145 protein-coding genes and 11 pseudogenes are annotated in these 177371 nt (G+C 72.2%); 96 read left to right on the plus strand and 60 right to left on the minus strand.

Going from position 1 to position 177371, the window contains the following annotated elements:
- Positions 1-676: 676 nt before the first annotated feature.
- Positions 677-3382 carry a tetratricopeptide repeat protein gene (locus ABD160_RS12555; protein WP_344021793.1) on the minus strand — a complete coding sequence of 902 codons (2706 nt, stop codon included), beginning with the start codon at positions 3380-3382 and terminating at the stop codon, positions 677-679.
- The gene (locus ABD160_RS12560) at positions 3379-3783 is read right to left on the minus strand and encodes a hypothetical protein (protein WP_344021795.1); all 405 of its coding nucleotides are present in this window, start codon (positions 3781-3783) and stop codon (positions 3379-3381) included. Before ABD160_RS12560 ends, ABD160_RS12555 begins: the two co-directional genes overlap by 4 nt.
- A 427-nt stretch (positions 3784-4210) precedes the next feature.
- On the opposite strand from ABD160_RS12560, the gene ABD160_RS12565 reads away from it, so the two are divergent.
- The 6 genes from ABD160_RS12565 to ABD160_RS12590 all read left to right on the plus strand — a co-directional run bounded on the left by ABD160_RS12565 (position 4211) and on the right by ABD160_RS12590 (position 7554).
- On the plus strand, positions 4211-4546 hold the full coding sequence (locus tag ABD160_RS12565) for an ANTAR domain-containing protein (protein ID WP_344021797.1): 336 nt from the start codon (positions 4211-4213) through the stop codon (positions 4544-4546).
- Positions 4539-5096 (plus strand): type 1 glutamine amidotransferase domain-containing protein, encoded by a 558-nt coding sequence (locus ABD160_RS12570; RefSeq protein ID WP_344021799.1) that lies wholly within the window; start codon positions 4539-4541, stop codon positions 5094-5096. The genes ABD160_RS12565 and ABD160_RS12570 overlap by 8 nt, the downstream gene beginning before the upstream one ends.
- Positions 5097-5190: 94 nt before the next feature.
- Complete coding sequence (locus tag ABD160_RS12575; RefSeq protein WP_344021802.1) at positions 5191-6339, plus strand: glutathione-independent formaldehyde dehydrogenase; 1149 nt, start codon at positions 5191-5193, stop codon at positions 6337-6339.
- 55 nt (positions 6340-6394) lie between these two features.
- A complete protein-coding gene (locus ABD160_RS12580) occupies positions 6395-6808 on the plus strand; it encodes a GlcG/HbpS family heme-binding protein (RefSeq protein WP_344021804.1) in 414 nt (137 codons plus the stop codon).
- A gap of 120 nt (positions 6809-6928) precedes the next feature.
- Positions 6929-7237: a putative quinol monooxygenase gene (locus ABD160_RS12585; RefSeq protein WP_344021805.1), complete on the plus strand. Its 309-nt coding sequence runs from the start codon at positions 6929-6931 to the stop codon at positions 7235-7237.
- Between the two features lie 107 nt (positions 7238-7344).
- On the plus strand, positions 7345-7554 hold the full coding sequence (locus ABD160_RS12590; protein ID WP_425563613.1) for a DUF2630 family protein: 210 nt from the start codon (positions 7345-7347) through the stop codon (positions 7552-7554).
- A gap of 400 nt (positions 7555-7954) precedes the next feature.
- Here the strand turns inward: ABD160_RS12590 and ABD160_RS12595 are convergent, their stop codons facing one another.
- On the minus strand, positions 7955-8383 hold the full coding sequence (locus ABD160_RS12595; protein WP_344021807.1) for a type II toxin-antitoxin system VapC family toxin: 429 nt from the start codon (positions 8381-8383) through the stop codon (positions 7955-7957).
- Positions 8384-8590: 207 nt separating this feature from the next.
- On the opposite strand from ABD160_RS12595, the pseudogene ABD160_RS33325 reads away from it, so the two are divergent.
- Positions 8591-8929: pseudogene (locus ABD160_RS33325) on the plus strand (methyltransferase domain-containing protein); the annotation flags it as partial.
- 282 nt (positions 8930-9211) lie between these two features.
- On the opposite strand, the gene ABD160_RS12605 reads toward ABD160_RS33325, so the two are convergent.
- The 5 genes from ABD160_RS12605 to ABD160_RS12625 are packed head-to-tail and all read right to left on the minus strand — an operon-like array spanning position 9212 to position 13055.
- Complete coding sequence (locus ABD160_RS12605; protein WP_344021810.1) at positions 9212-10399, minus strand: MFS transporter; 1188 nt, start codon at positions 10397-10399, stop codon at positions 9212-9214.
- 2 nt (positions 10400-10401) lie between these two features.
- Entirely contained in the window at positions 10402-10815 is a 414-nt protein-coding gene (locus ABD160_RS12610; RefSeq protein WP_344021813.1) for an arsenate reductase/protein-tyrosine-phosphatase family protein, read from the minus strand.
- A 40-nt stretch (positions 10816-10855) separates the two neighbouring features.
- Positions 10856-11527, minus strand: a complete 672-nt coding sequence (locus ABD160_RS12615; RefSeq protein ID WP_344021815.1) for an arsenate reductase ArsC — start codon at positions 11525-11527, stop codon at positions 10856-10858.
- Positions 11527-12672 carry an ACR3 family arsenite efflux transporter gene (arsB, locus tag ABD160_RS12620; protein ID WP_344021817.1) on the minus strand — a complete coding sequence of 382 codons (1146 nt, stop codon included), beginning with the start codon at positions 12670-12672 and terminating at the stop codon, positions 11527-11529. Before arsB ends, ABD160_RS12615 begins: the two co-directional genes overlap by 1 nt.
- Positions 12669-13055 carry an ArsR/SmtB family transcription factor gene (locus ABD160_RS12625; RefSeq protein WP_344021819.1) on the minus strand — a complete coding sequence of 129 codons (387 nt, stop codon included), beginning with the start codon at positions 13053-13055 and terminating at the stop codon, positions 12669-12671. Before ABD160_RS12625 ends, arsB begins: the two co-directional genes overlap by 4 nt.
- A 100-nt stretch (positions 13056-13155) precedes the next feature.
- Here ABD160_RS12625 and ABD160_RS12630 point away from each other — a divergent pair, with 100 nt between their 5' ends.
- Both ABD160_RS12630 and ABD160_RS12635 read left to right on the plus strand, forming a co-directional pair.
- Positions 13156-13647 carry an ArsI/CadI family heavy metal resistance metalloenzyme gene (locus ABD160_RS12630; RefSeq protein ID WP_344021821.1) on the plus strand — a complete coding sequence of 164 codons (492 nt, stop codon included), beginning with the start codon at positions 13156-13158 and terminating at the stop codon, positions 13645-13647.
- A complete protein-coding gene (locus ABD160_RS12635; protein WP_344021823.1) occupies positions 13644-13826 on the plus strand; it encodes a hypothetical protein in 183 nt (60 codons plus the stop codon). Before ABD160_RS12630 ends, ABD160_RS12635 begins: the two co-directional genes overlap by 4 nt.
- Before the next feature lie 92 nt (positions 13827-13918).
- Here the strand turns inward: ABD160_RS12635 and ABD160_RS12640 are convergent, their stop codons facing one another.
- From ABD160_RS12640 to ABD160_RS12655, 4 genes are all read right to left on the minus strand, one after another.
- The gene (locus ABD160_RS12640) at positions 13919-15184 is read right to left on the minus strand and encodes an APC family permease (RefSeq protein WP_344021825.1); all 1266 of its coding nucleotides are present in this window, start codon (positions 15182-15184) and stop codon (positions 13919-13921) included.
- Positions 15184-15507: a PadR family transcriptional regulator gene (locus ABD160_RS12645; RefSeq protein ID WP_344021827.1), complete on the minus strand. Its 324-nt coding sequence runs from the start codon at positions 15505-15507 to the stop codon at positions 15184-15186. Before ABD160_RS12645 ends, ABD160_RS12640 begins: the two co-directional genes overlap by 1 nt.
- A complete protein-coding gene (locus tag ABD160_RS12650) occupies positions 15507-15893 on the minus strand; it encodes a VOC family protein (RefSeq protein ID WP_344021830.1) in 387 nt (128 codons plus the stop codon). Before ABD160_RS12650 ends, ABD160_RS12645 begins: the two co-directional genes overlap by 1 nt.
- A gap of 326 nt (positions 15894-16219) precedes the next feature.
- Positions 16220-16519, minus strand: a complete 300-nt coding sequence (locus ABD160_RS12655) for an ArsR/SmtB family transcription factor (protein ID WP_344021832.1) — start codon at positions 16517-16519, stop codon at positions 16220-16222.
- Positions 16520-16564: 45 nt separating this feature from the next.
- Between ABD160_RS12655 and ABD160_RS12660 the strand changes: the two genes are divergently transcribed.
- Positions 16565-17557 (plus strand): DMT family transporter, encoded by a 993-nt coding sequence (locus tag ABD160_RS12660; RefSeq protein WP_344021834.1) that lies wholly within the window; start codon positions 16565-16567, stop codon positions 17555-17557.
- Positions 17558-17720: 163 nt separating this feature from the next.
- Positions 17721-17951, plus strand: a complete 231-nt coding sequence (locus tag ABD160_RS12665) for a hypothetical protein (protein WP_344021836.1) — start codon at positions 17721-17723, stop codon at positions 17949-17951.
- Between the two features lie 393 nt (positions 17952-18344).
- Here ABD160_RS12665 and rfbB read toward each other — a convergent pair whose 3' ends face one another.
- Complete coding sequence (rfbB, locus tag ABD160_RS12675; protein WP_344021838.1) at positions 18345-19379, minus strand: dTDP-glucose 4,6-dehydratase; 1035 nt, start codon at positions 19377-19379, stop codon at positions 18345-18347.
- Between the two features lie 211 nt (positions 19380-19590).
- Here rfbB and erm point away from each other — a divergent pair, with 211 nt between their 5' ends.
- Entirely contained in the window at positions 19591-20394 is an 804-nt protein-coding gene (erm, locus tag ABD160_RS12680; protein WP_344021840.1) for a 23S ribosomal RNA methyltransferase Erm, read from the plus strand.
- Here the strand turns inward: erm and ABD160_RS12685 are convergent.
- A complete protein-coding gene (locus tag ABD160_RS12685) occupies positions 20366-20938 on the minus strand; it encodes a TetR family transcriptional regulator (RefSeq protein ID WP_344021842.1) in 573 nt (190 codons plus the stop codon). The two genes, erm and ABD160_RS12685, sit on opposite strands and share 29 nt — an antisense overlap.
- A 127-nt stretch (positions 20939-21065) precedes the next feature.
- Between ABD160_RS12685 and ABD160_RS12690 the strand changes: the two genes are divergently transcribed.
- From ABD160_RS12690 to ABD160_RS12765, 16 genes and pseudogenes are all read left to right on the plus strand, one after another.
- A complete protein-coding gene (locus ABD160_RS12690; protein WP_344021844.1) occupies positions 21066-21785 on the plus strand; it encodes a tyrosine-protein phosphatase in 720 nt (239 codons plus the stop codon).
- 20 nt (positions 21786-21805) lie between these two features.
- Entirely contained in the window at positions 21806-23326 is a 1521-nt protein-coding gene (locus ABD160_RS12695) for an ABC transporter substrate-binding protein (protein ID WP_344021846.1), read from the plus strand.
- Positions 23323-24270: an ABC transporter permease gene (locus ABD160_RS12700; RefSeq protein ID WP_344021848.1), complete on the plus strand. Its 948-nt coding sequence runs from the start codon at positions 23323-23325 to the stop codon at positions 24268-24270. The genes ABD160_RS12695 and ABD160_RS12700 overlap by 4 nt, the downstream gene beginning before the upstream one ends.
- The gene (locus ABD160_RS12705; RefSeq protein WP_344021850.1) at positions 24254-25066 is read left to right on the plus strand and encodes an ABC transporter permease; all 813 of its coding nucleotides are present in this window, start codon (positions 24254-24256) and stop codon (positions 25064-25066) included. Before ABD160_RS12700 ends, ABD160_RS12705 begins: the two co-directional genes overlap by 17 nt.
- Positions 25063-26028 carry an ABC transporter ATP-binding protein gene (locus ABD160_RS12710; protein ID WP_344021852.1) on the plus strand — a complete coding sequence of 322 codons (966 nt, stop codon included), beginning with the start codon at positions 25063-25065 and terminating at the stop codon, positions 26026-26028. Before ABD160_RS12705 ends, ABD160_RS12710 begins: the two co-directional genes overlap by 4 nt.
- Positions 26025-26990 carry an ABC transporter ATP-binding protein gene (locus ABD160_RS12715; RefSeq protein WP_344021854.1) on the plus strand — a complete coding sequence of 322 codons (966 nt, stop codon included), beginning with the start codon at positions 26025-26027 and terminating at the stop codon, positions 26988-26990. Before ABD160_RS12710 ends, ABD160_RS12715 begins: the two co-directional genes overlap by 4 nt.
- A gap of 20 nt (positions 26991-27010) precedes the next feature.
- The gene (gene rfbA, locus ABD160_RS12720; RefSeq protein ID WP_344021856.1) at positions 27011-28033 is read left to right on the plus strand and encodes a glucose-1-phosphate thymidylyltransferase RfbA; all 1023 of its coding nucleotides are present in this window, start codon (positions 27011-27013) and stop codon (positions 28031-28033) included.
- Positions 28026-39242, plus strand: a complete 11217-nt coding sequence (locus ABD160_RS12725; protein ID WP_344021858.1) for a type I polyketide synthase — start codon at positions 28026-28028, stop codon at positions 39240-39242. The genes rfbA and ABD160_RS12725 overlap by 8 nt, the downstream gene beginning before the upstream one ends.
- A gap of 37 nt (positions 39243-39279) precedes the next feature.
- Complete coding sequence (locus ABD160_RS12730) at positions 39280-49755, plus strand: type I polyketide synthase (RefSeq protein ID WP_425563614.1); 10476 nt, start codon at positions 39280-39282, stop codon at positions 49753-49755.
- 92 nt (positions 49756-49847) lie between these two features.
- A pseudogene (locus ABD160_RS12735) lies at positions 49848-54971 on the plus strand (SDR family NAD(P)-dependent oxidoreductase); the annotation flags it as partial.
- A 20-nt stretch (positions 54972-54991) separates the two neighbouring features.
- Complete coding sequence (locus tag ABD160_RS12740) at positions 54992-56053, plus strand: cytochrome P450 (RefSeq protein WP_344021864.1); 1062 nt, start codon at positions 54992-54994, stop codon at positions 56051-56053.
- Positions 56050-57327, plus strand: coding sequence for an activator-dependent family glycosyltransferase (locus tag ABD160_RS12745; protein WP_344021866.1), 1278 nt, complete (start codon positions 56050-56052; stop codon positions 57325-57327). Before ABD160_RS12740 ends, ABD160_RS12745 begins: the two co-directional genes overlap by 4 nt.
- Positions 57314-58036 carry a class I SAM-dependent DNA methyltransferase gene (locus ABD160_RS12750; RefSeq protein ID WP_344021868.1) on the plus strand — a complete coding sequence of 241 codons (723 nt, stop codon included), beginning with the start codon at positions 57314-57316 and terminating at the stop codon, positions 58034-58036. Before ABD160_RS12745 ends, ABD160_RS12750 begins: the two co-directional genes overlap by 14 nt.
- On the plus strand, positions 58033-58470 hold the full coding sequence (locus tag ABD160_RS12755) for a sugar 3,4-ketoisomerase (protein WP_344021870.1): 438 nt from the start codon (positions 58033-58035) through the stop codon (positions 58468-58470). Before ABD160_RS12750 ends, ABD160_RS12755 begins: the two co-directional genes overlap by 4 nt.
- Positions 58467-59594: a DegT/DnrJ/EryC1/StrS family aminotransferase gene (locus ABD160_RS12760; protein ID WP_344021872.1), complete on the plus strand. Its 1128-nt coding sequence runs from the start codon at positions 58467-58469 to the stop codon at positions 59592-59594. Before ABD160_RS12755 ends, ABD160_RS12760 begins: the two co-directional genes overlap by 4 nt.
- Entirely contained in the window at positions 59591-60352 is a 762-nt protein-coding gene (locus tag ABD160_RS12765; RefSeq protein WP_344021873.1) for a thioesterase II family protein, read from the plus strand. The genes ABD160_RS12760 and ABD160_RS12765 overlap by 4 nt, the downstream gene beginning before the upstream one ends.
- 403 nt (positions 60353-60755) lie before the next feature.
- Here the strand turns inward: ABD160_RS12765 and ABD160_RS12770 are convergent, their stop codons facing one another.
- The 3 genes from ABD160_RS12770 to ABD160_RS12780 all read right to left on the minus strand — a co-directional run bounded on the left by ABD160_RS12770 (position 60756) and on the right by ABD160_RS12780 (position 61867).
- The gene (locus ABD160_RS12770; RefSeq protein WP_344021875.1) at positions 60756-61184 is read right to left on the minus strand and encodes a type II toxin-antitoxin system VapC family toxin; all 429 of its coding nucleotides are present in this window, start codon (positions 61182-61184) and stop codon (positions 60756-60758) included.
- Complete coding sequence (locus tag ABD160_RS12775; protein WP_344021877.1) at positions 61181-61432, minus strand: hypothetical protein; 252 nt, start codon at positions 61430-61432, stop codon at positions 61181-61183. Before ABD160_RS12775 ends, ABD160_RS12770 begins: the two co-directional genes overlap by 4 nt.
- A 150-nt stretch (positions 61433-61582) precedes the next feature.
- Complete coding sequence (locus ABD160_RS12780) at positions 61583-61867, minus strand: AbrB/MazE/SpoVT family DNA-binding domain-containing protein (RefSeq protein ID WP_344021879.1); 285 nt, start codon at positions 61865-61867, stop codon at positions 61583-61585.
- Between the two features lie 252 nt (positions 61868-62119).
- Here ABD160_RS12780 and ABD160_RS12785 point away from each other — a divergent pair, with 252 nt between their 5' ends.
- Positions 62120-63559, plus strand: a complete 1440-nt coding sequence (locus ABD160_RS12785; protein WP_344021881.1) for a coiled-coil domain-containing protein — start codon at positions 62120-62122, stop codon at positions 63557-63559.
- A 1038-nt stretch (positions 63560-64597) separates the two neighbouring features.
- On the opposite strand, the gene ABD160_RS12790 is transcribed toward ABD160_RS12785, so the two are convergent.
- Positions 64598-64840 (minus strand): hypothetical protein, encoded by a 243-nt coding sequence (locus ABD160_RS12790; RefSeq protein ID WP_344021883.1) that lies wholly within the window; start codon positions 64838-64840, stop codon positions 64598-64600.
- Positions 64841-65217: 377 nt separating this feature from the next.
- On the opposite strand from ABD160_RS12790, the pseudogene ABD160_RS12795 reads away from it, so the two are divergent.
- A pseudogene (locus tag ABD160_RS12795) lies at positions 65218-65834 on the plus strand (IS630 family transposase); the annotation flags it as partial.
- A gap of 26 nt (positions 65835-65860) precedes the next feature.
- Here ABD160_RS12795 and ABD160_RS12800 read toward each other — a convergent pair.
- A pseudogene (locus ABD160_RS12800) lies at positions 65861-66711 on the minus strand (GlxA family transcriptional regulator).
- A gap of 72 nt (positions 66712-66783) precedes the next feature.
- On the opposite strand from ABD160_RS12800, the gene ABD160_RS12805 reads away from it, so the two are divergent.
- The 9 genes and pseudogenes from ABD160_RS12805 (at position 66784) to ABD160_RS12845 (ending at position 75478) form a co-directional block, all read left to right on the plus strand.
- A complete protein-coding gene (locus tag ABD160_RS12805; protein ID WP_344021885.1) occupies positions 66784-67119 on the plus strand; it encodes a cupin domain-containing protein in 336 nt (111 codons plus the stop codon).
- A 244-nt stretch (positions 67120-67363) separates the two neighbouring features.
- Positions 67364-68557 (plus strand): ROK family transcriptional regulator, encoded by a 1194-nt coding sequence (locus ABD160_RS12810; protein ID WP_344021887.1) that lies wholly within the window; start codon positions 67364-67366, stop codon positions 68555-68557.
- A 255-nt stretch (positions 68558-68812) separates the two neighbouring features.
- The gene (locus tag ABD160_RS12815; RefSeq protein ID WP_344021889.1) at positions 68813-69787 is read left to right on the plus strand and encodes a TauD/TfdA dioxygenase family protein; all 975 of its coding nucleotides are present in this window, start codon (positions 68813-68815) and stop codon (positions 69785-69787) included.
- A 40-nt stretch (positions 69788-69827) separates the two neighbouring features.
- Positions 69828-70916 carry an ABC transporter substrate-binding protein gene (locus ABD160_RS12820; protein WP_344021891.1) on the plus strand — a complete coding sequence of 363 codons (1089 nt, stop codon included), beginning with the start codon at positions 69828-69830 and terminating at the stop codon, positions 70914-70916.
- Positions 70913-71788 (plus strand): ABC transporter permease, encoded by an 876-nt coding sequence (locus ABD160_RS12825; protein WP_344021893.1) that lies wholly within the window; start codon positions 70913-70915, stop codon positions 71786-71788. Before ABD160_RS12820 ends, ABD160_RS12825 begins: the two co-directional genes overlap by 4 nt.
- A complete protein-coding gene (locus tag ABD160_RS12830; RefSeq protein ID WP_344021895.1) occupies positions 71767-72483 on the plus strand; it encodes an ABC transporter ATP-binding protein in 717 nt (238 codons plus the stop codon). The genes ABD160_RS12825 and ABD160_RS12830 overlap by 22 nt, the downstream gene beginning before the upstream one ends.
- A complete protein-coding gene (locus ABD160_RS12835; RefSeq protein ID WP_344021897.1) occupies positions 72480-73841 on the plus strand; it encodes an LLM class flavin-dependent oxidoreductase in 1362 nt (453 codons plus the stop codon). The genes ABD160_RS12830 and ABD160_RS12835 overlap by 4 nt, the downstream gene beginning before the upstream one ends.
- Positions 73834-74244: pseudogene (locus ABD160_RS12840) on the plus strand (MFS transporter); the annotation flags it as partial. The gene ABD160_RS12835 and the pseudogene ABD160_RS12840, both read left to right, overlap by 8 nt.
- Before the next feature lie 86 nt (positions 74245-74330).
- Positions 74331-75478 (plus strand): annotated as a pseudogene (locus ABD160_RS12845) (IS3 family transposase).
- A gap of 135 nt (positions 75479-75613) precedes the next feature.
- Here ABD160_RS12845 and ABD160_RS12850 read toward each other — a convergent pair.
- The 5 genes from ABD160_RS12850 to ABD160_RS12870 all read right to left on the minus strand — a co-directional run bounded on the left by ABD160_RS12850 (position 75614) and on the right by ABD160_RS12870 (position 80963).
- Complete coding sequence (locus tag ABD160_RS12850; RefSeq protein ID WP_344021899.1) at positions 75614-75910, minus strand: hypothetical protein; 297 nt, start codon at positions 75908-75910, stop codon at positions 75614-75616.
- An 85-nt stretch (positions 75911-75995) separates the two neighbouring features.
- Positions 75996-76847: a hypothetical protein gene (locus ABD160_RS12855; RefSeq protein WP_344021901.1), complete on the minus strand. Its 852-nt coding sequence runs from the start codon at positions 76845-76847 to the stop codon at positions 75996-75998.
- A 53-nt stretch (positions 76848-76900) separates the two neighbouring features.
- Positions 76901-77800, minus strand: coding sequence for a hypothetical protein (locus ABD160_RS12860; protein ID WP_344021903.1), 900 nt, complete (start codon positions 77798-77800; stop codon positions 76901-76903).
- A gap of 74 nt (positions 77801-77874) precedes the next feature.
- Entirely contained in the window at positions 77875-79983 is a 2109-nt protein-coding gene (locus ABD160_RS12865) for a type IV secretory system conjugative DNA transfer family protein (RefSeq protein WP_344021905.1), read from the minus strand.
- Positions 79980-80963 (minus strand): hypothetical protein, encoded by a 984-nt coding sequence (locus tag ABD160_RS12870; RefSeq protein WP_344021907.1) that lies wholly within the window; start codon positions 80961-80963, stop codon positions 79980-79982. Before ABD160_RS12870 ends, ABD160_RS12865 begins: the two co-directional genes overlap by 4 nt.
- A 742-nt stretch (positions 80964-81705) precedes the next feature.
- Here ABD160_RS12870 and ABD160_RS12875 point away from each other — a divergent pair.
- The 8 genes from ABD160_RS12875 to ABD160_RS12910 all read left to right on the plus strand — a co-directional run bounded on the left by ABD160_RS12875 (position 81706) and on the right by ABD160_RS12910 (position 88388).
- On the plus strand, positions 81706-82113 hold the full coding sequence (locus ABD160_RS12875; RefSeq protein ID WP_344021909.1) for a hypothetical protein: 408 nt from the start codon (positions 81706-81708) through the stop codon (positions 82111-82113).
- Positions 82110-82679 carry a DUF6879 family protein gene (locus ABD160_RS12880; RefSeq protein ID WP_344021910.1) on the plus strand — a complete coding sequence of 190 codons (570 nt, stop codon included), beginning with the start codon at positions 82110-82112 and terminating at the stop codon, positions 82677-82679. Before ABD160_RS12875 ends, ABD160_RS12880 begins: the two co-directional genes overlap by 4 nt.
- Before the next feature lie 5 nt (positions 82680-82684).
- Positions 82685-83566, plus strand: coding sequence for a helix-turn-helix domain-containing protein (locus ABD160_RS12885; protein ID WP_344021912.1), 882 nt, complete (start codon positions 82685-82687; stop codon positions 83564-83566).
- A 225-nt stretch (positions 83567-83791) separates the two neighbouring features.
- Positions 83792-84787, plus strand: a complete 996-nt coding sequence (locus ABD160_RS12890) for an amidase family protein (RefSeq protein WP_344021914.1) — start codon at positions 83792-83794, stop codon at positions 84785-84787.
- 15 nt (positions 84788-84802) lie between these two features.
- Entirely contained in the window at positions 84803-85327 is a 525-nt protein-coding gene (locus tag ABD160_RS12895; RefSeq protein ID WP_344021916.1) for a hypothetical protein, read from the plus strand.
- Positions 85324-86310, plus strand: a complete 987-nt coding sequence (locus ABD160_RS12900) for a tetrahydrofolate dehydrogenase/cyclohydrolase catalytic domain-containing protein (protein ID WP_344021918.1) — start codon at positions 85324-85326, stop codon at positions 86308-86310. The genes ABD160_RS12895 and ABD160_RS12900 overlap by 4 nt, the downstream gene beginning before the upstream one ends.
- 152 nt (positions 86311-86462) lie before the next feature.
- Complete coding sequence (locus tag ABD160_RS12905; RefSeq protein ID WP_344021920.1) at positions 86463-86825, plus strand: hypothetical protein; 363 nt, start codon at positions 86463-86465, stop codon at positions 86823-86825.
- 513 nt (positions 86826-87338) lie between these two features.
- On the plus strand, positions 87339-88388 hold the full coding sequence (locus tag ABD160_RS12910; RefSeq protein WP_344021922.1) for a hypothetical protein: 1050 nt from the start codon (positions 87339-87341) through the stop codon (positions 88386-88388).
- Positions 88389-88428: 40 nt separating this feature from the next.
- Here ABD160_RS12910 and ABD160_RS12915 read toward each other — a convergent pair whose 3' ends face one another.
- Together ABD160_RS12915 and ABD160_RS12920 are read right to left on the minus strand one after the other, a co-directional pair.
- Positions 88429-88731 carry a hypothetical protein gene (locus ABD160_RS12915; protein ID WP_344021924.1) on the minus strand — a complete coding sequence of 101 codons (303 nt, stop codon included), beginning with the start codon at positions 88729-88731 and terminating at the stop codon, positions 88429-88431.
- Positions 88731-89009, minus strand: a complete 279-nt coding sequence (locus tag ABD160_RS12920; protein WP_344021926.1) for a hypothetical protein — start codon at positions 89007-89009, stop codon at positions 88731-88733. Before ABD160_RS12920 ends, ABD160_RS12915 begins: the two co-directional genes overlap by 1 nt.
- Positions 89010-89446: 437 nt before the next feature.
- Here ABD160_RS12920 and ABD160_RS12925 point away from each other — a divergent pair, with 437 nt between their 5' ends.
- From ABD160_RS12925 to ABD160_RS13020, 20 genes and pseudogenes are all read left to right on the plus strand, one after another.
- Positions 89447-90616, plus strand: a complete 1170-nt coding sequence (locus ABD160_RS12925) for a DUF932 domain-containing protein (protein ID WP_344021928.1) — start codon at positions 89447-89449, stop codon at positions 90614-90616.
- 393 nt (positions 90617-91009) lie between these two features.
- Positions 91010-91306, plus strand: coding sequence for a hypothetical protein (locus ABD160_RS12930; protein WP_344021930.1), 297 nt, complete (start codon positions 91010-91012; stop codon positions 91304-91306).
- A 295-nt stretch (positions 91307-91601) separates the two neighbouring features.
- Positions 91602-93317, plus strand: a complete 1716-nt coding sequence (locus tag ABD160_RS12935) for a ParB/RepB/Spo0J family partition protein (protein ID WP_344021932.1) — start codon at positions 91602-91604, stop codon at positions 93315-93317.
- Positions 93318-93774: 457 nt separating this feature from the next.
- Positions 93775-94218, plus strand: coding sequence for a hypothetical protein (locus tag ABD160_RS12940; RefSeq protein WP_344021934.1), 444 nt, complete (start codon positions 93775-93777; stop codon positions 94216-94218).
- 82 nt (positions 94219-94300) lie between these two features.
- Positions 94301-94756, plus strand: coding sequence for a hypothetical protein (locus ABD160_RS12945; RefSeq protein ID WP_344021936.1), 456 nt, complete (start codon positions 94301-94303; stop codon positions 94754-94756).
- Positions 94757-94853: 97 nt separating this feature from the next.
- The gene (locus ABD160_RS12950; protein WP_344021938.1) at positions 94854-95255 is read left to right on the plus strand and encodes a hypothetical protein; all 402 of its coding nucleotides are present in this window, start codon (positions 94854-94856) and stop codon (positions 95253-95255) included.
- Complete coding sequence (locus ABD160_RS12955; protein ID WP_344021940.1) at positions 95252-95824, plus strand: hypothetical protein; 573 nt, start codon at positions 95252-95254, stop codon at positions 95822-95824. Before ABD160_RS12950 ends, ABD160_RS12955 begins: the two co-directional genes overlap by 4 nt.
- Positions 95825-96170: 346 nt before the next feature.
- The gene (locus tag ABD160_RS12960) at positions 96171-96578 is read left to right on the plus strand and encodes a single-stranded DNA-binding protein (protein WP_344021942.1); all 408 of its coding nucleotides are present in this window, start codon (positions 96171-96173) and stop codon (positions 96576-96578) included.
- A 96-nt stretch (positions 96579-96674) separates the two neighbouring features.
- A pseudogene (locus ABD160_RS12965) lies at positions 96675-96899 on the plus strand (WhiB family transcriptional regulator); the annotation flags it as partial.
- 57 nt (positions 96900-96956) lie between these two features.
- Positions 96957-97079 (plus strand): annotated as a pseudogene (locus ABD160_RS12970) (helix-turn-helix domain-containing protein); the annotation flags it as partial.
- 522 nt (positions 97080-97601) lie between these two features.
- Positions 97602-97709 carry an albusnodin family lasso peptide gene (locus ABD160_RS12975; RefSeq protein ID WP_224404130.1) on the plus strand — a complete coding sequence of 36 codons (108 nt, stop codon included), beginning with the start codon at positions 97602-97604 and terminating at the stop codon, positions 97707-97709.
- Between the two features lie 104 nt (positions 97710-97813).
- Positions 97814-99574: an albusnodin/ikarugamycin family macrolactam cyclase gene (locus ABD160_RS12980; RefSeq protein WP_344021945.1), complete on the plus strand. Its 1761-nt coding sequence runs from the start codon at positions 97814-97816 to the stop codon at positions 99572-99574.
- Positions 99574-100338 (plus strand): lasso peptide biosynthesis B2 protein, encoded by a 765-nt coding sequence (locus tag ABD160_RS12985; protein WP_344021947.1) that lies wholly within the window; start codon positions 99574-99576, stop codon positions 100336-100338. Before ABD160_RS12980 ends, ABD160_RS12985 begins: the two co-directional genes overlap by 1 nt.
- Entirely contained in the window at positions 100335-100967 is a 633-nt protein-coding gene (locus ABD160_RS12990) for a GNAT family N-acetyltransferase (RefSeq protein WP_344021949.1), read from the plus strand. The genes ABD160_RS12985 and ABD160_RS12990 overlap by 4 nt, the downstream gene beginning before the upstream one ends.
- A 573-nt stretch (positions 100968-101540) precedes the next feature.
- Positions 101541-102536: a bifunctional DNA primase/polymerase gene (locus ABD160_RS12995; RefSeq protein ID WP_344021951.1), complete on the plus strand. Its 996-nt coding sequence runs from the start codon at positions 101541-101543 to the stop codon at positions 102534-102536.
- Between the two features lie 159 nt (positions 102537-102695).
- Positions 102696-103637 (plus strand): hypothetical protein, encoded by a 942-nt coding sequence (locus tag ABD160_RS13000; protein WP_344021953.1) that lies wholly within the window; start codon positions 102696-102698, stop codon positions 103635-103637.
- Positions 103638-103921: 284 nt separating this feature from the next.
- Positions 103922-104167: a hypothetical protein gene (locus ABD160_RS13005; RefSeq protein WP_344021955.1), complete on the plus strand. Its 246-nt coding sequence runs from the start codon at positions 103922-103924 to the stop codon at positions 104165-104167.
- A gap of 480 nt (positions 104168-104647) precedes the next feature.
- Positions 104648-104836 carry a hypothetical protein gene (locus ABD160_RS13010; protein WP_224404120.1) on the plus strand — a complete coding sequence of 63 codons (189 nt, stop codon included), beginning with the start codon at positions 104648-104650 and terminating at the stop codon, positions 104834-104836.
- A 75-nt stretch (positions 104837-104911) separates the two neighbouring features.
- A complete protein-coding gene (locus ABD160_RS13015; RefSeq protein WP_344021957.1) occupies positions 104912-105172 on the plus strand; it encodes a hypothetical protein in 261 nt (86 codons plus the stop codon).
- A gap of 364 nt (positions 105173-105536) precedes the next feature.
- A complete protein-coding gene (locus ABD160_RS13020) occupies positions 105537-106367 on the plus strand; it encodes a hypothetical protein (RefSeq protein ID WP_344021959.1) in 831 nt (276 codons plus the stop codon).
- Positions 106368-106522: 155 nt separating this feature from the next.
- Here the strand turns inward: ABD160_RS13020 and ABD160_RS13025 are convergent, their stop codons facing one another.
- Together ABD160_RS13025 and ABD160_RS13030 are read right to left on the minus strand one after the other, a co-directional pair.
- Positions 106523-106981 (minus strand): sigma-70 RNA polymerase sigma factor region 4 domain-containing protein, encoded by a 459-nt coding sequence (locus ABD160_RS13025; protein ID WP_344021961.1) that lies wholly within the window; start codon positions 106979-106981, stop codon positions 106523-106525.
- Between the two features lie 357 nt (positions 106982-107338).
- Positions 107339-107632: a class I SAM-dependent methyltransferase gene (locus ABD160_RS13030; RefSeq protein ID WP_344022096.1), complete on the minus strand. Its 294-nt coding sequence runs from the start codon at positions 107630-107632 to the stop codon at positions 107339-107341.
- 146 nt (positions 107633-107778) lie between these two features.
- Here ABD160_RS13030 and ABD160_RS13035 point away from each other — a divergent pair, with 146 nt between their 5' ends.
- Positions 107779-108186 (plus strand): ArsR/SmtB family transcription factor, encoded by a 408-nt coding sequence (locus tag ABD160_RS13035; RefSeq protein ID WP_344021963.1) that lies wholly within the window; start codon positions 107779-107781, stop codon positions 108184-108186.
- Positions 108183-110156: a heavy metal translocating P-type ATPase gene (locus ABD160_RS13040; protein WP_344021965.1), complete on the plus strand. Its 1974-nt coding sequence runs from the start codon at positions 108183-108185 to the stop codon at positions 110154-110156. The genes ABD160_RS13035 and ABD160_RS13040 overlap by 4 nt, the downstream gene beginning before the upstream one ends.
- On the opposite strand, the gene ABD160_RS13045 is transcribed toward ABD160_RS13040, so the two are convergent.
- Complete coding sequence (locus ABD160_RS13045) at positions 110153-110374, minus strand: hypothetical protein (RefSeq protein WP_344021967.1); 222 nt, start codon at positions 110372-110374, stop codon at positions 110153-110155. The genes ABD160_RS13040 and ABD160_RS13045 overlap by 4 nt on opposite strands.
- A gap of 368 nt (positions 110375-110742) precedes the next feature.
- Between ABD160_RS13045 and ABD160_RS13050 the strand changes: the two genes are divergently transcribed.
- Positions 110743-111048: a hypothetical protein gene (locus ABD160_RS13050; RefSeq protein ID WP_344021969.1), complete on the plus strand. Its 306-nt coding sequence runs from the start codon at positions 110743-110745 to the stop codon at positions 111046-111048.
- A 133-nt stretch (positions 111049-111181) separates the two neighbouring features.
- Here the strand turns inward: ABD160_RS13050 and ABD160_RS13055 are convergent, their stop codons facing one another.
- From ABD160_RS13055 to ABD160_RS13070, 4 genes are all read right to left on the minus strand, one after another.
- Positions 111182-112072, minus strand: a complete 891-nt coding sequence (locus ABD160_RS13055) for an AAA family ATPase (protein ID WP_344021971.1) — start codon at positions 112070-112072, stop codon at positions 111182-111184.
- A gap of 5 nt (positions 112073-112077) precedes the next feature.
- Complete coding sequence (locus ABD160_RS13060; RefSeq protein WP_344021973.1) at positions 112078-113592, minus strand: Mu transposase C-terminal domain-containing protein; 1515 nt, start codon at positions 113590-113592, stop codon at positions 112078-112080.
- Positions 113589-114173 carry a recombinase family protein gene (locus tag ABD160_RS13065; protein WP_344021975.1) on the minus strand — a complete coding sequence of 195 codons (585 nt, stop codon included), beginning with the start codon at positions 114171-114173 and terminating at the stop codon, positions 113589-113591. Before ABD160_RS13065 ends, ABD160_RS13060 begins: the two co-directional genes overlap by 4 nt.
- A 142-nt stretch (positions 114174-114315) precedes the next feature.
- The gene (locus ABD160_RS13070) at positions 114316-114924 is read right to left on the minus strand and encodes a TetR/AcrR family transcriptional regulator (RefSeq protein ID WP_344021977.1); all 609 of its coding nucleotides are present in this window, start codon (positions 114922-114924) and stop codon (positions 114316-114318) included.
- A 111-nt stretch (positions 114925-115035) separates the two neighbouring features.
- On the opposite strand from ABD160_RS13070, the gene ABD160_RS13075 reads away from it, so the two are divergent.
- Genes ABD160_RS13075 through ABD160_RS13085 form a run of 3 tightly spaced genes read left to right on the plus strand, consistent with a single transcriptional unit; the run spans position 115036 to position 117341 of the window.
- The gene (locus ABD160_RS13075) at positions 115036-116388 is read left to right on the plus strand and encodes a cytochrome P450 (protein WP_344021979.1); all 1353 of its coding nucleotides are present in this window, start codon (positions 115036-115038) and stop codon (positions 116386-116388) included.
- 45 nt (positions 116389-116433) lie between these two features.
- Positions 116434-116625 (plus strand): ferredoxin, encoded by a 192-nt coding sequence (locus tag ABD160_RS13080; protein ID WP_344021981.1) that lies wholly within the window; start codon positions 116434-116436, stop codon positions 116623-116625.
- Between the two features lie 56 nt (positions 116626-116681).
- Positions 116682-117341 (plus strand): TetR/AcrR family transcriptional regulator, encoded by a 660-nt coding sequence (locus ABD160_RS13085; protein WP_344021983.1) that lies wholly within the window; start codon positions 116682-116684, stop codon positions 117339-117341.
- Between the two features lie 30 nt (positions 117342-117371).
- Here the strand turns inward: ABD160_RS13085 and ABD160_RS13090 are convergent, their stop codons facing one another.
- Together ABD160_RS13090 and ABD160_RS13095 are read right to left on the minus strand one after the other, a co-directional pair.
- Positions 117372-118427, minus strand: a complete 1056-nt coding sequence (locus ABD160_RS13090) for a BtrH N-terminal domain-containing protein (RefSeq protein ID WP_344021985.1) — start codon at positions 118425-118427, stop codon at positions 117372-117374.
- Complete coding sequence (locus ABD160_RS13095) at positions 118424-118984, minus strand: PaaI family thioesterase (protein WP_344021987.1); 561 nt, start codon at positions 118982-118984, stop codon at positions 118424-118426. Before ABD160_RS13095 ends, ABD160_RS13090 begins: the two co-directional genes overlap by 4 nt.
- 67 nt (positions 118985-119051) lie before the next feature.
- Here ABD160_RS13095 and ABD160_RS13100 point away from each other — a divergent pair, with 67 nt between their 5' ends.
- Positions 119052-119672, plus strand: coding sequence for a TetR/AcrR family transcriptional regulator (locus ABD160_RS13100; RefSeq protein ID WP_344021989.1), 621 nt, complete (start codon positions 119052-119054; stop codon positions 119670-119672).
- Here ABD160_RS13100 and ABD160_RS13105 read toward each other — a convergent pair.
- Entirely contained in the window at positions 119657-120049 is a 393-nt protein-coding gene (locus ABD160_RS13105; RefSeq protein WP_344021991.1) for a DUF6114 domain-containing protein, read from the minus strand. The genes ABD160_RS13100 and ABD160_RS13105 overlap by 16 nt on opposite strands.
- The gene (locus tag ABD160_RS13110; RefSeq protein ID WP_344022098.1) at positions 120040-120588 is read right to left on the minus strand and encodes a DUF6230 family protein; all 549 of its coding nucleotides are present in this window, start codon (positions 120586-120588) and stop codon (positions 120040-120042) included. Before ABD160_RS13110 ends, ABD160_RS13105 begins: the two co-directional genes overlap by 10 nt.
- A 183-nt stretch (positions 120589-120771) precedes the next feature.
- Here ABD160_RS13110 and ABD160_RS13115 point away from each other — a divergent pair, with 183 nt between their 5' ends.
- Entirely contained in the window at positions 120772-121527 is a 756-nt protein-coding gene (locus ABD160_RS13115) for a MerR family transcriptional regulator (RefSeq protein ID WP_344021993.1), read from the plus strand.
- Positions 121528-121534: 7 nt separating this feature from the next.
- Positions 121535-121909, plus strand: a pseudogene (locus ABD160_RS13120) (transposase); the annotation flags it as partial.
- Positions 121910-122005: 96 nt separating this feature from the next.
- Here the strand turns inward: ABD160_RS13120 and ABD160_RS13125 are convergent.
- Complete coding sequence (locus tag ABD160_RS13125) at positions 122006-122644, minus strand: TetR/AcrR family transcriptional regulator (RefSeq protein ID WP_344021995.1); 639 nt, start codon at positions 122642-122644, stop codon at positions 122006-122008.
- A 145-nt stretch (positions 122645-122789) separates the two neighbouring features.
- Here ABD160_RS13125 and ABD160_RS13130 point away from each other — a divergent pair, with 145 nt between their 5' ends.
- From ABD160_RS13130 to mobF, 14 genes are all read left to right on the plus strand, one after another.
- A complete protein-coding gene (locus ABD160_RS13130; RefSeq protein ID WP_344021997.1) occupies positions 122790-123719 on the plus strand; it encodes an alpha/beta hydrolase in 930 nt (309 codons plus the stop codon).
- Positions 123716-124606: an SDR family NAD(P)-dependent oxidoreductase gene (locus ABD160_RS13135; protein ID WP_344021999.1), complete on the plus strand. Its 891-nt coding sequence runs from the start codon at positions 123716-123718 to the stop codon at positions 124604-124606. The genes ABD160_RS13130 and ABD160_RS13135 overlap by 4 nt, the downstream gene beginning before the upstream one ends.
- Positions 124603-125526 carry a ferritin-like domain-containing protein gene (locus tag ABD160_RS13140; protein ID WP_344022001.1) on the plus strand — a complete coding sequence of 308 codons (924 nt, stop codon included), beginning with the start codon at positions 124603-124605 and terminating at the stop codon, positions 125524-125526. The genes ABD160_RS13135 and ABD160_RS13140 overlap by 4 nt, the downstream gene beginning before the upstream one ends.
- A 49-nt stretch (positions 125527-125575) precedes the next feature.
- Positions 125576-127123, plus strand: a complete 1548-nt coding sequence (locus ABD160_RS13145; protein WP_344022003.1) for a flavin-containing monooxygenase — start codon at positions 125576-125578, stop codon at positions 127121-127123.
- A complete protein-coding gene (locus ABD160_RS13150) occupies positions 127120-128598 on the plus strand; it encodes a cytochrome P450 (protein ID WP_344022005.1) in 1479 nt (492 codons plus the stop codon). Before ABD160_RS13145 ends, ABD160_RS13150 begins: the two co-directional genes overlap by 4 nt.
- Complete coding sequence (locus tag ABD160_RS13155) at positions 128595-129845, plus strand: cytochrome P450 (RefSeq protein ID WP_344022007.1); 1251 nt, start codon at positions 128595-128597, stop codon at positions 129843-129845. The genes ABD160_RS13150 and ABD160_RS13155 overlap by 4 nt, the downstream gene beginning before the upstream one ends.
- A 42-nt stretch (positions 129846-129887) precedes the next feature.
- Positions 129888-131033, plus strand: a complete 1146-nt coding sequence (locus ABD160_RS13160) for an acyl-CoA dehydrogenase family protein (protein WP_344022009.1) — start codon at positions 129888-129890, stop codon at positions 131031-131033.
- A gap of 805 nt (positions 131034-131838) precedes the next feature.
- Positions 131839-132429 carry a recombinase family protein gene (locus tag ABD160_RS13165; protein ID WP_344022010.1) on the plus strand — a complete coding sequence of 197 codons (591 nt, stop codon included), beginning with the start codon at positions 131839-131841 and terminating at the stop codon, positions 132427-132429.
- 107 nt (positions 132430-132536) lie between these two features.
- Positions 132537-132788: a hypothetical protein gene (locus ABD160_RS13170; protein WP_344022012.1), complete on the plus strand. Its 252-nt coding sequence runs from the start codon at positions 132537-132539 to the stop codon at positions 132786-132788.
- Entirely contained in the window at positions 132785-134380 is a 1596-nt protein-coding gene (locus ABD160_RS13175; protein WP_344022014.1) for a Mu transposase C-terminal domain-containing protein, read from the plus strand. The genes ABD160_RS13170 and ABD160_RS13175 overlap by 4 nt, the downstream gene beginning before the upstream one ends.
- Positions 134377-135168, plus strand: a complete 792-nt coding sequence (locus ABD160_RS13180; protein ID WP_344022016.1) for an AAA family ATPase — start codon at positions 134377-134379, stop codon at positions 135166-135168. Before ABD160_RS13175 ends, ABD160_RS13180 begins: the two co-directional genes overlap by 4 nt.
- 62 nt (positions 135169-135230) lie before the next feature.
- The gene (locus tag ABD160_RS13185; protein ID WP_344022018.1) at positions 135231-136526 is read left to right on the plus strand and encodes a hypothetical protein; all 1296 of its coding nucleotides are present in this window, start codon (positions 135231-135233) and stop codon (positions 136524-136526) included.
- On the plus strand, positions 136523-137305 hold the full coding sequence (locus ABD160_RS13190) for a helix-turn-helix domain-containing protein (protein WP_344022020.1): 783 nt from the start codon (positions 136523-136525) through the stop codon (positions 137303-137305). Before ABD160_RS13185 ends, ABD160_RS13190 begins: the two co-directional genes overlap by 4 nt.
- A gap of 257 nt (positions 137306-137562) precedes the next feature.
- The gene (mobF, locus tag ABD160_RS13195) at positions 137563-142254 is read left to right on the plus strand and encodes a MobF family relaxase (RefSeq protein ID WP_344022022.1); all 4692 of its coding nucleotides are present in this window, start codon (positions 137563-137565) and stop codon (positions 142252-142254) included.
- 158 nt (positions 142255-142412) lie between these two features.
- Here mobF and ABD160_RS13200 read toward each other — a convergent pair whose 3' ends face one another.
- Complete coding sequence (locus tag ABD160_RS13200; RefSeq protein ID WP_344022024.1) at positions 142413-143096, minus strand: hypothetical protein; 684 nt, start codon at positions 143094-143096, stop codon at positions 142413-142415.
- 491 nt (positions 143097-143587) lie between these two features.
- Here ABD160_RS13200 and ABD160_RS13205 point away from each other — a divergent pair, with 491 nt between their 5' ends.
- Positions 143588-144304, plus strand: a complete 717-nt coding sequence (locus tag ABD160_RS13205) for a ParA family protein (protein ID WP_344022025.1) — start codon at positions 143588-143590, stop codon at positions 144302-144304.
- A 163-nt stretch (positions 144305-144467) separates the two neighbouring features.
- Positions 144468-145262, plus strand: coding sequence for a ParB/RepB/Spo0J family partition protein (locus tag ABD160_RS13210; protein ID WP_344022100.1), 795 nt, complete (start codon positions 144468-144470; stop codon positions 145260-145262).
- 412 nt (positions 145263-145674) lie between these two features.
- Here ABD160_RS13210 and ABD160_RS13215 read toward each other — a convergent pair whose 3' ends face one another.
- Positions 145675-146727 carry an IS110 family RNA-guided transposase gene (locus ABD160_RS13215; RefSeq protein WP_344022027.1) on the minus strand — a complete coding sequence of 351 codons (1053 nt, stop codon included), beginning with the start codon at positions 146725-146727 and terminating at the stop codon, positions 145675-145677.
- A 304-nt stretch (positions 146728-147031) separates the two neighbouring features.
- Here ABD160_RS13215 and ABD160_RS13220 point away from each other — a divergent pair, with 304 nt between their 5' ends.
- Positions 147032-148288 (plus strand): IS256 family transposase, encoded by a 1257-nt coding sequence (locus ABD160_RS13220; protein WP_125911373.1) that lies wholly within the window; start codon positions 147032-147034, stop codon positions 148286-148288.
- A 1274-nt stretch (positions 148289-149562) separates the two neighbouring features.
- Here the strand turns inward: ABD160_RS13220 and ABD160_RS13225 are convergent.
- Genes ABD160_RS13225 through ABD160_RS13235 form a run of 3 tightly spaced genes read right to left on the minus strand, consistent with a single transcriptional unit; the run spans position 149563 to position 152397 of the window.
- Entirely contained in the window at positions 149563-150204 is a 642-nt protein-coding gene (locus ABD160_RS13225) for an MBL fold metallo-hydrolase (RefSeq protein ID WP_344022029.1), read from the minus strand.
- Entirely contained in the window at positions 150198-151793 is a 1596-nt protein-coding gene (locus ABD160_RS13230; protein WP_344022031.1) for an MFS transporter, read from the minus strand. Before ABD160_RS13230 ends, ABD160_RS13225 begins: the two co-directional genes overlap by 7 nt.
- A 16-nt stretch (positions 151794-151809) precedes the next feature.
- Positions 151810-152397, minus strand: coding sequence for an NADPH-dependent FMN reductase (locus ABD160_RS13235; protein WP_344022033.1), 588 nt, complete (start codon positions 152395-152397; stop codon positions 151810-151812).
- A gap of 146 nt (positions 152398-152543) precedes the next feature.
- Here ABD160_RS13235 and ABD160_RS13240 point away from each other — a divergent pair, with 146 nt between their 5' ends.
- Positions 152544-153146 carry a TetR/AcrR family transcriptional regulator gene (locus ABD160_RS13240; protein WP_344022036.1) on the plus strand — a complete coding sequence of 201 codons (603 nt, stop codon included), beginning with the start codon at positions 152544-152546 and terminating at the stop codon, positions 153144-153146.
- Positions 153147-153361: 215 nt separating this feature from the next.
- Here ABD160_RS13240 and ABD160_RS13245 read toward each other — a convergent pair whose 3' ends face one another.
- The 17 genes and pseudogenes from ABD160_RS13245 to ABD160_RS13325 all read right to left on the minus strand — a co-directional run bounded on the left by ABD160_RS13245 (position 153362) and on the right by ABD160_RS13325 (position 174592).
- Positions 153362-154648: a glucuronyl esterase domain-containing protein gene (locus tag ABD160_RS13245; protein ID WP_344022038.1), complete on the minus strand. Its 1287-nt coding sequence runs from the start codon at positions 154646-154648 to the stop codon at positions 153362-153364.
- 3 nt (positions 154649-154651) lie between these two features.
- Positions 154652-156583, minus strand: a complete 1932-nt coding sequence (locus ABD160_RS13250; RefSeq protein WP_344022040.1) for a type IV secretory system conjugative DNA transfer family protein — start codon at positions 156581-156583, stop codon at positions 154652-154654.
- A 15-nt stretch (positions 156584-156598) separates the two neighbouring features.
- Positions 156599-158023: an alkaline phosphatase PhoX gene (locus ABD160_RS13255; RefSeq protein ID WP_344022042.1), complete on the minus strand. Its 1425-nt coding sequence runs from the start codon at positions 158021-158023 to the stop codon at positions 156599-156601.
- Between the two features lie 51 nt (positions 158024-158074).
- Positions 158075-158833 (minus strand): hypothetical protein, encoded by a 759-nt coding sequence (locus ABD160_RS13260; protein ID WP_344022045.1) that lies wholly within the window; start codon positions 158831-158833, stop codon positions 158075-158077.
- Positions 158833-159567, minus strand: coding sequence for a J domain-containing protein (locus tag ABD160_RS13265; RefSeq protein WP_344022047.1), 735 nt, complete (start codon positions 159565-159567; stop codon positions 158833-158835). The genes ABD160_RS13260 and ABD160_RS13265 overlap by 1 nt, the downstream gene beginning before the upstream one ends.
- The gene (locus ABD160_RS13270) at positions 159564-160697 is read right to left on the minus strand and encodes a C40 family peptidase (RefSeq protein ID WP_344022049.1); all 1134 of its coding nucleotides are present in this window, start codon (positions 160695-160697) and stop codon (positions 159564-159566) included. Before ABD160_RS13270 ends, ABD160_RS13265 begins: the two co-directional genes overlap by 4 nt.
- A gap of 8 nt (positions 160698-160705) precedes the next feature.
- Positions 160706-162451, minus strand: coding sequence for an ATP-binding protein (locus ABD160_RS13275; RefSeq protein ID WP_344022052.1), 1746 nt, complete (start codon positions 162449-162451; stop codon positions 160706-160708).
- Entirely contained in the window at positions 162448-163980 is a 1533-nt protein-coding gene (locus ABD160_RS13280; RefSeq protein ID WP_344022055.1) for an SCO6880 family protein, read from the minus strand. Before ABD160_RS13280 ends, ABD160_RS13275 begins: the two co-directional genes overlap by 4 nt.
- Positions 163980-165710 (minus strand): TrbL/VirB6 family protein, encoded by a 1731-nt coding sequence (locus ABD160_RS13285; RefSeq protein WP_344022056.1) that lies wholly within the window; start codon positions 165708-165710, stop codon positions 163980-163982. Before ABD160_RS13285 ends, ABD160_RS13280 begins: the two co-directional genes overlap by 1 nt.
- Positions 165707-166543 carry a hypothetical protein gene (locus ABD160_RS13290; protein ID WP_344022057.1) on the minus strand — a complete coding sequence of 279 codons (837 nt, stop codon included), beginning with the start codon at positions 166541-166543 and terminating at the stop codon, positions 165707-165709. Before ABD160_RS13290 ends, ABD160_RS13285 begins: the two co-directional genes overlap by 4 nt.
- Positions 166544-166554: 11 nt before the next feature.
- Positions 166555-166887, minus strand: a complete 333-nt coding sequence (locus ABD160_RS13295; protein WP_344022059.1) for a hypothetical protein — start codon at positions 166885-166887, stop codon at positions 166555-166557.
- 69 nt (positions 166888-166956) lie between these two features.
- Positions 166957-167982 carry a hypothetical protein gene (locus tag ABD160_RS13300; protein WP_344022061.1) on the minus strand — a complete coding sequence of 342 codons (1026 nt, stop codon included), beginning with the start codon at positions 167980-167982 and terminating at the stop codon, positions 166957-166959.
- The gene (locus tag ABD160_RS13305) at positions 167979-168938 is read right to left on the minus strand and encodes a trypsin-like serine peptidase (RefSeq protein WP_344022063.1); all 960 of its coding nucleotides are present in this window, start codon (positions 168936-168938) and stop codon (positions 167979-167981) included. The genes ABD160_RS13300 and ABD160_RS13305 overlap by 4 nt, the downstream gene beginning before the upstream one ends.
- Positions 168939-168980: 42 nt before the next feature.
- A pseudogene (locus tag ABD160_RS13310) lies at positions 168981-169193 on the minus strand (transglycosylase family protein); the annotation flags it as partial.
- A 2194-nt stretch (positions 169194-171387) separates the two neighbouring features.
- Complete coding sequence (locus ABD160_RS13315; RefSeq protein ID WP_344022065.1) at positions 171388-172440, minus strand: glycoside hydrolase family 16 protein; 1053 nt, start codon at positions 172438-172440, stop codon at positions 171388-171390.
- Positions 172441-172565: 125 nt separating this feature from the next.
- Positions 172566-173453: a MinD/ParA family ATP-binding protein gene (locus tag ABD160_RS13320; protein ID WP_344022067.1), complete on the minus strand. Its 888-nt coding sequence runs from the start codon at positions 173451-173453 to the stop codon at positions 172566-172568.
- A gap of 452 nt (positions 173454-173905) precedes the next feature.
- The gene (locus ABD160_RS13325) at positions 173906-174592 is read right to left on the minus strand and encodes a hypothetical protein (protein WP_344022069.1); all 687 of its coding nucleotides are present in this window, start codon (positions 174590-174592) and stop codon (positions 173906-173908) included.
- Between the two features lie 891 nt (positions 174593-175483).
- Between ABD160_RS13325 and ABD160_RS13330 the strand changes: the two genes are divergently transcribed.
- Both ABD160_RS13330 and ABD160_RS13335 read left to right on the plus strand, forming a co-directional pair.
- Entirely contained in the window at positions 175484-176002 is a 519-nt protein-coding gene (locus ABD160_RS13330; RefSeq protein WP_344022071.1) for an XRE family transcriptional regulator, read from the plus strand.
- A gap of 94 nt (positions 176003-176096) precedes the next feature.
- Positions 176097-177371, plus strand: a pseudogene (locus ABD160_RS13335) (S9 family peptidase); the annotation flags it as partial.

Here is a 177371-nt window from a genome sequence, read left to right on the forward strand (position 1 = left end):
GGCGGGTCGCAAGGGTGGTCACTTCCACTGATCAGCAGTGGTCACTTTCAGATGAGCGGCGGCACTCGCGGCCACCGACCACGCCGGTGGTGACGACGGCCCGTTCCAGGCACCCGAGCTGGGGTCCGGCCCCGACCGGCGAGCCCGAACGACCCGCCGCCGCCGTGTTCGGCGTCAGCGGGTTCGGGACCGATGCCGGCGCGGCACTGGTGACACGGATCGTGGATGGGGACACGTTCGTCGTGCAGGGCAGCGACCGCGTGCGGGTGCTGGGGATCGACTCGTGCGAGACCTCGACCCCCGGGCGGGTCCGATGCGACGACGGCCGCTGCACGGGTCCCCGGGCCAGGTGGTGACCCTGCGCCGCGAGTCGGTGGACCGGGACCGGGTACGGGCGTCGGCTGCTGCGCTGTCGACATCCCGACGGTGGGCGACTTTCGGCCAGGCACATGGTCACCGAGGGCCGCGACGAACGACACCGGTACTTCCTGGATCTGATCCCGGAGGCGCAGAAGGTCTCCGGGGAGGTGGGGCGAGCGTGCCGCCCGGTCATCGGAGATCTCGCCACGAGCTGAGAGCCCATCGCGCGCAGGACGGCTCCGTTGCGAGGGTGGATGGACCCACCGGCACCCTCTACGTGGACCACCCAGCGTGCCCATCGTGGTACTCGCGACTATCACCGTGCACTGCCGTCCTGACCTCCTGCCTTGCCCTGCCAGTACGCGAGGTTGTGTCGGGTGGTGAGGGTGTCGGGGTGGTCGGGTCCCAGCACTCTCAGCCGGTCGTCGAGCAGCTCGGCGGTCGCGGCCGCCGCACCGGCCGGGTCCCCCGCCTGACCGCGCCAGGTCGCGAGGTTGTGTCGGGTGGTGAGGGTGCGGGGGTGGTCGGGTCCCAGCACTCGCAGCTGGTCGTCGAGCAGCTCGGCGGTCGCGGCTGCCGCACCGGTCGGGTCCCCCGCCTGACCGCGCCGGTACGCGAGGTTGTGTCGGGTGGTGAGGGTGTCGGGGTGGTCGGGTCCCAGCACTCGCAGCTGGTCGTCGAGCAGCTCGGCGGTCGCGGCCGCCGCACCGGCCGGGTCCCCCGCCTGACCGCGCCAGTCCGCGAGGTTGTGTCGGGTGGTGAGGGTGCGGGGGTGGTCGGGTCCCTGCACCCTCAGCCGGTCGTCGAGCAGCTCGGCGAACGCGGCCGCCGCACCGGCCGGGTCCCCCGCCTCACCGCGCCAGTACGCGAGGTTGTGTCGGGTGGTGAGGGTGTCGGGGTGGTCGGGCCCCTGCACCCTCAGCCGGTCGTCGAGCAGCTCGGCGAACGCGGCCGCCGCACCGGCCGGGTCCCCCGCCCTGCCGCGCCAGGACGCGAGGTTGTGTCGGGTGGTGAGGGTGTCGGGGTGGTCGGGTCCCAGCACTCGCAGCCGGTCGTCGAGCAGCTCGGCGAGCGCGGCCGCCGCACCGCCCGTGTCCCCAGCATGACCGCGCCAGCCCGCGAGGTTGTGTCGGGTGATGAGAGTGTCGGGGTGGTCGGGCCCCAGCACTCGCAGCCGGTCGTCGAGCAGCTCGGCGAACGCGGCCGCCGCACCGGCCGGGTCCCCCGCCCTGCCGCGCCAGGACGCGAGGTTGTGTCGGGTGATGAGAGTGTCGGGGTGGTCGGGCCCCTGCACCCTCAGCTGGTCGTCGAGCAGCTCGGCGGTCGCGGCTGCCGCACCGGTCGGGTCCCCCGCCTGACCGCGCCAGTACGCGAGGTTGTGTCGGGTGGTGAGGGTGTCGGGGTGGTCGGGTCCCAGCACTCGCAGCTGGTCGTCGAGCAGCTCGGCGGTCGCGGCTGCCGCACCGGTCGGGTCCCCCGCCTGACCGCGCCAGTACGCGAGGTTATGTCGGGTGGTGAGGGTGTCGGGGTGGTCCGGACCGTTGAGGGTGTGGCTGATGTGGTGGAGCTCGCTCCAGAACTCGTGGGCAAGGGTCACCAAGCCTGTCTCGCCCCAGCTACGCCCGGCGCGCATCAGAACGCTGTGTACTCCGTCGCGGCAGAGGGCTTGTCCTGCTCGGTGGAACAGGGTTGTCGCGTTCGCACGCAGGATCTGCGCACGGTCGGTGTCGCGTTCCATCTCGGGCCAGAGTTGGTGGAGCGCGTCGCCTGCCGCGTGTGCGGTGGTGTTGGCGCGGTCGGAGGTCAGGGCGTCGACGGTGGCGCGTTGGACCAGGGCGTGGACCCGGATGAGGCCGTCGTCAGGGGAGTGCTCGGTGAGGCTGTAGCGGGCGAGGTTGTCGAAGGCCTCACGGCTAGCCTCCGCGATCGGTAGCTCACCGGCCGCCCCTGCGGGCTGTTGGGACGGTTGGGTGGTGAGGGCGGGGGTGTCGAGGATGTCGTCGGGGATGCCGCTGGGGTCGAGGTAGGCCAGCAGTTCCAGCAGCGGGCGGGCGGCCCCGGCCGGGTGTTCGGCGTCGGCCGCCTCGATCGAGAGCGACCAGGTCGCAGCGACGGTGTGCTGGTAGTCGTCGACCAGGCCGGAGTCGAGGAACACCTCGGCCAGCTGACGCCGACGATCGTTGAGCAGGGTCCGATAACCCGCGCACGTCCCAGCCCGAGACGTGGCGCGGGTGGCGATGTAGGCCGCGGCCTGGGAGAGCGCCACCGGCAGGTATCCCAGGTCGGCCGCGAGCTGGTCGACCTCAACCAGGCGGGCCGAGCCGGCGGGGCCGGCGATCTTGGCCACGAGGTAGTCGTGGGCCAGCTCGGGGGTGAACACCCCGACCGGCACGACCCGGGCCCGGCCGGGGGCGTGGATGTCGGTGCGGCGGGTGGTGATGACGCAGCCGCCGTGTGGGCCGGTGGGCCACCAGCTGCGGAGGTGGGCGGGGTCGGTGAGGTCGTCGAGCACGACCAGCCAGCACCGCGGCTGCTCGGGGTCGCCGGGTTGTTGGAGCCAGGCCTGGAACCAGCGGGCATCGTCGGTCGGGTCACTGCTCGGGGGGTGGCCGAGTTCGTGGGCGGCGCGGGCGTAGGCCTCGATGATCGCGGTCTGGGTCGTGGCGCTGACCCACACGAGCAGATCCAGCTCACGGCGGCGGGCGCGTACGTGTGCGGCCGCGATCTGGGACTTCCCGACCCCGCCCAGTCCGATGAGCTGGGTCAGTACCGCCGCGCCGTCCTCACCGATGGCCGTGTCCAGTGCCGCCGTGATCTCCGGTCGCGGCTGGAACGCCCCGGCTTCGGGTGGGACCACGCCCACCTGCACCGGCCAGGACACCTCCGGGCGCGGCGTCACGAACGTGATGTGCTGCGTGCCGCGATCACCGATCAGCACCGCCTGGGCACCCCGGGCATCGACCTCCCTCCACGAGGGATCGACCGGGTCATGGTCGGGCTCGTGCTCCGGGGCGTGGGTCATTGCGGCGGGGTGTCGCGCTGCTGGGGTGCTGGGGTGGTGAAGGTGACGTGCTGGACGTTGTGGTCACCGGCCAGTACACCTTGGGCGCCGCGCAGATCGATCCGGTACTTGCCTGCCTGGGCGCCGCTCGGGTCGTGCACCTCCATCAGCCGGCGGGCGGCGGCGACTACCTGCTCGTCGACGTCGACCCGGCTTCGGACCAGCTCTGCCTCGAGCACCGGTTTCCACGTCTCGCGGTCTGTCTCGAACTTGCGCAAGGCCGCCTCGGCTGCCGGTTTCCCGCGGAACCGGCTCGCGATCAACGCCTTCAACCCCGAGTAGAGCTCGCCCACCGCGGTAGCGGCCGTGCCTTGCGCACCTGCCACCGCGCCCGCGGTCAACGCCGCCACGATCACCGTCACCGGATCCACCCCAACCCCCACTCGCACGCGCCGGGGCCCGTGAGGCCCGCCCACCTCATAGTCGCCCGACAGTCACCGGACGTAACAGGGTCGTGCCGGGGGGCTGCGCGGGCCTCGGATGCCTTCGTGGGCGAGCCGGTGCCGCTACCCAGGTGGGGCTGGCACCGAGATCAAGTACTCACACGCCAGCCGGAACAACAACGTCGGCGAGTCGTGCTCATCGCCCGCGCCAGCAGGAACTCGTCGAACTCCTTGAACTCCAGCGAGGTCGGCACCCGCCAGGGAGTTTGTCGCGAGCACGGAAGGGAACGCGTCTGTGATGTCGTCGCTGCTAGCCGGCCCCGATCGGGCCGTGGACCACGCCACCCACCGTCCGGGAGGTGACACGGCCCGAACGGCGGTCGGGCCGGATCTGTACCGGATCACCGTGCTCGAGGACCGGGTGGAGGGCCTGACTCAGGCCCTGCACAACCGGGACGTGATCGGGCAGGCCAAGGGCATCCTGGTCGCCCACTACGACATCAGCGCCGACGAGGCGTTCACGCTGCTGACCCGGGTCTCCCAGCACACCAACGTCAAGCTCGACGAGATCGCCCAGATCTTCGTCGCCCGGGTCCGCGAGCGCGGCCCCGCGCAGCAGTGCCGGGTCGTGACCGACGTCCTCGAGGGCATGCTCGCCCGGACCAGGCGGACCGAGCGGACCGCGGCCGGCCGCCCGCAGGCCCCGATCGAGACGACAACGAAGGAGATGTGTGATGGCTGAGGAACTGCGCGGGCGCACGGTGGCGATCCTGGCCGCCGACGGGGTGGAGCGCGTCGAGCTCGACCTGCCACGTGGGGCGCTCTACGGCGCCGGGGCCCAGGTCGAGGTGCTCTCGATCCACACCGGGTCGTTGTGGGCCCGCGAGTGGGACAAGGATCCCTCGGGCACCATCACCGTGGACCGCGACGTCGCCGACGCCTCGGTCGGGGACTACGACGCACTGGTGCTGCCCGGTGGCACCGTGAACCCCGACCAGCTGCGCATCAACCCGGGCGCGGTGGAGTTCGTGCGGGCCCTTGTCGAGTCCGGGAAGCCGGTTGCGTCGGTCTGTCATGGCCCGTGGACCCTGGCCGAGGCGGACGTGATCCGGGGACGACGGCTCACCTCGTGGGAAAGCATCCGCACCGATCTGCGCAACGCCGGCGCCGAGGTCGTCGACGAAGAAGTCTGCATCGACGGCCAGTTCATCACCAGCCGGTCCCCGTTCGACCTGCCCGCGTTCTGCGCCGCGATCGTCGCCCAGTTCGCCGCCGCACCCACCGCGGCCTGACCCCGGCCTGGCCGTCGCCCCCGTCGGGCCCTGGGCAGACGCCCCCGGCGGGGTTGACCGAACACGCACCCCCTTTGCGAGAGGACCCCTAGCGATGAAGGCACTGGTCTACAACGGCCCCCGCGACGTCTCCGTTGCGGACGTTCCCGACGCGCGCATCGAGCGACCCACCGACGTCCTGGTGAAGATCACTTCCACCAATATCTGCGGGTCGGACCTGCATATGTACGAAGGCCGGACCGACTTCGAGCAGGGCCGCATCTTCGGCCACGAGAACCTCGGCGAGGTCATCGAGGTCGGCGGCGGCGTCGACAAGATCCGGGTCGGGGACATGGTGTCCGTCCCGTTCAACGTCTCCTGCGGGCACTGCCGCAACTGCGAGCACGGACTGACCAACTACTGCCTGGCCGCCAACGAACCCGACATGGCAGGTGGCGCCTACGGGTTCGCCGACATGGGCGGCTGGGCCGGGGGGCAGGCCGAGTACCTGCGGATCCCGTGGGGCGATTTCCAGTGCCTGCGCCTGCCCGAGGACGCCAAGGAGAAGCAGAACGACTACACGATGCTCTCCGACATCCTGCCCACCGGCTGGCACGCCGTGGAGATGTCCGGCCTGGTCCCCGGCGAGACCATCGTGATCTACGGGGCCGGTCCGGTCGGGCTGATGGCCGCCCTGTCCGCGTCGGTGAAGGGCGCGGCGAAGGTGCTGGTCGTCGACCGCCACCCCGATCGGCTCAAGCTAGCCGAACAGATCGGCGCAATCCCGATCGACGACTCGACGGGCTCCCCGGTCGACCAGGTCATGGAACACACCAAGGGAATGGGCGCCGACCGCGGCGCCGAGTGCGTCGGCTACCAGGCCCACGACCCCCAGGGCAACGAGGACAACGCGCTGACCCTCAACAACCTGGTCGCCTCGGTGAAGTTCACCGGTGGCATCGGTACCGTCGGAGTGTTCATCCCCCAGGACCCCGGCGCCCCGGACGAGCTCGCCCAGCAGGGCAAGGCCCGCTTCGACTTCGGCACCTTCTGGTTCAAGGGCCAGCAGATGGGCTGCGGGCAGGCCCCGGTCAAGCGCTACAACCGCCACCTGCGCGAACTCATCGCCGAAAACAAGATCACACCGTCCTGGATCGTGTCCCACAACCTGACCCTCGACCAGGCCCCGGAGGCCTACCAGCACTTCGACGCCCGTGACGACGGCTGGACCAAGGTCGTCCTCAACCCAGCCCAGCCCAGCTGAGCAACCCGGCCGAATCGCCGAACCCCGGCGACCGGACCCCCTGAAGGAGCAGATGATGAGACAGGTCGAGACGGTGGCCCTCGATGATGCCCGCAGGGTGATCGCCGCGGGCGAGCAGAAGGCCCGCGAGATCGGGTCTCCGAGCAACGTGGCGGTGGTCGACGCGGGCGGGAACCTGGTCGCCCACATCCGGATGGACGACGCCTGGATGGGCAGCATCGACATTTCGATCAACAAGGCGTTCACCGCGCGGGCCTTCGACACCTCGACCGGTGACCTCGCGACGAGCTCCCAGCCCGGCGAGCAGTTCTACGGCATCAGCGACTCCAACCACGGCCGGGTGATGATCTTCGCCGGAGGTTTGCCGCTGCACGGGAACAACGGCAACGTCGTCGGCGGGGTCGGAGTCTCCGGCGGCAGCGGCGAGCAGGACCAGATCGTCGTCGAGGCCGCCAAGGCCGCGTTCTGACCCGCGTTCTGACCCCCGAGCCCGCCGACCGTTCCGCCCGCGCGCCAGGCGCGCCGAATCAACCGCTGTCGTCGTGACCGCACCCGGCACGCGACGACATCCATCGAAAGGAGATCAATCATGGCTCAACCAGTGACCGTGGGGCTTCTCGTGCGTCTCGAGGCGCTGCCCGGCCGAGAGAGCGACGTCGAGAACTTCCTGCAGCAAGGGCTCGGCATCGTGGAGCAGGAGCCCAACACCGTGCGGTGGTTCGCTCTGCGCTTCGGGCCCTCGTCCTTCGGCATCTACGACGCCTTCCCGGACGACTCGGGCCGCCAGACCCACCTCTCCGGCCAGGTCGGCCAAGCCCTCAAGGAGAACACCGGGGTCCTGTTCGCCGACCCGACGGTCGAGCCGGTCGACGTGATCGCAGAAAAGGCACCCGTCTGATCACCGACCCGCGCCTCGGCGCCGGGTCGGACCGGGCAGAGACTGCCGAGGCGGAAGGAGCCCTGGGGTGACATCGGAGCAGGACCTGCTGGACCGGATCCCAGCGCCTGGTCGAGGAGGAGAAGTCGCTGCGCGCTCGGCGTGGCGACGGCCAGCTCGACGGTCATGACGACGCCGAACGCCTCAACGCGGTGGAGATCCAGCTCGACCAGTGCTGGGATCTGTTGCGGCAACGCCGCGCCTTGCAGGAGGCCGGCCGCAGCCCCGACCAGGCGGCGCTGCGCCCGGCCAGCGAGGTCGAGGACTACCTGAGCTGACCGGGCACGGCCGCTCCCAGCGCCTCGGCGCAACGACTCGGGCGCGGTCATGCCCCGGGCCAGAAGATCCGCAACGCGGTCGTCCGCCTGGTCGCCGACCTCACCGCAACCGCCGACGCCGGCCGACCTCGACCAGGGACAACACCACCCGAGCCGCATCGGGCGCGCGACAGCGAGACACCAGCACCCGGTCCGCGTGGTCCAGGCCCAGGGACAGCCCACACACCCAGCGGCCCACCATCTGGAGCCGACCGCCGGACACCACTCAGGCCCCACGGCGCCGTGATCGACTCGGGTGTTCAGCGCACGAGCAGCGCGGCCTGCTCGAGGTCGAGTTCGCCCTGGATACGAACGAATGCGGCCTCGCCACCCCGCTCACCCGCATGCTCCACCCCGGGTTCTAGCGGATCGCTATGACGGTGACGTTGAGGTCGAGTCCGGTCCACGCCTGGTCGGCGGTGATCGCGGGGCCGCCGAGGCGGGCGGCCAGGGCAAGGCAGCACCGGTCGCCGAGGGACAGCCCTGCTGCGCGGGTGGTGGGCCACGGTTTCGCCGCGATGGTGGCGTCGGCGGTGTCGAGGGGTTCGATGCGGATGCCGAGGGTGCGCAGGCGGGCGATGGCGCGGTCGGCGTCGACGCCGTGCTGGGCGAGTTTCTGGTGGACCTCGGCGAGGTTGACCGCGCACAGCACGGCCCCGGTGAGGTGTTCGTCGACGACCTGTGCGCCGGGTTCGGCGCGTAGCCAGGCCAGGACGGCGGAGGCATCGAGCACCGACGGGCCGCCATCCGGGACCGCCGTGTCCTCGGCGGTGTTCTCGGCGCCGGTCACCGGTCGCCGTCCGTCTCGCCCCAGGACTGGCCGGCCGCGGCGCCGGACTCGTCGCGGTCGGGGTGGCGATCGGGCAGGTGCGTACCGGTCTCGGCGTCGTAGACCTCGCCGCAGGCCGGGCAGGACCGCTCACCGGGGCCGAGTGGCTCGAGCTCGGTGACACAGCCGAGCCGGCCACACATCCACACCCGGAAGGCCGGCGCCAGCATGGCGTGCGGTAACCCGGTCGCGGTGGCCGAGCTGCACTCCGGCGACACGGTGCTCGACCTCGGCGCCGGCGGCGGCCTGGACGTGCTGCTCTCGGCCCGCCGGGTCGGGCCGGGCGGGTACGTCTATGGCGTCGACGCGAGCCCCGACATGATCGACTTGGGCCGCGCGCACGCCGCCGAGGTCGGTGCGGCCAACGTCGAGTTCCGGCTGGGCTACCTCGAAGACATCCCGCTGCCCGACGGTGTGATCGACGTGGTCATCTCCAACTGCGTGTTCACCCTGTCGGTCGACAAGCCGCGCGCTCTGGCCGAAGCCGCCCGGGTCCTGCGACCCGGCGGGCGCTTCGGGATCACCGACGTCCTGGCCGAACCCGACCTGGACCCCGGTGCCCGCGCCGCCGCGGAACGGGCGGTCGGCTGCCCGGTCGGCACCCTCACCGCGCAGCAGTACCGCGCCGGTTTGTTCCGCCGCCGGGTTCGCCACCGCCACGATCACCCGCACCCACGCCCTGACCGAGGGGCTCTATTCCGCGATCGTGCAGGCCACGATCTCGCCGTGAGGTGCGTCGATGGTCCGGGTGTGCGATCGGGACGAACCCCGGTGCCGGCCCGCCGGGGCTCATGTCGGTGGCTGGCCGGCGGGTTGCCGCTGGTTGTGGAGGAGCCGGGCGTAGATGGCCACGCACACCCAGCTCAGGGCGGCGACGGCGAGGAAGGCGCGGTAGACGCCGTCGTAGCCGATCGTGGTGGCCAGCGTGGCCGCGGCCACCGGGGCGAGCAGACCCGCCAGCCCCCACCCGGTGAACACCCGCCCGTAGGTGGTGCCGAACCGTTCGCGGGGCACCACGTCCGAGGTGGCCGCCGGGGTGAGGGTGGACAGTGCGCCGTACTGGGTCCCGAGCAGGAGCAGTGCCGCGAGCGCGACCGGGCCGTCTGCTCCCGCGGCCAGGGGGAGGCACGCGAGCAGCAGCAGCGCGGAGTTGGCGTGCAGGGCCGCGGGCCGGCCCACCCGGTCCGAGAGCGGCCCGGCCACCAGCCGGCCGGCGAAGTTGCCGACGTTGAGCAGGGTCACCGCCAGCGCGAGGGCTCCTGCGGTTCCCGAGAGCTGCCCGGCCTGGGCGAAGGCCGCCAGCGCCGGTGCGCTGCCCAGCCCGAACGCCAGCCACAGTGCGATCACCGGCCTGCTCGGGCGGGTGCGCCCGCTCGGGCCTGTCGGGTCGGAGCGTGCCGTCCCATGTTGTGCGGCGCGGGGATGGGCGGCGTGCCCGGGCACGAGCACCGTCGCGACGGCCAGGATCGCGCCCACGGCCCCGGCCAGGAGCAGGAAGGTCCCGCCGCGCCCGAGTGTGACCAGCAGCGTCGCCGCGACCGGGGCGAGGACGGCGGTACCGATTGCGTAGGCGCTGACCACCAGACCCAGCGCGAGGCCGTGCCCCGAGGCCACGGTGCCCGCGACCCGGACCGCGGTGGCGTAGCCGAGCCCGGTCGAACCGCCGAGCAGCACACCGAACGCCAAGACCAGCGTGGGCAGCGTGGTCGCGGCCGCGCTACCCAGCAGCCCGGCCACGGCGCCGCCCGCGGTGCAAAGGGCGAGCCGGCGCGGCGAGACCACGTCGGCGACCCGCCCCCCGACCAGCACCCCGGCCATGAACGCCACCAGGCCGGCGGAGAACACCCCGGCCAGCTGCGCCTGCCCGACCCCGAGGTCCCGGGCCACGGAGGTGGTGAACACGTCCCAGACGAACAGCGGGCTCACGGCCAGGTTGAGCAGCACCGCGCCGGCCAGGGCGCGTCGCTTACCTACCACGGTCAGGTCGCGGCGGCGGGGACGAGCTCGGTGAGCAGGGCCCGGACGCGGGCGTCGATGTCGTCGCGGATGGGCCGGATCTGCTCGGGGGTCCTGCCGGCCGGGTCGGTGAGCTCCCAGTCGAGGTAGCGCTTGCCGGGGAAGATCGGGCAGGCGTCGCCGCAGCCCATGGTGATCACGACGTCGGCGGCGTTCACGGCATCGGCGCTGAGCTTCGTCGGGATCTCGCGGGACAGGTCGATCCCGATCTCCTCCATGACCTGGCGGACGGCGGGGTTGATCGAGTCGGCCGGGGCCGAGCCGGCCGAGCGGACGGTGACCGCGCCGGCGGCGTGGTGGTCGAGCAGGGCGGCGGCCATCTGGGAGCGCCCGGCGTTGTGCACGCAGACGAACAGCACCTCAGGGATGGTGGGCACGAAGACTCCTCGAGTAGAGCGGGTTCACCGGCGGGCCGGGTCAGTGCGTGGTGATGGTGTGCAGCGCGGTGGCGCCAATCTCGTCGAGCAGGGCGAGGACGCGGCGGGCGATCTCGTCTCGGATCGGGCGGGTCGCCGCGAGGTCGAGGCCGTTGGGGTCGTCGAGGACCCATTCCTGGTATCGGTGCCCGGGAACGATGGGGCAGGCGTCGCCGCAGCCCATGGTGATGACCACGTCGGCGGCCTGGACGATCTCGTCGGTCCAGGGCTTGGGGAACTCGGTGGAGATGTCGATGCCGATCTCGGCCATCGCCGCCACCGCGGCCGGGTTGATCGTGTTGCCGGGCTCGGTGCCGCCGGACCAGGCGATGGCCTGCTCTCCGGCGAGGTAGGTGAACAAACCGAGTGCCATCTGCGAGCGTCCGGCGTTGTGGGTGCACAGGAACAGCACCGTGGGCCGCTCGTCGGTGGACAGTCCCTGCACCTTGGCCAGCGCGCGCAGGCGTTGGCGGGCAAAGCGTTCGGCCAGCAGTGGCAGGTAGTTGGTGACCGTGGCCCGCCCGGCGAACTCGTCGTAGGAGGAGTGCAGGAACCGCTCGATGGTCTCGACGCCGAAGGTCTGCGCGAACTCCGCTCGCAGGTTCGCCGCGGCGGTCTTGACCGCCAGACGCTGGTCGATGGTCAGGTCAGGGCGCTGGTAGGTCTTGGTCATCACGGGCTCCGGTGCGTGGGAGGACCTGCGGGATCGGACGTGGAACCTGCCCCTGACGTGGTGACAGGCAGGTGCGGGGTGAAGCGGCGACGCAGCGCGAGGGAGACATAGACCAGTGCGACCAGGACCGGGACCTCGATCAGGGGGCCGACGACTCCGGCCAGGGCCTGGCCGGAGGTGACTCCGAAGGTGGCGATCGCGACGGCGATGGCGAGCTCGAAGTTGTTGCCGGCCGCGGTGAACGCCAGCGTGGTGGTGCGCGCGTAGCCCAGCCCGACCGCGGCGCCCAGGGCGAAGGACCCGGCCCACATCAGCGGGAAGTAGGCCAGCAGCGGCAGCGCGATCCGGACCACGTCCAGGGGCTGGGAGGTGATCGCGTCGCCCTGCAGCGCGAACAGGACCACGATGGTGAACAGCAGCCCGTAGAGCGCGAACGGTCCCAGGCGGGGCAGCAGCCGCGACTCGTACCAGTCGCGGCCCTTCGCCCGCTCGCCGAGGCGGCGGGTCAGGTAGCCGGCGACCAGCGGGATCCCCAGGAAGATCAGCACCGACCGAGCGATGTCCCACGCGGAGACCTCCAGCCCCGCGGTGGGCAGCCCCAGCCAGCCGGGGAGCACAACCAGGTAGAACCAGCCCAGCGCGGCGAACGCGAACACCTGGAACACCGAGTTCAGGGCGACCAGTACGGCGGCGGCCTCGCGGTCGCCGCAGGCCAGGTCGTTCCAGATGATGACCATGGCGATGCAGCGGGCCAGCCCGACGATGATCAGACCGGTGCGGTACTCGGGCAGATCGGGCAGCAGCAGCCAGGCCAGCGCGAACATCAGGGCCGGTCCGATGACCCAGTTCAGCACCAGTGAGCTGACGAGCAGGCGTCGGTCTCCGGTGACGGTGTCGAGGCGGTCGTAGCGGACCTTGGCCAGCACCGGGTACATCATCACCAGCAGGCCGAGGGCGATCGGCAACGAGATACCGTCCACGGTGACCGCGCCCAGCGCCGCCCCCAGGCCGGGGATCAGCCGGCCCCCGATGAGCCCGAGGGCCATCGCGACCAGGATCCAGACCGGCAGGAACCGGTCCAGAGTGGAGAGCTTGGCGACGACCCCACGCTCGACGTCAGGAGCAGCCAGGTTCTCGGTGCTCACACCGAGGTCTCCTCGGCCACCGGTGCGCTGGCCGGGATCAGCACATCGGAGAGCTGCTGCAGGACCTGCGGCGCGACCCGGTAGTAGACCCAGGTGCCACGCCGCTCACCGGTGATCAGACCGGCCTCGCGCAGCACCTTGAGGTGATGACTGATCGTCGGCCCGGACAGCTCGAACGCCCCCGTCAGGTCACACACACACGCCTCACCGCCCTCATGGGAGGCGATCAACGACAGCAGCCGCAGCCGCACCGGGTCCCCGAGCGCCTTGAACACCCGGGCCAGCTCCACCGACTGCGCGGCCGAGAGCGGCTCCCGCACCAGCGGCTCGCAACACCCGACCACCTCGGCCAGGTTCACCAACAGCCGTTCCTGATTCGACATGCGTCTACCTTGACAGTCGACGAAACAAGGCGCAAGGTCTGGATTGACAGCTGTCGAAACAAGGTTCGGCGGTGCGCCACCACCACCACAGGAGTCACTCATGTCTCGAGTTCAGCTGGCATTGCGGGTCGCCGACCTGGAGGGCTCGATCGCCTTCTACACCTCGTTGTTCGGGGTCGAACCGGCCAAGCGCCGCCCCGGCTACGCCAACTTCGCGATCACCGAGCCGCCGCTCAAGCTGGTCCTGCTCGAAGGCGAGCCCGACCGGCCCACCGTGATGGACCACCTCGGGGTCGAGGTCACCACCACCGACGAAGTCGACCAGGCCACCGCGCGGCTCTCGGAGCTGGGCCTGTTCACCCAGGTCGAGGACGACACCACCTGTTGCTACGCCCGCCAGGACAAGGTGTGGGTGCACGGACCGGGCAACGAGCCGTGGGAGGTCTACACCGTCAAAGAGGACTCCCCGGCTTTCGGCACCAGCGGGATCGCCGACACCATGCCCGACTCGGACGACCCGACCGCCACCGAACAGACACCGGCCGACTCGACGACTCCGGCGGCGTGTTGCACGCCGTCCGCCGCGCGATGAGCACCGCGGACGTCGGGCCGGCCCGCGCCGGACAGATGCCCCAGAGCGCGGACGCGACCGGTGAGGCGTGCTGTGGGGTCACCGCCTGCTGTACCGACCACGAGCACACCGTCGACCCCGGCGAGACCCTCCTCGAAGCCAAGACCATCACCGGCTGCGGCTGCGTTCACAGCAACTGAACCGACGCCAACCCCTTCAGCGCGAGAAGCGCCGCCTGCGTGTCAACCCGAAGTGGCCCCGCCCGGACGGCTTGATCTGGCCCCACCGAGGTTCAGGGGCGGGGCCGTAGGCGGGTGAGGATCGTTCGCCCGAGCAGGCCGATGAGCAGGACGGCGAGTCCGGTCAGGACGCTGGTCAGCGGGAGGGTGGCGGCGAGCAGGAGGCAGCCGGCCAGGCCGACGATCGCGAGCGCGGTCGATGCTCGGCCTTGGGGCAGGGTGAGCGCGGCGCTGTTGGCGATGGCGTAGTAGACCAGCACCGCGAAGCTGGAGAACCCGATCGCCGCGCGGAGGTCGAATACCAGCACCAGCGCCAGCGCGACGGCGCCGATCACGACCTCCGCCCGGTGCGGCACCCGGTAGCGGGGGTGGATCGCGGCCAGCCCGTGCGGGAGCTCGCGGTCGCGGGCCATAGCCAGGGTGGTGCGCCCGACCCCGGCCAGCAGCGAGACCAGCACCCCGCCTGCGGCGATGGCGCCGCCGACCCGGACCACCACGGCCAGGACACCGTTGCCGGTGTCGGCGGCGGTGGCCAGCGGGGTCGGTGAGCTGGCCAGCGCGGCCGGTCCGACGGCGGCCAGCGCCGCCGTTCCGACGATGGCGTAGACGACCACGACGATCCCGAGAGCGAGTGGGATGGCGCGAGGGATGGTGCGGGCGGGATCTTTGACTTCTTCGCCGAGGGTGGCGATGCGGGCGTAGCCGGCGAACGCGAAGAACAACAACCCAGCGGCCTGCAGGACCCCGAGGGGGCCGTTCGGGAACCAGTTGACCAGCTGCGCGGGCGAGGCGGTGGGTCCGGTGAGGGTGCCGGTGACGACCGCGGCCAGCGCCGCGAGGGTCAGCACGACCAGCACGCGGGTGACCTGGGCGGTCTTGGCGACACCGAGGTAGTTCACCGCGGTGAACACGACGACCGCCGCGGCGGCGACCGGGCGGGCCTGGTCGGGCCAGGCGTAAGCGCCCAGCGTCAGTGCCATCGCCGCGCAGGAGGCGGTCTTGCCGACCACGAACCCCCACCCGGCCAGGAACCCCCAGGTCTCGCCGAGGCGGCGGCGGCCGTAGATGTAGGTCCCGCCGGACGCGGGATAGATCGCGGCGAGTCGCGCCGAGGAGGTGGCGTTGGCGTAGGCCACCACCGCCGCGACGGCGAGGGCGATCAGCAGCCCGGACCCGGCAGCCGCCGCGGCAGGGCCGAACGCGGCGAACACCCCGGCCCCGAGCATCGACCCCATCCCGAGGATCACTGCGTCGCCGACACCGAGCCGGCGGGCCAGGCCGTCGTGGGCGGGCTGTCCGGGGGTGGGCTCGGGGCTCATCAGGACGCGTCGGGCTGGTCGTCGGGCAGGAGCTCGTGAGCGAGTTCGGCCAGCGCGGCGCGGCACTCAGCGAGCACGGCCCGGCCCTGATCGGTGGCGCGATAGTGCCGGCGCTGCCGGCCGGCGTCGACGTCGGTGCGCGAGACCAACAGCCCAGCGCGCTCCATGCGGTGCAGCAGCGGGTAGAGGGTGCTCGGGGCGATGCGGTGGCCGTGGTAGGCGAGCTCGGCGGCCATCCAGGCGCCGTGGACCTCGCCCTCGGCCGCGTGGTATAGCACGTGGAGACGGACCGCGGCGGTGCCGAACTCGCGAACCACGTCCATCAGCGCCGGCGGTGGTGAGATCGGCTCAAGCGGGCTGGAACAGCTCGACGGGGGTTGCCCGAGGGGTCCTCGAGCAGCACCTGCGACCCGCCGCGGCCGACGACGATGTCGTTGCGGAACCGCAGCCCACCCGCACCGAGGCGCGTCACCTCGGCCTCGAGGTCGGCGACCTCGAGCTGGATGCGGTTCCACCTGCCCGGCTCGGGAACCTGCCCGTACGGCATCGGCTGCGCCCCACCCGGACCGCCGACGGCGTTGAGCATCAACCGCAGCTCGCCGCGGGTCACCACCGCGAACCCAGGGGCGGCGTCGAACTCGACTGTGAACCCCAACCACGTCGTGTAGAACGCCGCCGCCGCGGCGACGTCAGACACCAGGTAGCGCACTCCGACACTGGCCACGACCCACCACCTCCCGTGCGATCGATATCGGATAACGATATCGCGATGCGACACTGCCGCGCCAGGGTCGATGTCCGAAGAGGTCAGGCGCTGGCTTCCGTCGCTGCCTGCTGGGCCTTGGCGTGAGCGAGGCGGTAGGAGTCGGTGCCGGTCTCGATGATCAGCCCGGCGAAGGTGAGCCGGTCGATGATCGCCGCGCAGAGCCGGGGGTCGGTGTCGATGTCGGGGTAGGTCCAGCCGGAGAAGGCAACGCCGCGACCGCCGCGGTGTCTCGCGAACGAGAGCGTTCACCGACACCGAACGGGTGCCAGCTATACCTGTTCGAGCAGTCTCCGCGCCCGTGCCAGACCGTCGCGGTTGCGGCGGTGATAGTTCCAGCCGGTGATGCGCTCGGTGTCGATCAACTCGGCACGTCGGAGCACGTCGAGGTGTCGAGAAGCGGTAGGAGCGGCGATACCGGCCTTCTCCGCGATCAGGGACGCGCACACCCCCGCCGGGGCCAGATCGCCCGCCCGCCGCGACACGAAGTGCCGCTCCGGGTCCTTGAGCCACTCCAAGATCGCCACCCTGACAGGAGAAGCCAGCGCCTTGGCCACGACAACAACGTCCATGCCCCTATATTGCTACATAGCTAATTTGCTAACTAGCGTGGGCGGGTGGTTCGAGATCCGAGGGTGTTGGCGGCGCTGGGCGCGGTGGTGCTGTGGTCGACCAATGCCTACGCCGCCGGGGTAGCACTGGCTCACATGCAGGTGGAATGGCTGCTGCTGGTCCAGTACGGCAGCGCCGCCGTCGTGTTCCTGGCCGTTCGGCTCGTTGCCCACCGGAACTCTCGTCGTCGGACCGCAGGACCACGCGGAGTGGCCGGTGCGGGTCCGTGGGTGCTGGTCGTCGGCGTGGTCGGTCTGACCGGGACGATCTTTCTGCAGTACACGGCGTTCGCGCTGGCCCCGATCGTCGCGGCGAACGTGCTGGCCTACGGCTGGCCACTGCTGGCCGCGCTCGCCGTTCTGATCGTGCGCCGCGACCGGTCGGCGCTGCGCGGTGCCGGCCTGGCCGTGCTCGGGTTCGCCGGGGTCGCCCTGATCTTCATCTCCCCCGGTGCGGCCGACACCGGCGACAACGCTGCCGCACTCGGGACCTCGCCGATGTGGGGATACGTGGCCGCGCTGGGTTCGGCGGTGTGCATGACCGCCTACACCCTCGGCTCCGGACGCGTGAGCGTCCCGGTCGCCGACTTGCTGCTGCCCGCCACAATCGTCGGCGTCATCGGCGCCGCGATGCTCGTAGCGATCAGCGGCGCCCCCTCGCCGCCGCTGGTAGGGATGGCCGCGGCCGCCTACATCGGGCTCGGCCCCATGGCCGCCGGCTACGGGCTGTGGACGGTCGCGATGTCGCACGGCGGCGCCCGAACCCTCAGCCCGCTCGGCTACGCGACCCCCCTGCTGTCCACGACACTCCTGATAGTCACCGGGGCATCTGCCACCCCAGCGACGCTGCTCGGAATCGGCCTCATCCTCGCCAGCAGCACCGGCGTCCTACTCACCCAGCATCGCCGCAGTCCAACGGAAGTCGACCGGCAGCCCCAGCCCCGAGAATGGTCGGCAGCGACCCAAGACGGCCCCGACACAGATCCGTCGCCGAGGTGACAATCGCTCGAACGTCGTTTCACAGCGGGCCAGTAGGTAACGGCTAGCTATGATGTCCAGGGAGGTTGTACCGCCCGGGGATCGGTGAGTGTTACTGACAGACGAAGGCCTCCGGTTGTGAAGTGGAACTGTCTAGGAACCGCTTCACCGACCGGAGGCCTTCGTGTCACACCGACTGCTGCTCGGGCGCGGCACCACCCAGATCGCCACCGTGGTCGAGCGCACGACCCGGTTCACCGTGCTCGTCGCTCTGGGCGTGCGTGACATGAACACCGTCGCCCATCAGCTGTCCCGGCAGATGGGCCGACTGCCCGAGCACGTTCGCAAGTCGCTGACCTGGGCCCAGGCCCCAACTCGACGATGTCGCTCAGCGGCTCAACACCCGGCCGTGTAAGACTCTCGAGTTCGACACCCCGGCTGATAGATTCGGGGCACTGTTGCGCTGACCGGTTGAGTCCAAGCTTCGCCGCCTTTGAGGATCTCATTGGCCTGGCGCAGTTCAGTGTTCTCCTTGCGCAGCCGGCGCAATTCCTCGATTTCGGCGGTGGTCGGGTGGTCGTGGCGTTCGCCGTGGTCGGCCTCGGCCTGGCGGATCCAGTTGCAGCGCTTCGTGGTGCACGCCCCAGCTGCTCGGCCAGCCGCCGGATCACCGGCTTGGGGTCGGACTCCCGGTAGAGACGACCGCGCGCTCACGCAGCTCATCGGGGTACTTCTTCGGTGCTGCCACGGAGACTCCTTACACGGCCCTTCGGCCATGATTGTCGATCTCCGAGCAAGCGGGGGAACCTCACTCCGTGCTCGCCACCGGTTCCAGCCCGCGCAGCGGCGCCCACCAGTCGCGGTTGTCCAGGTACCAGTCCACGGTCGCACGCAGACCCTCGGTGAAGGTGCGCCGCGGCGCGTAGCCGAGTTCGCGGGCTGCCTTGCTCCAGTCCACCGAGTAGCGCCGGTCGTGACCCTTGCGGTCGGTGACCGGCTCGATCATGTCCGGCCCGGTGCCGAGCAGCTCCAAGATCGTCTTGGTGAGGTCGCGGTTGGACAGCTCGGTCCCACCGCCGATGTTGTAGATCTCGCCGGGACGGCCGTGCTGGAGCGCGAGCTCGATGCCGCGGCAGTGGTCGTCGACGTGGAGCCAGTCGCGCACGTTGAGACCGTCGCCGTAGAGCGGCACGCGGCGGCCGAGGACGAGGTTGGTCACGAACAGCGGGATGACCTTCTCCGGGAACTGGAATGGCCCGTAGTTGTTCGAGCATCGGGTGATGCGGACGTCCAGGCCATGGGTGCGCGCGTAGGCGAGGCACAGCAGGTCGGCGCCCGCCTTGGTGGCAGAGTACGGCGAGTTCGGCGCGACCGGTTCGGTCTCCTGCCAGGACCCGGTGTCGATCGAGCCGTACACCTCGTCTGTCGAAACGTTGAGGAAGGTGCGGACGCCGTGCCGCAGGGCGCCGTCGAGGAGGGTCTGTGTTCCGCCGACGTTGGTGGAGACGAACTCGGCCGCGGCGTCGATGGAGCGGTCCACATGCGACTCGGCGGCGAAGTGCACGACTTGGTCGTGGCCCGGGAGGAGCTGGTCGACGAGGGCGAGGTCGCGGATGTCGCCGTGAACGAAGCGAAGGCGGGGGTCGGCCCGAACGGCTTCGAGGTTGCCGACGTTGCCGGCGTAGCTCAGCTTGTCCAGCACCGTGACGGCGATCGGGCGGACGGGGTCGGCCAGCAGCATGCGGACGTAGGCCGAGCCGATGAATCCGGCGCCGCCGGTCACCAGCACGCGTCGGGTTTCGGGGGTCGGGCGGGCTTGGCGCGTGCGACTGTCCTGCGTCACGGCGAGATCGTGGCATTTGTGCCAGTAGTTGGCTAGGGGGTCCTGCCCGGAGTCACACGGCTTGCTACCGTGAGTCCCATGGCCTGCAGCATTTACGGGCGGATCCGCAACGCTCCCGGGGCGTCGCACCGCTGAACATCGGCCGTCCGGCCGTCGCACGTGTCGCCCCGATCGACGCTTCTGCCCGATCGATGCGAAATGCAGGTCAAACATGCCCGTCGGGACCATCCCGGGGCGCCGCCGCGACGTCGGCGGCCGCCATGAACTCGGCCAGAACTTCCTCGTCGACCGACGCGTGGTCGACCATCTCGTCGGCTATGTGCCGTGCGACCCGTTGCCCGTGGTCGAGCTGGGGCCCGGCGACGGCGTGATCACCGACCGCCTGGTCGCGGACCGGCCGAAGAAGGTCACGGTCGTCGAGATCGACCCGCGCCGGGCGGAGCGGCTGCGCGGCCGGTTCCGCAACCGCGTCCGGGTCGTGCGGGGCGACATGCTGTCCTACCGGCTCGACGAGCCGCACCACGTCGTCTCCAACGTCCCGTTCGGCATCACGACGCCGCTGCTGCGCCACCTCCTCGGGCAGCGGACCTGGCGCAGCGCGGCGCTGCTGCTGCAGTGGGAGGTGGCGCGCAAGCGGGCCGCGATCGGCGGCACGACGCTGCTCACCGCGAGCTGGTGGCCCTGGTACGACTTCGCGCTCGGGGGCCGTGTGCCGTCGGCGGCCTTCCGGCCGCGTCCGAGCGTCGATGGCGGGATCCTCCTGCTGGCCCGGCGCCCGACCGCGCTCGTGCCTCCCGGTGAGCGGGCTGCCTATCAGCGCCTGGTGACGGCGGCGTTCCGCGGCCACCGGCTGGTGCATGCGGTGCGCGACGTGGTGCCGGCGGCGCGCCGTTGGGCCGCGAACGAGGACCTGCCCAGCACGGTCCGGGCGCGTGATCTGACGGCGCAGCAGTGGGTCTCGCTGCACCGGGCGGCGGCGCCTCGGCCTAGGAGATCAGCGCGGTCACGGCGGTGAACCACTGTTCGATCAGCTCCGGAACCGGCTGCTCCTCCTTGGCGAACTCCCTGGCCAGCCCGAGGTAGACGGCGACGAGGACGTCGGGGCGCAGGTCCGTGTGGGCGTCGGAGCCGAGGCGGGTGGCGAAGGCGTCGCGCAGGCGGGTGCCGAGCGTGTCGTAGAGGTGGGCGAGGTGGCGCTCGATGGCGGGCCGGTCGCTGAACTTGCGGCGCAGGTACTGGCGGCGCCGGTCGAGCGACGTCGACTCGTAGTCCATCAGCTTCGTGGCGGCCCAGCGCAGGGCAGCCAGCGCGTCCAGCTCGGCGGGCGCCTCGGTGACCAGCGTGGCGAGCCGGAACGAGATGTCCTCACTGAAGAGCGTCAGCTCCTTGTTGGGGAAGTAGCGGAAGAAGGTGCGCGGCGCGACGTCGGCCCGGCGGGCGATGTCGTCCACGGTGGTTGCGTCGTAGCCCTTCTCCTCGAACAGCTCGACCGCGGCGCGCTGGATCGCGAGCCGGGTCTCGGCCTTGTTCTGCGCACGGGAGCCGGTCTGCACGGCCATGTGCCCCACCCTCCTGCTGTGGTCGTCGATCCTGCGGGCCGCCGTCGCGTCATCCATTCGGGGGACGTTTGACGGGAGTTCACACTCGCACAAACTGGCAGTTCTGCCACTTTGTCAGTCTCGGGGAGTGCAGCGTCCGACCATGCCTCCCAACTGGCGTCCCGTCCTGCTCCAAGGCCGCGGGGAGGGCCGGCAGGATCGTGACGATCGACTCTATCGGGCCGCCGCGCTCTCCCTCGCGACCGACGAGGAGATCGCCGCGTGCCCCCCAGACCTCACCTGGTTCGACCTGCGTACCGACGAGGAACGGGCGCGTGACCGGGCCCGCTGCCTGCCCCACGGCTGGCGGATCGTGCCCTTCCCGCTGGTCGGGACCGACGCCGCGTTCGACCAGCATGCGGCCGTCGGCTCGGTGCGCGAGATCGCTGCGGGTCGCGCGACGTGGGGCAGCCTCTACTGCACCGCGATCACGGCGGGGCTCGCGTCGTTCGCCGCCGCGTTGCAAGCACTCGCCGGGCTCCCCGGCCCAGTCGTCATCACCTGCCAGGGCGGTCGCGACCGCACCGGCATGCTTGTCGCACTCCTGCTCTGCCTGATCGGCGCACCCCGTGAGGAGGTCGTCGCCGACTACCTGCAGACCAATGTGGATTACCTCGAGACCCGGCGCCGTCAGCCGTCGAACGGGCTCGCGGTCGAGCCCGACCTGACCTGCCGGGCGTCCGACGTCGAGGAGATGCTCGACCTGCTCGAGAAGTTCGGCGGTGCGCACGCCTACCTGGGGCGTGCGCTCCCGTCGGACGAGGTCACCACGATCGCCCACACTCTCCGTCCCCGGCTCCTGACCTGACCGTATAAGGAACACCTTCGATGCTTCGTCGCCTCATCCCGAGCCTGATCGCGGTCGCCGCGCTGGCTGCCTGTGGTTCCCCCGGCGTCACCCCCACCAGCTCCGGTCCGTCCTCGGAGCCGCAGCCCGGCGGCACGATCACGATCGGTATCGACTCCGAGATCTCGGCGCTCGACCCGATCGCGAACCAGATCGCCGGCCAGGCGACGCTCGTCGTCGCCAATGCCGTGTACGAGCCGCTGTTCACCGACGGCCCGGCCGGCGCGCTGGAGCCCGGCCTCGGCGAGTCACTGACCAGCGACGACCTGCGTACCTGGACCCTCGTCCTGCAGGAGGGCCGGACGTTTTCCGACGGCTCGCCGGTCACCGCGCAGGCCGTCGTCGACCACGTGAGGCGGCTCGGCGACCCGGCGGCGGAGTGCCAGTGCGCCGCGCTCGCCGCCGAGATCAGCGACATGGCCGTCGTGGACCCGAGGACCGTGACGTTCACGCTCGCCGAGCCGAACGCCGGCTTCCCACGCTACTTCACCCGCCAGCTCGGCATGATCGCGAGCACGACGGCTGAGGCGACCGATGGCAGCCCGCTGGGCGCCGGGCCGTACCGGTTCGAGGCGGCTGCGGCGGGCTCCTCGCTCACGGTCACCCGCAGCAGCAACTACCAGGGCCCCGCGCCGCACGCCGACACGGTCGTCTTCCAGTTCCTGCCCGACCCCGACTCCCGCTACCAGAGCCTCGCCTCCGGCACCGTCGATCTGGCCTGGGTGGACACCCCGAACCTCATCGCGCAGGCCCAGAGCGAGGGCCGCACCGTGGCCACCGCCAACGCCTCGACGACCACCGCCTTCCTCAACGCGCAGGTCGCGCCGTTCGACGACGTCCGCGTCCGGCAGGCGGTGCAGGCCGCCATCGACCGCGAGGCGCTGCTGGCCGTCGTCGATCAGGGGCAGGGCGTCGTCGCGAACGGGCCGATCCTGTCCCGCTCGCCGTATGCCTCGGGCACGCAGTACCCGGCCTTCGACCCGGACCGTGCGCGGGGGCTGCTCGCCGAGGTCGGCCAGCCGATCTCGTTCGCCTACACGACCGACTCGCGGCCGCAGTCAATGCAGCGGGCCACCGCGATCCAGCAGATGCTGGCCGACGTCGGCATCACGATGACGATCGACGTCGTCGACACCGCGACATGGGGAACGAAGCTGTACGCCGGGGACTTCGCGGCGATCGAGTTCGTCACGAGCGCCTACGCCGACTCCGACGCCGTCATGGGGATCTTCGAGCCCGAGGCGAGCGGGAACTTCGGCGGCTATATGAACCCCGAGGTCGGGGCACTGATCGCGCAGGGCCGCGGCACCGCCGACCAGGACGAGCGCAAGCGGCTCTACGCCGACGCCGCACAGAAGATCGTCGATGACGTGCCGGTGCTGTTCTTCACCGAGAGCCCGGCCGGCTTCGTGGCCGACACCTCCATCGGCGGCATGCCCGATCTCCACGACCGCAACGTCATCTCGCTTCCGCCCGGGCAGCTCTGGACGACGGCGCAATGACAACAGTCCTGCCGAAGGTCGTGCGCGGCCTGGTCGTCCTGGTGCTGCTCGGCATGCTGACCATGGCACTGCCGCTGCTGCTCCAGGGCGATCCCGCGATCGCGGTGCTCGGAACCGATGCGACCCCCGAGCAGCTCGCTGCCTTCACTGCTGCGCTCGACCTGGACGCCTCGCCTCCCGAACGGTTCGCGCACTGGCTCGGCAGCGCCCTCGGCGGTGACCTGGGGACGTCCCTGGTCACCGGCCTCCCCGTCGCCACCGAGGTCGGGAGCAGGTTGCCGGTGACCCTCGAACTGCTGCTGTGCAGCCAGGTGCTCACGCTGGCGATCACACTGCCGGTGGCGATGGGCTCGGCGTGGAAGCCCGGCGGGATCCTCGACAGGATCGCCTCGGTACTCGCCTTCGTGCTGATCTCGACGCCCGCGTTCGTGCTCGGGTTGGCGCTGATCCTGCTGCTGGCCGTCGGGACGGCGGTGCTGCCGGCCACCGGGTGGGCCGACCCGAGCGACCCGGTCGCGCACCTGCGCCACCTGGTGCTCCCGGTGCTCACGATCGCGCTCACCGAGGCGGCCGTGCTGACCCGGGTGCTGCGCGCCGACCTGATCGCGACGCTCGGGACGCCGTACATCCTCGCCGCCCGGTCCCGCGGGCTGTCGTCCTGGCGGCTGCTCGTGACGCGCGCGCTGCGGCCGTCGTCGTTCTCGACAGTCACACTCGTCGGGCTGGGCCTCGGGCTCGCGTTCGGCGGCTCTGTACTCGTCGAGACGATCTTCGCGGTGCCCGGGATGGGGCGGCTGGCCGCCAACGCGATCGCGGCCCGGGACTTCCCGGTCATCGAGGCGATCGTGCTGTTCTCCGGGGCCACGGTGGTGCTGGTCGGGATGCTCGTCGACATCGCGTACGGCGTGATCGATCCGAGGGCGCGGCATGTTCCGGCGCGCTGACCGCAGGCGGACCCTGCTCGTCCCGGTGCTGTGCTTCGCCGTGCTCGCGTTCGTGGTGGTCGGCGCGGTGCTGGCGCAGATCCTGCCGCAGCTCGACCCGCTGCGCGCCGACTTCCGGGCGCCGCTGCGCCCGCCGAGCCTCGAGCACTGGTTCGGCACCGACGCCACCGGCCGTGACGTCTTCGCGCGCACGCTGGCCGGCGGGGCGTCCTCGATCATCGTTGTGGCGCTGACGGTGGCCGTCGGGCTCGTGATCGGTGGCGGGCTCGGCGTGATCGCCGGATTCTCGCCCGGCTGGGTGGACTCCGGGATCGGGATCGTGCTCGACCTCGTGCTCGCGCTGCCCGGCCTGATCACTGTGATGATCGTCGTGACGCTCATTGGACCGGGACAGGTGACGATCGGGGCGCTGATCGGTCTGCTCATGGCGCCCGCCTTCGCGCGGGTCGCGCGGTCGGCGACGCTCAGCGTGCGGGGCCAGGACTTCGTACATGCCGCGCGCATCATGGGCGCCCCGCCACTGCGGATCGTGGCGAGCGAGGTCGTGCGGTGCGTGCTGCCCGCGGTGGCGGCCTACTCCTTCACCGCCGTCACGGTGGCGATCGTGGCCGAGGGGTCGCTCAGCTTCCTCGGGTTCGGGCTCGCCCCGCCCACGGCGTCGTGGGGCGGCCTCATCGCCGAGGGGCACACACACATCGCCAGCGCCCCGTGGATCTGCCTCGCGCCCGCCGTCGTGCTCTGCGCGACAGTGCTTGCGGTGAACGTGCTGGGGGAGCGGTGGGGACGAACGCGGTGACCGGTCCACTCCTGGAGCTCGACGACGTCTGCCTGCGGTTCGACACCCCCGCGGGCCCGGTACACGTGCTTGAATCCGTCTCGTTCGCGCTGGTCGAGGGGGAGAGCGTCGGGCTGGTCGGAGAGTCGGGCTCGGGCAAGTCCGTCCTCGCCCGTGCAGTGCTCGGCGCGCACTCCGGGCCGAACACGCCGGTCGTCAGCGGGAGCATCCGGCTGGAGGGCCGGGACGTCACCGCCGGGACCGAGCACAACCGCGCCGCCGCAATGGTCTTCCAGGACCCGTCGACGTCGCTGAACCCCGTCGTGCGCGTCGGGCGGCAGGTCCTGGAAGCAGTGCCACGGGCCGAACGCGGGACGCGGGCCGCGCAGCGCGCCACCGTGACCGACCTGCTGCGCGCGGTCGGGCTGCCCGACCCGCAGCGGCGCGCCCGCAGCTATCCGGCCGAGCTGTCCGGCGGGCAGCGCCAGCGGGTCGGCATCGCGGCGGCCCTGGCCGCCGGCCCGCGCCTGCTGCTCGCGGACGAGCCCACTACGGCGCTCGACGTGACCGTCCAGCAGCTCGTGCTGGACCTGATCGACGCCCAGCGCCGCGAGCGAGGCATGGCGCTGCTGCTGATCACGCACGATCTTGGTCTGCTGTCCGGCCGGACCGACCGGGTGGTCGTGATGTACGCGGGCCGCGTTGTCGAAGACGGGCCCACCGAGAAGGTCCTCACCGCGCCGCTGCACCCGTACACACGGGCGCTGCTGGGCGTAACCCCGCGCGTCTCACAACGGCGCCGCCCCCCGTTGCCCCAGATCCCGGGCGGGCTGCCGGACCTGCGCAGACCCCGAGCGGGCTGCCCGTTCGCACCGCGCTGCACCTACGCACTCTCCAAGTGCGAGACCGAGCGGCCGCCTGTCCTGCGTACGGGCCCGGGCCACGTGACCAGCTGCTGGGCAGCGACGGGGGTTCCGGTATGACCCGGCGGCGTGCGGATCTCGTCATCGAGGAACTCCAGGTGCGCTACCGCACCCGGAACGGGTGGGTGCCCGCAGTACGGGACGTCTCGTTCACGGTGCCCGCCGGACGCACGGTGGGACTGGTCGGGGAGTCGGGCTCCGGGAAGAGCAGCCTGGCCAAGGCCGTGACGGGCCTGGTCGCCCCCAGCGGCGGGAGCGTCACGTTCGCGGGCGAGCCGATCCGGCACCAGCCCGGGCCCGGCGGCATTCAGATGATCTTCCAGGACCCGGTCGCGTCGCTGCACCCGCACCGCACGCTGATCGACCTGGTTGCCGAACCACTACGGTGGGCGCGCGTCCCCCGGGACGTCCGGCGGGAGCGCGCCGCCGCCGCGCTCGCCGACGTCGGACTGGATCCCGCCCTCTTCGGCGTGCGCAGGCCCCACCAGATCAGCGGCGGCCAGGCACAACGCGTCGCGATCGCGCGGGCCGCGCTCGCCGAGCCCGACCTGATCGTCGCGGACGAGCCCGTGGCCAGCCTGGACGTGTCCGTCCAGGCAGGTGTGGTGAACCTGCTGCACCGCGCGGTCGCCGACCGCGGGGCGTCCCTGCTCTTCATCTCGCACGACATCGGTGTGGTCAGCGCACTGTGCGACGAGGTCGTCGTGCTCTATCTCGGGCGGATCTGCGAGTACGGCCCGACCGAGTCCGTCCTCGCCGCGCCCGCGCACCCCTACACCCGGGCGCTGCTCGACGCCGTGCCCGAGCCCGGGCGCGTGCTCCCACCGTCGCGGCTGCTCGCCGCCGAGCCACCGTCCCCCTCCGACGCACCGCCCGGGTGCGCCTTCCACCCACGCTGCCCCGACGCGGTCGCGCCGTGCCGGACCACCGTTCCGGCCACGCACGACCTCGGAGGGGTCACAGTGTCCTGTCATGTCGCGCGGTCACTGCCGATCGTGAGTTCCGAACCGATATCGACCTGATCGTTCGACAGGGGTATGCCATGAAGGGAATCGTCCTCGCCGGAGGCGCCGGTACCCGACTCCATCCGATGACCCGAGCAGCATCGAAGCAGCTCATGCCGATCTACGACAAGCCGATGATCTACTATCCGCTATCGGTTCTCATGCTGGCCGACATCCGCGAGATCCTGATCATCACTGCCCCGTCCGAGAAGACCGCGTTCCGGCGGTTGCTCGGGGACGGCGAGCCATTGGGCGTCTCGTTCACCTATGCCACCCAGGAAGAGCCTCGCGGAATTGCAGAAGCGTTGCTGATCGGCGCCGAACACATCGGCGAAGGCCCTGTGGCACTGATCCTCGGCGACAACATATTCCACGGCCAGGGAATGGGGGCAATGCTGCGCTCATGTATCGCCGACTTTGCTGGCGGGGAGCGGGGGGCGACCCTTTTCGGATACCCGGTTCGCGACCCGGAACGCTACGGCGTCGGTGTCGTAGACGCCTCGGGGCAACTGGTGGACATCATCGAGAAGCCGGAGCGGTCGCCCACGAACCTGGCCGTCACCGGGCTGTACCTCTACGACGACCAGGCCGTCGGTATCGCCCGGCAGCTGCGGCCGTCGAACCGGGGTGAGTTGGAGATCACCGACGTCAACCGGGCCTATCTGGCCCAGGGGGAGGCACGGTTGATCGACCTTGGCCGTGGCTACGCGTGGCTCGACACGGGGACACCGGACTCACTGCTCGCGGCGGGTCAGTACGTCCAGGTGCTCGAACACCGGCAGGGCGTGCGGATCGCCTGCCTCGAGGAGACTGCGCTGGAGCGGGGATTCATCGATGCGGCCGCGTGCGCCGCGCTGGGCCGAGCGCAGGCGAAATCCGGGTACGGCGAGTACGTACAGGCCGTCGCCTCCGCCCGCGGGTCGGATTCTCCCGATTCGTCGACACTGCTTGTCGGTTATCGGCCACCTGTAGTTCATTCCGATGCGTCGTCGCAATCCTGGCCGGGGGCCGGGATGGAGGATGCACAGCTGAATCACGTCGGAGGTGTGACGCGTGGTTGATTCGGGTCTCAGGGAATCCGGAACGGATAGCGTCGCAGTCGTCGGAATCGCCTGTAGGCTGCCCGGTGCCGGTGATCCCGGACAACTCTGGGAGCTGCTGCGCACCGGCCGCGACGCGGTTGGTACACCGGGTCCCGGGCGGCGGGCCGACCTCGCCGGGCCCGGCAGCGGGCCTGCCGGGCTCCTCGACCGGATCGACCTTTTCGATGCGGGGTTCTTCGGAATCTCCCCGGCCGAGGCCGTCGCCATGGACCCGCGGCAGCGGCTCGTTCTGGAGCTCGCGTGGGAGGCGTTCGAGGACGCCGCCCTCGACCCGCACCGGCTCGCCTCCGACTGCGCCGGAGTGTTCGTCGGCACGCTCGGGGACGACTACCGCGCGGTCGCGCCGCCCGCCGGCCGCTATTCCCTCACGGGGCTTGCGAACGGGTTGATCGCCAACCGGGTCTCCTACGCACTCGGGCTGCGCGGGCCCAGCCTCACCGTCGACGCTGCGCAGGCGTCGTCGCTGGTCGCCGTGCACCTGGCGGTGCAGAGCTTGCGCCGCGGCGAGAGCGACCTCGCCGTCGTCGGTGGCGTCAACCTGTTCACCACGACCGCCGGGTTCACGGCGGCGCAGGCGTTCGGTGCGCTGTCGCCACAGGGCAGGTGCCGGGCATTTGACGCGGGCGCGGACGGGTTTGTGCGTGGCGAGGGCGGCGCGGTTGTGCTGCTCAAGCCTCTGGTCGCGGCGCTGGCCGACGGCGACGTCGTGCGCGCGGTGATCCTCGGCAGCGCGACCAACAACGACGGGCCGACCGCCACGCTCACCACCCCCGATGGCGCGGCGCAGGCGGCGGTCGTGCGCGCGGCCTGCGCCGACGCTGGTGTCGCGCCGGATGCTGTCGAGCACGTGGAGCTGCACGGCACCGGGACCCCGGTGGGGGACCCGATCGAGGCCGCGGCGCTCGGGGCGGCGCTCGGGACGGGCCGGAGCGCGGGCGCGGAGCTGCGGGTCGGGTCGATCAAGACGAACATCGGCCATCTGGAGGGCGCGGCCGGGATTGCCGGGCTGCTCAAGACGGTGCTGATGCTGGAGCATGGCGAGCTGGTGCCCAGCCTGCACTTCACCGGGGCGCCGGAGTCGATCCCGCTGGACCGGTTTGGCCTGCGGGTCCAGGTCGCCGCCGAGCAGCGGGACCTGGCTGTCGCGGGCGTGAGCTCGTTCGGGATGGGCGGGAGCAACGCGCACGTCGTGCTGGGCCGGGCTCCCGTCGCGGACCGGCCGGCCGCGGACCCGGACAGCGGCGTGCCGTGGCTCTTGAGCGCGCGTGACCCGGCGGGCCTGGCCGCGCGGGCGGCCGACCTGGCGCCGCGCGTTGCGGAGCATGAGGACGCGCTCGATGCCGTCGCGGCGACGCTCCTGCACGGCCGCGCGCAGTTCGAACACCGGGCCGCTGTGTTCGGCCGGACGGCCTCGGAGTTGACCGCGGGCCTCACCTCGCTTGCGACCGGAACGCCGGATCCGGGACGTCTCGTGACCGGGGTCGCGCCGAGCCGCGGCCGCCGCGTCGCGATGATCTTCTCAGGCCAGGGTGCGCTGTGGCAGGGCATGGCCCGCGAACTGCTCGACACCCCGCCAGACCTGCTACCCGGCTTCGCGGAGACGATCGAGGCGTGCGCCGCCGCGCTGGCGCCCTACATCGACTGGTCGGTCGTCGACGTGCTGCGCGGTGGGCAGGGCGCCGAGCGGATCGAGGTGGCCCAGCCCGTGCAGTGGGCGATGATGGTGGCGCTCGCCCGGACCTGGCGCAGCCACGGCGTCGAGCCTGTGGCCGTGCTCGGGCATAGCCAGGGCGAGATCGCGGCCGCGTGTGTCGCAGGTGGACTGTCGCTCGACGACGGCGCCCGGGTCGTGGCGCGGCGGGCGCAGTCCTTCTCAGCCATCGACGACGCTGGCCTCGGCATGGCCGTCGTGTCCGCGCCGATCGCGACCGTCCGGGACCGGCTACGGGCCTACGGCGACCGCGTCTCCGTGGGCGCGGTGAACGGGCCGCTCACGGTCGTGCTGACCGGGTTGGCCACCGCGGTGGCGGAGGTCGTCGCCGAGTTCGACGCCGACGGCATCTGGACGCGGATCGTCCCGCTGCGTTACGCGTCGCACTGCCCGCAGGTGGAGCCGGTCTGCACGGCGATCGCGGAGCCGCTGCGCCCGATCTCGCCGCGCTCGTCGTCGGTGGGGTTCTACTCGACGGTCCTGGACCGTCTCGTGGACACGGCGACGCTGGACGTGCACTACTGGCAGGAGAACCTGCGTCGCACCGTGCGGTTCCAGGACGCCGTGCGCGGACTCGTCGCCGCGGGCTTCGACGCGTTCATCGAGTGCAGCCCGCACCCGGTGCTGGTCGGCCCCGTCCGGGACACAGTGGCGGAGCTGGGCGGCGACGCGGTCGCGCAGGGCACCCTCGAACGGGAGGCAGGCGGTCTCGCCGGGTTCCGCACAGCACTGGCGACGGCCCACGTGCACGGGCTCCCCGTCGATCTGGACCTGCTGTCCGGTAGCAGGGCGCGGCGCCCGGTCGCCCTCCCGACCTACCCGTTCCAGCGCAAGCGGCACTGGCCCGCCTCAGGTCCCGCCGATGTCCCGGTCGCCGAGCCGCCCGCGGAGCCCGTCGCCGAGACCCCGGCGACCCCGGTGGAGCCGCGCTCGCGCCGCGAACTGCTCGCTGTCGTACTCGCGCAGACTGCCGCGATCCTCGGCCACGACGGTGCCGAGGACATCCCCGCCGACCGCACGTTCCGCGATCTCGGCCTGGGGTCGCTTCCGAGCGTCGAGCTGCGCACCGCCCTCGCGACCGCGCTGGGCCGTGCGCTCCCGCCGACCGTCCTGTTCGACCACCCGACCCCCGCCGCGCTCGCCGCCCATCTGCACGACGGTTCCGCCGCCGCGGACACCGCCGCGGCGCCGGACGCGGATGCCGAGACCGACCCGGTCGCGATCGTCGGTCTGAGCTGCGCGCTGCCCGGCGGCGTGACCGGCCCGAAGCAGCTGTGGGAGCTCCTGCGCTCGGGCTCCGACGTGATCACCGGGTTCCCGACCGATCGCGACTGGACCGTCCCGGACCACACGTACTGCCGGTCCGGCGGGTTCCTCACCGGGGCCGCCGACTTCGATGCCGAGTTCTTCGGGATCGCACCCGTCGCGGCTCTGGCGATGGATCCGCAGCAGCGGCTGCTGCTGGAGCACTCTTGGACCGCTCTGGAGAATGCCGGGATCGCACCCGCGACGCTGCACGGCAGCGCGACCGGCGTCGTCATGGGCACCTGGGACACCGGTTACGCCGAGCTGTGCCGGCGCCACGGCGACGATCTGGCGGGGCACCTGACGACCGGCGGTTCGATGGCCGTCGTGTCGGGCCGTGTGGCGTTCGCGCTCGGCCTGTCCGGGCCCGCGCTGACGATCGACACGGCGTGCTCGTCGTCGCTGGTCGCGCTGCACACGGCCGTCGCAGCGATCCGTCGCGGCGAGTGCGACCGCGCGCTCGTCGGCGGCGCCACCGTGATGGCTAGCCCGGAGACCTTCGTCGGCTACGCACAGCAGCGCGGCCTGGCCGCCGACGGGCGGTGCAAGGCGTTCGCCGCGGACGCCGACGGGTTCGGTCCGGCCGAGGGCGTCGTCGTGCTGGTCCTGGAACGGCTCTCGGCCGCCCGGGCCGCCCGCCGTCCGGTGTGGGGGATCGTCTGCGGCTCGGCAGTGAACTCCGACGGTGCCTCCAACGGGCTCACCGCCCCGAGCGGCCCGGCGCAGGAGCGCGTCATCCGCGCCGCGCTGCGCGACGCTGGCCTCGCCGCGAGTGAGGTGGACGTGGCGGAGGCCCACGGCACCGGGACGGCGTTAGGCGACCCGATCGAGGCGGGCGCGCTCCAGGCGACGTACGGGCAGGCCGGGCGTCCGGTGCTGCTCGGCTCCGTCAAGTCGAACCTCGGGCACACGCAGGCGGCGGCCGGGCTGGCCGGGCTCGCCAAGGTCCTGCTCGCCCTCCAGGAGGCGACGGTCCCGCGGTCCCTGCACGCCGACCGACCGTCAACCTATGTGGACTGGGAGGCGGGGTCGCTGGACCTTGTCACCGAGGAGCGGCCGTGGCAGGCGGGTGAGCGTCCGCGCCGCGCCGGGGTGTCGTCGTTCGGCATCTCCGGCACGAACGCGCACGTGATCGTCGAGGAGCCCCCGACCCTGCCAGCCGTCCTGGCCGAGCCAGGCCTGGTCGTGTGGCCGGTGTCCGCGCGGAGCACCGTGGCGCTGCGCACGCAGGCCGGTCGGCTCGGCGACTGGCTGCGCGCCCACCCCGATGCCCCGGCGGTGGACGTCGCACATACGCTCGTCCAGGGCCGGGACCAGCATGAGCACCGGGCCGTGCTCCTCGACGGCGCGGACCGGACCGGCGCGCTCGCCGCGCTGGCGGCGGGCAGCGCCCACCCGGACGTGGTCACGGGCCGGGCGGCCACCGACCCTGCCGTCGTGTTCGTCTTTCCCGGCCAGGGCTCGCAATGGGCCGGGATGGCCCGTGAGCTGCGCGACCTCGAGCCGGTGTTCGCTGCCGCTCTCGCCGAGTGCGCGGCCGCGCTCGCGCCGCACGTCGACTGGTCGCTCACCGACGTCCTGGCCGACCCCGACGCGCTGCAGCGGGTCGATGTCGTGCAGCCCGCGCTGTGGGCGGTCCACGTGGCGCTCGCAGCGCTGTGGCGGCATCACGGCGTCAGCCCGGACGCCGTGGTCGGGCACAGCCAGGGCGAGATCGCGGCGGCGTGCGTCGCGGGAGCGCTGTCGATCAATGACGCCGCGACGGTCGTCGCCGTCCGCTCCCGCCTGCTGCGCCGGATCGTCGGCGCCGGGACGATGGCCTCGGTCTCCGCCCCGCTGTCCGAGGTGGCACCGCTGATCGCGCGCTTCGGTGACAGCATCGCGGTGGCGGCGGTGAACGGCCCGGGTGCCGTGGTCGTGTCCGGCGCGCTCGCCGCGGTCAACGAGTTCCGCGACTGCTGTCACGAGGCGGGGCTGCGCACCCGGTCCGTCCCGGTCGACTACGCCGCGCACTCCGCCTCCGTCGACGAGCTCGCGGACGAGCTGGCCGTGTCGCTGGCCGGGATCCGGCCGGTCGCCCCGGCGGTGCCGATGTGGTCCACCGTGGATGATCACGCCGTCGTGGGTCCCGAGCTGGACGCGACGTACTGGGTGCGGAACCTGCGCGAGACCGTCCGGTTCCACGACGCCGTAGAGGCTGTGAGTGCCGGCGGGCCGACCGTGTTCGTCGAGTGCAGCGCGCACCCGGTGCTCGTCCCGGCGATGGCCGCGGAGGCGAGCCTCGGCACGCTGCGCCGCGACGAGGGCGGCACCGAGCGGTTCCGCCGCGCGCTGGCCGAGGCCCACGTCCTCGGGGTGCCGGTCGACTGGCGCCAGGACGGGTCGCGGCTGCTGCGCCTGCCCGGCCACCCCTTCCGGCGCGAGCGGTTCTGGCCCGCGGCCCGGCCGCCCGCCCCCGCGGCGGACGGGCCGTTCTGGGCGGCCGTCGAGGCGGACGACCCTGCGGTGCTCGCGCGGCTGCTCGGGCTCGAGTCCGAGATCGCCGAGCGGGCGCTGCCCGCGCTCGCGGGCTGGCACGCGGACGCGGCCGAGCGGCGCGCGACGGAGGCGTGGCGCTTCCGGACGGCGTGGGTCCACCGTCCCGACCCCGAGCCCACAGTTTTCACGGGCATCTGGCTGCTGGTCGCCCCGGATGAACCGACGGACGCGGTCCGGACCTGGACGGACGCCGCCGCGGCCGCCGTCGCGGACGCGGGCGGCACGGCCGTCCCGGTCGCCCTCGACGACCTCGCCGACCGAAGCGCCGTCGCGCAGCGGCTGCGGGTCGCAGCGCAACACGGGCCGGTGGCCGGTGTCGTGTCGTTCCTCGGCCTGGCCGCCACCGGCTCGCCGACCGAGGCGGCAACCGCGCTCGCCGCGACAGCCGGTCTCGTGCAGGGCCTGACCGCGGCCGGGCTCGTCAGCCGGTTGTGGATCGTCACGACCGGGGCCACCGAGCCGACCGGCGCGCGCCACCTCGCTCAGGCCACCCTGTGGGGCCTGGGCCGGGTACTGGCCCTGGAGTCGCCCGAGCTGTGGGGCGGCCTCATAGACGTGTCCGCGGACTCGGCCGCCCACCGGCTCGTCGCGACGCTGGCCGCCGCCGACGGCGAGGACCAGGTCGCGTTGACCGACACCGGGCGACTGGTCCCGCGCCTGCAGCACCGCACCGTGCCCACCGCCCGCTGGACGCCGCGCGGGACCGTGCTGATCACTGGAGGGACTGGGGCGCTCGCCGGGCACGTCGCGGAGGTACTCGCCGCGCACGGCGCCGAACACCTCGTGCTGGTCAGCCGCCGGCTACCAGACGCAGAGGCGGTCGCCGCGCTCGACGCGCGGCTTGGCAGGGTCCGCGTGACGCGGCGTGCCTGCGACGTCGCCGACCGCGCCGCCGTCGCCGCTCTGCTGGTCGAGCTCGGCGCCGAGCTCACCGCTGTCGTACACACCGCGGCCGCGCTCGACGATGGCCTCGTCGACGAGCTGACGGCGCCGCGCATCGCGCAGGCGCTACAGGCCAAGGCCGTCGGGGCCACACACCTACACGAGCTCACCGCACACCACGACCTCGACGCGTTCGTGCTGTTCTCCTCGGTCTCCGCCACCGTCGGCGTGCCGGGGCAGGGCAACTACGCGCCCGGCAACGCCTACCTGGACGCGCTCGCTGTCCACCGGCGTGCGGCGGGGCTCCCGGCCACCTCGATCGCGTGGGGACCGTGGGCAGGCGGCGGCGCTGCGACCCAGGGTTCCGTGCTCGACAACATGACACGCCACGGGCTGCGGCCGATGGCCCCCGAGCTGGCCGCGGCGCTCGTCCTGGAAGCGCCGGACGAGCCTGCCGTCGCCGTCGTCGATCTCGACCGCGAGCGCTTCCACCCGGCGTACTCCGCCGCCCGGCACCGACCGTTCGTCGCCGACCTCCCGGGCGCGGCGCCCGCCGCACCAGCGGACGCAGACGGACTGCCGGGCCGGATCGCCGGCCGCCCGCGCGCCGACCAGCTCGCGACGGTCCTCGACACCGTCCGGGCACACGTGGCCGCCGTGCTCGGCCACGTGGGCCCGGACGCGGTGGAGGACGACCGAACGTTCGCCGCGCTCGGCCTGGACTCACTGACCGGCGTCGAGCTGCGCAACCGCATCGGCCGCGACACCGACGTCTGGCTGCCCGCCACAGCCGTCTTCGACCACCCGACGCCTGCCGCACTGGCGGAGCGGGTGCTCACGGAGCTGGGTGGGGCGAGCGCGGCTCCCGTGGCGGTGCCCGGGCCACAGCACACGGACGACGACCCCGTCGTGATCGTCGGGGTCAGCTGCGCGCTGCCCGGTGGCGTGACGAGCCCCGACGCGCTGTGGGAGCTGCTGCGCTCCGAGACGGATTCCGTGGGCGAGCTGCCCACCGACCGCGGGTGGGACCCGGCGCTGTTCGACCCGGACCCGGACCGAGCCGGGCACTCCTACACTCGCCACGGCGCGTTCCTCGCGGGCGCCGCCGAGTTCGACGCGAGCTTCTTCGGGATCTCGCCGCGTGAGGCGCTCGCGATGGACCCGCAGCAGCGGCTGCTGCTGGAGCACTCCTGGGCTGCGCTAGAGAACGCCGGCATCCCGCCCGCGGAGCTGCGGGGTACGGAGACCGGGGTGTTCGTCGGACTGAGCCCGCAGAACTACGCGGGCGCCGCCGCCGCGGCCGCCGCGCGGGTCGAGGGGTACGCGCTGACCGGTGCAGCACCCAGCGTCGCGTCCGGGCGGGTGGCATTTGCCCTCGGGCTGACCGGCCCGGCGCTGACGATCGACACCGCCTGCTCGTCCTCGCTGGTCGCGCTGCACACCGCCGTCGCGGCGGTCCGGCGCGGGGAGTGCGACCTGGCGCTCGTCGGCGGCGTGGCCGTGATGGCGACCCCGGCGGTGTTCGTCGGGTTCTCCCGGCAGCGCGGGCTCGCCTCGGACGGGCGCTGCAAGGCGTTCGGCGCCACGGCCGACGGGTTCGGGCCGGGTGAGGGCGTCGTGGTCTGCGCGGTCGAGCGGCTCTCGTCGGCCCGCGCGGCCGGGCGTCGGGTCCTCGCCGTTGTGCGTGGGTCGGCGGTCAACGCCGACGGCGCGTCCAACGGCTTGACGGCGCCGAGCGGCGCGGCGCAGGAGCGCGTGATCCGCTCCGCCCTGCGCAACGCCGGCCTGGGCGTCGAGGACGTGGACGTCGTCGAGGCCCACGGCACCGGGACGCGATTGGGCGATCCGATCGAGGTGGCCGCGCTGCAGGCCACCTACGGCCGGTCCGGCCGGCCGGTGGTGTTGGGTTCGGTGAAGTCCAACGTCGGGCACGCACAGGCGGCGGCCGGACTCGTCGGCCTGCTCAAGGTGCTGCTGGCGGTGCGGCACGGCGTCGTGCCGCGGACGCTGCACTGCGCGGAGCCGTCGCCGCTGATCGACTGGTCGGCCGGATCGGTCGAACCGGCGCAGTCCCAGATCGACTGGCCCGCGGGCGAGCGGCTGCGGCGGGCCGCCGTGTCCTCGTTCGGGATCTCCGGCACGAATGTGCACGTCATCGTCGAGGAGCCGCCCGCCGAGCCGGCCCCGGAGCCGGTGGGCACCGGGTCCGTCGCGTGGCCGGTGTCGGCCCGCTCGGCCGATGCGCTGCACGCTCAGGTGGTGGCCCTGGCCGGCTGGCTGGACGCGCACCCCGACGCGTCGGTGCACGACGTCGCGCGCACGCTCGCCACCCGCGAGGCGTTCGACCACCGGGTCGTCGCGGTGGGCGAGGACCGGGCCACACTGCTCGCCGAGCTGACCGGGGCCACCCGCGCGGAGGCCGGGACGCGACACCGGATCGGGATGGTGCTGCGCGAGCCGACCGACCCGGACGCCCTCGCCGCGCAGCTGGCAGGGGCCCCCGCGTTCGATGAGGCGTACGCGCGCTGCCGCGCCGCGCTGCCCGCGCTCACCGCACGTGGGCGAGCCTGGGCCGTGCTGGTCGGGCTAGGCGCGGTGTGGCAGGCGCACGGGGTGATCCCGGAGGCTGCGGTCGGCACGGGCGTCGGGCAGCTCGCCGCCGAGTGCCTGGTGGGCGTGCGCACCGTCGCGGGGGCTACGCGGCTGCTCGACGCGCCCCCTGGCCCGGCGGAGCTGCCCACGGGGATTACGACAGTGCTCGATAGCGCCGGGGCCGCGCTGCCACTGGTCCTCCCGCCGGAGCGGGGCGGGCTGCTCCGCGCGCTCGCCACGGCGTTCGCACGCGGGCTGCCGGTCGACTGGCGCCCGGCGGTGGACGGACGGCTGCTCGACCTTCCCCAGTACGCGTTCCAACGCCGGCGGTACTGGCTGAGCCCGCCCACCGCCGTACCGGAGGCGGCCGCGGACTGGCGCTATACGATCGACTGGGAGTCGCACACGGAGCCCGGGACCGGCGTGTCCGGCCGCTGGCTGGTCGCGGCGGCGCCTGGCGACCCGCGGGCCGCCGCCGCCGCCGAGGCGCTCGACGCCCAGGGCGCCACGGCTGTTCCGGTGCCGCTGGAGGCGCCCGACCGCGCAGCGGCGGTGCTCGCCGAGCACGGGGACGCCGCGGGCGTCGTCGCGGTGCTGGACACCGCGCCCGCCGCGCTGACGATCGCCCAGGCCGTGCTGAACGTCCCGGGCGCGCCGCGGCTGTGGTTTCTGACCCGCGACGCCGTCGCCGTCACCGGCGGGGCCCCGGACCCGGACGCCGCGATGGTCTGGGGGCTCGGCCGGGTGTTCGGCCTGGAGCACCCGCAGCGGTGGGGCGGGCTGGTCGACGTCGGGGGTCCCTCTGATGTGACCGCCGCCGTCGGGATGCTGGCGGGTGAGGAGGACCAGCTCGCCGTCCGGGACGGCCGGGTGCTGCGGCGCAGGCTCGTTCGGGCCGCGCCGACCGGGCCGACCTCCGCGGTTGTCCCGAGCGGGACGGTGCTCCTGACCGGCGGGACCGGCGGCATCGGCGGGCACGTCGCCCGCTGGCTGGTCGGCGCGGGTGCCGACCACGTCGTCCTGCTCAGCCGGGGCGGCCCCGACGCGCCCGGTGCGGCCGAGCTGGTCACTGAGCTGGCCGCGCTCGGCCCGGCGACGGTCTCGGTCCGTGCGTGCGACGTGGCCGACCGGGACGACCTCGCCGCCGCGCTCGCGAGCCTCGACGAGCCGGTGACGGCGGTGTTCCACGCCGCCGGGCTCGGCCAGGTCGGGGTGCCGCTCGCGGACATGCCGGTCGAGGAGCTGGAGCGCGTCGCCGCGGCGAAGGTGCGCGGCGCGCGGAACCTCGACGATCTCGTCGGGGATGTCGAGACGTTCGTGCTGTTCTCCTCGATCGCCGCGACGTGGGGTGGGGGTGGCCAGGGCGGCTACTCCGCGGCGAATGCCTACCTCGACGCGCTCGCCGCCGCCCGCCGCGCCCACGGCCGGGCGGCCGTGAGCGTCGCGTGGGGAATCTGGGACGGGCCCGGCATGGCCGACGGCGCCGGGAAGGCCGAGCTCGCCCGCCGGGGCGTGCGGCCGCTGGCTCCCGCGGCGGCGCTCACGCAGCTGCGCGCGGCGCTCGGGGCCGCCGAACCCTGCCTCGTTGTGGCCGACATCGAGTGGCCGGTGTTCGGGCCCGCCTTCGCCGCAGCGCGGCGGCGCCCGCTCCTGGACCGGGTCGTGCCCACCGCTGTGCTCACCGGGGTGCCGGCCGCCGAGCCGGTCGACGCTCCCGCGGAACGCGACATGCTCGCGCTCGTCGTCGCCGAGATCGCGCAGACCCTCGGGCACGACGACCCAGCCGAGCTCGACCCGGAACACCCGTTCGAGCAGCTCGGGGTCGACTCGATGGCTGCCGTCGAGCTGAGCGGGCGGCTGACCGACGTGCTGGGCCACGACGTGCCCGTCACCGACGTGTTCGACCACCCGAGCCCCACCGAGCTGGCGGCTCACTTGGGCAGGCCCTCCCCCGAGGAGGTGCTGGACCGCCTGCGCACCGCCGTGGATGACCTGGCGGCGGAGCTGGCCGCCGCAGCCGCCGCCGGCGTCACCGAGGCGGAGCTGAACGCCCTCACCCGCCGCCTCGTCACGGCGACTGCCGAGCCGCTGTCCGATGAGTCGATCGACGCGCTCATCGGCGAGCACGACCGGTCCTGACCACCCGCACCCAGAGCGCCGACGAAAGGTCAGCACCCTGATGGCCAACCAGGCTGAGATCGCCCGATACCTGAAGCAAACGACAGCCGACCTGCGGGCGGCCCGGGCGCGCGTCGCCCAGCTGGAGTCCGACCCGATTGCGATCACCGCGGCGGCCTGTCGGTTCCCTCGGGGAATCGGCGACCTCCGGCAGCTGTGGGACCTTCTCGCCGCCGGCGACGAGGTCGTCTCGCCGCTGCCGACCGACCGCGGCTGGCCGCTGCCCGGCCTGGTCGACGTCGACGGGGACCGCCCCGGTACGAGCTACGTCGGGCATGGCGGCTTCCTCGACGAGGCCACTGAGTTCGACGCCGGCTTCTTCGGGATTTCCCCGCGCGAGGCGCTCGCCATGGACCCCCAGCAGCGCGTGCTGCTGGAGGCGACGTGGGAACTCACGGAGCGAGCCGGGCTGCTGCCCGGCGACCTCCGCGGTAGCGCGACCGGCGTGTATGTCGGCGCGGCGAGCATGGGCTACGGCTTCGGCGGCGCCCCGCCGGAGGCCGAGGGCATGGTCCTGACCGGAACCGGGACGGCGGTCGCGTCCGGGCGGCTCGCGTACGTCCTCGGGCTCACCGGCCCGGCGCTCACCGTCGACACGGCATGCTCGTCGTCGCTGGTGGCGCTGCACCTCGCGGCGCAGGCGCTGCGCCGCGGCGAGTGCGAACGGGCGATCGTTGGCGGCGTGGCCGTCATGAGCGACCCGTTCGTCCTCGTCGAGTTCAGCCGCCAGCGCGGCCTGTCCCCGGACGGGCGGTGCCGCTCGTTCGGCGCGGCCGCCGACGGCGTGGGTTTCGCCGAGGGTGCTGCGCTCGTGCTGGTGGAACGGCTCGCCGACGCGCAGCGCGCGGGCCGTCACGTGCTAGCTGTCGTGCGCGGGAGCGCCGTCAACCAGGACGGTGCGTCCAACGGGCTGTCGGCGCCCAACGGCACGGCACAGCAGCGGGTGGTCCGCGCGGCGCTCGCCGACGCCGGGATCGCTCCCGCCGACATCGACGTCGTCGAGGCGCACGGCACCGGCACGCGGCTCGGCGACCCGATCGAGGCCAAGGCGCTGCTGGCCACCTACGGGCGCCACCGCCCCGCCGACCGGCCGCTGTGGCTGGGCTCAGTGAAATCCAACCTTGGGCACACGCAGGCCGCAGCAGGCATCGCGGGCGTCCTCAAGATCGTGCTCGCCCTGCGGCACGGAACGATCCCACGGACCCTGCACGTGGACGAGCCGAGCCCGCACGTGGACTGGTCGGCGGGCAGCGTCGCGCTCGCGACCGAGCCGGTGGCCTGGCCCGCCGGTGAGCGGGTCCGGCGGGCCGCGGTCTCGGCGTTCGGGATCAGCGGCACCAACGCGCACGTGATCCTGGAGGAGCCCCCCGCCACGGAGCCCGCCGCGCCGCGCCCGAGGGGCCCGGTCCCGCTGGTCGTGACGGCTCAGGACCCTGAGGGCGTCCGGGCGCAGGCCGCCCGGCTGGCCGCGTGGCTGCGGCGCGACCCTGCCGTTGACCCGGTCGAGGCCGGCGCCACGCTGGCGCTGCACCGGGCGCCGTTCACGCACCGCGCCGCCGTCGTGGGCGAGGACACCGCCGAGCTTGCCGCGGAACTGGACACCCTCGCGACCGTCACCGACGCCAGCTCTGGACGGCCCCGCGTCGCCCTCGTGTTCCCCGGCCAGGGGGCGCAGTGGGCGAGCATGGCGCTCGAGCTGCGGGAGCAGAGCACAGAGTTCGCCGCGGCGCTCGCCGAGGTGGAGGCCGCGCTCGCGCCGCATGTGGACTGGTCGCTGGTGGACACGCTGGGCGACGCCGCCGCGCTGCAGCGGGTGGACGTCGTGCAGCCCGCGCTGTGGGCCGTCATGGTCGCGCTCGCGACACTGTGGCGCGCGCACGGCGTCGAACCGGACGTCGTCGTCGGGCACAGCCAAGGGGAGATCGCCGCGGCGTGCGTCGCGGGCGGGCTCAGCCTGGCCGACGGCGCGCGCGTCGTGGCACTGCGCGCGCAGGCGATCCGCGATATCTCAGGGGCGGGCGGCATGCTGGCTGTCGCAGCGCCCGCGGAGCGGGTCACCGCGCGCCTCGCGAACTACCGCGACCGCGTCGCGCTCGCCGCGGTCAACGGCCCGGCCGCGGCGGTCGTGTCCGGCGATCCGGAGTCGCTCCGCGAGCTGGCCGAGTACTGGACGGGCGAGGGCGTGGACACCCGCCTGCTCCCCGTCGACTACGCCTCCCACTCGGCGCAGGTCGACCGGCTGGCCCCGCGGCTACGAGAGGCGCTGGCCCCGATCCGTCCCCGCACCGGGACCGTACCGTTCTACTCGACCGTCGACGACGCCGTGATCGACACCGCGACGCTGGACGCCGAGTACTGGGTGCGCAACCTGCGCGCCACCGTCCGGTTTCACGACGCGGTGCAGCAGGTGGCCGCGGCCGGCCGCACCGTGTTCATCGAGTGCAGCCCGCACCCCGTCCTCGTCCCGGCGATCGACGCCCCGGCCGGCGCCGCGGTCGGCACACTGCGCCGGTCCGACGGCGGGCTGCGTCGGTTCCGCGGCGCGCTCGCCGAGGCCTACAGCCACGGCGTACCGGTCGACTGGGAGCAGGTCTTCGGGCCGCGCGGCACCCGCCCGGCGGAGCTGCCGACGTACCCGTTCCGGCGGCGCCGATTCTGGATCGTGCCGCGCGACCGCACTGAGCCGGCGGCTGACCTGGGCTACCGACTGACCTGGGCCGCGCCCTCCCACGACACCCCGGCACCCGAGCAGCGGCGGGTGCTGGTCCTCCCGGCCGGCGTCGCCGCTCCCGCCGGACTGGACACACTCAGCCCCTCCGCGACGCTCGTGCTGGACGCCGCGGCGCCCGACCGCGTCGCGTACGCCGCCGCGCTGCGCCCGGTGCTCACCGAGCCCGGGACGGCGGTGCTGTCGCTGCTCGCGCTCGACCCGGCGGGCATCGCGGCCACCGTGGCGCTCACGCAGGCGCTGCTCGACCTCGCCGACCGGCAGGCCACGCTGTGGGTACTGACCCACGGCGGCGTCACCGCAGTGCCGGACGACGTGCCCGACCCGGAGCAGGCGCGGTACTGGGGGCTCGGGCGCGCCGCCGCGCTGGAGCACCCCGAGGTGTGGGGCGGGCTGATCGACCTCCCCGCGACAGGCGTGTTACCGGCCGTGCGGCTGCTGCCCGCCGACGAGGACCAGGTCGCGCTCCGTGTGGGCGGCCCGCTCGTCCCGGCCGTGGAGGCGGTGCCCCTGCCCGCGGCGCCGTGGCGGCCGTCGGGGGCGGTCGTCGTGGCCGGCGGGATCCCCGCGCAGACCGAGGCGCTCACCGCGTGGCTGGTCGCGCACGAATCCGTCGAGCACGTCTTGCTGACGGGAGTTCCCGACCGGCCCGCCGAGTCGGCTGACCGCCTGCGCGCGCTCGGCGACCGCGTCACCGTCGACGACGCCGCGGCGCTCGCCGGCCACGTGCGCGCGGCGTTCCACCTTCCGTCGCCCGCCGTCGCCACCCCGCTCGCCGACGCGGACCCGGTGGAGCTGGCCGCGACCGTCGTGGGCCGGACGGCAGGCGCCCAGGCGCTGCACGACATCCTCGTGGCCGGGCACGCCGGCACGCTCGAGACCGTCGTGTACTTCTCGTCGGTTGCCGGGCTGTGGGGGACCGCAGGCCGGTCTGCCTACGCGGCGGGCAACGCCGCCCTGGACGCGCTCGCCGACGCGGGCCGCGCCGCCGGGCTGCCCGCCACCACAATCGCCTGGACACCGTGGCACGGCGGTGAGACGGGCTACCCGGGGCTCACGCCGCTCGCGCCCGAGGCCGCGCTCGATGCGCTGGCCCGGGCGGTCGGCGCAGGGTTTACCCGGCTCGCGGTCGCCGACGTCGACTGGCCCGTCTTCCGCGACGTCCTCGCCGCGCGGCGGACGTCCGGGTTCGCGCGCCGCCTGCCGGGCGCCGAGCCCGCCGAGGAGGAGCGCGACAGCGGGCTGCCCGGGACGCTGCGCGGTCTCGCCGAGGACGACCGGATCCGGACGGTCGAGTCGATCGTCCAGACCGAGCTAGCCGCCGCGCTCGGGCACGCGCCCGGCGCAACCGTCGCCCCGGTGCGCGCGTTCCGCGAGCTGGGGCTCGACTCGCTCACCGCGGTCGAGCTGCGCAACCGGCTGCGCGCCCGCACGGGCCTGCCGCTGCCCAGCACGGTGATCTTCGATCGGCCGACCGTCCGCAAGCTGGCCGCCCACCTGCTCGACGAGCTGCTCGGCCGTACCGACGCCCCGCAGATGGCAGGCCCCGTGGCGGCGCCCGACGACGACCCGGTCGTGATCACGAGTGCGGTGTGCCGGCTGCCCGGCGGCATCGCGGACCCCGAGACGTTCTGGTCGTTCCTCGACGCCGGGCGGCACACGGTGTCGGAATTCCCGGCCGACCGCGGCTGGGACCTGCGGACCCTCACCCAGGGTGACCCCGCCGCGCCCGGATCGTCGAGCACGCGCTTCGGCGGGTTCCTCGACGACGCCGCCGCCTTCGACCCCGAGTTCTTCGGGATCTCCCCGCGCGAGGCCCTCGCGATGGACCCGCAGCAGCGATTGCTGCTGGAGACCGCGTGGGAACTGTTCGAGCGGGCCGGCATCGACCCGGCGACGCTGCAGGGCGGCGACACCGGCGTGTTCGTCGGGAGCAACGGGCAATCCTACTTCCCCGTCGCGACGGGCAGCGCGGACGACCTCTGGGGGCACCTCGGCATCGGCAACACCGGGTCGGTGATGTCCGGCCGAATCGCGTACGTGCTCGGGCTGGAAGGCCCGGCGCTCACGGTTGACACCGCGTGCTCGGCGTCGCTCGTGGCGCTACACCTCGCCGTCACGGCGGTCCGCCGCGGCGAGTGCACGCTAGCCGTCGCGGGCGGCGTCACCGTCATGTCCAGCCCCGACACGTTCGTCGACTTCGCGCGCCAGGACGTCCTGAGCCGCGATGGCCGCAGCCGCGCCTACGCGGACGACGCCGCCGGGGTCGCGCTCGCCGAGGGCGTCGTCCAGGTGCTGGTGGAGCGGCTGTCCACGGCCAGGGCCGCCGACCGCGAGGTGCTCGGCGTCGTGCGCGGCTCGGCCGTCAACCAGGACGGCGCGTCCAACGGGCTGACGGCACCGAATGGCGCCGCTCAGCAGCGGGTCATCCGGGCCGCGCTCGCGGGCGCCGGACTCGGCCCGGACGCGGTCGACGTCGTCGAGGGCCATGGCACCGGCACCCGGCTCGGCGACCCGATCGAGGTCGGTGCCCTGCGCGCGACCTACGGGCGCGACCGGCCCGCGGACCAGCCGCTACTACTCGGCTCGGCCAAGTCGAACATCGGCCACACACAGGCCGCGGCCGGGCTCGCGGGCGTCCTCAAGATGCTGCTGGCCCTGCGCCACGAGAGGGTCCCCGCCACTGTGCACTGCACGCAGCCCTCCGAGCTGATCGAGTGGGACGGCGTGCGTCCGGTGTCCGAGCCGCAGCCGTGGCTCGCCGGGGACCAGGTCCGACGGGCGGGCGTCTCGTCCTTCGGGATCAGTGGGACAAACGCCCATGTGATCCTCGAGGAGCCGCCCGCAGCGGCACCCGAGCCGGAGCCCGCCCCCGCCGCGGGGCCCGTACCGTGGGTGCTGTCGGCGCGCACCCCCGCGGCGCTCGCGGCGCAGGCTCGGCGGCTCGCCGAACACATCGCGACCGACCCCGAGCCGAACGCGGCCGCCATCGGGCACGCGCTCGTCCGCACCCGCACGACGTTCGAACACCGGGCGGTGCTCGTCGGGTCGGACCCGGCCGAGCTTCAGGCCGGGCTCGCCGACCTCGATGCGCACGCCGCCGTCGGGCACGCCCCGGCCCCGCGGCGCGTCGCGTTCGTCTTCCCGGGCCAGGGCGCCCAGTGGGAGGGGATGGCGGCGCAGCTGCTGGCAGAGTCGCCCGTCTTCGCCGCGCGGATGCAGGAGTGCACAGACGCCCTGGCCCCACACGTGGACTGGTCGCTGCTCGAGGTGATCCGGTCGGGTGCTGCGCTGGACCGCGTCGAGGTCGTGCAGCCCGCGCTGTGGGCGGTGATGGTCTCGATCGCCGAGCTGTGGCGCCACCACGGCGTCGTCCCGTCCGTCGTGGTCGGGCACAGCCAGGGCGAGATCGCCGCGGCCTGCGTCGCGGGTGGACTCTCGCTCGCCGACGGCGCGCGCGTCGTGGCGATGCGCTCACAGCTCGCGACCCGCATCGCCGCGACGGGCGGGATGCTCGCGATCGGTGCGCCGCTCGCCGAGGTCCGGGAGCGGATCGCCCCGTTCGGCGGGGACATCGAGATCACCGTGATCAACTCCTCCCGGTCGGTGATCACCGCGGGGAACCCGGAGGCGCTCACCGCGCTGGCCGCCGCGTGCGAGGCGGACGGCGTGCGTACGCGCCCGATCCCGGCGGCGTGGGCCGGACACACATCCCAGGTCGACCCGATCGAGCCCGACCTGAAAGCCGCACTGGCGGGCATCACGCCCCGCTCGGGCGAGCTGACGTTCCACTCAACCGTCCGCAACGCAGCGCTCGACACCGCCGAGCTGGACGCCGGGTACTGGTGGGACAACGTGCGCCAACCCGTCCGGTTCCACGAGGCCGTCGAGGCACTGACAGCGCAGGGCGTGACGGCGTTCGTCGAATGCAGCGCCCACCCCGTCCTGGTGCCGGTGCTAGACACCGGCGACGACGTCGTCACCCTCGGCACGCTGCGGCGCGACGAGGGGGGAACGGACCGGTTCCTGCGCGCGCTCGCCGAAGCCCACGTCAGCGGCGTCGACCTCGACTGGACGCCGCTGTTCCCGGACCGACGGCCCGCCGCGCTACCGGTCTACCCGTTCCAGCGGCGGCGGTTCTGGGCCGCCGCGGCGCCGGGTTCGGGCCTCGGCCGCGGCGCTGGCCTGACCGCGACCGACCACCCGCTCCTGCCCGCCGTCGTCGAGGTCCCAGAGACCGACGAGCTGCTGCTGACCGGGGCGCTCGCGCACGCCGACCAGCCGTGGCTCGCTGACCACGCCGCGGACGGCACCGTCATCCTGCCCGGCACGGCGTTCCTCGAGCTCGCGGTCGTAGCCGGGGACCGCTGCGGTGCGGTCGTCGAGGAACTGACCCTGCTCGCGCGGCTGGAGCTGCCGGACGACGCGCCCGTGCAGGTCCGGGTCCGGGTCGAGGCACCGGATGAAGGGGAGCGGCGGGTCCTGACCGTCCACGCCCGCCCGGAGGGCGATCCGGACTGGACCCGGCACGCGACCGGCCTGCTCGGACCGGACACCGACGGCCAGGCCCGCGCCGTCCCGCCGGCCTGGCCGCCCGCGGACGCCGAACCCGTCCCGCTCGACGACCACTACGCCACGGCGGCCGCCGCGGGCTACGGCTACGGCCCAGCGTTCCAGGGGCTGCACCAGGCCTGGCGCCGCGACTCCGAGGTGTTCGCCGAGGTGACGCTGCCCGAGCACGTGCGCCTGGACGGGTACGTGCTGCACCCCGCGCTGCTCGACGCCGCGGTGCAGGCCGTGGCATGCGGCTGCGTCCTCAGCGACCCCGGCAGGCTGAACCTGCCGTTCGCCTGGACCGGGGTGCGCGTGCACGCCTCCGCGGCGACGGAGCTGCGGGTGCACATCGTGCCCGCTGGCCCGGATGCGGTAACGCTAAGACTCGCCGACCCGCTCGGTGCCCCCGTCGCGGAGGTCGACCGGCTGGAGTTCCGCCCCGCGGCCGCCCCGGTGACAGGGGCGCACCACCTGCGCTGGGAGCCCGTCGCTTCCGGCACCGCGGTGGACCTGCCCGCGCCGGTGGCGCTCGAGCACGCCCACGACGTCGACCCGGGCGAACGGCTGGTCATCGAGGTCCCCACGGCGGACGGTGACCCGCAGCCGGTGCTGGACGCTGTGCTCGCGCTGCTGCAGGAGGCTGTCACCGCCGAGCGGTTCGCCGCCACCGACCTCGTGCTGCTCACCCGGCACGCGGTCGCCACCGGGGCGGGCGACCCGCCGCCCGACACCGTCCAGGCGAGCGTGTGGGGCCTGGTCCGGTCCGCGCAGGCCGAGCATCCCGGCCGGTTCACGCTCATCGACCTCGACCAGGCGACCCCGGACACGCTCGGAGCCGCGCTCGCCACGGGCGAGCCGCAGCTCGCCGTCCGGTCCGGGCGGCTGTCAGTGCCACGGCTGGACGTGGCTCCGGAGCCGGGGGCGCTGGACCTGCCTGGACAGCCCTGGCGGCTGGCCCCCGTCGAGCCGGGCACGGTCGACGGAATAGCGCCGGTCTTGCTGCCCGAGCGCCCACTCGGCCCGCTGGACGTCCGGGTCGCAGTGCGCGCCGCTGGTGTGAACTTCCGCGACGTACTGATCGCGCTGGGGATGTACCCGGGCGAGGGCACGATGGGCGCCGAGATCGCCGGCGAGGTGACCGCAGTCGGCGCGGACGTCACCACGCTCGCGCCGGGGGACCGCGTGTTCGGGCTGGTCGAGGGCGGGTTCGCCGCCGAGGCCGACGCCGACCACCGCCTGCTCGCCCGGATGCCCGCCGGCTGGGACTTCGCCACGGCGGCGTCGCTGCCGGTCGCGTTCCTCACCGCCTGGTACGCGCTGCACGACCTCGCGCACGTTCGGTCGGGGGAGACGGTGCTGGTGCACTCCGCCGCCGGTGGCGTCGGGATGGCCGCCGTGCAGGTCGCCCGGCACCTCGGCGCCGAAGTGGTCGGGACGGCGAGCCCCACGAAGTGGGCCGCGCTGGCACCGCTCGGCCTGACCGCCGGGCAGCTCGCGTCGTCCCGGACAACGGAATTCGAGCAGGTCTTCTCGAACGGGGTCGACGTCGTGCTGAACTCGCTCACCGGCGAGTTCATCGACGCCTCAGCCCGGCTGCTGCTCCCCGGCGGCAGGTTCGTGGAGATGGGAAAGACCGACCTGCGCGACGGCCTCCCCGGCGCGGAGTACCTGCCGTTCGAGCTGATGGACGCCGGTCCGGAGCGGATCGCGGCGCTACTCGCCGAGCTCGTCCCGCTGTTCGAGCGGGGCGCGCTCACCCCACCGCCGCGCCGCGCATGGGACATCCGACGGGTGCGGCACGCGTTCACCCACATGAGCCGCGCCCGGCACGTGGGCAAGGTCGTGTTGACCGTCCCGCGGGCGCTCGACCCGAACGGAAGCGTCCTCGTCACGGGCGCGGGCACGCTCGGCGGGCTGCTCGCCCGGCACCTTGTCACCCGGTATGGAGCGCAGCACCTGACGTTGGTGAGCCGATCCGGACCGCCACCCGAGCTCGTCGCCGAGCTGACCGAACTCGGGGCCGACGTCCAGGCGCAGGAGTGCGACGTAGCCGACGGGGGCGCGCTCGCCACCGTGGTCGCGGAGTTGCCGCGGCCGCTGACCGCGCTCGTGCACACCGCGGGCGTCCTCGACGACGCGCTGCTGGAGTCGCTGACACCGGAGAGGGTGGCGGGGGTGCTGCGGCCCAAGGTCGCCGCGGCGCGCCACCTCGACGCGCTCACCGCGGGCCACGACCCGGCCGTCGTGGTGCTGTACACGTCGTCGGCCGCGGTGCTGGGCGGTCCCGGACAGGGCAGCTACGCCGCTGCCAACCACTACCTGGACGCGCTCGCCGCCGCCCGCTGCGCCCGCGGGCTACCGACCCGCGCGCTCGGCTGGGGGCTGTGGGCCGAGACGAGCGGGCTGACGGGCACCCTGTCCGACCGCGACCAGGCCCGGATCGCCGCGGCCGGGCTGCGGCCCATGCCGACTGCGACGGCCCTGCAGCTGTTCGACGCGGCCGTCGCGAGCAGCGAGCCGGTCACGTACCCGATGCTGCTGGACCGGGCCGCGCTCACCGCCAAGATGCGGGCGGGCGAGTCGCCCGTTGTGCTGACCGGGCTGGTCGGTGCGCCCGGCCCGGCGGCCCCGGCACGGCGGAGGGCCGGGGCGCTGCCGGACGAGATCGATGCCGGGGCCGCGCTGCACCGCACGCTCGCCGCGGCGCCGGACCCGCTGCCGGTACTGGCCGACCTGGTCCGGCGCACGGCCGCAGCCGTCCTCGGGCACCGGGACGCCAGCACTGTCACCGGCGACGCTGTGTTCCGCGATCTCGGGTTCGACTCGCTCACCGCCGTCGAGATGCGCAACCGGCTGGCGCGCGCGACCGGGCTGCGGCTGCCCGCCGCGCTCGTATTCGACCGGCCGACGACCTCGGCGGTCGCGGCTTACCTCGCCGAGCAGCTCGCGGTCGGGTCGGAACCCGCCGAACCGGAGCTGCCCGCCGAGCTGGCCCGGCTCGCAGCCGCCGTCGAGGAGCTGACGGTAGACGCCGGGACAGCCACGTTGATCGACCAACGGCTGCAGGCCCTGCTCGCGGGCTGGCGGCAGCGCAGCGCCGCGACGGAGCCTGCCGCCGCGGGCTGGAAGTCCGACGAGGAGCTGTTCGCGTTCCTCGACGACCGACTCGCCGAGCGAGGGGGACACGCGTGAGCGAGACCGAGCAGACCCGGCTGAGACAGTACCTGTACCGGGCCACGACCGAGCTGAAGGACGTCTCCGCGCAGCTGCAACGGGAGCGAGACAGAGCTGCCGAACCGATCGCGATCGTCGGCGCGGCCTGCCGGCTCCCCGGCGGGGTCGAGCGGCCCGAGGACCTGTGGGATCTGCTCGGCTCCGCGGCCGAGGCGACCGGGGACCTGCCCACGGACCGCGGCTGGGACCTGGCCGGGCTCGTGGACCCGGACCCGGACACACCCGGCACCACGTACTGCAGCATGGGCGGGTTCCTCCGCGACCCCGCCGGATTCGACGCCGAATTCTTCGACATCTCGCCGCGCGAGGCGCTCGCGATGGACCCGCAGCAACGGCTGGTGCTGGAGACCTCGTGGGAGGCGATCGAGCGGGCCGGTATCGCCCCGCCCACGCTGTTGGGTAGCCCGACGGGCGTGTACCTGGGGTCCTGGTCGACCGGCTACGCGGCGACCCCGTACGACACCGTCGCCGACTTGGAGGGCCAACTCGCCGTCGGGACGGTGCTGAGCGTCGCGTCCGGTCGCGTCGCGTACCTGCTCGGCCTGACCGGACCTGCCCTGACCGTCGACACGGCGTGTTCGTCGTCGCTCGTCGCGCTGCACCTCGCGGTGCAGGCGCTGCGACGCGGCGAGTGCTCGCTCGCGCTTGCGGGCGGCGCGACCGTGATGGCATCGCCGTCCACGCTGACGGCGTTCGCGCGGCAGCGCGGCCTCGCCGCCGACGGGCGCAGCAAGGCGTTCGCCGAGGGCGCCGACGGCTTCGGCCCCGGCGAGGGCGTCGGCATGCTGCTGCTGGAACGGCTGTCCGACGCGCGCGAGGCCGGTCGCCCAGTGCTCGGCATGGTGCGTGGCTCGGCCGTCAACCAGGACGGCGCGTCCAACGGGCTGACCGCCCCGAGCGGACCGGCGCAGGAGCGCGTGATCCGCGCGGCGCTCGCCGACGCCCGGCTCGTCCCGTCGGATGTGGACGTCGTCGAGGCCCACGGCACCGGTACCCGGCTCGGCGACCCGATCGAGGCGGACGCCCTGATCGCCGTGTACGGCAAGGACCGGGCCGCGGACCGCCCAGTGCGGCTCGGGTCGGTCAAGTCGAACGTCGGACACACGCAGGGAGCGGCGGGGGTCGCTGGAGTGCTGAAGGTCCTGCTCGCGCTAGAGCATGGCACGCTGCCGCCGACGCTGCACGCGGCCCGGCCGACGTCGCTCGTCGAGTGGGCGGGCAGCGGCGTCGAGGTCGCTGCGACCGCGACGCCGTGGCCGGCGGGCGCGCGGGTGCGCCGGGCGGGCGTGTCGTCGTTCGGGATCAGCGGCACGAATGCACACGTGGTCCTCGAGGAGACGCCCCCGGCGCCCCCCGCAGAGTCCGACGCTGGGGCACCGATCTGGACGGCGGACGCCCCGGTCCCGTGGCCGCTGGGCGCCCGAACCGCCGACGCCCTGGACGTGCAGGCCCACGGGCTCGCTGCGCGGCTCGCGGCACACCCGCAGCGGTCCGTGGACGTCGGGTTCTCGCTGGCCAGCGGCCGCGCCCCGTTCGAGCACCGGGCCGTCCTGGTCGATCCCGGGGACGGCACCGCGGCCGAGCGGCTCGGCATTCTCGCCGGGGCGGTGCGCGGTGGCGCGGCGCCGGACCGCCGGGTGGCGCTCGTCTTCCCCGGACAGGGTGCGCAGTGGGCCGGGATGGGCCACGCGCTCGCCACCGCGTCCCCCACCTTCGCCGCCGACCTCGACGCGTGCGCCGCGGTGCTCGCGCCGCACGTGGACTGGGACCTGCGCGCCGTGCTCACCGACCCGGCCGCGATGCAGCAGGTCGAGGTCGTGCAGCCCGCGCTGTGGGCGGTCATGGTCGCGCTGGCCCGGCACTGGCGGCGCCACGGCGTGGTGCCCGAGGTGGTCGTCGGCCACAGCCAGGGCGAGATCGCTGCGGCGTGCGTGGCGGGCGGGCTCTCGCTCGCCGACGGCGCCCGCGTCGTCGCTCGGCGCGCGCAGGCGCTCACCGCGATCGCCGGGACGGGCGCGATGCTCGCGGTCGTCGCGCCAGTCGCCGTCGTGCGCGCCCGCATCGCGGACCGCCCCGGGGTCGCCGTCGCCGCTGTGAACGGCCCGGCCGCTGTCGTCGTCTCCGGCCCGCGGGACGCGATCACCGCCCTTGCCGGGGACCTCGGCGCCGACGGTGTGAAGGCCACCGCCGTCCCAGTGGACTACGCGGCCCACTCCGCCCAGGTCGACACGATCGGCCCAGAGTTGACCGCGGCACTGGCCGGGCTCGCCCCGCGGTCCGGAACGATCCCGTTCTTCTCCACCGTGCGGACGGCGTTCGTGGACACCGCCGAGCTGGACTCGGACTACTGGATGGAGAACCTGCGCGAGACAGTCCACCTCCAGGACGCGGTGGAGAAGCTCGCCGGCCACGGCATCACGACGTTCGTCGAGTGCAGCCCGCACCCTGTGCTGCTCTCGGCGCTGCTCGACACACTCGGCGACCGGGCGACGGCGCTGGGCACCCTACGCCGTGACGACGGCGACGCCACGCGGTTCCTCACCGCGCTGGCCGAGGCCCACGTCCACGGTGTGGACGTGGACTGGACGGCCGCGTTCGCGGGCCGAGGCGCGCACCGGATCGACCTCCCCACCTACCCGTTCCAGCGCAGCAGGTACTGGCTCGAACCGCAGCGGCCGACCCAGCAGGCGGACGACTGGCGCTACACGGTGGGCTGGACGCCGGTGCGGTGCCTGCCCGCGGCCACCGGCGAATGGCTCGTCGTCATCCCCCGTGGACACCGGCCTGAGCTCGGCGACCGTGCGGCGCGGGTCGTCGAGGTGGACACGGCGGCCCCAGACCGCGGGCGCTACGCTGCCGCGCTCGCCGCGGGTCTCGACGGCGCGACAGGCGTCCTCTCGCTGCTGGACGCCGCAATCACCGGGACCGATCCCGTCGCCGCGCTCGCCCCGACGCTGGCCCTCACCCAGGCGGTGCTCGACAGCGGCACGTCGGCCCGACTGTGGCTGCGCACCAGCGGTGGTGTCCACATCGAAACCGACCCGGTGGAACCGCTGCAGGCGATGCTCTGGGGATTCGGCCTCGTCGCGTCGCTCGAGCACCCGCAGACCTGGGGCGGGGTCATCGACCTGCCCGCCGGGCACGCCGTCGGGGACGTACTGCCCTGGCTCACCGGCACGGAGGATCAGCTCGCGGTGCGCGGCGAGCGGCTGCTCGCGCGCCGGCTGCGCTCCGCCCCGCCCGGCGCAGCGCAGAATCCGTGGCAGCCCCACGGCACTGTGCTGGTGACCGGCGGGACAGGCGGGGTCGGCGCGCACGTCGCGCGCTGGCTCGCCAGCAGCGGCGCCGCGCACGTCGTCCTGCTGGGCCGCCGCGACCCTGCCGACCCCGCGGTTGGGGCGTTGGTCGCGGAACTGAACGCCGCGGGCGGGGCCCGAATCAGCGCCGTGGCCTGCGACGTCGCCGATCGGGCTGCGCTCACAGACGTCCTCGCCGGACTCACGCGGGCCGGAGAGCCGGTCATCGCGGTGTTCCACGCGGCCGGGCTCGGGCAGAACACGCCGCTCGCCGACGTGACGCCCGAGGAGCTGACGGCCGTCGTCGCGGCCAAGGTCGGCGGCGCCCGCAACCTCGACGACCTCGTAGACCCGACGGCGCTGGAGGCGTTCGTCCTGTTCTCGTCGAACGCCGGGGTCTGGGGCAGCAGCGGCCAGAGCGTGTACGCGGCCGCGAACGCCGCCCTCGACGCGCTCGCAGTCGACCGGCGGGCCCGCGGCCGGGTCGCCACGAGCGTCGCCTGGGGCCTGTGGGCCGCCTCCGGAATGGCCACTGTCGATGACGCCGAGGCCGAGCTGACTCGTCGCGGCGTGCTACCGATGGACCCCAAGCGGGCCCTGGCCGAACTCGCGGCGGCGATCGGTCGCGACGAGACCGTCACCGCCGTCGCGCGGATGGACTGGCCGCGCTTCGCCGTCGGCTACACAGCCGCCCGCGAGCGGCCCCTGCTCGCCGAGCTCTCCCAGCTACGCGCGGCGCCACCAGTCGCGGACGCACCCGCCGAGGGCAGCGACCGCGCCCGGATCGAAGCGCTGTCGCCTACCGAGCGGCTACCGGAGCTGGTCACGCTCGTCCGGCAGACGGTGGCGGTGGTCCTCGGGCACGCCACCCCCGCGGACGTCGCGCCAGAGAAGCCGCTCGCCACACTCGGGTTCGACTCGCTCACCGCCGTGGAGTTCCGCAACCGGATCCGCGCCGCCATGGGCGTCACGATCCCGGCGACAGCGGTCTTCACAGAGCCCCACGCGACCGCGATCGCCGAGCTAGTCGGTGCCGAACTCGGCACCGGCGGCACCGCGACGACCGGGTTGTTGCGTGGCCTCTACCGCGCGGCCGCCGAGGCACGGCGGGCACCGGAGTTCCTCGGGGTGCTCGCGCAGGCAGCGAGCTTCCGGTCCGCGTCCGACGACCCGGCGCACCTGGCCGGGGCGCTGCGGCCGGTTCCGCTGACCGAAGGCGACGGCCCCGTGATCGTCTGCTGCTGCGGGGCTGCCCCGATTTGCGGTCCGCACGAGTTCGCCCGGCTGGCCGCGGCGTTCCGCGGGCGCAGGCCGATGACCGCGCTCGCGCTGCCCGGCTACCAGGACGACGAGCCGCTCGCGGCGAGCATCGAGGCCACATCGGCAGCGCAGGCGGCGGTGCTCACGTCGCACCTCGCCGGCCGGCCCTTCGTGGTGCTCGGCTACTCCGCGGGCGCGCTGTTCGCGAACGCGCTAGCGGCACACCTCGCCGAGCAGGGGGTCGCCCCGAGCGGGGAGATCCTCATTGACGCGTACCCGCCTGACGCCCAGGACGCGATGCTGTCCTGGCGGGACGAGCTGGCGCTCGGTCTGTTCGCGGACGAGCTGGTGCCGATGACAGACGCCCGCCTCACCGCGCTCGGCGCCTACGAGGCACTGCTCGCGCGCTGGCGCCCCCGCCCATCCGGCGCGCCCGTGCTGTTGCTGCGGGCGACCGAGCCGATGGGCGAGTGGGCGGGGGAGTGGCGGTCGAGCTGGCCCCACGAGCACCGTTCGGTCGACGTACCGGGCGATCACTTCACGGTCATGCGGGATTTCGCCGAGGTCACCGCACACGAGATCGACATCTGGTTGGACGAGCAGAGCGGACGGAGCTGATCATGCGGAAGGAACGGGACGTGGCAGACCATGTCCTCGGCAGTCGACTGCAGCTGGCGCAGGGCATGCGCTGGGTCTGGGGCATCCATGGAGACCACTACGCACGCCTACTGACGGCGATCGATGCCGACCCGTACCCGCTCGCCGCGGCGGTCCGGGAGACCGACGGGCTGGTGCGCAGCAATGTCGGAGGCTGGGTGACCGCGCGGCACGACGTAGCGACCACCCTGCTGAGCGACGACGGGTTCGGCGCCGGGGCACCGGACGGGTCGGACCCGGAGGCTGTCGTGCAGCCGCTCGACCTCGCCCCGCCGCGCCCGGTCGCGGGGCCAGACCGGGACGCGCTCGCCGCTGTGTGCGCGGAGCGCGCCGCGCGCCTGGCGCCAGAGTTCGACCTCGTCACCGACTACGCGCGGCCGTGCGCCGCCGTGCTGGCCGCCGTGCTTGCCGGCCTACCGCCGGAGCCGCTCACCGCGGTGAGCGCTGACCTCGCACCCGCCCTCAGCGTGGAGCTGGCGGCGCAGCAGCTGGACACCGCGGTGCGCGTGCGCGCCGCGCTGGCCCGGCTGCGCGAGCTCGGCGCCGCCGAGGACGCCGTGGCGCTGGTCGTCGCACTCACTGAGCCGGTTACGGCGGCCATCGGGAACGCCGGGGCGGCGCTCCTGCCGGACCACTGGTCCGGTGTGTGGGCCGAGCCCACCGCCGCGGCCGGGGTGGCCGCGGAGATCCTCCGGTTCGAGGCACCCGTGCAGATCCGCACGTGCGTCGCGCAGGCCGACACCATCGTGGGCGGCCAGGCCATCGCCGCCGGGGAGCAGGTGGCGGTGCTCGTGGGCGGCGCGAACAGGGACCCGGACGCGTTCCCCGAGCCCGACCGGTTCCGGCTCGACCGGGAGTCCGGCGCGGCCGTACCGATCGGGGCCGGGCCGGCAGGCGCCACCGTCGCGCTGCTCACCGAGCTCGCGATCGCCGCCCTCGCCGCGCACCACCCGTCCCTCGGACTCGCCGGCACCCCAGTGCGGCCGAGCCGCTCACCTGTGTTGCGCGGCTGGCACGCCTTCCCTCTGGCGGTGGCGGCATGAGCGACCGTCCGATGCGCGTCCTGTTGACCTGCTTCGACTGGGACACGCACTTCCAGCAGCTCGTCCCGCTCGCCTCGGCGCTGCTCACCGCGGGCCACGAGGTACGCGTCGTCAGCCAGCCCTCGCTCATGCCGCACGTCACGGGCGCCGGGCTCCCTGGCGTCCCGGTCGGCGCCGAAACGGGCTTCCTCCCGTTGATGGCCGAGATCGCCGCGGACATGCAGGTCTGGGCGTCCGGCATCGACCTCGACGACCCGGCGAAGGGCAAGAACTGGGAGTACCTGCTCGCCCAGCAGGCCGTGTTCGTCCCGACCTTCTACGCGATGGTCAACGACGATCCGTTCATCGACGGCCTCATCGACTTCGCCCGTCGCTGGCAGCCCGACCTGCTCATCTGGGAGCAGTTCACGTTCGGCGGCGCGCTGGCGGCCGCCGCCATCGGCATCCCGCACGCGCGCGTGGTGTGGGGCCCGGACGTCCTGACGCGAATGCGGCGGCACTTCCTCGCGGCGGCCCAGGAGCTACCGTCCGCGCACCGCGAGGACCCGCTGCGCGAGTGGTTCGAGTGGACCGGCGCGCGGCACGGGTTCTCCTTCAGCGAGGAGTTGACCACCGGCCGGTGGTCGATCGACACGATGCCGCCGAGCATGCGGATCCCGAACGACCTGCCCACGGTCCCGATGCGCTACATCGCCTACAACGGCCCGTCGGTGCCGGAGCCGTGGGTCCTGGAGCCGCCCACGCGCCCGCGGGTCTGCCTGACCGTCGGCATCTCCGCAGCCCGCACGCTCGGTCACCGCCTGGTCCTGTCCGAGCTTCTCGACGAGTTCGCGGACCTCGATGCCGAGCTCGTCGCGACCGTGCCGCACGACCAGCGCGGCGACGGCCCGGTGCCGGAGAACGTGCGGCTAGTCGACTTCGTCCCGCTGCACGCGCTGCTGCCGACATGCTCAGCGATCGTCCACCACGGCGGTGCTGGGACATCCGGGACGTCGGGGGTGTCTGGCGTGCCGCAGATCCTCGTCGGCGATATGTACGACGCGACCGAGCGCGGTAAGAGACTCGTCGCGAACGGCAACGGCGTGCTGGTCGACCCGGCACAGGCCGACGCGCGGGCCATCCGGCAGGCCGTCGAGACGGTGCTGTCCGACCCCTCCTACGCCGAGAACGCGGCGCGGATCGGTGCCGAGATGCGGGCGCTGCCGAGCCCCAACGACGTCGCGACCCAGCTGGAACGACTCGTCCGTGAGGAGGGCACCGATGTACGACGGTGAGTTCGCCGAGATCTACGACCTCGTCCATGCCGGGCGGGGCAAGGACTACGCGCGGGAGGCGACCTCGGTCGCCGCGCTGGTCAGGGAGCGCTGCCCGCAGGCCGACTCGCTGCTCGACGTCGCCTGCGGGACCGGCGCGCACCTGCAGGAGTTCGCCCTGAAGTTCACCCACGTCGCGGGTCTGGAGCTGATAGCGGACATGGCGAGCATCGCGACCCGCCGCGTCCCCGACGCGCAGATCGCGGTGGGGGACATGCGTGACTTCGCGCTCGGGCGCCGGTTCGCCGCGATCACCTGCATGTTCAGCTCGATCGGGCACCTCGCCGACCAGGACGAGCTGGACGCGGCATTCGCGTGCTTCGCGGCGCACACCGAGCCGGGCGGGGTCTGCGTCGTGGAGCCGTGGTGGTTCCCGGAGGCGTTCCTCGACGGCTATGTCTCCGCCGACGTCGTCCGATCTGGTGACCGCTCGATCGCGCGTGTGTCCCACTCCGTGGAGAAGGAGGGCGTGGCCGTCATGGACGTGCACTACGTGCTCGCCGACCCGGCCGGGGGCGTACGGCACCTCGCGGAGCAGCACCACATCACGCTGCACCCGCGGGAGGCCTACGAGGCCGCGGCCGAGAGCGCGGGTTACCGGGTGCGCTACCTTGAGGGCGGCCCGTCCGGGCGCGGCCTTTTCGTCGCGACGCTGCCGGCAGTCTCGTGAGCACCGGGGTTCAGGAGCAGCGGCTCGGGCAATGCCATCTCGTCGAGTTGCACGAGCACGCCGATGACCGCGGCGGCCTCGCGGTGGTCGAGACCGGCACCGACGTGCCGTTCGCCATCGAGCGCGCCTACTACCTGTACGGCGTCCCCGAGGGTGCGGCCCGCGGTGCGCACGGGCACCGGGAGCTGCAGCAGCTGGTGATCGCCGTGCACGGGTCGTTCCGGGTGATCGTCGACGACGGCCTCCAGCAGACCGGGTTCGTGCTGGACCGGCCAGCCCTCGGCCTCCACATCGGACCGATGACGTGGCGGCGGCTGACGCACTTCTCGCCGGGGGCAGTCGGTCTGGTGCTCGCCTCGGCGCACTACGACGAGAGCGACTACTTCCGGGACTACGCCGCGTTCGCGGCCGCGGCACGGGAGATGCGCGCATGACCGCCGCCGCCATCCCAGCCGTGCCATTCCTCGACCTCGCCGCGCCGTACGAGGAGCTGCACACCGAGATCGACCGGGCCGTGTCGCGCGTCCTGCGCTCGGGCCGCTACCTCCTCGGCCCAGAGCTCGCCGACTTCGAGGCATCCTTCGCCCAGTACTGCAACCGCCCACACTGCGTCGCCGCCGGCAGCGGGTCCGACGCCATCGAGCTCACACTCCGGGCACTGGGCGTCGGGCCGGGAGACGAGGTGATCGTCCCGTCACACACGTTCATCGGGACATGGCTGCCCATCTCGGCAACCGGGGCCCGACCTGTCCCCGTCGAACCCGAACCCGAGCTCTACGTCCTGACCGGGGAGGGTATCGAGGCCGCGATCACTCCGCGGACCCGGGCGATTCTGCCGGTCCACCTCTATGGGCACCCCGCCGACCTGGACGCGATCGCGGCCGTCGCGGACCGGCACAGTCTGCCCGTCGTCGAAGACGCGGCCCAGGCCCACGGCTCCCGCCTGCGCGGGCGGGTCGTGGGGTCCGGTCCGTCGGTTGCGGCGGCGTTCAGCTTCTACCCGGGCAAGAACCTCGGTGCGTTTGGAGACGGCGGCGCGGTCGTCACCGGTGATGCCGAGCTCGCCGAGCGGCTACGCCTGCTGCGCAACTACGGCTCGCGCACGAAATACGTGCACGAGGTGGAAGCCACAAACTCCCGGCTGGACGAGGTGCAGGCGGCGATCCTGCGCATCAAGCTGGACCGCCTGGAGGAATGGAACGCCCGGCGGCGCGCCGTCGCCGACACGTACAGGCAGGGGCTCGCGGACGTCGACCGGCTGGTGCTGCCGCGCACCGCCGAGTGGGCGGAGTCGGCGTGGCACCTGTTCGTGGTGCGGGCCCGCTCCCGCGCCGACCGCGACGACCTGGTCACCGCGCTGAGCGCCGCCGGGGTCGGGACGATCGTCCACTACCCGACGGCGGTGCACCGGTCCGCGGTCTACACGAGCCGCTACCCCGCCCCGTTCCCGGTCGCAGAGGCGCTCGCCGACCAGGTCCTCAGCCTGCCGATCGGGCCGCACCAGCCCGAGTCGGCCACCGCCCGGGTCGTGGACGTAGTGAAGGAGTGGGCACGATGACGACGACGACCGACGCGCGGCTGTGGCTGCGCCCGCTGGACGCCGCGCCTCCCGGCGCGCCGCAGCTGGTATGCCTCCCGCACGCAGGCGGGTCTGCGGGCTACTATCGGCCTTTGGCCATCCGGCTGGCACCGGACTGGTCCGTCGTAGGGGTGCAATACCCGGGCCGCCAGGATCGGCGGCAGGAGCCGCCGCCCGAGGATCTCGCCGGGCTAGCGCAATCGGTTGCCGATGCCTGCGCCAGGCACCTGACCGACCCATTCGCGCTATTCGGGCACAGCATGGGCGCGGTGGTCGCGTTCGAGGTCGCGCGCGAACTGGAACGGCGAGGCCGGAGCCCCGAGGTCCTGTTCGTCTCGGCCCGGCCCGCGCCCGACGCCGACAATGGGCGCAGCCGCCTCACCGCGGTCGCGGCAGACGACAACCTCGTGATCGCCGAGGTCGTGGCGCTGGACGGGACCGCAGCGGGCGTCCTCGACGACCCGGACGTGCGCGCCCTCGTGCTTCCCACGCTGCGCAGCGACTACCGGGCCCTGGCGGGCTACGAGTTCCAGCCGGGGCCCCCGCTGCGCTGCGACATTGTCGGGCTCGTAGGCGGGGCGGACCCGTACACCGGCCCGGTCGAGATGCGCGAGTGGGCCCGGCACACCGCGGGGTCGTTCAAGTTCCACGAGTTCACCGGCGGGCACTTCTACTTCGCCGAGGACACCACGACCGTCGCCGCCACGCTGCGTGCCGAGCTGACCTGCGCGGACTAGACGCGGTATGGAGGCCCAGGATCCGGGGCCTTCCGCATGTGAACGTGGGTTGCCGCCGAGAGCATGTCCTGGTCGGTAGAGCCACAGATGTGGAGGCCCGGCGTGCGCTTCGACCGGACAGCCCCCGGGGGGCTGCGCTGAAGATGCCGATGAGTGAGGCGTTCTGAGTGCCGATGTGGTGGGGGCATGAAGAACCCCGCCAGGTGGGGGCCCCCGCTCCAGGCCTTCGCGCAGGATCTCCAGTTCGGCGTGGCGGGGCCTTCATCGGCAAGGGCCGCACGGCGGAGCACAGCTGGCCCGGGCCCGGCGCCGGGGTATCAGCGGTGGCGGGCCCCGCAGCGGTCGCCGGCGTCGACGAACGCCGATGACGCCCCGTCGGTCACCCGCATGTTCCACCCGGGTTCTAGCGGATCGCTATGACGGTGATGTCGAGGTCGAGTGCGGTCCACGCCTGGTCGGCGGTGATCGCGGGGCCGCCGAGGCGGGCGGCCAGGGCAAGGCAGCACCGGTCGCCGAGGGACAGTCTGGCTGCGCGGGTGGTGGGCCACAGTTTCGCCGCGGCGGTCGCGTCGCCGGCGTCGAGGGGCTCGATCCGGATACCGAGGGTGCGCAGGCGGGCGATGGCGCGGTCGGCGTCGACGCCGTGTTGAGCGAGTTTCTGGTGGACCTCGGCGAGGTTGACCGCGCACAGCACGGCCCCGGTGAGGTGTTCGTCGACGACCTGTGCGCCGGGTTCGGCGCGTAGCCAGGCCAGGACGGCGGAGGCATCGAGCACCGACGGGCCGCCATCCGGGACCGCCGTGTCCTCGGCGGTGTTCTCGGCGCCGGTCACCGGTCGCCGTCCGTCTCGCCCCAGGACTGGCCGGCCGCGGCGCCGGACTCGTCGCGGTCGGGGTGGCGATCGGGCAGGTGCGTACCGGTCTCGGCGTCGTAGATCTCGCCGCAGGCCGGGCAGGACCGCTCACCGGGGCCGAGTGGCTCGAGCTCGGTGACACAGCCGAGCCGGCCACACATCCACACCCGGAAGGCCGGGCCGACCGTCCCGTCGGTGTCGGTGTTCGTGTTGGTGTCTCTGCTCATCGCTCGCACTTTTCGTCGTCGCAGGTGAGGTCCGACCGGAGCGCGCGGATCGCGTCTCCGCGGTCGTTCACGGTGGTGAAGACGTCCTCGCCGACGTGCGTCCCAGGTCGTGCTGTCCTCGGTGATCTGCTCGCTGGCCGGCTCGCGGGGTCATCGAGTGTCCTCGGCGGCGGCCTCGGCACGGCGGTCAGCGATCAGCTCGTCGGCAGGGGAGGTGCCGGGGTCACCGGTCCAGGACGCGGCGATCTCCTGACGCAGCCGGGTGATGAGCTGCCCCCGGGTCTGCAACACCACACGACCATCCTCGACCGACAGCAGCAGCGTCGCCCCGGCAGCCATACCGAGTTCCCGTCGGATCGGAGCCGGAATCAGGATCCGACCGTCTCGGTTGACGACTACCTCAGACGCCTCACCCTGATGGACCCCCTCTGACATGAGCCGAGCATAGCATCGCCCAGAGACTCATGTCTGTCAGAGTGACGGCTAATCTGTCAATTCTGGCCGCACCCTGACAGAGCAGTGCTCTACGCAACATAAACTTGCTTCTGTCGCGTAGAACACTGCTCTGTTTGGCGGGCTTCCGTGCATGATCCCGCCAAGCAGGGAGCTGTTTCGTATCGTTAAGTTGTAACGAAACAAAACACAGAATGATTGACTGAACGGAACAGAACACGTAACGTCCGGGGCGTGACCGAAGAGCCGTCCACCACGCCGACCGTCGAGACGGACGGCGTCGCCGCAGACGTCGGTGACGCCGGGACCGACTCGGTGGCCGGGGCCGTCGAGGCGCCGGAGCGGGTGTTCTCGACGCGGACGACGGCATCGCCCGCGGCCGCGGGGCGCGGTGTAGAGCTGGAGGCCTGCCAGTTCCCCGGCGGCTGCCCGCACACGGTCGCCTACGCCGGGACCGGGCGGCGCCCGAAGTACTGCTACCAGGTCGTGGGCGGGGTGATGCACGACCGCGGCAACGCCAAGCGTGTCGCCGACGGCGGCACCCCGGCCCGGCGCCGCGGTGAACCCGACGACGCCGCCGCGCGCCCGGTCACCCGCGCCCAGCAGACCGTGCAGACCCAGGTCACCGGCCTGGCCACCCGACTCGAGGAAGCGTCCGGGGAGCTGCGCGACGCCCTGGGCAACCTCGCCGACCCCGACGCCGTCGCCGCCGAGATCGCCGCCGCCCGCCGCGCCGCGCGCGCCGAGATCGACCAGGCTCAGGCCGAGCGGGACGAGGCCCAGGCCCGAGCCCGGACCGCGGAGGCCGACGCGGTCGCCGCCCGCCGCTCCGCCGCCGCATCCGACGCCGAGGCCGAGACCGCCGAGCAGGCACGCCGGCTCGCCGAGGACACCCAGGCCCGCGCCGAGGCCGAGCGCGACGACGCCACCGGGGAGCTGTCGGCCACCCGCGCCGAGCTGGAGGCGACCCAGCACGCCCTCGACGAGGCCCGCACCGAACGGGCCCGGCTGCAGCGCGACCTCGACACCGCCCAGGCCGAGCGGGACACCGCGACCCAGACCGCCGCGCAGGCCCGCGCCGAGCGCGACCGCGTGCAGGACGAGCTGACCGAGCTGACCCGCACCCTCGACCAGGCCCAGGCCGACCGGGACACCGCCCGGGCCCGGGCCGAGGAGCTGCACACCGAACGTGACACCGCACGGGCCGAGACCGCCGCCGCCCGCCGCGACGTCGAACGCCTCCAGGCCGATCGGGACCAGGCCCTGACCGAGCGCGACACCCGCGCCGGCGAGCGGGACACCGCCCGCGACCAGGCCGCCGAGGCGCGCACCCAGCTCGCCGTCGCCGAGTCCACCATCACCGTTCTGCGCGACCAGCTCGCCCGCGACCTCGAGCGCGAACGCGCCTACGGCCAGCAACGCCTCGACGACTCCGAAGCCCGCCACCGCGCCCGCGAGCACGAGCTGCGCGACGAGCTCGCCCAGCTCCGCACACAGCAGCAGTCCCCCGGTCCCGAGACGTCCCCGCCCGCCGGCGCGGCCACAGCAGCCGAACCCGGCGGCGACGCTGCACCCACCCGGGGCAGCCGGCGCACCACCAGCACCCCGCGCCCCGCACGCCGCCGGCGCGGGGCCGACGCCACACCCGCCCCGACCGCCGAGCCGGAGGGATAACCCGATGAGCCGGACCCAGCCCCGTGCCGTACTGGCCCCGACGAGGCCGGAGACCCCGCCCCGCTGCGACGGCTGCGGCCGCGGCCCCCGTCACCCCGGCGAGCGCGCCGACATCGCCACGACCTGGATCCTGCCCGGCCCCACCGGCCCGGTCACCGGGCACTTCTGCCGCGACTGCGCCCCCACCGGCCCGGTCGCCGACCTCACCTGCACCCGGTGCGGCGACGGCCCGCTGCTGGCTGGGGACATCGCCGACCGCCCTGAACAGGCCGCGCCGCTGCTGACCGCGGCCGGATGGCAGCTCACCGAGCCTGTTACATGTCCGCCTTGCCTCTCCCCGTCCCGACACCGCGGCACTCCGAGGAGAGCTGAACACCATGCTGCCGCCATCTCCCGGCATCACGACTCACCGAGAACAAAGCCTGCACCGCCGCCGGGAGTGGCTTGAGAGGCCGCATTGCTCCTCTGCCGGCCCCGCCGGGCTGTTCCGCCAGACCACCCCCAGCCCCGAGGTCCGACGGCTCCACACCGCCCTCAACCTCGCGCTGCCCCCGCGGATCCTCGACCTCGACCCCCAGCCACTCACAACGCCCTGACCAGGCACAACACCACCGCCTAGTGACACGACATGTCACCAGGCGAACACCGGTTTGCCCAGCTCAGGCCCCCTATCCGAGCGCTTCCGCCGGACAATAGCTGCGGAACCCAGGCTCACTCTTCGCTCGGCATCGGCGGTGGATACCGTGTCCCGGATCTCGGGCGCCGATGCGTGAGAGGGAGCGGGTCATGGGGGCCGTGACATCGTTTCGAGCTGCTCAACATCGCCTCCCAACTGCGCAGAGCCGCGAGACACGCCTACGACTACTACCGCGGGGCGATCCCACTCGAGGACTGCCAGTCGGTCGTCGAGGACTCCTACCAGCTGCTCGGCCAGACCGCGGTGATCAAACACCACCGGGTCGCGCTCGCCGACCCGCTGGTCGATCGAACGCCTACTCCGGGTCGCCGTCGCCCGACCCGACGTCGCGACCGGATCGGCTACGACGTCGCCGAATCGCGCCGGCGGAACCGCTGCTGCACGCCCTGCTTGCTGGTCCCGTAGAGCTGGCCGATCTCGGCCCACCGCAGACCGTTCGCTCGCGCCTGCTGGACCAGATCGCACTCCAGCTGCTCGGCCAGCTGCCGCAACCGGCGACCAGCCGTCACCTGCGCCGTCACCGACTCGGCGGACTCGACCGCCTCCAGCGCGGCCCTGACCTCGACCCAGCCCGGTTCACCCACGTCGTCAACACCTCCTTGACCACCACCTGGGTCAAGGATACGTTGACCCAGGTGTACGTCAGATTACGAATCACCGAACGGGGGTGATCATCCATGGCGAAGAAGAAGGACAAGAAGAAGGACAAGAAGCGCAAGAAGAAGAAGTAGCCCAACTGCTCGACGCCTCGAGAGTCGCGGGCGGCGCGGCACCACCACCCGCACAGCAGTCGGTGCAGCGCCGCCGGCCGACTCCCCTGCGGCGACCCCTGCCCGTCGACAGCTCGCGTCGGCGGCCCGTCCTCCCCACAGGACGGACGGTATGAACTCGGGGTTCGACCGTCGTTCTCCTCGTCGCCACTCACCGCTCACCGACACCCGTGGCGGTCCGCCAGTAGGCTCGGGCACACACCTGGAAGCTGTCGACCGATCCACTGTTCGTCGACAAGGTCCGCGACGTCGTCGGGCTCTATCTGGACCCCGCCCGACAAGGCCATGGTGCTCGCGGTGGACGAGAAGTCCCAGATGCAGGCACTGGACCGGACCGCGCCGATGCTGCCGATGATGTCCGGGCACGCCCGAACGCCGCACCCACGACTACATCCGCTACGGCACCACGAGCCTGTTCGCCGCGCTCGACATCGCCACCGGCCAGGTGATCGGCCAGCACCAGCGCCGCCACCGACACCAGGAGTTCCTGCGGTTCCTCAAGACCATCGACGCCAACACGCCCGCCGAGCTGGACCTGCACCTGGTCTGCGACAACTACGCCACCCACAAGACGCCGGCGATCAAGAACTGGCTGGCCGCGCACCCGCGGTTCCACCTGCACTTCACCCCAACCTCGGCCAGCTGGCTCAACCTCGTGGAACGCTGGTTCGCCGAGCTGACCAACCGCAAACTGCGCCGCTCGACCCACCGCAGCGTCACAGCCCTCGAAGACGACGTCGACGCCTGGATCGCGGCATGGAACGCCGACCCGAAGCCGTTCGTGTGGACCAAGACTGCCGACGAGATCCACCGCACATCCGGGCACGGCGGCGGTCAGCTCGAACACCGGCCGGTTCGATCCATTGACGATGACCAGGCCGTCTTCCCGGTCGCCGGGGTCGTGCCCACCCGGTCACGGAAGCGGCGGCGCAGGTTGACCGCCGAGGTGAGGCCGACGCGCGCGGCGATGACCTCGACCGGCAGGTCCGTCTCCTCCAGCAGGGCGCGTGCCCGCACCACCCGGCGTTCCAGTAGCCACGCGCCGGGGGACCGCCCGAGCTGGTCGGCGAAGCGCCGGCTCAGGGTGCGCGGTGAGACGTTGAGGTGTGCGGCCAGGTCGCCCACCGACAGCGGCGTCTCGAGTCGTGCGTCGACCCACTCGAGCAGGTCGTCCACGGCGCTCGCCGCCGGAGTGGGTGGCCGGTACGGGGCCTGGCCGCCGTCGCGGTGCGGCGGCATCACCATGTGCCGCGCAACGAGGGTGGCGTGCGCCGCGCCGTGGTCCTTCCGCACCAGGTGCAGGCACAGGTCGATGCCCGCACCAGCGCCGGCACTCGTGGCGACGTCGCCGTGGTCCACGTAGAGCACGTCCGGTTCGACGCGTACGCGGGGGAACTCCCGGCGAAGCTGCTCGGCGCGCGCCCAGTGCGTGGTGGCCGAGCGGTCGTCCAGGAGGGGGTCCAGCCCGGGATGAGCACGGTGTCCGCGGACCTGAGGGTCGAGAGCCCCCGCGTCACGGACATCGCGTAGCCGGCCGACGTCGGCACCGGACCGGGCTCCTCCGCGCACACCTCGAACGCGTAGTGCTGCGGCACCCCGGGGCGCTCGGTGCCGAAGATCTCGGCGGCGCAGCCCAGCTCGAACGTCGACTGCACCGGACGCACCAGAGCTACCACGCGATGCACGGCAGGAAAGTACCTGATGACGTCCTTCTCGACACCTGCGCTCCGGCGTCCCACCGCAGCACCGTGGCAGGTATGAACCCCGAGATCGTTCAGCAGCAGGGCTACACCTCCGTCTTCGTCGGGGACGCCCCGGTCCGCGAGCTCTTCCCCGGGATCCGGTTACGTCCGCTCTGGACAGGGCCGACCGGCGCGCACGCCAACGTGCTGGAGATGGACGCGGGCACGTCGTGGCCGCGCCGCGACGTCCACGAGCCCGGCCCGGAGGAGGTCTACGTGGTCCATGGCACGTTCCACGACGGCGCGCGCGACTACCCGGCCGGGACGTTCCTGCACGCCCCGGCCGGGTCGTGGCACCTACCCGCGACCACGCCCGGCTGCACGCTCTTCCTGTTCTATCCGGAGGGCTGAGAACCGTCGGCCGAGGACGTCCGGCGGTGTGACGGTCGTCGCGGGCCACCGGGAACCCGGTCCGCTCTGCGATGCTGGTCGGCGGTGTCCACCGTTCGAGCGCGTCTGTTCCGCCGGCGCCGCCACGTCGATCTGCGACGGCAGGCGAGCGCCCTGTGTGCCGTGCCCGGAGCGCGCCCCCGCCCGGTCCGCTGATCGGTCGCCGGCGCCCACGCGCCCCGTTCCGACGACGGCAGGACCCGCCGTGACCACCACCTCCGTTTCCGTTCCCACCCCGGCCGGCCCCGCACGACGCGTCGCCGGCCCGGCCGACGTGCTGCGCACCGTGCTCGACCACGGCCCCGTCGCGCGGACCACGATCGGCGAGCTGACCGGGCTGAGCGCGGCGGCGGTGAGCCGCCAGCTCGGCCGGCTCGCCGGTGCCGGGCTGGTCCGCGACGAGCCGGTCCCGCGGCCGCGCGGCACGGTCGGCCGCCCGCACGTCCCGGTCGACATCGACACCGGCCAGCACGCCGTCGCGGGCCTGCACGTCGCCGTCCCGTACGCCACGCACGTGCTCATGGACCTGCGCGGGCGGGTGCTGGCCGAGCGGCGGCTGCCGCACCCGCCGGACGCCGGTCCGGACGGGCTGCCGGCGCGGCTCGGCGACGACCTGGGCCGGTTCCTGCGCGAGCACGCCGGCCGCCGGCGGCTGCTCGGGGTCGGGGTGGCCACCGGCGGGTGGGTCGACCCGGACCGGGCTACGGTCGTCGAGCATCCGCAGCTCGGGTGGCGGGACGTGCCGATCGGCGGTGTCCTGGAACGCCGTCTCGGCCTGCCGGTGCGGGTCGAGAGTCACGCCCGCGCGCTGGCCCGTGCCGAGCAGCTGGTCGGGGACCTGCGGTTCCGTGCACGCACGAGCATGGTGGGGCTGTTCGTCGGCAACGTCGTCGACGCGGCGCTGGCGACCGGCGGCCTGGTGCACCAGGGGCCGGGGGCGGCCGCGGGCGACGTCCGGCACCTGCCGGTCGGCTCGGACGTGCGGTGCCCGTGCGGTCGGGCCGGGTGCTTCCTCGCCACGGTCACCGAGAGCGCCGTGGCGCGGCGCGCCGTGCACCGCGGGCACCTCGCCGAGCCCCGGTTCGCCGACGTGCGGGCGGCCCTGCGGGATGGCGCACCGTGGGCGGTGACCCTGTTCGCCGAGCGTGCCCGCGCGATCGGGCGGGCCGGCGCGCTGCTGCTCGACGTGATCAACCCGGAGGTCATGGTGATCACGGAGTCCGGGCTGGCGGACCGGCCGGAGCTGCTCGCGGAGCTGCACACCGAGGTCGCCCGCTACTCGCACGTGTGCACCGATCCGGAGCGCACCGTCGTCGCCGGGTCGTTCCGGACCCACGCCCTGGCCGTCGCCGGTGGTTCCGTGGCGTTGCACGATGTCTACCACCGGCCCCTCCCGTGACCTGCGCGGACTTAATTCCCCGATCCGGAAAATTGACACCCTCGTCGGGATCGACAAAGAATCGGTGACATGAGCGCACCGCATCGGAACAGGGAATGTCGTCCCTGTCGCGGTCTCTGAGCGCTCGTCCGCGGCCGCTGACGCCACTGCCGGCGTCTGCCCCCGCTCCGTTCCACCCGTAGGCCCCCCGGACCTCCGTCCGGGCCGCACTCCGGCGCACCTCCTGTCCGAAAAGTCATTTTCCTGGAGATCGCCATGACCCTCGCCCCGGACCGGTCCGCCACCACCGAGCTCACCGTGACCCCCGTCGCCGGGCACATCGGCGCCGACGTCGACGGCGTCGACCTGGCCGGCCCGCTCGACCCGACGACCGTCGAGCTCGTCACCGAGGCCCTGCACCGGCACAAGGTCCTCTTCTTCGCCGGCCAGGAGCTCGACCACGCCGCGCAGATCCGGTTCGGCCGGACCTTCGGCGAGCTGACCTACGCCCACCCGCACGACGAGGCCCCGCCGGAGGACCACCCGGAGATCTTCACGGTCGACCCGGAGCGCTACCGGCAGCGCTACGACGGCAACGGGCACCAGAAGCGCAAGAAGTACAGCTACGTCGCCGGCTGGCACACCGACGTCACCGCCGCGGTGAACCCGCCCGCCGTGTCCGTGCTGCGGGCCGACGTCGTCCCGGAGTTCGGCGGGGACACCACCTGGACCAACCTCGTCGCCGCCTACCAGGGGCTGTCCGAGCCGGTACGGGCGTTCGTCGACGGCCTGCGGGCCGAGCACCGCTACGGCGGCTCGCAGGCGCCGTCGGCCGCCGGCAGCGACGGCTACGCGAAGCGGGTCAACGACAACCTGCTCGTCTCCACCCACCCGGTCGTGCGGGTGCACCCAGTGACCGGCGAGCGCGCGCTGTTCGTCAACCCCGGCTTCACCAGCCACATCGTGGACGTGTCCGCGCGGGAGAGCGCGGCGATCCTGGACCTGCTCCACCACGAAATCACCCGGCCCGAGTACACGGTCCGGTACCGCTGGCGCCCGGGCGGGGTGGCCGTCTGGGACAACCGGGCGACCGCGCACCTCGCACCGGCCGACCTCGACCACCTCGACGTCCGCCGCACCCTGCACCGGGTGACGGTGATCGGCGACCGCCCGGTCGGGCCGGACGGGTTCACCTCCGAGATCGTCGCCGGCCGGCCGTTCACCGCCGACCACGCCGTCGTCGTCGACTGAACCGCGCGAACCCCGAGACGATTCGTACGGAGATGCCGACATGACCGTCACCCGTTCCCACCGGTGGCCGATCGCGGTGGCGGCCGCGCTCGGTGCCCTGCTGCTCGCCGCCTGCGCCGGACCGTCCGGCACCGACGACGTCCTCGCCGCCGACGCCCCGCTGCCCACCGAGGTCCCTCCGGGGACGACCCTGGTCGTCGCCGACCAGCAGGAGGCCCTGCAGACGGCGCTGCGCGTGTCCGGCGAGCTGGACCGGCTGCCGTTCCAGGTGGAATTCGCCAACTTCGTCGGCGGCCCGGAGATCCTGGAGGCCTTCCGCGCCGAGGCCGCGGACGTCGCCACCGTCGGTGACACCCCGCCGATCCAGGCACTGGTCGCCGGGGAGGACGTGCCGATCATCCAGGCCCGCCAGTCCGACCCCGCCAACACGCTGCTCGCCGTGGCCCCGGGGGCCGGCGTCCGCACGCCGGCCGACCTGCGCGGAAAGAAGATCGCCTACGCCGAGGGCACCGCGCAGCAGGTCGTCGTCCTGCGCACGCTGGAGAAGGCCGGGCTGAGCACCGACGACGTCGAGCTCGTCCGGCTGCAGCTGGCCGAGTTCAACGACGCCGTGCGCACCGGCCAGGTCGACGTCGCGCCGCTGAACGAACCACGGCTGACCCGCTTCCTGGAGGAGGCGGCGCCGCGCGGCGGCGGTGTGATCGACCCTGCCGCGACCGAGGGCACCTCGTCCGGGCTGAACTTCCTCTACGCCCGCCGCGCGGTGCTGGAGGACCCGGCGCGGGCGGCCGCGCTGCGGTCCTTCGTCGATCACTACACCCGGTCCCAGCAGTGGATCAACGACAACCAGGACGAGTGGATCCAGCGCTACTACGTGGAGAACCAGGGCGTCACCGCCGAGGACGGCCGCCGGATCGTCGACTCGCTCGGCGACTACACCTTCCCGCCCCTCGACGAGGCGCTGGTCGCACGCCAGCAGGCGAGCATCGACGTGATCGACCGGGCCGGCGAGCTGCCGCGCCAGGTGGACGCCGCCGACGGCTTCGACCTGCGCTTCGACGAGGTCATCGGCGAGGTCGTGCCGGAGATCGGTGGCTCGCAGGCGGTACCCGAGGAGGTCCAGCGATGACCGAGCTGTCGACCGGAACGCGACGGGCGATGCCCGCGCGGGCCGGCCGGGCCGGCGCGGCGCCCGTCGAGGAGCGGCTGGCGTCGCGCCCGCGCACCCGGCGCCGGCTGGGACCGGGCCGCAGCAACGTCACCGCGCTGGCCGTGGGCCCGCTGCTGCTCCTGCTGATCTGGACGATCGGATCGGCGGTCGGGGTGATCAGCCCGGCCACCCTGTCCGCCCCCTGGACGGTGGTGAGCACCGTCGGCGAGCTGGCCGCGGACGGCCGGCTGCAGTCCAACCTGCTCACCTCGGTGCAGCGCTCGCTGATCGCGCTCGTGATCGGGGTGGCGACCGGGGTGGTGCTCGCGCTGATCTCCGGCCTGAGCCGGGTCGGCGAGTCCCTGGTCGACGGACCGGTGCAGATCAACCGGGCGGTGCCCACCCTCGCGCTGATCCCGCTGGCGATCGTCTGGTTCGGGATCGGCGAGGACATGAAGATCATCATGATCGCGCTCAGCGTGCTCGTGCCGGTCTACATCAACACCCACGCCGCGCTGCGGGGAGTGGACGCCCGCTACGTCGAGCTGGCCGAGAGCGTCGGGCTCTCCCGCGCGCGGTTCATCCGCCGGGTGGCGCTGCCGGGGGCATTGCCCGGCTTCTTCACCGGCCTGCGGCTGGCGGTGACGATCTGCTGGACCGCGCTCGTGGTGGTCGAGCAGGTCAACGCCACCAGCGGCATCGGCTACCTGATGACTCAGGCCCGCCAGTACGGGCAGACCGAGATCATCGTCGTGGGGCTGGTCCTGTACGCGGTCCTCGGGCTGGCGAGCGACACGGCCGTGCGCCTGGCGGAGAGGAGGGCGTTGTCGTGGCGACGCACACTGGGCTGAGCGCGGTCCGGACGCGGGGGCTGACCCGCGGGTTCGACGGCCGGGTGGTGCTCGACGACGTGGACCTGGAGATCGCGCCGGGCGAGTTCGTGGCCCTGCTCGGGCGCAGCGGGTCGGGCAAGTCGACCCTGCTGCGGGCCCTGGCCGAGCTCGACGACGGTGTCGCGGGCTCCGGCGAGTTGGACGTGCCGGCCGAGCGGGCCCTGGTCTTCCAGGACTCCCGGCTGCTGCCGTGGGCCCGGGTGCTGGACAACGTGGTGCTCGGGCTGGACGGCGCCGACGCCCGCCGGCGCGGTACCGAGGCCCTCGCCGAGGTCGGGCTGGCCGGCCGCGAGCGTGCCTGGCCGGGCGAGCTGTCCGGCGGCGAGCAGCAGCGGGTCGCGCTGGCCCGCTCGCTGGTCCGCTCACCGACGCTGCTGCTGGCCGACGAGCCGTTCGGCGCGCTCGACGCGCTCACCCGGATCAGGATGCACGCGCTGCTGCTGGAGCTGTTCGACCGGCACCGGCCCGCGGTGCTGCTGGTGACCCACGACGTCGAGGAGGCCGTCGTGCTCGCCGACCGCGTGCTGGTGCTCGACGCCGGTCGGATCGCCGTCGACCGGCGGATCGGCCTGGGCCGGCCCCGGCACGCCGGCGACCCGGATCTGATCGAGCACCGGATCCGGCTGCTGGAGGCGCTGGGGGTGGACCTGTGACCAGCCGGCAGCTCTCGCTCAACGCGTTCGTCTACCCGGCCGGGCACCACGAGGCGGCCTGGCGGCACCCGTCCAGCGGGGCGGACCGGATCTTCGACGTCACCTACTACCAGGAGATCGCCCGGACCGCGGAGGCCGGGAAGCTGGACGCGGTCTTCTTCGCCGACGGGCCCGCGCTGCAGGGCGACGTCGCCTTCAACGCCGTCGGACGGCTGGAACCGATCACCCTGCTCACCGCGATCGCGACGGCCACCGAGCGGATCGGGCTGATCGCGACGGCGTCCACCACCTACTACGAGCCCTACAACCTGGCCCGGCTGTTCGGCTCGCTCGACCACATCTCGCGCGGCCGGGCCGGCTGGAACGTCGTCACCACCGGCAACGACTCCGCCGCGGCCAACTTCGGGCTGGCCGCGCACCCGTCGCACGCGCAGCGCTACGCCCGGGCGGCGGAGTTCGTGGACGCGGTGACCGCGCTGTGGGACAGCTGGGAGGACGACGCCGTGCTGCTGGACCGGTCGACCGGCCGCTACGCCGACCGGTCGAAGATCCACGAGATCGGGTTCGCCGGCGAGCACCTCCGGGTGCGGGGCCCGTTCAACCAGCCGCGCCCGCCGCAGGGCCGCCCGGTGCTGGTGCAGGCCGGCGCGTCCAACGACGGCCGGGCGTTCGCCGCCCGGCACGCCGAGGCGATCTTCACCGCGCACCAGCGGCTCGCCGACGCGCAGGCGTTCTACTCCGACATCAGGCAGCACGCGGCCCGGCTCGGCCGGCGCCCCGACCTGGTCCGCATCCTGCCCGGGATCAGCCCGTTCATCGCCGGGACCGAGACCGCGGCCCGGGACCTGCAGCGCGAGTTCGACGGGCTGACCGTGCCGGAGTACGGGCTGCGCCAGCTGGAGCGGCTGACCGGCGAACCCGCCGGCCGGCTCGGTCACCTCGACCTCGACCAGCCGGTGCCCCCGGACCTGTTCGCCGACGCCGGGGACGTCACCGACAACTCCCGCAGCCGACTGCAGGTCGTCGCGGGGATCGTCGAGCGGGAACGGCCGACGGTGCGGGGGCTGCTGCACCGGCTCGCCGGCGCCCGCGGGCACCGGGTCGTGGCCGGGACGCCGGAGCAGATCGCGGACACCGTCGAGGAGTGGTTCACCTCCGGCGCGGCGGACGGCTTCAACGTGATGCCGCCGTCGTACCCGACCGGGCTGGAGGTGTTCGTCGAGAACGTGGTCCCGATCCTGCGATCGCGCGGGCTGTTCCGCGAGGAGTACACCGGTACCACCCTGCGTGAACACTTCGGACTGCCACGCCCGGCGAACCGGTTCACCGGGGTGCCGCGGGCCGTGGCCGGTGGGTGAACCGGGCCCGCTGCGCCGGCTCGCCGTCCCGGTCCTGCTGCCGACGGCGCTGTTCGGGCTCGGGCAGGGCGCCGCGGCCCCGCTGATCGCGCTGCAGGCACGCGAGCTCGGGGCCTCGGTCGCGGTCGCCGGCCTGGTCGTCGCCGTGCTCGGGGTCGGCCAGGTCGTCGGCGACCTCGGTGCCGGGCGGCTGGTCGCCCGGCTCGGGGAGCGCACCGCGGTGCTGCTGGGCACCGGGGTCGGCGTCGCCGGCGGGGTGCTGTGCCTGGCGGCCGGCACGCCGTTGCTGCTCGGTGCCGGTGTCGGGCTGGTCGGTGTGGCGGCGGCGGTGTGGGGGCTGGCGCGGCAGGCCTACGTCGTCGACGTCGTGCCCGCGCCGTCGCGGGCCCGCGCGCTGTCCGGGATGGCCGGGGTGATGCGGTGGTTGGCCCCGGGTTCGGTGGAGTCGGGTAGCTGGAATTCTGGTCACGTGACCCTGAAGGAGGGTTCGTGGGCAGGCGTGGGTATCCGCCGGAGTTCCGGCGCAAGGTGCTCGATCTCGTTGAGGCCGGACGGCCGGTCGTCGACGTGGCGCGGGATCTCGGGATCAGTGCGCAGTCGATCTACACGTGGCGCCGCCAGGACCGGATCGACAAGGGCCTGCAGCCGGGCCTGACCAGCACGGAGAAGGCCGAGCTGACCGCGGCGAACCGACGGATCTCCGAGTTGGAAACCGAGCTGGCGATCCACCGCCGGGCCTCGGAGCTACTGGGGAAGGTGGTGCCCCCAAAAGGATGTACGAAGCGGTCGCGGTGATCGCCGGCGAGGGCCTGCCGGTGCAGATGGCCACCCGGGTGCTCGGGGTGGCCGAGTCCGGCTACTACGAAGCCCTGACCCGCGCGCCGTCGGCCCGGTCGGTCCGTCACGCCTGGCTGCTCGACCAGATCCGCGAGGTGCACGTCGCGTCGAACGGCACCTACGGGGCACGGCGGGTACACGCCGAGCTCACCCTCGGGCGCGGCATCGCGGTCGGGCACAACGCGGTCGAGATGCTCATGGCCCGCAACGACATCCGAGGGGTCACCGGGCGGCCGCGGTGGAAGCGTCCGCGTCCGGACCTGATCGCCAAGGACCTGGTGGATCGGGACTTCGCCCGCCACGGGCCGAACCAGCTGTGGGTCACCGATATCACCGAACACCCGACCCGCGAGGGCAAGGTGTACTGCGCGGTGGTGCTCGACGTGTACTCCCGTCGGGTCGTCGGCTGGTCGATCGACGCCTCACCGACGGCGGCGCTGGTGACGAACGCGCTCGGGATGGCCATCGACTCGCGAACACCACCGGCCGGAGCGGTGATCCACTCCGACCGTGGGACGCAATTCGGGTCCTGGGCGTTCACCGACCGCGCGAGGGCCTCCGGGCTGGTGCCGTCGATGGGCAGCATCGCGGACTGCTTCGACAACGCCGTCATCGAGTCGTTCTGGTCGCGCATGCAGGTCGAACTGCTCGACCGCAGGCGGTGGAAGACCCGCGTCGAGCTGGCCAACGCGATCTTCGAGTACCTCGAGATCTGGCACAACCGGCGTCGGCGACATAGCGCTCTGGGGTGGCTGTCACCGCTAGAGTTCGAGACGCAGAACAAGATCGTCGTGGCCTAGAGGTTCCAGCCACGCGACTCCGCTGAACCCGGGGCACCCCAGAGCCTCCACCGAAGCCGGGGCGGTTCACTATAGCAGCAGACGATCGAGACCCAGGCCCAGTAGTACCGAACCAACCCGGTAGGTCGGGGCAGATCAGGCTCGGTTAAGCCGTTCCAGGATCTGGGTGAGTAGCGTCTGGGTCTGTTCGTTCGACCGTTCCAGCGCGTCGAACCGGGCACCGGTGCGCTGCTCCAACGTGTCGAACCGCGCGCTCTGCGCCTCGAACTGAGCGTTCGTACTCTCCGCGAGCTGGTCGATCTTCGCGTCCACGCTGCTGACCCGGCCGTCCAGGGCGTCGACCTTGCCCTCGATCCGCGCGGAGATCTCGTACAGGGCGTCGACGTCGGCGCCCTGCTGGCGCAAACGGCGTTCCACCTCGGGAGACGACATGGCCAGGAGCCTACGACACCCGCCCCGGGCCTGACCGTGAACGGGTCTGCCTGGCCAGCACACGGGCGTCGGGGTGGTCGGGCGGCTACCGCCCGCGTCGGCCGGCTCCGTGCTCGCTCTTCGCCGCGCGACCGAACTGCAGCACCTGTGCATCGCCATCGGTTGCGTCGTCGGCGTCGTAGCGGGTGAGCGGGTCCTGGTCGAGTGCCCGGTAGAGCAGCTCGAGATCGGTTCGTACCGCATCACGGACCAACGTCGAAGTGTCCTGTTCCTCGCAGGGTCCCTCACATCCACAGGCCCGCCACTGGCCCGGGCCGGGTTCCAAGCGGCGGGCGAGGTCTTCCAGGACCTCGCGGGTCTGGGCGAGGATTCGCCCCGAGACCTCGACCTCGGCGATCTCGAAGCTTGGGCCGGTGGCAGCGTCGTGCAACGCCATCCCGAGGCCCGTGGTCGCCTCGGCCGCCATGTGCGGGTCGAAACGAACCGACGGGTGGCCCGTCATGCTGGACAGCAGCGACGCCACCGGCCCTGCCGCATCCGCAGGGGCGTCGTTGGAGGGCGCACCGGGGCTATCCGGCGAGGCCAAAGATGCCGTGTTCACGGCGGCGAAGAACTGCGCCTGCCCGAGCGCGGCGACCAGGCGCCCCACGAATCCCGCCGGGAGCATCGCGTCCGGTGCTGCGGCGAGCCGGGCCTCGCCGGCCTCGACGTCGGCACAGAACCGCTCGGCCATCTCCTGGCCCCAGGAGTCGTCGAAGTAGTTGCGCAGGGCCGTGGTCTCGGCGATGCCCATACGCTGGGCGACCATGTCGATCCGATCCCGCAGACCGTGCTCGATCACCGGCCGCGAGACCTCGATCCCACGGGCCCGGCACGTCTCGGCGAAATCATCGACGAGTCGCTGCAGCTTGTTCGACCGGCGGCCCGTCTGTCCCATGACGACACCTTCCCACCACGTCGGGACTGCCGGGACCAGGCCGGCCGGATGGGTCAGGTACTGGCGGCGTCCTCGCCGATGTCGGCCATGCGTGCGTCGAGGAAGTACTCCCACCAATACTCCGGGCGACTCGGCGGTGCCGGTGTTTCGGCATCGAGCAGTGCTACCCGAGTCGGGCGTGCGCCGTAGCTGGAATCGTGGCCCCGCAGCGGCGGGAACCGGTCGGGAAAGTACCGAGGGCGATCGGCTTCCCGCTCGGTAGTCAGCGCAGGCGGATGCTGGCCGGTCGCGGAGCCGGCCTCTTGGACGGCGTCGTCGTAGCGGCGGCGTTCCTCCTCAGTCACGCGGTGCTTGCCCGGCGCACACTCGCGCCGGTCGATGGCCACCGCGAGGTTGGTGATCGCGGCCGGGAGCCAGCGAACGTGCCACTCGGCCACCAGCTCCGGGCGCACACCGACCGCGCTCGAGGAGATGTAGAGGGTGCGCAACCACGCGAGCTCACGCACCGCGCGCGGGTGCACCGGCCAGCAGTCGGGCAGCTCCAGCCGCGTGAGCTGGTAGTCGTTGTTGAGCACTTCGGAGACGAACCCCGCCAGGGCGTCCCACGCGGCGTGCTTGTCGCCTCGATCGAGCTGCGACCAGCGCAGCGCCGGGGTCAGCGACAGCGCCTCATCGTCCGCGTCGCCCGCGCCCGTCCCGGCCGCGGCGGCCTCGACCGCGCCCCCGAGAGCGGCCACACCCTGTTCGACGTCGTCGAGCCGGGGGCTCATGCGGCCGAGAATGTCGGCGATCTCGGCGACGTGACCTGCGGTCTCATCGCTCTGCCGGGTCGTGGTGTCGAGCTGCCGCTGCACCTGGCGCAGCTGCTCACCGACCTCCACCGCCCGCGGCCGGGCCGCGCCAGGAGCGGGTCGTTCCCTGCCCGACGGCGGGACGGGGCCATCGCTGGTCACGGTGACCGGTCTCCTCTCGTCTCAACGACACGGCGGCAGTGGCGGGGCCAGCGCACCAGTGCGACCAGCCAGAACTAGGCGGCCACCTGATCCGCAGCATGCCCTTCGGCACGAATACCCACGGTGGGAGCCTGCGTGATGATCGCAGGCGGCGGGCGCAGGTCCGCCCGGGTCCACACCGGGCTGACCCGCACCACCGTCGCCGGGGTCGCGCGGTGAATCAGCAGCGCGTGCCACTGCGGCAGCGTGCGCACCCGGTCGACCGGGCACACCCGGACCTTCTCGTAGCGCTCCTCACCACCGCCGGTGGGCACCGGCTTGTGCCGGTCCCCGCACAACACCGAGGCCTTCTCCAAGTCCTCGCGCAACGACAACCCACCGAAGATGACCTTGGCGTTGGTGGCGTTCCAGATCGTCTCCCCGCCCTTGGCGCCCCAGCGCTGGGCGAGCTGGGACGGCGACTGCACCGCCCACTCGATGTGGATCCCACGGCCACCAGCGTCGGCGACCCAGCGATCCAACGGCACCGGAGTGATCAACGCAGCCTCATCGAGGAACAACCCCAGCGGGGGATCCAACCGCCCCTTCGGCCGCGACGACGCGACCCGCTTGGCCATCTCGAACAGGTGGCCAGTCATCGCTGCCAGCAGCGGCGCGATCGAAGCATGCTCGCGGTCCGAACCGACCACGAACAACGATCCGCGACCAGCGAGGAGCTGTTCAGCATCAAGCTCCTGACCGCCGCCACTACCGGTCACCAGGGCTGCGACCTGCGGATCGGTCATGAACTTCACCGCCTCCGACAAGGTCATGAAGATCGAATCGCGGGTCTTGCGGGCATCGGTGGCCAGGACCTGCCGCAGAGCGTCCAGCGTGCCCTCCGGGACGCGGCCGCCAGGGTCGCGGCCCAACACCTCCAGCGCTTCACCGGCTCCCCCGCTGCGTGCATCGTTGGTCGGGGAGAACACCCACCGCGCCACGGTGGTCATGTCCCGCCCGGACAGATCGGCGGCCATCAGCAGAGCGCTCAGCACGCTGACCGACCACTGGTCCCACCGATCACCACCGTCCTCGCCCGCCGACACCCCACCCACCATCAGCCCGGCCCGGATCGCAGCGACCTGCGGGTCCGCGCAACCCGACACCGGGGACCACCACACCGACGACCCCAGATCACCGAGACGCTCGGGGTTGAACAGCCACACCGGGCCCTGCTCGGCTCGCTTGCCCGCGCAGAAGTTGTACAGATCGGGCTTGGTCGAGGTCGCCAGCAACGGACCGTCGTGATCGACGATGTGGTGACCCATCAACGCCGTCTTGCCGGTCTGTGGCGGAGCCACCAGCCCGATCACATCCCGATGCGGCGCATAGCAGTCGGTACCGATCACCGGCCCGACCACCGAACGACCCAGCCAGGTCCCGCACCGCCGCACCGGCAGCCGCTCCACCAGCCCGGGTGCCAGCACTCCCCCGGGATCGGGCTGGCTGACCTCCGCGGTGACACTGGGGCGAGTCGCCGCAGCGGCGAGGCGCACCGCGTGCGAGGACAGGTGCCGATGCAGGTCCCACCACCCGGCCCAGCCCTCGACGCCGAAGCCGGTCCGCACGCGGGCCCGCTCGGTGTGGCCATACGCCGCCCGGCCGGGCGGGATCGCCAGCACCGCAACACCGACCGCCGTCAGGACAGCGCCGGTGACCACGACCATCACCTCGGGAAGGACCAGGAGGCCCATCCCCAGCACCAGCCCGGACGCCGACGCTGCGAGAGGCAGGGTCTGGCGCCAGAGCAGCAGCGCCGACGCGCCCGCGACGACCGCACCGACCACGGTCGCCACGACCGCCGGACCGCACAACAGCACCAGTCCCAGCAGCAGGCAGCAGGCAGCGCCCGCCTGGACCAGTCCCCCGGACAGGACCCTCGCCGAACGCTCGCCGAGGCCAGCCCACACCGCAGAGGCCACGATCGACCGGACCAGCGGTAGCAGAACCCACCACCACACCCGGCTCACAGCCCGCCGCACCGAGACCAACACAGCAGCTCTCTGACTCGACGGCTCCGGGGCGCGGCCCGATGTCGAGTCGTGGCGCTGGTCGCCAGCCGTGCCCGATCGGTCCTGTCCAACCTCGACGGTTGCTGTGTCCTCAGGGTCGGGGGGCACGCTGTGCAACTCGGTGGGGTTCATGCGCCGACTCCCAGCGTCACGCCGCGATCGGGCCCGACGAGGACCAGAGCACCGGCGCCACCGGACGAGCTGTCGTGCTCCGAGTCGGGAGACATCCCTGCGGGCCGGTGCTGAGCGTCGGAACTCTCGTTCTGCGCCATGCCCAGCTCGCGCTCGGCGTCCTCGATATCGCGGCGGCCGGTGCGTGGTGACTGGCCGAAGATCGCGCCGACCTGGGATCCGGTGAGCTCCACCGACGGGATGAGCCCCCCACGGATCAGGTCCTTCACCTGCTCGACCCGGACCTCCCTCTCCGCACTCAGGAGATCCTCACGCTCCCAACGGGTCCCACCACCCGCACCGTCCGCCGGGAGAACCCGCGTCCCGGCGTCAGAACCCTCGTGCACCGTCCCAGCCTGCGGCTCAGCGGCCTCTACGACGGTCGCCGCAGCTGGCGCGATGCCAGCCGCAGCAGCCGCCTCCGCCACCGTCACCGGACCGTCTCCCGAGTCCGCCGCCGCGGCCTTGACCGCCGCGGTGAGACGGTCACGAAGCTCCGGGGCAGCCTCGGTCGCGACAAACACGACCAACGGCGGCACCGAGTGCAGCAAGATCTGTCCCGGATCCAGCGCACCCCACGCCTTCCAAGTGTTCATCGCATACGTCGCACCCAGAGTCGCCCAGCGGGCCCGGCGAGCCCAGACCGGCGTCGCCAGCTGCCACCGAGAGGTCGTCTGCTCCGCCAGCACCACCGCGATCAACACCAACGACACCATCGGGTCGAGCAGCCATGCCGCCCACCAGCCCGGAGACCACTCCTCGGCGCCCTCGGCCCCGAACTCCTGCACGTTGGTCATGCAGAACGCCATCCCGAGCACGATCCCGGTCCACATCAACCGGTTCACCTGGCCCCGGACACGCTCCACCTGCAACGCAACCACATCCGGGTGCGTCGACAGCTCCCGCACCTTGGCCGAGTGCTCGGCCTCGGCGGCCAGCACCGTCGCCCGCTCCTGCAGCGACTGCGCGGACTTACGCGGCCACATCGAGACCACCCGCCGACGTCGCGAGACGAGCCGTCCGGGCCCGAAGACCACGCAACCAGCTCGCTGTCTCACGCCGAGACCTCTGCGCATCCTGCTCCGCCAGATCGGGGGCGGGCGCAGCCTCGACGGCGCACCCGCGGCACGGCACACCGGCCGGAGCGGTCAAGGACACCGGATGGACCAGTAGGCCGCACAGCGCGCGATAGCGGCCGGCAACCCGGCCGCTGGTGAGCTCCTCCGACGCAACTTCGTGCTCGAGTCCATCGCCGACAGAGGTCATCAGGACGTTGTTCTGATGGCTGTGACGAGGCGACCAACCATCGGCGGCGAGGCGGGCCGCGGCCCCTTCTCCGAGTACCGCCATCGCCGGGCGCGCGGGCCGCAGCTGATGACTCGCGGATGGGCTCTCGGGCCAGTGACCTCGGTTTGGGATCCTTGACATGACGGTCGTGCTCCTCGTGCTCGACGGCTGGGTGAGCGCGATCTGTCAGGCCCCGGCGGATGTGCCTGCATCCGCCGGGGCCGCCCACCGGTACATGCCGGGGGATCGCACCTACATCTTATCCAGTGCTACGATGGATAACAAGCTGCGATCTGACTGCCGGAGGTACGCGCGCCGCTATCCAGTGGGCGATTGACTAGCTGGTCGAGCCCGACCGACACTGACCTGGTCACACCCTGACCGGGAGGAACGCCGATGACCGAGAACGTGCACCACCTCGAGATCCGCACGCTCGTAACCACCGCCAGCGAATGCGGAGAGAGCCGAGTCTGCCCGTCAGTCCACGAAGTCGTCGGCGCCCCCGAGAACCTGTGGGTTGTGTCCAAGCGGACCACCCCGGCCGAGACCGCCGCATTCCAGCACTTGCTCGACGAGGGCGAAGTCCTCGGCTGGATGCCCGCAGGGCTGCTCCCGGCCGAGTGCGACGCAGTCGCGCGCACCCGTGGGGTGACTGGGCCTGGCGTCCATCCGGATCGGGTGTACGTGATCTCATCCGAGGTCACCGGCGAGGTCGAGCTCATCGCCTTCGCCGAGCTGTTCGACCCCGTCACCGAACAGCTCGGCACCGTCAAGGCGCGGCTCCTGGAGGGAGTAGCAGCATGATCGACGAACAGCAGCTCGAAGCTGCCATCGACGAACACTTCCACCACGCCGGGGACAAGCTCTTCCGGATGGAGTGCCTTCCCCGCTACATGGCAAGCGAGGGCGAGGAGAGCGACTTTCAGCGCTACCTGGCCGGGGCCGACGGACCCGACATGGAACGCAAGGAGCAATGGCTCGCCATCCTGCGGGGCGAGGAGGCCCGCGGGCTGATCTCTTATCGTGTGCGCGCGTTCTCCAACGCCATGACCGAGTACGAGCGGTATGAAGCCGACTGGTGCTATGTCCACAACGCCGCAGCCGGCGAGGACATCTCCGTGCTCCGCGACGGCGAGCACGACACCCCAGCGACGTTCATCAGAGAAGACTTCTGGCTGGTCAATGACGCGCTGCTCATCCCGATGCAGTACGACGAGCACGGCCGCTTTCTGAGCGCCGACATCGTCACCGACCCCGACACGATCGCGCCGTACCTACAGGCGCGCGACGACGCCCACGCAGCGGCGGAACCCTTTCGCGCGTGGTGGGACCGACACCCCGAGCTGCACCAGCGCAAGAGGGCGGCCTGAGCTCAGTGCCCGATGCGCAGCCGAGTAGTTCCCCGGACAGACTCCCGCCGCTGTCCGGGGAGCTGCTGCGCGCGCTGCGCGAGCAGACCGGCCTCAGCCAGAACCAGGCACGCAAGGCAGCCGGGGTCGGGCAGTCTTCGCTGTCCCGTACCGAAGCCGGTGAATCCCGGCCGACCCCACGACTGGTGCGCGCGGTGCTGCAGGTCTACGCGCAGCACGGCGTCGGCTCGCTCACTCCCGAGCGCATCGACGAGCTCGTAGAGCAGGCACAAGCCCTAGAGGCCGAGCGCGTGGACGCCCGTGTCGTCCTGCAGAGCGGGAGCGCACACCGGTTCCAGTGGCGCATTCACGAGGCCGAGCGGGCCGCCCGCCTGGTGCGCTCCTACCATCCCTCCGTCATCATCGGTCCGCTGCAGACACGAAGCTACGCAGGTGCGGTGTTCACCCCCGACGAGCAGCTCGACGAGCAGGACGCGGCACAGTCCGTCGACGCCCGCATGGAACGTGCTCAGCTACTCGCCGATCCCGGCCGCTCCTGGCAGATGGTGCAGAACGAGCAGGCCCTGCGGTGGCCGGTCGGCGGCTACGGTCAACAAGCTGAGCAGCTGGAGAGCATCGTGCGCATCGCCGCCCAGCCGAACGTCAGTTTCCGGGTGCTGGCTCTGGACACGGTTGCACCCCGACCGGCACCGGTATCGGGCTTCCACCTCTACGACGACACACAGGCGCTCGTCGGCACCGAGTCCGGAAGCACCCTGATCCAAGACCCTGACTACATCGCCATGTACGCGCAGCTGCACGTCGAACTCTCCGAACTCGCTCTGCCCGAAAACGAGTCACTGGAGCTACTGCGACACCTGGTGCACGATTACCGGGAACGAAGCTAGACACACTCGGCCGCCGTCAACCCGGCCCGGGTACGAGCGACATCCCAGACAGCACTCAACCGAGGAGACACGGCCACCACACACCATCAACCGGCGCCCACGCAGGCGCCGGCCGCAGCTGCCATCGAGCAGGCCCGGCGACTCGACCCAGCGCTGCGTGCGTTCCTCTCCATCGGTCTCGACACCGGCGTGCCACCTCATCCTGGCGAAACACCTGAGTCTCTGATGACCGGTCTACCGATCACGGTGAAGGGCGAACGAGGCGCCCGACACCCTGGTGTACAAGCCCTTCTCCAGGCCGGCGCCGTGCCCATCGGGACCACATCAGTCCCCCGTGGCCCGCGCGGCTACCAGACCTGGGGCTACACCGATCGTGGTCCGACGCGTAACCCGTGGCGACCGGACCTGTCCCCCGGCGGATCGTCCGCCGGCGCTGCCGCGGCGGTCGCCGCCGGGATCGTCCCGCTGGCCTGCGGTAGCGATGGGGCCGGATCCGTCCGGATCCCGGCTGCGTGGTGCCACGTGATCGGCTTCAAGCCCACCACCGGCCGTGCCCCCACCCCCGACCCGACCGGGCTCGCCGTACCGGGCGTGCTGGTCCGCGACCCCGCTCTCCTACGGCCCTGGGCCGACGCCGTACTCCCGGACTGGTTGCCAAGGGCAGAGAGACCACCGAGCCCCCTGCTGGTCGCCGCCTGGTCGGCCACCCTCGGCTATGCCGGTCCGCATCTCGACCCCGAGGTCGTCGAGATCGCCGAGCGAGCAGCCCAGGCCCTGTGCGCTCGCGCCGGCCTGGCCCTGGCCCGACCGGGGGTCAACCTCATCGATCCCGCGAGCGCGTGGATGACGCTGCGCAGCACCACCTCGAGCGCAGCGGAACGGCAGCTCGCACACCGAACGCGACAAGACAACAACAACCGGCTCGCCGAGGTCTTCCAGAGCGCGGACCTGGCGCTGACTCCCACGACCCCGGGGCGGGCGCATGGCCACGACGGCCCCGGCGCGCACCTCAGCGTCGCGCTCACCTGGGGCATCAACCTGTCCGGGCACCCCGCAGCGAGCGTCCCGGCCGGATTCACCGCCGACGGCTGCCCGGTGGGCCTGCAGATCATCGCCCGCCCCCGCAGCGACGAGTCGCTGCTGCAGCTCCTCGACGACCACGTACCGCCGGCCCCGATCGCGCCCCTCGCGCAGCAGGCCATGACGAACCTGGAGCCGTGAACGATGATGACCGCTATGACTACGGCCCACACTCATGGCCTGACACTGGCCAGCGACGCGATCCTGAGCTGGACGCACCGCTACGGGTCGACCACGTCGTGCCTGGCGCGGCTGCGCGGCACCCGTGACCCGGCCGCAGCCGATCGCCTGCTGCTGACCGTCGTGCTCAGCGAGCTGCGCGGTCAGCCCCGCGGCCACTACGTCCTGTCCGACGTCGCCGGCGCCGCGAACAGTGCGTGCGCCCAGCTCGTGCCGGGCAGCGTCGACCCGGGCGCGATCACGTGGCTGGTGCACCACGGCGAGTTCTCCAGCGCCGACCCGACCGGGCCGGAGTCGCTGACCCGCGTCGACCTGCACTGGACCCTCGACCGCTACAGCGTCCCGGCCTGGGACGAGGTCACCCGGCTGAACTACGACGACTCCCGCCAGTTGCTCGTCGAGCTCCGACTGCGCCCGGTCGACGAAGTCCTCGACGCGATGCCCTGGGACATCCCACGACCCCGGCAGGACGGCGGCGACACCGGCGCGCCCCAGGGATGATCGACACACCCCAGACCCGCACGATCCCCGGCCGCGCGATCCTGGCCGAGGTGCGCGACACCTACCGCGACGCCTACGCAGTCACCCTGCAGGAACACGGGACTCGCGTGGTGGTCGTGCGGTTCGAGTCGACCACCGACGACACCGACTGGGCCGCTCGGATGGAGGCATCCCGCGTCTCGGCCGAGCAGAAGGTGCGCACCTTCACCGCGCTCGGAGCCACACCGGACCACATCGTCGTGCCCGACAGCGTCGGCATCAGCGAGATCGCCGGCATCATCCACCGCGCCAACGACGACCCCCAGGTCGCCGGGATCATCGTCCAGGCCCCGCCACCCCAGGCCGTGCTCGCGCTGCTCAACGAGATCGACCCTGCCAAGGACATCGACGCCCTCGGCATCTTCTCGCCTCGTACGGCGTGCGCGACCGCCGACGGCGTCGTGCGCATCGCCGAGCCCTACCTACCCGATGCCCGCATCGCGGTCGTCGGCAGCAGCGGCTTCGTCGGCTCCGGCGTCGTCACGCTCCTGCGCCAGGGTGGCCACGATCCGATGCTGTTCGAGGACGGGGACGACTTGCGCGGGCTCCGCGAAGCCGATGTCGTCCTCTCGACGACCGGAAGTCCCTGGCTGCTCACCTCCGACCACATCCACGCCGAGCACCGCCTGGTCGTCGACTCAGGATTCACCCCGCACCCCGACGGACCCCGCGGTGACCTCCACCCCGGCGCCGCAGCCCAGCCGCTGGTCGTCACCCCCGTGCCCGGCGGAATCGGGCCCGTGGAGATGGCAGTACTCGCCGAACGCCTAGTGCAGCAACACGCCGCTCCCGAGCTCGACTCCTGGCGGTTCCACGGACTCGACGCGCCGAACCCGTCCCTCACCACGGCCCAGGAGGACGTCACCCACGCCCTGCAACCCCGTTCCGAGATCGAGCCTGACGAGCAAGGCTACGACCGTGACGATGGGTTCGGCCTGGACTGAGCTGAGCAGTCAGCTCGCAGGGACATCGGCAACCCCCGATCGGTCGTTTCAGAAAGTTGTGGCGTGTCGCGGCCCGCCGTTTCAGAAAGTAGGGAAGGATGCTCCGCATGGCTAGACGACCAACAGGCCGCCCGTCGAAGGGCCCGCGCGCAGTGGTTCTTCCGCGGGTCCTGCTGGCCGACGACCGTGCGCTCAAGACCCTGGCCGCCGCCCGGGGATGGTACGTGTCCGAGACGGCAGCCAAGCTGATCAACATCGGGCTGCGGCACGTCGCCGAGCTTTCCGCCGATTTGCCCCGCCGAGTTCCGGCCGCGGAGTCGACCGACTTCACCGCGCGGATCCCCGAGGTCGACAACCAGGCTCTTCGCGCGATCGCGAGTGACCGCGACCGCAGCATCTCCGTCGTGGCCGGAGCACTCGTGCAACTCGGGCTCCGGTATCGCAACGAGCTGGTGGGACAGATCCCAGCGCCGTACCCCAACCATCAGGAGCAGCGTCTGATCAGGGCCTCTTAAACGAGAACGAGACGGCCCCCCTGCCAGGGGGCCGTCTCCGTTCGTTCTCGCGTCAGCCGGTCATGCACCCGCCTGACGCCGTAGCCCCGGCGAACCGGGGCCAATCCCCCACCTGCGAAGAAGGGGCGCTTTCGCGTGTCCAGGATACATCCTGGGCCGGGAGCCAACCACTACAGACACGGGGCGAGTTCGTCGTGCCCAGAATCAGAGCGCTCGCCAGCAGCGGGCACCGGATTCTGCACTCTGTGTTACGAGCACGGCGCGTTCACCCTGGCCTCCGGCCCCTCCCAGCTCTGCCTGCTCCACGAGCTCCCCCTCGTGGAACAGCTGCCCAGCGGTGCCTACGGCATCCGCGCGGCCGCGGCACTCCGCCGGACGCCTCGCGGACGTGCTGCCCGCGGCCGTGTAGGACCGACCAGCGGACCCGGTCGCCCGCGGCGCGCGCTGCCTCCCAGCCGGCGCGCCCGAGCCCGCGGTGTTGCCCGGGCACGTGCCCGTCATGGCGCCGGGTTCGTGCCGCACCCGGGCTGGCGCCACTTCATCGACCGCGAGTACCGGGTCCTGACTGCCCAGCCCGAGGCCCTCGACCACGTCGCTCGCCTGGTCGATGACGAGGACTGGCGCTCGGACAAGCGCCGCAGCTGGTCGGCGATCCTGCGGCGCCTGGTGTGCCACATGGACTGGGAGACCGGACTGATCACCGGACTCACCACAGAACGGCTGGGCGCCGCCGGCGGTCGCGCCGAGCGCACGGTCTCCCGGGTCTTGGCCTGGGCCCGCGACTGCGGGCTGCTCGTCGTCGTCGAACCCGGCGCGAGCGCGGAGTTCCTCGGCACCGACACCGGACGAACCCCCACCTACGCGCTGGTCACCCACAGCCCGCTGCCCCGCCTCGACGCTGGTCTATCCCTGGAAGACGAGGCTGCCGATGAGCAGCCTGCTTCCCGAGGTCAGAGCACTGTGGATGAAAGTGGCGACCTCCCCACTACTCACGTAGGTACTAAGCCCTTGTCGGGCGGCAGACGGCCACATCTCCAGTCGGCACTCGGCTGGCACCCCTATGACGTCCCCGACACCTCCGGTGCCAGAAACGCAGCAACCCTCTCGTTAATCACGCTTCTCGGCCTAGGAGGCCGGAAAGGCAGCAAGATTGAGATTTGGCGTGCCCGGGCTCTGCTCAAGCCGTGGTGGGAGGCCGGCGCCACCGTCGCCGGGCTCCGTCACGCCCTCGAGCACCACCCCGACCGGCCCGACCAGCCCCGCGGACCGGTCACCACCGATGCCCGCGACCCGCTGCGGGTCATGGGAGCACGGCTGCGGCCCTGGCGGGGCCGGCTGAACGAGATCCGCGCCGTCCAGATCGGCCGCATGCGCAGCACCACTGCGTCGGGGCCCGAGCGCCGACAGCCACCGGTCCTGCACCGAGGGGCTGAGCCGGTGGTGCAGCTCGACCGGGCGCTGCTCGACCGGCCGGCCGGCCGGGGAGCGCGGCAGGCTGCACGAGAGGCACTTAGTGAGCATCTGCGCCAGCTCCGGGAAGCTCGCGCCGGCCACGTGCCCTGACCGGGCACACAGCGGCGGCGGCGCACCCCGGGCGGCGCGACTAGTGACCAAAACCGCTGGTGAGACCCTTGCGCGTGCGCCCACGCGGATCATTAGGGCCATCTGGGCCCGTGCGTTCGCGCCGCGCCGCGGCCAGTGCATCGCGGCGGACCTGGTCGGGGACCTGATCCAGGGTCACAGACAGGCTGTCGAAGACAGCGGCCATCGCCAGCCCGACGTCCTGGCCGTGCAACCCGGCGTAGGTGTCCTGCACCGCGCGTCGCCGCAGCTGTTGGGCGAACTGGGCGAGCAGGAGGCGGTCATCACGGAGCTGGACCGCGGCACGTTCCTCGGAGGCGCGCATCACCGCTCCCTACTCGTACGAGGATCGAGCTGGGCGCGGAGCGCATCAGCGGTCCAACGCACCGTGCGCCGCAGCTGCAGCGGCACCGGCCGACCTGCCGAGAGCTCGGCGGCCGCGGCCCGCAGGATCCCCGCGACCCGCCCGGCGACCACCCGGTCCGGGATCGGCGGCACACCCCCTTCGACCAGTCCGGCCACGACACGCAGCGCCGAGGCCTCGGCTTCGGTCTCGGCGTCGACACGGTGGGCGTAGCGGTCGTAACGACTGTTGTCGCCCATCCCCCAGCCTCCCGCCGCGGCGTCCAGCTCTGTGGTCCGTCGGGGTGCTTCCCCCACCCCGACGGACCCGCGCAGCCTAACCCAGATGGGAACAATAGTTCGAACTATGGGTTTCTGCGTGGTCGTTCGGCGAGCGCAGAGTTCCGGTGAGGTCGCGACCGCAGCCGGGTGGGCCGTGGTGACTCTGCACCCCGCGCTCCGGCTTACCCGCCGATGCCGCGCTTGGCCGCACCCGACGCGGGTGACACCACCAGGCCCCATCGTCGGCTGCCGGTCAGGCGGTCGGGGTGGTGTCACGCCGGTCGGGCGAGCGCGCGGCCCCGTCGCGCCGGACCGCGGGGTGTGGGCGAGTCACGTCCCAACGCAGCGGTCGGGACCGCACCGGCCCCGCTTCCCCAGGGGCCGGTGCGTACGCTCGAGAGAACGGAACCCGTGTCATGGAGCAGATCACCGACCAGAACGCCGTCTCGCTGACCACCCGCAACGCCGACCTGAGCGACATGGTCGAGCTGCTGCGCACCCAGCAGGCCGCCAAGACCGACCATGTCGTCGCCGCGTCCGACTTGGCCGCCCAGGGCGGGCAGATGCTCGTGCACGGCGCCGGCAGGAGCGAGCTGTCGATGGACGGGGTCACCACCGGTGACCTGACCCTCGCACCGACCCGTACCGCCGACAACGGCATCGCCGACAAGCTCGGCATCCCGGCCGCCTACCTGCGGCGGACCCGCGAGCAGAACATCGACCTCTACGACGCCAACGTCAACGGCTGGCTCACCCACCGGCCCGATCGCCGGTTCCTGGTGCGCGGCCTGGCCGACGGCGAGGGCCGGCACGGGGTGATGCGGGCACTGCTGTCGGACCGCTACCGCCCCATCGAGAACCTCGACGTGCTGATGACCTGCCTGGACGGCATCCGGGAGGCCGACCACCCCGTCGACATCGTCTCGGCGGACCTGTCCGAGTCCCGCATGTACGTCAAGATCCGCTCCACGGCCGTGGCCGCGATGGCGCCGGCACTGCTGACCGGCTACACCTCCCCGTTCTCCGGCGACCGCGGCGCCGACAACCCGACGGTGTTCGCCGGGTTCGTCCTGACCAACTCCGAGACCGGGCAGGGCAAGTTCCGCCTCATCCCCCAGCTCACCGTCCAGATCTGCACCAACGGCATGACCCTGACCCGCCACGCCATCGACGAGGTCCACGCCGGCGGGCGCCTCGAACACGGCCAGATCGACTGGTCGGCCGACACCCAGGCCGCCAGCCTGGCCCTGGCGAAGAAGATGACCCGCGACGCCGTCAGCAAGTTCCTCGACCCGGTCTGGGTGGCCGAGCGCATCGCCGAGATCGAGGCCGACGCCGGGGTCGAGGTCACCCGCCCCCAGCAGACCATCGAGCACGTCAGCAAGAAGCTGCGCTTCTCCACCGCAGCCCAGGACTCGATCCTGACCCACTTCATCCGGGGCGGGGCCCCGACCTCGGGTGGGGTGCTGCACGCGGTCACCGCGGCCGCTCAGACCATCCCCGACGTCGACGAGGCCTACGAGGTCGAGTCCCGCGGCATCGAGGCCATGCAGCTCTCAGCCACCTTCGCCGCGGCCGCGAGCTGACCGCTCCCCACCTCGCCAGCCCGTCCGACCGGCACCCCCGCTCGTAATCAGCCGGGGTGTCGGTCGGCGGGCCCGGGTCGTGTCTGACCACCATCCCCTTGCGAACAGGAGCTCCAGCGATGACCACGATTGCCGACATCCGGCGGATCTTCTCCGTGCGCGGTATCGATCCCGACCAGCTCACCCAGACCCCACCCGACAGTCACGGCGCAGCGTTCGTGTTCGCCCCGCCGGGCGGGGGCCGGGTGTGGTTCGCCCCGCTCGAGCGGGCCGGCTGGCGGATCGGCTGGCACTACCTCGTCACCGCCCACGGTGCGCTGGTCGAGCACGGCCGTACCGATTCCACCATGGCGTCCTTCCGGTCCTGCACCGCCACACCAACCGGCGTGCCGCGTGATCCCCGCAGTGCTCGCCCGCCTCGCCCCGCCGGCCGCGCACCGGCCCTTCCCGCTGCGCGCCGACGGCCCTGCCGAGCGGTGGATTCTCGGGCTGTTCGTGGCCTGGCGGGATCTCCAGGCCGACGGCGGCGGGTCGATCAGCGGTGCTGATCTGGTCGGCCACCTGGATGAGATGTTCACAGCGATCGGCCTGGACGACGCCACCAGTCTGCTCGGGCTCGCGGCACAGTGCCCGCACCAGCCACGGTGCCGGCACAGCCACGACCACGACACCGCCGTCGAACAGCAGTAGACGGGACGGAGCGTGGGTCCGCCCCGCAGCAGGGGGCGGGCCCACGCTGGCATCCCGACGGTGGCTCGGTGATGAACCTGCCGCGGGGTCCCCGCGGGTGAACCCGCCCCAGCAGCTACCCGCATGCGCATCACCACTGCCCGGCGGGTCCACGCCGCCGCGACCACGGCAGAACCCCCACCGGGCCGCCCGTCGGGCCGCCGGAGACGCGCAGCGCGCCCCCGGCCATCGGGGACGCACCACCCGGCCAGCGACGCCGGGTGGTCATCACCGGTGAGTGAAAGGCCTGCTGCCCATGACCACAGAACCGACCACAGAACCGACCACAGAAGCGACGGTCGGCACCGACGACCAGCCCGACACCGAGTTCGACACCACCCGCCCGGGGTTCGACACGAGTGAGGCCCTCAGCACGCTCGACCAGCTCGGTGAGCTGGCCTGGGCCGACCCCGCCGAGCTGGTGTTGGAGGTCAACACCCGCACCGAGGTTCATCTCGACCCGCACTTCTGTGCCTCGGTCCGCGACCGCGGTGTGCGCGAGCCGATCAGCGTCTACCGACGCGACGACGGCGACGGCGACGGGTCCAGCGTGCTGGTCGTGCGCAAGGGCCAGCGTCGCACCCTGGCCGCACTCAAGGCCGGCCTGGCACGCGTGAGGGTCCTCGTCGAACCCCAGACGACCACCGCCGACACCGACACTGAACCGGAGCGGGCCCGACGCACTCACGACGCCGAACGGATCATCGACCAGCTCACTGAGAACCAGCACCGCGCCGGAATCTCCGATGCCGAGCAGGTCATCGCGCACCAGCAGCTGCTCGGGCTCGGTATGTCCAGGGCGCAGATCGCGAGCACCACGCGGACCCCGGCCAAGCGGGTCCGCCAGACCACCGCGGTCGCCGGCAGCGCCCGCGCGATCGAGGTCGGCGCCCGCTACGACCTCGATCTGGTGCAGATGTCGGTGATCGCCGAGTTCAGCGACGACGACGACGCCGTCGCCCAGCTCACCGAGACCGCGCTACAGCGGCCTCACCAGCTCGCCCACGCCGCGCAGCGGCTGCGTGACACCCGCGCCGAGCGGGCCCTGTGCGCCGCGCTCGAAGACCAGCTGCGCGAGGACGGTGTCACCGTCCTGGGTCGTGACGACGGCCGTCACGACACCGCGATGACCCTGGCCCGGCTGCGGCCTTCCGGGGACGACCCGTCGGGCACCGAGCTCACCGAGGACGCCCACCGCGACTGCCCGGGCCATGCCGCGACGGTCACGGTGCGCTTTGACTTCGACCAGGGCAAGACCGCCCACACGCTGTGGGTGTGCACCGACCCCGCCACCCACGGCCACGCCGAACGCTACGACCGCCCCCGCAGCCAGACGCCGGCGGCGCCGGTCGGGGAGACCGACGAGCAGCGTGAGGCCCGGGAGGACCGCGAGCGTGAGGCCGCGCGGGAGGCGCGCCGCACGGTGATCGCGAACAACAAGGCGTGGGAGTCTGCGCAGGTCGTGCGCCGCGACTGGCTGCGCGAGCTGTTCGCGCGCAAGGCTGCCCCGAAGGGGGCGGCGATCTTCGTCGCCGCCGAGTTCGCCCAGGGCGACCACGACCTGCGCCGGGCGATGGAGTCCGGCAACGCCCTCGCCTCAACACTGCTCGGGCTCGGCGACGCCGGCGGCGGCTACGGCTACTACAGCGGCCGGCCCAACCCCATCGCCGAGGCCGCACGCTCCAGCTCGGCTGCCCGGGCCACCATGCTCGCGCTCGCCCTGGTACTGGCCGCCTACGAGGACGGCACCACCCGCGACAGCTGGCGCAACCCGACCCCGTCGACGCGCCGCTACTTCGCCCAGCTGCGCGATTGGGGCTACGCCCTGGCCGACGTCGAGCAGCTCGTCCTCACCGGCGACACCACCGTCGATACCACCGACGTCCTCCAGGACCCCGGCGACGATGTTGATGTCGAACAGCAGGCTGCGCCCGAGGGTGAGGAGGACAGCGCGGCTGCGGCCCTTGGCTGATCGTCACCACTTCCGGGGCGGGGCGCGCTGAGGCGCCCCGCCCCGTTGTGCGCCCTGCACGAGCTGTCGGTGGTGGGCCGGGTCCTGGAGCCGGGGAGGGCTCGGGCCGGATCGCCCACAGGTCAGCACACCGGCGGTGGGGTGCGCGGCGATGAACCCGTCCGACCCGGCCGGGTGAGACCGCCAGGACCAGATGGGCCGTAGCGGAGCCGGTCAGCCCGGTGCCGGCTGTGCACCCGGGGTGCCGCCTCGGAGGGGCCACCGGTCACCTGCCGGGCCCACAGCCGGGGGCGGGCCGGTTCCGCCTGTTCCCGGCCGGGTCCTGGTCCCGCTCGCGGTCTCACACCGTCGGGGCCAGACCGAACCCCCGCCGCCCCCTGCGGGGCCCCACCGCCGCCGCGCTGAGGCAGAGCCGCGTTCCAGCCGCCGAGCCTCACCGACCCCGTGGAGGGCCACCATGACGATCACCAACACGAGCAGCAGCGGCGCCCACGTCGGCGAGGCGTTGAGCCTCGACCGGCTCCGGGAGCGCTCGACCCGGTTCGACGTGCTGGGCGTCCACATCGCGCCGGATCCGCACTGGATCCGGCTGGTCGTCTCCGACGACCACGGCGCGGTGGAGATGCGCTGGCTCGCAGACCCGTGGGCCATGGGCACGAGGACCGACGGGCTCTCGGTCACGCTGCACTCGGTCCACCCGCTGTGCGCGGACCGGCGGGCCGAGGAGCTGGGCGAGGACTGCGACCTCACCGGCGACGAGGTCACCGTCGGAGTCTGTTATCCCGACACGCTCGCCGACGATGCCCTGGCCCGCGACATCCGGCCGATCTTCGACGCCGGCGGCCTCGGACCCGTGATCGTGGTCCTGGCCGGCTACCACCGCGACCTGCTCAACCGCTGACCCCCCGGCGAGCCCCGGCCCACCAGGGCCGGGGCCCGTCGTGTCGCCTCCCATCCCACCTTCTCCAGAAGGGCCACTCGTCATGCCTACCTTCGCCATCACCGAGGACCAGCTCACCGCTGCGCTGCACGCCGTGATCGCCGACCGCGGCCTGAACTGGACCTACCCCGACATCGACACCGACCCCGATGCCTACGTCGACCCGCAGGATCACCACCCGCTGTTCGCCGAGAACACCGTCGACCACGGGCTGCCCTCGTGCCGCTACGTCAGCGCCGACGGCCACCGCCCGATGTGCCTGATCGGCGCCGCGCTGCACCGCGCCGGGGTCCCCCTGCACGTGCTCGCCGACCACGAAGGCGCCCTCGCCGACGTCATCCTCGATCTCGTGATCGAGCCGGTCCTGCCCGGCCTCGTCGCCGACGCCACCCGCGCGGCGCAGAACGTCCAGGACGACGGCGGCACCAGCGGCGACGCCCTCACCGCCTACCACAACGTCCTGATCGCCGGGCGCGTGATGAACCGCGCGAGCGCCTGACCACCTCCGGCCACGAGGACGGGCACTCCCGCTCCCCCTGGCCGCCGATCACCACAGGCTCTGGCTCCGAGCCGGTCCCGAACGAGAGGCACACGCGATGACCACCCTGGCCCACATCAACGGCGAGATCCTCCACATTCCCGGCCTGACCCTCTGGGGTCGGCGCCAGGTCCGCGGACTCCACACCAAGCACTCCCTGATCTGCTCCGGCCCCGCCGGAGCCGTCGAGCTCTGGGCTCACCTCGACGCGCCGGACATGGGCGGGGTCGAGTTCCACGACGTACGCGAGCAGGTCCCCGGCGAGGGCCCGGAGCCGTGCGACCTGCTGCCCGGCGGGACGTGCTTCGTCGAAGGAAGCAGCGGCATCTACACCCGCCAGTTCCTCCCGATGATCACCGCCGGCCAGTCCCGCGACGTCTGCGAGCACCTCACCGACCTCTACGTCATCCACCACGGCGGACTGCCCGCCCGAACACCAGCAGTAGGGAGCCGACCGTGACCGTCACCTTCTTCCCCGCCGAGCCCGCCGCCGGCGCGACCGTGCTCGGCGCGTCCATCCACTGCCCCGCCGACCCTCGCCAGGACCGCCGCCGGTTCCGCGACTACACCGCCGCGACCGCGGGCCTGGCCGAACACCACCAGTTCTGCACGGATCCGTGGTGCGCCGGACAAGCGGGCTACGTCGTCGAGCACCGCAGCACCGACGGCGAACCGCGCCTCAATCTGGCCAGCGTCCACGCGCGCACGCTGCTGCGCGCCCTGGGCCTATGCCCGGAGATCGGCGCCGGCGACCTGCACCCGGCGACCATGGCCGGGATCGCGCCGTCCACTCCGCAGGACGCCGAGGATGCCCTGGTGGGATCTCTGCCCGCGGAGCTGATGCTCGGCCGGGTCGAGCTGGCCTTGGCGGCGGCGCCCGACGACGCCGGCGTCCCCGCCACCGAGCACCGCGACGGCGCGGTGATCGACTGCGGGCGACCGGTCGGGTGGCTGCAGACCCGGCTCGCGGTGCTGCGCGAGGTCACGCTCTACGCGCGAGCCCACCAGCGCGACGTCGTCTGGGTCTGAGCATGGGTCTGAGCGCTGTGGCTGTCTGCTGAGGGCGGCCGTGCACGCCACGCTGCGACGCGTCGTCCGGGAACGAGTGCCCCGGTGGGGCGGGATGCCTCCTGGGGATGTCGGTGCCCAGGTGTGGAGACGCCCGAAGGTCAGCACCCCGGCGCGAGGTACGTGCCGATGAACCGGCGCCCGACGCCGAGCGGGTGGGACGGCGCCTCACTGCGTTCGGACCCGCTTCGCGGGTTCCCACCCGCTCGGGCCAGCCCCGAACCCCCGCCACCCCTGACGGGCCTCACACCGCCGCGCTGAGGCAGGGCCGCGTCACCAACCAGCCCGACACCCCAGGAGGCACCCCATGAACGAGATCACCCTCGCCGGCAACATCGGCAAGGAGCCCGAGCTGACCTACAACAAGGACACCGGCGAGGCCCGCCTGCGGTTCTCGATCGCCCAGAACGACCGCTACTTCGACCGCCGGAGCGGCGAGTGGCGCGAGAACCCGCCGGTCTGGACCGACGTGGTCGCCTTCCGCGAGCTGGCCGAGAACGCCGCCGATTCGCTGCACGCCGGGGACGCCGTGATCGTGATCGGCAAGCTCGCCGACAACTCCTTCACCCCCTCCGGGCAGGACTACCCGGTCCGGCGCACCGAGCTGCGGGCCCAGACCATCGGCGCGGACCTGCGCCGCGCGCGAGCCAGCATGACCCGCCAGCCCGGGCGCGAGCGAGCCGGTTCGACCACCGCTCCCCAGACGGCCGACTGATCCCCGGTCGGCCACCGGGCGGGGCGCCAGCCACCCCCTCAGGCGGTGCCCCGCCCGGTCTCCACCCCACCCGACCGCCGAAAGAGGTGAGCTGCGATGAACTTCCTGGACAACGCCCTGCCGTGTCGCGACGAGGACCCGGAGCTGTTCTTCGTCGTCGGGTCCGGGCCAGCCGCCGAGCACCAGCTCGACGCCGCCAAGGCCGTGTGCCGCCGGTGCCCAGCCATGGCCGCCTGCCGGGAGTGGGCCCTGTCCACCGGGCAGATCGGGGTATTGGGCGGGCTGAGCGAGGACGAGCGCCGCGCCCTACGGCGTGGCCGCACCGCCGGCCGCCCCCGCCGCACCGGCCACCGGACTCCACGCAGTGAACGGGCCCGACGACGAGCTGAGGCCATCGCCCGGGTCGAGCAGGGCGATCGGATCGACGACGTCGCCGCCCAGGCCGGTGTCAGCCGCCGCACCCTCGACCGGTGGCGGGCCGACGCCCGCACCAGCGCATGACCGGACCGGCCCAGAGCCAGGCCCGCCGGGACCGATCGGTCCCCGCGGGAGTGACGATCGACAACGGCTACAGCTGCGTCGAACGGTAGTCGTCAGACCACTACCGACGCCCACGCGCTGCGCCGCCTCCCGGAACCGGGGTGAGTGAGGCCTCGTGCCGATAGCACGACGGCGGCCGGGGGCCACCGTGGCGCCGGTCGGAGCATCCTGCGCCGTCGAGGTGGGGACGTGGTGACTCTGCACCCCACGGTCCGCCTTCCCACCGATGCCGCGCCAGCCGCACCCGACGCGGGTGACACCACCGACTTCGTCCCTCGGCCCACTGAGGGCGGGCGGGGTGGTGTCACACCGGTCGGGCGAGCGCGCGTCCCCGGCGCGGCGACCCGCGCGGTGCGGGCGAGTCACGTCCCACCGCGACCGGCGGTGGGGCCCCGATCCAGCCGGTAGCGGCCGGGGAAGGAAGCGCGCGGCCAGTACCTGGTCGATGCGCCCATCACGAGCACTGGGAGGAGGTGATTTCGCATGTCGCAGCACACCGAGACCGAGATGGTCGAGCTGGGTGACGCCGCGGTCCTGACCGAGGGCGGTGGTTCCGGCACGTCGGAGGACAAGCGCTACGTCTACGCCTGATCCAGGCGAGAGGCACGAGGGCCCGGTGAACGCACTGTCGTTCACCGGGCCCTCGTCGTTACCGCACCCCCCACCCGGGGTGCCCCGAGGTGGGAGGTCAGGAGATGAACGTTCGATGGTTCGGCGGCCGCAGCACCACCGGCACCAGCGGGTACCCGGCCGGCGGCCGCGCGCTCGCCGCCGACATCGCTACCGCGTGGCTGTGCGGGGATTGGCCCGCTTCACAGGTCACGATCGTGCAGGGTCCCGCCCGGACGGTGGCGGTCCTGGGCCGTGCCCGCTGCGAGGGCGACCTGCTGACCCGATGGGTGCGCGTCGGTGTCCCCGACTCCGCGGTCACCGCGTTGACCGGGGCCTACACCGTCGTCGAGATCACCCCACACGCCACGGTGGTGCTCACCGATCCTGGCTGGGTCCAGCCGATCTACACCACGACCACCGACGACGGTGCTGCGCTGTGGGGGTCGAGTTCGCTGGCGCTGGCCGCCCTGACCGGCTCGGGCGTCGACGACACGTGGCTGCACCAGCACCTACACCCCGGATACGACGGTGATCCCGGGGCCGAACACGGGGCCGGGGACCGGTCGGCGTTCGCCGGGATCACCACGGTGCCACCCGGCGTACGGCTGACCATCTCCGCGGCGGGAATCACGATCTCCCCGCTCACCGCCACCGGCGCCGTGTCCGACCGGCCGGCTGACCAGCTTCGGGAGGCGTTGCAGGACGCGGTCGCCGGGGTCGCCGAAGGTCCCGGCTCGACCGGCGCCGCGGTGGCGGCGGACTGCTCCGGTGGGATGGACTCGACGTCGCTGGCGATGCTGCTGGCCCAGCATCGGGACGCTCGCGGCGAGGACGTGCCCGGCACCGTTCTGGCAGTCACGGTGCACCCGGCCGGGATCACCGCGGGTGGCGATCTCGACTACGCCCGCGCCGCGGTCGACCACGCCCGCACCGGGCTGGCCGGGCGGACCCGGTCGCTGAAGCACCTGCTCTGCCCGCTCGACGACCGTCACCTGCCCTACGGATATCTAGGTGAACTGGTCCCCGCGACCGATGAGCCGGCGCCCTCGACGATCGCGATCGCCCGATTCGACGCCGAACTCGGTGTGCTCGCCGCCCTCGGCGTCGGCGACCTGGTGACCGGCGACGGTGGCGACACCCTGCTCGGCCCGCAGCCCGGATACCTGCCCGACCTCGCCGCCACAACAACAGTGCGCGCCCAGGCCCAGCTGCTGCGGCACGCACTGGGCTGGGCCCGCCTGCGACGTACGGCGGTCTGGCCGCTGCTCGCCCAGGCCCGCACGGCCGCCACCCGCGGTGAGCCGGGGGAGGCGGCGCGGACCCGCACGGCGATGCGGGTCGTGGCCCGCACCGCCCGAGCCGACGCTCAGATCGCCGAACAGTTCCACGGCATCAGCCTGCACAACCCGTTCACCGACCCCGGCGTGGTCGACGCCGCGCTCGCGATCCCGGGACCCCGGCGCGCCGGACCCGGTGACTACAAGCCGCTGCTGCGTCGCGCCATGACCGGGCTGCTGCCCGACACGGTGACCGCACGGCGGACCAAGGGCGACTTCACTCCCGACCAGTACCGAGGACTACGCACCCACCTCGGGGCCCTCACCGCGCTCGTCGACGGCGAACTGGCCGCCCGCAGTCTGATCGACCCCGCCCGCTACCGGGCGCTGCTGTCCCGGGCTGCCGCCGGCGCCCCGGGCATCGGGTTCCACCAGCTCAACCCCGTGCTGGCCACCGAGGTGTGGCTACGCGCCCTCGACCAGTGGCCCGCGGCCGCCCGATGGGCCTCCACGGCCGGGGACCCGCCTCCGACGGTCTCGACCTGTTCCCGATGGGAGGTCTTCTGATGACCACGATGTTCGTCCGTCCGCCCGAGGTCCGCGCCGCGGATCTCGGCCACACCGTCGTACTGCTGCACGAGCGCACCGGCGCCGTGCGGGCCCTGCTCGGTGCCCAACGCGAAGCGTTCCTCGCCCTGGAGGCCACCGGCACCTGGGTGCCCGGCACCGAGGCCGAGGCGCTGGCCACGAGCCTGTCGGGCGCGGGGTTCCTCCGCCCGGCCCGGTCGGACACAGCGCCCGCACCGGTCGTGGTGCTCCCGGCGACCGGCCCCAGCTGGGGCACCCAGGAAGCGCCCGGCGCACTCCCGGAACGTGGCCCACTGTCGCCGGCGTGGGCGCCCCTCGCAGCGTGCGCGTTGGCGACGGTGCTGCTCGTGCGCACAGCCGGGCGCCGAACGCACGCGTTCTCCCGCCTCCTGCACCTCGTCCGGATCACCACCCGGCTGGCACGACGCCCGGTACGCGACACCCAGGCCGTGGCGGTCCTAGACTGTGTACGCGTCATCGGACGCGTGTCTCCGTTCCGGACAGCGTGCTTGGAGGAAACCGTCGCGGCGATGCTCGCCCTGGCCGTCACCGGCCGGCGAGCTGGGTGGTGCCACGGGATCGCCGCGGATCCGATCAGGCTGCACGCCTGGCTCAGTCTCGACGGCTGCCCCGTCGGTGAGCCCACCTCCACGCTGCGCTTCACACCACTGATCCAGCTGCCCGAACCCGCCGCCGCGCCCGCGCGCGGCCATGACCGGGCGGCGAAAGGAGACACCTCATGACGCTGACCTCCAACGGCCACACCGACACAGCTGACACCACCGACCCCGGCGCCACGAGTGGCGACCACACCGCCGCGGCCACACCGCTGCTGTGGATGCGGGGCGAGCGCACCGCGCTGGGCCCGTTCACCCGCGAGCTGGCCGAGCTGTACTGGCAGTGGGAGAACGAGCCCGCCGTCATCGCCGGCATGGGCCGCCAAACCCCGGAATCCCTCGAAGCCCGCCTGACCGGCTACGACGCCCAATCCCGCAGCATGGGCACCATCCCGCGGTTCACCATCTACGACCTGACCCGGCCCGCTGGGCCGGTGCCGGTCGGGACCAGCGCACTGCGCATCGACCACTACGTGCGCACCGCGGAGTTCATCATCCTGCTCGGCGAAGACGGCCGCGGCCGCAACCTGGCGACCGAGGCGACTCGGCTGACCCTCGACTACGCCTTCACTATCTCGGCGCTGCGTTCGGTGTGGCTCAAGGTCCTCGAGCCGAACCTCGGCGCGATCGCCGCCTACGAAAAGGCCGGGTTCGCCCACGCCGGGCGGCTGCGCCGTGCCGGGTACTGGCGCGGCGCCGAGGCCGACGAGCTGCTCATGGACGTCGTCGCCGACGCCCATCTCGCCACCGGCTGACCGGGGGCCGCAGGAGCCCGCTACGGGGCCGATGAGCCCCGTAGCGGGACCTGCCCGGCGAGGAGCCGACCGTCGTGCAGGGCGCTGTGGGCCTGCTCGGCACGGTCGTCGCGGTGCACATCCAGCCGGGTGGCGACGAGTACGACCAACCAGCCGCGCGGCCCGGCCCCGGATGTCGTACCGGGACCGCGCCGAGCACACGCCCAAGACCCCACAGACCGGTGGAGCGGCTGCGCCGCACGGTGGACCTGGAGGGATCGGGCCGATCCTGCGGGCGCGTTCCTCACGCTTCAAGGGCGCTGACGCGTCGCTCGCGCGACAGCCCTGGCGGGCTGCCCTGGACCCGTGAGCCTCTACGCGCCCTCGGGGCGAGGCCCCCGAGGGGCAGGCGCACAGCCTGCCCCCGGTTGGCCGGCCCGGATCCCCGCCCGGCCAGGCACGGGGTTGGTAGAGCACAGGAGGAACACCCTCATGACCGTCACGACCAGCACCAACAGCCCCCGCTCCGACGCGGCGCGGTGCGATGCTGTGCACGACAGCGGAACCCGACCCGGGCGGGAGGAGGCAGCGCGCATGCCGCGACGTGCCCGCCCGCGCCTCGACCGTGAGGTGCTGCGGCTGCGACAGGTCGCGCTCGACGCCGCGGCCGCCGGCCTGTTCGTGTTCCCGGTCAAGGCCGGCTCGAAGATCCCCGCCTTCCACGGCGAGACCCGGTGCCGCAGGCGCGGGCCTTGCGCTGAGGGGCACCAGGGCTGGGAGCAGCGCGCCACGCGCGACCCGGCCCAGATCCGGCGCTGGTGGTCGAACTCCACCCGGTGGAACGTCGGGATCGCCTGCGGGCCATCGGGGCTGGTGGTGATCGACCTCGACACCCGCACCGAACCGCTCCCCGAGTGGGACGGGGCTACCACCGGCCGCGAGGTTCTCGACCAGCTCGCCGCCCGGCACGGCGAGATCCTGCCCGACACCTACTCAACGGTGACCCCGACGGATGGGGAGCACCTCTACTACCGGATGCCCGAGGGGCTGGAGTTGCGCAACACCCACGGCGGGCACGGGCGCAGCCTCGGTCCGCTGATCGACACCCGCGCCGGGGGTGGGTTCGTCGTCGGCGCCGGCAGCGTCCGCCCTGAGGGCGCCTACCTGGTCGCCGAGCACGGCCAGATCGCAGAACTCCCGACGTGGCTGGCCACGCTGCTCACCCCGCCGCCGGCGCCGCGCCCGCAGGGACCGCCGACGAGGGGGCTGTCGACCAAGCGCGCGAACGCCTACATCGCCGCGATCCAGGCCGACGAACTGGACAAGGTCGAACACGCCGCGGAAGGCCGGCGGCAGGTCACCCTGCTCACCGCAGCGCGGGTCTTCGGCCAGCTCGTCGGTGGCGGGGAGCTCGACGCCGACAACGCCTACGCGGTCCTGCTCGACGCCGCCGCCGCGCACATCGAGGTCGCGGGGTTCACCCGCGCCGAGGCAGAACGCACGATCACCCGCGGGATGAGCTTCGGGATGCGCGCCCCACGCACCATCGCCCGCGGCCGCACCACCACCACCACCGCCGTCGACGAGTAGTAGCCCGTGTCGCTGACCTCGCAGTTGCAGCAGGGTGCGCTCGCTCGATGGTGCGCGGCGCACCTGCCTGGTACCGGTGCTGTGGTCGACCAGGTCCGTGTGGCCGCGGCCGCGGTGGTGCGGCCGGCGTGCTGGGTCGGGACGGGGCATTGGTCGGCGGTGGGTGGGATCGTCAGCGCGCGGTTGGCCGCGCTGGTGCAAGATGCCGCACCGTACGCGGCCCTGTACGGGCTCGTCGGCGCCGAGCTGGTCTCGGCGCCCGCGTGCAACGCGATCGCCGCCGGCTACCCGGCCCAGGAAGCTGTGCTGGCCCAGGAGCCCGAGCTGGCCGAGGTCGCGGTGGGGCTGCGCCCCTCCCCCAGCGATGTCGTCGCGCTGCTCGCGCCGCCGGCTGACGAGCACGGCCCGCGGCCCGGCGACGCGGTCTTTACCGAACTCGCCCACCGGGGCCATGTCTTCGCCTGCCGCCATGCCCCGACCGGGGTGATTGGCACAGCCGGTGTCGAGGCGGCGCTGGCCCGCACCCACGCGGTGTGGACTCTCGGCGAGGACCGCTACCGGTCCGGGATCACCCCGCGGCCGCTCGCTCGCATCGCGCAGGTCGGCGGGGCGACGGTGGAGCAGCTGCGCGCGCTGGCCCTACCGGGGGTCGTCGAGGACGCTGCCGCGGTCGCGCGGGTCGTCGAGTCGTCCGGCACGCTCGCGGACTGGCGCGGGTGGGCTGGTGATCCCGGACGTGGGCAGGCCCTGGGCTTTGCCTCGCCGGTGCTGGTCCCGCACTGGGCAGAGGCCGATCTGTTGGTCGGCGACACTCTGGTGGAGGTCAAGACGGTGCTGCGGGCCGATCAGCCCGCGCGGGTTGCGCGGTGGGTGTGGCAGCTGCTCGGCTATGCCTGGCTCGACACCGGCGATCGGTGGAAGGTCGGGCATCTCGCGTTCTACCTGGCCCGGCACGGCGTCACGGTCCGGTGGCCGCTGGCCGAGCTGGAGACGCTCCTGGTCGGTGACCCGTCCCGGGTCGCGCAGGTCCGGGACGAGTTCCGCCGGCTGACCGAGCACGCCGCAGTGACCGAGGGCGCCACCCTGCTCCCACAGCCCTGACAGACAGCGCCTGGGCTGCTCACTCCGGCGTGGTCCTCGCGGGCGCGGGGCAGGCACGACTGGATCGCCCGGAGGTCAGCACACCCCAGGTGGGTCCGCGGCGATGCCCGCCGCCGACGCCGCCGCGGGTGGGACGAGCTCGCTGTTCGCTCGTCGGCCTGCGGCCGATCCCACGCCGGGCGGGCCAGCACCGGCTCCCCGCCGCCCCTGACGGGCCCACCCGGACCGTGCTGAGGCAGGGCCGCGTTCCAGCCGCACCCCCCAGCACCGCGAGGAGGACCGTGATGAGCGAGCACTTCCCGATCGTCAACCCCCGGATCGAGGACGGCCTGGCGCTGAGCGACGCGACGATGGTCGAGTTCGGTGACGGGTGCACCGACGCGATGAGCATCGTGCCCGGCGAGCACGAGGTCGGCGACCGGGTGCCGTGCCCGAGCTGCGCGGGTCAGCACGAGATCAGCTCGGCGTTGTCGATCCCGATCGCCCACAACATCAGCATCACCGAGCACGAGCACGAGCCCGGCGACTGATCCGACTCGCGTGCCGCCCGGCTGCGCCGGCCGGGCGGCACGCCCAGCGGCGGTGCCGGTCACGTGCCTGGGCCACCAGCTCGGTGCCGGCCAGGGTGGTCGGGTCACCAGGCCCGGTGCCGGTGGGCATCGCCGGGTGGCCAGCTCGGTGCCGGCCGGGGCGGTCGGGTCACCGGCTGCGGTGCCGGTCGGGTCTGCAGGGTTGCCGTCCGCAGCAGTGGGTGGTGCGGGGTGGGCCTCCGGTGCACGGCACGACTGGATCGCCCGAAGGTCAGCACACCCGGGGTGGGGCAAGCGCCGACGAACCTGGCCGACCCATCCCGGTGAGACCCCGTCACCTCGGGCAGCACCGGTGGCGGCCGCGTACAGGGTCACACCGGGATGGGCCAGCCAGAACCGCCGCCGGCCCTACGGGCCCCCACCCCGGCCGCGCTGAGGCTGCGCCGCGTTCCAGCCGCACCGAGCACCGGAGGCCCACACATGAGCAGCACCAGCGCTACCCGACGCGTCGACATCGACACCGAGACCGGCCTCTGGGCCCTCGACGGAGTCATTCCCTCCCAGCTCAGCATCAACGACCAGCGCGTCCTGGAGGACCTGCTCGTCGACCTCTACGAGCCGACCGGGCTCGGCGAGGCCGAGCCCGGCGACGACGAGCCGCCCTACTGAGGGCGGCTCGCCCGCCAAGGGCCCCGCCCGCCGGGCGGGGCCCTCCCCTTGTGTTCCGGCGAGGAGGCCCGGCCGATGCAGATCGAGATCCACCAGACCTACCCCACGAAGATCCGGGCAGGGGACCTGCTGCCACTCGACACGATCGATCGGATGCGACACGACTACGACGGCGTCCCCGCACGAGTGGACATCACCTCGTGTGCTCGGGTGGCCGACGTCGTGCACCACGGCAGGGACGAGCCGGTGTCGGTCGTGCTCGACGGCGGAGCCGTCATCGAGGCCCGGGCGGGCCGGATGATCGTGGTCGTCCGCGAGGTCGCGCCGAGCAGCTGAGACTGACCTCGGCCGCGGCGTCGGCGCACACCGCGCCAGAAGCGAAGCGGTGCCAGTGGGCGGCCGCGGCCGGCGGGCGGGTGGTGGCGCTCACGGCCGCGCCGGGCCGAGGAAACCCGGTGGACCCGCCTTCGGCGGGGTGGGCCTGCCGGCCCTAGAGCTGAGCACGGCATCACTCAACGTCAAGGGCGCTGCGCAAGCTCCGCGTCGCCTTCGGCGACAGCCCTTCGGGCTGCCCTTGACGTTGAGCCTCGGATGCCGCGCGACCGCCGCTTCGCGGTGGCGGGGCAGACGCCCGCCACCCGAGACGGGCCGACAGGCCCACCCGGTCCTGTCCACCGGCCAGCGAGGGAGTGCAGTCGCGATGAACCCCACCGACACCACCACCACGAACACCACGGCGGCCGCGGCCGCGGAGCTGGGCCAGATCGCCGAGATGATCGAGCGCGGCGCGCTGCGTGGCGCTCGTGCCCGTCTCGCGCGACTGCTGGACACCACGGACCCGTCGGCACGGCTGCTGCTGGTCCGTTGCGTGGAGGCCCTGGAAGCCGAGCACCCGACCACGATGCTCACCGAGCTGCGCCGCGAGTGGCGCCAGGCCGACGACGACGGGCGCGCGCTGGTCGAGGCGTGCGCCCCGAGCGCGGAGCGGCGCGCGGAGAAGACCCGCGACGCCGACCGCATCGCACGCACCAACCGCGCCAAGGACCAGGCTCACGCAGCCCGCAAGCCGCGTGATCTGACCAGCCGCCGGGGCGCTCCGCGCGGGCGACGGGACCCGCGCGCGGTCGAGCGCGACACCGTCGCCCGCCGCTACTTCGCCGACCGGGTCGACCCGGTCGAGGACACCAAGGAACCGCAGCACGATGACCGTCTGGACTACGACCTTGCGGCTGTCCCGCCGATGCGCGGTCTTCCGTGCGTGGCCTGCGGAGTCGAGCGGTCGACCGCCGACCAGCGCCGCGCCAACCGCGACGGGCTCTGCCAGGACTGCCGGGAGGACGGGACCCCGGGGATCGCCGTTCCGGCCGCCGACGCGACCCGGCAGGCCATGCTGACCGCACGCTGCGACTACATCGCCGCCACCTCGACCAGCCCGGCCGAGCGCGACGCCCGGTTGCGGCGGGACTGGCGAGTCATGACCAAGGCCGACAAGTTCGCCGTCATCGCCTGGCGCGACGCACAGTCCACCTGACCGCCCGGCCCGGGTCGACCACGGTCGCCGGCCCGGGCCCACCGTGGCGCTCACGGCCGCGCCGGGCCGAGGGCTCAGAGCGGACCCGCCTTCGGCGGCACAGCATCGCCCGCGATCACCTGCGGGGCCGGCCATGGAACCGCGACCACGGACGGTCAGGCAGTGGCCGCGTGGTCGCTTGTGGTGTCCGGTGGCTTCGGTGACGCGGCCACCGTCGGCGCATCCGTGGCGCCGCTCGCGCGGCGGGCCTGACGTAGATGTCCACGCACGCGCTTGACCGACAGCTCGAACATCGCGGCCAGGTCCTCGGCCTTCCGGCCCTCGCGGTGCAGCTCGGCGAGGACCTCGCGCTGGCGCGTCTCAACCTCCTCGAGCCGCTTCTGCGCCTCACCCTCCGCGTCGCGCCGGCGCTGCTCCAGATCGGCGATCACCGCGTCCCGGTCGGCCACGATCTGCTCGGCATCACGGTCGGCTCGCGCGTAGCGCGCGAACGCCTCGTCCTCCCGCCGTCGACGCTCGGCCTGATCGGCATCGAGACGATCGCGTGCCGCCGCGATGGCATCGGCACGATCCCGGACCTCCCGCTCCGCCTGTGCTGTCTTCCTGGTCGCCATCGTTCGCTCCCCCGCCTCATATCGATCCCGAACGCCGCACGCAGATGGTCACCTACCGGTGACCCATACCGACGTCAGGTGGGCACCAACTCGTGTCCCCCGGGCTCCGCAGTGGAGCCGGACGCAGCGGCGGCGAGGCGCCGCGCTCGGTCGCCCGGCAGCGATGCCCGGTCCCCTCCATCAGCACTCCGCCCCGGCCCTGTACGTTGTCGAGCGACGGGAGAACGACAGTGGTCCGACGCCACCGAAGTGACAGTGCTGTTGCCGCGGCCTTGGCCTAGCGAGCAACCTGTCCGAGCTCGATGAAGTCAGCGGGCAAGCCGGGCGGCCACCACCGGCTGCCCTGGACCGGTCAGCTCACCGACGGTGCATGACCGACCGGTGATCGCCATCAGCATGGCTTCCGCCGGTCCTGAGACCTCCGGCCCTGAGCCGTGGCTCCAGTCCAGATCGGACGTGATCAGGTGTACACCGCGAGCGATGTGCCACGCCGGCAGTTCCGGGCTGCGCCAGACGGCGACGCGCTCGGGCGATCATCGCCGAGTCCAGGTCGATGGCGTCAACGTAATCGGCACCGAAGCGGTCCAGGATCAGTTGCGTGCCGTAGCCGGGTCCGCAGCCCAGGTCCAGCGCCCGCGGCCCTGGAGGCAGTGGTCAGCCGAGTCGGCGCATCCACGGCACCTCGTAGTAGCGCTGGATCCACCGCCGCGGCGGGGAGTTGACCAGCGCTGTTTCGGCCCGGTTCATCAACATCGCAGCACCTCGATCACATCGCCATGTTCTGCTAGCATCGCCGCGTGACGATGAATAGCACGGAGGGGTGCCTCGCGTCGCGTGCGCCCGGTGCGGCGCTCGATCCGGCTGTGGCGCTGTTCCATGGCCTGTCGGACGGCACCCGGTTGGCGATCGTGCAGCGCTTGGCCGGCGGGGAGGCCCGGGTCGTCGACCTGATCGCGGAGCTGGGGTTGGCGCAGTCAACGGTGTCGGCGCATGTGGCGTGCCTGCGTGACTGCGGGCTGGTGCAGGGCCGCCCGCAGGGCCGTCAGGTCTTCTACAGCCTGGCTCGCCCGGAGTTGATGGACCTGTTGGCCTCGGCGGAGACGTTGTTGGCCGCGACCGGCAACGCGGTGGCGTTGTGCCCGAACTACGGCACCGACACCGGCCGGGTCGCCGGTGGGGACAGCGGCGGGGAGGCTGCCCGATGAGCGACGCTTGCGGCTGCGGGGACGACGAGCCGCGCACCGGCGACGAGGCCACCGAACGCGAGCCGGAACGTCTCTGGCAGGTCGTCGAGCTGCAGGCCGCGGCGGTGGCCGGTGTCCTGCTGATCGCCGGGTACGCGGCCGAGTGGTCTGGTGCGGCGCCGATCCCGGTGCTCGTCCTCAAGGCGCTGGCGTTGGTCGTGGGCGCCTACACGTTCGTGCCCTCGACCCTGAAGCGGCTGGCCCGGGGCAAGATCGGGGTTGGCACGCTGATGACGATCGCCGCGATCGGTGCGGTGTTGCTCGGCGAGGTCGGCGAGGCCGCGATGCTGGCCTTCCTCTACTCGGTCAGCGAGGGCTTGGAGGAGTACTCGCTGGCCCGGACCCGCCGCGGGCTGCGCGCGCTGCTGTCGCTGGTGCCCGAGGAGGCCACCGTGCTGCGCGAGGGCCGCGAGGTCGTACTGGCCCCCGCGCAGCTGCGGGTCGGGGACCGGATGGTGGTCAAGCCCGGGGAGCGCATCGCCACCGACGGTGTGATCCGCACCGGCCGTACCGCGCTGGACGTCTCGGCGATCACCGGTGAGTCGGTGCCGGTGGAGGCCGGCCCCGGCGGCGAGGTGTTCGCCGGGTCGATCAACGGCACCGGGGTGCTGGAGGTCGAGGTCAGCACGACCGCGGAGGACAACTCGCTGGCCCGGATCGTGCGCATCGTCGAGGCCGAGCAGTCCCGCAAGGGCGCCGGCCAGCGCCTCGCCGACCGGATCGCCAAACCCCTGGTGCCCGGCGTCATGATCGCCGCCGCGCTGATCGCCGGTCTCGGCAGTGTGTTCGGGGATCCGCTGACCTGGATCGAGCGGGCCCTGGTCGTGCTCGTGGCCGCCTCCCCGTGTGCGCTGGCGATCTCCATCCCGGTCACCGTGGTCGCGGCCATCGGGGCGGCCAGCAAGTTCGGGGTCCTGGTCAAGGGTGGCGCCGCGCTCGAAGCGCTCGGCCGGGTGCGCGGGGTGGCGCTGGACAAGACCGGCACGCTGACCCGCAACCGGCCGAGCGTGGTCGAGGTCGCCACCACCGGCGACATCTCCCGCGAGCGGGTGCTCGCGGTGGCCGCGGCCCTGGAGGCCCGCAGCGAACACCCCCTGGCTCGGGCGATCCTCGCCGCCGTCGACAGCGAGACGGTCACCCCCGCCGTCGACGTGGACGCGGTCACCGGTGCCGGGCTGACCGGCACCGTCGAGGGGCGCACCGCGCGGCTCGGGCGCCCCGGCTGGCTCGACCCCGGGCCACTGGCCCCCGACGTCGAGCGGATGCAGCAGGCCGGGGCCACCGCGGTGCTCGTCGAGCAGGACGGACAGGTGATCGGGGCCATCGGCGTGCGCGATGAGCTCCGTCCCGAAGCCGGTGAGGTCATAACGCGGCTGCACTCCGGCGGCTACCACGTCGCGATGCTCACCGGCGACAACCACGCCACCGCCGCCGCCCTGGCCCGCGAGGCCGGTATCGACTCGGTGCACGCCGAGCTGCGCCCGGAGGACAAGGCCCGCATCATCGCCGAGCTGGGCCGGGAACGTTCCACGGCGATGGTCGGCGACGGCGTCAACGACGCACCTGCGCTGGCCACCGCGGATCTCGGCATCGCCATGGGCGCGATGGGCACCGACGTGGCCATCGAAACCGCCGACGTCGCGTTGATGGGCGAGGACCTGCGCCACCTCCCGCACGCCCTGGACCACGGTCGCCGGGCCCGCCGGATCATGCTGCAGAACGTCGGGCTCTCGCTGGCGATCATCATCGTCCTGATGCCGCTGGCCCTGCTCGGCATCCTCGGACTCGCGGCGGTGGTGCTCGTGCACGAGGTCGCCGAGGTCGTGGTCATCGCCAACGGAGTCCGCGCCGGCCGCGGCAGGGCCCTTCCCACACGTCCCGCCGATCAGCCCGCGGATCAGCGGGCTCCGACCGTCAGGACAGCCGCTTAGGACCGGGCGGACGGGGGCGGGGGCGTGAGGGTGAGCTGGCGTCGATAGTGGTCGAAGTGCTGGGTCCCGAAGTGGTAGACGTCGAGCACGCTCATCCTCGGCAGGAAGTAGGGGTCCCACCCGGTCGGCATGTACATGCTCCACGCCAGGCTCCGCTCGGTCTCGGCGGCGAGGGCCCGTTGCAGGGATCCGATGACGGCGTCCAGCAGGGCTGTCATGACCCGCGGGGGAATCAGCCGAGCGGCGAGGCAGGGACCGACGTAGTTGATCGCATGGAAGGGTCGACGCCCGGCGTTCAAGGTGGCGGCGAAGCGCCTGCTGGAGCCGAGGCGGCCGAGCGTCCGCACCAGGGGAAGCAGCGTCCGCACGACCCCGTAGCCGAGGACCATGTGGAACAGCAGCTGCCGGTTCGTCCACCGCGTCCCGTCCGTCGGGCGACCCAAGTCGGCGGGCGACGCCGTGCCGATGAGCTAGTGGAACTCGGCCTGGGCTCGCCGCATCTCCTCACTGATCTCGTGCAGGTCCACGCAACCGCCTCCGTCACGATGCTATGCCGCAGCAGCGCGCTCGGGAGCACACTGTGGTGATGCGGGTTGAGCTGCTGGTCGTACCGAATTGCCCGCACGAGGACATTGCCTCGACCCGTTTACGCCGGGCGCTCGAGGACACCGGATATGCGGAGACTCCGGTCGAGGTCCGGATCATGACCGCGGAGACGGTCGCCGCGACCCCCGCGTTCGCGGGATCACCGACGATCCTCATCGACGGAACCGACCCGTTCGGAGACCAGGCCGCTGGATCCGGCGCGTTCTCGTGCCGGATCTACCACTCCGCGGCCGGTCACTCGGGCGCCCCGTCGGTGGAGCAGCTGCGGCAGGTGTTGCGCCGCTGAGAACTGCAGTTCAACGGCCGTGTCGGGAATGGGTCGTTTCTCGACACACGTCAACCGGCCGGGGAACCCGCAGGTCGAGGCTGTCTGTGATCGTGAGCGCTTGTTGGCGTTGCTTCTTCAGTGGTGGGTGGCGTTAGAGGACGCCGATGACCAGGGACTCGCGGGCGGTGTCGACGACCTCGGCGGTGACGGTGCCGAGTTGGTTGATCTCCATGATGCGGTGGACCTGGGCCATCAGGCGGGTGGTGAGCCGGAGGTTCCCGCCGGTGGTGCGGATGATCGCTGCGCGCGCCTCGCTGGTGGTGTAGTCCTCGGCGTCGTCGAGGGCGAGGTCGGGCCAGCGGCGGGTGAGTACGAAGGTCTGCTCGTCGGCTGAGAGTGGCTGGTAGTGGTGCAGGAAGCCGACGCGGCTGTAGAGCTGTGGGTAGCGGGCGAGGCGGCGTTCGATGCCGGGCATGCCGATCAGGACCAGCCCGATCCCGGTGCGGTCGTGGTGGTCGCGCAGGGCCTCCAGTCCTGGGGTCTTGAGCCGGTCGGCCTCGTCGACGATCAGGAGCTCGGCGTAGGGACCGTTGCGTTGGATCAGGTCGGGTGGGCGGCGGTCGGAGTGCAGCGCCGTTTCGACCGCCCAGCTGAATCGGGTGTGCAGCCAGCTGAGGTCCTTGTCGATGGTGCGCGGGGTGTTGTGCACGGTCGGGGTGTAGAAGATCGTGCGGGCCTCGATCGCGGCCGCGGGCGCGACGCCTTCGTAGAGGCGGTAGCTCCGGACGGCGGCGCCGACGGTGTCCCAGGCGCTGTAGTGGCGGGCGGAGAGGGTTTTGCCGACGCCGGGTGCGCCGTGGCAGAGGCCGATGTAGCGGTCGCGGCGGACCGCGTCGCAGAACTCGGCGAACCGGCGGTGCTGCTTGGTGACGACGAACTCCGACGCGGTCTCGGTAGGCGTCGCGGATGGCTCCGGTGGCGCCGGCCGGTCACCGTCGGCCTCGGCGTGGGTGTCCGACTGAGATGCCTCGGTGCTGGTCACGGGCGTCAGTCCTCTCGGTAGAGCTTGAGCCGTCGGGGCGGGACGGGCTCGTCGGGTGCGGCCGCGGTGCCCGCTGCGGGGTGGTCGTGGTCGGGTCGGTGCACGGCCAGGAGCTGGTCGACGACGCTGGCGCGGTTGCGCAGGCCTTGCCGGACCTCGCGGCGGCGGGCGTTGCGCGCGGCGGTGAGGTCTTTCAAGGCAACGCAGTGCCCTGCCAGTTCCGGGCAGATCGCCCGGCACAGGAACTGTTCGTCGTGGAAGATGCGGATCTCGGCGAGGTCGCGCGGGTCGTAGCGGATGACGACCTGCTCGCCGACGTAGGCGGCCAGGGTCGGGTCGAGGTAGCGCAGGCCGTGGAAGCGCACTCCGTCGGGGTGGATCTTGCGGGGCTTGGCGACGGTGAGTAGCAGCAGGTCGAGTTGTTCGAGCGAGTCGGGCATCCGGGGCAGGAACCCGCCGGCGGTCCACCGCTCGTTCGGGCTCTGGCGAGTCTCGCTGTGCACGCGGTGGTGGTAGTCGCCGGTGAGGAAGGCGCCGATCGCGGCGTCGAGCTCGGCCAGGGTGAGCTGGGCGCGTCCGGCTCGGTCGGGTATCCCGCGTGGGGCGTAGCCGGGCAGCGGCTGCAGGCACATCTGGTTGATCGTGTTGAACAGTCTCTCGATCTTGCCGCGGCCGCGGGGTTTGCCGGGCAGGGAGAACACCAGCTGGACGTGCAGGTCCGCGGCGACGGCTTCGAGGTGGCGGGAGGTGAAGTCGCTGCCGTGGTCGGTGTAGAACACGGCGGGGATGCCGCAGACCGGCCAGCCGGGATCGGGCTTGCGCCAGATCGCCTGGCGCAGCGCCAGCGCGGTGTTCAGCGAGTTCGGCGCTTCCAGGCTGACCGCGTAGCCGGCCGCGGCGCGGGAGTGGTCGTCCTCGATCACCGTCAGCCAGGGCCGGGCCGGCGTGCCGGACGGAGTGAGCACCCAGATGTCGAGCTCGGTGTGGTCGGCCTGCCAGATCTCGTTCGGCGCCCCGGCCTCGCGGCGCCCGACCAGGTCGAACACCTCCTCGTAGCGCTTGGTGCCCTCGTGGGCCAGCGTGGTCAGCGCGGGATCGAGGCCGGCGACGATCGCGTACACCGTGGCATAGGACGGCACCGGCCAGCCGTGTTTGCCGGCCACCGCCCGGATGGTGCGGTGGATGGTGGCCGCGCTCGGGCGCGGAATGCGCAGCGCCATCCCCTCGATCAGGGTGACCAGCTGCTCGGACACCCTGCGGCGGCCCCGGTCCACGCGCGACCGCCGCGCCAGCCCGGCCAGCCCGGCCTCGCGGTAGCGGGCCAGCCACCGCTGCGCGGTGCGCACCGGAACCCCGGCGTGCCGGGCCGCCGCGGTGAGCGCGACGCCGTCGTCCAGGTGCGGGCGCAGCACCGCGAACCGAGCCATGGCCAGCTCGCGCTGCGCCTGCGTCATCGTGGACGCGGTCAGCGCCGATCCGGTCGGGGTGGCCTCCACCGTCGGCGCGTCGTCGCCGGTCACGACGCGGCCGCCGGCTTGCCCAGGTGCCGGTAGATGGTGGGGCGGGTGACCCCGAACTCGGCGGCGATCTGGGCGACGGTGTAGCGGCGTCGGCCGTCGGCGCCGGTCTCCGCGTACATCTGGCGGGCCAGGGCGACCTGGCGGGGTCCGAGTTTCGGCTTCTGCCCGCCGGTGCGCCCGCGCGCCCGCGCCGCGGCCAGGCCGTCGATGGTGCGTTCGGACATCAGGGCGTGCTCGAACTCGGCGATCGCGCCGAGGATCTGGAAAAACATCCGCCCGACCGGGGTGGAGGTGTCGATGCCCTGGTCGAGCACCACCAGGTCGACCTGCTTGGCCTGCAGCTGCTTGGACAAACCGATCAGGTGCTCGAGGGACCGCCCGAGCCGGTCCAGCTTGGTGATGACCAGCTGGTCGCCTGCGCGGCCGGCGGTCAGCAGCGCCTTGTCCAGCTCGGGTCGGCGGGCCAGCGTGCCGGAGGCCTTGTCGACGAAGATCTCCTCGCAGCCGGCCGCGGTGAGCGCATCGTGCTGGGCCTCGAGGTGTTGGTCGCGGGTGGACACTCGTCCGTAGCCGATCCGCATGCTCGAACCGTATCGCGAACCCCCGAGAACGTGACGTAGCCGCGGACACGGGTTCCGTTACAGCCGTGTCCTGGGAGAACACTGCAGCTCGTGGAGTGTCTCGCGAACGATCGTTCCCGTTACAGACCCGTTCGGGCCCGGCTCAGCTGGCTTTCGGTGACGAGTCTCTTGTGTCGGGTGCGAGGAAGCGGTCGACCAGTTGGGCGATTTGCTCGGCGGCCTGTTCGGTGGGATGTAGCGGCAGCACGATGTGGCTGATGGCCAGGCGCGCGGCGGCTTCGGTGGCGACGGTGATGTCGTCATGGTTGAGGTCGGGTCGTGTGGCACGTAGTACGGCGCTGAGCCGGTTGCGGGCTGCGCGGATGACGGGTCCGGCTTCGCTGGTGAGCAGTGGGAGGAGCTCGTCGCTGCCGTCGGCGGTGAGTACGGCCTTGAGCAACGGGTCGGCAGCGGCGGCATCGAGGGTGTAGCGGATCGCGGCGACCCACTGGTCGTAGATCTCTACGTGGCTGTTCAGTGCCTGTTCGACGCCGTCGAGGAATTGCTCGGTCAGGCGCAGCACCAGAGCTTGGGCCAGGCCGTGCTTGTTGGTGAAGGTGTTGTAAAGCGTCTGGCGGCTGACCCCGGAGGCAGCCGCCACCGATTGCATCTGCAGGCCCTTCCAGCCGCGTGCGACGGCCTCTGCGGCGGCCGCGTCGAGGATCCCGTCGCGCATCTGCCGGTGCGCCGTGTCATGGAACCGGTTGACCACGCCCAGAACTGTACTCAATCGCTGCTTACGTCGGCGTTCTTTACACCAATGGTCGCCGTGTCTTGACAAAGACTCCCTCTGTGTACATCTTGAGTGGCAGCGGTCACGTCCGTGAAGGGCTGGGCCGGAGACGCTGATGTCGAGAGATCGGGAGCACGGGCCATGACCGGACATGTGACGCGGACCGCGAGCGGCACCCCGGACCGTCCCTACGACGAGGTCGACCTGTCCTCGCGGGCGTTCTGGTCGATCTCGATGGACGAACGGGAGAAGACCTTCGCGGTGCTGCGCGAGCGTGGGACCATCACCTGGCACCCTCCGTTCGAAGAGCAGTTGCTCGATGATCCCGACGATCACGGGTTCTGGGCGGTCACGACCTATGACGACCTGGTCGAGGTGACCAAGCGGCACGAGGACTTCCTGTCCGGGCCGGGCATCTTGATGGAGAGCCTGCCCGCCGAGCTGGTCGAGGCGGCCCAGTCGATCATCGGGATGGACCCGCCGCGCCACACCAAGCTGCGCCGACTGGTGGCCGCGGCGTTCACTCCCAAGCAGATGCGTCGCATCAACGACCGGATCGCGGCCAACGCCACGATGGTGGTCGACAATCTGATCACGAAGGCAGAGGCCGGTGGCGGGAGCTGCGACTTCGTGGCCGAGTGCGCCGAGCTGCTGCCCATGCACAACATCAACGACATCATGGGTGTGCCGGACGGGGAACGGCAGAAGGCCGCACACGAGATGAAGGTCGGCACCGGGTGGAACGATCCCGAGCTCGTGGGTGACACCCAGGAGCAGGTCCTGATGCGGATGTTCCAGGCCATGACCTACATGCACGGTCTGGCGTCGTCGCTGGCCGAGGCCCGGCGCAAGGAGCCGACCGACGATCTGATCAGCTCGCTGGCGTTGGCCGAGGTCGACGGCGAGATGCTCACCGACGACGAGATCGGCGCGTTCTTCGTGCTGCTGACCATCGCCGGCAACGACACGACGCGCCAGTCGACCAGCCATGCGCTGCGCGGGCTGACCGACTTTCCCGATCAGCGAGCCTGGTTGCTCGGTGACCTGCAGGACCGGGTCGCTCCGGCGGTGGAGGAGTTCGTGCGCTGGGCGACCCCGATCATGACGTTCCGACGGACCGCGGCGCGGGACCTGGAGTTCCGCGGTGCGCAGATCACCGAGGGCGACAAGGTCGTGATGTTCTACTCCTCGGCCAATCGGGACGCCTCACGCATCGATCGGCCCCACGAGCTGGACTTGTCGCGCCACCCCAACCCGCACATCAGCTTCGGGGGCGGGGGCATCCACCACTGCCTGGGCAACCAGCTGGCCCGTACCCAGCTCAAGGCCCTGTTCACCGAGCTGCTCACCCGGGTTCCCGACATCACCTGTGGTGAGCCCACGCTGATGCCGGGCAACTTCTTCAACGTGGTCAAGCGCATGCCCTGCTACCTCAACAAGTGACCCCGCCGAACCGGCGCCACACCGAATGATCAGGAGGCAGTGCTGATGAAGCTGCACGTCGACTACACCCGCTGCACCGGGCACGGCCTGTGTGAGGTCGAGGCCGAGGACGTGTTCGAAGTCGGGGAGGACGGCCTGGTGCAACTGCTCGTCGACGACCCCGGCGAGCAGAACCCCCGGGGCCTGGAAGCCGCGGTGCGCGCCTGCCCCACCTCCGCGCTGAGCATCGAGGACTGACCATCGACCGCCGAGCGGTCGATGGCTCTTCCACCGCGCCCGGCCGTCAGCGTCGTGTGGCGATCGGCTCCGGCGCCGTTGTCGGGCCCGCAGCGACCATCCCCAACCGGACGACTCCCGGTCGACCCGAACGGGCCCGACGAAGCCATTTCCACGCCGCCGCCCTGTCGATCCTGGCCGCCGAGGGGGCCGCCGGCCTCCGTGTCGGATCGCTCTGTCGGTCCCTCAAGGTCACCAGCGGCTCGTTCTATCACCACTTCACCGGGTGGGCCGATTTCGTCCGAACTCTGCTCGATTCCCACGAACGACGCCAAGTAGCGCTGCTGTCCGGGCTGAGCGAGCCGTGCGGCCGCGACGCTGAGGCGATGTTCGTGCTGCGCATGACCCTGCTCGCGCTGCCCCATGACGTCGAGGCCGCAGTGCGTGGATGGGCGGCGACCGCCCCCGACGTCCGGGCGACTCAACGGCGCATCGACACCGGTCGAGGCGCGCAGCTCGAGAAGTTCCTCTCCGGTGTCGTCGACGACCCCGTGACCGCTCAGCGGATGGCCGTCCTCGCCGTCGCGGTCGTGGCCGGGTACCAGCAAACCTGCGCACCACCCGCTCCGGCGGTCCTCGAGCACCTCCTCGAGGACTACGAGCGCATCGTCGTCGGCTACTCCATCTCGCGCCAGGATTGCCACAACGCGGAGAAGCACGGCACGGCGCCCGGCTGAGCGGACTGCTGCGCCTGCACGGTTCTCGCCCTACGCGGCGAGGTCGGTCGCGGCGTCGGCCAAAGCCTTGACCGCAGCGGTCTCCATCTCCGGTAGAGGCGCGGACAGCTGTCTGATGACGTCGTGACGCTCGGCCGCGGTGCCTGAGCTGCTGGTCGCGCGGTGTGCGATGCGCCGCCAGGTCTCGGCCACCGGTGTCCAGGCGTCCCGAGCGCCGGCCACGGCGGGAATCGGACAGAGATCGTGCAGCTCGGCGAGGAAATCGGCCTGGAACCGGCGGAACAGGCCACCTCCGGTACCGGCCTTCTCGATGAACACGGCCAGGGCGCGGAGCGCCACGTCGAGATGCTGGTCGTCCCAGAGCCGGGCCCAGCTGTCGAGGTCGTCGACGAACACCCCGATCCCGGTCAGGCCCGCGCCCTGAACGGAGTCGGGGTCGCCCAGCGACGGGCCGACATCGGCAGCCATACCCTCAGCGGAGTCGGCGCACGCGCTCGCCGCGGCCACGGCAATCGGCGGCAGGGCATCGGGGAACCGCATCGGGTAACAGGTGTGCCGGGTCGGTACCGGGAAGGCGGTCGAGCGGCGGGCGCGGGCGAGGTCGTCGAGGCCGATGGTCTGCACGTCCGCGCGGTCGTTGTCGACGACCTGGACGGTGCCTGCGGCGCCGTCGTAGCCGATGACGACGATGTCGTGGCGGCTCATGTGCATGCGGACGTTGAGGTAGGGCAGCTCCCCCATGTCGGCCCAGCACAACACCGGGCGGCCCGCATCGACCTCGGCGCGGACCCAGGACCAGCCCAGCTCCGGGTCGTCGGTGGAGCGCACCTCGTGCCCGATGCCCAAACGTGAACACAGCCGCGTCGTCAGCTCCGGGCCTCGCCCGACGAGATAGAACGGCGTGCCCAGCCCGGTGCCGCGCACGTAGCGGAACCCGAGGTCCCCTCCGAGCCCGAAGACCATGCTCTCGGACAGCGGGGTACCGGCGTAGTCGAGTCCGGCCCACTCGATGAGGTCGCGCAGGGAGCCCGACCCGCAGTGCCCGGCGAGGTGGTGCGGGTAATCGGGGACGAGATGTCCGGTCACGCTTGGCTCTCCTCGCGGTCGTCGTCGGCGGACTTGTCGGCCCAGCGCATGCGCTCCAACCCGGGGTGGTCCTCGAAGGTGCCGAACCGCTCGAAATGCGCTCGGGTCACGGCCAGGAACAGGGCCTCGGCGGTGAACCGCACCGTGCCGTCGGGAGCCACCCCCTCCGCGACCAGATACAGCTTCCGCCCGTCGCGACGCTCCTGGCGCGCGGTGATGCGGTGCGGCACCCCGAGCGGGACCGGTGCCCGGTAGTCGACCTGGAGGGATCTGGTGACCGCGGGCGTCTCGACGACGTAGAGCACGAACCCGAACAGGTCGTCGCAGGCCGCCGCGACCGCGCCGCCGTGCACGAGCCCGGGGGCGCCGGCCTGGCGTGTGTCGAACACGATGTCGGTGAAGACCTCGTCACCGTGGCGGTGGACCTGCATCTGCAGACCGGCCCGGTTCCCGGGACCGCAGCCCATGCAGCCGTCGCTGTGCGGGGGCAGCAGGACGGTGGGGTCGCCATCGACAGTCATCGGGTGGGAACCAATCGCGAGGGCATCGGGACTCACTTCTAGACGCAGAGACGACGGACGTTCCAGTTCTTGACACACTAGAATCTACTGTCAAGATACGAGGATGCCGGATCGCGGTCAACGGTTCCCCGGGGTTGCGCGTGATCTGTTACGCGATGCCGCTCTGGATGCGGCACTGCAGATCTTGGTCGCCGAGGGGGCGCAGCATCTGCGCATGGCCGACGTTGCGGCTGCGGTCGACGTGAGCAGGCAGACGATCTACGCCGAGTTCGGGACCAAGCAGGTGATGTTGCGCCAGCTCGTGGACCGTGAGACGCGCGGCCTGTGCGCCGCACTCGTGGCCGTGCTCGACAGCCATGCCGGTGACCCGGCGGCCGCCGTCGACACCGGTTGCGCGCTGCTGCTGAGGCGCTCGCGGGCCGACCCGCTGGTCAAGACGATCGTCTCCGGTTCCGCTGATGTCGACCTGCTGCCGCTGGTCACCACCGATGGCGCGCCGATCGTGAAGATCCTCTCGGCGGCGTTCCGTGGCTACTTCCACCAGCACTGGCCGGCAGCCGCCGAAGACGGCGTGGTCCTCGTTGCCGACGTCGTCACCCGACTGACCATCTCGCATGTCCTCATGCCCGACCGCCCCGTCGAAATCGCGTCACGCGACATCGCAGCGGTACTGACCCCATTCCTCGACCGGATCCGGACGGATGCGGGTCACCCGGATCCATGACCTGACCGTGGCGTGGCCCAGGCGAATCCCAACGAACCGCCGAGGACGCCGAGCAACAACCCGATCACCAACCCGCCCACGTTGGTGGTGACGAACGAGGCCAGCGACAGGACCACTGCGGCGACGCCGATCGGGGCGTGCAGGTGCGGGGAGGACCACAGGAACAGCCCACACGCGAAAATCAGAGCACCGAGCACGAACCCCGACACCCCGGCGAGCCCGGGGAGCAGCACGATCGTCACGCCGTGGGCAGGGAGAAGCATGATTGCCGCGCCCCCGGCCGAGGTGACCGCACCGGCGACGACGGGTCGACCTGAGGCCCAGCTCCGAAGCGGAGACGAGGTCGCTTCGTCTACCCTGCCGGGCCTCACAGACACTCCGGCTGATCGTCCCCGACGCGGAGTGACAGGTCCGAGATCTGTAGCTGGTTGACCGTTGCCCAGCGGGCCGTCGCGCTGACGTTGAGCGCGATGTTCCCCGCCTGGACGGGAAGGACGCCCGGTGCGCCGGCATCGGTCGGAGTCCCGTCGGGGGTGAACGCGCGGTTCAGTCCGAGCTGCTGACCCAGCACGTCGACCCCGTCGATGCTCTCCAACGCGAACTTCACGTCGCCGGCACTGACCTCGGCGCCGTCAGGCGGCGTCTCGGCGCGCAGCACGAACTTGCCCACCGCCGTGTCCAGCCGCGTCGACACGCACAGGCCTCGCGCCTTGAGATCGGTCAGTGCCACCACCACCGTGGCCTTCCGTTGACCGTCACGGGTTTGGAAGAACTCCGGGAAAGTGCCCCCCACCTGCGTCGTCAGGCTCTTGGCGCTGATCTTCAACGTCTGCTGCCCCTCCAGTGCCAGCGCGACCGGAACCGCCCCGGTCGCCGCACCGGCACCCAACACCAGCAGCGTCAGCATCGCCGGCACGAACAGCAAGCCGAACCGTCGCCAGTGGAGCCGCCCGCGCGGTGTGGACGGCGCTACGGGTGCCCGATGTTGTGCCATGACCGCCGATACCCTACTTCCGGAGTGGATCGTCACTGACAGGTACAACTGTGACAGTCATCAATGGTGATGTATGATGTGTGTCACATAGCACTAGGGGGGCACTTGCCGGAGTTCCGCATCGACGAGCTGGCCCAGGCCAGCGGTGTATCCGTGCGCAACATCCGCGCGTACCAGGACAGCGGGATCCTTCCTCCGCCCAAGCGGCAGGGTCGGGTCGGGATCTACAGCGACGATCACCTGGCCCGCCTGCGGCTGATCGCCGGGCTGCTCAAGCGCGGCTACACCGCCACCAACATCGGCGAGTTACTGCGGGCGTGGGAAAACGGTCGTGACCTGTCCACCATTCTCGGCCTCGAACAGATCGTCACCGGCATCGCCGACGTGGCTCCGTCCGCCTTCCTCTCGGCGGATCAGCTTCGCGAGCTGCTCAACACCGCCGGCGCAGCCCACGATGTCTCCAGCTGCGCAGTGCAGGCCGGCCTCGTCGAACACGACGGAGACCGCTACCGGGCGCCGAACACCCGCCTCCTTCACGCCGTCGCCGCGCTACTTCGTGCAGGCGCGCCCGCTCAGGCGGTGTTCGCTTTCAGCGCCCAGCTCCAGGATGCGGTCGACACCGCCATTCACAAATTCGTCACCGCCATAGCCGATGACATCCTGCGCGACAGGCAGCCCGACTGGATGCCGACCGGAACGGAAATCCCGCAGCTCGCCGAGTACGTCAGCACGATCACAACGCAGACCGAGTCCGTTGCCGCCGCCACCGTGACCTACGACATCGGTCGCTACCTCGATGCTGCCCTCGGCGAGTATATCGCCAGGATCATGCCGCACTTGCAGCAGCGCGAAACGCAGTAGTAACGGGCCGATCTACACCGCACCCACCGTGGCCGCGGCGACCGAGCGGTTCCTGGAGTTCGCCGAGGCCTACCCGGTGATCGTGCGGCTCTGGGAGAACGCCTGGGCGGAGTTCGTGCCGTTCCTGAGCTTCGACACCGAGATCCGCAAGATCGTGTGCACCACCAACGCGATCGAGAGCGTGAACGCCCGGATCCGGCGGGCGGTCAAGACACGCGGCCACTTCCCCAATGAGGCCGCCGCGCCCAAGTGCGTCTACATGGCGATCATGAGCCTGGCCCGACCGGGCAGGGCCGCAGGCCGGTGGGCGATCCGCTGGAAACCCGTCCTCAACGCCTTCGGCATCGCCTTCGACGGACGCCTGTCCGCAGGCCGCAAGTAGATCACCAAAACCTCAGTTACACCGTTCTCTTTGACAGCCCCCGCCCCGACCGGGTGAAGCGGAGTGTGCAGCATGTGTCCCGTTGGTGATTGCGGGTCAGTCAGTGGTGAGGTAGCGCCTGACCAGGGAGGACGCGACGTCGGTGACGTGGTCGATGATCCGGTCGGCGTCGGCGGTGATGGTGCCGGCGTTCCAGGCGGTGACCAGTTCGGCGAAGCCGCCGACACCGATCATGGTGCTCATACGCAGCTCGGTCTCGTCGGTGTCGGAGGGGAGGAAGGGGCCGGCGTAGTCGATGAGCAGGTCGGTGAAGGTTTGCAGGGTCTCGCGGCGACGTTGCTCGACGGCCGCGCTGCCGGCGTTGTCGCCGAGGATGATGCGGGCGTGGCCGGGTTCGCCCTGCAGGTACTCGACGATCGCGGCGATCGCGGCTCGCAGCTGCGCGATCAGGTCCGGGTCTTCAGCGGTGGTGAACGCCTCGAGCACGAGGCCCACCAGGTGATCCCGGCCCTGGCCCCAGACCGCGACCAGCAGGGCGTCGCGGTCGGTGAAGTTCTCGTAGAAGTAGCGTTCGGTCAGCTCGGCCCGGGCGCATACACCGCGCATGGTGACCGCGGCCCACCCCTGCTCGGCCCAGATGGTGCTCCCCGCCGCGATAAGGCGGTCGCGGCGCTCGGCCTGGCGTACTTCGGCGCTGCGCCCGCCGTAGGTGCGGGCTCGGGTCCGTGTCTGCACGTCCCCATCTTGACGTATGGCGGTGACGTCGCTCTAATCTGACAGCATGCGCAGTCAGAGACATCGGGTGCCCTCAGATCGAGGAGCGGGTTCCTGGCGAGCCCGCTGGGTCGCTCGGGCGCTGTCGGTGGGGGTGCGCCCCCTGGTGGAGGTGTTGCCCGACACTCCGGCCGGAATCCGCGCTGCCCGCCGGGTGGTGGCGGGGTTCCTGGCCGTGGCCAGCCGTCCGGATCCGCGGGCGGTCGTGTCCTGCGTCGACGTCGTCGTCCCGGGCGGGTCACGGGTGCGCGGCGAGTGGGTGCACGTACCGGAGACAGCGGAGCCGGGCGAGGCGCCGCGATCTGTCGGCGTGGGGGCGGTTTTCTACGTGCACGGCAGCGGGTTCGCGGTGGCCTCCGCGCGCACCCACCGGGGGATCACCTCGCGGTTGGCGGGGTTGACGGGTCTGCCGGTGTTCGCGTGTGACTACCGGTTGGCTCCGTCGCATCGGTTTCCCGCCGCGGCCGATGACGTCGGGGCCGCGTTCGAATGGCTGCTCGGGCAGGGCGTCGACCCAGGCAGGGTGGTGCTGGCCGGCGACTCGGCCGGGGGCCATCTGGTGGTGGGCTTGGCCGCGGAGCTACGCCGTACCGGGCGGCCCGGCCCGGCGGGGATGGTGCTGTTCTCCCCGCTGATCGACCTGTCGTTGGCCTTGGCCCGCGCGCGGGAACGGCGCAGCGGACCCGACCCGATGGTGTCGGCGGCGCGAGCGACGAGCCTCGTGTCCCTCTACACCCGCGACGCCGACCCCGATTCACCGCGGCTGCGGTTCACCCCCGACACCGTGGCCGGACTGGCGCCGATGCTGATCCACGCCGGCGGCATCGAGGTCCTCGCCGACGACGCCGCACACCTGGCCAGCCTGGTCCGCGCCGCGGGCGGCGAGGCTCAGCTTCGGGTGTGGCCGGGGCAGGTCCACGTGTTCCAGGCGCTGACCGGTGTGGTTCCCGAAGCCACCCACGCCCTGCGCGAGGCCGCCGCGTTCATCCACGACTGCCTGCCCGAGGACCGCTTTCGGCTCGAGGAGTGTTCATGACCCCGATACCGGCACGGCTGCGCGCCGGCGGTAGGACCCGCACCGGGCCCAGCGTCCTGGCGAGGGCGGTGGTCACCGGCGCCGGCGGCGGTCTCGGGCGCGCGTTCTGCCTCGAGCTCGCTCGCCGCGGCGGCCGGGTGATCTGCGCCGATCTCGACGAGGCCGCGGCCAGGGAGACCGTCCGGCTGATCGACACCCAGGTCGAGGGCAGCCGCGAGGCGATCGCGGTGCGCTGCGACGTCACCGACCTCACCGAGGTCCGCCTGCTCGCCGACGCCGCACAGACCTGGCTGGACGGCCCTCCGACGTTGGTGGTCAACAACGCGGGCATCGGCACCGGCGGCGACCCGGTCGGCGACGACGACCTCGACGACTGGCACGCCACACACGCGGTGAACTTCTGGGGCGTGGTGCACGGCTGCCATGTGTTCACCCCGATCCTGCGCGCCGCCGGCGGGGGCGGGGTGCTCAACGTCGCGTCCGCGGCCGGCTTCGCCGCCGCCCCCCGCATGGGCGCCTACTCCACCAGCAAGGCCGCGGTCCTCGCCCTCTCCGAGACCGTGGCCGCCGAGACGGCGGGCTCGGGGGTCACGGTCAGCGTGCTGTGTCCGACGTTCATCCGCACCGGCATCGTCGACGCCGGACGGATCAGCGCCGAGGCTTCCGGGCTGGCCGCGCGGCTGATGACCGCCACCGGCCGGGCTCCCGCCGAGATCGCCCGCGTCGCCCTCGACGCCCACGACCGGGGCCGGCTGCACGTCCTTCCGCAATGGGAGGCCCGCCTGCTGTGGCGGGCGAAACGAGCACTGCCCGGCCCCTGCACCCGCGCGACGGGCCTGTTCGCCCGCCTCGCCACCGCCCTGACCCCCCACGGAGGATCATCGTGACCCACGACTTCACCGCCATGCTCACCAAGATCAAGGAGCGGCAGTGGGCGCTGGCCGACATCGACTGGGACGCCCCCGGCGCCGACACGATCACCGAGGGTCAACGCGACCAGCTCAAGGCGTTCATGACCGATCTGGTGTGGGTGGAGAACATCGGCGCCCGCGGGTTCGCCGCGATGGCCACCAAGGCCGAGGATCCCACCCTCAAGGAGGTCTACCGCTACTTCCACGCCGAGGAGCAGCGCCACGCCAACGCCGAACTCGCCCTCATGCGCCGCTGGGACATGCTCGACGACGGCAAGGTGCCCGAACCCAACATCAACGTCCGGCTCGCGATCGAGTGGCTCGACCGCTACAGCGACGACCTGTCACTGTCGGTGCTGGGCACTATCATCCCAATGCTCGAGGTCGCCCTCGACGGCGCGCTGGTGAAGTTCCTGCTCGACGAGGTCGCCGACCCGGTCTGCCACCAGGTCTTCGCGAAGATCAACGCCGATGAGTCCCGTCACCTCGCCGTCGACTTCCAGGTCTTGGACATGCTGGGCAACGCCCCGCTACGCCGGGTGGTGATCAACTCGGCGGGCTCGATGCTCAGCCCCAAGGTCCTGCTCGGTGTCCTGATGTACATCCCGCTGCTCAACCGGGTCCGGGACAACATCGTGGGCATGGGACTGCCCGAGAAGAACCTCTACCGGGCCATGCAGCGCTACGCCTCCAACGGCGACCGCAGCGCCGGCACCCGTCGGCTGCCGCTCTACCAGGTCTTCAAGCGCCACGCCGCCGTCGTGCCCGACCGCTCGCACCCGTATCACCACGTGGCCGACCTGATGGTCCGCGCCAGCGACCGCATCCCCACCCGACTGCTGGGGCGCACGCCGACCTGGACCAAGGAACTGACCCACGAGCCGGTGTCGCGGTGACCACCCCCACGGAGCGACCCACTCACACCGCACCGACCGGGGAGACCTGATGACCCAGAGCGACGACCGGGACACCGCTGCCGAACGCGATCCGACGAGGCCGGCAGCGGTGCTCATCGTCGGAGCCGGGTTCGCCGGGCTCGGCACCGCGATCCGGCTGCGCCAGGCCGGGATCACCGACATCGTGATCCTCGAACGCGGGCGCGAGGTCGGCGGCACCTGGCGCGACAACACCTATCCGGGCGCGGCGTGTGACGTGCCGTCGCTGCTGTACTCGTTCTCCTTCGCCCAGAACTCCGACTGGTCACACACCTACTCGGGCAGCGCGGAGATCCTCGACTACATCCACGGACTGGTCGACCGATTCCAACTCGGCTCCCAGATCCAGTTCGACACCGAGGTCAGCAGCCTGGTCTGGAACGCCGAGGAGGGCACCTGGACCGCGCACACCCGCTGCGGGCACACCGTGACTGCTCGCGCCGCGGTGATGGCCGCCGGCCCGCTGTCCAACGCCAGCCTGCCTGACATGCCCGGCCGCGACACCTACACCGGCACCACAATCCACTCCGCGCGCTGGGACCACACCTTCGACCCGACCGGCCAGCGGATCGGCGTGATCGGCACCGGTGCCAGCGGCGTCCAGATCATCCCCCAGCTGGTGGACCAGGCCGCGCAGGTCAAGGTCTTCCAACGCACCCCCGGCTGGGTGATCCCGCGCCTGGACCGGCAGCGGTCAGAGGCGTCGAAGACCCTGTTCCGGGCCGCCCCGAGCCTGCAGAACCTCGCCCGGCAGGCTTGGTTCTGGGCCCACGAGGTCTTCGCGCTCGGAGTGGTGTGGACCTCGCTGGCCACCACCGTGCTCGAGCGGCTCGCCGGGGCCTACCGGCGTCGCCAGGTGCACGACTCGTGGCTGCGCCGCCAGCTCACCCCGGACTACCGCGCCGGCTGCAAACGGATCTTGGTCTCCAGCGACTACTACCCTGCGCTACAGCGCGACAACTGCAAGCTGATCACCTGGCCGATCGCCACCCTCTCGCCACGAGGCATCCGCACCGCCGATGGCATCGAGCACGAACTCGACGCCATCGTGTTCGCCACCGGGTTCGACGTGTGCAAGACCAGCGCCCCATTCCCCGTGCACGGGGTCGACGGTGCCAGCCTCGACGACGCCTGGGCCGAGGGCGCCCACGCCTACCGCAGCGTGACCACCGCCGGGTTCCCCAACCTGTTCCTGACCTTCGGACCGAACTCCGGGCCCGGGCACAACTCCGCGCTGGTCTACATGGAATCCCAGATCGCCCACATCACCGAGGCCATCCGCGTCATCGTCGAGGACGACCTGCGGGCCCTCGAGGTCCGTCGCGACCGCGAGCAGGACCACAACCGCTGGCTGGCCCGCCGCCTGGCCCGCACCACCTGGAACTCCGGATGCCACAGCTGGTACCTGACCGCCGACGGCCGCAACACCACCATGTACCCCGGCTTCGCCACTCAGTTCGCCAAACACACCGCACCCGTCGACCTCGCCGACTACCAGATCCAGCAGCGCTCAGTGTCCTCACTTGGCGTACAACCTGACCTTGGAGGGCGACTGTGAGCGTCGTGATGGAGCGCGCTACCCGGGCCGCGCGAGAGCGCCTCTCGTCGGTGCTACTGGCCCCGCTGCCGACCCGGGTGGACGAGAAACTGCTCGGCCGGGCCCGCCGGGGCCGCGTCGCGGACCTGGCCCCGGCGCCGGAAGGCTCGGGCCTGCGGCCCGTTCCCGGCAACCGGGGGCTTCCGCTGCTCGGACACACCCTCGACTACATCCGCTTCGGTGCCGAGTTCACCCGGGCCCGCCGGGCACGGTTCGGGCCGGTGTCCTGGACGGGGTTCCTGGGCGAGCGGATCGTGCAGGTCGCCGGGCCCGAGGCCACCCACACGGTACTGGCCAACGCGGACAAGGCCTACTCCCAGCAGGGCTGGCAGTTCCTGATCGACCGCTTCTTCCATCGCGGGTTGATGCTTCTCGACTTCACCGAGCACCGCGCCCACCGCCGGGTCATGCAGCAGGCGTTCACCGCCGAACGGCTCGCCAGCTACATCGGGCAGACGGTGCCGTGCGTACGGGACACCGTGCCTGCCTGGCCGACCGACCGGCCCGTACGGATCTATCCGGAGCTCAAGCGACTGACCCTGGACATAGCCACCCGAGTGTTCATGGACGAACACACCGGACCGGAAACCGAGCGGATCAACAAGGCCTTCGTCGACTGCGTGCGGGCCGCCAGCTCACTCGTGCGCTGGGACGTCCCCGGCACCCGCTGGCGGGCCGGTCTACGTGGGCGGGCGATCCTGGAGCGCTATTTCGAAGCGAACCTGCCCGCCAAGCGGGCCGGCGCTGGGGAGGACTTGTTTTCGGCGCTGTGCCAGGCCCGCACCGCCGACGGCGAGGAGTTCAGCGACGCCGACGTCGTCAACCACATGATCTTCCTGATGATGGCCGCCCACGACACCTCCACCATCACCAGCGCCGCGGTCGTCTACTACCTCGGGGCGAACCCGCAGTGGCAGCAACGGGCCCGCGAGGAGTCGCTCGCATTGGGGGACGCCCCGTTGGACATGGCTGCGCTCGAGTCCCTCGGCACGCTGAATCTGGTGATCAAGGAATCGCTGCGGCTGGTCGCGCCGGTCCCGGTGGTCATGCGCAAGACCGTGGCCCCGACCACGCTGGAGGGCCACCACATACCGGAGAGCACGTTGGTCATGGTCGCCGGCGCGGTCAACCACTTCGACCCGACGTGCTGGAGCGCCCCCGACACCTTCGACCCCGACCGGTTCGCCGAACACCGTCGCGAGGACCGCAACCACCGCGACGCCTGGATCCCGTTCGGCGGCGGGGTCCACAAGTGCATAGGCATGGCATTCGGCACCCTTGAGGTGACCGCGATCCTGCACGAGATGCTGCGGACCTACCGCTGGAGCGTCGACCCGGGCTATCGGCCGCGCTGGGACAACACCTCGCTGCCCGTGCCCGCCGACGGGCTCCCGCTGAGCCTGAGCCCGCTCGCCGGCCGCCCGGAGCCGTCGTGACACCCCGGGGGCTCGTCGTGGGAGACCCGGTCGCGGAGCAGGCCCTGTTCGAGGTGCTGCTCACCGACCACGGGCAGCCTGGCCCCTACGAGGGGTATCGGCGCTTGCGGGAACGGGCGGCGAGGTTGCGGACCTCTGCCGGGCTTGTGGTGCTCAGCGGGTACGGCGACTGCGAGGCCGCGCTGCGCAACCGTGAGCTGGGCAAGGTCGACGAATCGTTGGGGTTCCAGCTCGCCGGGGTCCCCGAGGACCTGCAGCGTCGGGCGCTGCGCCGGTTCCGGCGCACCATGCTCTTTCGCAACCCGCCCGACCACACCCGGCTGCGGCGGCTGGTGTCCTCGGTGTTCACTGCCCGCCACGTCGAGGCCCTGCGCCCGGCCGTGGTGCACCGCATCGACGAGCTGCTCGACGGCTTCACCGGCCGCGACGTCGTCGACGTGATCAGTGATCTCGCGCTGCCACTGCCGGTGTCGGTCATCGGGGACCTGCTGGGCATCCCCGACCTCGACCGCGCCGCCGCGGCGCCGTGGGTGCGCGACCTGGTGGCGCCGCTGGAACCCAGCGCCGACCTCGCTGCGGTGCAGGCGGCGGTGGACGCCGAAGACCAACTCGCCGAGTACTTCGCCGATCTGCTCGCCCACAAGCGTCGTCGACCCGGCGACGACCTGCTCAGCCGGCTGGCCACCGCCCGCGGCGACGACCAGCTCGACGACGACGAGTGCGTTGGCACCGCGATCCTGCTGTTCGCCGCCGGGTTCGAGACCACCACCAACCTGGTCGGCAACGGTCTCGCCGCCTTGCTCGGCGCACCCGACCAGCGCGAGCTGCTGCGTGAACGGCCCGACCTGGCCGGCCCGGCGGTGGAGGAACTGCTGCGCTTCGACGCCCCGGTACAGACCGACGGCCGGACCGCGCTCGCCGACACCACCGTCGGCGACCTCGACGTCGCCGACGGCCAGGTGGTTCTGCTGCTGCTCGGCGCCGGCAATCGCGACCCGGCGGTCTTTACCGACCCCCACGTCCTCGACATCACCCGCTCGCAGGCCACGTCGCTGTCGTTCGGCGCCGGGCTGCACTTCTGCCTCGGCGCGCCGCTGGCGCGCCTGGAAGCCGAGGAGCTGTTCCCCCGCCTGCTGGCGCGCTTCCCGCGCCTCGAGGCCGCGGGCCCGCCGACGTGGCGGACCGGCCTGTCCTTCCGCGGGCAATCACACCTGCCGCTCCGTCCGGGACCCCCGGTAGCGGCCTGACCGACCCGACTCCTCGACCGCTCGATTCAGCTCGGAGGACCCATGACCGCCACCCGATCCCCCTGGATGAACACCGACCTCGACGACTTCCGCGACATGGCCCGCACCTTCTGCGACAAAGAACTCGCCCCGCACCAGGACCGCTGGATGGACCAGAAACAGGTCGACCGCGAGCTGTGGACCAAGGCCGGTGAGGTCGGGCTGCTGTGCCTGTCGATCCCCGAGCAGTACGGCGGTGGCGGCGGGAACTTCGCGCACGAGGCGGTGCTGGTCGAGGAGCAGGCCGCCAGCGGGGACAGCTGCTGGGGGGTGGCCCTGCACAACGCGATCGTCGCCCACTACGTGCTGGCCTACGGCACCGAGGAGCAGAAGAACAGCTGGCTGCCTAAGCTCGCCACCGGCGAATGGGTCGGCGCCATCGCGATGAGCGAACCCGGCACCGGATCGGACCTGCAGAACGTGCAGACCAAGGCCGTGCGCGACGGCGAGCACTACGTGCTCAACGGCGCCAAGACGTTCATCACCAACGGCGGCCAGGCCGACGTCGTCCTCGTGGTCGCCAAGACCGACCCCACCGCCGAGTCCCAGGGCATCTCCCTGCTGGTCGTGGAAGCCGAGCGCGAGGGGTTCGGCCGGGGCCGGATCCTGGACAAGGTCGGGCTCAAGGGCCAGGACACCGCGGAATTGTCCTTCACCGACGTCCGGGTCCCCGCCGCCAACCTACTCGGCGAGACCGAGGGCCAGGGGTTCATCCAGCTGATGCAGCAGCTACCGCAGGAACGACTGCTGATCGGCATCACCTCGGTCGCCGCGATGGAGATGGCGCTGCGCGAGACCCTCCGCTACACCAAGGACCGCACCGCCTTCGGCCGCGAAGTGTTCTCGTTCCAGAACACCCGCTTCACCCTGGCCGAGGCGGCCACCGAGGCCCGCGTGTGCCGGGTGTTCCTCGACGACTGCATCGTCAAGCACCTGGCCGGAGAGCTCGACATCCCCACCGTGGCGATGCTCAAGTGGTGGACCAGCGAGCGCGCGATGCGCGTGATCGACGAATGCGTGCAGCTGCACGGCGGCTACGGCTACATGAGCGAATACAAGATAGCCCGCGCCTGGACCGACCAGCGCGTCCAGAAGATCTACGGGGGCACCAACGAGATCATGAAGGAGATCATCTCTCGGAGCCTGTGACGGCCCCGCCGAGCCACCGGCCGAGGCACCTGGAATCGGCCCCCTCAAGGGGACCGCGCGTTCGAGAGGACGGCGTCGCCCGGCCGTCTCGCCGTGGCGGATGAGCCGGTGACGCGCCCGCCGGCGGCGGCTGCCGCGGAGATGTGGGGCCCAGGGCCAGGATTCACCTCGGCGGGAGTGGCCGGCGACGATGAGCCTTCGGCGGCGGGGGCATCCAACACTCCCGGGCCAGCTCGCCTGCACCCAGACGATGCCGCCGCCCAGGCCCTGGCTCGGCGGACTCGGTCTCACCGCCGACGCCTCGCGAGCATCGAGGACACCCAGCGCCAGATCCTGGAGCTGCTCCGCGGCGATCCGGACCGACCCGCGCGATGATCCGGCCGACCACCGAGTTCTGCGACGACGCCAACCGGCCGGCCGCCACACCGGCCCGAGCACCCAGCAGCCGCCCGACCTCAGCCCGGCCCGCCCGAGGTCGACTCGCGTAACGCGCGGTACCGGGTGCGGGCGTACTCGGCCTCGACCGGGAACTCGTAGGTGCCGTAGGGGTTGACGTGCTCCATCAGCGCCGGGGAGATGTGGGAGAGCAGAGCAGGCCCGGGTCCACCCGCCCGCGGGTACCCGCGAGGTGGTCGAGGGCGAGTTCGAGGTAGGCGGTGTTCCAACTACAGCGGCGGCATGGAGGATCTTGTGCCAATGAACGCGCACAATTGCCGCGCCATCTATCGCTGAAGGTCACAGGCTGTCGACAACGCGCGTCGCGAATCAACGTCGGTGAACGGTCGCCCGGCGCTATTGTCGACAGATGTTGGTGGGGTACGCGCGGGTGTCGACCGCGGAACAGAACCCGGCGCATCAGATCGACGCGCTGACCCGGGCCGGGGTGGCCGCCCCGGACGTGTATGTGGACTACGCCTCCGGGGCGAAGGCCACGCGCCCGCAGCTGGACCTGGTGGTACGGCTGCTGCGCGCCGGGGACACGTTGGTGATCACCCGGCTGGACCGGCTGGGCCGGTCGATGCTGCACCTGGTCACCCTCGGCGCCCAGCTGCGTGAGCGCGGGATCGAGCTCCGCGTGCTCGAGCAGGGCATCGACACCTCCACCGCGGAGGGGCGGGCGATGTTCGGCATGCTCAGTGTGCTGGCCGAGTTCCAGCGGGAGCTGATCGTGGCCAACACCCGTGACGGGCTGGCCGCGGCCCGGGCGCGGGGCCGCAAGGGTGGGCGGAAGCCGAGACTGTCCCCGGACCAGGCCGCGCATGCCCAGCAGCTCTACGACGCCGGCACGCACACCGTGGCCCAGATCGCCGCGCTGCTCGGGGTGGCTCGTCCGACGGTGTATGGCTACCTCGACCGCGGAGCCGCCACCGCGCCGGTGGAGACGGAGGCGCGGTGATGGCCCGCGATCAGGGTGTGCGAGCGGCGTATCGGGGTCGTGACCAGTGTCGTTGTGACGGGTGCGGGCGGGAGCCGTCGAACCCGAACGAGCGTGCGGAGGTGGCGATGACCTGGCTGTTGTCGGCCCCGGCCGCTGCGGGCGCGGTGCTCGAGCGGCACTTCTGCCGCGGCTGCACCCCGCCCGGCCCGGTCACAGACGTGACGTGCATGCGGTGCGGGGACGGCCCGCTGCTGGCCTGTGCTCTCGCCGTCGGCGACGAGGCCGCTACCGCTGTCGTGCAGAGCTGGCTGGCCCGGACCGGGTGGCGGATGTCCGGGCCGGTATGCCCGGACTGTGTGGGCGAGTTGCGGCGATGAGACACGTCGATCCCGCGACCCGGGCGATGCTGGTCGCCCGGTTGCGGGAGAAGCGGGCAGCGGGCGCGTCGATCAGCGCCGAGGTGCGCCGCGCCGCCGCGGGGTTGCTGGTGTCGTCGAGCACGGTGTGGCGATGGCTGGCCACGGACCCCGATCCCGCTACGGCCGACGATGACGCGCCCGGCAGCCCTGCGGCGGGAGGTCGGGCGCGGTACGTGCTGACCCAGGCCGATCGGGACGACTACGCCGACTGGGGCGGCAGCGTTGCTGCGTTGTGGCGGGACCGGGTGGCCCGGGGAGTTCCGGTGCCGCCGTTGCGGACGTTGCAGCGCGCGTTCGCCCGCGAACTCACGGCCGGGGAGCGGGCGGCGGTGGTCGAGGGGGTGACGGGCCGGCGCCGGCACGAGGTCTATCTGCGGTGGGAGCCGGTGTGTCGCAACGCCCGCTGGGAGGCCGATCACAAGGAGCTGCCGGTGCTGGTGACGCCGCCGCGCGGGGCGCGGCCGGTGAAGCCGTGGGTGACGGTGTTCCTGGACTGCTACTCGCGGCTGATCATGGGGTGGGCGTTGTCGCTGCGCCCGGACGCGGCGACGGTGCTGGCGGCGCTGCGGCGCGGGCTGGTGGTCGACCCGCAGCGGGGCCCGTTCGGTGGGGTACCGCGGGCGCTGGTCCCGGATAACGGGTTGGAGTTCGCCACGACCGCGTTGGGGCGGGTGTGCGCGACGCTGGGCACGGCGTTCGACCCGACCGACGGCTATGCCCCGTATCAGAAGGGCAAGGTCGAGCGGGCGAACCGGACGGTGGATCAGGAGTTCCTGTCCGGGTTGCCGTTTCACACCGAGGGCCCGCGCGCGGCCGATGGGCGGTTGTACGGGCCGGATGCGGCGCCGATGGCGCTGGCGTTGTTCGTGGACCGGTTCGCCGAGTGGGTCGTGGAGTACAACACCGTGCGCGCGCACTCGGCGCTGGACGGGCAGACCCCGCTGCAGCGCTGGCAGGCCGATCCCACCCCGATCCAGGAGGTGGGGGCCGAGCAGCTGCGCTGGCTGCTGCTGGCCGATGTGGAACGGACGGTACAGCGCGACGGGGTGCACTTCGCCGGGCTCACCTTTATCGCCGGGGAGCTCAACGGCCGGGTCGGTGAGCGGGTGCAGGTTCGCTACACCCCGCACGACCACCGCCAGATTGAGATCTTCCGCGGTGACACCTGGTTGTGCACCGCGTATCCGCAGGGCGCGCTCTCGCCCGAGCAGCGCGAGGCGGTGTTGGCCCGGCGCCGTGCTGATGCCGCCGAGCTCGGGCGCCGCCAGCGCCGCACCAGCCGCCGGGCGCGGTCACGGCTGGCGCCGATCACCGCCCCGGGTGAGCCGGAGGAGGTCACCGTGATCAGCGCGGAGCAGGCCCGCACCGACCGGCGCCGCGACGTCGGCGAGCGCGACATCGACGCCCGCGACCGGGACCTGCAGCGGCTGGCCCGCACCGACCTGCTCAACCTGCACCGCGACTTCGACTACTGGAACCCGCCCCAGCCCACCGACGAGCCCGCTGACCCGGCGGGGGCCGGCGGCGATGACCCCGAGGAGCACCGGTGAGTGTGCGCCACTTCTTGGACCTCGACGGCGCGGCCACGCTGCCGACCGAAGCGCTCGCGCTGGTCGATCAGGCGGTGGCCGATCTGGTGGCCACCCGCGCGATGGGCGCGGTGCACGGGCAGGCCGGGCTGGGCAAGACCTTCGCCGTGGAACAGGCCCTGGCCCGGCGCACCGACCGGGCGGACGCCTGCTGGGTGTCGTTTCCCAGCCGGCCGACGATGAGGTTGGTGGCCGCGACCCTGTTCGCCGAGCTGTGCGGTGTCGCGCCGGGACGCCGGGACCGGTTCGCGCTCTCGGCCGAGCTGCTCGAGCAGCTGGCCGATCACCGTGGCCGGGACGGGCGGGAACGACTGGTGGTAGTCGATGAAGCCCAGCAGCTCAACAGGGAGTGCATCGAGTTCCTGCGCTACCTGCACGATCACCGGCTGACCCGGTTCGGGCTGCTGCTGGTCGGCGGGGACGGCGCCTGGCAGGTCCTGGCCCGCGAACCGATGCTGCGCTCGCGGATCTATCGCCGGGTGGTCTGCACGCCGCTGTCGGGCACGCAGGTGTGCGCGCTACTGCCGCGCTACCACCGGATCTATGACGGGGTCGACGCCGAACTACTGCTGTTCGTCGACGACCACTTCGCCCACGGCAATCTGCGGGACTGGGCCGCGTTCACCGCGACCGCGCTCGAGCTGTGCCAGGACACCGGCGCCGAGCAGCTCGACGAGCAGATCGCGCGCAACGCGTTCGCCCTCCACGGCGGCGTCCGCCCCCGACCGGCCACCAGCAGCGCCTCGTGACCACCACACCGACCGGCACCAGCGCCGACCACGCTGTAGCGGCTGGGCGTGTGGTGCCCGGCATGGTCGGGCCGGTGGTCACGGTGCTCACCGACCCCGACGACTCCCCGGCCTGCCTGACCGCGGTCATGGCATGCCACGCCCTCCAGCGGGGTGTGGTGGTGTGCCTGCCGCACCCCGGCACCGGCTCGCGGCCGCAGCTGGGCGCAGCCCTGCTGGTCGCGCTGGGCAAGCTCCCGACCGCGCGGCCGGTGCAACGCCCCAGCTACCGCTCCTGGGAACTGGCCGGGTGCTGGCTCGCGGCCGAACCCATCACGGACCTGGTCGTGCTGCGCGCCGACCGGCTCCCCGCCGCCTGCTGGGGCGACCTGGCCCTCCTGGCCGCTGCCGCCGGCACCCGGTTGTGGCTGGTCGACGCCGGATCCGCCGCCGCTGATGGGCAGCGCGCCGCCCTGGCCGCGGCCAGCGGTGGCCGTGCCCCGCTGGTGCGGCCGTGGCGGGCCGGGCTGGCCGCGCTGGCACCGGCCGCCGCCGTCGCCGGCCAGCGCGACGACCACGACGGCTTCCCGGCGGTGCCCGATGTGGAGTTCCCGCAGTTTCGGGCCACCGCCCGCCGCGTGCTGTCCGCGGCCGCGTTCGCCCGGGTCGACGCCGTCTATCGCGGCACGTTCGCGCAGGCCCGCACGCGCGCCGAGGGGCTGCGGTTGAGCCTGCTCAGCGACATCAGTCGTGCCGAGCTTGCCGATGCGGTGCTGCAGCAGCTCACGATCGACGCGACCAGCACCGCCGAGGTCCTGACCCGGGTACGGGCCGCGCAGGCCGGGCTGCTCGCCGAGGGCCTGTTCCTAGACGTGCGCCCGCGCTCGTGCCGGACCTGGGGTGCGGCGACCGTGCGTCTCGAGCCGCGCCTCGACCCGTCGACCGTGGCCCGGCTGCGTGGTCTCTGCGACCCGACCACGGCCGCCGCCGTGGTGCTCACCCGCGCCACCGGGCTACCGGCGAGCCGGCTGTGCCGGCTACGTCCAGGGGACCTCACCGAGCACCGCCGCGGCCTGCATGTGCGGTTGAGCAGCATGCTCAGCTACCGCGTTCCCGCACGCGCGGCCGGCCTGGTCCGGGCTGTCCTGGCCCGGCCGTCGTTCCTGCCGCCCGGCGACACGTCCGGGCCGTCGACCACCGACGCCGAGGCGGGTTCGGGGCGGCTGTTCACCCGGCCCGATGGTGCACCGCTCGATGACCGTGCCCTGGCCCGGCTCGGCCACACCGGCGCGACCCACGCCGGGGTCGTGCTGCCGGCTGCGTCGTTCCGGAATGCGACGGTGACCGACCTGCACCAGCCTTCGCGGAGCGGCTCGTGACCGACCGGCCCCGGCGGCCGGCCCGCCGCTTGGTCATCGACTGGGCGCTGGTCGAGCAGCGCCGCGTCGCGGCCGGGATGACCCACACCGAGCTCGCCGACCGCGTCGGCGCCGGCGCGGTCACCGGCCCGGCACGCCTGTGGACCGACAACGACCACGACACCGTCACCCTCGGCCTGCTCGAACGGCTCTGCCAGGTCCTCGACCTGCACCCCACCGAACTGTTCCGAGCACCCACCCGAAACGCTCAACGGCGGCACCAGCTCGCCCACGCCGAGCCAGCGGACGTCGCCGTCCTCGCGGCCGCCCTGGCCACCGTGACCTGCCCACCCGGCCGCGCCCCGGCCGCGGTCAGCTCCGCCGGTCTGGCCGACGCCCTGGGCTGGCCCCTCGCCCGGATCGGGGACGCGCTGGCCGCCCTCGAGGCCCAGCTCGCCGACACCGGACTGCGTATCGATCACGACCCGGCAGCGACGAGCCCGCCCCCGGTCCGGGGGCTGCGCGCCCGCGACCGGCACCTCACCGACACCCAACGCGCCGCGCTGCACCGGCTCCATAACCCCGAACCGTCCCTGGACGTCGAGATCGCTCGTCTGCTGTATGCCATCGCGCACGACCCACGCAGCATCACCGAGAGGCACCTGGCCTACGACCCGGCCGCGGTCGTCGCCCTGCAACAACGCGGACTCGTCCGCCGCCACACCGGGGGCAGCTACCTCGAACTCACCGAGGACGCCCACTACAGCCTCGCCGCAGACCCTGCCCCGCCGGCGCCGTAGCCGCTCTCATTTTGCTGGCGCCCGCACTCTCATCTCAGTGGCGCCGCCACTCTCACTTTGACGTCGTTCCACATACGTCTCTCTCAGCGTTCCGACTCGGCCTCACCCTGGTCTGACTCGGTCCGTTCCGAAACCCCGCTTGTCGATCATGTTGCTGTGTCCTGATCTTACATCTCTTCCTGCCTTCTTCCAACGCCTCACACCTATGCATCAAATGATCTTGCCGGATGCGGTGCCGGTCGCGTAGCCTGCTCGCCATGGGCGTCGTGCGGGTCACTGCGATGGCGCCCGGGTCTGTCGAGTACCTGCTCCACGGGTGCGATTCGCGCCCCGAACAGGGCCACGAGCACGGTTCGGAACAGGATATCGAGAACGGCGGCGACGGCGTGCAGCGCATCCCCGGCGCGGCCGAGTACCTGACCTCTGCGGCCGAGCGCGGCGAGCCCGACGGCGTCTGGTTCGGTGCCGGGTTCGAGGGGCTCGGGCTGCCGTTCGAGGCCGGCGCTACGGCTACCGCAGATGACGTTCGGGCGGTGTTCGGGCAGCTGCGTTACCCCGAGCACGTGCTCGCGGGGTCGACCGAGAAGACGCCGGTCTACCTCGGTTCGAAGCCGCGGAAGTTCCGCACAGCAGCCCAGATCGTGGCCGACGCACTCAAGGAAGAACCGACCGCATCGGCGGAGCGGCGCTTCGAGATCGAGACGGCGGCGAACCGCAACACCCGGACTCCGACGGCCTACTACGACGTGACGTTCTCGCCGGTGAAGTCGGTGTCGATGTACTACACGGCGTTGCTCGCGGCCGGGGACAATGACGGCGCGGAGACGGTCCGCTGGGCGCACGACGAGGCGGTGCGGATCGCGCTGTCGTCGGTGCAGTCCGACGTGGCGTATGTCCGCTCTGGCCGGCACGAGGGCCGGGGCCCGTCGGGGCGGACAGTGGGTCAGTGGGAGGCGGCCACGGGCCTGGCCGCCGTGGTCTACGGGCACCACACCAACCGTGACGGTGAGCCGCAGCTGCACTCGCACGCCGGGGTGCTCAACCGTGCCGCGACCGCGGATGGGCGGGTGCTCGCGCTGGATGGGCAGGCGTTCCGGCCGGTGAAGGAGGCGCTGTCGGCGGCCTACACGCGGGCCTATCAGCAGCTGCTGACCGAGCGGATGGGGGTGCTGTTCCAGCTGCGGCCTGACGGGTTGGCGCGGGAGATCGCCGGGTTCGACCCGGAGCTGTTGGCGCAGGCGAGCACCCGCACCTTGGAGCGTGTCCGCCCGGCGGTTGCGGAGCTGGTGGAGGCCTACACGGCTCGGCACGGGCGGGCCCCGGGGCCGCGGGCGCGGCGGGCGTTGGTGGAGCAGGCGGTCAAGGGGACCCGTGAGCCGAAGCGCGGGCTGGCCGGTCCGGCCGCGGTGCTGGCGTGGACGACCGGTCAGCCGGGGCGGGTGGATAGGCTCGCGGCCGCACTGGACGCGGTCGACGAGGTGGTGATGGCCGCGGCGACCAACGGTACCCATCCGGTGTCCGCGCGTGGTGGCCAGGAACTGGTCACCGACGGTCGCGAGGCGGCGCTGGAGGTCCTGGCGGTCATCGGGGCCGGGCGGGCGGTGTCCGGTCAGAACACGGCTGTCGGTGAGGGTGCGGCCACGTTGGCGGGGGCAGTGGCCATCGCTATCGAGGCTGGAGTGGCTGATGTCCAGAGCCGGTATGCGTCGTGGACGGTCGGGAACCTGACCGCGGCCATCGATGACCACCTCGGTGACCACGCGGCCGCGCTCGGGGTGGCGGCGGCCGCCCGTCCGGCGTTCATGGCCACCCTGACCGAGGCGGTGCTGGCCGAGCACGGTCAGTTCGGGATCGTGCAGGTTTCTGCGTCCGACCCGGTGCCGGTGCCGGACGAGCTGCGTCGCCTCGGCGCCGGCGGCGATGGCCGGTCGATGTTCCGCGCCCACATCGACGAGCGCTACGCGACCACCGCGGCGGTGACCGCTGAGGAGCGGCTGCTGGGCTACAGCCGCACCGACGGCCTCACCCCGCTTCCGGCCAGCCGGCTCGTCGAACTCGGTGAGGTGCTCGGCGCTGAGAAGCTGTCTGCTGATCAGGCTGCGGTGGTTGCTGGGGTGCTGGGGTCCGGGCGGACTGTGGATGTACTGGTCGGGCCGGCGGGCACCGGGAAGTCGCACACCGTTGGGGCTCTGTCGGCTGTGTGGGCGGGTGAGCACGGTGGGCGGGTGCTGGGCTTGGCGACCGCGGAGATGGCCGCGCGGAACCTGGCCGAGCTCGGCCTGGAGGGGATGAACACCGCGCAGTGGCGGCAGCGGTTCCTGCCCGACCCGAGCACCGGTGAGGTTCGTGATCGGCTGTGCGCCGGGGACCTGGTGGTCGTTGACGAGGCAGGCATGAGTAGCACCGCCGAGCTGGTCGAGATCAGTGACGCCGCAGCCGCGGCCGGGGCCAAGGTGTTGCTGGTCGGCGATCACCATCAGCTCCAGCCGGTCGGCGCAGGTGGCATGTTCGCTCACCTCGCCGCCCAGGCCGGCGTTCTCGAGCTGGACACGGTGCACCGGTTCCGCCACGCCTGGGAGGCCGAGGCGTCGCTGCAGCTGCGCGTAGGCGACGTTGCAGCGGTCGCCGCGTACGCCGACCGGGGGCGGCTGCGCACGGGCACGGTGGAGGAGATGAGCGAGCACGCCGTGCGCGGGCACATGGCCGACATGCTCGACGGCAAGGACGCTCTGCTCATCGTCGGCACCAACCGGACAGCAGCGGAGATGTCGAGGCAGGTTCACGAGACCCTCGTCGACCTCGGACGCGTATCCCCCGACGTTCTGGCGACAGTGAGCCGCGGGGGTGTCGAGAACAAGATAGGGGTCGGGGACCTGATCCAGGCGACCCGCAACGACCGGCGACTGCGCGTGGATCCCGCTCCGGACGGCACCGTTGGCGAGGTCCTGAACAAGGAGCGCTACACCGTCATCGGCCTCAGCCGCGACGGCGCGATCCTCGCGCGAGACCAGCGCGGCGCGGTCGCGCATCTGACCCCCGAGTACGTCGAGAAGCACGTCATCCTCGGCTACGCCGTCACCGCCTATGCGGCCCAAGGCGTGACCGTCGATGTCGGGCGAGGGTTGCTCGACCGTGACGCGACCCGTGAGTCGGTGTATGTGCCGATCAGCCGCGGGCGGGAGAACAACCTGCTCTACATGGTCACCGAGCAGGCCCCGGACGGGCACGACCAGCGGCGCATCGAGGACACCCCCGTCCAGCGGCTCACCGACATCCTCGCCCGCAGCGACGTCGCGGAAGCGGCGCTGACCGTGCGCGAGATCGCCGAGCACGACACTGCCTCGTTCGAGACTCTGGGTGCCCTGATCAACCAGGTCAGCATGCGGGCCTCCGGCGGCCGCAACGCCGACATCCTCACAGAGCTGCTCACCGACGAGCAGATGGAACGCCTGCAGGACGAGGACGCCTACGGACGCATGCTGGCCGCCGTCTACGGTGCTGAACTCGACGGACACGACCCGCGCGCGCTGCTCACCGAGGCCGTGCAATGCCGCGGGTTCGACGACGCCGAGTCCATCGCGAAGGTTCTGCACTGGCGCGTCGGTGAGCTCACCACCGCCCGCGCACCGGAGAACGGAACTGTCGAGCCGGAACACGGCTGGACCGCGGTTGCCGACACCCTGGCCCCCGGCCCTGTCCGCGACTACCTCCACCAGCTCGGGGAACTGGCCGCCGACCGGCAGAGCGCGCTCGGAACCGAGATCGCTCTCGAGCCGCCGCAGTGGGCGCTCGACCGGCTCCCGGACGTCCCTGACCAGGACGACACCGAGGCCCGCCACGCATGGGAGCACCGCGCCGGAGTGGTCGCGGCGTACCGGGAGTACCGAGGTATCCCCGAGCACCAGTCCTCGCTCGGGCAGGCGCCGCCGACCCAGCAGCCCTTCGCCTACGCGCTGTGGCGCGAAGCCACCGAAGCCCTCGACCCCGACCCGACCGCGCTGGCCTGGCAGCACAAGACCGACAGCGAGCTCTACCAGGCCCGCGAAGCCTGGGCGCTCGCGCTGTACCACGCCGATGAGTACGGGCCCCGCGCCGTCGGTGAGGACCTGGCCGCCACCCAGCGGCTGGCCACCGAGATCAACGACGACGCCGTGCTCACCGCAGCCGAAGCAGACGCCACAGCCGACGGTCCCGACCGCGACGAGCTGATCGAGGCCGCCGACCGCTACCGCGCCCTCGCCCAGGCCTACACCGCCCAAGCGGCGGACATGGCCGAGGAGTACGAGGCCCGGCAGCAGTGGTGGGACGAGGTTGCCCCGCTGCGCGAGGCCGACCAGGCCGCGGCCGGGGAACTGGAACGACGCCAGCTCCCCGCCTGGCGCGACACCCCGGCCCCCGCAACAGGGGAACAACTCACCTTGCCCACCGACGTCCCGGAACCCGCCGGGGCCGCAGAGCCCGGGAGCAGCCCAGCCGCCACGCAGTCGAGTGCCGAGCATGAGGGGCCGGGCGCGGACTCGGAGTCGGGGCCGGCCCCGGACCTCGGGCACCGCGTCGACTCTCCTGCGGTCGAACCGGACGTGCAGGAGCCGCGCGCGAGCGCGACACCCGAGGCCGCCCAGGAGGAACCCTCCGTGGACAACGGTGCTGGCCACAGCGGCGAGCGCGACCCGGGCGCGGCACGCGACGCAGTCGATGATCTACGCCGTGTGACCCGTGAGTCGCAGCTCCGAGAGCTGCACCAGCGGGCCCGTGTCCAGAACGACCAGCCCCACCAGGACCGCGACCTCGATAGTGGCTATGCCGAACGGGCCCACCGCGACCAGCTCGCCATCGAGAACGAACGCCACCAGCACCAGAGTGGCCAGGCCGAGCAGATCCACGAACAGGTCCAGGAGCACGGCGCGGACTACGACCCCTACGACACCGACTACGGCTACGACGAATAGTCCCGCCGCCCCGCAGGCGGCCCGGCGAGAAGCCAGGAGCCTCCGCACAAGAGCGCGGGGCTCCCCCACGGGGGTGTCTCAGAACCCGCGGCAGTCTGCCCGGACGATACCTCCCGACACGGTGGAACGGCGGCGGTTGCCGCGCGGACGGGCTCCGGTCAGCGAGACCGCGGTGAAACCGCCGCATCACCGAGCAACTCGGCGTACTGCTCCATCAGCGTCGGCGGCGACGGCTCGGGCTCGGTCTCCCGCCGCTCCAGCTCCGCGCGCAGAAACACCTCCTGCTCCGCAGCAACACGCAGGCTCTCCTCGTCGGCCACAACCCGCACACCCTGGACGTCCCACGGCCCGGGACACACACCACGGACGGTCGAAGGACTGATGTGCTCGTGCCACGGCGGATCCACGATCTCGTCCAGCTTGGCGCTCGGCCGAGGACGACCCCATGTCACGCCGAACTCGCGCTCCGCGAGCTCTCGCACGTCCCGGGTGTGGAACCCGTCAGCAAGGCCGAACACACCCCGCTGGATCTTCGGCACATAGACAGGGAACCGCTCCCCTGTGGCCAGCACGCACGCTGTCGACCCGATGTAGACGTGACAGTGCCACCGCGCCGCGTCGATCCCCGGCACCGCAGCCTCCACCACGGCCGCCAACTCCAGACGCGCCGGCCGACCGACATCCGGGCTCGCGGGATCAGCCGCGTAGCCACACGCCTCCTGCACCCGACGCAGAACCTGCTCCTGCACCAGCTGCGTGTAGGCCGCCCCCCACGCCGCGACGTCCTGGTCCAAGCCTGCTGTGGCCATGCCGTCGAGCAGCGCCGACAGCGACAGCGGCATCCGAAACTGCACCTCGTGCGCGTCGGATGGCGGAGTGGCCAGGGGGTCGCTGACGTTAAAGAGCGGTGCTGGGGCGACGTGCGTGTCGCCAAACCGACCACGAATCATCGCTGACCTCCCAAGTACCGCTGGTCGCCATGGCTGTCTGCTGGTGCAGGTTCCGGGTGTCATCCTAGGACAGGTGCTGGCCTGGCCCTGCCGATTCTGACGTGCTTCGGGGCCGGCCCACGGTGAGGCGATCACGCACGGACTCCGCCCCGTCCAGGTCATAGCACGAACATATGTTCGATTACTGGAGCGGGTGTTGCGGGTCTATGGCGGAGTGGCTCGCGGCGCCCTTGGTCGCAGTAAACGCCGTTTACCGCCGACCGGCGCACGGGTTGCGGCACGCCGAGGGAGGTCGTTGTGCGACCGTGATCGCCTGATCTGCGACGATAACTCCGATCCGAAGTACCACCTGCCCGGGTGGGAAGCAGACGGAGGGATTCTCCATGGCGCGCGTGCATGTCATCGCCAATCAGAAGGGCGGGGTCGGAAAGACCACCGTCACTGTCAATCTCGCCGCGGTCGTGGCCGACACCCTCGGAGGGACCGCGGAGTCCTCACCGGTCCTGGGGGTGTCGACGGACCCACAGGCATCGATGCTCGAGTGGGCCCAGCGCGTGGGTGACGCGCTGCCGTTCGACTTCGAGCAGTGCCACGACAACCCCAACCTGCTGAGCAAGCTGCGCGAGATCCAGCAGTACTCACACATCTTCGTCGACACCCCTGGGACGCTGGAAGACGAGTCGATCCTGCAGACCGTCCTGACCCAGGCCGACGACGTCATCGTCCCGCTGGAACCGGAGCCGATGTCGTTCTCCCCAGCGACCCGATCGATCCAGCGAGTCGTCGAGCCGGCCGGAGTGCCGTGGCGGGTGCTACTCAACAACTGGGACCCCCGCGATGGCAGAGGCGATCTCGACCAGACCCGTGAGTATGTCGCCGCGCGCGGCTGGCCGGTCTTCAACACCGTGATCCGCCACTACAAGCTACACACCCGCGCCTCCGCCGAAGGGGTCACTGTGGTGCAGTACGCCAAGAACCGAGTCGCCCTTGAAGCCCGCCAGGACTTCTTCCGCCTGGCGCTCGAGGTGCTCGGCACCGGGGGAAACGGGCCTCGGCACTCCAACGACGTAAACGGCGTTTACGCGGGCAACGAGGACTGAGCCAGTGGGGAAGCGTGTGAACCTGGCAGAGCTGGCTCGTGAGGAAGTCCCCAACGACTACACCCCTCCGACGGAATCCCTGAGGTCGCTTCGAGAGCCTGCGGTGGCTTCCGTGCCTGCCCCCGCGCCGGACAGCTCGCCCGAACCAGGGCCCGATACCTCGATGCTGCCCGTGCCCGACATCGTCAGCAATCCGCTCAACCAGCGTGCGGCGGGAGACGAAGAAGACGCCGAGTTCTACGAGCTCGTTAGTACGATCCGCGGGCACGGGGTGCTGCAGCCGATCGTGGTCTGCTCGGCGAGCGCCTTCCTCGAGCGCTACCCGGATCAGGCCGGCGCTCTCGACGCCGCGCGCTGGGTGGCGCTCATCGGGAACCGGCGGCTACGGGCGGCTACGGTCGCCGGGCTGCCGCACATCCCGGCATTGGTCAACGACGACCGAGTGGCTTCGATGTACGAGGTCATGCTGGTGGAGAACAGCCACCGCAAAGCGCTCGGACCGCTGTATGAGGCTGAGGCGATGCAGCGACTGCTGAGCGAGTCCGGGATCCCACAACGCGCGCTCGCCGCGCGCATCGGCCGGACTCCGATGTACGTAAGTCAGCGCCTTGCGCTGCTCGGACTGATCGAGCCACTGCGAGAGGCCCTCGAGGCTGGAAGTCTCAAGGTCGAACAGGCCCGGCAGCTCGGTGGGCTGTCCGAGGCGGAGCAGTACGCGATTGCAGCTGCCGGTCCGCCGTACCGCAAGCCCACCACCAATGCCCCTGCTCGCGGCATCGAACCGCCGCGACGTCGTCGGAGCATTGCAGTGTCGAGCCCAGCCCGCGCCGCGGCCTCCATCCGGGAAGTGTTCACCGAGACCGAGCGGGCCGAGCTGATCAAGCTGCTGGCTGAACCTTCTTACCTCGCGAGTCCCGCCGAACACGATGATGGCTCGTCCACAGCGCCCGAGGCTTAGGAGCGGCACCCGGCGGGCATCGGCCTGTGGAGGGGTAAACGCCGTTTACCCCTCCACAGGCCGTTTCGTCGGTCCGGACCTCGCGACTCGTCGCGCCCACGCGACTCAGGTGGGGCCGACGAAGTCGCTGTCTCAAGAGCAAACGCCGTTTACAGGAGGAGTCTCACGCCAGTCAGGCTTGGGCTTCCCCAGGATATGGAGCACGTAGCACGTCGTGGGATCGGTGGTGCTGTGCGCGGTGCTCAGGGGTTCCCGTCCTCTTCCGCTCAGTCTGCGAGGGAAATGGCGCCAGGACGGGGTAAACGCCGTTTATCCCATCATTGGGCGGTCATCGATCGGCTCGCCCGCTCGGTCGTGTCAATGAGGCGCCGCCTTGAACACAGGCCACGAGTGGCGTCCACTTGCTCCTATGTCAAGCGGCGCTCTCGGCGACGTGTTGCGGCCGAGAGCTGCGGTCGAGGTCGGCGAGTAGAGCGCGGTAGACGACGTCGGACAATCTTCGCTTGAGCACTCGGATGGACTCGGTCTTGGTGTCGCCGCCGGCTCGGCGTCGCTGCAGCAGCTCTCTGGCCTGCGGGTGGTAGTGGGCCTGGGTGATGGCGATGCGGTGGAGCGCGGCGTTGAGCTGCCGGTTGCCGGTGCGCGAGAGCCGGAAGCGATGGCGATTGCTCGACCAGACCGGGACGGGCGCAGTCCCGTTGTGGCGGGCGAAGGCGTGCCGTGAGCGGAACCGATCGACACCGGCCGTCTCCCCGATGATCTTCGCTGCGGTGAGTGTGGCGCACCCGCAGAGCGCGACGAGGGTCGGGGCGAGCCGGGTGACCAGGACCTCGAGTTCGCGGTCGAGGTCGCGGATCTGGCTGGTCAGCTCGCGGCAGCGATCGACGTGGGTGCGCGCAAGCCGAGGGACGAGCCCGTCGAGGCCGGCGAGTCGCTCGGTGATCGCGGCGAGGTTCTTAGGCCGCCAGAGGCTGCGAGCCGCGGGCTCCCAGCCGGGGTCGAGCTCGTGCAGGTGCCAGCGCAGGCGGTTGATGATCCTGGTCCGCTCTGCGACGAGGTCGTCTCGATGGCCGGCGAGCAGCCGTACTTCCCGAGCAGGGCCGTCGAGCTGCGCGGTGGGCAGGTCTGGCTCGCGCAGAGCAGCCCGGGCGACGGCGAGGGCGTCGATCGGGTCGGACTTGCCGTAGCTGCGAGCGCTGTCGCGGACCTGGGCCATCATCTTGGGCGGCACTCGGACGATGCGTTCGGCGGCGCCAAGCAGGTCGTGTTCGAGTCGACGGGAGAGGTGACGGCAGTCCTCGACGGCCCACAGTCGTTCGGCGCCGAACGTCTCTGCCCAGGTCAGCAAAGCCAGGTGGTCGGTCGTGGTCGTGCCGAGCGTGCGTTCACCGAGCTTGCGGCCAACGTCGTTGACGACGACAACGGTGTGGCTGCGCTTGTGTGCGTCGATCCCGAGAACCACCATGAGTCGGTCTCCCTGTCTTCGAGGTCGGGGCGACAGGACCGGCCGGCGGGCATAGCTCAGTGGGGACCGTGCCACGCTCCTATCAAGCCACGCCGGTCGGTCCAGCTGGCTCGTCCGGCCGCACAAGGGGACCAGGCCACGAACGGCACAAAGTGGTAGAGCGAGCCCGACGAGCCAAGATCACTCTTACACTGACCAAGGTGGTGTGCGACCCGGTCCTGGTCAGGGCCGTGGCGTCGAGGTGTGGGGCGGCCACCGCGTGATCTTCTGGAGACCTTCCACAGTGCTTCAGGAGTTCCACGCGATGACCGCACCCTCCAGTATCGACCCCTCCGAGTTCCTGCACGAGCAGCTGTCCCAGGCGAGTCCCGATCTGCTGCGCCAGATGCTCACCACGTTCATCAACACACTCATGTCCGCCGATGCCGACGCAGTGTGCGGGGCAGCGTGGGGCGAGCGCAGCGAGGCCCGCACGAACATCCGCAACGGCTACCGACACCGTGACTTCGACACCCGCGCGGGCACCATCGACGTAGCGATCCCGAAGCTGCGCAACGGTTCCTACTTCCCCGACTGGTTGCTGGAACGTCGCCGCCGGGCGGAGCGGGCACTCACGACGGTGGTCGCGACCTGCTATCTGCTCGGGGTGTCGACGCGGCGGATGGAGAAGCTCGTCGAGTCCCTCGGGATCACCAGACTGTCGAAGTCGCAAGTCTCGGAGATGGCCCGAGACCTCGACGGCCAGGTCGAGCAATTCCGGACCCGCCCGCTCGACCAGGGCCCCTACACCTTCATCGCCGCCGACGCCCTGGTCTTGAAGGTGCGTGAGGGCGGGCGGGTGGTCAACGTGCACGCTCTGCTGGCCACCGGCGTCAACGCTGACGGGCACCGGGAGATCCTCGGCCTGCAGGTCACCTCCGCCGAGGATGGAGCCGGCTGGCTCGGGTTCTTTCGCGACCTGACCGCCCGCGGCCTGTCCGGGGTCCGGCTGGTCACCAGCGACGCTCATGCCGGGCTCGTCCACGCGATCGGCGCCACCCTGCCCGGCGCTGCCTGGCAGCGCTGCAGGACGCACTACGCGGCGAACCTGATGGCCGCTACCCCCAAGTCCAGCTGGCCGTGGGTGCGGGCGCTGCTGCACTCGGTCTACGACCAGCCCGACGCCACCAGCGTTCACGCCCAGTTCGACCGGGTCCTCGACGGCGTGGCGGAGAAACTCCCGACGGTGTCCGAGCACCTCGACACCGCCCGCGCCGACGTCCTGGCCTTCACCAGCTTCCCGAAAGAGGTCTGGCGACAGATCTGGTCGAACAACCCCTCCGAGCGACTCAACCGCGAGATCCGGCGTCGCACCGACGTCGTCGGCATCTTCCCGGACCGCAACTCGCTGATCCGTCTCGTCGGCGCCGTGCTGGCCGAGCAACACGACGAATGGGCCGAGGGACGCCGCTACCTCGGCCTCGAGGTCCTCGCCCGCTCCCGCGTCACCGCAGTCCCCGGCACCGGCTCCAGCAGCGAGGAGGTGACCTCAACAGACACGATCCCGGCGCTCAGCGCCTGACAGAACTAGAAGATCACGCGGTAGTCGTCACACACCACGCCAGCGGACTTGACCAGGCCACGGCTTCGAGAACCTTTGGCTGGGGCCATCGGTGAGGGCTGAGGTCTTCACAGGCGCTGACAGCGTCGTGGCGCGGTGGCTATCTCCATCCACCACGTCGACGGACGCGACCCGTGTCGCAGGCATCAGCACGAGCGAAGCTGGATGAGGGCTCGGTGGGCTGAACGTCGAATCGACTGGGTACAGCCCTCGGGTGGGCGACCGGGCCCTGGAGTTGGCGTCGTTCACTGGCGGCGGTCCTGCTGCGCTGCCGGATCAACCAGTGCTTTCCGGGCACGGGGGGCGGCCGTCCTGCACGAGGCGCTGGTACTGGCACCTACCAGGCGTTAAGCAGGCAGGTGTCGCAACCGGTTGCGCGTCCGGGACTCGGCGGCACTACCTTCCCCACCGCTCACGATGACTGACCGACAGGCACCGTCATCGGGCCCAGGACCGCTCCGGCAACGTAAACGGCGTTTATCCCGAACGGAGCCTCGCCGGTGTCCGCCATTCCGCGTTGCCTTTTCGCGGGGCGCCGCCACCGGGCAGCGATCCCTGTGCAGCCGCGCCGTGTATCCGCATACATCTCCGATCGGTGGCACGAGGGGCGTCGAACCCGCTGTCTCGGTTGGATGGGCCTACGGAGGCTGGATGTCGCTCCGCGCACGGCGAGGACCGGGCACGCCACAAGGAGGTACAGCCTGTCAACGGCCCGCTGTGTCCTCGGCGGCCAGCGGCTTGGAGCCGACAAGCTTCGCCGATGAGCCCAGTTGTAAACCCTGCTGGCGCCAGGTATCGCACTGCTGCGGACCGCGCACCAGCAGCAGCCCGCCGCATTTACGCAGTCACTTCGGCGTCCGCCGTGGTAGATCAACCGGCCCTGAAGTTGGGACCAACGACGCGCGGGGTACCCATGCTTGCCGCCAAAACTGTCATAACATGAATGATCGGATTATCTGATCTCTCCCCGCAAGGTGCACCGCGGCTCGAGCCCTGCCGGTACTGACTGGACCTGCTCAGCGATCCAGGCGAGTGGCATGTCGTTCTCTTCGCGGCGGTCGGCAAGGGGGCTGGCGATGGCACGACGGACGGTTGAGTCGTCCTGGGCGGTGGAGAGGCTGTGATCTAGCAAGGAGACTGAACTAGTGCCTGCGCCTCGGGAGTTCGATGCGGAGACGCGTGAGTGCGCCGTGCGCCGTGCGCCGCGGTAGGGGGCCCTCGACCGGGGCCTTCACCTATGTCCTGTTGAAGGCCCCGGGGACGGTGGCGACGGCGGTCTCCGCGCCTGCCGCCCAGCCCTCGGCGTCGACCGGGTGGGCTCCGGCGGCGTAGATCACCAGGTCGGGTTCGAAGGTGCCGAGTAGCCGTAGGCTCGCGACGAGTTCGTCGGCGTCGCTCACCCCGGGGATGTAGCCGGCGGTCCAGTCCCCGTCCTCCGGACGGTGCACGGTGTCTCCGGCGAACAGGTAGCTCTCGCCGCCGGCGCCGGGCACCAGGAAGCTGGTGCTGCCGGGGGTGTGGCCCGGGGTGGGGATCACCTCGACGCCGCGCTCGTCGACGTGCCGCTGTTCGAACAGCTCGTGCGGTGTGGCGAAGCGGGCGATGGCGTCACGCTCCCGGGCGGGTGCGTGCAGCCGGGCGCCGAAGTGCTCCGCGATGCGCGGCAGCACCGTGCCGGCCTCGTCCTCGTGGGTGAGGTACTGGTGGGCGATCCCGCCGAGCGTGTCGAGGTCGTCGAAGTCGTCCTCGGTGCCGGTGGAGTAGAAGAGCACGTTCCCGTCCGGTGCTCCGGTCCACAGGTAGGCGTGGGTGGTCATGCCGGGCATCGGCGAGTAGGGCCGGGTCTGCCAGAGGTCGGTGCGGATCTGCTTCAGCATCGTTGCTCCTCGTCCTGTCGTTGGTTTCCGGTGTCGGTGCGAACCGGTCGGGTGGAGCGCTGGAGCCTGGTGGCAGCGAGGACGGCGACGCCGGTCATGACGGCGGCGCCGGCGAGCCATGCGACGACCAAGCCCGTGCTGAACGCGGCTCGGGTGGGTTCGAGCAGGGCATCGGCCAGGCCCGGCGGGAAGTGTTCGGCCGCGGCCGCGGCGCCGGCGACGGTGTCCCGGGCGGCGTCGGCGGCTTGCGGGGGCAGGTCTGCGGGCAGGGTGTCGGTGACGCCGGCCCGGTAGAGGCCGGCGACGATGCTGCCCAGCAGCGCGATGCCGAGTCCGGCGCCGAGCTCGCTGCTGGTCTCAGATAGCGATCCGGCGGTTCCGGCGCGTTCGGGTGGGGCGTGGCCGAGGACTAGGTCGGTCGCCACCACCCCGATCGGGGTGGCTCCGAATGCCAGCAGTACCGAGCCGGCGACCAGCAGTCCGAACAGAGAGGTCGCTGCGGCTGCGGCGAGCAGGGTCACGCCGAGCGCGGCGACCAGGGAGCCCGCGGTGACCACCTGTGCGCGCCCGAGCCGTCCGGCCAGCCGCGGGGCGAGCAGGGATGCCACCAGCGACGCGCCGATCAGCGGCACCATCCACAGCGCCGCGTGCAGCGCGGACTGGCCGAGGACCGACTGCAGGTACTGCGGGAACAGGAAGAACGTCCCGGTCATCACGATCTGGGTCAGCAGCAGCACCATCAGCGCCGCAGTGACGGCCGAGACCGTGAACAGGGCGAGGTCGAGCAGCGGGTGGCGCAGTCGGCGTTGCCGCCGGACGAAGGCGATCCCCGCGCCCGCCCCGAGGGCGATCGCGGCCACCGCGACCGGCAGCGAGCCGCCGGAGGCTAGCTGTTTGAGGCCGTAGACCAGCGGCAGCATCGCGGCCAGCGACAGGGCCACGCTGGCCAGGTCGATCCGGCCCGGGTCGGGGTCGCGGGCCTCGGGCAGCAGCCACGGGCCCAGCAGCAGCAGTACCGCCATCACCGGCACGCCGATCAGAAACACCGAGCCCCACCAGAAGTGCTCCAGCAGCAGCCCGCCGATCAGTGGGCCGGCGGCGCCGCCGACGATGAAGGCGGCCATCCAGATCGCGATCGCGGAGGTGCGCTGCACCGGATCCGGGAACAGCGTGCGGATCAGGCCCAGGGTGGAGGGCATCAGCGTCGCCCCGGCGAGGCCCAGCAGCGCTCGGCCGGCGATGAGCGCTTCGGCGGTGGGTGCGTAGGCTGCGGCCAGCGAGGCGAGCGCGAACGCGGCCGCGCCGATCAGCAGCAGCCGGCGGCGCCCGATGCGGTCGCCCAGGGTGCCCATGGTGATCAGGAACCCGGCGATGAGTAGCGGGTAGATGTCGAGGATCCACAGCTGCTGGGTGGCGCTGGCGGCCAGGTCGGCGCTGAGCGCGGGGGCGGCCAGGGCGAGCACGCTGTTGTCGAGTGCGATCAGCAGCAGCGGCAGCATCAGCACCGCCAGTCCGACCCAGGCGCGGGGCCCGGCCCGGGGCGGCGGCATGGTCGCGGAGTCGGTGTCGGTGGTCGTCGGGTCCGTCATCGGTCCTCGCCCCCGCTCACGAGCCGGTCGCGTACGGGACGCGGTCGCGGTGCGTGCGCAGCGCGTCGGACCACCAGCTCAGCTGGTCGAGCTGCGCGGCCAGCGCCTTGCCGGCTCTCGGGTCGAGGGGCACGCCGTCCGGGCCGAACCGGTCGGGGTAGTCGTGGAAGCTGACCACGTCCCGGATCGTGGTCGCGTGCAGCTCGGCGAACACCTGCCGTAGCTGCTCCACCGCGCGCAGGCCGCCGCCAATGCCGCCGTAGGACACGAAGGCCACCGGCTTGGCTGCCCACTCCGCGTGGAACCAGTCGATGGCCGTCTTGAGCGGTGCCGGGAAGCTGTGGTTGTACTCCGGGGTGATCACCAGGAACGCGTCGGCGGTGTCGAGCCAGGGCCCCAGGCTGAGCACCTCCTCGGGGAGCTCCCAGTCGTCGTCGGGCAGCACGTCGGGGAGCCCGGCCTCGACCAGGTCGATCATGTCGACCTGCACGTCGCCGCGTTCCCCGGCCCGCGCGGCGACCCAGCTCGCGACCGTGCTCGCGAACCGTCCGCGCCGGGTGCTCCCGACGAGGATCGCCAGCCGTGTCGGCCTCTCGGTACGCATGATGTCCTCCTCGCAGTTTCGTTACGATCGGAGCTGTAACGTAGCGGTAGGGTGGCGTCGTGTCCAGTGAGCAAGTGACCACGCGTGCACGGCCGGGTGGGCGTCCCCGCGACCCGCAGATCGATGCCGCGGTACTCGGAGCGACCATGACGGTGCTCGACACCAGCGGCTACGCGGGCCTGTCGGTCGAGGAGGTCGCACGCCGGGCCGGCACCACCCGCCCGGCGATCTACCGCCGCTGGGCCGGTAAGCCCCGGCTGGTCCTGGCCGCGATCGCCGCACGGCTCGACGTCCCCGAATCGCCGGACACCGGCTGCACGCTGTGCGACTTCGGCGAAGGATTACTGATCTTCCTGGCCGAGTTCCGCACCATCCGACCCGACGTGCTCGGCGCGCTCTACGCCGACTGCGCCGCCGACCCCGATCTGCGCGCGCAGTACATGCGAATCGTGTTCGATCCGCCCCGTGCCGCAGTCGGGGCCATGCTCGACCGCGCCATCAGCCGCGGCCACCTGCGCCCCGACACCGACCGCGACCAGATCCTCGACCTGCTCGGCTCCCTCGTCTACCAGCGCGCGCTGTTCGACAATGCCCACCTGTCCGACCGCGAGGCCGAACGCCTGACCGAGACCCTGCTACGCGGCGCGGCCCTCGACTACGACGCACTGGTCGCGCACAGCCAGGCCCTCGAGATCGAGCACACCGCCGCAGCCGGCGACGACCACGCCGACGGCCCAGCGGAGCGATAGTCCTCCCCGGCAGCACGGGCCGCCGGACCCGCAAATCGCCCGGTGCCGCAGCTCCATCGACGCGATCGCACAAGCCGATCCCGAACAGCTCGATGAAGCAGCCGCACAGAAGGCCGGGTACGACACGCTCGAAACCGACCCGCTGTGGCACATCCCCTGTCATGGGCAGGCCCCGATCCAGATGCTGGCCACTCGGCGCCGACAGCGCGTCAGAGCTACCTCTCGAAGAGGTCGCCATTGAGGTAGATGTCCCAGTCGGTGTCCTCGAGGCCGTGGCTGCCTGATCGGAGGTGGTAGCTCATCCCCGGTCCTCGGAATCCCCGGTCCTCAGCTGGCGGCCAGCTCTGTGATGTCAGTCCGGTGTCGCCGAGGCCATACAGCTCGTAGACCGGTGCTGCGCCGAGGTAGGACAGGAACTCGCCTTGAGGGTCGGCGTTGCCGTCGTCGGTAGCGCTGCCGACCACGACTCGCCCGGGCGCGATCAAGGCAAGAAGCTGGTTCTGCTCGACCGGGAGTGACTCGGCGTTGCCTGCGTAGCGGCGGTAGGTGTCGGGGAACCAGTGGGGGAACTGGTCGGTGATCGCGGAGATGGACTCGCCGCTGTCGTCGCGTCTGGCCAGTTTGGCGCCGGTGGAGCCGGAGTTGTTGGAGATGACGACGGGGAAGCGGGTGTCCTGGGCGCCGGCCCAGAAGGCGGCCTTGCCGCCGCGTGAGTGACCGATGACTGCGACCTTGCTGGGGTCGATGTCGGGGTCGGTCTCGAGGTAGTCCATGGCCCTGCTGGCGCCCCAGGCCCAGGCGCTGATCGTGCGCCCGGCGTCGGAGGGCAGGTCCTGGTCAGCTGGGTAGAAGGCGTTGATCACGCCATCGCGATAGCTTCCTGCGTCGTCGGGCGCGACCTCTTCGGCGTTGAGGGCAGCCAAGGCGTAGCCGGCCTCGAGGATCTTCGCCGTCGGCGCATAGCCCGACGACGAGCCTGCATCGTCGCTGACCGAGCCTCGGTGATCGATCAGCAGGAAGGTGCCCTTCGGGGTACCGGTGTCGGGCACGAACAGTCGCAGGGTGAAGCTCGCCGAGCCGGCAGGGCCGGTCACGTTGATGGTGACCGTCTTCGCGGACCTGCCGCTGCCCCCACCATCGTCGAAGGTCACTTCCTCTGGTGGGGGCAGGCTCTGGCCGTAGACGTGTTCCTGGAATGCCTCCAACAGCTCGGGACGTCGTTGCCGCTCCCAGCTCTGCACGTCGTCGACCTGCCTGCCGCCGTCGAGAACCAGCGGGTTCGGGGCTGGTGCGCTGTCGGAGGGGGAATCGTCGTCTTGACTCGGTACGGCGGGGACCGTCCAGCCCGCGGTGCGCTCGATCGCCGCGGGGGATCCGGGCGAGGGGTGGATGAAGGGTGCGCAGAACACGGCGGTGGCCAGTAGCGCGGCACTGCACGCCCGCCCCACGATCGGGTGAGGGCGTCCTCGACCCGCCGTGGGCTGTTGCTGGCGGATGACCATGGTTTAGGTCCTTCGCTCGCTGTGCGGGGACCCGGTGCGGTAGCCGCGGTCGTCGATCGGGATCGCGGTGCCGTCCCGCAACGTGGCGACGTCGACGTCGATCTGGGCGCTATCAGGACGCTTGGTGACGTCGACGGCGGCGGCGACGAAACAGCGAACGCCGCGGTGGAGCGCCAGCACCTGCCCGGCGGGCAGCTCTCGAATCTGCCCGGGGCGCATCACCGGGACGGTTTCGGTGCTGTAGCTGTGGCGTTCCCGGCCGAGCAACCCGTCGGCCTGGCTCTGACGTCGAGTGCGCTCGTAGGTACCGCAGATATCCGACAGCCACTGCAGGGTGCGGTCGTCCTTGATCCCGCCCCACGCAGTGAGGGTGGTGGTGTTGTCGCGGACCTCGCGCTCGCCGACGGACCCGAAGAGGCGTTCGAGTTGGGCGAGGGACTGAGCGGCCCAGTGGATCACGACTCCTCGGCCTGCGGCGTCGGAGATGACTTCGGCCAGACGCGGAACCGGGGTTCCGTTAGCCAGCTCGTCGAACACCACGGTGACCGGCGGGTCGGCCCGTCGAGCCGGGTAGTCCATGGCCATGTCCTGCGCGGTGCGCAGGAAGTGCTCGGCCAGCGCGGTCAGCACAGGCACGGCTTCCGCGGCTTGCTGCTGGTCGGCGATCAGAAACAGCGAGCCGCCCTGGCCGATGAACCGGCGCACATCCAGGCCACGCCCGCGGGCCGGGCTCAGCAGGTCCCGCACTCGCGGATCGGTCCAGGCGCCCACGACCCGGCGCACTGACATCCATACCGCTGACGCGGTCCGGGGGTCCAGATCCATCTCCGCACGCAGGTTGGCCGCCATCTCCGCGCGGCCCGCCTCTCGCAGGATCTCGATCGGACGGGGGTCAGCCGGCAGCCGCCGCGCCGGCCTAGGTGGGGGCGCTGCTACGCGACCACCCGCCTGAGACGGCGGCGCGCTCGGAGCGCCGGGTTCGGGGGGCTCGGTGGCCCACGCACGGATCGTGTCGACCGACGAGTCGGAGACCGCGGCGGCGACGAGGTAGGCGGTGAGCACGACGACGGCGCGCTCGCGGAACACGCGGTCGTTGCCGGCGCCGCCCCCTCCACCGGCCTCGACACGCAGGGCGGCAGCCTCGACCAGGGTGTAGGCGCGGCGGCTGGCCTCTTGCTGGTCTTGGCAGCCGTCGATCAGCGACCAGCGCAGCGGGGCGGGCCAGCGCAGCCGACCGGTGGCGTCGTAGACGATCACGGGCCCGGCCAGCGACCGGCGCGACCGCGACAGCGCCGCGAACTCGACCAGATCGAGCTTGGTCGTCGAGCACAGCATCGCCCCAGGTGCATCGAGGACCTTGTGCACCAGGTCCTTGCGGGATTTCCCGGACTGGGTCGGAGCCAGCGTGCCGGTCAGGTTCACGAAAGCCCCGTATAGCGGTCTGTTGCGGTAGTGGTAGAGCGGGAAGCCCAGCTCGGTGGCGGTGGCGCCACGCAGCTCTGCGCTGCTCATCGACGGCCGCGTACGCGCTGCGCTGCGGCGCACCGCAGCCTCCGAGAACTCAGCGCTGATCTGCTCCCAACTGGCATGCCCAGGCGGAGCAGGAGCCCAGCGCTTGGCCCACCACACCCGAGCAACCACAGCGAGCCCGACAAGCCCCAGCACCGCGACGACCACACAGGTCACGAACAGCGCCGAATGCTCAGTCAGGTGCCCGACCGCACTATCGGCGGACAACGGGGCACCGAGCCACGACCGGAGCAACTCGGCCAGATCATCGAAGCCGACCAGCAGCAATCGTCCGGCGCCGGAAAGCACCCCGGTCGCCACCGAGGCCAGCTCCAGCACTACGACCGCGCCGACAGCCAGGCCGAGCGCCGTCGCCGGCAGAGCCACCTCCTCGGCCCAGGAACGATCAGTACGGGAACGGGTCATCACCCAACAACTCCTTCACGGGCGGGGGACTGAGAGACACCGCCACGACGTGACGAACCGGTCCCCTCGGCGATCCGACGTGCCGGCGGCCGATCGCTGGTCAGTGCGGCCGGCCGCTCCCGGCCCTTGCCAGGGCCCAGTGATCGCGAACAGCACCCCGGGCTTCTGGATCCCGGCGAACAGCACGCGGCCGTCGGGGGAGAACGTCGGGCCGGTGAACTCCGAGCCCATCTGGTTGCGCGCGAGGGGATAGGCGGTCCCGGCCGAGGTGATGCCGGCGAGGTGGTTGTCGCCGTCGCCGTCGGTGGACACGATCAGCCCGCCGTAGGGGGCAGCGACGATGTTGTCCGGGGCCTCGACGGTCTCGCCGTCGGCGTCGACGGCGAACACGGTGGTCAGGGTCAGCGTCGCCTCGGCCGGGCTGTAGTGCCAGATCTGCCCGCGATGCGAGTCGGCGTAGCTGCTGACCAGGTAGGCGCCATCGTCGGCCCACCAGGCGCCCTCGAGCTTCGCCGCGCGGGTGATGCCGTCGAGGGAGCGCAGCACCCCGTTCTCGGCTGCGCGGTTGGTGACCGGGACCCATCCGACGGTGTAGGCGGTGCCGGGCTCGTCGGCCTGATCGAGGTCGTCCACGAGCGTCCCGTCGGTGTCGGTGCAGGCCATCGCGGCGAGCTCACCGGCGCCGGCGTCGAGCTGCTTGAGGGCGCCGCTGGCGCCGCGGAACGTGGCGGGCGGGGTCCAGCGGTAGACGGTGCCGAAGGGGTCGGTGGCGTCCTCGGTCAGATAGATGTCCAGGGTGTCGGGGTCGATGCAGCAGGCTTCGTGGGGGAAGCGGCCGAGTGCGGTGATCGGCTGCGGGTCCCGGTTGGCTTCGAGATCGACCGGGTCGACCTCGAAGACGTAGCCGTGTCCGTCGTCCTCAGTTTCCTCGCAGGCCAGCCAGGTTCCCCAGGGTGTGACGCCGCCGGCGCAGTTGGTGGAGGTCCCGGCGAGGGCGACGGTCTCCCAGATGAGCTCGCCGTCGGGGGTGGTCTTGACGACGGTGCAGCCCCCACCGGCGTCGTCGCGCCAGGTGTAGCCGGGCAGGTGGGGCACGGCGCCATCGTCGCTGGGGCCGTCGCGGACCTCGTGGTTGAGGACGACGAGCAGGTTGCCGTCGGGGGCTCGGAAGGCGGCAGCGCCGTCGTGGATCCCAGGGGATAGGTCCGTGGAGTACAGCCGGGTCTTCCCGGCCTCGGTGACCACCCGGTAGGAGAAGCCCTCGGGCAGGGCGAGCCTGCCGGTCGGATCGTCGACCAGCGGCCCGTAGCCGGTGAAACCCGCAGGGGGCTGCGCCGCGGATGCCGGAGCGCCCACGAGGCCCTGCAGCGACCCGGTCAGGGCGACACCGAGCCCAGCCTGGCGGGCGCGGGCGAGGAACGAACGCCGGTTGATACCCAAGGTGATCTCCAAGAGAGGGCAGATGAATCGAGGTCGGCGGTTCGACGCGGGTCACATGCGAAGCTCCGTGTGCGTGGCTGGCCCGACAAGGGGCCGGTAGGTGGTGACGTGCCAGTCCGCGGCATCGATCGCGGCGTCCGGATCGGGGTAGGCGGTGGCCTCCCGAACCGCGGCCACGGCGAGCAGCTCGGTGGGGGAGAGTCGCCGGTAGGCCAGGACCTGGTCGTGGTAGCCGCCGTGGGGCGGGTAGTGACGGATCGCGATCTGCCCGGTGGGCGTGGCGAGCTCGGCCCGCACCGCGCGCGGCAGAACGTCGATGACCTGATCGGTGACCCGCACACCCGGCGGGGCGGCGCCGCTGTGGCCCTGTTCGGCCGGGCGGCTCCAGCGTTGCCCGGTCGGCGCGGGCCCGGTCAGGGGGTGGGTGGTGACCTTCACGCGGCCACCACCTCCGGTCCGGCGCAGCTGGGGGCGTCCGGCGCGGGAGGTTCCACCCGGGGTGAGGGCCTCGCGGGCGCGCACGGTGAGCAGCGTGGTCGAGTCGATCCACCAGGCGTCGGTGTCGAGCCAGTACCGGCCGGTGGGGTCGCGGCGGGTGGCCGGTGCCCAGGTGCCGGCCGCGAGCGCGTCGCCGGTGGTGTAACCGGCGAGAGTCAGAACGTCGCGGGCGGCGGCGGGCAGCCTGTTCCACCCGACCTGGTCGGTGTGGTGCCATCGGATCCGCGCCGCCGGCGACGCCCGGGCCGGGGAGGGTGGTCCCGGCGTCGCGGGGGCAGGTGGTGGGGTGCTGCGGCGGGCGAGGAACCCCATCAGCGTGCCTGCTCGGCGCGGCGGCGGACGTGCAGGACGGCGAGGGTCAGGGCGCGGACGGTCCAGCACCCCAGGGCCAGCGCGGCCAGCGAGCCGATCACGACCGCCTCGACCGGCATCTGGTCGCGGGCGGCCACTGCCAGCGCGGCGCCCGCGATCGCGGCCGCCACGACCGCCGCGGCGGCGAGCCGCCGGGTCGGCAGCGGCGCGAGGCGCCACACCCCGAGCAGCACCCGCCCGGCCAGGCGGCGGTGGTCGAGGTGCCCGACCGGCCACCCGGCCGGCAACGGTGCACCCGGCCGCGCGGCGCGGGTGGTGTCGCGCGGTGGCTCGACTCGTCCGGGCGCGCCGGGCGGCGGTGGTGGTGCGTAGCCGCTGGTCGGTGCGTAGTCGGTGTAGGCGACGGGATCACCGCTGGGTGTGTGGTCGGAACCGGACTCGTCAGGTGTCCTCGCGGGACCGGGCGGGTCGGGCACAGCGGGACCGGGGGCCGGGGGTGCTGCGCGGGTGGTGTCGTAGTCGGCGCGCCGGCCCGGGTGGCCGAGAACCGTGTACGCCACGGCCACTGCGTGGAATCGGTCGCCGGCGGCAGGGTCGGGGTTGCGGTCGGGGTGCAGCTCCAGCACCCGGCGCCGATAGGCGCGGCGGATCTGCTCGGCGGTCGCGGTCGGGGCGATGCCGAGCCGGGTGTAGAGATCCGGGCCGGATCCGCTGGTGTCGTCTGTGCTGGTCATGGCGCGGCCTCGGCGAGGGTGGCGTCCGGGGTGGGCTGAGCGGCGGGTCCGGCGATGTGGCGGATGTGGGTGATCTCGTCGGCCCACTCCGCCAGCGGCTGCAGGATCACGCCGGTAGAGGAGTCGTAGGCGTTGACGACCAGGCCGTGCCCGACATACATGCCGACGTGGCGCGGGTTGGTAGGGGAGCCGAGCGAGCCGGGGATGAACACCAGATCACCGGGGGCGATCGAGGCGACCGAGGCCGGGCTGCCGGCGTTTTTCTGGTTGACCGTCCCGGCTGGGATCGCGACGCCGGCGGCGGCCCAGGCGGCGAGCATCAGCCCGGAGCAGTCGAACCCGTGCGGGCCCTTGGCGCCCCAGATGTAGGGCTTGCCGAGCTGGGCCAACGCGTAGGTGACAGCGGCGCGGCGCGCCGGGTCGGCGGGTGGGGTGAACCCGGGCGGGACCTGGCGGGGGTCGATGTCGGACGGGGCCAGCGGGACACCAGCGCCGCCCTGGTCGGGGCAGGCGTACACCGACGAGGCCAGCTGTACGTCTGGCCCGCCGGTCGGGGCGGGGACGGGGTTGTCCGGGCCGACCCAGAACCGGTCCACCAACGCTGCGGCCGGCCCCTCCTGGGGGCCGTATCGGTCGGGAAAAGCCGAGCGCTGCACGGCCTGGGCGGCATCACCGGGTGGCATGCCGGCCCAGCCGGGGAGCTCCACGAGCCGGTCGAGGAAGGTGTCGGTGGCCGCGACGGGGTTGAGGACCTGCTCCGGTGTGCCCCAGCCCTGGGAGGGGCGTTGCTGGTAGAGGCCGAGGGAGTCACGGTCGCCGTAGCCGACGTTGACCAGCTCGGCCTCGACGATCACCGTCGAGATCGCGATCACCGCGGCCCGGCGGGGCAGGCTGCGTTCGACGACGCGGTGGACGATCGTGGCGGCGTTCTCGGTCTGTTCGGCGTTCCAGTCGGTGCCCCCGATCGACTGCGATCCGCCGCCGAGGCCACCGTCGCCGTCGCACCCACCGCCGGGCAGGGCGCCGTCGGCGACGGTGAACATCGCGATGCCCATGCTCAGCACCGCGGCCAGGAACGTCATCACCGCGGCCGCGGCGGCGGTGACGATGGCGCCCTTGTTCTGGTCCACGGCTCAGCTCACCGGTGCACGGCCGCGCCGTTGCGCCGCTCCGGCGCCACCGCATCGGCTACCGCATGGGCGGCCTCAGCGCTGCCGTCACTGTCGTCACTGTCCTCGCTGTGGTCGAGGTGCGTGGGCGGGGTGGCGGGGACCGCGGTCAGGCGCCGGCGACGATCGGCAGGCCCACCCCCGGTGGGTTGGCGGTCGGTGGGTGTGTCGCGGAGCCCGGAGTTGGTGTCGAAGATCGACCGTTCGGTCGACGAGAGCACGGTCTGGATCTTCATCCCGGGGGTGTTCTCCAGCTTCCACAGCGCCCGGCCCGGGCCTTCCATCGCCCACCCGGTGATCACGGCCTGCTCGCGGTCGGACAGGCCGAGTTCCTCGGCGAGCTCGTCACCGACCCGGGTGGACTGGCCCAGCAGAATCCTCGTGCTGCACAGGGCGAGGAGGTCCTTGGCGATCGAGACCTCCTGGGAGCCGGCGGCACCGACCGAGAGCAGGTCGGAGGGCTTGTGCATCACCAGGAGCTGGATCTTGCGTTCAGCCCGGGACAGGCGCAGGTCGGAGTCCACGGCCTGCACCGCGCGCAGCCCCAGGCGCATCTGGCGCCAAACCTCGTCGCGCACCACGATCCGGACGTCGCCGTCGTCTTGGAGGTCGGTGATCATCGACGACCACGAGCCGAGGCAGGTCAAGGCGACCGCGATCGCCTGGTCCCCGCGGCTGCGCAGCAGCGACAGGTCCATCGACTGGACCGGCGCGTCCCAGTCGAGGTCAAAGTTCGTGGGCTCGTCGAACAGGCCACTGAGGGGACCGACGACCAGGTTGGACAAGGCGTCGGTGATCTGGCGGGTGTGGTCGACGAACTGGCGGTGCGAGGCGAACCGGGTCTGGGTCCAGAGGTCGTCGGCGGGGTCGGCGAGCTGCGCGACGACCTGCGGGATGGTGATCGGTCGCAGCTGGGTGTAGCCGTCGGCGGCGCCCACGAGGCGCCGCAGGACCGTGGAGACGACCAGCTCGTCGGTGACGGTCGGGGCATAGCCCTGGGCCTCGGCCAGCGCGGTGAGCAGCCGCGTCCAGCGAGCCAGGATCCCGGTCAGCTCCTCGTTCTGGCGCTCGGCGCTCCAGGTGTGCCAGCGGCCCCGCAGCGGACCGAGGTCGAGGGCGTTGAGCCGGTGATGGCTGCCGCGCCCGAGCGCGATCGGGGTGATCCCGAGCGACCGGAGCAGGGGCGTGTACTCGCCCTTGACGTCACCGCTGATCAGGGAACGGACGCCGAACAGCATCATCCGCAGCATCAGCGCCACCACGGTGCTCGACTTGCCGCGCCCGGGTTCGCCGAACACGACCAGGTTGGGGTTGGTGACCATCCCGCGCAGCACCCACTCGGTGGGATGGACGTAGAACGCGCCCCCGGACTGGGTGTCGTAGCCCAGCCGGGCGCCGATCGCCGGGACACCGTTGGAGGCCAGCAGCGGGAACAGGCCACCGACCTCGGCGGTGGTGGCCTTGTAGACCGGGGCGCGGCGGGCGGCGTCGACCGCGGCCCAGCCGCGGCCGGGCTCGCGCGGACCTTGGCGCGGCGCGGTGGCCTGATTGACCCGCTCGCGACGCCCAGGCACGCGGGTGGGTTCGTCGGTGTGGTCCCCCTCAGGGGCGGGGGTGCTGGTCGGGATGCCGTCGAGGTCGGTGAACTGGGACAGCAGCTCACCGGTGCTACGCGGGTCCAGACGACGGCGGCGTCGGTTGCCGAAGATGCTCATGAGTCGAAGGCCCTCTTCTCCCTCGGCAGCCCGATCCCGACCGGAAGCGCGGCGGCGACGAACGCCGAGTCCTGAGCGAGCTCAAGGCGCAGCAGCCGGAACCGGCCCGAGGCGTCGTTCTCCAGGCGGGCGGCGTGGTCTTCGACGTTCCAGTCGGCAGACACGGTGATCGCCGAGGCGACGGTGAACCGGACCACCGCGTGCCCGGCGGCGACGGCGGCTTCCTGCTCGCGGGCGCCACGCTGGCGCCGGGAGTCGATCTCGGTGGTGTTGAACCCTCGCTGGGCCTTGGCGTCGACCAGGACGTTGTTGCGGAACCGGTCGGACTTCACGACCCGGGCGCCGGCGGCGGCCGAGAGGATCTCGTAGTGGATCTGCAGGGTGCGCCGTTCCCCGGCGGTGCGCACCGCGAGCAGCGGGCCCAGCGACCCGAAGATCGTGCCCGACTCCGGGGGCTGCACGGCGTAGGCGACCGAGGAGAACCCGTCGTGGTGATAGGCCCGCGCCGCCGGGGTCGGGGCGAGGGCGGGCCCGGCCTGGGAGATCGGCAGCCCGACGGTGCCGTCGGGGTCCGGGCTGGTCAGATGCCGAAACGACAGCCCGGCCGCGGCGGCGGGGTTGAACCCGGTCTTGATCGCCTCGGCCACTCCTGTTGAGGACAGCCAGGTCACCGACTGCACGCCGAGCCCGCGCAGCCCGTCGGCGACACCCTCGAGGACCCGGTAGAGGGCATACGCGCGCCCGGTGATGCCGCCGCCGGCGGCCTTAGCGGGGCGGCGCAGCGCCTCCTCGGTGCCCGAGACGGTCACGAACAGTTCCGTGCGCACCGAGACCGAGGCGACGTCGCGGTCGATCTCGGCGGTGACCTGGCGGGCCAGGGCTGGGGCGTCGGGACGCTGGTGGCGGTCACGCCACACCGTGTACTCGGTGCCGTCATCGGGGACGGTGCGCACCAGCAGCGAGACCCGGTCGACGACCTCCCGGTGCCCGAGCCCGACCAGCAGCGACCCCAGCCGGGAGGCCAAGCGCTCGCACTCGTCGTCCGAGAGCATCCCGACCCCGGAATGGGTCAGCTTCGCGGTGGCGCCCCAGCGCCCTTCGGCAGTGTCGTGGATCAGGCAGATCCGGGACCCGTGGAACTCCGGACCGTCGGGGAACTCCAGGCGCGCCAGCACCCCGGGTAGATCGGGTTCGCCTGCGTCACCGGCCAGGCCGGCCGCGGCGCGAGACTGCCAGGGAGACCAGCGCATCAGTACTCCTGTCTGGAACATGACCAGGTCGCCCAGCCAGCGGAAGGCGGGGCGGCCGTGGATCGGGACGAGGATCAGCACGGCGACGATCGCGGCGAACGCGCCCCACCCGAGGGTCTGTGTCCACTGGTTGCGCGACATCGCCAGCAGCGCCGGCGCGCAGACCGCGATCAGCAGGAACGCCTGGACCGGGGTCAACCCGGCGATCCAGCCGATCCCTTCGGAGTGGTTGAGGCCCCGATACACCCGCGGGCTGCGTGCGGTGGTCTCGGCGCTCATCAGGTCGGGTCCTCTCGCTGCTGGTCGGCTGGGGCGGGCCGTTCCGGTTCCGGCGGGGTCTGCGCCGGGCCGCCGTCGGCGTTGGCGGTCCCCGGGCTGTCGGGGCGGCCGGCCTCGGGTGGGCCGGAGTCCACCGGCGGCGGCTCAGCACCACCACCAGCGCCACCGGTATCTCCGCTGCCGCTGGTGCTGTCGCCGCCTTCGACGGGGCCGGCGTCGCTGGTGGGTGCTTGTCCTGACCAGTCCGAGGTGGCCGTCGCCCCGGCGAAGGCGCCCCCGGCGGACGCGCCGATCTGGTGTCTGCCGGCCTCGGCCGCCGGGGCCGGGCCGGGGTGGCCGATCCCGGCCTGGGCCATCTGTGACGAGATGTGTTGGCCTGCAGCCTGCCCTGCGGCCTTCGTCGCCAGGAAGCCGCCGACCACCGCGGCGGCCGCGACACCACCAGCGGCCCCAGCCCCAGCGGCTGTACCACCGGCCGCGGACCCGCCACTGCCACCGGCTGTCCCGGCCGCGACACCACCACTCGAGGTGCCGCCGGCACCCGCCCGGCCAGCAGCGGCGGGGCTGGCGGTGCTGCCGCCGAGTTCACCTCCGCCACCACCGCCAGCCCGGCCGCTGCGGCCGCCGCTGCCGAGCTGGTAGGCCTGCTCGCTCTGCCGGGCGATGTTCATCGCCTCGCTCGACCCGCCATCAGCACCCGGCTGCCCGGACGAGCTGCGTGCACCCAGCGAGCGCACCGCCATCCCGGCGTGCGTGCCCGGGTCGACGAAGGCCAGCAGCCGGTAGAGCACGAATGGGCAGAACAGCGACACCAGTAGCACCGCAGTCCCGGCCAGCAGCCCGGCGACGCCCTCGGTGCGGGCCATGATGTGCACACCGATCAACACCACCAGCGCGAGCGCGGGCTTGAGCAGCACCGCCGCCAGGATCCAGCGCACCGTGCGCCAGAACATCGACGCGGTCACATCGGCGACCAGGCACGCCGCCGCGATCGGCACCGTGGCGATCAAGACCATGATCGCGGCCGCCCGGAAGATCATCTGCAGGGCGAATCCGACCGCGGCCGGGATGACCCCGAACAACGCGGCGATGCCCAGTATCATCGAGCGGACGCCGTCGTCGATGTCGTCGCCGAGGTTCGGGTTCTGCCCGAACCGGTCCGCGACGGCCGCGTTGTCCATGATCGCGGTGAAACTGCCCTGCTCACCGAGCATGCCCAGGAACAGCTGAGTCAGCCCGTCCGCGCCGGTCAGCAAGATCCCGACCGCGCCGGTGGTGAGGGCCAGCGCGATCCCGAACTGGACCGGGCCGGTGACCGCGCGCAGCATGCCGCGCCCGCCGCGCAGCGCCACCGCCGAGAGCTGGTAGAAGAACAGGCCCAGCGCGATCAGCGCGGCCAGCCAGACCATCGCCGACCACAACGAGCCCAGATCCACCGCGGCCTCGGTGCCCTGCGGTGAGGCTGGGGAGCCGCCGACCGCTGCGGGGTCGTCGGCGGTGTTGCCGGTGATCGTGCTCGGGCTGACCTGGGACAGATTGTCGGCGAGGTCGAAGCCGCCCTTGAGCAGCCAGATCGCCGCGTCCCACACCGCCTGCATCGCCGAGCCGAACGCCGACTGCGCCGCCGCACCGATCGGGTCGGACAGGTAGTCCCCGATCCCCGGGCCACCCCCGCCCCCGCCGTTGTCGTCGGGCGGGGGCTGGGCCGGAACCACGGCTCCCGGGGTCATCGTGCGATCTCCCGCCACCCGGCCGCCACGGCTTCGTCGCTCCCCGGCCACGCCGAGGGCGCCGGCGCCGCGGTCGGGCCCGACGCGATCCGCCACTGATCGGCGACCCGGCGCATCGGCAGGCAGTTGCCCCACCCGGCGTTGACCACCCGGCCCTGGTTGTCAGCGACGAACTCCCCGAGCACACACGCCACGGTGTAGGTGCCGTCGTCGGTGCTGCCCTTGACCATCGCGCTGGTCGGTGTCCACGACATCGTCATGCCCTCGCGCAGCGGGCCGGTCGCGGCCATGTTCGCGCCGCGGCGCAGGTCGACCAGATCACGGTGCACGCGGGTCTGCTCCGGGGCCGCCGCATCGGGTTCAGCCAGTGAGCCGTAGGCGCGGGCCCAGGTCTGCGGGTCCCCGCCGGCCAGCCCGGTCCGGGTCAGCTCGGCCAGCTGCGCGAGCGCACCCTGCTCACTGTCGTCGAACCCGGTCGCCACGAGGGTGCCCACGACCTGCGACGGCTCGGGCAGCGTGATCGGCGGGCCCGCGGTGCGGGTGCTCAGCGGGCGCGGCGAGACCGCCTCGATCGGCAGCTCCAGCATCTGCTCGCGCGCCAACGCCGCCTCGGCCTGCGGGCCACTGCCCACGCTCGGACCGTCCGGAACTGCGGAGCCCGGCCCGGAAGGCGCGGCACCGTCACCGGTGAGCAGGCTGGTCAGCGACACAACCACCCCGACCAGCAGCGCCAGTACCAGCACCGCAGCACCGGCGAGAACCACCAGCGCGCGCCGCCGGCCACCCTGAGCAGCACCCGCGGCCCGGCCGAGACGAGGACGAGCGGTGTTCATCAGGCGCCCCATCACGCGGTGGAGGCAGCGAACTGCGAGACCAGGGTGTAACCGAGCCCGAACAACAGGGCGAGCGCGAGGCTTCCCACGATCATGCGGGCACCGAGACGGCCGGAACCGTGGTGGTCCCAGAGCCGACCCGCGGTGGCGGCGATGATCCCGCCGAAGAACAGCCCGAGGATCGACACACCGGCGATCCAACGGACGTAGCCCACGACCTGCTCGATCGCGCCGGACCCGGGTGGGGCCTCGGCACCGGGGTTGGGGATGGCCAGCGTGTGCAGCAGATGAATCTGGCTGAACTGGGTGCCCAGCGCATCGCCGAGCAGGTGGGGGACCGACATGACATGCCTCCGCGGGCGGTGGGGGTGAACAGGTGGTGGGGGAGAGGTCAGGGGCGGATCAGCGCCTGGTCAGCGGCGCCGTGGGGAGGTGATCAGCCCCCAGGAGGCCAGTAGCGGCCGCAGGGCGTCGACGGCACGGGTCGGGCTGGGCTCGTCAGTGACCCCGGCGATCTCCCAGCTGCGTTCGTGCGGGACGAACAGGGCCTCGTCGACCAACGCAGCGACCCTCGGTCCGGCGGCACCGGCCACCCCGGCCGGCCACTTCCGAGCCCCGTTGACGACCAGCTGGTAGACCGGGGTAGCCACGCCGCGCTGCACCCACGGCTCCAGGCGGGCCAGGAGCTGCTCGGCCTGGCGCAGCGACGGCCGCGTCGCGCGCACCACGAGGATCGGCCGCTGCGCCGGCAAGCCGCGGCGCAGCCAACCCCCGGCCCCATAGACCGGGGTGGCGGCGGCACGCCAGCCGCCGTGACCGAGGTCGACCACGGTGGCATGCAGCGGATCCGGGGCCGGATCCGGGAGCCAGTCCGGAGGGACCGGCACCATCCCCGGGGTGATGGTGGGCAGCCCGGTCTCCACCCGGGCAACCAGGGCATAGTCGCGCCAGCTGTAGCGGACCGACACCTGCTCGTTCACCCGACGCATCCAGGGCCCGTCCCGATCGACCGCGCAGGCCAGCCCGGAGCGGGCCGGGTCGTCGGCGTCGACCAGCAGCGCGCACCTCCGGTCGAGCTGCAGGGCATCGGTGATCGCCGCCGCGACACACGACGCACCGGCACCACCCGATCCGGCCAAGACCGGAATCAGCGCCCCGAACGCCGCCCAGGACACCGGGCGGGTGTCGGGGAACTCGGTGCGCACCCGGTCCTGGCCGGTGTCGGCGGCCGCACCCAGCTCCGCCGCGACATCGCACGGGTCGGGGCCGGGCCCGCCCGCGGCCGCGGCCGCGGAAGCCGCGTCGACGATCGCCTCGTTGTCGACCAAACCCAGTCCAGGGGCGCGCGAGCGCGCCGCCGCCCCGAGCACATGGTTCAGCTCGACCGGCGAGCGAGGCGCGCGGGGCGGCCCGGCCCAGTTCTGTTCGGCGGTGGTCATCGGCTGCTGCCTCCTCGTGGGGCGATCTGGGCAGTCGTCGGATCGGTCGCGGCCGGGTCCGGTGGGGTGGTGATCTGAGAGGCGGAGTCAGCGGCTTCGTAGACCTGCTGGGCGTCCGGGCCGAAGCGCGGAGAGACCAGGTGGGTGGCATCCCCACCCGAGACCACCCCGATGACCTGGCCGCGCCCGTCAGCCGCCCCAGGCCCGGCGAGCCACGGGCCGCCGGAAGCGCCCTCAGTCATGTCGCAGTCCAGAGCCAACACCTCGCCCGGAACGGGTGCGGAGGCACGAGCGAACCGCTCCAGCTCCACAGCCCCGAGGCAGGCACGCAGCGATTGGCCGTCGTAGCTGCCCAACGCCGGATAGCCCAGCGCCGCCACCTCACCGACACCAGCACCCGTGTCAGTGGAGGGACTGATGAAGCGGATCCCCTGGGCACCGAGAACCTGCTCAGGCAGCACCCCGTCGCGGGGCAACAGGGACACGAACGCGAAATCGGTATCGGCCGCCACATCGGAGATGGGGGAGTTCGCCTCGGTCCAGGCCGGCGGGACATAGGCGGTATCGACCGCCCAGCGGCCGTACGGCTCCTCACCGGCGGCATAGCCCGGAATGAACACCGCGCCGTCCACGCGCCAGCCACCGTCGAGCCACACACAATGCGCCGCGGTGGCCACCAGACGGCGCGATGAAGAGGCGACGACCGCGGCGGAGCACTGGTGGCGGCCGCCGTCGACCACCAGCACCCCGACCGCGCTCGCCGCGAGCCCACCGACGAGCGGGCCCGCCTGCCCCCGACCCGCCACAGGAGGCGGTGGGAGTGCGGTCGGGAACCTCGGGTCGGCCGACCCCCACGGCACGGCCGACCCGAGCCCCACCACCCGGTCCCCATACGGGGCGCCGGAGGACCACAACACGATCGCCAGGGCCGCGGTCACCACCGCGGCCACCGACACCGTGTGCCACCTGCGCATCGCCATGACTCAGCGCAACCCCAACCGCGAAGAGCACGCCGGCCAGGCTCCCCAGCCCTGACCCTCCTGCACCCGCTCGGCGACCGCGATCTGCTCCTCACGGCTCGCCTCGTGCGCTGCACCCTCCCCACCGAAGGCCTGCCATGTGCTCGGCGCGAACTGCAGCCCACCGGAGTAGCCATTGCCCGTGTTGATGCTCCAGTCGCCCCCGGACTCGCACTCGGCGAGCCTGTCCCAGGTCGCGGCGTCGGTACCGCCGGCGGGAGCGGCGCCCGGAGCTGCCTGGGTGTTTTCGGGATCACGGGGCTGCTCACCGTCCCCGCCCTGCCCGGTGTCCGGCCCGGCGGGCCGCTCCTCGGGATCGGAGCCCTCCTGATCAGTCGGTGGCTGCTGTCCCCCGCCCCGGTCAGCGTCGCCCGATCCGCTGGTGTCGGTCTGTCGGTCGGAGGGCCGCCGGATCTGCTCGCCGGCCTGCGAGCGCTCGCCGACCTCGGGAGTCTCGTCGCTCGCAGAGCCGGATTCCCGGTCCCGGTCGTCGCCGGAAGTCGAGGCCTCGCCAGGCGATCGGTCAGCCCCGTCGGACCCGGTGGACCCGCCGTCGGATCCGCCACCGGTGCCGGTGCTGGTGTCGGTGCCGATCCCGGCGGTGTTGAGCGTGTCGGCCAACTGCTCGGCCAGCGGGTCGGTGTCAGCGGCCTCGGACACCTGCTCGGCCAACCGCTGGGCACCGGACTCCCAGCCCTCGCCCGAGCCGCCGCCCGACCCAGTCTCAGTCTCAGTCGTGGGCTGCGTACCGGACTCGCTGTCGCCGGAGCGGCTTTCCCCCGGCTCGCTCTCGCGCGACCCGGTGCCACCCGACCCGGCGCCGGCATCGTCGCCCGATGTCGACCCGCCGGAATCGGCCACGTCCCCGGACCCGCCGGAGCCGGAGCGGTCGGTGTCGCTGCTCGGCGAGCCACTGCTCCCCGCGCCAGTGTCGGTGTCGGTGTTGTCGGACCCGGCCGCCCCGAGCTGGTCGAGCTTGTCCAGGTCGGCGGGGTCGGCGCCGAGCTTCTCGAGCTGGTCGCGGTCGAGGACCTGCAGCACCGACTGCTGAATCTGCCCCGCGTCGGTGTCGGAGCTCGCACCCAACGCCTGCATCAGCTCACCGACCAGCTCGAGCGCGACCCGCGCCGTCTCCAGATCCTCGACCGACCCGCTCCCGGAGCCACCGCCCGTGCTGCCCGACCCCGACGAGGACGAGCTACCCGAGTCCGCGGCAGAGTTGTTGTCGGGACTGTTGTCCGCCGATCCAGGCGCGCCGGACGCAGATCCGTCTGCCTCCTCGCGACCACCGGTGTCTGAGACGCGCTCCGTCTCGTCGGCACTATCGGGGTCGGTGGCTGTGGTCTCCTGCGGGCCAGCTGATCTGGTGTCATCGCCCGGCGCCCCGGGGCCGTCGGCGTCGTCGAGTGAACTCGAGTCCGGCGAGCCCGCACCCGAACCCGCACCGCTGTCGCTGTCGCTGTCGGGAGAGTCGGCGTCGGGCTGGTCGGCAGGCGGCTCGCTACTGGTCACCTCCTCGTCTTGCTGCGAGGTCGGCTCCGGCTGCGCGGCCGGCGCTCCAGGAGTGGTGTCGGGCTGGCGCGGCGCGGCAGCGGGGGCCGCTGGTGCAGCGGTGGCCTCGGTCTGGTCGATGCAGGTCGGCGGGAGCGGGGGCTCGGCCTGCCGGTTCGGGTTCGCCGCCGCCGGCCCGCTACCCGAGCCTGTGCTCTCCGTGGCCGCGGGGGGTGTGGCGGCGTCGGCGACGGCCTCGCCCGCGGACTCGACAGCCCCGACTGCGCTCTCGGCGGCACCGTCGAGGGACTGCCCGATCCCACCCAGCGGGCCGGGCTCCGGTGGCGGGGGCTCCTTGGGCAGCAGGTCGGCCGGGGTCGGGCCGAACCCGGCCCGCGCGAGCCGTGCAGCCACCTCCCGGACCTGCGGGTCGTCACTTTCCAGGGCATTGAGCTGATCGGAGACGTCGACGGCCTTCTGCCGCCACCCGGTCGGTTGGGTCGCCGGGGTGAACCCCAGGCCGGCGATCTCGCGGGCCAAATCCTGGGCGGTCGGATCCGAGCTGAGGGTGAGGTCGGTGAGCAGCGCCCGGGTCTGGGATCGGGTGTCGCGGGCGGCGTCGAGCTGGCGCAGCGCCTTGCCGTGGTTGCAGGACTCGGTGACCAGACCCAACTCGGCTGGCAGCGGGCTGAGCGCGAGCGCGGTCCCACCGAGCAGGGCGCCGGCGGTCAGCACGGCCACCGCCGAGCGCCGCACCACCGGCCCAGGAGAGCGGCGGGGACGATGATCGGCCCAGGAGGGCCGGGGTGAGCGGGACATACGATTCTCCGTGTGATCGGGGGTGCTCACGCGAAACAGCGGGAAAGTGCTCGTCTGCGCGGAATCCGGTCATCGATCAACCCGCTCGATTGGTCTCGTCGGTGATCGTGGTGCTCGAATCGGCGTCCGTGGATCCCTCACTGGCCTCGGAATCGGTCGACGGGCTCTCGCCCGCACCGAGCGACCACTGCTTGACCCAGGCGTAGGACACTTCGCCGGTGCCGCCGCCACCGTTGTCGGGGAACCAGTCCAGCTGCAGGCACAGGTGCATCGGCCCGGGCGGCAGGATCGAGGTGTCCGTGGTCTTCCACCACTCCTCACCGTTGAGGAACGCGGTGATCCCCTCCGGTGTCCATTCCACCGCGTAGTTCTGCCACTGCGTGGCGTCGACCTCGACCTCGCCGTGGACCTGGGAATTGTCTTCGCCGTAGTGCAGGAACAGCTCGACCTTTTCCCTGCTGGAGTCCATGATCTCGGCGAAGTCGACCTCCCCGCCGACCGGGAAGTTCTCCGCGGTCGGCCACAGCAGCGCCAACGCGTTGTAGGCGGGATCCCCGACCGGAGCGCGCATCTGTACCTCCCAGCGGCCGTACTGCTGGGAGTGCTGGCTCCACGCCATCCCGGCCGTGGTGCCATCCGCGGTGCCGTTGATGGTCAGGATCCCGTCGGAGACCGAGGCAGCATCTGGGGACCGGATGCCGTTGCCGGCGTGGCCGGGCCCGTCGTAGATGTTCCAGTCGCCCAGGCCGTCGTCGAAGTTGTCGACCACGTCGGGTTCGGCCCAGCCGAAGGTGTCCCCGGCCGTGGCGAGGCTGTCGTCCCCACCCGACACCGAACCCACACCAGCACCCGACCCCGGGCTCGACGAGCCGCCGTCACCGGCATCACCAGCGTCGGAACCAGAATCCGAGCCGGTGGAGCCGGAACCACCGTCACCCGCGCCGGCCCCGCCCCCGCCCTGATCCCCAGAGCCCGAACCGCCCTGGTCACCCGATCCCGCGCCGCTGCCGGTCTCGTAGCAGGACTGCGGCACGAACCCGGGCTCGTTCGCGCCGACGTCGAGCAGCGCGCTGCGCAGGCGCTCGGCCCGCTGCGAGGTATCGCCGGTGAGTTCGGCGAGCACGTGCACCGCCGTGACCCGCCACCCACACACGACGTTCTCGTCGACCGGCGCGGCCGGGGACAGCGCTGAGGCCATCAGCGACGCCGACAGCGTCAGCGAGGGCCCGAACCGCGACCAGAACCTGGAGCGCATTACCAGGCCACGCCGCTACGCCGTTCACCCGCCGGGCGGCCCAGCGAGGTCGGGCAGCCGTAGAAGCCCTCGGCCACGGTCGCGGCGATCTCCATCGCCGCGTCCCGGGTCGCCGGCCTGAGCGCATCGCGGTCGATCTGACCCCCGGCCTGCAGGTGCGGGTCCGCGGGCAACGTCAGCACCGCGCGGCAGCGGGACTGGAAGTGCTCCAGGATCCGGTGCTCGTCGATGAACGAGCTACTGCGGTCCTGCGACAGCACCACCACCGCGTTCTCAGCGAGAGGGCGCCAGCGCCGCGCGGCCAGCCAGTCCAGCGTTCGCGACGCCCGATTTGCCGCATCCTGGGTCAACGACCCGACGATCACCAGCGAGTCACAGCGCGACAACCCGCCCTGCATCGCCGAGTGCGTGATCCCCGTTCCCGAGTCGGTCAGCAACACCTGCGCGAACCGGGACAACACGTCCAGCACGGCCTCGTAGTCGCGCTGCGAGAACGCCTCGGATTCCTCCGGCTCCTGCTCGGAGGTCACCACCTGCAGCCGATCGACCAGATGCACATACCGCGACAGGTCCGAGAACGAGCGGACCTGATCGAGGTTCTTGAGCAGCTTACGTACCGTGAGCTGCGCGGCCTCGGTCTCACCAACGAGACGGTCACCCAGCGTGCCCGCGTCCGGGTTGGCATCCACGGCCACCACCCGCTCGCCGCGGCCCTCGGCCAGGAACAACCCCAGCAACGCCGAGACTGTGGTCTTGCCGACCCCGCCCTTCATAGAACTGATCACCACCGAATGCGGGCCGTCCATCGGTGTACGGATCTTGCGCTGCTGCTCGATCAGCCGCTGCTCCGCAGACGACAGCCCGGGGTTCCAGCGACCACCGGTCATGCCGTAGACGGCCGCCCGCCAACCCTGCCGCGGAGCCGTGGCCCGCGCCCGCACCGCATTCACAAACGGCGCCGCGGCTCCCGCCCCGGGCGACGGTGCTACCGCCCGCTCGGAACGCTCGTTCTGTACCGGGCCCGCAGGCGGCCCGGCCGGCGTCGGTGGCGGGGCCGGTGAGCTCGGTGCGGGCCCGCGGTCGGGCGCTGCCGTGTCCTGGCGCGGGCGCTCCCCGGGAGCAGCGGAGACCGGAGCCGACTCAGGAGCCGGCGCCGCGGCCGGGCGGGTCGTCGCAGGTGGCACCTCCCGCGGCTCGTCGGTACGGGAGCCATGGCCCGCTGACGGTGCGGACGTCGATATCCAGGCGAGACTGGCGCTGTCCGGGGTCCACGGCGTGTGATTGACGGCCTCGGGCCGGGTGTGATTCGTCGACGTCATGAGCGGCTACCTCGCGAAGGTCAGGCGGACGGATCGGGGACCAGGTGGGGATCGACGACCAGGCGACCGTCGGCGGGATCGCGGGTGATCGGCACGGTCATCCGGACCCAGCTCGAGCCCCCGGCCACCCACCGCGGATCCGCGGGCGGGGGAGCACTTGATGGGCCCACCCACCCAGGCGGCTCAGCCGCCTCGACCGGGTCCGGCGCCGGCTGGTCAGACGCGAGGCAGGCGCGCGCATACGGCGTGACACGCACAACGACCTCGACGAACACCACAACATCCGAACGCCGGTAGATCCGATTCGGCTGTGGCGAGTCGGCGCGCTGCCGCCCCTCGCCCGACCACCCCCAGGTGCATGCCTGAGGGTCAGCGAGCAGAGGCCGCAACACCTCCGCCCGACGAGTGGGCTGGTCCTGGTCGAAGGACTGGAAATCCGCCGCGAACCGGCCCGCGAACGCCGCCGCCTCCAGATCCGAGATCGGCTCCAGGGAGCGAACCGATCGGGCGAACGACTCCCGCGGCAGGGGGCGCGTCACCGTGCCCCGGGAGCCGGGGCGACCATCGCGGCGCGCCGGTTCGGTCGTGGCCGCGCGCGGCATCTCGGCATCGAGCCGTACCTGTGGTGCTGCGATCTCGGGCTCGGTCTCGTCGGTGTCGTGGTCCGGGCGCCGGCCGGTCCGATCCGGAGTGGGCACCTCGGGCATCGCCGTGTGAGACTCCGCCGCGCCCAGCCCATCCCGCCGCTCAGGGAGCTCGGTGGCGCGGCCCAGACGATGGGTCAGAAGCGCGCTCGTAACAGCGTGCGCAGAGGCCACAGGACGCCCGGCCAAAACAGTCCGCGACCGCGGCGGCTCGACCGGTGGGGCAGGCTCGGCCCCTGACCGGTCGGTGTCTGGCTCGCGCTGTGAAGCAGCACCGAGCCCGGGCGCGGTGCGCCACGGCGCACCAGCCCCCGGGGCAGGGCGCGACCTGATCGGCATCAGAACCATCCCCGCCAGCTGCACAGCTGTGTTGGAGGTCTGCTGGCACCGCTGTGTCCGTCCACTGGATCCTCACTGAACCGGACCCGAACCGGCACACAGCCCGACGCGTCGCGTCGGGTGTGGGCGCCCGGATTCGGCGTTGCAACCGACGACATCACGCGTGACCCAGGCGTGCAATCCCGGCACCTGCGGCACGCGGTGGGCGATCACCATGCGTCATCTTCATGCCTACCTCTCCCGAGCGCCTCGGTGCCAGCCGATGCTCACCGAGTACCTGCGACGGATCTTAGGCTCACAACGAAGACATTTGTCAAGCTGTCTCCTCGCGTGAGCCGAAGGTGCGAGGGGTAGCTCGAGGGAAGGTGTAGCGGGAGCGGGCCGCAAGGACGATGCTCGCCCAGTAGATAGTGATGCCGGATGACCTGGGGCAAGCGGTTCGGCCATCACGCAGGGCGCATCCGCATCGCGGTACTTCACGCTCTAGGCGGCAGGCTGGATTCAACCCTTGGTGGTTGCCGAGTCACCAGATAGGCTCGGCTGCTGTGGAAAGGGGGAGCAGGTTGGATCGATCGATTGCGCACCCGCACGTCGTATGCTGCGCCTGCGCCAAAGATGACGGAGCGTGACGATGTAGCCGGCGGCGACCGGGTCAGCACCCTCGCAGAGAAGCTGGCACTCCTCTTCGATGCGGTGAAGGACCCCACGACGGGACGGCCGTACTCCAATCCCGGGGCTGCAGCTGCGATCGAGCGGATGGTCGCCGAGCTCCCTGAACCCGACCAGGCGGGCCGCCGAATCTCGCAGGGCTACATCTGGGAGCTGCGGGAAGGGCGCAAGACCAATCCGACGATGCGGCACCTGCAGTCTCTCGGTGCTCTGTTCGGGGTGGGGGCGGACTACTTCCTCAGCGAGGAGCGGTACCGCGAGGTCGGCCGGGAGCTCGATACCCTGCGCACCCTGGACGCTGCGGGGGTCACGCAGCTTGCTCTGCGCGCCACCGACCTGTCGCCGGCAGGTCTGGCCGCTGTCGAAGCGGCACTCGAGCACGCCCGCTCGGTGGAAGGCCTACGCCCTGCCGAGGACGAGCCGGCGATACCGGCCAAGCGCAAGCGCACCCACAGGAAGGCCTGACGGCGAGCACCGTGCGCGCGGGGGGTCGGCTCTGCGCTCGAGGTCTGGCGGGATCACTGCAGGATCGTGTTGCTGATCGGGGTCGCACGGCGACGTGACGGGCACGACGACCCAGGAGGAGACCTGGATGGACGCGGCGGTAGGTGCGGCGGAGGCCGCGAGGCCGGGGCTGAGCTTCACGGTGCCGGCCCGGCTGTTCGTCGACGACGCGCGTGAGCAGCGCTGGCGGGCCCGGGTCAACGGGCTTCGCGTGGACCTCCCGCGCTCGGCCGCCCGACGACCCGACCGTGCTGTGCTGGGCAGCAACCGGTCCGGCACCCACGAACTGTGGCTGCTCGACCGGGCCGCCGACACCTTCACCCAGGCCACCCAGCGTGACTCCGGCACCGAGCTCGGTGAGCTCAGCGCTGACGGAGAGTGGCTGTGGTGGTTCCGTGACGACGAGGGCAACGAGTTCGGTCGCTGGGTGCGTCAACCGTTCGCCGGCGGCCCAGCAGAAGATGTCGCGCCCGAGGCCGGTGATGGCGTCGCCAGCGGCCTGGCTCTCGGGCACGGGCCGCACGGCCCGGTGGCGGTGTTCGCGCTCGCCGTGCGCGAGGGCATCGCGATCTGGCGCCAGTACGAGGGGCAGCCCGCGGAGGCGATCTACCGGCACGAGCAGGACGGGATGACCGGCCCGCTGTCGCAGAACGCGACCCGGGTGGCGATCCGCCACTCCGAACACGGGGACGCGAGCACGCCGGGGATCCGCGTCCTCGACGTCAACTCCGGCGATTCACTGGCCGAGGTCCGCGACGAGGGGAAGATGCTCACCCCCATCGGCTTCGCCCCGCAGGACGGTGACCCTCGACTGCTCGTCCGGCACGAGCGCCACGGCCGTGACCAGCTCCTGGTCTGGGACACCGACACCGGTGCCCAGCACGAGCTCGACATCGATCTGCCCGGACAGATCGACGGGATCTGGCTCGACACCGAGCACCTCGCGCTGCGCCATGTCCATCACGGGCACACGACACTGCACCGCTTCCGCGTCACCGACGGTGAGCTCACTCAGATCGGGCCCGACGACGGCAGCGTCCTGGCGATCGGGGCGGGCACCGACGGAGGCGTGGACTACATCTGGACCTCGTCGCAGAAGGCTCCGCAGGCCTACCGCTGGCACCCCGGGTCCGGGTCGTCGCCGCTGTTCGCGCCGGAGCAGGCGCCCCCGGACGGCTACCCCGCAACCGTGCAGTGGGTCGAGGGTCCGGGCGGCTCGATCCCGGTTCTGGTGCTGCGCCCCACCGAGGCCCCCGCCGAGCCGGGTCGTACCGTGTTCTGGCTCCACCCCGGCCCCGATCTCGACGACGCCGACGTCTACAACCCTCGG

Origin of the sequence: Pseudonocardia kongjuensis (assembly GCF_039526905.1) — a bacterium.
Taxonomy (GTDB): domain Bacteria; phylum Actinomycetota; class Actinomycetes; order Mycobacteriales; family Pseudonocardiaceae; genus Pseudonocardia; species Pseudonocardia kongjuensis.

What these genes read in the sequence shown, in the direction of transcription:
- ABD160_RS12555 (WP_344021793.1), bottom strand. Translation starts at nt 3,382, where the DNA reads ATGACCCACGCCCCGGAGCACGAGCCCGACCATGACCCGGTCGATCCC.
- ABD160_RS12570 (WP_344021799.1), top strand. Translation starts at nt 4,539, where the DNA reads ATGGCTGAGGAACTGCGCGGGCGCACGGTGGCGATCCTGGCCGCCGAC.
- ABD160_RS12575 (WP_344021802.1), top strand. Translation starts at nt 5,191, where the DNA reads ATGAAGGCACTGGTCTACAACGGCCCCCGCGACGTCTCCGTTGCGGAC.
- ABD160_RS12580 (WP_344021804.1), top strand. Translation starts at nt 6,395, where the DNA reads ATGAGACAGGTCGAGACGGTGGCCCTCGATGATGCCCGCAGGGTGATC.
- ABD160_RS12585 (WP_344021805.1), top strand. Translation starts at nt 6,929, where the DNA reads ATGGCTCAACCAGTGACCGTGGGGCTTCTCGTGCGTCTCGAGGCGCTG.
- ABD160_RS12615 (WP_344021815.1), bottom strand. Translation starts at nt 11,527, where the DNA reads ATGACCAAGACCTACCAGCGCCCTGACCTGACCATCGACCAGCGTCTG.
- ABD160_RS12625 (WP_344021819.1), bottom strand. Translation starts at nt 13,055, where the DNA reads ATGTCGAATCAGGAACGGCTGTTGGTGAACCTGGCCGAGGTGGTCGGG.
- ABD160_RS12630 (WP_344021821.1), top strand. Translation starts at nt 13,156, where the DNA reads ATGTCTCGAGTTCAGCTGGCATTGCGGGTCGCCGACCTGGAGGGCTCG.
- ABD160_RS12635 (WP_344021823.1), top strand. Translation starts at nt 13,644, where the DNA reads ATGAGCACCGCGGACGTCGGGCCGGCCCGCGCCGGACAGATGCCCCAG.
- ABD160_RS12640 (WP_344021825.1), bottom strand. Translation starts at nt 15,184, where the DNA reads ATGAGCCCCGAGCCCACCCCCGGACAGCCCGCCCACGACGGCCTGGCC.
- ABD160_RS12645 (WP_344021827.1), bottom strand. Translation starts at nt 15,507, where the DNA reads ATGGACGTGGTTCGCGAGTTCGGCACCGCCGCGGTCCGTCTCCACGTG.
- ABD160_RS12655 (WP_344021832.1), bottom strand. Translation starts at nt 16,519, where the DNA reads ATGGACGTTGTTGTCGTGGCCAAGGCGCTGGCTTCTCCTGTCAGGGTG.
- erm (WP_344021840.1), top strand. Translation starts at nt 19,591, where the DNA reads ATGCCCGTCGGGACCATCCCGGGGCGCCGCCGCGACGTCGGCGGCCGC.
- ABD160_RS12685 (WP_344021842.1), bottom strand. Translation starts at nt 20,938, where the DNA reads ATGGCCGTGCAGACCGGCTCCCGTGCGCAGAACAAGGCCGAGACCCGG.
- ABD160_RS12695 (WP_344021846.1), top strand. Translation starts at nt 21,806, where the DNA reads ATGCTTCGTCGCCTCATCCCGAGCCTGATCGCGGTCGCCGCGCTGGCT.
- ABD160_RS12700 (WP_344021848.1), top strand. Translation starts at nt 23,323, where the DNA reads ATGACAACAGTCCTGCCGAAGGTCGTGCGCGGCCTGGTCGTCCTGGTG.
- ABD160_RS12705 (WP_344021850.1), top strand. Translation starts at nt 24,254, where the DNA reads ATGTTCCGGCGCGCTGACCGCAGGCGGACCCTGCTCGTCCCGGTGCTG.
- ABD160_RS12715 (WP_344021854.1), top strand. Translation starts at nt 26,025, where the DNA reads ATGACCCGGCGGCGTGCGGATCTCGTCATCGAGGAACTCCAGGTGCGC.
- rfbA (WP_344021856.1), top strand. Translation starts at nt 27,011, where the DNA reads ATGAAGGGAATCGTCCTCGCCGGAGGCGCCGGTACCCGACTCCATCCG.
- ABD160_RS12745 (WP_344021866.1), top strand. Translation starts at nt 56,050, where the DNA reads ATGAGCGACCGTCCGATGCGCGTCCTGTTGACCTGCTTCGACTGGGAC.
- ABD160_RS12750 (WP_344021868.1), top strand. Translation starts at nt 57,314, where the DNA reads ATGTACGACGGTGAGTTCGCCGAGATCTACGACCTCGTCCATGCCGGG.
- ABD160_RS12760 (WP_344021872.1), top strand. Translation starts at nt 58,467, where the DNA reads ATGACCGCCGCCGCCATCCCAGCCGTGCCATTCCTCGACCTCGCCGCG.
- ABD160_RS12765 (WP_344021873.1), top strand. Translation starts at nt 59,591, where the DNA reads ATGACGACGACGACCGACGCGCGGCTGTGGCTGCGCCCGCTGGACGCC.
- ABD160_RS12775 (WP_344021877.1), bottom strand. Translation starts at nt 61,432, where the DNA reads ATGAGCAGAGACACCAACACGAACACCGACACCGACGGGACGGTCGGC.
- ABD160_RS12780 (WP_344021879.1), bottom strand. Translation starts at nt 61,867, where the DNA reads ATGTCAGAGGGGGTCCATCAGGGTGAGGCGTCTGAGGTAGTCGTCAAC.
- ABD160_RS12805 (WP_344021885.1), top strand. Translation starts at nt 66,784, where the DNA reads ATGAACCCCGAGATCGTTCAGCAGCAGGGCTACACCTCCGTCTTCGTC.
- ABD160_RS12815 (WP_344021889.1), top strand. Translation starts at nt 68,813, where the DNA reads ATGACCCTCGCCCCGGACCGGTCCGCCACCACCGAGCTCACCGTGACC.
- ABD160_RS12820 (WP_344021891.1), top strand. Translation starts at nt 69,828, where the DNA reads ATGACCGTCACCCGTTCCCACCGGTGGCCGATCGCGGTGGCGGCCGCG.
- ABD160_RS12825 (WP_344021893.1), top strand. Translation starts at nt 70,913, where the DNA reads ATGACCGAGCTGTCGACCGGAACGCGACGGGCGATGCCCGCGCGGGCC.
- ABD160_RS12850 (WP_344021899.1), bottom strand. Translation starts at nt 75,910, where the DNA reads ATGTCGTCTCCCGAGGTGGAACGCCGTTTGCGCCAGCAGGGCGCCGAC.
- ABD160_RS12855 (WP_344021901.1), bottom strand. Translation starts at nt 76,847, where the DNA reads ATGGGACAGACGGGCCGCCGGTCGAACAAGCTGCAGCGACTCGTCGAT.
- ABD160_RS12865 (WP_344021905.1), bottom strand. Translation starts at nt 79,983, where the DNA reads ATGAACCCCACCGAGTTGCACAGCGTGCCCCCCGACCCTGAGGACACA.
- ABD160_RS12875 (WP_344021909.1), top strand. Translation starts at nt 81,706, where the DNA reads ATGACCGAGAACGTGCACCACCTCGAGATCCGCACGCTCGTAACCACC.
- ABD160_RS12880 (WP_344021910.1), top strand. Translation starts at nt 82,110, where the DNA reads ATGATCGACGAACAGCAGCTCGAAGCTGCCATCGACGAACACTTCCAC.
- ABD160_RS12890 (WP_344021914.1), top strand. Translation starts at nt 83,792, where the DNA reads ATGACCGGTCTACCGATCACGGTGAAGGGCGAACGAGGCGCCCGACAC.
- ABD160_RS12895 (WP_344021916.1), top strand. Translation starts at nt 84,803, where the DNA reads ATGACTACGGCCCACACTCATGGCCTGACACTGGCCAGCGACGCGATC.
- ABD160_RS12900 (WP_344021918.1), top strand. Translation starts at nt 85,324, where the DNA reads ATGATCGACACACCCCAGACCCGCACGATCCCCGGCCGCGCGATCCTG.
- ABD160_RS12915 (WP_344021924.1), bottom strand. Translation starts at nt 88,731, where the DNA reads ATGCGCGCCTCCGAGGAACGTGCCGCGGTCCAGCTCCGTGATGACCGC.
- ABD160_RS12920 (WP_344021926.1), bottom strand. Translation starts at nt 89,009, where the DNA reads ATGGGCGACAACAGTCGTTACGACCGCTACGCCCACCGTGTCGACGCC.
- ABD160_RS12925 (WP_344021928.1), top strand. Translation starts at nt 89,447, where the DNA reads ATGGAGCAGATCACCGACCAGAACGCCGTCTCGCTGACCACCCGCAAC.
- ABD160_RS12935 (WP_344021932.1), top strand. Translation starts at nt 91,602, where the DNA reads ATGACCACAGAACCGACCACAGAACCGACCACAGAAGCGACGGTCGGC.
- ABD160_RS12940 (WP_344021934.1), top strand. Translation starts at nt 93,775, where the DNA reads ATGACGATCACCAACACGAGCAGCAGCGGCGCCCACGTCGGCGAGGCG.
- ABD160_RS12945 (WP_344021936.1), top strand. Translation starts at nt 94,301, where the DNA reads ATGCCTACCTTCGCCATCACCGAGGACCAGCTCACCGCTGCGCTGCAC.
- ABD160_RS12950 (WP_344021938.1), top strand. Translation starts at nt 94,854, where the DNA reads ATGACCACCCTGGCCCACATCAACGGCGAGATCCTCCACATTCCCGGC.
- ABD160_RS12960 (WP_344021942.1), top strand. Translation starts at nt 96,171, where the DNA reads ATGAACGAGATCACCCTCGCCGGCAACATCGGCAAGGAGCCCGAGCTG.
- ABD160_RS12975 (WP_224404130.1), top strand. Translation starts at nt 97,602, where the DNA reads ATGTCGCAGCACACCGAGACCGAGATGGTCGAGCTGGGTGACGCCGCG.
- ABD160_RS12980 (WP_344021945.1), top strand. Translation starts at nt 97,814, where the DNA reads ATGAACGTTCGATGGTTCGGCGGCCGCAGCACCACCGGCACCAGCGGG.
- ABD160_RS12985 (WP_344021947.1), top strand. Translation starts at nt 99,574, where the DNA reads ATGACCACGATGTTCGTCCGTCCGCCCGAGGTCCGCGCCGCGGATCTC.
- ABD160_RS12990 (WP_344021949.1), top strand. Translation starts at nt 100,335, where the DNA reads ATGACGCTGACCTCCAACGGCCACACCGACACAGCTGACACCACCGAC.
- ABD160_RS12995 (WP_344021951.1), top strand. Translation starts at nt 101,541, where the DNA reads ATGCCGCGACGTGCCCGCCCGCGCCTCGACCGTGAGGTGCTGCGGCTG.
- ABD160_RS13005 (WP_344021955.1), top strand. Translation starts at nt 103,922, where the DNA reads ATGAGCGAGCACTTCCCGATCGTCAACCCCCGGATCGAGGACGGCCTG.
- ABD160_RS13010 (WP_224404120.1), top strand. Translation starts at nt 104,648, where the DNA reads ATGAGCAGCACCAGCGCTACCCGACGCGTCGACATCGACACCGAGACC.
- ABD160_RS13015 (WP_344021957.1), top strand. Translation starts at nt 104,912, where the DNA reads ATGCAGATCGAGATCCACCAGACCTACCCCACGAAGATCCGGGCAGGG.
- ABD160_RS13020 (WP_344021959.1), top strand. Translation starts at nt 105,537, where the DNA reads ATGAACCCCACCGACACCACCACCACGAACACCACGGCGGCCGCGGCC.
- ABD160_RS13025 (WP_344021961.1), bottom strand. Translation starts at nt 106,981, where the DNA reads ATGGCGACCAGGAAGACAGCACAGGCGGAGCGGGAGGTCCGGGATCGT.
- ABD160_RS13040 (WP_344021965.1), top strand. Translation starts at nt 108,183, where the DNA reads ATGAGCGACGCTTGCGGCTGCGGGGACGACGAGCCGCGCACCGGCGAC.
- ABD160_RS13045 (WP_344021967.1), bottom strand. Translation starts at nt 110,374, where the DNA reads ATGACAGCCCTGCTGGACGCCGTCATCGGATCCCTGCAACGGGCCCTC.
- ABD160_RS13050 (WP_344021969.1), top strand. Translation starts at nt 110,743, where the DNA reads ATGCGGGTTGAGCTGCTGGTCGTACCGAATTGCCCGCACGAGGACATT.
- ABD160_RS13065 (WP_344021975.1), bottom strand. Translation starts at nt 114,173, where the DNA reads ATGCGGATCGGCTACGGACGAGTGTCCACCCGCGACCAACACCTCGAG.
- ABD160_RS13080 (WP_344021981.1), top strand. Translation starts at nt 116,434, where the DNA reads ATGAAGCTGCACGTCGACTACACCCGCTGCACCGGGCACGGCCTGTGT.
- ABD160_RS13100 (WP_344021989.1), top strand. Translation starts at nt 119,052, where the DNA reads ATGCCGGATCGCGGTCAACGGTTCCCCGGGGTTGCGCGTGATCTGTTA.
- ABD160_RS13135 (WP_344021999.1), top strand. Translation starts at nt 123,716, where the DNA reads ATGACCCCGATACCGGCACGGCTGCGCGCCGGCGGTAGGACCCGCACC.
- ABD160_RS13145 (WP_344022003.1), top strand. Translation starts at nt 125,576, where the DNA reads ATGACCCAGAGCGACGACCGGGACACCGCTGCCGAACGCGATCCGACG.
- ABD160_RS13160 (WP_344022009.1), top strand. Translation starts at nt 129,888, where the DNA reads ATGACCGCCACCCGATCCCCCTGGATGAACACCGACCTCGACGACTTC.
- ABD160_RS13165 (WP_344022010.1), top strand. Translation starts at nt 131,839, where the DNA reads ATGTTGGTGGGGTACGCGCGGGTGTCGACCGCGGAACAGAACCCGGCG.
- ABD160_RS13170 (WP_344022012.1), top strand. Translation starts at nt 132,537, where the DNA reads ATGACCTGGCTGTTGTCGGCCCCGGCCGCTGCGGGCGCGGTGCTCGAG.
- ABD160_RS13175 (WP_344022014.1), top strand. Translation starts at nt 132,785, where the DNA reads ATGAGACACGTCGATCCCGCGACCCGGGCGATGCTGGTCGCCCGGTTG.
- ABD160_RS13185 (WP_344022018.1), top strand. Translation starts at nt 135,231, where the DNA reads ATGGTCGGGCCGGTGGTCACGGTGCTCACCGACCCCGACGACTCCCCG.
- mobF (WP_344022022.1), top strand. Translation starts at nt 137,563, where the DNA reads ATGGGCGTCGTGCGGGTCACTGCGATGGCGCCCGGGTCTGTCGAGTAC.
- ABD160_RS13200 (WP_344022024.1), bottom strand. Translation starts at nt 143,096, where the DNA reads ATGCCGCTGTCGCTGTCGGCGCTGCTCGACGGCATGGCCACAGCAGGC.
- ABD160_RS13205 (WP_344022025.1), top strand. Translation starts at nt 143,588, where the DNA reads ATGGCGCGCGTGCATGTCATCGCCAATCAGAAGGGCGGGGTCGGAAAG.
- ABD160_RS13210 (WP_344022100.1), top strand. Translation starts at nt 144,468, where the DNA reads ATGCTGCCCGTGCCCGACATCGTCAGCAATCCGCTCAACCAGCGTGCG.
- ABD160_RS13215 (WP_344022027.1), bottom strand. Translation starts at nt 146,727, where the DNA reads ATGGTGGTTCTCGGGATCGACGCACACAAGCGCAGCCACACCGTTGTC.
- ABD160_RS13220 (WP_125911373.1), top strand. Translation starts at nt 147,032, where the DNA reads ATGACCGCACCCTCCAGTATCGACCCCTCCGAGTTCCTGCACGAGCAG.
- ABD160_RS13225 (WP_344022029.1), bottom strand. Translation starts at nt 150,204, where the DNA reads ATGCTGAAGCAGATCCGCACCGACCTCTGGCAGACCCGGCCCTACTCG.
- ABD160_RS13230 (WP_344022031.1), bottom strand. Translation starts at nt 151,793, where the DNA reads ATGACGGACCCGACGACCACCGACACCGACTCCGCGACCATGCCGCCG.
- ABD160_RS13235 (WP_344022033.1), bottom strand. Translation starts at nt 152,397, where the DNA reads ATGCGTACCGAGAGGCCGACACGGCTGGCGATCCTCGTCGGGAGCACC.
- ABD160_RS13240 (WP_344022036.1), top strand. Translation starts at nt 152,544, where the DNA reads ATGACGGTGCTCGACACCAGCGGCTACGCGGGCCTGTCGGTCGAGGAG.
- ABD160_RS13245 (WP_344022038.1), bottom strand. Translation starts at nt 154,648, where the DNA reads ATGGTCATCCGCCAGCAACAGCCCACGGCGGGTCGAGGACGCCCTCAC.
- ABD160_RS13250 (WP_344022040.1), bottom strand. Translation starts at nt 156,583, where the DNA reads ATGACCCGTTCCCGTACTGATCGTTCCTGGGCCGAGGAGGTGGCTCTG.
- ABD160_RS13260 (WP_344022045.1), bottom strand. Translation starts at nt 158,833, where the DNA reads ATGGGGTTCCTCGCCCGCCGCAGCACCCCACCACCTGCCCCCGCGACG.
- ABD160_RS13265 (WP_344022047.1), bottom strand. Translation starts at nt 159,567, where the DNA reads ATGACCAGCACAGACGACACCAGCGGATCCGGCCCGGATCTCTACACC.
- ABD160_RS13275 (WP_344022052.1), bottom strand. Translation starts at nt 162,451, where the DNA reads ATGAGCATCTTCGGCAACCGACGCCGCCGTCGTCTGGACCCGCGTAGC.
- ABD160_RS13280 (WP_344022055.1), bottom strand. Translation starts at nt 163,980, where the DNA reads ATGAGCGCCGAGACCACCGCACGCAGCCCGCGGGTGTATCGGGGCCTC.
- ABD160_RS13285 (WP_344022056.1), bottom strand. Translation starts at nt 165,710, where the DNA reads ATGACCCCGGGAGCCGTGGTTCCGGCCCAGCCCCCGCCCGACGACAAC.
- ABD160_RS13290 (WP_344022057.1), bottom strand. Translation starts at nt 166,543, where the DNA reads ATGAACACCGCTCGTCCTCGTCTCGGCCGGGCCGCGGGTGCTGCTCAG.
- ABD160_RS13295 (WP_344022059.1), bottom strand. Translation starts at nt 166,887, where the DNA reads ATGTCGGTCCCCCACCTGCTCGGCGATGCGCTGGGCACCCAGTTCAGC.
- ABD160_RS13300 (WP_344022061.1), bottom strand. Translation starts at nt 167,982, where the DNA reads ATGACCACCGCCGAACAGAACTGGGCCGGGCCGCCCCGCGCGCCTCGC.
- ABD160_RS13320 (WP_344022067.1), bottom strand. Translation starts at nt 173,453, where the DNA reads ATGACCGGTGGTCGCTGGAACCCCGGGCTGTCGTCTGCGGAGCAGCGG.
- ABD160_RS13325 (WP_344022069.1), bottom strand. Translation starts at nt 174,592, where the DNA reads ATGCCCGAGGTGCCCACTCCGGATCGGACCGGCCGGCGCCCGGACCAC.
- ABD160_RS13330 (WP_344022071.1), top strand. Translation starts at nt 175,484, where the DNA reads ATGACGGAGCGTGACGATGTAGCCGGCGGCGACCGGGTCAGCACCCTC.